Annotated in this window: 238 protein-coding genes and 8 tRNA genes (1 of these 246 running past the window's edge); 112 read left to right on the forward strand and 134 right to left on the reverse strand. The window is 55.7% G+C overall.

Going from position 1 to position 223,127, the window contains the following annotated elements; genetic code table 11:
* The 9 genes from IEY52_RS02835 to IEY52_RS02875 all read left to right on the forward strand — a co-directional run.
* A partial coding sequence (locus IEY52_RS02835; protein ID WP_188999607.1) for an EF-Tu C-terminal domain-related protein occupies positions 1-95 on the forward strand: 95 nt, incomplete at its 5' end.
* Between the two features lie 223 nt (positions 96-318).
* Entirely contained in the window at positions 319-486 is a 168-nt protein-coding gene (gene rpmG / locus IEY52_RS02840) for a 50S ribosomal protein L33 (RefSeq protein ID WP_188999610.1), read from the forward strand.
* Positions 487-488: 2 nt separating this feature from the next.
* Positions 489-671, forward strand: coding sequence for a preprotein translocase subunit SecE (gene secE / locus IEY52_RS02845; RefSeq protein WP_188999613.1), 183 nt, complete (start codon positions 489-491; stop codon positions 669-671).
* A complete protein-coding gene (gene nusG, locus IEY52_RS02850) occupies positions 668-1,240 on the forward strand; it encodes a transcription termination/antitermination protein NusG (RefSeq protein WP_188999615.1) in 573 nt (190 codons plus the stop codon). The genes secE and nusG overlap by 4 nt, the downstream gene beginning before the upstream one ends.
* Positions 1,241-1,312: 72 nt before the next feature.
* Positions 1,313-1,747, forward strand: coding sequence for a 50S ribosomal protein L11 (gene rplK, locus IEY52_RS02855; RefSeq protein ID WP_188999618.1), 435 nt, complete (start codon positions 1,313-1,315; stop codon positions 1,745-1,747).
* Positions 1,740-2,432: a 50S ribosomal protein L1 gene (rplA, locus tag IEY52_RS02860; RefSeq protein ID WP_188999621.1), complete on the forward strand. Its 693-nt coding sequence runs from the start codon at positions 1,740-1,742 to the stop codon at positions 2,430-2,432. The genes rplK and rplA overlap by 8 nt, the downstream gene beginning before the upstream one ends.
* Positions 2,433-2,691: 259 nt before the next feature.
* A complete protein-coding gene (gene rplJ / locus IEY52_RS02865) occupies positions 2,692-3,186 on the forward strand; it encodes a 50S ribosomal protein L10 (RefSeq protein WP_188999624.1) in 495 nt (164 codons plus the stop codon).
* Positions 3,187-3,257: 71 nt separating this feature from the next.
* On the forward strand, positions 3,258-3,617 hold the full coding sequence (rplL, locus tag IEY52_RS02870; protein WP_188999627.1) for a 50S ribosomal protein L7/L12: 360 nt from the start codon (positions 3,258-3,260) through the stop codon (positions 3,615-3,617).
* A 344-nt stretch (positions 3,618-3,961) separates the two neighbouring features.
* Entirely contained in the window at positions 3,962-5,173 is a 1,212-nt protein-coding gene (locus IEY52_RS02875; RefSeq protein WP_188999631.1) for a WD40 repeat domain-containing protein, read from the forward strand.
* A gap of 339 nt (positions 5,174-5,512) precedes the next feature.
* Here the strand turns inward: IEY52_RS02875 and IEY52_RS02880 are convergent, their stop codons facing one another.
* The 6 genes from IEY52_RS02880 to IEY52_RS02905 form a co-directional block, all read right to left on the reverse strand.
* On the reverse strand, positions 5,513-5,935 hold the full coding sequence (locus IEY52_RS02880; protein WP_188999634.1) for a VOC family protein: 423 nt from the start codon (positions 5,933-5,935) through the stop codon (positions 5,513-5,515).
* A gap of 219 nt (positions 5,936-6,154) precedes the next feature.
* Entirely contained in the window at positions 6,155-6,349 is a 195-nt protein-coding gene (locus IEY52_RS02885) for a hypothetical protein (protein WP_188999637.1), read from the reverse strand.
* The gene (locus IEY52_RS02890) at positions 6,349-7,035 is read right to left on the reverse strand and encodes a RelA/SpoT-related domain-containing protein (protein ID WP_188999640.1); all 687 of its coding nucleotides are present in this window, start codon (positions 7,033-7,035) and stop codon (positions 6,349-6,351) included. The genes IEY52_RS02885 and IEY52_RS02890 overlap by 1 nt, the downstream gene beginning before the upstream one ends.
* A gap of 129 nt (positions 7,036-7,164) precedes the next feature.
* Entirely contained in the window at positions 7,165-7,698 is a 534-nt protein-coding gene (locus tag IEY52_RS02895) for a DinB family protein (protein WP_188999644.1), read from the reverse strand.
* Between the two features lie 66 nt (positions 7,699-7,764).
* Entirely contained in the window at positions 7,765-8,271 is a 507-nt protein-coding gene (locus tag IEY52_RS02900) for a DinB family protein (RefSeq protein ID WP_188999648.1), read from the reverse strand.
* Positions 8,272-8,288: 17 nt separating this feature from the next.
* Complete coding sequence (locus IEY52_RS02905; RefSeq protein ID WP_188999650.1) at positions 8,289-9,266, reverse strand: helix-turn-helix transcriptional regulator; 978 nt, start codon at positions 9,264-9,266, stop codon at positions 8,289-8,291.
* Positions 9,267-9,376: 110 nt separating this feature from the next.
* Between IEY52_RS02905 and IEY52_RS02910 the strand changes: the two genes are divergently transcribed.
* Positions 9,377-10,690: a glycosyltransferase gene (locus tag IEY52_RS02910; RefSeq protein ID WP_188999653.1), complete on the forward strand. Its 1,314-nt coding sequence runs from the start codon at positions 9,377-9,379 to the stop codon at positions 10,688-10,690.
* 286 nt (positions 10,691-10,976) lie between these two features.
* The gene (locus tag IEY52_RS02915) at positions 10,977-11,900 is read left to right on the forward strand and encodes a phosphodiester glycosidase family protein (RefSeq protein WP_188999656.1); all 924 of its coding nucleotides are present in this window, start codon (positions 10,977-10,979) and stop codon (positions 11,898-11,900) included.
* On the opposite strand, the gene IEY52_RS02920 is transcribed toward IEY52_RS02915, so the two are convergent.
* The 12 genes from IEY52_RS02920 to nucS all read right to left on the reverse strand — a co-directional run bounded on the left by IEY52_RS02920 (position 11,901) and on the right by nucS (position 25,680).
* Complete coding sequence (locus tag IEY52_RS02920; protein ID WP_188999658.1) at positions 11,901-12,788, reverse strand: diacylglycerol/lipid kinase family protein; 888 nt, start codon at positions 12,786-12,788, stop codon at positions 11,901-11,903.
* A gap of 219 nt (positions 12,789-13,007) precedes the next feature.
* Positions 13,008-15,590, reverse strand: coding sequence for a bifunctional diguanylate cyclase/phosphodiesterase (locus IEY52_RS02925; protein ID WP_188999660.1), 2,583 nt, complete (start codon positions 15,588-15,590; stop codon positions 13,008-13,010).
* 205 nt (positions 15,591-15,795) lie between these two features.
* The gene (wecB, locus tag IEY52_RS02930) at positions 15,796-16,923 is read right to left on the reverse strand and encodes a non-hydrolyzing UDP-N-acetylglucosamine 2-epimerase (RefSeq protein ID WP_188999662.1); all 1,128 of its coding nucleotides are present in this window, start codon (positions 16,921-16,923) and stop codon (positions 15,796-15,798) included.
* The gene (locus IEY52_RS02935) at positions 16,923-18,032 is read right to left on the reverse strand and encodes an MraY family glycosyltransferase (RefSeq protein ID WP_188999664.1); all 1,110 of its coding nucleotides are present in this window, start codon (positions 18,030-18,032) and stop codon (positions 16,923-16,925) included. Before IEY52_RS02935 ends, wecB begins: the two co-directional genes overlap by 1 nt.
* A 9-nt stretch (positions 18,033-18,041) precedes the next feature.
* Positions 18,042-18,665, reverse strand: coding sequence for a uracil phosphoribosyltransferase (gene upp / locus IEY52_RS02940; RefSeq protein WP_188999666.1), 624 nt, complete (start codon positions 18,663-18,665; stop codon positions 18,042-18,044).
* Between the two features lie 166 nt (positions 18,666-18,831).
* Entirely contained in the window at positions 18,832-19,167 is a 336-nt protein-coding gene (locus IEY52_RS02945; protein WP_188999668.1) for a hypothetical protein, read from the reverse strand.
* A gap of 59 nt (positions 19,168-19,226) precedes the next feature.
* A complete protein-coding gene (locus tag IEY52_RS02950) occupies positions 19,227-20,009 on the reverse strand; it encodes a phosphotransferase family protein (RefSeq protein WP_188999671.1) in 783 nt (260 codons plus the stop codon).
* A gap of 129 nt (positions 20,010-20,138) precedes the next feature.
* Positions 20,139-21,182, reverse strand: a complete 1,044-nt coding sequence (locus IEY52_RS02955; protein WP_188999674.1) for a zinc-dependent alcohol dehydrogenase family protein — start codon at positions 21,180-21,182, stop codon at positions 20,139-20,141.
* A gap of 249 nt (positions 21,183-21,431) precedes the next feature.
* Positions 21,432-22,982, reverse strand: coding sequence for an L-glutamate gamma-semialdehyde dehydrogenase (gene pruA, locus IEY52_RS02960; RefSeq protein ID WP_188999676.1), 1,551 nt, complete (start codon positions 22,980-22,982; stop codon positions 21,432-21,434).
* Positions 22,983-23,071: 89 nt separating this feature from the next.
* Positions 23,072-24,010, reverse strand: a complete 939-nt coding sequence (locus IEY52_RS02965) for a proline dehydrogenase family protein (protein WP_188999679.1) — start codon at positions 24,008-24,010, stop codon at positions 23,072-23,074.
* A gap of 65 nt (positions 24,011-24,075) precedes the next feature.
* The gene (locus IEY52_RS02970; protein WP_188999682.1) at positions 24,076-24,729 is read right to left on the reverse strand and encodes a GntR family transcriptional regulator; all 654 of its coding nucleotides are present in this window, start codon (positions 24,727-24,729) and stop codon (positions 24,076-24,078) included.
* Positions 24,730-24,927: 198 nt separating this feature from the next.
* The gene (nucS, locus tag IEY52_RS02975; protein WP_188999685.1) at positions 24,928-25,680 is read right to left on the reverse strand and encodes an endonuclease NucS; all 753 of its coding nucleotides are present in this window, start codon (positions 25,678-25,680) and stop codon (positions 24,928-24,930) included.
* Positions 25,681-25,895: 215 nt separating this feature from the next.
* Between nucS and IEY52_RS02980 the strand changes: the two genes are divergently transcribed.
* From IEY52_RS02980 to IEY52_RS03000, 5 genes are all read left to right on the forward strand, one after another.
* A tRNA-Gln gene (locus IEY52_RS02980) sits at positions 25,896-25,969 on the forward strand.
* 100 nt (positions 25,970-26,069) lie between these two features.
* Positions 26,070-26,151 (forward strand) — tRNA-Tyr (locus IEY52_RS02985).
* 6 nt (positions 26,152-26,157) lie between these two features.
* Positions 26,158-26,244: transfer RNA gene (locus IEY52_RS02990), tRNA-Ser, on the forward strand.
* Between the two features lie 2 nt (positions 26,245-26,246).
* A tRNA-Asp gene (locus tag IEY52_RS02995) sits at positions 26,247-26,322 on the forward strand.
* A gap of 80 nt (positions 26,323-26,402) precedes the next feature.
* A complete protein-coding gene (locus tag IEY52_RS03000; protein WP_188999688.1) occupies positions 26,403-27,056 on the forward strand; it encodes a hypothetical protein in 654 nt (217 codons plus the stop codon).
* A 55-nt stretch (positions 27,057-27,111) separates the two neighbouring features.
* Here IEY52_RS03000 and IEY52_RS03005 read toward each other — a convergent pair whose 3' ends face one another.
* From IEY52_RS03005 to IEY52_RS03015, 3 genes are all read right to left on the reverse strand, one after another.
* Complete coding sequence (locus IEY52_RS03005; RefSeq protein ID WP_188999691.1) at positions 27,112-28,236, reverse strand: cysteine desulfurase family protein; 1,125 nt, start codon at positions 28,234-28,236, stop codon at positions 27,112-27,114.
* Between the two features lie 181 nt (positions 28,237-28,417).
* Positions 28,418-30,091: a PASTA domain-containing protein gene (locus IEY52_RS03010; RefSeq protein ID WP_188999693.1), complete on the reverse strand. Its 1,674-nt coding sequence runs from the start codon at positions 30,089-30,091 to the stop codon at positions 28,418-28,420.
* 140 nt (positions 30,092-30,231) lie between these two features.
* The gene (locus IEY52_RS03015; protein ID WP_188999695.1) at positions 30,232-31,074 is read right to left on the reverse strand and encodes a DUF1517 domain-containing protein; all 843 of its coding nucleotides are present in this window, start codon (positions 31,072-31,074) and stop codon (positions 30,232-30,234) included.
* Between the two features lie 176 nt (positions 31,075-31,250).
* Here IEY52_RS03015 and IEY52_RS03020 point away from each other — a divergent pair, with 176 nt between their 5' ends.
* The 3 genes from IEY52_RS03020 to ispH are packed head-to-tail and all read left to right on the forward strand — an operon-like array spanning position 31,251 to position 32,795.
* Complete coding sequence (locus IEY52_RS03020) at positions 31,251-31,613, forward strand: hypothetical protein (protein WP_188999697.1); 363 nt, start codon at positions 31,251-31,253, stop codon at positions 31,611-31,613.
* Positions 31,610-31,783 (forward strand): hypothetical protein, encoded by a 174-nt coding sequence (locus tag IEY52_RS03025; RefSeq protein ID WP_188999699.1) that lies wholly within the window; start codon positions 31,610-31,612, stop codon positions 31,781-31,783. Before IEY52_RS03020 ends, IEY52_RS03025 begins: the two co-directional genes overlap by 4 nt.
* 28 nt (positions 31,784-31,811) lie before the next feature.
* On the forward strand, positions 31,812-32,795 hold the full coding sequence (ispH, locus tag IEY52_RS03030; protein ID WP_188999701.1) for a 4-hydroxy-3-methylbut-2-enyl diphosphate reductase: 984 nt from the start codon (positions 31,812-31,814) through the stop codon (positions 32,793-32,795).
* A 238-nt stretch (positions 32,796-33,033) separates the two neighbouring features.
* On the opposite strand, the gene IEY52_RS03035 is transcribed toward ispH, so the two are convergent.
* From IEY52_RS03035 to IEY52_RS03050, 4 genes are all read right to left on the reverse strand, one after another.
* Positions 33,034-33,654, reverse strand: coding sequence for a Crp/Fnr family transcriptional regulator (locus IEY52_RS03035; protein WP_188999703.1), 621 nt, complete (start codon positions 33,652-33,654; stop codon positions 33,034-33,036).
* Positions 33,655-33,900: 246 nt separating this feature from the next.
* Positions 33,901-34,785, reverse strand: coding sequence for a histone deacetylase family protein (locus IEY52_RS03040; protein WP_188999705.1), 885 nt, complete (start codon positions 34,783-34,785; stop codon positions 33,901-33,903).
* A gap of 57 nt (positions 34,786-34,842) precedes the next feature.
* Positions 34,843-35,205 carry a hypothetical protein gene (locus IEY52_RS03045; RefSeq protein WP_188999708.1) on the reverse strand — a complete coding sequence of 121 codons (363 nt, stop codon included), beginning with the start codon at positions 35,203-35,205 and terminating at the stop codon, positions 34,843-34,845.
* A 299-nt stretch (positions 35,206-35,504) separates the two neighbouring features.
* Positions 35,505-36,305 carry an inositol monophosphatase family protein gene (locus tag IEY52_RS03050; protein WP_229684619.1) on the reverse strand — a complete coding sequence of 267 codons (801 nt, stop codon included), beginning with the start codon at positions 36,303-36,305 and terminating at the stop codon, positions 35,505-35,507.
* A gap of 186 nt (positions 36,306-36,491) precedes the next feature.
* Here IEY52_RS03050 and IEY52_RS03055 point away from each other — a divergent pair, with 186 nt between their 5' ends.
* From IEY52_RS03055 to IEY52_RS03085, 7 genes are all read left to right on the forward strand, one after another.
* Entirely contained in the window at positions 36,492-37,103 is a 612-nt protein-coding gene (locus IEY52_RS03055; RefSeq protein WP_188999710.1) for a hypothetical protein, read from the forward strand.
* A gap of 71 nt (positions 37,104-37,174) precedes the next feature.
* A complete protein-coding gene (purB, locus tag IEY52_RS03060; protein ID WP_188999713.1) occupies positions 37,175-38,479 on the forward strand; it encodes an adenylosuccinate lyase in 1,305 nt (434 codons plus the stop codon).
* Positions 38,480-38,603: 124 nt separating this feature from the next.
* The gene (locus tag IEY52_RS03065; protein WP_188999715.1) at positions 38,604-39,020 is read left to right on the forward strand and encodes a PspC domain-containing protein; all 417 of its coding nucleotides are present in this window, start codon (positions 38,604-38,606) and stop codon (positions 39,018-39,020) included.
* 209 nt (positions 39,021-39,229) lie between these two features.
* Entirely contained in the window at positions 39,230-40,075 is an 846-nt protein-coding gene (gene panC, locus IEY52_RS03070; protein WP_188999718.1) for a pantoate--beta-alanine ligase, read from the forward strand.
* Positions 40,072-41,142 carry a type IV pilus twitching motility protein PilT gene (locus IEY52_RS03075; protein ID WP_188999721.1) on the forward strand — a complete coding sequence of 357 codons (1,071 nt, stop codon included), beginning with the start codon at positions 40,072-40,074 and terminating at the stop codon, positions 41,140-41,142. Before panC ends, IEY52_RS03075 begins: the two co-directional genes overlap by 4 nt.
* 76 nt (positions 41,143-41,218) lie before the next feature.
* On the forward strand, positions 41,219-41,752 hold the full coding sequence (locus IEY52_RS03080) for a GreA/GreB family elongation factor (RefSeq protein ID WP_188999724.1): 534 nt from the start codon (positions 41,219-41,221) through the stop codon (positions 41,750-41,752).
* Between the two features lie 238 nt (positions 41,753-41,990).
* The gene (locus IEY52_RS03085; protein ID WP_188999727.1) at positions 41,991-42,479 is read left to right on the forward strand and encodes a helix-turn-helix domain-containing protein; all 489 of its coding nucleotides are present in this window, start codon (positions 41,991-41,993) and stop codon (positions 42,477-42,479) included.
* A gap of 59 nt (positions 42,480-42,538) precedes the next feature.
* On the opposite strand, the gene IEY52_RS03090 is transcribed toward IEY52_RS03085, so the two are convergent.
* Both IEY52_RS03090 and IEY52_RS03095 read right to left on the reverse strand, forming a co-directional pair.
* Positions 42,539-43,276, reverse strand: coding sequence for an alpha/beta hydrolase (locus IEY52_RS03090; RefSeq protein WP_188999730.1), 738 nt, complete (start codon positions 43,274-43,276; stop codon positions 42,539-42,541).
* Between the two features lie 30 nt (positions 43,277-43,306).
* Entirely contained in the window at positions 43,307-44,035 is a 729-nt protein-coding gene (locus IEY52_RS03095) for an SDR family NAD(P)-dependent oxidoreductase (RefSeq protein WP_188999733.1), read from the reverse strand.
* A 188-nt stretch (positions 44,036-44,223) separates the two neighbouring features.
* On the opposite strand from IEY52_RS03095, the gene IEY52_RS03100 reads away from it, so the two are divergent.
* Positions 44,224-44,679: a metallophosphoesterase family protein gene (locus IEY52_RS03100; protein ID WP_188999736.1), complete on the forward strand. Its 456-nt coding sequence runs from the start codon at positions 44,224-44,226 to the stop codon at positions 44,677-44,679.
* Positions 44,680-44,758: 79 nt separating this feature from the next.
* The gene (locus IEY52_RS03105) at positions 44,759-45,061 is read left to right on the forward strand and encodes a hypothetical protein (protein ID WP_188999739.1); all 303 of its coding nucleotides are present in this window, start codon (positions 44,759-44,761) and stop codon (positions 45,059-45,061) included.
* A gap of 62 nt (positions 45,062-45,123) precedes the next feature.
* On the opposite strand, the gene IEY52_RS03110 is transcribed toward IEY52_RS03105, so the two are convergent.
* From IEY52_RS03110 to IEY52_RS03125, 4 genes are all read right to left on the reverse strand, one after another.
* Positions 45,124-45,435, reverse strand: a complete 312-nt coding sequence (locus IEY52_RS03110; protein WP_188999741.1) for a hypothetical protein — start codon at positions 45,433-45,435, stop codon at positions 45,124-45,126.
* Positions 45,436-45,539: 104 nt separating this feature from the next.
* The gene (locus IEY52_RS03115) at positions 45,540-47,093 is read right to left on the reverse strand and encodes a slipin family protein (protein ID WP_229684621.1); all 1,554 of its coding nucleotides are present in this window, start codon (positions 47,091-47,093) and stop codon (positions 45,540-45,542) included.
* 437 nt (positions 47,094-47,530) lie between these two features.
* A tRNA-Ile gene (locus IEY52_RS03120) sits at positions 47,531-47,602 on the reverse strand.
* A gap of 79 nt (positions 47,603-47,681) precedes the next feature.
* A tRNA-His gene (locus tag IEY52_RS03125) sits at positions 47,682-47,756 on the reverse strand.
* Between the two features lie 280 nt (positions 47,757-48,036).
* Here IEY52_RS03125 and IEY52_RS03130 point away from each other — a divergent pair.
* The gene (locus IEY52_RS03130) at positions 48,037-48,528 is read left to right on the forward strand and encodes a hypothetical protein (RefSeq protein ID WP_188999743.1); all 492 of its coding nucleotides are present in this window, start codon (positions 48,037-48,039) and stop codon (positions 48,526-48,528) included.
* Positions 48,529-48,546: 18 nt separating this feature from the next.
* Here the strand turns inward: IEY52_RS03130 and IEY52_RS03135 are convergent, their stop codons facing one another.
* The 5 genes from IEY52_RS03135 to IEY52_RS03155 form a co-directional block, all read right to left on the reverse strand.
* Positions 48,547-49,467, reverse strand: a complete 921-nt coding sequence (locus tag IEY52_RS03135) for a GNAT family N-acetyltransferase (protein ID WP_188999745.1) — start codon at positions 49,465-49,467, stop codon at positions 48,547-48,549.
* Positions 49,468-50,019: 552 nt separating this feature from the next.
* Positions 50,020-50,970, reverse strand: a complete 951-nt coding sequence (locus tag IEY52_RS03140) for an electron transfer flavoprotein subunit alpha/FixB family protein (protein WP_188999747.1) — start codon at positions 50,968-50,970, stop codon at positions 50,020-50,022.
* The gene (locus tag IEY52_RS03145) at positions 50,967-51,728 is read right to left on the reverse strand and encodes an electron transfer flavoprotein subunit beta/FixA family protein (RefSeq protein ID WP_188999748.1); all 762 of its coding nucleotides are present in this window, start codon (positions 51,726-51,728) and stop codon (positions 50,967-50,969) included. The genes IEY52_RS03140 and IEY52_RS03145 overlap by 4 nt, the downstream gene beginning before the upstream one ends.
* A gap of 224 nt (positions 51,729-51,952) precedes the next feature.
* The gene (locus tag IEY52_RS03150) at positions 51,953-53,089 is read right to left on the reverse strand and encodes an acyl-CoA dehydrogenase family protein (protein WP_188999750.1); all 1,137 of its coding nucleotides are present in this window, start codon (positions 53,087-53,089) and stop codon (positions 51,953-51,955) included.
* Positions 53,090-53,194: 105 nt separating this feature from the next.
* Positions 53,195-54,343 carry an acyl-CoA dehydrogenase gene (locus tag IEY52_RS03155; protein ID WP_188999752.1) on the reverse strand — a complete coding sequence of 383 codons (1,149 nt, stop codon included), beginning with the start codon at positions 54,341-54,343 and terminating at the stop codon, positions 53,195-53,197.
* 213 nt (positions 54,344-54,556) lie between these two features.
* On the opposite strand from IEY52_RS03155, the gene IEY52_RS03160 reads away from it, so the two are divergent.
* The 4 genes from IEY52_RS03160 to metG all read left to right on the forward strand — a co-directional run bounded on the left by IEY52_RS03160 (position 54,557) and on the right by metG (position 59,663).
* On the forward strand, positions 54,557-54,802 hold the full coding sequence (locus IEY52_RS03160) for a DUF2171 domain-containing protein (RefSeq protein WP_188999755.1): 246 nt from the start codon (positions 54,557-54,559) through the stop codon (positions 54,800-54,802).
* A 138-nt stretch (positions 54,803-54,940) separates the two neighbouring features.
* A complete protein-coding gene (gene sppA / locus IEY52_RS03165) occupies positions 54,941-56,566 on the forward strand; it encodes a signal peptide peptidase SppA (protein WP_188999758.1) in 1,626 nt (541 codons plus the stop codon).
* Between the two features lie 72 nt (positions 56,567-56,638).
* Positions 56,639-57,352, forward strand: a complete 714-nt coding sequence (locus IEY52_RS03170; protein WP_188999760.1) for a Bax inhibitor-1/YccA family protein — start codon at positions 56,639-56,641, stop codon at positions 57,350-57,352.
* A 337-nt stretch (positions 57,353-57,689) separates the two neighbouring features.
* Complete coding sequence (gene metG / locus IEY52_RS03175; RefSeq protein WP_188999762.1) at positions 57,690-59,663, forward strand: methionine--tRNA ligase; 1,974 nt, start codon at positions 57,690-57,692, stop codon at positions 59,661-59,663.
* A gap of 155 nt (positions 59,664-59,818) precedes the next feature.
* Here the strand turns inward: metG and IEY52_RS03180 are convergent, their stop codons facing one another.
* Positions 59,819-61,240 (reverse strand): glycoside hydrolase family 13 protein, encoded by a 1,422-nt coding sequence (locus tag IEY52_RS03180; protein WP_188999764.1) that lies wholly within the window; start codon positions 61,238-61,240, stop codon positions 59,819-59,821.
* A 436-nt stretch (positions 61,241-61,676) separates the two neighbouring features.
* Here IEY52_RS03180 and IEY52_RS03185 point away from each other — a divergent pair.
* Positions 61,677-61,751: transfer RNA gene (locus IEY52_RS03185), tRNA-Ala, on the forward strand.
* 66 nt (positions 61,752-61,817) lie between these two features.
* Here IEY52_RS03185 and IEY52_RS26910 read toward each other — a convergent pair.
* The gene (locus IEY52_RS26910) at positions 61,818-61,952 is read right to left on the reverse strand and encodes a hypothetical protein (protein WP_268239704.1); all 135 of its coding nucleotides are present in this window, start codon (positions 61,950-61,952) and stop codon (positions 61,818-61,820) included.
* A 326-nt stretch (positions 61,953-62,278) separates the two neighbouring features.
* Here IEY52_RS26910 and IEY52_RS03190 point away from each other — a divergent pair, with 326 nt between their 5' ends.
* The 3 genes from IEY52_RS03190 to IEY52_RS03200 all read left to right on the forward strand — a co-directional run bounded on the left by IEY52_RS03190 (position 62,279) and on the right by IEY52_RS03200 (position 64,152).
* Positions 62,279-62,677: a hypothetical protein gene (locus IEY52_RS03190; protein WP_229684622.1), complete on the forward strand. Its 399-nt coding sequence runs from the start codon at positions 62,279-62,281 to the stop codon at positions 62,675-62,677.
* Between the two features lie 147 nt (positions 62,678-62,824).
* Complete coding sequence (locus IEY52_RS03195) at positions 62,825-63,484, forward strand: GntR family transcriptional regulator (RefSeq protein ID WP_188999766.1); 660 nt, start codon at positions 62,825-62,827, stop codon at positions 63,482-63,484.
* Positions 63,485-63,504: 20 nt separating this feature from the next.
* On the forward strand, positions 63,505-64,152 hold the full coding sequence (locus IEY52_RS03200) for a hypothetical protein (protein ID WP_188999768.1): 648 nt from the start codon (positions 63,505-63,507) through the stop codon (positions 64,150-64,152).
* 50 nt (positions 64,153-64,202) lie between these two features.
* Here the strand turns inward: IEY52_RS03200 and pheA are convergent, their stop codons facing one another.
* Entirely contained in the window at positions 64,203-65,039 is an 837-nt protein-coding gene (pheA, locus tag IEY52_RS03205) for a prephenate dehydratase (protein WP_188999771.1), read from the reverse strand.
* A gap of 293 nt (positions 65,040-65,332) precedes the next feature.
* On the opposite strand from pheA, the gene proC reads away from it, so the two are divergent.
* The gene (gene proC, locus IEY52_RS03210) at positions 65,333-66,121 is read left to right on the forward strand and encodes a pyrroline-5-carboxylate reductase (protein WP_188999773.1); all 789 of its coding nucleotides are present in this window, start codon (positions 65,333-65,335) and stop codon (positions 66,119-66,121) included.
* Positions 66,122-66,426: 305 nt separating this feature from the next.
* Here the strand turns inward: proC and IEY52_RS03215 are convergent, their stop codons facing one another.
* The 5 genes from IEY52_RS03215 to frr all read right to left on the reverse strand — a co-directional run bounded on the left by IEY52_RS03215 (position 66,427) and on the right by frr (position 71,020).
* On the reverse strand, positions 66,427-67,050 hold the full coding sequence (locus tag IEY52_RS03215) for a glycosyltransferase family 2 protein (protein WP_188999775.1): 624 nt from the start codon (positions 67,048-67,050) through the stop codon (positions 66,427-66,429).
* A 106-nt stretch (positions 67,051-67,156) separates the two neighbouring features.
* Entirely contained in the window at positions 67,157-68,227 is a 1,071-nt protein-coding gene (locus IEY52_RS03220) for a M50 family metallopeptidase (protein WP_188999778.1), read from the reverse strand.
* Positions 68,218-69,369 carry a 1-deoxy-D-xylulose-5-phosphate reductoisomerase gene (gene dxr / locus IEY52_RS03225; protein WP_188999781.1) on the reverse strand — a complete coding sequence of 384 codons (1,152 nt, stop codon included), beginning with the start codon at positions 69,367-69,369 and terminating at the stop codon, positions 68,218-68,220. The genes IEY52_RS03220 and dxr overlap by 10 nt, the downstream gene beginning before the upstream one ends.
* Positions 69,370-69,544: 175 nt before the next feature.
* Positions 69,545-70,420, reverse strand: coding sequence for a phosphatidate cytidylyltransferase (locus IEY52_RS03230; RefSeq protein ID WP_188999784.1), 876 nt, complete (start codon positions 70,418-70,420; stop codon positions 69,545-69,547).
* 87 nt (positions 70,421-70,507) lie between these two features.
* The gene (gene frr, locus IEY52_RS03235) at positions 70,508-71,020 is read right to left on the reverse strand and encodes a ribosome recycling factor (RefSeq protein WP_308424989.1); all 513 of its coding nucleotides are present in this window, start codon (positions 71,018-71,020) and stop codon (positions 70,508-70,510) included.
* A 367-nt stretch (positions 71,021-71,387) separates the two neighbouring features.
* Here frr and holA point away from each other — a divergent pair, with 367 nt between their 5' ends.
* Positions 71,388-72,293 (forward strand): DNA polymerase III subunit delta, encoded by a 906-nt coding sequence (gene holA, locus IEY52_RS03240; RefSeq protein ID WP_188999790.1) that lies wholly within the window; start codon positions 71,388-71,390, stop codon positions 72,291-72,293.
* Here the strand turns inward: holA and IEY52_RS03245 are convergent.
* From IEY52_RS03245 to lepB, 5 genes are all read right to left on the reverse strand, one after another.
* Complete coding sequence (locus tag IEY52_RS03245; RefSeq protein WP_188999794.1) at positions 72,280-72,828, reverse strand: helix-turn-helix domain-containing protein; 549 nt, start codon at positions 72,826-72,828, stop codon at positions 72,280-72,282. The two genes, holA and IEY52_RS03245, sit on opposite strands and share 14 nt — an antisense overlap.
* Before the next feature lie 2 nt (positions 72,829-72,830).
* Positions 72,831-73,037, reverse strand: a complete 207-nt coding sequence (locus IEY52_RS03250; RefSeq protein WP_188999796.1) for a hypothetical protein — start codon at positions 73,035-73,037, stop codon at positions 72,831-72,833.
* Between the two features lie 138 nt (positions 73,038-73,175).
* Entirely contained in the window at positions 73,176-74,804 is a 1,629-nt protein-coding gene (gene pyrG / locus IEY52_RS03255) for a CTP synthase (protein ID WP_188999799.1), read from the reverse strand.
* Positions 74,805-75,058: 254 nt separating this feature from the next.
* A complete protein-coding gene (locus IEY52_RS03260) occupies positions 75,059-75,742 on the reverse strand; it encodes a hypothetical protein (protein ID WP_188999802.1) in 684 nt (227 codons plus the stop codon).
* Positions 75,743-76,163: 421 nt separating this feature from the next.
* A complete protein-coding gene (gene lepB / locus IEY52_RS03265; RefSeq protein WP_229684623.1) occupies positions 76,164-76,703 on the reverse strand; it encodes a signal peptidase I in 540 nt (179 codons plus the stop codon).
* Positions 76,704-76,837: 134 nt separating this feature from the next.
* Between lepB and ruvA the strand changes: the two genes are divergently transcribed.
* From ruvA to IEY52_RS03280, 3 genes are all read left to right on the forward strand, one after another.
* The gene (gene ruvA / locus IEY52_RS03270; RefSeq protein WP_188999808.1) at positions 76,838-77,431 is read left to right on the forward strand and encodes a Holliday junction branch migration protein RuvA; all 594 of its coding nucleotides are present in this window, start codon (positions 76,838-76,840) and stop codon (positions 77,429-77,431) included.
* 326 nt (positions 77,432-77,757) lie between these two features.
* Positions 77,758-78,924, forward strand: coding sequence for a HEAT repeat domain-containing protein (locus IEY52_RS03275; RefSeq protein ID WP_188999811.1), 1,167 nt, complete (start codon positions 77,758-77,760; stop codon positions 78,922-78,924).
* A 167-nt stretch (positions 78,925-79,091) separates the two neighbouring features.
* Entirely contained in the window at positions 79,092-79,772 is a 681-nt protein-coding gene (locus tag IEY52_RS03280) for a hypothetical protein (RefSeq protein ID WP_188999815.1), read from the forward strand.
* A gap of 63 nt (positions 79,773-79,835) precedes the next feature.
* Here the strand turns inward: IEY52_RS03280 and lysS are convergent, their stop codons facing one another.
* The 5 genes from lysS to sdhC all read right to left on the reverse strand — a co-directional run bounded on the left by lysS (position 79,836) and on the right by sdhC (position 84,770).
* The gene (lysS, locus tag IEY52_RS03285; protein ID WP_188999818.1) at positions 79,836-81,362 is read right to left on the reverse strand and encodes a lysine--tRNA ligase; all 1,527 of its coding nucleotides are present in this window, start codon (positions 81,360-81,362) and stop codon (positions 79,836-79,838) included.
* 151 nt (positions 81,363-81,513) lie between these two features.
* On the reverse strand, positions 81,514-82,221 hold the full coding sequence (locus IEY52_RS03290) for a succinate dehydrogenase iron-sulfur subunit (RefSeq protein ID WP_188999821.1): 708 nt from the start codon (positions 82,219-82,221) through the stop codon (positions 81,514-81,516).
* Positions 82,222-82,234: 13 nt separating this feature from the next.
* Complete coding sequence (gene sdhA / locus IEY52_RS03295) at positions 82,235-83,989, reverse strand: succinate dehydrogenase flavoprotein subunit (RefSeq protein WP_188999824.1); 1,755 nt, start codon at positions 83,987-83,989, stop codon at positions 82,235-82,237.
* Between the two features lie 9 nt (positions 83,990-83,998).
* Entirely contained in the window at positions 83,999-84,391 is a 393-nt protein-coding gene (locus IEY52_RS03300; RefSeq protein WP_188999827.1) for a succinate dehydrogenase hydrophobic membrane anchor subunit, read from the reverse strand.
* Between the two features lie 4 nt (positions 84,392-84,395).
* Entirely contained in the window at positions 84,396-84,770 is a 375-nt protein-coding gene (gene sdhC, locus IEY52_RS03305) for a succinate dehydrogenase, cytochrome b556 subunit (protein WP_188999830.1), read from the reverse strand.
* A gap of 305 nt (positions 84,771-85,075) precedes the next feature.
* Here sdhC and speD point away from each other — a divergent pair, with 305 nt between their 5' ends.
* Complete coding sequence (gene speD, locus IEY52_RS03310) at positions 85,076-85,516, forward strand: adenosylmethionine decarboxylase (protein WP_188999833.1); 441 nt, start codon at positions 85,076-85,078, stop codon at positions 85,514-85,516.
* Positions 85,517-85,627: 111 nt separating this feature from the next.
* Here the strand turns inward: speD and IEY52_RS03315 are convergent, their stop codons facing one another.
* From IEY52_RS03315 to rpsB, 5 genes are all read right to left on the reverse strand, one after another.
* Positions 85,628-87,613 carry a protein kinase domain-containing protein gene (locus IEY52_RS03315; RefSeq protein ID WP_188999836.1) on the reverse strand — a complete coding sequence of 662 codons (1,986 nt, stop codon included), beginning with the start codon at positions 87,611-87,613 and terminating at the stop codon, positions 85,628-85,630.
* Between the two features lie 65 nt (positions 87,614-87,678).
* A complete protein-coding gene (gene hemB, locus IEY52_RS03320) occupies positions 87,679-88,662 on the reverse strand; it encodes a porphobilinogen synthase (RefSeq protein ID WP_188999839.1) in 984 nt (327 codons plus the stop codon).
* Positions 88,663-88,882: 220 nt separating this feature from the next.
* A complete protein-coding gene (gene pyrH, locus IEY52_RS03325) occupies positions 88,883-89,599 on the reverse strand; it encodes a UMP kinase (protein ID WP_188999843.1) in 717 nt (238 codons plus the stop codon).
* A 72-nt stretch (positions 89,600-89,671) separates the two neighbouring features.
* Entirely contained in the window at positions 89,672-90,481 is an 810-nt protein-coding gene (gene tsf / locus IEY52_RS03330; protein WP_188999845.1) for a translation elongation factor Ts, read from the reverse strand.
* 169 nt (positions 90,482-90,650) lie between these two features.
* Positions 90,651-91,418 (reverse strand): 30S ribosomal protein S2, encoded by a 768-nt coding sequence (rpsB, locus tag IEY52_RS03335; RefSeq protein WP_188999847.1) that lies wholly within the window; start codon positions 91,416-91,418, stop codon positions 90,651-90,653.
* A gap of 284 nt (positions 91,419-91,702) precedes the next feature.
* Between rpsB and IEY52_RS03340 the strand changes: the two genes are divergently transcribed.
* Positions 91,703-92,476, forward strand: a complete 774-nt coding sequence (locus tag IEY52_RS03340; RefSeq protein WP_188999849.1) for a methylenetetrahydrofolate reductase — start codon at positions 91,703-91,705, stop codon at positions 92,474-92,476.
* 129 nt (positions 92,477-92,605) lie between these two features.
* Here the strand turns inward: IEY52_RS03340 and IEY52_RS03345 are convergent, their stop codons facing one another.
* Positions 92,606-93,475, reverse strand: coding sequence for a DMT family transporter (locus IEY52_RS03345; RefSeq protein WP_188999852.1), 870 nt, complete (start codon positions 93,473-93,475; stop codon positions 92,606-92,608).
* A gap of 76 nt (positions 93,476-93,551) precedes the next feature.
* On the opposite strand from IEY52_RS03345, the gene IEY52_RS03350 reads away from it, so the two are divergent.
* On the forward strand, positions 93,552-94,991 hold the full coding sequence (locus IEY52_RS03350) for an aminotransferase-like domain-containing protein (protein ID WP_188999854.1): 1,440 nt from the start codon (positions 93,552-93,554) through the stop codon (positions 94,989-94,991).
* A 93-nt stretch (positions 94,992-95,084) separates the two neighbouring features.
* Here IEY52_RS03350 and IEY52_RS03355 read toward each other — a convergent pair whose 3' ends face one another.
* Positions 95,085-95,909, reverse strand: coding sequence for a MerR family transcriptional regulator (locus IEY52_RS03355; RefSeq protein ID WP_188999855.1), 825 nt, complete (start codon positions 95,907-95,909; stop codon positions 95,085-95,087).
* A gap of 277 nt (positions 95,910-96,186) precedes the next feature.
* Here IEY52_RS03355 and IEY52_RS03360 point away from each other — a divergent pair, with 277 nt between their 5' ends.
* Genes IEY52_RS03360 through IEY52_RS03375 form a run of 4 tightly spaced genes read left to right on the forward strand, consistent with a single transcriptional unit; the run spans position 96,187 to position 99,770 of the window.
* Complete coding sequence (locus IEY52_RS03360; RefSeq protein WP_188999858.1) at positions 96,187-96,948, forward strand: Cof-type HAD-IIB family hydrolase; 762 nt, start codon at positions 96,187-96,189, stop codon at positions 96,946-96,948.
* Positions 96,927-97,709 carry a metallophosphoesterase family protein gene (locus tag IEY52_RS03365; protein ID WP_229684624.1) on the forward strand — a complete coding sequence of 261 codons (783 nt, stop codon included), beginning with the start codon at positions 96,927-96,929 and terminating at the stop codon, positions 97,707-97,709. The genes IEY52_RS03360 and IEY52_RS03365 overlap by 22 nt, the downstream gene beginning before the upstream one ends.
* Before the next feature lie 8 nt (positions 97,710-97,717).
* Positions 97,718-98,779, forward strand: coding sequence for an ADP-ribosylglycohydrolase family protein (locus IEY52_RS03370; RefSeq protein ID WP_188999860.1), 1,062 nt, complete (start codon positions 97,718-97,720; stop codon positions 98,777-98,779).
* A gap of 40 nt (positions 98,780-98,819) precedes the next feature.
* Positions 98,820-99,770, forward strand: coding sequence for a DUF8754 domain-containing protein (locus IEY52_RS03375; protein WP_188999863.1), 951 nt, complete (start codon positions 98,820-98,822; stop codon positions 99,768-99,770).
* Positions 99,771-99,853: 83 nt separating this feature from the next.
* Here the strand turns inward: IEY52_RS03375 and IEY52_RS03380 are convergent, their stop codons facing one another.
* Both IEY52_RS03380 and IEY52_RS03385 read right to left on the reverse strand, forming a co-directional pair.
* Entirely contained in the window at positions 99,854-101,326 is a 1,473-nt protein-coding gene (locus IEY52_RS03380) for an NHL repeat-containing protein (RefSeq protein ID WP_188999866.1), read from the reverse strand.
* A 196-nt stretch (positions 101,327-101,522) separates the two neighbouring features.
* Positions 101,523-101,939 (reverse strand): DUF3592 domain-containing protein, encoded by a 417-nt coding sequence (locus tag IEY52_RS03385; RefSeq protein WP_188999869.1) that lies wholly within the window; start codon positions 101,937-101,939, stop codon positions 101,523-101,525.
* A 366-nt stretch (positions 101,940-102,305) separates the two neighbouring features.
* On the opposite strand from IEY52_RS03385, the gene efp reads away from it, so the two are divergent.
* The 3 genes from efp to accC all read left to right on the forward strand — a co-directional run bounded on the left by efp (position 102,306) and on the right by accC (position 104,808).
* Positions 102,306-102,866 (forward strand): elongation factor P, encoded by a 561-nt coding sequence (gene efp, locus IEY52_RS03390; protein ID WP_188999872.1) that lies wholly within the window; start codon positions 102,306-102,308, stop codon positions 102,864-102,866.
* Positions 102,866-103,384 carry an acetyl-CoA carboxylase biotin carboxyl carrier protein gene (gene accB / locus IEY52_RS03395; RefSeq protein ID WP_188999875.1) on the forward strand — a complete coding sequence of 173 codons (519 nt, stop codon included), beginning with the start codon at positions 102,866-102,868 and terminating at the stop codon, positions 103,382-103,384. The genes efp and accB overlap by 1 nt, the downstream gene beginning before the upstream one ends.
* 77 nt (positions 103,385-103,461) lie before the next feature.
* Positions 103,462-104,808: an acetyl-CoA carboxylase biotin carboxylase subunit gene (gene accC / locus IEY52_RS03400; protein ID WP_188999878.1), complete on the forward strand. Its 1,347-nt coding sequence runs from the start codon at positions 103,462-103,464 to the stop codon at positions 104,806-104,808.
* Positions 104,809-104,847: 39 nt separating this feature from the next.
* Here the strand turns inward: accC and IEY52_RS03405 are convergent, their stop codons facing one another.
* Positions 104,848-105,291, reverse strand: a complete 444-nt coding sequence (locus IEY52_RS03405; RefSeq protein ID WP_188999882.1) for a COG1361 family protein — start codon at positions 105,289-105,291, stop codon at positions 104,848-104,850.
* Complete coding sequence (locus tag IEY52_RS03410; protein ID WP_188999886.1) at positions 105,288-105,806, reverse strand: redoxin domain-containing protein; 519 nt, start codon at positions 105,804-105,806, stop codon at positions 105,288-105,290. Before IEY52_RS03410 ends, IEY52_RS03405 begins: the two co-directional genes overlap by 4 nt.
* 118 nt (positions 105,807-105,924) lie before the next feature.
* Between IEY52_RS03410 and IEY52_RS03415 the strand changes: the two genes are divergently transcribed.
* From IEY52_RS03415 to coaE, 4 genes are all read left to right on the forward strand, one after another.
* Positions 105,925-106,344, forward strand: a complete 420-nt coding sequence (locus tag IEY52_RS03415) for a hypothetical protein (protein ID WP_188999889.1) — start codon at positions 105,925-105,927, stop codon at positions 106,342-106,344.
* Positions 106,328-107,326 carry a molybdopterin-dependent oxidoreductase gene (locus tag IEY52_RS03420; RefSeq protein WP_188999892.1) on the forward strand — a complete coding sequence of 333 codons (999 nt, stop codon included), beginning with the start codon at positions 106,328-106,330 and terminating at the stop codon, positions 107,324-107,326. The genes IEY52_RS03415 and IEY52_RS03420 overlap by 17 nt, the downstream gene beginning before the upstream one ends.
* A gap of 92 nt (positions 107,327-107,418) precedes the next feature.
* Entirely contained in the window at positions 107,419-108,036 is a 618-nt protein-coding gene (locus tag IEY52_RS03425) for a hypothetical protein (RefSeq protein ID WP_188999895.1), read from the forward strand.
* On the forward strand, positions 108,033-108,620 hold the full coding sequence (coaE, locus tag IEY52_RS03430) for a dephospho-CoA kinase (protein ID WP_188999898.1): 588 nt from the start codon (positions 108,033-108,035) through the stop codon (positions 108,618-108,620). Before IEY52_RS03425 ends, coaE begins: the two co-directional genes overlap by 4 nt.
* Positions 108,621-108,690: 70 nt before the next feature.
* Here coaE and IEY52_RS03435 read toward each other — a convergent pair whose 3' ends face one another.
* The 3 genes from IEY52_RS03435 to IEY52_RS03445 are packed head-to-tail and all read right to left on the reverse strand — an operon-like array spanning position 108,691 to position 110,313.
* The gene (locus tag IEY52_RS03435) at positions 108,691-109,014 is read right to left on the reverse strand and encodes a DUF3208 domain-containing protein (protein ID WP_189001096.1); all 324 of its coding nucleotides are present in this window, start codon (positions 109,012-109,014) and stop codon (positions 108,691-108,693) included.
* A 17-nt stretch (positions 109,015-109,031) separates the two neighbouring features.
* Positions 109,032-109,628 (reverse strand): HAD family hydrolase, encoded by a 597-nt coding sequence (locus IEY52_RS03440; protein ID WP_188999901.1) that lies wholly within the window; start codon positions 109,626-109,628, stop codon positions 109,032-109,034.
* Positions 109,629-109,674: 46 nt separating this feature from the next.
* Positions 109,675-110,313: a hypothetical protein gene (locus tag IEY52_RS03445; RefSeq protein ID WP_188999904.1), complete on the reverse strand. Its 639-nt coding sequence runs from the start codon at positions 110,311-110,313 to the stop codon at positions 109,675-109,677.
* A gap of 67 nt (positions 110,314-110,380) precedes the next feature.
* Here IEY52_RS03445 and IEY52_RS03450 point away from each other — a divergent pair, with 67 nt between their 5' ends.
* Complete coding sequence (locus IEY52_RS03450) at positions 110,381-111,388, forward strand: DHH family phosphoesterase (protein WP_188999906.1); 1,008 nt, start codon at positions 110,381-110,383, stop codon at positions 111,386-111,388.
* A gap of 153 nt (positions 111,389-111,541) precedes the next feature.
* On the opposite strand, the gene IEY52_RS03455 is transcribed toward IEY52_RS03450, so the two are convergent.
* Genes IEY52_RS03455 through IEY52_RS03470 form a run of 4 tightly spaced genes read right to left on the reverse strand, consistent with a single transcriptional unit; the run spans position 111,542 to position 114,038 of the window.
* Positions 111,542-112,300 carry an HAD family hydrolase gene (locus tag IEY52_RS03455; protein WP_188999909.1) on the reverse strand — a complete coding sequence of 253 codons (759 nt, stop codon included), beginning with the start codon at positions 112,298-112,300 and terminating at the stop codon, positions 111,542-111,544.
* Positions 112,297-113,127 carry a hypothetical protein gene (locus IEY52_RS03460; RefSeq protein ID WP_229684625.1) on the reverse strand — a complete coding sequence of 277 codons (831 nt, stop codon included), beginning with the start codon at positions 113,125-113,127 and terminating at the stop codon, positions 112,297-112,299. Before IEY52_RS03460 ends, IEY52_RS03455 begins: the two co-directional genes overlap by 4 nt.
* Entirely contained in the window at positions 113,124-113,645 is a 522-nt protein-coding gene (locus IEY52_RS03465; protein WP_188999912.1) for a gamma carbonic anhydrase family protein, read from the reverse strand. The genes IEY52_RS03460 and IEY52_RS03465 overlap by 4 nt, the downstream gene beginning before the upstream one ends.
* Before the next feature lie 3 nt (positions 113,646-113,648).
* Positions 113,649-114,038: an NUDIX hydrolase gene (locus IEY52_RS03470; RefSeq protein WP_188999915.1), complete on the reverse strand. Its 390-nt coding sequence runs from the start codon at positions 114,036-114,038 to the stop codon at positions 113,649-113,651.
* A 210-nt stretch (positions 114,039-114,248) separates the two neighbouring features.
* Between IEY52_RS03470 and IEY52_RS03475 the strand changes: the two genes are divergently transcribed.
* Positions 114,249-114,506, forward strand: a complete 258-nt coding sequence (locus IEY52_RS03475) for a cold-shock protein (protein ID WP_188999918.1) — start codon at positions 114,249-114,251, stop codon at positions 114,504-114,506.
* A 155-nt stretch (positions 114,507-114,661) separates the two neighbouring features.
* On the opposite strand, the gene IEY52_RS03480 is transcribed toward IEY52_RS03475, so the two are convergent.
* The 5 genes from IEY52_RS03480 to IEY52_RS03500 form a co-directional block, all read right to left on the reverse strand.
* Positions 114,662-115,930 carry a diguanylate cyclase gene (locus IEY52_RS03480; protein WP_188999920.1) on the reverse strand — a complete coding sequence of 423 codons (1,269 nt, stop codon included), beginning with the start codon at positions 115,928-115,930 and terminating at the stop codon, positions 114,662-114,664.
* A 315-nt stretch (positions 115,931-116,245) separates the two neighbouring features.
* Positions 116,246-116,890: an HD domain-containing protein gene (locus IEY52_RS03485; RefSeq protein ID WP_188999924.1), complete on the reverse strand. Its 645-nt coding sequence runs from the start codon at positions 116,888-116,890 to the stop codon at positions 116,246-116,248.
* A gap of 55 nt (positions 116,891-116,945) precedes the next feature.
* Positions 116,946-117,272 (reverse strand): DMT family transporter, encoded by a 327-nt coding sequence (locus tag IEY52_RS03490; RefSeq protein ID WP_188999927.1) that lies wholly within the window; start codon positions 117,270-117,272, stop codon positions 116,946-116,948.
* Positions 117,265-117,798: a TetR/AcrR family transcriptional regulator gene (locus tag IEY52_RS03495; RefSeq protein WP_188999930.1), complete on the reverse strand. Its 534-nt coding sequence runs from the start codon at positions 117,796-117,798 to the stop codon at positions 117,265-117,267. Before IEY52_RS03495 ends, IEY52_RS03490 begins: the two co-directional genes overlap by 8 nt.
* 36 nt (positions 117,799-117,834) lie before the next feature.
* Complete coding sequence (locus IEY52_RS03500; RefSeq protein ID WP_188999933.1) at positions 117,835-118,263, reverse strand: RDD family protein; 429 nt, start codon at positions 118,261-118,263, stop codon at positions 117,835-117,837.
* A 49-nt stretch (positions 118,264-118,312) separates the two neighbouring features.
* Here IEY52_RS03500 and IEY52_RS03505 point away from each other — a divergent pair, with 49 nt between their 5' ends.
* Complete coding sequence (locus IEY52_RS03505; RefSeq protein ID WP_188999936.1) at positions 118,313-118,660, forward strand: DUF952 domain-containing protein; 348 nt, start codon at positions 118,313-118,315, stop codon at positions 118,658-118,660.
* Here IEY52_RS03505 and IEY52_RS03510 read toward each other — a convergent pair.
* Together IEY52_RS03510 and IEY52_RS03515 are read right to left on the reverse strand one after the other, a co-directional pair.
* Entirely contained in the window at positions 118,646-119,215 is a 570-nt protein-coding gene (locus IEY52_RS03510) for a YdcF family protein (RefSeq protein WP_188999939.1), read from the reverse strand. The genes IEY52_RS03505 and IEY52_RS03510 overlap by 15 nt on opposite strands.
* Positions 119,216-119,346: 131 nt before the next feature.
* The gene (locus IEY52_RS03515) at positions 119,347-120,456 is read right to left on the reverse strand and encodes a tetratricopeptide repeat protein (protein WP_188999943.1); all 1,110 of its coding nucleotides are present in this window, start codon (positions 120,454-120,456) and stop codon (positions 119,347-119,349) included.
* Positions 120,457-120,747: 291 nt separating this feature from the next.
* Between IEY52_RS03515 and IEY52_RS03520 the strand changes: the two genes are divergently transcribed.
* Entirely contained in the window at positions 120,748-121,161 is a 414-nt protein-coding gene (locus IEY52_RS03520) for a hypothetical protein (RefSeq protein WP_188999946.1), read from the forward strand.
* A gap of 58 nt (positions 121,162-121,219) precedes the next feature.
* On the forward strand, positions 121,220-122,233 hold the full coding sequence (locus IEY52_RS03525) for a homoserine dehydrogenase (RefSeq protein WP_188999949.1): 1,014 nt from the start codon (positions 121,220-121,222) through the stop codon (positions 122,231-122,233).
* 165 nt (positions 122,234-122,398) lie between these two features.
* On the opposite strand, the gene IEY52_RS03530 is transcribed toward IEY52_RS03525, so the two are convergent.
* Positions 122,399-123,136 carry a hypothetical protein gene (locus tag IEY52_RS03530; RefSeq protein ID WP_188999952.1) on the reverse strand — a complete coding sequence of 246 codons (738 nt, stop codon included), beginning with the start codon at positions 123,134-123,136 and terminating at the stop codon, positions 122,399-122,401.
* Between the two features lie 156 nt (positions 123,137-123,292).
* Here IEY52_RS03530 and IEY52_RS03535 point away from each other — a divergent pair, with 156 nt between their 5' ends.
* The 7 genes from IEY52_RS03535 (at position 123,293) to IEY52_RS03565 (ending at position 129,997) form a co-directional block, all read left to right on the forward strand.
* The gene (locus IEY52_RS03535) at positions 123,293-124,255 is read left to right on the forward strand and encodes a polyprenyl synthetase family protein (protein WP_229684626.1); all 963 of its coding nucleotides are present in this window, start codon (positions 123,293-123,295) and stop codon (positions 124,253-124,255) included.
* Between the two features lie 472 nt (positions 124,256-124,727).
* Positions 124,728-125,975, forward strand: coding sequence for a Glu/Leu/Phe/Val family dehydrogenase (locus tag IEY52_RS03540; RefSeq protein WP_188999955.1), 1,248 nt, complete (start codon positions 124,728-124,730; stop codon positions 125,973-125,975).
* Positions 125,972-127,249, forward strand: coding sequence for a Glu/Leu/Phe/Val family dehydrogenase (locus tag IEY52_RS03545; RefSeq protein WP_188999957.1), 1,278 nt, complete (start codon positions 125,972-125,974; stop codon positions 127,247-127,249). Before IEY52_RS03540 ends, IEY52_RS03545 begins: the two co-directional genes overlap by 4 nt.
* 703 nt (positions 127,250-127,952) lie before the next feature.
* On the forward strand, positions 127,953-128,102 hold the full coding sequence (locus tag IEY52_RS03550) for a hypothetical protein (RefSeq protein ID WP_188999960.1): 150 nt from the start codon (positions 127,953-127,955) through the stop codon (positions 128,100-128,102).
* A gap of 256 nt (positions 128,103-128,358) precedes the next feature.
* The gene (locus tag IEY52_RS03555) at positions 128,359-128,643 is read left to right on the forward strand and encodes a type II toxin-antitoxin system HigB family toxin (protein WP_188999963.1); all 285 of its coding nucleotides are present in this window, start codon (positions 128,359-128,361) and stop codon (positions 128,641-128,643) included.
* A 10-nt stretch (positions 128,644-128,653) separates the two neighbouring features.
* Positions 128,654-129,076 carry a helix-turn-helix domain-containing protein gene (locus IEY52_RS03560; protein ID WP_188999966.1) on the forward strand — a complete coding sequence of 141 codons (423 nt, stop codon included), beginning with the start codon at positions 128,654-128,656 and terminating at the stop codon, positions 129,074-129,076.
* A 375-nt stretch (positions 129,077-129,451) separates the two neighbouring features.
* Complete coding sequence (locus IEY52_RS03565; RefSeq protein ID WP_188999969.1) at positions 129,452-129,997, forward strand: hypothetical protein; 546 nt, start codon at positions 129,452-129,454, stop codon at positions 129,995-129,997.
* 79 nt (positions 129,998-130,076) lie between these two features.
* Here the strand turns inward: IEY52_RS03565 and IEY52_RS03570 are convergent, their stop codons facing one another.
* The 5 genes from IEY52_RS03570 to IEY52_RS03590 form a co-directional block, all read right to left on the reverse strand.
* A complete protein-coding gene (locus IEY52_RS03570; protein ID WP_188999971.1) occupies positions 130,077-130,292 on the reverse strand; it encodes a hypothetical protein in 216 nt (71 codons plus the stop codon).
* Positions 130,293-130,300: 8 nt separating this feature from the next.
* Positions 130,301-130,672, reverse strand: a complete 372-nt coding sequence (locus tag IEY52_RS03575) for a hypothetical protein (protein WP_188999974.1) — start codon at positions 130,670-130,672, stop codon at positions 130,301-130,303.
* A gap of 127 nt (positions 130,673-130,799) precedes the next feature.
* A complete protein-coding gene (locus IEY52_RS03580) occupies positions 130,800-134,825 on the reverse strand; it encodes an Eco57I restriction-modification methylase domain-containing protein (protein ID WP_188999977.1) in 4,026 nt (1,341 codons plus the stop codon).
* 12 nt (positions 134,826-134,837) lie between these two features.
* Complete coding sequence (locus tag IEY52_RS03585) at positions 134,838-137,654, reverse strand: DUF8741 domain-containing protein (protein ID WP_188999981.1); 2,817 nt, start codon at positions 137,652-137,654, stop codon at positions 134,838-134,840.
* A gap of 10 nt (positions 137,655-137,664) precedes the next feature.
* Positions 137,665-142,845, reverse strand: coding sequence for a DEAD/DEAH box helicase (locus IEY52_RS03590; RefSeq protein ID WP_188999986.1), 5,181 nt, complete (start codon positions 142,843-142,845; stop codon positions 137,665-137,667).
* Positions 142,846-143,041: 196 nt separating this feature from the next.
* Here IEY52_RS03590 and IEY52_RS03595 point away from each other — a divergent pair, with 196 nt between their 5' ends.
* Positions 143,042-144,460, forward strand: a complete 1,419-nt coding sequence (locus IEY52_RS03595) for an McrC family protein (protein WP_188999990.1) — start codon at positions 143,042-143,044, stop codon at positions 144,458-144,460.
* The gene (locus tag IEY52_RS03600) at positions 144,457-146,871 is read left to right on the forward strand and encodes an AAA family ATPase (RefSeq protein ID WP_188999993.1); all 2,415 of its coding nucleotides are present in this window, start codon (positions 144,457-144,459) and stop codon (positions 146,869-146,871) included. Before IEY52_RS03595 ends, IEY52_RS03600 begins: the two co-directional genes overlap by 4 nt.
* A gap of 72 nt (positions 146,872-146,943) precedes the next feature.
* Here IEY52_RS03600 and IEY52_RS03605 read toward each other — a convergent pair whose 3' ends face one another.
* Positions 146,944-147,324 carry a hypothetical protein gene (locus tag IEY52_RS03605; RefSeq protein ID WP_188999996.1) on the reverse strand — a complete coding sequence of 127 codons (381 nt, stop codon included), beginning with the start codon at positions 147,322-147,324 and terminating at the stop codon, positions 146,944-146,946.
* A gap of 518 nt (positions 147,325-147,842) precedes the next feature.
* On the opposite strand from IEY52_RS03605, the gene IEY52_RS03610 reads away from it, so the two are divergent.
* From IEY52_RS03610 to IEY52_RS03620, 3 genes are all read left to right on the forward strand, one after another.
* Positions 147,843-149,984 carry a hypothetical protein gene (locus IEY52_RS03610; RefSeq protein WP_188999998.1) on the forward strand — a complete coding sequence of 714 codons (2,142 nt, stop codon included), beginning with the start codon at positions 147,843-147,845 and terminating at the stop codon, positions 149,982-149,984.
* 440 nt (positions 149,985-150,424) lie between these two features.
* Positions 150,425-150,727 carry a hypothetical protein gene (locus IEY52_RS03615; RefSeq protein WP_189000000.1) on the forward strand — a complete coding sequence of 101 codons (303 nt, stop codon included), beginning with the start codon at positions 150,425-150,427 and terminating at the stop codon, positions 150,725-150,727.
* 74 nt (positions 150,728-150,801) lie between these two features.
* Positions 150,802-151,344 (forward strand): hypothetical protein, encoded by a 543-nt coding sequence (locus tag IEY52_RS03620; protein ID WP_189000002.1) that lies wholly within the window; start codon positions 150,802-150,804, stop codon positions 151,342-151,344.
* Here the strand turns inward: IEY52_RS03620 and IEY52_RS03625 are convergent.
* From IEY52_RS03625 to IEY52_RS03640, 4 genes are all read right to left on the reverse strand, one after another.
* Positions 151,341-152,057 carry a hypothetical protein gene (locus IEY52_RS03625; RefSeq protein ID WP_189000004.1) on the reverse strand — a complete coding sequence of 239 codons (717 nt, stop codon included), beginning with the start codon at positions 152,055-152,057 and terminating at the stop codon, positions 151,341-151,343. The two genes, IEY52_RS03620 and IEY52_RS03625, sit on opposite strands and share 4 nt — an antisense overlap.
* Before the next feature lie 50 nt (positions 152,058-152,107).
* Positions 152,108-153,010: a tyrosine-type recombinase/integrase gene (locus IEY52_RS03630; protein WP_189000006.1), complete on the reverse strand. Its 903-nt coding sequence runs from the start codon at positions 153,008-153,010 to the stop codon at positions 152,108-152,110.
* Positions 153,011-153,174: 164 nt separating this feature from the next.
* Positions 153,175-153,251 (reverse strand) — tRNA-Met (locus IEY52_RS03635).
* A gap of 78 nt (positions 153,252-153,329) precedes the next feature.
* Positions 153,330-153,824, reverse strand: a complete 495-nt coding sequence (locus IEY52_RS03640) for a DUF4188 domain-containing protein (RefSeq protein WP_189000009.1) — start codon at positions 153,822-153,824, stop codon at positions 153,330-153,332.
* Between the two features lie 87 nt (positions 153,825-153,911).
* Between IEY52_RS03640 and IEY52_RS03645 the strand changes: the two genes are divergently transcribed.
* From IEY52_RS03645 to IEY52_RS03680, 8 genes are all read left to right on the forward strand, one after another.
* Positions 153,912-154,475 carry a PadR family transcriptional regulator gene (locus IEY52_RS03645; protein ID WP_189000011.1) on the forward strand — a complete coding sequence of 188 codons (564 nt, stop codon included), beginning with the start codon at positions 153,912-153,914 and terminating at the stop codon, positions 154,473-154,475.
* Positions 154,476-154,688, forward strand: coding sequence for a DUF2905 domain-containing protein (locus IEY52_RS03650; RefSeq protein WP_189000013.1), 213 nt, complete (start codon positions 154,476-154,478; stop codon positions 154,686-154,688).
* Positions 154,685-154,933, forward strand: a complete 249-nt coding sequence (locus tag IEY52_RS03655; protein ID WP_189000016.1) for a glutaredoxin family protein — start codon at positions 154,685-154,687, stop codon at positions 154,931-154,933. Before IEY52_RS03650 ends, IEY52_RS03655 begins: the two co-directional genes overlap by 4 nt.
* Positions 154,934-155,005: 72 nt before the next feature.
* Positions 155,006-155,455: a GNAT family N-acetyltransferase gene (locus IEY52_RS03660; protein WP_189000020.1), complete on the forward strand. Its 450-nt coding sequence runs from the start codon at positions 155,006-155,008 to the stop codon at positions 155,453-155,455.
* Entirely contained in the window at positions 155,448-155,954 is a 507-nt protein-coding gene (locus IEY52_RS03665; RefSeq protein ID WP_189000024.1) for a GNAT family N-acetyltransferase, read from the forward strand. Before IEY52_RS03660 ends, IEY52_RS03665 begins: the two co-directional genes overlap by 8 nt.
* 204 nt (positions 155,955-156,158) lie before the next feature.
* Positions 156,159-156,464 carry a hypothetical protein gene (locus IEY52_RS03670; RefSeq protein WP_194510043.1) on the forward strand — a complete coding sequence of 102 codons (306 nt, stop codon included), beginning with the start codon at positions 156,159-156,161 and terminating at the stop codon, positions 156,462-156,464.
* A 274-nt stretch (positions 156,465-156,738) separates the two neighbouring features.
* Positions 156,739-158,685: a threonine--tRNA ligase gene (gene thrS / locus IEY52_RS03675; RefSeq protein WP_189000030.1), complete on the forward strand. Its 1,947-nt coding sequence runs from the start codon at positions 156,739-156,741 to the stop codon at positions 158,683-158,685.
* Between the two features lie 185 nt (positions 158,686-158,870).
* Positions 158,871-159,566: a CPBP family glutamic-type intramembrane protease gene (locus IEY52_RS03680; protein ID WP_189000033.1), complete on the forward strand. Its 696-nt coding sequence runs from the start codon at positions 158,871-158,873 to the stop codon at positions 159,564-159,566.
* Here IEY52_RS03680 and IEY52_RS03685 read toward each other — a convergent pair.
* Positions 159,553-159,990: a YbaN family protein gene (locus tag IEY52_RS03685; RefSeq protein ID WP_189000036.1), complete on the reverse strand. Its 438-nt coding sequence runs from the start codon at positions 159,988-159,990 to the stop codon at positions 159,553-159,555. The two genes, IEY52_RS03680 and IEY52_RS03685, sit on opposite strands and share 14 nt — an antisense overlap.
* Positions 159,991-160,026: 36 nt before the next feature.
* Entirely contained in the window at positions 160,027-160,410 is a 384-nt protein-coding gene (locus IEY52_RS03690) for an MmcQ/YjbR family DNA-binding protein (protein WP_189000039.1), read from the reverse strand.
* 150 nt (positions 160,411-160,560) lie between these two features.
* Between IEY52_RS03690 and IEY52_RS03695 the strand changes: the two genes are divergently transcribed.
* Positions 160,561-161,073, forward strand: coding sequence for an SRPBCC family protein (locus tag IEY52_RS03695; RefSeq protein ID WP_189000042.1), 513 nt, complete (start codon positions 160,561-160,563; stop codon positions 161,071-161,073).
* A 52-nt stretch (positions 161,074-161,125) separates the two neighbouring features.
* On the opposite strand, the gene IEY52_RS03700 is transcribed toward IEY52_RS03695, so the two are convergent.
* Positions 161,126-161,863, reverse strand: a complete 738-nt coding sequence (locus IEY52_RS03700; protein ID WP_189000044.1) for a class I SAM-dependent methyltransferase — start codon at positions 161,861-161,863, stop codon at positions 161,126-161,128.
* 53 nt (positions 161,864-161,916) lie between these two features.
* Between IEY52_RS03700 and IEY52_RS03705 the strand changes: the two genes are divergently transcribed.
* The gene (locus IEY52_RS03705; protein ID WP_189000046.1) at positions 161,917-162,087 is read left to right on the forward strand and encodes a hypothetical protein; all 171 of its coding nucleotides are present in this window, start codon (positions 161,917-161,919) and stop codon (positions 162,085-162,087) included.
* 30 nt (positions 162,088-162,117) lie between these two features.
* Here the strand turns inward: IEY52_RS03705 and leuB are convergent, their stop codons facing one another.
* The 4 genes from leuB to IEY52_RS03725 form a co-directional block, all read right to left on the reverse strand.
* On the reverse strand, positions 162,118-163,173 hold the full coding sequence (leuB, locus tag IEY52_RS03710; RefSeq protein WP_189000048.1) for a 3-isopropylmalate dehydrogenase: 1,056 nt from the start codon (positions 163,171-163,173) through the stop codon (positions 162,118-162,120).
* A gap of 55 nt (positions 163,174-163,228) precedes the next feature.
* Positions 163,229-163,714 (reverse strand): 3-isopropylmalate dehydratase small subunit, encoded by a 486-nt coding sequence (locus IEY52_RS03715; RefSeq protein WP_189000050.1) that lies wholly within the window; start codon positions 163,712-163,714, stop codon positions 163,229-163,231.
* 78 nt (positions 163,715-163,792) lie between these two features.
* Positions 163,793-165,079, reverse strand: coding sequence for a 3-isopropylmalate dehydratase large subunit (locus IEY52_RS03720; RefSeq protein WP_189000052.1), 1,287 nt, complete (start codon positions 165,077-165,079; stop codon positions 163,793-163,795).
* A 337-nt stretch (positions 165,080-165,416) separates the two neighbouring features.
* A complete protein-coding gene (locus tag IEY52_RS03725; protein WP_189000054.1) occupies positions 165,417-166,193 on the reverse strand; it encodes a metallophosphoesterase in 777 nt (258 codons plus the stop codon).
* Positions 166,194-166,451: 258 nt separating this feature from the next.
* Between IEY52_RS03725 and IEY52_RS03730 the strand changes: the two genes are divergently transcribed.
* A complete protein-coding gene (locus IEY52_RS03730) occupies positions 166,452-166,919 on the forward strand; it encodes a low molecular weight protein-tyrosine-phosphatase (RefSeq protein WP_189000056.1) in 468 nt (155 codons plus the stop codon).
* 45 nt (positions 166,920-166,964) lie between these two features.
* On the opposite strand, the gene IEY52_RS03735 is transcribed toward IEY52_RS03730, so the two are convergent.
* On the reverse strand, positions 166,965-167,510 hold the full coding sequence (locus IEY52_RS03735; protein WP_189000058.1) for a 2'-5' RNA ligase family protein: 546 nt from the start codon (positions 167,508-167,510) through the stop codon (positions 166,965-166,967).
* The gene (gene alr, locus IEY52_RS03740) at positions 167,507-168,610 is read right to left on the reverse strand and encodes an alanine racemase (protein ID WP_189000061.1); all 1,104 of its coding nucleotides are present in this window, start codon (positions 168,608-168,610) and stop codon (positions 167,507-167,509) included. The genes IEY52_RS03735 and alr overlap by 4 nt, the downstream gene beginning before the upstream one ends.
* A 523-nt stretch (positions 168,611-169,133) precedes the next feature.
* Between alr and IEY52_RS03745 the strand changes: the two genes are divergently transcribed.
* The 3 genes from IEY52_RS03745 to IEY52_RS03755 all read left to right on the forward strand — a co-directional run bounded on the left by IEY52_RS03745 (position 169,134) and on the right by IEY52_RS03755 (position 172,082).
* Positions 169,134-169,826, forward strand: a complete 693-nt coding sequence (locus tag IEY52_RS03745) for a DUF4397 domain-containing protein (protein WP_189000064.1) — start codon at positions 169,134-169,136, stop codon at positions 169,824-169,826.
* A 94-nt stretch (positions 169,827-169,920) separates the two neighbouring features.
* Positions 169,921-171,330: a molybdopterin-dependent oxidoreductase gene (locus IEY52_RS03750; RefSeq protein ID WP_189000068.1), complete on the forward strand. Its 1,410-nt coding sequence runs from the start codon at positions 169,921-169,923 to the stop codon at positions 171,328-171,330.
* A 137-nt stretch (positions 171,331-171,467) separates the two neighbouring features.
* On the forward strand, positions 171,468-172,082 hold the full coding sequence (locus tag IEY52_RS03755; protein WP_189000071.1) for a hypothetical protein: 615 nt from the start codon (positions 171,468-171,470) through the stop codon (positions 172,080-172,082).
* Positions 172,083-172,094: 12 nt separating this feature from the next.
* Here IEY52_RS03755 and IEY52_RS03760 read toward each other — a convergent pair whose 3' ends face one another.
* From IEY52_RS03760 to IEY52_RS03780, 5 genes are all read right to left on the reverse strand, one after another.
* Positions 172,095-172,553, reverse strand: a complete 459-nt coding sequence (locus IEY52_RS03760) for a hypothetical protein (RefSeq protein ID WP_189000074.1) — start codon at positions 172,551-172,553, stop codon at positions 172,095-172,097.
* Positions 172,554-172,634: 81 nt separating this feature from the next.
* Positions 172,635-173,309 carry an ABC transporter ATP-binding protein gene (locus IEY52_RS03765; protein WP_189000077.1) on the reverse strand — a complete coding sequence of 225 codons (675 nt, stop codon included), beginning with the start codon at positions 173,307-173,309 and terminating at the stop codon, positions 172,635-172,637.
* A 1-nt stretch (position 173,310) separates the two neighbouring features.
* Positions 173,311-174,471: an ABC transporter permease gene (locus IEY52_RS03770; protein ID WP_189000080.1), complete on the reverse strand. Its 1,161-nt coding sequence runs from the start codon at positions 174,469-174,471 to the stop codon at positions 173,311-173,313.
* A gap of 43 nt (positions 174,472-174,514) precedes the next feature.
* Positions 174,515-175,237 carry a 5-oxoprolinase subunit PxpA gene (locus tag IEY52_RS03775; RefSeq protein WP_189000083.1) on the reverse strand — a complete coding sequence of 241 codons (723 nt, stop codon included), beginning with the start codon at positions 175,235-175,237 and terminating at the stop codon, positions 174,515-174,517.
* 12 nt (positions 175,238-175,249) lie between these two features.
* Positions 175,250-176,200 carry a 5-oxoprolinase subunit C family protein gene (locus IEY52_RS03780; RefSeq protein ID WP_189000086.1) on the reverse strand — a complete coding sequence of 317 codons (951 nt, stop codon included), beginning with the start codon at positions 176,198-176,200 and terminating at the stop codon, positions 175,250-175,252.
* A 180-nt stretch (positions 176,201-176,380) separates the two neighbouring features.
* Between IEY52_RS03780 and IEY52_RS03785 the strand changes: the two genes are divergently transcribed.
* The 3 genes from IEY52_RS03785 to IEY52_RS03795 all read left to right on the forward strand — a co-directional run bounded on the left by IEY52_RS03785 (position 176,381) and on the right by IEY52_RS03795 (position 180,011).
* Positions 176,381-177,568, forward strand: a complete 1,188-nt coding sequence (locus IEY52_RS03785) for a hypothetical protein (protein WP_189000089.1) — start codon at positions 176,381-176,383, stop codon at positions 177,566-177,568.
* A gap of 157 nt (positions 177,569-177,725) precedes the next feature.
* Positions 177,726-179,432, forward strand: a complete 1,707-nt coding sequence (locus tag IEY52_RS03790; protein WP_268239709.1) for an HD domain-containing phosphohydrolase — start codon at positions 177,726-177,728, stop codon at positions 179,430-179,432.
* Between the two features lie 69 nt (positions 179,433-179,501).
* Positions 179,502-180,011 carry an RrF2 family transcriptional regulator gene (locus IEY52_RS03795; protein WP_189000092.1) on the forward strand — a complete coding sequence of 170 codons (510 nt, stop codon included), beginning with the start codon at positions 179,502-179,504 and terminating at the stop codon, positions 180,009-180,011.
* A gap of 74 nt (positions 180,012-180,085) precedes the next feature.
* Here the strand turns inward: IEY52_RS03795 and IEY52_RS03800 are convergent, their stop codons facing one another.
* Together IEY52_RS03800 and msrA are read right to left on the reverse strand one after the other, a co-directional pair.
* Complete coding sequence (locus IEY52_RS03800; protein ID WP_189000095.1) at positions 180,086-180,538, reverse strand: carboxymuconolactone decarboxylase family protein; 453 nt, start codon at positions 180,536-180,538, stop codon at positions 180,086-180,088.
* Between the two features lie 175 nt (positions 180,539-180,713).
* The gene (gene msrA / locus IEY52_RS03805; RefSeq protein WP_189000098.1) at positions 180,714-181,256 is read right to left on the reverse strand and encodes a peptide-methionine (S)-S-oxide reductase MsrA; all 543 of its coding nucleotides are present in this window, start codon (positions 181,254-181,256) and stop codon (positions 180,714-180,716) included.
* Positions 181,257-181,410: 154 nt separating this feature from the next.
* Here msrA and IEY52_RS03810 point away from each other — a divergent pair, with 154 nt between their 5' ends.
* The 3 genes from IEY52_RS03810 to aroA all read left to right on the forward strand — a co-directional run bounded on the left by IEY52_RS03810 (position 181,411) and on the right by aroA (position 184,730).
* The gene (locus IEY52_RS03810; protein ID WP_229684628.1) at positions 181,411-182,070 is read left to right on the forward strand and encodes a uracil-DNA glycosylase; all 660 of its coding nucleotides are present in this window, start codon (positions 181,411-181,413) and stop codon (positions 182,068-182,070) included.
* Positions 182,071-182,159: 89 nt separating this feature from the next.
* Positions 182,160-183,275 carry a type I restriction endonuclease gene (locus tag IEY52_RS03815; RefSeq protein ID WP_189000105.1) on the forward strand — a complete coding sequence of 372 codons (1,116 nt, stop codon included), beginning with the start codon at positions 182,160-182,162 and terminating at the stop codon, positions 183,273-183,275.
* A 153-nt stretch (positions 183,276-183,428) separates the two neighbouring features.
* Positions 183,429-184,730 carry a 3-phosphoshikimate 1-carboxyvinyltransferase gene (aroA, locus tag IEY52_RS03820; RefSeq protein ID WP_229684629.1) on the forward strand — a complete coding sequence of 434 codons (1,302 nt, stop codon included), beginning with the start codon at positions 183,429-183,431 and terminating at the stop codon, positions 184,728-184,730.
* Between the two features lie 53 nt (positions 184,731-184,783).
* Here aroA and IEY52_RS03825 read toward each other — a convergent pair whose 3' ends face one another.
* Positions 184,784-186,229 (reverse strand): M48 family metallopeptidase, encoded by a 1,446-nt coding sequence (locus IEY52_RS03825; protein ID WP_189000109.1) that lies wholly within the window; start codon positions 186,227-186,229, stop codon positions 184,784-184,786.
* A gap of 194 nt (positions 186,230-186,423) precedes the next feature.
* Here IEY52_RS03825 and IEY52_RS03830 point away from each other — a divergent pair, with 194 nt between their 5' ends.
* From IEY52_RS03830 to IEY52_RS03865, 8 genes are all read left to right on the forward strand, one after another.
* Positions 186,424-187,281, forward strand: a complete 858-nt coding sequence (locus IEY52_RS03830) for an SPFH domain-containing protein (protein ID WP_189000111.1) — start codon at positions 186,424-186,426, stop codon at positions 187,279-187,281.
* Positions 187,282-187,319: 38 nt separating this feature from the next.
* On the forward strand, positions 187,320-187,520 hold the full coding sequence (locus tag IEY52_RS03835) for a type II toxin-antitoxin system antitoxin (RefSeq protein ID WP_189000114.1): 201 nt from the start codon (positions 187,320-187,322) through the stop codon (positions 187,518-187,520).
* 409 nt (positions 187,521-187,929) lie between these two features.
* Positions 187,930-188,424: a CarD family transcriptional regulator gene (locus IEY52_RS03840; RefSeq protein ID WP_189000117.1), complete on the forward strand. Its 495-nt coding sequence runs from the start codon at positions 187,930-187,932 to the stop codon at positions 188,422-188,424.
* 118 nt (positions 188,425-188,542) lie between these two features.
* The gene (locus IEY52_RS03845) at positions 188,543-189,772 is read left to right on the forward strand and encodes a glutamate-5-semialdehyde dehydrogenase (protein WP_189000120.1); all 1,230 of its coding nucleotides are present in this window, start codon (positions 188,543-188,545) and stop codon (positions 189,770-189,772) included.
* On the forward strand, positions 189,769-190,830 hold the full coding sequence (proB, locus tag IEY52_RS03850; RefSeq protein WP_189000123.1) for a glutamate 5-kinase: 1,062 nt from the start codon (positions 189,769-189,771) through the stop codon (positions 190,828-190,830). The genes IEY52_RS03845 and proB overlap by 4 nt, the downstream gene beginning before the upstream one ends.
* Before the next feature lie 274 nt (positions 190,831-191,104).
* Entirely contained in the window at positions 191,105-191,581 is a 477-nt protein-coding gene (locus IEY52_RS03855; RefSeq protein WP_189000127.1) for a hypothetical protein, read from the forward strand.
* Between the two features lie 14 nt (positions 191,582-191,595).
* Entirely contained in the window at positions 191,596-192,045 is a 450-nt protein-coding gene (locus IEY52_RS03860) for a hypothetical protein (protein ID WP_189000130.1), read from the forward strand.
* Positions 192,046-192,294: 249 nt separating this feature from the next.
* Positions 192,295-192,777 carry a hypothetical protein gene (locus IEY52_RS03865; RefSeq protein WP_189000133.1) on the forward strand — a complete coding sequence of 161 codons (483 nt, stop codon included), beginning with the start codon at positions 192,295-192,297 and terminating at the stop codon, positions 192,775-192,777.
* 33 nt (positions 192,778-192,810) lie between these two features.
* Here IEY52_RS03865 and IEY52_RS03870 read toward each other — a convergent pair whose 3' ends face one another.
* From IEY52_RS03870 to IEY52_RS03880, 3 genes are all read right to left on the reverse strand, one after another.
* Positions 192,811-193,290 carry a DUF3291 domain-containing protein gene (locus IEY52_RS03870; RefSeq protein ID WP_189000136.1) on the reverse strand — a complete coding sequence of 160 codons (480 nt, stop codon included), beginning with the start codon at positions 193,288-193,290 and terminating at the stop codon, positions 192,811-192,813.
* A 114-nt stretch (positions 193,291-193,404) separates the two neighbouring features.
* Complete coding sequence (locus IEY52_RS03875; RefSeq protein ID WP_189000139.1) at positions 193,405-193,929, reverse strand: phosphoribosyltransferase family protein; 525 nt, start codon at positions 193,927-193,929, stop codon at positions 193,405-193,407.
* Between the two features lie 214 nt (positions 193,930-194,143).
* Entirely contained in the window at positions 194,144-194,410 is a 267-nt protein-coding gene (locus tag IEY52_RS03880; RefSeq protein WP_189000145.1) for a GlsB/YeaQ/YmgE family stress response membrane protein, read from the reverse strand.
* A gap of 317 nt (positions 194,411-194,727) precedes the next feature.
* Between IEY52_RS03880 and IEY52_RS03885 the strand changes: the two genes are divergently transcribed.
* The 3 genes from IEY52_RS03885 (at position 194,728) to IEY52_RS03895 (ending at position 198,537) form a co-directional block, all read left to right on the forward strand.
* Positions 194,728-195,402, forward strand: coding sequence for a response regulator transcription factor (locus IEY52_RS03885; protein ID WP_189000148.1), 675 nt, complete (start codon positions 194,728-194,730; stop codon positions 195,400-195,402).
* 192 nt (positions 195,403-195,594) lie between these two features.
* Positions 195,595-197,652, forward strand: coding sequence for a PAS domain-containing sensor histidine kinase (locus tag IEY52_RS03890; protein WP_189000151.1), 2,058 nt, complete (start codon positions 195,595-195,597; stop codon positions 197,650-197,652).
* 60 nt (positions 197,653-197,712) lie between these two features.
* Positions 197,713-198,537 carry a menaquinone biosynthesis family protein gene (locus IEY52_RS03895; protein WP_189000153.1) on the forward strand — a complete coding sequence of 275 codons (825 nt, stop codon included), beginning with the start codon at positions 197,713-197,715 and terminating at the stop codon, positions 198,535-198,537.
* A gap of 131 nt (positions 198,538-198,668) precedes the next feature.
* On the opposite strand, the gene mqnB is transcribed toward IEY52_RS03895, so the two are convergent.
* From mqnB to pyrE, 3 genes are all read right to left on the reverse strand, one after another.
* A complete protein-coding gene (gene mqnB, locus IEY52_RS03900; protein ID WP_189000155.1) occupies positions 198,669-199,289 on the reverse strand; it encodes a futalosine hydrolase in 621 nt (206 codons plus the stop codon).
* Between the two features lies 1 nt (position 199,290).
* Positions 199,291-200,343, reverse strand: coding sequence for a hypothetical protein (locus IEY52_RS03905; protein WP_189000157.1), 1,053 nt, complete (start codon positions 200,341-200,343; stop codon positions 199,291-199,293).
* Between the two features lie 80 nt (positions 200,344-200,423).
* Entirely contained in the window at positions 200,424-200,990 is a 567-nt protein-coding gene (gene pyrE / locus IEY52_RS03910; RefSeq protein WP_189000159.1) for an orotate phosphoribosyltransferase, read from the reverse strand.
* Between the two features lie 172 nt (positions 200,991-201,162).
* Here pyrE and IEY52_RS03915 point away from each other — a divergent pair, with 172 nt between their 5' ends.
* The 4 genes from IEY52_RS03915 to IEY52_RS03930 all read left to right on the forward strand — a co-directional run bounded on the left by IEY52_RS03915 (position 201,163) and on the right by IEY52_RS03930 (position 204,568).
* Positions 201,163-202,095 carry a nitroreductase family protein gene (locus IEY52_RS03915; protein WP_189000161.1) on the forward strand — a complete coding sequence of 311 codons (933 nt, stop codon included), beginning with the start codon at positions 201,163-201,165 and terminating at the stop codon, positions 202,093-202,095.
* A complete protein-coding gene (locus IEY52_RS03920) occupies positions 202,092-203,159 on the forward strand; it encodes a glucose-1-phosphate thymidylyltransferase (protein ID WP_189000163.1) in 1,068 nt (355 codons plus the stop codon). The genes IEY52_RS03915 and IEY52_RS03920 overlap by 4 nt, the downstream gene beginning before the upstream one ends.
* A gap of 74 nt (positions 203,160-203,233) precedes the next feature.
* Complete coding sequence (locus tag IEY52_RS03925; RefSeq protein ID WP_189000166.1) at positions 203,234-203,467, forward strand: DdrH; 234 nt, start codon at positions 203,234-203,236, stop codon at positions 203,465-203,467.
* Positions 203,468-203,872: 405 nt separating this feature from the next.
* The gene (locus tag IEY52_RS03930; protein WP_034341852.1) at positions 203,873-204,568 is read left to right on the forward strand and encodes a GntR family transcriptional regulator; all 696 of its coding nucleotides are present in this window, start codon (positions 203,873-203,875) and stop codon (positions 204,566-204,568) included.
* Between the two features lie 276 nt (positions 204,569-204,844).
* On the opposite strand, the gene IEY52_RS03935 is transcribed toward IEY52_RS03930, so the two are convergent.
* From IEY52_RS03935 to IEY52_RS03955, 5 genes are read right to left on the reverse strand one after another with little or no spacing between them, the layout of a single operon-like run.
* The gene (locus tag IEY52_RS03935) at positions 204,845-205,123 is read right to left on the reverse strand and encodes a hypothetical protein (protein WP_189000168.1); all 279 of its coding nucleotides are present in this window, start codon (positions 205,121-205,123) and stop codon (positions 204,845-204,847) included.
* Between the two features lies 1 nt (position 205,124).
* Positions 205,125-205,514 (reverse strand): hypothetical protein, encoded by a 390-nt coding sequence (locus IEY52_RS03940; protein WP_189000170.1) that lies wholly within the window; start codon positions 205,512-205,514, stop codon positions 205,125-205,127.
* 20 nt (positions 205,515-205,534) lie between these two features.
* Positions 205,535-206,059, reverse strand: a complete 525-nt coding sequence (locus IEY52_RS03945; protein ID WP_189000172.1) for a DinB family protein — start codon at positions 206,057-206,059, stop codon at positions 205,535-205,537.
* Positions 206,059-206,655: a TetR family transcriptional regulator C-terminal domain-containing protein gene (locus IEY52_RS03950; protein WP_189000174.1), complete on the reverse strand. Its 597-nt coding sequence runs from the start codon at positions 206,653-206,655 to the stop codon at positions 206,059-206,061. The genes IEY52_RS03945 and IEY52_RS03950 overlap by 1 nt, the downstream gene beginning before the upstream one ends.
* The gene (locus IEY52_RS03955) at positions 206,652-207,161 is read right to left on the reverse strand and encodes a DinB family protein (protein ID WP_189000176.1); all 510 of its coding nucleotides are present in this window, start codon (positions 207,159-207,161) and stop codon (positions 206,652-206,654) included. The genes IEY52_RS03950 and IEY52_RS03955 overlap by 4 nt, the downstream gene beginning before the upstream one ends.
* A 138-nt stretch (positions 207,162-207,299) precedes the next feature.
* On the opposite strand from IEY52_RS03955, the gene IEY52_RS03960 reads away from it, so the two are divergent.
* Together IEY52_RS03960 and IEY52_RS03965 are read left to right on the forward strand one after the other, a co-directional pair.
* Positions 207,300-207,830, forward strand: a complete 531-nt coding sequence (locus IEY52_RS03960) for an O-acetyl-ADP-ribose deacetylase (protein WP_189000178.1) — start codon at positions 207,300-207,302, stop codon at positions 207,828-207,830.
* Between the two features lie 81 nt (positions 207,831-207,911).
* A complete protein-coding gene (locus IEY52_RS03965; RefSeq protein ID WP_189000180.1) occupies positions 207,912-208,172 on the forward strand; it encodes a hypothetical protein in 261 nt (86 codons plus the stop codon).
* Between the two features lie 84 nt (positions 208,173-208,256).
* On the opposite strand, the gene pgm is transcribed toward IEY52_RS03965, so the two are convergent.
* The 8 genes from pgm to IEY52_RS04005 all read right to left on the reverse strand — a co-directional run bounded on the left by pgm (position 208,257) and on the right by IEY52_RS04005 (position 215,029).
* Entirely contained in the window at positions 208,257-209,897 is a 1,641-nt protein-coding gene (pgm, locus tag IEY52_RS03970; RefSeq protein ID WP_189000182.1) for a phosphoglucomutase (alpha-D-glucose-1,6-bisphosphate-dependent), read from the reverse strand.
* Positions 209,898-210,014: 117 nt separating this feature from the next.
* Positions 210,015-210,371 carry a hypothetical protein gene (locus IEY52_RS03975; RefSeq protein WP_189000184.1) on the reverse strand — a complete coding sequence of 119 codons (357 nt, stop codon included), beginning with the start codon at positions 210,369-210,371 and terminating at the stop codon, positions 210,015-210,017.
* A 419-nt stretch (positions 210,372-210,790) separates the two neighbouring features.
* Positions 210,791-211,483 (reverse strand): SdpI family protein, encoded by a 693-nt coding sequence (locus IEY52_RS03980; RefSeq protein WP_189000186.1) that lies wholly within the window; start codon positions 211,481-211,483, stop codon positions 210,791-210,793.
* A complete protein-coding gene (locus IEY52_RS03985; RefSeq protein ID WP_189000188.1) occupies positions 211,480-211,749 on the reverse strand; it encodes an autorepressor SdpR family transcription factor in 270 nt (89 codons plus the stop codon). Before IEY52_RS03985 ends, IEY52_RS03980 begins: the two co-directional genes overlap by 4 nt.
* A gap of 33 nt (positions 211,750-211,782) precedes the next feature.
* Positions 211,783-212,724, reverse strand: a complete 942-nt coding sequence (locus IEY52_RS03990) for an alpha/beta hydrolase (protein ID WP_189000191.1) — start codon at positions 212,722-212,724, stop codon at positions 211,783-211,785.
* Between the two features lie 126 nt (positions 212,725-212,850).
* Entirely contained in the window at positions 212,851-213,177 is a 327-nt protein-coding gene (locus tag IEY52_RS03995; RefSeq protein ID WP_189000194.1) for a hypothetical protein, read from the reverse strand.
* A gap of 130 nt (positions 213,178-213,307) precedes the next feature.
* A complete protein-coding gene (locus tag IEY52_RS04000) occupies positions 213,308-213,868 on the reverse strand; it encodes a hypothetical protein (RefSeq protein ID WP_189000197.1) in 561 nt (186 codons plus the stop codon).
* 402 nt (positions 213,869-214,270) lie between these two features.
* Complete coding sequence (locus IEY52_RS04005; RefSeq protein ID WP_189000202.1) at positions 214,271-215,029, reverse strand: DUF4344 domain-containing metallopeptidase; 759 nt, start codon at positions 215,027-215,029, stop codon at positions 214,271-214,273.
* A 152-nt stretch (positions 215,030-215,181) separates the two neighbouring features.
* Here IEY52_RS04005 and IEY52_RS04010 point away from each other — a divergent pair, with 152 nt between their 5' ends.
* Positions 215,182-215,481, forward strand: a complete 300-nt coding sequence (locus tag IEY52_RS04010; RefSeq protein WP_189000205.1) for a DUF8820 family protein — start codon at positions 215,182-215,184, stop codon at positions 215,479-215,481.
* Positions 215,481-216,479, forward strand: coding sequence for a DUF6745 domain-containing protein (locus IEY52_RS04015; RefSeq protein WP_189000208.1), 999 nt, complete (start codon positions 215,481-215,483; stop codon positions 216,477-216,479). Before IEY52_RS04010 ends, IEY52_RS04015 begins: the two co-directional genes overlap by 1 nt.
* Here the strand turns inward: IEY52_RS04015 and IEY52_RS04020 are convergent.
* The 8 genes in view from IEY52_RS04020 to IEY52_RS04055 are tightly spaced (at most 59 nt apart) and all read right to left on the reverse strand, a layout consistent with a single transcriptional unit that may run on beyond the window.
* On the reverse strand, positions 216,466-217,347 hold the full coding sequence (locus IEY52_RS04020; protein WP_189000210.1) for an STM4011 family radical SAM protein: 882 nt from the start codon (positions 217,345-217,347) through the stop codon (positions 216,466-216,468). The two genes, IEY52_RS04015 and IEY52_RS04020, sit on opposite strands and share 14 nt — an antisense overlap.
* Positions 217,344-217,880, reverse strand: a complete 537-nt coding sequence (locus tag IEY52_RS04025) for an SMI1/KNR4 family protein (RefSeq protein ID WP_189000214.1) — start codon at positions 217,878-217,880, stop codon at positions 217,344-217,346. The genes IEY52_RS04020 and IEY52_RS04025 overlap by 4 nt, the downstream gene beginning before the upstream one ends.
* A 3-nt stretch (positions 217,881-217,883) precedes the next feature.
* Positions 217,884-219,206, reverse strand: a complete 1,323-nt coding sequence (locus IEY52_RS04030) for an STM4012 family radical SAM protein (protein ID WP_189000217.1) — start codon at positions 219,204-219,206, stop codon at positions 217,884-217,886.
* Complete coding sequence (locus tag IEY52_RS04035; protein ID WP_189000221.1) at positions 219,203-219,991, reverse strand: STM4013/SEN3800 family hydrolase; 789 nt, start codon at positions 219,989-219,991, stop codon at positions 219,203-219,205. Before IEY52_RS04035 ends, IEY52_RS04030 begins: the two co-directional genes overlap by 4 nt.
* Positions 219,985-221,127, reverse strand: coding sequence for an STM4014 family protein (locus tag IEY52_RS04040; protein ID WP_189000224.1), 1,143 nt, complete (start codon positions 221,125-221,127; stop codon positions 219,985-219,987). The genes IEY52_RS04035 and IEY52_RS04040 overlap by 7 nt, the downstream gene beginning before the upstream one ends.
* 4 nt (positions 221,128-221,131) lie before the next feature.
* Complete coding sequence (locus tag IEY52_RS04045; protein ID WP_189000227.1) at positions 221,132-222,049, reverse strand: STM4015 family protein; 918 nt, start codon at positions 222,047-222,049, stop codon at positions 221,132-221,134.
* A gap of 50 nt (positions 222,050-222,099) precedes the next feature.
* Positions 222,100-222,675, reverse strand: a complete 576-nt coding sequence (locus IEY52_RS04050; protein WP_189000230.1) for a hypothetical protein — start codon at positions 222,673-222,675, stop codon at positions 222,100-222,102.
* Positions 222,676-222,734: 59 nt separating this feature from the next.
* Positions 222,735-223,127: the 3' portion of a MogA/MoaB family molybdenum cofactor biosynthesis protein gene (locus IEY52_RS04055; protein ID WP_189000233.1), read on the reverse strand. 105 nt of this gene lie beyond the right edge of the window; the window shows 393 of its 498 coding nt (coding positions 106-498); the start codon falls outside the window, past its right edge — the gene reads right to left on this strand; the stop codon is at positions 222,735-222,737.

The raw sequence follows: 223,127 nt of genomic DNA on the forward strand, positions 1-223,127 counted from the left end.
TCAAGCCCATCGCCATGGAAGAAGGTCTGCGTTTCGCCATCCGCGAAGGTGGCCGGACCGTTGGTGCAGGCGTGGTTTCCAAAGTCCTCGAGTAATCCAAACCCTTAAAGTTTGAACCTCCCTTCGGGGAGGTTTTTTGATGTCTCAGCCATTACATTTACGACAGCAGTAACACCTTTCTCCAGCGCTTGCATTCTCTGTCCATCCATGAAATAATCGGGACTGTTGTCTGCAATGCAGACCCGACACCAGACGGCTTGCACAAGCAGGTGCAGGACTGGGAGTTTGCCCAAGGGCAAACGAAAGGAGAAAGTCACCATGGCCAAAGAAGGTCCACGCATCAAGATCAAACTGGAGTCCACTGCTGGCACCGGGTTCTACTACACCTCTACCAAGAACCGCCGCAACACCCAGGCCAAACTTGAGCTGAAAAAATACGACCCCGTTGCCAAGAAGCACGTTGCCTTCAAAGAGAAGAAGATCTGATCATGCAAGGGATCGTTCGGTACTTCCAGGAAGCTCGTGACGAGCTGAAAAAAGTGAACTGGCCCACCAGAGTCCAGGTGCTTGAGGGTACCCAAACGGTCTTCATCTTCGTGATTTTCATGACCCTTCTCATCTGGGGCATGGACCGTCTCTTCCACCTCGGCATGGGAGCGTTGCTGAAATGAGCATCGAATGGTACGCCGTTCACACCTACGTGGGTCAGGAAGACCGCGTCGAAGACAACCTGCAAAAGCGTGCCAAAGCTTATGGCATGTGGGGGCAGATGATCTTTCAGGTGCTCCAGCCCACCGAAGAAGCCGTCGAGATCAAAGAAGGCGGCAAGAAAGAAACCGTAAAACGCAAACTCTTCCCCGGATACATCTTCGTTCAGATGGATGTGGATGATCCGTACAACCCCGGCGAGCTGGGCGAGTCCTGGGAAGTGGTGCGCGGCACCCCTGGTGTCACGGGCTTCGTGGGCACAGCCACCAAACCCGTTCCCCTCTCCCCTGAGGAAGTGGATCGCCTGCTGCAAAGCGTGGGCGTGGCGGAAAAACAGAAGGTGGAGAAAGCCAAACCCAAAGTGGCTTTCAAAGATGGCGACATGGTCCGTGTCACCGCTGGGCCTTTCAGTGATTTCACTGGAGTGGTTGCAGAAGTGAACCTGGAGCGCGCCAAAGTCAAAGTGCTGGTCTCGATCTTCGGGCGTGAAACCCCCGTCGAGCTGGATTTCGCACAGGTACAGAAGTCTTAAATCTTAGCGTTTCACCCACAGGACTGTGACACCACACTGCGCAGAACCTGAGGGGAGCTAAGGAGGAACAGAATGAAAAAAATCACCGGATTTGTGAAGCTTCAGCTTCCTGCTGGTAAGGCAACCCCTGCCCCACCAGTAGGTCCCGCCCTCGGTCAACACGGCGCCAACATCATGGGCTTCTGCAAAGAGTTCAATGCTGCCACCGCCGATAAGGGCGATGCCATCATCCCCGTGGAAATCACCATTTTCGCGGACCGCAGCTTCACCTTCATCACCAAAACCCCTCCCATGAGCTACCTGATCCGCAAGGCTTCCGGCATCGCCAAGGGAAGCGCCACCCCCAACAAAGCCAAAGTCGGCAAGCTCAGCTACGAACAGGTGCTGAAGATTGCTGAAACCAAAATGCCCGACCTGAACGCTGGCAGCTTAGAGGCCGCCGCCAAAATCGTCATGGGCACCGCCCGCAGCATGGGCGTGACCATCGAGGGGGCCCCCAATGCCTAAGCACGGTAAACGCTACAAGGCCCTGGTCTCCAAAGTGGACCGCAACAAGCAGTACACCATCGAAGAAGCCACCGCACTGGTGAAAGAAATCGCCAGCGCCAAGTTCAACGAGACCGTGGAAGTGCACCTGCGTCTGGGCATCGACCCCCGCAAGTCCGACCAGAACGTCCGTGGCACTGTGGCCCTGCCCCACGGCACCGGTCGCTCTGTGCGCGTGGCCGTGATCACCAAAGGTGACAAACTCCAGGAAGCTGAAGCTGCCGGAGCCGACATTTTCGGTGCAGAAGAACTGATCGACCGCATCTCTGGCGGCTTCCTGGACTTCGATGCTCTGGTTGCCACCCCTGATGTGATGGCTGAAGTTGGTAAAAAACTGGCCCGTCTGCTCGGTCCCCGTGGCCTGCTGCCCAACCCCAAGAGCGGCACCGTGGGTCTGGACGTGGCTGGCATGGTCAAAAGCCTGAAAGCCGGTCGCATCGAGTTCCGCAACGACAAAACCGGTGTGGTGCACGCACCCATCGGCAAGGCTGACTTCTCCCCCGAGAAGCTGGTCGAGAACGCCCGTGCCCTGTTCACTGCCCTGGAAGGCGCCAAACCCGCCGCTGCCAAAGGCATCTACGTCAAGAGCGTGTTCCTGACCACCACCATGGGTCCTTCCATCGCTCTGGCTTACAGCGCACAGTAAGATCCCCCTGCCTGAGCGCAAGCGTCAGGCGGTCCCCTTAACAAAGGGATGGTTCCCCAAAGGGAATGCAACAACGCCTCTCTACAGGCACCCCGGTGCATTTGCACTTCACAATCTGGCAACGAAGACAGCAGGGACCTGCCAAGGTTTAAAGATCCTGCCGAGTGACAAGAACGGTTTCCGTGTGTGGGTCACTCTGCACACGGACTGTTTTAAAGGTGCAAAGCACCCCTGTCCCCGAGTAGCAAAGGAGACAACAGTGGCGAATCCCCGTAACATCACCAGCCTCGCCGCGCTCCGCGAGTCCTTAAGTGGCGTAGAGACCCTCTACGTCGTCGACTACCAGGGCCTGAGCGCCGGTCAGATCAGCAAACTCCGCAGGGAACTGCGCGAAAAGGGCTGCCAGATGATCGTCGCCAAGAACACCCTGGTGCGTCTGGCCCTTAAGGACGGCGGACATGACTTCGCCGACATCCTGCACGGCCCCAGCGCTGTGGTTCTTGCCGACAAGGACCCCGCCGGAGCCGCCAAGGTGCTCGCCGATGCCGCGAAAGGCAACGACAAAGGCATTCCTGCCGCCAAGGCCGGTCTGCTCAACGGTGTCAAAATTGACGCCAAAACCGTCACCAAAATTGCTTCCCTGGGCACCCTGCAGGACCAGCGCGCACTGCTCGTTGGCACCCTTGCCGGACACATGTCCAACTTTGTGGGCATCCTCGAAGCCTACAAAGAGAAGCTCGAACAGTCTGCTTAATTCAGAACTGTTCAGACCTCGGTTTAAGAACTCTCTCTGTCGTGTAACGACATTTCCCTGGAGGAACCACCATGGCTCTTAACAAAGACCAAGTCATTGAATTGCTGGAACAGGCCACCATTCTCGAACTCGCCGATCTGATCGACACCCTCAAAGAGAAGTGGGGCGTCACCGCTGCTGTTGCCCAGAGCGGTCCTGTTGCTGTTGAAGTGAAAGAAGAGCAGACCGAATTCGACGTTGTCCTGATTGACGCTGGCGCCAACAAAATCAACGTCATCAAGGAAGTGCGTGCCATCACCGGTCTGGGCCTCAAAGAAGCCAAAGACCTCACCGAAAAAGGTGGCGCCATCAAGGAAGCCGTCAACAAAGAGGAAGCCGAGAAAGTCAAAGCTTCCCTCGAAGCTGCTGGCGCCAAAGTCGAAATCAAATAATCTTCCGGTCGCTTGCGCGACCAGAAGACCCTCAGCATGCAGCATGGCTGCCTGAGGAACTTCAAAAAAGTACCGGAGTGCAAACACCCCCGAGGATTCTCGGGGGTGTTCCGTTTTTGGGTCTTGAAGCCACCAGCTTGCCTAAACTTCAGCCAGGTGCTGTAATGACAGATGTGAAAAAACTTTTGATTGGCGTGATGTTTGCTCTGGGATCTACAGCTTTTTCAATCTCTGCACAGGATGTTCAGGAGCGCATCGCATATCAGCACACCTTTGGCATCCTTCTTCTGGCAAACACAGGATTTTCTGCATGTCCAACCACCACCAAAAGTTGGCGTTGCTTTGTGACTCCTCTGGCCGTGGATGAATGGAAAACCCTGGCTGAGAAATACATCGGAAATCCACTTTATGATGTCTTGCAATTCAAACTGCAATCCATGCAATCCAATCCAGATGGAGGGTGGCGGATCAAAGCCAGTCACAGCTCGGGTCTGGGTTACCAAATGACACTTTTGCCTTTCAAAAACAACCCCGAAAAATTTCAATCTCTGGTTTCTTTTGATTTGACTTTCGATCCAAAGATCCCTGTCCCTGCACTGAAAACGGTGGTGGTCAAGCCTGATCTCAAGAAAACCAGTGTTCTGAAGAACATCAGCAGCAAAAAACTGCCTTTCACCCCAGAACAGCCCATTGAAAAGCTTGAGGGGAATTATTACCTTAACGATGGTTATGCCCTTCACAGGTTCAATCGGCTGGATGGCAAACCTGGAACAAGCCTTGACCTCACAGAAGCACCCACTGGCAATTTTGTTCGTTCTCAGAAATATGGCTTGATTGCTTTACAACAATCGGGCGCCATGAGCCAGACGCTGGTGCGCCTGACGCCAGACCTCAAGGTGACAAGCACCGCATCCCATCAAGCCCCTTCGCTGACTGGATTGCTGTTGAGTGCAGACGGTGAGCATCTGCTTGGTCACAACAACCACAGGCTGTTCTCCACGGGATACGTGTTCAGCGCTGGCACACTGGAGCTTGAAAAAATCCTGATCCAGACCAAACCCCTGGACCGTGTGATGTGGTCTGCTCAGGGCATCCTCTCCTCCATGGTCGATGTCCATTTCCCCACCCCACAAAACACAGAACGAAAACTGAAAGACATGCTGCTGAACATTGATTTCAAAACCGGCAAGGTGCTCTTTGCTCAGGAACATTCGGGTGAACTGGAACTGGTGCCTTCTCTGGACAGCACGCTCACCGCAGTGGTGAACAAAGACTCCCTGGATGTGCTGGACACCAGAAGCCTGAGCCGCATCAGCCTGCCCATCAAAAATGTTTCAACCGCAGCTTTTTCGCAGGACAGCCGAATCCTGGCTTTTGCAAATGGCTCAACAGGGAAAATTTACTTCTTTGATGTAAAAAACCGCAAATTGCTTCCTGGAGCCTATCCTCTGCAATCCAAGGTTTACCACCTGTCCTGGACCCCGGATGGAAACCTGGTGGTCAATGGTTCACTGGTTGAAGGCAAACCCAATTTGCTGACGCAAATCTACAGGTAATGTGGATGGTTGCATCTCCAGCCTGATCCAGCCTCTTCTTGCAGGCGGAGGCTGTGGTTTTGCTTGCTCTACAGGTTTCACCAGACCCATAGAGAAACAGTAAACAGCAAAAACCCCTGAGTCATCAGGGGTATGTCAATGGATTGAGTTTTGATGTTTGGCATTTCTACAGCAATACAATTCACACAAATTGACATTAAGAAAAATCACCAGAGAATTCACAGTCAGGGGTCAGAAATTTGGGAAAGAGGGCCTGCTTTAAACGGTGTTGTTGTTGATTTGTTTTTGAAAACCAGCGCATGAAGTGAAAATCAGCTCAAGGGTGGCCTTTTTCAGGCATTACTGCAGCACAGGTTCAGGTTTGAGCTGCACCATGTTGATGGAACTTCCGGTGATGTCTCTGAATTCCAGATCGCGGCCCCAGGGCAAATCGCGTACTTCGGGGGTGTCCAGCTTCACTCCAGCCTCTTTCAGGCGCAGCAGAGCGGCATCAATGTCTTTGGTGATGAACACCAGTTGGGGCTGGCGGTCAATGATGGATTCTGCCTCTGCAGCTTTATCGGGGTCTCTGAACCAGACTCTGGGTTCAAACAGCACGATCTCCACTCCGGGCTGATCAGGGGCGGTGACAGTGAGCCAGCGCAAACCGGGACCAGCTTCGCCATCGAATTGTTTGTTGAATCCGAGCACTTCGGTGTAGAACTTCAGTGCTTCTTCTGCATCCTGTACATAACGGGTGATGTGACTGACAGCTGAAATCACTTTTTCCTCCTGATGGGATGATGATGTTTCTCAGGTAAGGTAAAGCAGGTTGCACAGGAAAGCTCCCGATTGCTTCTGTCTTTCAAGAACCAATTCAGGCTTTTCTGCAAAACCACTCGCTTACATTTCAATTATAACATAATACGAGACCCAGGTAAAGCTGGCTTTGTTCGCAAACCAAAATGAAAAAAGCCCCGCTGGGGGCTTCAAAAGAACCTCTCAGGCAGTGCGTTTTCTGAACTCTGCCTCATCGATCTGGCGAATGTCCTCTCCCCTGCCAAAAAGAATGGCAGGATACAGGGTGCAGTCCGGGTAGAAGCTGCGGGTCTGGGCGTTGAAAACCATCACCTTCAGGCCGCCCGAGGCGGTGGGTTCCAGTTTGACAGGGGTGTGTCCGTACAGGTAGTAGCGCATCAGAGGTGTTCTTCCCTGCTCAGGATGTCACTCCAGAGCCATGCATACAGGTTATCACTTGCGCGGGCCAATTCCTCCAGAATGCGCTGCTGTACCGGAGAGAGTTCTTTGCTGCGAAACTCTGCGGTGATCTCACGGGTGATTTCATAAATGCGGTGCTCGTACTGGTCCAGGGCGTCCAGTTGCTCATGCACGATCTTCACCTCACCGATGTGGCGGGTTTCGGGTTCCACCACCACCAGAAATTGCAAATCCCGATACCCCGACTGGTGGGGCCTGATCACCCGGTCTGAGAAATACACCACCTCGATGTAGCGGGGCAACATCTCTGCCACCTCGTACATGCTCTGAATGCTCTTGCAGGTCAATTTGCTGCCCAGAATGTCGTTGGGCACCCGCCTGCTGTCTGGCGGATGGGACTTCATTTTTTCCAGAATGCGACTGGGACTCTTGATGCCCTGGGGCCGCATGGAGGTGCGCACCTTCAGGGTCTCGCTGATGTCCTCGATTTTGTGTCTGAAGGTGGAAGAGAGGTCCCGTGCCGTGTAATACGCCTCGATCAAATCTTGCGGAGATTGCCTGGGGGCAGGGCCTCTGCCGTAATTCCAGTACAGATCCCAGCTGGTTTCAAAGTAATGGTGCAATCCTGCTGCATCCGCCAGGCTCTGGTACTCTGCCTTCTTCATTGCATCACAGTTTAACGTGCCAGAGGAAATACTGCAGAGGGGGTGTCCAGCTTATGACCCTTGCCAGCAAGAAGGGCAGCATCCTTGAGAATGCTGCCCCAGTTTCGGACTTTTCAGTTTTTCATGGTCTCAGAACTCGTCTGCAGTGGGACCGTAAGAGCTGGGGACGGGCACATCCAGCAGCCTCAGGTACACCCCGAGTTGTGCCCGGTGGTGCACCAGGTGGCTGAGGATGCCATTCCTGAGGATTTCCCCTCTGGGTCCCTGCACATAGATCTGGTCGCCGGATTTCATGGTCCAGATGGTCTGCAGGGCTTCATCTGAAAGCTGGCTCAGGGCAGCTTTGAATTCCTGAGCTTTGCGGTCAAAGTGTTCCAGCAGGGCTTCACGGGTGGTGAGGGGTTTTGAGGGCTCGCCTTCTTCCGCAAAATCCAGCACATCCTGCTGGATGGTCTGCAAACCCCAGTCGGGAAAACCTGCCACGTGGTTGGCCAGTGCCTGCAAAGTGAAGCTTTTGGGGTGGGGTTTGAAGTCTGCCTGCTCCATGGGCACCCGTTCCAGCAACTTGCGGGTGACGGCAAATTCCTGATCCAGATCGGGGAACAGCAGTTGATTGAGGGGCTTGTTGCGAAGATCTGCGGCTTTGTTGGTGGCAATGGTCATGGTCAACCTCCTTGATTGAAAGCAGGGCTTCTGTGTTGAAGGGTCTAAATTGTTGTTGAGCTCAAATCACCAGCTGTATGCACCTGCAGGTGGGGGCCAGAGTTTGAGGGCCTGCCGCACAGCAATCACCTGTCCAAGGTGGTGGGCCGTGTGCACAGCAATGCCTGCCAGGGTCGCGCCCACCGAATTCTTCTCCCAGCCGTAATAGAAGCTGGTAAACAGGGGACGGTCCAGGTCCTGCTGGGAAAAAGTCTGGGAGGCTTCCAGGTTTTGCAGGAAGGCTGCTTTGAGGGTTTCCCAACCCTCTGCTTCAACAGCAGGCCAGCCCACAGCAGCATGGGGGGTGGGCACAGGTTCGCCGCCACGGGCCACATTCAGCACCCACTCCAGCCAGAAGTGGGCATGGGCCACCACTTCGGCCACCGAATGCGGCAGGCTTTCCGGTCTGGTGGTGGCCTGCTCGGGGGTGAGGCCATCCAGCAGGGCAGCAGCACCCATGTAAGAGGTGGGATGAAACAGAAGTTTTAAAGTGTCTTTGCTGGGAGATGCGGTGTAATCCAATTGTTGTGTCATGTTTTTCCTCTCTGGATTCACTGTACCTCTGCAGTGTGACACCAGGGTGTCAACTTTTGGTACCGTTCATAAATCTTCAGAGCTTTTTGGGAAATAACATCACGGAGGTGGGGCGGTGAAAGGATCTCGATGCCCTCCCCCAGTTGCAACAGCAGCCCGTAAAGCCACTCGTCTTCGGGGGCATGAATCTCAAAAATGCTGCCCTGGGGCGTGCGTTCTTTCAGGGCGTCTGTGCCAAACCACTCGGTGATGCGGGGCAACCCCTCTGCTTCTGCCAGAAAACGCACCTTGATGGGTGGACTGCGCCGGAACCAGTGCTCCTTGATGTTCAGCATCTCCTGCGGCACTTCTCTGGGAGCAAATGTTTCTGCGTCCATCTGCAAATTTCCAATGCGACTGAACCGGAACTGCCTGAAATCCCCCCTGCTGTGGCAATACCCCAGAAGGTACCAGTACCCGGTTTTCAGGATCAGAGAGTAAGGCTCCACCCTGCGCAGTTCTGGCTGGTCGCTGGTGGGCTTGTGGTAGGCAAATTGCACGTGCTGGCAATTGCGAATGGCCTGCAGCAACACCTGATGCTTTTGCACATCTGCCTTGTCTGACCCCCAGGCGGTATGGTCAATCACGATTTCCTGCCAGCCTGCAGGCATGCCATCCGTGTGGTTTTTCTTCAAAAGCAGTTGCAGCTTTTCATAGATCTGGGCCTGTTCGATGCCCATGGGAAGTTGCACCAGACTGTTCAGCAGGCGCATCAGGTTGAGCACTTCTTTCTGGCTGAGGATGCTGCGGTCCAGGGCATACCCCTCCATCACCCCGATGCCTCCACTTTTTCCGGGAAACAGCACCACTGGAATTCCTGCTTCCTCCAGCACGGCAATGTCCCGATAAATGGTGCGTTTGGACACCCCAAAACGCCCCGAGAGCTCTGCAGCGGTGGTTCTTTCGGTTCCCATCAATAAAGTGAGCATGCCCAGCAGTCGGGTCAATCGGTCCATCTCTGCATTATGACGCTCTGGCCGCTGAGAACCCTACCGTCCCTTTTTCACGCTTCTTTGACACCCTGTAAGGGATACTACAAACCAGAAGGTTTGAGAAGGAGAAACCCATGACAAGATTTTTGGTTGCCACCATGCCCATTCCAGGACACATTGCCCCTTTTGCACCTGTGGTGCGGGCGCTGATTGCCCGTGGACACCAGGTGGCCTGGTACGGTTCCCGTTTTCATCAGGACAAGATTGAAGCCACCGGGGCCACCTTTTATCCCATTCAGAACGCCCTGGACTTCGGAGATTCCGACTACAATAAACACTTCCCTGAGCGCACCCGTTACAGCGGCCTCAAACAGGTGGTGTTTGATTTCAAGCACCTGTTTGTGGGGTCTGCAGAAGGTCAGGTCAAAGACCTGCGCCACGTCATCTCGGATTTCAAGGCAGAGGTGCTGCTCAGCGATCCGGCTGTGGTGGCAGGCCTGGTGCTGGGAAACGAGGGCTTTCCCCACGCCATGCTGGACATCAGCGTGCTGAGCTTTGAAAGCAAAGATCTGGCCGCCTTCGGACTGGGGCTCTTGCCGGATTCCAGTTTCTTTGGGCGCATCCGCAACAAAATCACGTACTGGATGGTGGACCATGTGGTGTTTCGGGAAGTCAACCAGGCGTATCGGAATATCGCCCAGAAGAACGGCTGGCAGTATGCCCCTTTCCGGCCCACACCTTCCCGTTACCTCACATTGCAGCCCACCACCCCTGAGTTTGAGTATCCGGTTTCGGATCTGCCTGACACCGTGCACTTCATTGGTCCCCTGCTGCCAGACCGTCCCCGTGCTTTCACGCCCCCAATCTGGTGGAACGAGGTGGTGAACAAAACCCGCCCGGTGGTTCTGGTCACCCAGGGCACCATTGCCACCCATGCAGATGAGCTGATTCAGCCCACCCTGGAAGGCCTGGCCAGCGAGGATGTGCTGGTGATTGCCACCACTGGAGGACCCTCCCTGTCCTTTCCGGTGCCACAGAATGCCCGTGTGGAAGCTTTTGTGCCTTTCACAGAACTGATGCCCCATGTGGATGTGTTTGTGACCAACGGAGGGTATGGCGGCATCACCATCGCCCTGGCAAATGGGGTGCCTGTGGTTTCTGCAGGCACCACCGAGGACAAGATGGAGGTGTCCAACCGGGTGCAATTTTCGGGGGTGGGCCTCAATTTGAAAACCAACCGCCCCAGACCCGAGCAGGTGCGTCAGGCCATTCAGCAGGTGCTGCAAGGTTCTTATGGGCAGCAGGCGAAAAAGATCCAGAAGGCTTTTGCTGCAACCCGCAGTGCAGAAACGGCTGTGGAATTGCTGGAGGAACTGGCCCGTACAGGCAAACCTGTGCTGAATTCCAGGGCTGCAGGCACACTTTCCAGAAAAACTGCAATCCAGTAAATCCCATCACCCTTGCTGCTTCATGAACCCTGCTTCGGCAGGGTTTCTGTATTGAAAATGACATTTTCCATGATCTAAATTTTTCAAATTTAATGCCCACTTTAATAAAAATAAAGCAGCTTAATTTTATCATCGAATCTGATTGCATTTTAAAGATTGACTAAACCTGCATTTAATGTTTATGCTTTTTACACACCCAGGCTTTGCTATCATCAGGCTTGTTCTGATTGAACAGCCAGTGTTTTGAAGGGTTGTGTGACCTGTGCTGGCTTGAATGGGGGGATCCATGCGTCAACCTCTTCGGCATGTTCTGTGGTCCGTTCTTCTCCTGGGGTGCCTGCCTGCAGCACAAGCTGCCAGCACCCAGCCCGCCACCACCTACACCGTCAAACGGGGAGACACCTTATGGAGCATTTCCCAGAAGCACAAACTCACCGTTGAACGCCTCAAAACCCTCAACCACCTGAAAAACAACACCATCTATTCGGGACAGAAACTGAAGCTGTCCCAGGTCAAAATCACCGTTCCCAAAAACCCACCTCTGCCCTTTGCTGTTGCCATGTCCAGCAAAAAAGTCCTGCAGGTGCCTGTTTACGCTGTACACGTCAATCTGGCCCATCCTGGGGTTCACATCAGCCCCCTTTTGCCTGCTGTTGGCCTGGGACATGGTGGAGCCAAACTGCCTTACCTGGCCCAGAGGCGGGATCTGGTGGCCGCCATCAATGGTGGCTATTTCCATCCGCAGTCTTACATTCCGGCTGGAGACCTGGTGTTTCAGGGCAGGCAACTGGCCTCTGGAAGAATCCAGACTGCCCTTTCAGTGACGCCAGACAACAAGGCCCGCATCCATGACCGTCTGAATTCCTGGAAAGGCTACGAGACCGTGATCGCCACAGGTCCCCACGTGGTCCAGAATGGCCGTCTGGTGATTCAGCCACGCAGTGAAGGCTACAGGGATCCTGCAGTGTGGGGAAGGGCCAGACGCAGCGCTGTGGGCCTGGTCAACAACGAGTACTTGATCTTCATGACCAGCCCACAGCACCTCACCCTGGCCGAAGTGGGCAAGATCATGATGAAAATGAAAGCAAAAGAGGTGATCCTGCTGGATGGAGGTTCCAGTGCAGGCATGGTCTGGGAGAAAAAACTGGTGGTGCCTCCTGCCCGTTCTCTGGCCTTTGGCATTGGGGTTTTTCTGCGCAAGAAGGTCTGATCAGCGGTAATTTCTCAGGCGGCCCTGCAGCTGCAGCACTTTTGGCTGAATGCGGATCTGGCATTCTGTGCGGTCTTCCAGCATCTCACCATCCAGATGGCAGGCTTGCGGAGCTTCCCAGCGCACGGTGACCTCTGTGGCCCGCGCAATCATCACGTAAGGCAAAGCGGTGTGCTGTCCCATCACCACCAGCGGCAGCACACTGGCCAGCATGCCTTTGCCAATCTCCTTGCCAATCACGATGTCCAGCAAACCATCAGAGGGATGGGCCTGGGGTGCCACCTTGAAGCCTCCCCCATAGCGGGTGGAGTTCATCACCGAGACCAGGAAAGAAGGACCCGCATAAATTTCACGGCCATCTGCAATGACCTGAACCTGCAGATTGTCCAGGGTCTTGAGGGCTTTTGAAACGCCCCAGACGTACCGGGGCATGCCGGTCATGTAAGAGGGCGCGTCATAGCTGTATTTGCCTGCCAGAGCATCAAAGCCCATCCCCAGGCCATTCACAAACAGGCCTTCTGATCCAAGAACCCCCAGATCCACCGGAGTGACCGGCTCTGAAAGCCTGCGCAGGGCATCTTCGGGTCGGGTGCTCCAGCCCAGACAGCTGGCAAAATCATTGGCGCTGCCATAAGGCACAATGCCCATGCGAAAACCCTGCTGCACAGCCACTTTTGCCACCGACTGCACCGTGCCATCTCCTCCAACGGCCACCAGGGTGTCTGTGACAGGATCCCAGTTCTGGGCCACTTGCATCACCTCTGTGGGCTCGCGGGTCACATGCTGGGTGAAGGCAAAACCCTGCTGTTTGAGGGCAGCCAGCAGACGCGGCAATTTGTCTTCCAGATGGCCTCTGGAGGCATGGGGATTGATGATCAGACGGAGCATACGCTTCAAAATAGCACACAGGACAGGCGATCAGCGGTCAGCGGTCAGCGGTCAGCAAAGAACATTTCAGAACTGCTGTCGCTCTCAGAAAAACCCCTGTGGGAAGCTGCGTGGGCAACTGGGCGAAGTGAAGTGTTGCTTTTAAAAGTTCGCTGTGAATTGCAGACCCTCTTCATCACAATTCCCCTACAGTCTTCTGACCCGTTCTTTCAACATGCATCAATCCAGGCGTTTTTTGACCCCAGGCGGCTTGCCCAGGGTGCCCAGAAACTGCTGGAATTCTTTTGCTGGGACCGGGCGGCTGATCAGGTAACCCTGGATTTCATGGCAGCCCAGGTTTTTCAGCAGTTGCAGTTGCTGCTCGTCTTCCACCCCTTCAGCCACCACATGCAGGTGCATGTTGCGGGCGAGGTCAATCATGGCCTTCACCAGAATCTGATCATCGGGGTCATGGGTGAGGTCTCGCACAAAAGACCTGTCAATTTTGATTTTGCGGATGGGGAAGCGTTTCAGGTAAGCCAGGCTGGAATACCCTGTGCCAAAGTCGTCGATGGCACTCATCACCCCCAGACGGCTGAGGTCATGCAGGATCTGGGTGGTTTTCTCCACGTCCTGCATCACCAGGCTCTCGGTGAGTTCCACCTGCAGGTACTGGGCAGGCAGGTCAAAGCGCTCCAGGGCCTCCTGAATGGTTTCCATCACATCGTTCTGGCGGAATTGCAGGGCAGAGAAATTGACCCCCACGGGCACCATCGGCAGGCCGTTTTCGCGCCACTCGTGGTTCTGGCGACACACCTCGTTGAGGATCCAGCGGCCCAGCGGCAAAATCAGGCCTGTGGACTCCGCAATGGGAATGAAGCGGATGGGCGGAATCATGCCTCTTTCAGGGTGCAGCCAGCGGATCAAAGCCTCTGCAGCAATGCACTCTCCGGTCTGGGCATTGATGATGGGCTGGTAAAAGACAATGAATTCTCCCTGCTCGATGGCTTGCCTGAGGTCGGTTTCCACCTGCAAACGCTCGGAGGCTGCTTTGCTCATCTCTGGCGTGAAAATCTGGTGGGTGTTGCGCCCGGCAGCTTTGGCCTGATGCATGGCGGTGTCGGCATTGCGCATCAGGGTGTCCAGATCGGTGCCGTCTTGCGGATAAAACCCCACCCCAATGCTGGGGGTGGCAAGAAGCTGTTTTCCCTCAATGGAAAAAGGCTGCTGGGCCAGTTCAAGAATGTCCTGCACACAATCCTGCACCTTGGGAGCGGTGGTGTGGGGCAAAAGCAACACAAATTCATCGCCGCTGAGGTGAACCAGCAGGTCCCGGGGGGCCAGCACCTGCTTGAGGCGTTGCCCAAAGTAATGCAGCACCCGGTCTCCCACCATCGGACCCAGCGAGTCATTGATGGTCTTGAAGTTGTCGAGGTCCAGGTACAGGAAGGCCAGGGTGGCTCCGGCTTCATGCATCTCCTGCAAGAGCCTGGGGGCATTTTCCTCCAGATATGCCCGGTTGGGGAGCAAGGTCAGGCGGTCATAGTAGGCCAGGGTGCGCACCCGTTCCTCTGCCCGTCGACGCTGGGTCACATCCTGGAAAGCCCACAGCTTTCCCCGGATCTGCTGGTGCAGATAATAAGGCTTGGAAATGTATTCCAGTGCGCGGCCATTTTCCAGGTAAATCAGGTCGCTCTGGATGCGTTCAGGAGAGCGTAAAGATTCCTGCAAAACCTTGCGAAATTCCTCAAAATCACTGATCTGCTTGAGGATGGGTGGGTACCTGAGGGCAAGGTTGTTGTAATTCTGCAGTTCATTGCGGGAGATGCCCCAAAGGGTCAGGAACTGGGTGTTGCAGGTCACCATGCGTCCACTGTTGTCCACCACCAGCATGGCATCGCTGGTGGCGTCAAAAATGGCTTCCAGCAGGGCCAGTGACTCTCCCAGTTCCTGGGTGCGTTCCAGCACAATCTGGGTGAGTTTGAGGGGCTGGCGCATGATCAGCCACACCAGCAGACCCACCAATCCCGAAAGGGCCACCACAAAAATGCCCTTCAGAAAAATGCTGGTGTAATCCAGCCACCCGTTCACCGGAGCCACCTGCAAGAGCCACTTGCCGTTGGGCACTTCAATGTTGAGGTCCAGGGCCTGATCTCCAGGCTCTTTTCTGGAAGCAGCAATGGTTTCCCGTTTGAGGGTGTTGGGGTTCTGGAAGGTCAATTTGTAGCTGTAACCCTCAGTAGAGAGGGTGGGCAGGTTGCTGATCTGCAGCAATTGAGGCAAATCCAGCACCACCTGGGCAAAACCCCAGAAGCGCCCGTCTTGCAGGAACACGGGGTAACGCCCGATCAGCCCTTGCCCTCCCTGAATGAGTTCCACAGGACCTGCCAGGGTGAGTTTGCGGGTTTTCAAAGCCTGCTCGGAATACAGGCGGGTTCGCTCATCGGTGAAAAGGTTCAGCCCAAAAGCTGCATCGTTGTTGATGTAGGGATGCACATGACGGATCACCCCTTCAGGAGCGAGTTGCAGGGCACGGATGCCCCTGTAGACCTGCAGCATCTGCTCTGCGAGGGCATGAAACTCCTGCACCTGTCCCTGGTTCTGTCGAACCACAGCAGAGAGGGCATAAACCGCAGACAGGGAATTCTCCAGTTCATGCTGCAGGGTACGGATCTGTTCATCGGCACGCTGCTGGGCAATCCTGCGGCTGACCTCCAGGGTCTGCTTTTCAGAAAGTCCCACAATGACACCCCCCACCACCATCACAAACAGCATGGCCAGGGCGGTGAACCATTGGGCTTTGACTACTCCGCTTGGGTTCATGAATGCTCCTTGAAGTCGGTGCAAAAGAGAACGCTCTTCAAGTCTAAACCGCAAAGGCCGACTTGAAGAGAGAGCAAAATGGCATATTTACAGTATGCGTGGGTCGTGCACAATTTGGAGCCGAATCCCTCAGATTAAGGCAGATCTCTTATCCTTTCTGCGGGAAAACCCCTAAAATCACGACCTGCATGGCCCAGCGCAGGGCTCAAAGTGCAGGAATGCTGCCCCAGTCTGCAGGTTTGCTGGTCAGACCCAGCCTCCAGGCCACCGCCTGGGCAATGCGCACACTGGCCTGTCCATCTCCGTAAGGATTGGGACGGCTGCGCATGTACTTGAGTTCTTCTGGACTGGACAGCAGCCCAGCCAGCACCTGATAGCAGGATTCAGGCTCTGTGCCCGCGAGTTTCAGCACTCCAGCCTCCAGGCCTTCAGGACGCTCGGTGACATTGCGCAAGACCGCCACAGGCACATTCAGGGCAGCACCTTCTTCTTGAAGTCCTCCACTGTCGGTGATCAAGAGTTCACTGGCCTGCATCAGGGCAGCCATGTCTGCATAGTTCAGGGGGTCGGTCAGTTCAAAGTTGGAGAGGCCCTGCAAAACCGGAAAAACAGCTTCACGCACGGCAGGGTTGAGGTGCACGGGATAAACAAAATGAAACTCCGGAAAAGCCAGCGTCAGCTTTTTCAGCACCCCGGCGAGGTCTCCCATCACAGGCAGGTTTTCCCGGCGGTGCATGGTGATGGCAATGAGTTTTTTGCTTTGCCATTCAGCACGCAGGCCCGAACGTGCAGCCACCTGACGCACAGCGTCAACAGCAGTCTGACCGGTCACAATGATGCCTGCAGGATTTTTGCCTTCTTTCAGCAGGTTCTCGCGGCTCAGAGAGGTGGGGGCGAAATCCAGATCGGTCAGCACATCGGTCAGCTTGCGGTTGGCCTCTTCGGGAAAAGGCTCTTTCATGCTGCCGCTGCGCAAACCGGCCTCCACATGGCCCACCGGGATGCCTTCCAGAAAAGCCGCCAGGGCCACACAGAAGGTGGTGGTGGTGTCCCCATGCACCAGCACGTAATCCGCCTGCATTTCTTTCAGTTTCTGGGCAGCAGCAGGAACAATTTTCCCAACCAGACCGGGGAGGGTCTGGCGGTCGGTCATCACGTCCAGATCTGCATCGGGGGTCAGGCCAAACACGGCCAGCGCATCATCGAGTTGCTGGCGGTGCTGTCCTGTCACCAGCATCAGGGGGGTGATTCCGGGCTGTTCATGCAGCGCCTGATAAACCGGGGCCATCTTGGTGGCCTCTGGGCGGGTACCAAATGCGACAACAACACGCATCAGTTGAGGGTCCTTTCTTTGCTCAGCGCACGCACCCGGCGGTAAGCCACCCAGGCCAGCGATCCAGCAATCACCAGCACCGTGACCGCAATCACCAGCGGAGAAATCCCCTGGTAAACCATGCCAATCACATTCAGGGTGAGCGTGATGGCCCAGATGATCACCGAGGTGGTGCGGGCGCTGCCTGTGCGTTGTAGCAGGCGGTGGTGCAGGTGGGTTTTGTCTGGTTTGAGGGGGCTTTTCCCCCTGCGGATCCGACCGATGAACACCTGGGTGGTGTCCAGAATGGGCAAAGCCAGAAACAAAAAGGGCGAAATCAAAGAGGGGTTCTGGCTTTCTGGGAGGGTGCCCAGCAAGGCCACTGCAGCCAGGGTGTACCCGATCAGGTAAGCCCCGGTGTCTCCCATGATGATCTGACTGGGATTGAAGTTGTACCTCAGGTAGCCCAGGATGCCTCCGGCCAGTCCAGCCAGAATGATCACTGCAGCAGCACGGTCTGGAGACTGTGCACTGACGGCAATCAGCACCATGGAGGCAATGAAACCGATGCCTCCAGCCACCCCATCCACCCCGTCCATCAGGTTGACCGCATTGGTGATCCCGATGATCCACACGATGGTGATCATGATGTTCCAGGCATTGATGCTCTCTCCCAGCACCTCTTTGAACCACGGCACCACGCCAAGATCAATGTGCAGGCCGTTGACCACCAGCAGGGACGCTGCAATCAGTTGCACCACCATCCTGAACAGCGGAGGCAACTCGAACTGGTCATCAATGAAGCCCGTAAAAGCCAGCAAGGCCCCACCCAGCAAAATGGCCAGAACCTGCACCTGCAAATGCTCGATCAGGATGGGGCGCAGTGCCCACGCCACCACAATTGAGGCAATGAACCCCCCAAAAATGGCCAGCCCACCTGCATTGGGCAGGGGTTCTTTGTTGAGCCTGCGCTCGTTGGGCATGTCCGCCCAGCCCACCTTGATGGCAAATTCCCGCACTTTGGGCATGAAACGCTGGGTGAGCAGCCAGGCCACCAGAAAAGTGAGCAGCACACTGACCGGACCCTTGCCAAAAGGATCGGCAATTCCCAGTTTATGCAGAAATTCCATCACTTCAGATCACTTGGTCCCGTAAATGCGGTCACCAGCATCACCCAGACCGGGCACAATGTACCCGTGGTCGTTCAGGTGAGAATCAATGGCAGCCACCACAATTTCCACATCCGGGCAGGCTTCTTCCACGGCGCGGATGCCTTCTGGAGCAGCCAGAATGCTCATCAGTTTGATGCTCTGTGCTCCTCTGGCCTGCAGGGTGCGAATGGCATCAATGGCGCTGCCTCCGGTGGCCAGCATGGGGTCCAGCACGAAAATGCGACGCTCAGAGATGTCCTGGGGCAGTTTCACGTAATATTCCACAGGTTTGAGGGTTTCAGGGTCACGGTACAGACCAATGTGACCGACTTTGGCAGCAGGAATCAGTTTGACAATGGCATCGGCCATGATCAGGCCTGCCCGCAAAATGGCAATCAGGGCCAGTTTCTTTCCAGAAAGCATGGGAAATTCAGCAGAAGTGATGGGGGTTTGCACCGTCACATCTTGCAGTTCCAGATCGCGGGTGGCCTCGTAGGCCATCAGGGTGGCAATTTCTGATGCCAGTTCACGGAAGTCCTTGACTCCGGTGTTTTCGTCTCTCAGAAGCGTCAGTTTGTGCTGTACCAGGGGGTGTGTGACCACAGTGACCATATCGAAACCATCATAACAGGAAGGGTTCTGTGAAGTTCTCTACAGGTCAGGGATGGAAAATCTGAATCATGACACCAGTTGCCGAGAGCCGAGAGCCCAGAGCCCAGAACAAAAAACAGGAATTGGGCCTACAGAAGTGCTTTTTGCCTTTGACCTTGCTCTTTGGTCAGCGCAACTGCTTGCCGTAATATTCCTTCTCCCGCCTGGAAAAAGCGTATCTGGCATACCGTTCAATCACCGTTCCAAAAGCCCTCTCCTGCATGAGGGGCACAATTTCTCTGGACCAGCGGTGCATCAGGAGCACCCAGATCACCAGAAAAAAAGCAAGGCCTAGAGAAACCACCCCAAAAGCCACCAGCAGGAATTTCAGGGGAAACACCGAGCCAGCAGACCATTTCAGAAAAATGCCTGCCAGAAAAAGCAGAAACACAGGCTGCAAATAAATCAGCAGGCCAGGGGTCAGTTTCTGCTGGATCAGGCGGGCCACGGCTTCAGGGGTCATGCCTCAGTGTAAAGTGTCTTCCCCGAATGAGAGGTAAGAAAACCTCAAAATCCAGCCCCTCAAAATCCAGCAAGGATGCCCAGCGCATGTTGTGCACGTTCCAGTTTGAAAGGCAACTCTGTGGCCACCGTGTGGGGTGTGTTTCTGGGGATCCAGTGCAGGTCATTCAGGTAGGTGAGGGCCAGGTAGGCCGTGAACCGTTCCCGCTCTGCAGGGGTTTTGACATAAGCCAGGGCGGCCTGCAGGGCTTCCTGTTCGGGCAGGAGATCCAGGGTACCGGCTTTCAGAAGGGCAATGTCCCGCATGGGATCATCGAATCTGGCGCGCACCCAGTCGATCACCAGCACTTCACCATCTGAGGCCACCAGAATGTTGTTGCTCCACAGATCCAGATGGCAGAACACACCGTGGGTTTCCAGCAAACCCTGTTGCAGTGCTTTTTCCAGAATCACAAACAAAAAGTCATTTTCTGCAGTGCGGATGTCCTGAAATTGCTGCAGTTTCAGCACCACCGGGGTCAGGTTCACCTGCTCTGTGCTCTTTTGCTGATGCAGCTGGTCCAGAAAGTGCTTCAGACCAGGCAATGCACTTCTCAGGGTCTGGGCAGTGACAGGAAGGCCAGGGAACCTATGGGTGACCAGCAGTTCTCCGGCCTCTGTGACTTGCACATCATGGATCAGGTGCTGCAAACCTGCGCGTCTGAGGTTTTCGGCTTCCAGAACAGCCTGATTTTTCTCGCGGTACAGTTTCAGAACATACCGTCCGTTGCGGTAGGTCAGGCTGTGCTTACTCTCCTGAATGAATTCCAGGGGTCCATAAGTCTGTGAAAGTTCCGTAAGCACCCCCTTATTTTAAACGAGCCCATCAAAAAATGTAGCAGGTACACTAAACATTCCTGCCAGAGGCGTTCTGGCAGACCCCAGCAAAATAGCAGGAGATGTTCAGGGCAACAGTGATGTGCTGCAGGGTTGTCAGACCAGACGGTCCACCACTGTGACCCCGGTTCCTGAAAAAGAATCCATCTGCATCAGGGCATCGATGGATTCCTGTAGGGTGATGCGCTTCCCAATCAGGCGTTCGGGCTGCAGGACACCCTGGGCAATCATGCGCAGCATTTCAGGGTAGGCGTGGGCCTGCATGCCGTGGCTGCCGTAAATTTCCAGTTCTCTGGCAATCACCTGGTCCATGGGAAGGCCAGGATGCTGGTGTTCGGCCAGCATCAGACCCACCTGCACATGGCGGCCTCTGGTTCTCAGGCAGGCAATGGAATTGAAGCAGGTGGAGGTGTGACCCAGGGCATCCAGAGACACATGCGCACCACCGCCGGTCAAATCCCGAATGGCCTGCACCACATTGCTGTGGTTTTTGCTGTTGAGGGTGACATCTGCCCCCAGAGAGCGGGCAAAGTCCAGCTTCTGATCATCAATGTCAATGGCGACCACCGATGCCCCAAGCGCTCTGGCAATCATGATGGCAGACAGGCCCACCCCTCCACAGCCATGCACCGCCACCCACTCTCCCCCACGCACCCGACCCTGATGCACCACAGCCCGGAAAGAGGTGGCAAACCTGCACCCCAGACTTGCCGCAGTCACAAAGTCCATGCTTTCTGGCAGGCGCACCAGGTTCTGGTCCGCATGATGGATGCCCACGTATTCTGCAAAAGACCCCCAGTGGGTGAACCCTGGCTGGAACTGGTGGTCACAGACCTGCTGGTTCCCGGACTGGCACGGAGCACAGTGTCCACACCCACACACAAAAGGCAGGGTCACCCTGTCTCCCACCTGCCAGTTCTGGATGTTTTTGCCCACTTCCACCACCGTCCCGGCCAGCTCATGACCGGGCACATGGGGCAACACGATGTCTCTGTCATGACCCACCCAGCCATGCCAGTCGCTGCGGCACACCCCGGTGGCCTCCACTTTCAGCACCACCCCATCGGGCAGAACCACAGGGTCAGGCACATCGGTGAACTCGGGGCGGGTGTTGAAGGCATGGAAAAGGACGGCTTTCATAGTGGAATTTTAAGGCAAAGATCCCCCCGCGCATCGCTTCGCTCTGCGGTCCCCCCTTAACAAAATGGGGTCGGTGTAAAACAGGACTGGAGACCATTTCAGGCAAGAAAAAATCCCCCTTCGTCAAGGGGGACAGCGCCAAACGCAGTGCGGCGCAGGGGGATTTGACCCGCAGTGCTCCCAAACGCTCACCCTAACCCCAACGCTGACGGGGAACAGCTTAGAGCAAATGCGAGAAGCAGGAACACCTTAAAACCGTTCCGTCACGGTCTTCAGTTGCAGGAAGTTGGAGAGGTAATCGGGGCCTCCAGCTTTGGAGTCCGTCCCGCTCATGTTGTAGCCCCCGAAAGGCTGCACGCCCACCAGGGCACCGGTGATCTTGCGGTTGAAGTAGAGGTTGCCCACTTCAAATTCGGCACGGGCTTTTTCCAGACGGGCACGCACCCCGGAGAACACCCCACCAGTCAGACCGTATTCGGTGCTGTTGGCAATTTCGAGGGCGTGGTCAAAGTCACGGGCGCGGATCACGGCCACGAAGGGACCGAAGACCTCTTCCTGGGCGATGCGGGCCTGGGCATCCACACCAGAGAAAATGGTGGGCTGGATGAAGTATCCTTTGCTGCCGTCTGCCTCGCCTCCGGTTTCCAGCTTGCCTTCGGTTTTGCCGATCTCGATGTACTTCTGGATTTTCTCGAAGGATTCGTCATTGACCACAGCGGTGACATTGCTGTTTTCTTCTGCATTGCCGACTTTGAGGGCTCTGGTGCGCTCCACAAATTTGTTCAGCACTTCGTCATGGATGGCGTCCACCAGAATCAGGCGGCTCATGGCGCTGCACTTCTGGCCGTTGAACCCAAAAGCGCTTTGCACTGCTGCCGCAGCAGCACTCTCCAGATCGGCGGTTTCGTCCACGATCAGGGCGTCTTTGCCCCCAAGTTCCATGATGGTGCGCTTGATCCACTTCTGGCCTTTGAGCACTTTTGCGGCTTCTGCATGGATGTACAGGCCCACAGAGCGGGACCCCGTGAAGGTGATGAAGCGGGTTCTGGGGTGCTTGACGAGGTAATCTCCGACCTCTTCCCCAACCCCAGGCAGGAATTGCACCACACCGGCAGGCATTCCAGCCTCGATCAGGAGGTCAATGAATTTGGCGGCAATCAGACTGGTGTCCTCGGCAGGTTTCACGATGATGGTGTTTCCCACCACGATGGGGGCAGTCAGCATGCCAGCAAAGATGGCCAGAGGGAAGTTCCAGGGACTGATGGACACTCCCACACCCAGGGGAATCCAGTGCAGCTCGTTTTCCTCTCCGGGGTAAGGGTAGGTTTCTGCAGGATGGGCGTACTTGTCTGCCTGGCGGGCGTAGTACTCCAGGAAGTCGATGGCTTCTGCGGTTTCCACATCGGCCTCGGCATAGTTCTTGCCAGCTTCCAGGGTCATCAGGGCATTGAATTCATGGCGGCGTTCCCGCAGCAGTTTGGCAGCCTTGACCAGAATGCGGGCACGGGCATCCATGCTCCAGTTTTTCCACCAACTGTAAGCTTCCCATGCGCCCTGCAGGGCTTTTTCTGCGTGTTCGGTGGTGGCTTTTGCAGAATATCCGACCACTTCCTGGGTGTCGCAGGGGTTCAGGGAGGTCATTTTTTCTTCGGTGAAGATGCGCTCACCGTTGATGATCAGGGGAACAGTCTTTCCCAGCTCCTGGCGCACTTTGTTCAGGGCGTCCTGGTAGGCTTTGACGTTTTCAGGTTTGGTGAAGTCAACGAAAGATTCGGTTTGAAAGCTTCCAATTTTCAGCATGTGGGGCTCCTTACAGGGAACGGTCTGGGTTGGATCTGCAGGGCAGATTGTATACTGGATATTGTATACAATCTGTGGCCAAAAAACCATTACCCTTTGAGCATGCCCCGCAACACGAACATCACATTGGCAGGACGCTCTGCAATGCGGCGGCTGAAATAGGCATACCAGTCTGAACCATAAGGAATGTAGGCCCGCACAGTGTAACCCTCTCTGGCAAGCTGAATCTGCAACTCCCTGCGGATCCCATAAAGCATCTGGAATTCAAACTGGCTGTTGGGAATTTTGTTCATCTGCACAAAGCGCTTCACATCCTCGATGATGCTTTCATCGTGGGTGGCCACACAGCAGTAATTCCCGGCTTTCAGGTGCTGGTAAACCAGACGGCGGTACTGCAAATCCACATCCCGTTTGGCTGGATAAGCCACCGATTCGGGCTCCAGGTAAGCACCCTTCACAATGCGCAGGTTGGGTTTCAGGTCGTCCAGGCTGGCGCGGTCCTGCTCTGTGCGGTACAGGTAGGCTTGCAGCACGGTGCCCACAGTCTCATGCCCAAATTCGCCAACCAGCGTTCTGAACTGTTGCAGGGTGAGGTCCACCAGCGGGTGGTCTTCCATGTCCAGTGCCACAAAACCCTTCAATTCTCTGGCCCGTTTCAGGATGCGGCGGGCGTTGATCATGCCGAGGTTTTCACCGTTGGCGAGGGTGATCTTCTGGCCCACGCTGGACAGTTTGATGGCAACATAAATGGGAAAGCCCTGGCCCTCTGCAGCGTCCAGCAACCGGATGATTTCGTCGGCAAATTCGTTGGCCTTGGCTTCGGTGTCCACGAATTCACCCAGCAAATCCAGGATGCCGTGCACACCCACTTTTTCCATGTCCTTGACGGCCTCGATGGCGGTCTGGCGTTCTTCTCCGGCCACAAAGCGCTTTGCAACGCTCCAGGCCCGCTGTTTGACAATGTCCTGTACGGTCTTGTTGTTTGCAACACTGAGCACCGTGTTGCGGTACACCTGATTCAAATCCATGCTGCCTCCCTATGAACTTTGAGCGGCTCCCAGACTCCCTTTTGATCAACTCAGTTTTGACCCGCTCAGTTGCGGGTCATCTCGTGCAGTTGTTGCACCACCAGATCCCCGAAGAAACGCACATGGTCGCGGGCCAGCTGGCCTGCTTCTCTGACGTTTCTCTGCAGGATGGCTTCCAGGATGGCCTCGTGCTGCACGGTGGTTTCGGGCATCAGGTTGTAGGTGCCGGTCATGTGTTTGATGATGGCCACCGTGTGCTCCAGGTTGTTCAGGGACTGCAGCAGGGTCTGGTTGTGGCTGGCCAGGGCAATCTTGCGGTGAAACAGCAAATCCAGACGGGTCTGCTCTTTGTAGTCTTCCCGGTCCACTTTCAGGTCGTGCAGGGCATCTTTCAGGTTTCCTGCATCTTCGTCAGTGTAGTTCTGGGCGGCCAGCTCTGCAGCCAGACCATCCAGGGCTTCACGCACCTGGTAGCTCTGGCGGGCTTCCTCGGCAGACAGCACCCGCACCCGCACGCTCTTGTTGGCGTTGGCTTCCAGCATGCCTTCTTGCACCAGACGCTGGATGGCTTCACGGATGGGGGTGCGGGAAACCCCAAAACGCTCGCACAGTTCGATTTCTGCGATGCGGGCACCGGGCTGGATTCCGCCCGATAGAATCTGGTGACGCAGCAACTGGTAGATCTCGTCGCGGATCAGTTGGGGGCGCTCAAAGTTCATATTGTATACAATATACAATTTTTATCGGGTTTTGCACAATCCTTGATCTATGCAAGTATAGTCAATAAAGATTCACAATCAAGGCAAAAATCTAGTGTTCTAGACACCTTTTCTGAAAGATTATTCAAACTTAAGCAGCTTTAAAAATCTAAAGGCAGTCCCTGCTCAGGACTGCCCGGATTTGGCTTGCACCAAAACTCAAAAATCAAACAAACTCAGCTGTCTGTCCTCTTCCAGCACGGGCAAAACGGTCATTTCGCAGAACTCCAGACCCAGGCCCTGCAACCGTTCCAGCGCAGAAAAAGTGATGCTGGGGGCCACCAGCAGGCCCCTCACCTGCTGCCCGGTCTGCTCGCGGGTCAGTTTCACATACCGGTCCAGTTGAAACACCGCCTCATGGGTGGCCCTGGCCCTTTTGAGTTCAATCACCACCAGTTGCCCTTCCCGGTCTCTGGCAAAGAGATCCACCCCTCCCACATCGGTCAGGAGCTCCTCTTCCAGGATTTTCAGGCCCATTTCCATGGCATCTGGCTTCTGCTTCAGGGTCCTGCGCATCTCTGCTTCAGAACCCGACAGCACAAACCCATACTCCTGTGAAAACTCTGCAGCAAAGGCCAGATGGGGGTCCAGACACACCACGCGCACCACTTCAGGTGGGCTGTTCCGCTCTGCAGTGAGCACCACCATCCCGGCTTCCAGCGACACCGAAATGTGGTCGGTTCTGGGTTGCCAGTTCACGGGCTTCACCCCTTTTGCCCCCTGCACCTGAATGCTGCCATCTGGCTTCACAATCACCAGGTAATTTCCAGCCTCTGCATGACTGGCAGCGCGTCCTGCATAACTGATTTCACACTCCCCCACCAGTTGCACCAGTCGCCCTGAATTCAGGTGGCTGGACAGAAAAGCAAGCAAATCAGGACAGGAAGGTTGATGAAGAAGACCCGCAATCATGTCCCACACTGTACAGGATGGATCTTGCCTTCTCAAAGGACCACCCTGACCTCCAGCAACCTGTCACTGGCTTGGTACTTGCTCCATTTGCAGGAGATTTTCCTGCCAGATCCAGGTCATTTGGCCTGAAAAAATCAGTGTGAATAGGCGTTTTTCCCTGAGCTTTACAGCGGATGGTCCAGGCATTAGAATCATATATGCTGATCCCTGTGCTTACGGGAGTCGTCTAACGGCAGGACATCTGACTCTGACTCAGACAGTTAAGGTTCGAATCCTTACTCCCGTGCCAAAGACACTCAGGGATCGGCTTTTTTTATTCCTGAAAAACACAAGAGAAACTTCTGGATGTCTCCAAAAGCATCCAGAGGGCTTTTACAACCCACACGCATGGTGATGAAGCCCATCTGGTAGGGCACCTGACTGTAAATCAGACGCGGTAACGCATTGCAGGTTCAAATCCTGTCATCACCACTCCATGGATGGTTGTCAGAGCGGTCTATTGTGCCCGGTTGCTAACCAGGTGGGCGTACAGCCCCGGAGGTTCGAATCCTTCACCATCCGCCATTGGATGATTAGAGCAGCGGTCAGCTCGGTGCCTTGTCAGGGCAAAGGTCACCGGTTCGAATCCGGTATCATCCGCCAAAACCCTCAGGAAATTCCCGGGGGTCTTTTTTGTGGTCAGAAAAACCTTGCCTTGCAAATCATATAAACTCTGGACAGCCATGTCCAGCCCTGAATTTCACGAAGTCCCTGAACCAGAAACCCTACTGCAAAAGGCCTGCATCGTTCTGGAGGCCCTACTCACAGCAGGATACACCCGTGAAATCCGCAGGCAACAGGACGACATCTCGGAAAATGTCTTTTTGAAATACCGGCATGAAGGTTTGACCTTGCTGCTGGAATTTGCAGATTACCGATGGAGGCTGGAGGGCGTCAGTGTGCTGGTTTCCCTGGAAGATCCTGAAGGAAACAGCTATGGGCTTGATGACCTGCAGGCCGCCCATCCCACAACTGAACAGCGAGACCTCTGGGACTGGCTGGAAGATCTGGCCCACACCCACCTGCAAAAAGATCCTGGACAGTTGCTGTCCCTGGTGAAGCAACACCATGCAGTCAAATTGCTGCACTGGCAACAGGAGCAAGAGCAAGACCTGCAGCGCTACAGAAAATTGGCCCTCCAGATCGAAGAACACCCCGAAGGAAACATCTTCCTGCTGCCCAACACACCAGAAGCTCTGGGAGAGGATTTCTGGCGCTTCTTTCCGGACCATCCCACTGCAGTGCGGCAACCGTATGTGTGGCTGGTGGTTTGCGGCCTGGGCGAGTTGATCGCATCAGACCACCAGAGTGCTCTGGATGTGCTGAAAGGCACCTGATCAAAACCGAGCAACAATGCCCTGAAAACCCTTCTTTCAAGGCATTTTCCAGATTTCAGAATCGACTTCGGGAAACGGCTGCCTTAAAGCCCTCAATGGCAAAATCAATTTCGGCTGCAGTGACCCCTTTGCCCAGGCTGAACCTCAGGCTGGATCTGGCATCCTCCTCGCTGAGACCCAGTGCCAGCAGCACATGGCTGGCCTGCATGGTGCCTGCAGAACAGGCGCTGCCTGCAGAGACATACACCCCTTCCAGATCCAGGTTCATCAGCAGGGCTTCCCCATCTGCACCCTGTACGGTGACCGAAAGCACTTTGGGGCTGGAATCGGGGGCATGGTTGAAAAAGGTCCCCTCAATGCCCTGCAAGCCTTCCTGCAAGTGCTGTTTGAGGGCCGTCAGCTGGGCATGGGTTTCAGGCTGCTCCAGAACGGCCTCTCTGGCTGCTGCACCTGCTGCGTACACCCCGGTCACATTGTGGGTGCCTCCCCGGAAGCCTTTTTCCTGGTGCCCTGCCATCATGTGAGGGGCCAATTCCAGCCCTCTGCGCACGTAGAGCATGCCCACCCCGGTGGGGCCATAAAACTTGTGGGCACTGAACGAGGCATAATCCACCCCCCAGGCATGCACATCCACAGGCAAAATGCCCAGAGACTGCACGGCATCGGTGTGCACCAGAACACCTTTCTCTCTGGCGTAAGCTGCAATTTGCTGGATGTCCTGCACGCTGCCCACCTCGTTGTTGGCATGCATGATGGACACCAGCACCGTGTCTGATCTGAGGGCTTCTTTCACCTGCTCTGGATGGACGCGACCCCAGCGGTCCGGGGTCAGGTAAGTCACCTGAAACCTGCCCGTGGCTTCCAGAAAACGGGCCGGGGCCAGCACAGCACTGTGCTCGATGCTGGAGGTGATGATGTGCCCTTTTTCAAATTGCTGGGCCACACTCCAGAACACATGGTTGTCTCCCTCAGTTCCGCCTGAATTGAGAATCACTTCTAAAGGATGCGCACCCATGCTCTCGGCAAGCCACACCCGCCCCTCTTCCAGCAGTTCACGGGCATGCTGTCCGGCCCGGTGCACGCTGCTGGCATTTCCCAGCACCAGCGCAGCCTTCTGGTAGGCCTGCAGGGCGGTTTGGCTCATGGGGGTGGTGGCGGCATAATCCAGGTAGGCTTGCATACACGGACAGTCTATTACACCTGCAAAACAGCAAGGTGGCAGGTGCACCATGTCTCAAAACATCTCAAAAACAGGAATCCCATTGTTGATGGGGGCATGCAAAAACCAAAGCCGAGAGCCGAGAACAAAAACTGCCTGGGACAAATGATGCAATCCCAGGCCATACAGTGTCCTTTTGGACTTAACGCTCGAAACTGCTCACCAGTTGACCATCCAGATACAGGTTGAACACGGCATTCCCTTTCACAGAGACCTCAATTTCAGCGGTCATGCCTGCTGCGTTGGGGGCTTTCATCAGGGTGGACTCGCCGTTTTCATCCTGCACCCGCAGTTCAGCGATGCCTTCGCCCAGATCGCTGGGGAAGGTGTACTGGAACTTCTTGAGGGTGGTTTCAGGGGTCTGGGTGGTGTCAGGGTCGGGCTGGCCATTCTGACCATTCTGACCATTCTGGGTGTCTGGATCAGGATCGGTCTGGCCATTCTGGGTGCCCACATCAGGTGTGGTCTGGCCGTTCTGTCCTGTCTGGGTGCCAGGATCTGGGGTGGTTTCCACAGGGTCCGGTTTGGGCACAGGTCCCACTGGAGTTGTGGGATTTTCATTGACCGGTGGGCTGACCAGAGGAGCTCTGGACACATAAATGGTCACAGGAGAACCCACAGGAACTTTCTTGTACTCATCCGGGGTCTGGCGAATCACGGTGCCTTCAGGCAGTTCACTGACCACCTGCTGCACCTTGTTGAGCACCAGTCCAGCTTTTTCCACCTCTGCTTTGGCTTCATCGAAGGTCATGCCTTTGAGGATGGGGAGGAAAGTTTCTTTGACTTTTCTGCCGCCGGAAATCAGGATGTTGATGGTGCTGCCTTTGCCGACCTGGGTGCCAGGTTCAGGATCCTGGGCAATGATGGAACCTTTGGGCAACGTCAGGTCGTTGGGGGGGGAGGTGGTGACAGCACCGACTTTCAAACCCACTTCCTGCAGGGTGCGGGTGGCCTCCCCGACGGTCATGTCGGTGATTTTGGGCACGCTGAGGGGAGGCGGGTTGTTGACGGTGAGGGTCACCAGACGGTTCACATGCAAGCTGGTTCCGCCCTTGTGGTCCTGCTCAATGACGGTTCCGATGGCCACTCCGGGTTCTTCTCCATCCACCACAGCCACACGGAAACCGTCGTGCACCACCTCTTCTGCTGCCTGGGTGATGTTCTGCCCGATCACATCTGGAACCGTGTAAATGGGCGGATTCAGGTAGGCCTGGGTGGCATTTTTCATCACATAGCCCGTGCAGGTCAGGAACAGCAAACCAGGCAACCAGCCCCAGACCGTGAGGCGAGGACCAGCAGAACGGGGTTTTTTGTTTTTGACCGGACGGGTGGCCCGCACCTTGGAGCTTTGCAGGGGTTTCAGGAAATCGGCATTGAGGCGCTGCACCTCTTCGATGGGACGGTCCTGGAACTTCAGTCCTCTCAGCACAGGCTTGCCGTCCAGCATCACAATTTCGGCATCTGGCACTGCAAAGCCCTGTTCGGTGAGCACCTGAACCAGGGTGATCAGGGCTTCTACAGCAGCGGCGTCCTTGACGTGGGCCTGCAAAAAGTGCTCCACAGGATCTGCCGCAGTGGTTTTCCAGACGGTGTAGTAGGCTCCGGGTTTGGACACCACATCGAGCAGCAGCGGGCTTTCGCTGCCTTTCAGGGCTGTGCGGTATTTCAGAAACAGGGTGCGGGTGCTGGGGTCCACAATGGTGAACCAGTCCACGCGCACCAGCTCTCCACCGGGCGTGGTGGCCTCGTAGAGGGTGGAGTGGGTTTCTTTGGAGAGTTCCTGAACGATTTCGTATTTTCCGTCAATGCGGCCCATGCTGCCCTATAGTATACGGGCCAGATGAGTGATGCTTGTTAAAGCCTGTTCATGGAGAGAACACCGAACCCTCATGTTGCTTGCCACAAACACCACAAAAAACCCTCTCCTGCACAGGAGAGGGCACATGAGAAGCAACTTCAAAGCTTGGTGAGCTCAGGGTATTTGATCAGGGCCTCATCTTCAGAGAGAAATTCCCCTTCCTGATCCGGGCTCCACACCACGTCAATGCGCACCAGACCTGTTCCAGAAAGACCTGCCAGGATGTTGAGGACTTCCCGGACGCTGGTCGGACTCACGTCTTTGGAAAGGGCAGGCAAATTGCTGGAAGCAGCCATCAGGGTTACGGCCAGATACACCCCACCTTTTTCAAATTTGGCATCTGTGCGCTGGTACTTGCCGTAATTGCTGGTGGTTTGCTCGGTGAAATCGCTGCGGGCTTCGGCAGCCCAGGCCCTGACCTTGCCGTCCATCTGGCCTTCGTTGCCAGATCCTGTGTCCAGGTAGGCATACATCCAGCGGTCTGGGTGCCTGAGCACATTCAGGGCAGCCTCGTTGAGCATGCTGGCCAGTCCCTGATTGGAAGAGGCGTCACCTGTCTGTGCAATGCGCTGCATGGCTGCTTTCACTTCATCGCCTTCGGCCAGCAGGATCTGCACTTTCACAGCCTGGGCCTGACCACCGTAACCTGCCACCCCTGCTGCTCCGCCTTTGCCCCTTTTCTGCATGGCGGACATGATGATGAAGGCAACGATGATGATGAAAACGATGACACCAATGCCCCCGCCGCCTCCACCAATGAAGACATTGTTCCCGCCATAGCTGCTGTAGCCCCCTCCACCGGAATAACTTCCTCCACCGGAATAGCCTCCTCCACCGGAACTGGAACCTCCACCGGAACCAGAGCCTCCGAATCCCCCACCGCTCTGGGCAAAGGCACTGAAACTGACCATCCAGAGGAACACTGTCCACAACGCTTTCATGATGACCTCCAAAATTTCTGAAACAACCTGTTTTGACCTGTTCTGTGCTGCATGGGTGCTGCACAGGGATGACTGCATCATGGACCATTTCGGGTCCCCAAGAAGTGACGAATGCTGAACTCTGTCCTCACTCTACGCCCTTTGGGCAGACCGGGCGCGTAAAATGGGAGGAAGTTATGGAAGACCCTGTGATTGTGCTGTCCCGCCAGGAACTGGACACCCTGCTGTCCACCCTGATTGAACGCGATGAAAAACTGCTGTTCAAAAAAGACCTCAAGCCCACCAAGAATGATGTGCCCGTGGACCTTTACGTGTTCAGTGGCCACCTGGAAGCCCTGCGCAGCGAAGAGCTGGACGGCATGCTGATGGAGGCCATTGAAGACCTGGGTTATGAGGCAAAAGACGAAGATGAAGCCTGGGAGATCGTCAAGGCATTTTACCTGCCCCGCAAGTGCACCCTGATGCGGGTGGAGGAAGACGAGTACATCATTGGGGATGAACTGGCCCGCCGTCTGGGCCTCCTGAAAGAAGCCCCATGAAGCGCCCGGTGGTGCTGATTGTGCTGCTGGGTCTGGTGGGCGTGTTGCTGGGCCTCAAACGCCAGAAGCCCCCCAGAACCGTTCCTGGTGAGAAACGCACCGAGAAAATCGACATCACCCCTCAGGTGGAGGCGTTTGAAGCAGGCAAAACCGATCAGGCTCACCCTTGAATGCCCCATTTTTGATTAGACTGTGAGCATGATAGAGCGGATCTACCTCGCAAAGCCCAGAGGCTTCTGTGCAGGTGTGGTGATGGCCATTCAGGCCGTGGAAAAAGCAGCGCAAACCCTGGACAGACCCGTCACGGTGTACCACAGCATCGTGCACAACCACACGGTGGTGGAGCGCCTGGAGGACCAGTTTGGGGTGCATTTTGTGGAAGACCTGCAGGATTTGCCCATGCTTCCCGCAGAGGGAGACACAGTGGTTTTCAGTGCCCACGGAATCAGTCCTGCAGTGCGGGAAAGGGCCAACCAGATGAACCTGTTCAGCATTGACGCCACCTGTCCTCTGGTGACCAAAGTGCACACCGAGGCCAAAAAGTACGCCCGTGAGGGCTACCACATCCTGCTGATCGGGGACAGTGCAAAACATCAGGAGGTGATTGGCACCCAGGGGGAAGCCCCTGAGGTCACCACCGTGGTGGCTGTGCTGGGAAAAGAGGGCAAAGGCATGTCTGATGCCCACACCGTGACGGTGCCAGATCCCACAAAAGTGGTGGTGCTCACCCAGACCACCCTGAATGTGGACGATGTGTACAGAACCATCGAGGTGCTGAAAAGCCGTTTCCCTGAAATGGTGATTCCTCCCAGCGATGACCTGTGTTACGCCACCAAAAACCGTCAGGATGCCGTGAAGAACATTGCTCCAAACGTACAGGCTTTTCTGGTGCTGACCAGCACCCATTCCAGCAACGGCATGCGCCTGCTGGAACTGGCAGAGGCTCTGTGCGGACGTGCCCACCGCCTGGAAACCGATCAGGATGTGCAAAACATTGATTTCTCTGGAGTGGAGAGCATCGGGATCACCTCTGCAGCCAGCACCCCCGATGACCTCGTGCAGAAGGTGGTGCAGCATTTCAGGGACCTCAATCCAGATGTGCAGGTGATTGAAGAGGGCGAATGGGAGAACATCAAGTTCAGGGAACCCAGACGCATTCCTCCACCCACTGCACAGGTTTGAACAGAGCACATTCCAAAAAAGAACCCTGACCAAAAAGAACCCCGAGGTGTCTCTCGGGGTCTTGTTTTGCATGGGTTGTCAGAAAAATGCAGGTGAGGTGAAAGAAAAAGTCCAGTGCTCTCGGTTCTGGGAAAGGACCCTGGTCAGGAATGCCTGAAGGCGGCTTCGGCATCTGGGACCCTTTCCACTGGCGTTCGGGTGGCTTTGAATGGCTCAAGAATAGGGTGAAATTCGGGGATTATAAGCCAGCAATGGCACGCAGTTCAGATTCGTTGGTGAGGGCGATGCAGCGGTAGGCAGGGCTGAGCAGGCCGTCATCGCGCATTTCACCAATCAGCTTGGAGACGCTTTCGCGGGTGGCTCCGGTGCCTTCGGCAATCAGTTCGTGGGTGGCGCGAACAAAACGCACGCCTTCGGAGTCCTCTCCACCGAGGGAAGAATCGGCGAGGTTGAGCAGGTAACGGGCGATGCGTTCACGCAGTTCACCGTCCTGGATGTGCACACCGTCGTTCATCACACGCTGGAGCTGGGAGCTTAAAGATTGCAGGACTTCCCAGAGGGCTTCACCTTGCAGTTCCTGGGGGTAAATGGGGTGAACCACAGCGTCGGTGAGGGCAATCACCTGGTGAGAGCGTTGCAGGCTGTGCAAAGCTTCTTCACCGAAAATGTCTCCGGGTTGAATGTGGCGCACGGTCAGGTTGCGGCCCTGGGGGGTGAGGCGCACGGCGCGCAGCAGGCCTTTTTCCAGGCGGTACAGGCTGGGACTGGCATCTCCGGTGTAGTACAGGGTGTCTCCGCGACGCAGGGGGCGGCCCTGTCCGTGTACATCAACCATTGTGTAAGATCCGTAAGTTTTCATGGTATCCCTCCCTGGGGCTTTTCTGGCCCGAAAACATGTCTTGTCTTTGAACAAACCTTGTACAGATTTGTCATTCAGTATAAGCAAAACCTACTGTTCAATAGCAATTATACACACAAACCACCCGGAAATCTCTTGGAGGTTTTTTCATTTTACTCAGAATGAATCAAAAAGATGTCGATCCAGAGGGGAAATTTCAGCTGTGTACAAGATTTGACTAAGCTTGGCTTCAGTCCTCCTGCAGCCTCACTTCAGGAAAATCCCGACCTCAATCGTCTGGGCAGCGGCCTGGACGGTCATCGCTGGATCACGGTTGTATCCGCCCGCCATCACACTCACCACGGGAATCCCGGCCTCAAAACACCACTTGAAGACCCAGGCATCCCGTGCCCCCACCCCTTCCAGAGACAGCGCAAACCGACCAAATCGATCATTGAAAAGCACGTCTACACCGGCCAGATAAAAAATCAAGTCGGGTTTGAAGGCCTCCATGGCTGCTTTCACCTGGGTTTGCAGAACATTAAGGTACTCAGCATCGGTCACACCATCTGGAAGGCCAATGTCCAGTGAGCTTTTTTCTTTTCTGAAAGGGTAATTTCTCTCCCCGTGCACACTGAGGGTGAACACCTCTGGATGTTTTGCCAGCAAGCTGGCGGTCCCATTCCCCTGATGCACGTCCAGATCCAGCACCAGAATCCTTTTTGCCCACCCATGTTGCAAAGCCAGATGGGAGCAGATCGCCACATCGTTGAGCAGGCAAAATCCTTCTGCCCGGTCCCTGAAGGCATGGTGGGTGCCCCCGGCCAGGTTGATGCCCCAGCCTGTGGTCAAAGCATCCTGCAAAGCCGCCAGGGTGCCTCCTGCTGCTGCTCTGGCCCTTTCCACCACCTGCACACTCCAGGGAAGCCCATATTCCCGTTCCTCCTGGCGGCTCATTTCACCGTAACGCCAGCGGTTCAGGTAAGCAGGATCATGCACAGTGGCTGCCAGATCCCAGGGCAGCACTTCGGCATTCAAAATGGGAAGCTTCCCGAGCAGGCGGTCCCGCACCCCTGCATACTTGTAGAGGGGAAAACGGTGGCCTTCGGGAAGCGGAAAAGTGATGTGGGCAGGGGTGTAAGCTTTCAGCACAGCTGAATTCTAAAAGCTCCAGGACACAGGATGTGTGGCCCACCACCAGAAACAGATTCAGGGCATGCGTGCATGAAACATGTACCGCTCCTCGATGATGGGATACCCCTGATCAGAAGCCCGGGGGTCCCACAGGTCTTGCAATTGTTCTGCAGAGCGTTCATCTCCATTCCAGCGCTGGTACAGCACCAGATCATTCAAGGTGGGCAGGTGTCCCCTGGTCCTGAAGGTCCATTCTCCCAGCACCTCTGCACCTGCATTTTCCAGTTGCTGTAGAACTTTTGTGCGCACTTCCTCTGAAGGATAAATGCACAAAACCTCTGCCCTGGGTGCAGCAAACACTGGCAAATGGTTCAGAAAACTGGTGGGACCCCTTCTGGAAACCAGCAGGTCATAACGCCCCTGCAAACCAGCAGGCACCTCTGACTTGCCCTCCCAGCAAAAAAACCTTCCTGCTGGCACCCGCTTTCTGGCCTCAGCCAGAAAGTCCTCCATCCAGTCATACCCGGTCCATGACGCTGCAAGCGGAGCAAACCGGCGGGCATCTGGGGCATGGGCACAGCCTGCTTCCAGAACACGTTTCTCCGGGGAAAGACAGGTTTGCAGCAGCTGGGAAAACCAGTCCTCCCCTCCAGCCGCAGAGAGGGTCTGGTTCCAGGGGTACTGGTACTGACCAGAAGTGGAAGCCAGGGTCTGGTACCACTCTTTTGAATGGAGGGTTATTTCAGCACCTCCAGCATTTGCTGCTGGATTTTTCCATTGCTGATCAGCAGGGGTTCACCATAACGGTAAGGCGCTCCAGAGAAGCCACTGAATGCCCCTCCAGCTTCTTCCAGAATCAGCAGGCCTGCACTGACATCCCAGGGGTTGAGCTTGTACTCCCAGAAGCCGTCCAGACGGCCGCAGGCCACATAAGAGATGTCCAGGGCCGCTGCACCGGGGCGGCGCACAGGCAGGCCCAATTTCAGAAAGCGGGCAAATTTTTCCAGGTTGGTGGGATCACTGGCCACATCGTAAGGAAAACCTGTGGCCAGCAGAGCAGGAGCCATCAGATCTGCAGTCTGAGACACCTGAATCCTGCGGCCATTCAGGAAAGCCCCCTGTCCCCGGATCGCAGTGAACAGCTCATTGCGGTTGGGATCAAACACCACCCCCACACTGCGCACCCCCTGAATTTCCAGACCAATGGACACACAGCTGAAAGGAAAACCGTGGGCATAATTCACCGTGCCATCCAGCGGGTCCACCACCCACAGTTGATCGGCTTCCCGGTCCTGGCCCCCTTCTTCGCCCAGAATGGCGTGGTCTGGGAAGTGAAGCTGAATCACCTCGCGGATTTTTTCTTCGGATTTTCTGTCCACGATGGTGACCAGGTCTGAAAAATTGCTTTTGCTGGACACCCCAAAATCCTGGTCCCGGTAAAACAGGTGAATGGCTCCGGCAGCCTTTGCAGCTTCGATGGCCACATCCAGACAGCGGTTCAGGTTTGGGTTTGGTTCTGGGTTCAGGTGCATGCTCATGGGGTCAGCTTAACCCCTCACCACTGGCTGCAGGTCTGGTTCAGGGCCAGGTGTCTGGGCAAATGATGGCATGCTGCGCAAAGCTGCTCACCACAAAGTTGACATGCAAACACTACACTGAGAGCAAAGATGTCATTTTTTCGCCCAGTCTTTTTGATTGTGATTGTTGGAGCGCTCACCTCCTGCATGCTCACGACCCCCACCCAGGGGGTCAGGAATGTGCACTTCAGGGTCAGCGACGACCTGAAAGAGCTTGTTCCTGCACAGTTGCTCAGCGACCAGCGGGTGCCACGGGCCCAGTGGATGGGCATTCCTGAAGCCCTCAGGAAAGCCCCCAATGGCAGCCTGATTCTGGCCTGCAGTGACAAAACCGTGTTTTACAAACCCTGGGGGCCCTGCTCACACATCACCCGAAAATGGGACGACAACACCCTGGCAGAAGCCCGCGAGTTCTTCATGAAAAATGGCTTTCATCCGCTGCAAAGGCTCTATGATTATCACGCTGTGGTGATCCTGAGTGATGGCACCACCCCAGAGCAACTGGAACAGATGGGATACCGCATCCGGCAGCTGCAGGACACCGAGTATGACTTCACAGGCATGCCAGACACCTATTACTGTTCCACCTATCAGAATGAGCTGGCCCGCTATGCTGGCATGCCCGACCCCATCCCATTCAATGCAGGCTGGAATGCTTACGTTCCAGCAGATGTGCTCTCCAATTCCAGAATCAAGGTGCTGTATGTCGGGGTGCAGGATCCCCATGAGGGAGAGAACAACAAACCTGCCCATCCCTGAAGCCTGCTGATCTGCTGGGCTGCCTAAAAGAGTGACATGCTGTGCAGCAGCAGATACGGTACATTATCAGGGTGATTGACCGTTACTTGACCAAAGAAATGAAGACCCTGTGGTCGGAAGCCAACAAATACCGCGCCTGGCTGAAAGTGGAGCTCGAAGCCGTGCGGGCCTGGGTGGAACTCGGAGAGGTTCCTGCTGAAGCCTACCAGGACCTGCTGCAAAAATCCCAGAACGACCCTCTGGATGAAGCTTTTGCAGAACGTGTGGCAGACATCGAAAACGTGACCCGTCACGACATCGTGGCCTTCACCACCGCCCTCACCGAGCGTTACGGCGAAAATGCCCGTTTCATTCACCTGGGCCTGACCTCCACCGACGTGGTGGACACCGCCCAGAACATCATTCTGGATGAAGCCCTGGAGATCATCGTCAAAGACGTGCAGGCCCTACGCGAGGTTTGCCGCGATCAGGCCGTGGTGTACAAACACACACCCTGCATTGGGCGCACCCACGGCATCCACGCCGAGCCCATGACCTTCGGTCTGAAGTTCCTCAACTGGATGAGCGCTCTGGACCGCGACCTGGAGCGTCTGGAAGCTTCCCGCAAGCAGGTGCGCGTGGTGATGCTGTCGGGTTCTGTGGGCACCTTTGCCCACGTCAGTCCCAGAGTGGAAGAATTCGTGGCTTCCTCCTGGGGCTGGGACATCGCCAAAGTCACCAACCAGACCCTCAGCCGGGACCGCATTGCCGAAGTGATGTCTGCCCTGGCCATCTTCGGGGCCACCCTGGAAAAAATTGCTGTGGAAATCCGCCACCTGCAGCGCTCCGAAGTGCGGGAAGCCATGGAACCCTTCGCCAAGGGCCAGAAAGGCTCTTCCAGCATGCCCCACAAGAAAAACCCCATTGGCTGTGAGAACATCACTGGCATGGCCCGCCTGATGCGTGGCAACCTGCAGGTGGCCCTGGAGAACATCACCCTGTGGCACGAGCGGGACATCTCCCACTCCAGCGCAGAACGGGTGATCCTGCCAGACACCACCGCTGCGGCCACCTTTGCCACCCGCCGCCTGACCCGCATTCTGAAGGATCTGGTGGTCTTCCCAGAGCGCATGATCCACAACATGAACGCCCTGGGTGGCCTGATCTTCTCCCAGCGCGTGCTGCACAAGCTCATCGACACGGGTCTGCTGCGTGAAACCGCCTACGCCATTGTGCAGCGCAACAGCCTGGAATCCTGGGAAAGTGGCGTCCCGCTGCGCGAACTGCTGGAAAAAGACAGCGAGATGCCCCTCTCCAGCGAACAACTGGACGCCGCCTTCAACCTGGACTGGTACCTGCGCGAAGTGGATGCCATCTACGCCCGGTTCGGCCTGTAAGCCCTGAACGCACCAGGACCTCTTCCAGACCGGAAGGGGTCTTTTTGTTGGCTGACTTTCAACATCCCGTCTGGGAACCATCTGCATCCACCCCCCGTATTTCCTTTCAGAGGTGAACGAGACCATGTTAGACCAGAAGAAATTTTTCCGTACCAGACAGGACCGCATCCTTGCGGGGGTCATGGGTGGATTGGGCAATTATTTCAATGTGAATCCAGCCATCCTGCGCATCGCTGTGGCCCTGCTCGCCATTTACTATCCGGTGGGTGGCGTGCTGCTGCTGGCTTACATTGCTGCCTGGATCCTGCTGCCAGAAGCCCCGCTGGGCAACGAGAAAACCTTTCCGCCCCTGTTCGGCAACCTGCAACGCTCCAGAACCGAACGCATGATCGCTGGTGTGTGTGGGGGCCTCAGCCGCTATTACAAGCTGGATGTCAACATCCTGCGCATCTTCTTCGTGATCCTGACCCTGCTCAGTGGGGGCATCCTGACCGTGGCCTATCTGGTTTTGTGGATGCTCTTGCCCCAGGAAAACCTGTAAGAGTTTACAGTTCACAGTAAAAACATTGATTGAGCTGATCATTTTTCAGTTCAAAATGGAACCCTAAAAGCCCTGAAGTTCAGGGCTTTTTTTTGTTTTTGCGAAAGCCAGCCCATGTTCACTGTGAACTTTCTACTGTGAACTGTAAACTTCTCCGCTGTGAGCAAAGCCAGACTTCCGTCAGAGCAAAGCCGCTATCATGAAACAGCATGCAAGTCATCCACACCATACAGGCCCTGAGAGGGCACCTGAAGGGGAAAACCAGCATTGGGTTTGTGCCCACCATGGGTTTCTTGCATCAGGGACATGCCAGCCTGATCCGGCAGGCCAGACAGGACCATGAAACAGTGGTCCTCAGCATTTTCGTCAATCCCACCCAGTTCGGTCCCACCGAGGATTTCAGCAGCTATCCCAGAAACCTGGAAGCAGACCTTGCGGTGGCCTCTGAAGCTGGCGCAGATGTGATTTTTGCCCCTGAAGTGAAAGAGATGTACCCCCAGGGGTTTGCCACCAGCGTGGAACCTGCAGGGGCTGCTTTGCCTCTGGAAGGGGAAAAACGTCCGGGTCATTTTTCCGGGGTGACCACGGTGGTGCTGAAGCTCCTGAACATTGTGGGGGCCCAGTCTGCTTACTTCGGAGAGAAGGATTTTCAGCAGGTGGCGGTGGTGCGCCAGATGGTGCGGGACCTCAACCATCCCACCCGCATTGTGGCCTGTCCCACCCTGAGGGAAGCTTCCGGTCTGGCCATGAGCAGCCGCAACAGTTACTTCACCCCGGGGCAGAAAGCCCAGGCAGATGTGATTTATCGGGCCTTGATGGCTTCCAGAGCGGCCCACCAGCAGGGAGAACGCACTGCTGGTGGCATTCTTGAAGCTGGGAGGGTGGTTTTACAAAGCCAAGAAGCGCTAAAATTGGAATACTTCACACTGGTCGATGCAGCGACCCTGCAGCAGATCGAGCAACAGGTCGAAGTGCTTGGCGACTCTGAATACAGGCTTCTCGTGGCAGCACGGCTCTTCAAGGTGCGCCTGATCGACAATATGGGACTGGTATGATTGGTGAACTTGCTATCCAAATGATCTCACGGCGAGCCTCCGACATTCACTTGCACGTCGGGTCTCCTCCCATCGCCCGCATTGACGGTCACCTCTCCCGCTTTGGTGACAAGATCCTCACCCCCGATGACATGCGTTCCATCATCAAGGAACTGATGACCGACCGGCAGATTGCCGAATTTGAGCACCGTTTCGAGATGGATTTCGGGTATTCCTTTCCCAGCGTGGGAAGGTTCCGCTGCAACGTGTTCAAGCAGCGGGGAAGCATCGGCATTGTGATGCGGGTGATCCACAACAACATTCCCAGCTTTGAATCGCTGGGCCTCCCCACCACTTTGCTGGAAGATTACGTGAACCAGGACCGGGGACTGATTCTGGTGACCGGTCCCACAGGGTCCGGGAAGTCCACCACCCTGGCCAGCATGGTGGATTACATCAACCGCCATTTTGCCTACAACATCATCACCATCGAGGACCCCATCGAGTTTCTGCACAAGAACCACCAGAGCATTGTGGTGCAGCGCGAAATTGGTCAGGACACTGCAGACTTCAAGAGTTCCCTGAAGTACGCCCTGCGTCAGGATCCGGACGTGATCCTGATTGGCGAGATGCGTGACAAGGAAACCGTGGAAGCAGCGCTTTCTGCTGCCCAGACCGGACACCTGGTGCTGAGCACCCTGCACACCCAGGACGCCATGCGAACCGTCAACCGCATCATTGACTTTTTTGCCCCCCACGAGCGGGAACAGATTCGCATTCAGCTGTCAGATTCCTTGATCGGCATCATCAGCCAGCGCCTGTTGCGCAAGGCCACCGGAGAAGGTCGGGTGCTGGCCTATGAGGCCCTGATCAACACCCCCCTGATCCGTGAATACATCCGGGATGAGGAGAAGACCGCCCTGATCAAAGATGCCCTGGCAGAGGACAACCTGCGCGGCATGCACACCTTTGACCAGCACCTCGTGCACCTTTACGAAGACCAGCTCATCACGCTGGATGAAGCCATTTCCAGCGCCACCAGCGCACATGAGTTGCGTCTCATGCTCACCTCCAGCAACAGCTGGTAAAATGAACATTCTCAGGCAAACGCGAGTGGATCTCACTCGCGTTGTCTACTGAAAAACCTGAAGAAGAAGGAAGACCATGACCAAAACACACGAAATCACCGTCAAGGGCTACGAGAAGCTCATCAATGACCTGGATCACCTGAAGAAAGTGCGCCGCCCTGAAATCAGCGATTACATGGGCAAAGCCATTGCAGATGGTGACCTCCGGGAAAGTGCAGCTTATGATGAGGCCCGCATGCTGCAGTCCGAGAACGAGGCCAAAATTGCTGAACTGGAAGAACTGGTCAGCAAGGCTGTGGTGGTGGTGGAAGACCTTTCAGAACTGAAAAATTCCAGCCTGAACCTCTCCAAGGTCAAGTACAAGGTGGAGGCAAGCCGCAGAAGTGGCGTGGCACTGGGGGCCAGAGTCGAAATCGAAGACGAAAAAGGCAAAACCCAGACCCTGGAAATTGTCGGTGCTTACGAAGCTGATGTCTTCAAGAAGAAAATCAGCGACCAGAGTCCTCTGGGCCAGGAACTGCTGGGCAAGAATGTGGGCGATGTGGTGGTGGTGCGTCCCAACGAGAAGTTGACCATCAAGTACACCATCAAAGCCGTTCAGTTTGATTGATTGCTTTACAGGTTTCCAACCCATAAAGCCCTTCTGATCAGAAGGGCTTTTTTGCTGCCGTCCTGCTCTGGTCTGTCTAGCATTCTCAGTTGATTTTTTTCTTATTGTGTAAGATAATTTTTAATCATCGTGACAACTTCTTTGCCCATGGCCTCCATCATGGGTGGTCGTTCTTTTGCATCTTGCTGTACTTGCCGTATCTGTGCTGTTCCAAACTCTTGCCTTCTCTGGAGGTCATATGCCACAGCGTCCCCTGAAAATCCAGCCTCACCTGCCCCTGCGCGACATCCAGCACCGCTACAAAAACTGCCCTTCCATCAAGGAAAAGATGCGCTGGCAGGTGATCTGGCTGATGAGCAAACACCCCGACTTCACCGTGCAGCACATTGCAGAAATCACCGGGTTCACCGAAGTGTGGGTGCGCAAAATTGTGCACCGCTGGAACGAGGAAGGCCCCAACGGCCTGATGGATGGACACCGCCACAACCCCGGAGGCAAACGCAAAGCCCTCTCTGAAAACCAGGCAGAGCACCTGCAACAGGCCCTGCTTGCTGCTCCTCCCGGAGGAGGCCGCTGGACTGCCAACACCATCTCAGAGTGGATTGAACGGCATCTGGAAGTCAAAATGCATCCGGTGACTGCCTGGAGTTACGTCAAGAGGCTGGATTTCATTTACCAGCAGATTTACGGCGAACCCATGCCCATCTACCGCCCTGAAAAAGCCTGAACTTTTTGAACAGACTTTTTTGAACAGATGAAGTCTCCCCTGCCAGCCCAGCACCAAATTCAGTGCCAGATGCGGGAGACTTCGTCAAAATTCATGAAAGCGTCCAGCACCAGAGGCAACCTCAAGCGCCAGTGCTTCTCTGAGTGGGTGCCACCCGCCACTTCCTGGTAAGCCACCTGATGGCCTGTCCGGATCAGGTCTTCCCTGAGGGAACGCACTTTTTTCAGGTTTTCCTGGTTTAAAGCGTGGGCTCCGGCTTCATGGGTGCCAGTGTCCAGGTAAATGCGATTGTTGCCCTGGGAGGCCTGCACAAAAGCATTCACATCTGCGCCCCACACCCACAGAGAAGGGCTGATGCAGGCAGTCAGGGCCACCGAATACCTGAGGCCCAGATAAAGGGCGCACACCCCGGCCAGGCCCGCTCCCATCACAGCGATGTTCTGGCCGTGCATCTTCAGGCCGTATTCCCGGCCCACTTTGGGCAGGATGTCGCTGAAAATGGCTTCTCCCAGGGCCGGAGCCCCTTTCTTGAGGTTGTACTCGTGCAAACGGGCGTGGGCTTCTCCGGCGTTGTTGATGGCCACAATGGCAAATGCCTCGCCTTTGAGGGCACGGCCTTGCAACACCTGATGGGCATTCCAGGACTCAATGAACGCAGTGGACTGGTCAAAAGCGTTCTGACCGTCCAGCATCACCAGCACCCGGGCTTCTCTGGGATTCAGGTGGTCAGGAATGTACACCCGCACGGTTCGCGGGTCACTCCAGGCTCTGGTTCCCATTTGCAGCACTTCCAGCACGCTCAACGCTCCTTTAATGAAGGAATCATATCAGCTTGTTTCAAGCATCTGGCGACGGCGCACCAGAAAATCTCCAAAACCAGGGAAAATCCGTTCCAGGGCAATCAGGATCTTGTAGTAAGCAGGGATGATCACTTCGGCTTTTGGCCGCTTCAGCAACCTCAAGATCAATTCTGCCACTTTTCCGGGTGGAATTTTCGGAACCTTGCGCTTGCTGGTCATGTCGGTCTCCACAAAACCCGGTGAAACCAGGGAAACATGCACCCCGCTGCCCAGCAGTTCCCTTCTGAGGGCCAGACTGAATCCCCTCAGACCAAACTTGGAGGCCGAATACAGGGTGCTGACCGGCACATGCCCTGCCACCGACCCAATGTTGATGATGTGGCCCTGTTTGCGTTCCAGCATGTCTGGAAGCACCAGCTGGCTGAGCCGAACCGCTGCCATCAAATTCAGCTGCAGGACATCCATGGCCCTTCCGTCCTGATGCCAGCCCGGTCCCCGGCTGACCCCTGCATTGTTGATCAGCACATCAATGGGACCAAAAGTGCTTTTGGCTTCATGAAACAGGTTGTCCAGCTCGGTGTCCACCCGCAAATCGGCCTTGACGGCCAGAAGGAATTCCGGGCCATACATGGACTGTAGATTGGCAAAACGGTCGTAGCGTCTGGCCGCCACAGTCACCTGATGGCCTGCTTCCAGCAGTGCTTCTGCAGTGATGAGACCAATGCCACTTGAGGCTCCTGTGATCAGAATGTGCATTGATGTCCTCAAACCTCCACGTCGATTTCACGGCATTGCTGAAACTCTTGGCTGGAACTCCTGGCTGAAACTCTTGCAAGTGAACAGGTTCAGCGGGTGTTTCTGGGTGCTTTTGAACCCATTTTACTGTGCAACTTTACTTTACATGATGCAGATTGCAGTAGACTGGGGTCTGAACCGATCTGACTATGCGTATTGCCATTCTTTCTGACACCCATGGCCTCCTCAGACCCGAGGTCAAAGCCCAGCTGGAAAACGCCGACTTCATTTTGCATGCAGGAGATGTGGGCAAAATCGAAATTCACGAAGAACTCTCAGGGCTGGCCCCCATGTATGCGGTGCGGGGCAATGTGGACCGGGATGCCTGGTTTTACAAGCACCTGCCCAGAACCCATGCCATCAAACTGGGTGAGGTGTGGATTTACATGCTGCACAACCTGGAAGAACTGGATTTGAAGCCTGCAGATGCGGGTTTCGATGTGGTCATCTCCGGCCACACCCACATCCCCATTGCCGAAAAAGAGGGTGGGGTGCTGTTCCTGAATCCGGGTTCTGTGGGACCCAAGCGCTTCAATTTGCCCATCAGCATGGCCTGGCTGACCATTGAAGGCAAGAAAATCCAGCACAAATTTGTGGTCTTCTGACCTGCATGTTCTGACAGATATGCTGCTGTTTTCAGCATTTTCCACAGAATGGCCAGGCAAAGTTTTTTAAACTGCCCCTATGGAATTCGATCAGAACACCGCAGATTTTCTGGCTGGAGAAATCCGGCACATCATTCAAAACGACAGCAATTATGAGGTGACCACCCAGCTTACAGATGATCACCTGGACCTCACCGTGCAGGAAAGTGTTTCTGGAGAGGTCAGAGGGGTGGTTTTGAGGTTTTCCAGGGCTTTTGTGTTGCAGAGTGACCGTCTGGCCGCCCTCGAAGCCCTGGACCAGCACCTCAGGTATGCCTTGCAGGAAGGCCTGACCAGCAATGCGACAGTGCTGGAGATTCCAGCCGTTCATGCTGAAGCTTGAGTCTGAAGCTTGAGGGACATGCAAAAGGCCCAGAGGTTGCTCTGGGCCTGAATTTTTGTGGTTTACCCTGCCAGTCCAAACCGGAAACCTGGCACCCGGTAGCCCATCTCGGTGAACCTGAGGGCCACTTCTTTGAGGGTTTCATGGATGCGGTTTTTGAAGTCTCCTTCCTGGCAGGCGGCCAGCAACTTGCCCTGATGGAAGGCGCAGAAGCCGTTCACGAAGGTGGGGCTTTCTTCTCCCACCTCTCTGACTTCTTCCACCTCGTCCAGCCAGCGCAGTTCAACCCCGTGGAACTCGAAGAAAACCACCATGTCCTCGAAAGCCGGATCCAGTCGGGTCATCCAGACGGCACGATTCTCGTAATTTTCCATAGAATTTAGTTTATAACATAACTATTGGGGTAAATGTGCTTCACATTGCCAAAATAAAAACCCGCAGGGGGATGCTTCTTTCACCCCTGCAGGTTTCTGTTGTTTCACTTCTTGATGCGGATCAGGTCGGTCAGCACCCCCTCCAGCCCGCCATACACGCTGATGTTGTCGATCTTCTCGGTGACACGTTCCAGGGTTTCAAGTTCCTTCAGACGCAAAGCCACAGGGTTGTCTTCCATGACCTTTGCAGTGTTGAGCAGGCTGCGGGTGGCTGCCGTTTCCTCCCGTCTGCGGATCACGTTGGCCTGGGCAGATTTCTCGGCCTGCACCACCTGCGACAGGATGGCCTTCATCTCTCCGGGCAGGATGATGTCCTTGACCCCCACCGATTCCATCTCCAGGCCCAGTCCCTGGGTCTTGCTTCTGATGTGCTGGGTGACCACAGCATCCAGCACACCCTTGTCTTCCAGCAGTTCGTCCAGAGAGCGGGTTCCCACCGCAGCCCTCAGGCCCAGTTGCAGTTCCCGGTACAGGTACTGCTCGATGTCCGAGAATCTGGAGGTGGCAAGAAGCACATCTGTGACCCGGTACCCGGCCATCAGGTTGAGGCGCAGGGCCACCTTGTCCCGTGTCAGGATTTCCTGCCCGGAGACCTCCAGGGTCTGCAAACGCTGGTCGGAGAGCTTCAGGCGATACGTGCGTCCAAACTTCCAGAAAGCGTACTTCCCGGCCTTCAGGATGCGGTTCAGGGTTCCATCGATGAACAGCATGCCCAGGTGGTACTCGGGCACCTCGATTTCATCAATGGCGTAGGTGCGAACCCCTACATCTGCCGTTTTCAGGGCATCGTACTGCTGGGCCGTCAGCTCAAAGGCGGTCTGGGTGTCCAGAATTTCCACCTCGACCCGTGCCACCTTCAGGTACATCAGAGGCTGACCCGATCCCCGCACATCGATCACCTTGTTGTTGTGGCGCACCACGCCAATCTGGGTGTCCGAAAGCTGGTAACGGTCAAAGAGGTCCAGCCAGTCTGCATGGGAGGTTCTGACCACATCCTGGGTGTTCTGGTCCAGGCTCTGGCGCAGGGCCTGATAGGTCACGGTGGTCTTCAGGGCCTCATGCAGGTACAGCCTGCGCTCTCCGGGCAGCACCAGGTCTGCAAGCCTTCCAGCGCGTTCCACCAGTGCGAACTGGCGGTCTCCGGTGTTCACATCGGTAAAAACACGGGTCAGCACGCTGTTGTACTTCTGGGTCAGCAGGATGTGGTCTGCAGGCAGCTTCACCCCGCCCTTCACATCCAGCAGTTCGATGTCCAGAGGGGTGAATCCCTTCCAGTACAGTTGCACAGCACGGGGCAGCACCACATCCAGCAAATCCTGGTTGCGACGCACCACAGCGACCTGCTGCTCGGAGGTGGAAACCACCTCGAAGAACTCACGGACCAGATCGGTGCGCTCTGAGATCAGGTAATCCTGCAAAGCGTGCTTGAAAAGGGGCTGGTTGATATTGAAGGTCTCGATGCTGTACTGGCTTCCCCAGAAGGTGTGCTCTCCCCCTTTGAGGATGCGAACCAGTCGGTCTTTGTGGTACAGCAAAACCCTCTCAAAGGGCTTCACACTCACCTTGGTCTGGAACAGGGATCTGGTCATGGTCTTCATGCTCTGCGCACCTCCTTCCGAACAGCCAGACGGGTGCAGAATCTGGCTGGAATGCATGGCTTGTTTTGACGCGTTGTTTTTGCTTCTCGTTTTGTACTTCTCAAAAAAATGGACTTCTGCAGGGGGCACAACACCCTCAGGCATGAAGCCTGACCTGCGCACACGTTGCGGCGGTTTTCAAAACAGCCCGCAAAACAGCCCGGAAAACCTGCCTGGACGTGGCGGAGAAAAGGCCCGATGGTGTGGGTGTCCACCTCAAAGGTCTGTTCTCTTCTGGGGAAATCCCCTTCAGAAACTGGACCTTCTGCTTCCTGTATGCTCAGAATTCAACCTGTTGCCCGTGGGCAGAGGTGGCCTTCTGGACAACCAACAAGCGCGGTGGCCTGCCCCCTTCAGAAACCCGGTCCAAAAAGGAGGTCACGATTTTGAGTCGTGGGATTGGTGTGCAGGAGTCGAACCTGCGACCCGCTGAGGATCAGTCAGCTGCTCTACCTCTGAGCTAAAACCAAGGTTGGGATGTAGGAGTCGAACCTACTGTGGGAAAACCCGACGAACCCCAAGTTCGTTGCCTGACCGCCAGGCGCATCCTGGTGAAGTGTGAAGGATTTGAACCTCCGACCTGATGAACATTTCATCCGCTCTACCAGACTGAGCCAACACCTCTGGAAATTCAGGATGGTACGCATTTTCAGCAAAGCTGCATGCGCCAGCAGGGGTTGTGAACCCTGGCCGCTACACTGTCTTTCCGTGCTCTAAAGTAGCAGAACCAGAGCACACTTCACATGAAAGAAAAAGCCTACCAGAAAGCCAGAAACAGCTTAACATCTGGTAGGTGTTAAGGCTTAACAACAATTCAAAACCCCTTTTACAGGCACCCAGACAACAGGTATGCTTTTTTCAGGTTTGCATCCCCAAACATTTCACATTTGCCCAGGAGAAATTGATGAATCACAACCACATGGTCATGCTGGCCCTGCTTTTTACACCTGTTGCACTCGCCCAGAACCAGAAATCCAGTGCAGCTGAGGTTTTCAAAACAACATTTTCCAGGCCACACATTCAAAAAAACAACCTGTTGATTGAGGTGACCATCAAAAACATGTTTTTCAGAGGTGTGTCTGTCCATTATGGAGGGTGTGCTTTTGCTTATCAGGCCATGAATGAAAAAGGCAAAATCATTCTACAGGATCCTTATTCTGCACAAAAGAATCAAAAAGCAAATGCATCCTCTGCCCTTCATGCCTGTCCTGCAACCCTGTACACCGAAAGCCTTCAACCAGGAGAACAGTTCAAAGGAGCAACTGGAGTCAGCCTTCCCCTGAAGTTGTTTCCAAAAGGAACCTACACCTTGCTGACCCAACTGGAAGCCCAGGTCTGGATTGGAAGCCAGCCCAGACGCATGTGGATCAAAGGGACCTACACCTTCAAAAGATGAATCAGGATCGGGTGAAGATCAGACCTTAACCCACAAATACCCACCCACATCCTGCCTGTGGTTCTTCAGAGCCGCCCGAATCGCTGAAGTGTTGCGGGCATCAATGGTTCCGAACAGCACATCGTCTGGCTGGGCAGGCAGGCGTTCCAGCAGGTGCCTCTGGGCGGCTTCCCCCAGACCTTTGCCCTGAAACTCTGGGCGGATCAGCATTTCCATCACCACGTAACCACTGAGACCCTGCTCTGCCGCCGGGCTGCCTGCCATCACGCCAATCCACTGGTCCTGATGGAACACCTGAAACAGGGTGCCTGCTTGCCGCATCTCCTCAAAGTCTTCCCGGGTTTCTGGAGTGGCATATTCGGGGTGTTCTGGGCGCAAAACTGCAATGTCCCGATACATCTGCAGGTAATCCTCATGGAAATCCAGGTTTTCTGGCACATGCAAAGTCACATCCTCGAAACGCTGGGGTCTGGGATGTGAGCGGGCTTCCCGAAAAGGCAAAGCCAGATAGCGTTTCTCCCACAGGAAACCTTCTGGAAGGGGTCCCAGATCAAGGTGTGAAGGCACAAAAAACCGCACATGTCTGGGCTGAAAAATGGCATGATGGGCAGCAATTCCACGGGCCAGTTGCAAGTAGCCGGCTGGCTGGTTCGGCAGTTCAGGCACCAGCACTGCATCCACAAATGGCCTGTCCAGGTCCCGGTTCCAGAAGCGAATTCCCGTCAGGGTCTCCCCATCCAGATGGTTGAGGTAATCCTGTGGCGTGGTGCCTGCAATCTGGCAATGCTCGAAATAGCCCTGTGCAAAGTCCTGATCATCCAGACGCTGAAATTCTTCTTCCAGTGCTTCTGTGACATTGCTTCTGAGTTTCTCGGGTGAATACCAGTTTTTGATGAGGGGGGACAGCTGCTCAAGTTTCAGTTCAATCAGATTCTGCATGTGTTTTCTCCTCTTTTTACAGGCCTGGTGGTCCCATTCCATAATGGATTCTGCAAGATCAAATTTTAAGCCCTTTTGATAAACAAAAGCCAATGTAAAATTATTTTTACAATCAAATCATAAAGAATTTTTTACATGATATATCATCTCCAATTCCTTATATATTTCACAGCAAAACATAAAAAGATGTGCCACAATCATCTCATCAGCAGGGCCACTTGCTGATGTTTCCAGAGGCTGGTTGCCCTCTGGAATCTCCTTCACTGACTTTACTGACCTGAGCAGATGTTGTTTAAACCTCGCTTTCGTGTCCTGACCTTTCCATTCGCTTTGCTCAAGCAGAAGTGAGTTAAACTCACTTCTGCTGAAAGCAGTAACACACACTCCCTGGGGTCAAACTGGCAGTGCCTGCAACCCGGCCATCGGCTGCCTCCGGGGCCTTTTCTGGCGCTGCAAGCCATGCAAAAAACATTTTCACGTATCGATTTGCAGTTTTCCATATTTGAACCGGCCTACCAGATGGAGGCCGGTTCTTTTTGTTCTGGATTGGAATTACTTCTGGGTGGCATCAATCAGGGCAGGAATCACCTGATGCAAATCCCCCACAATGCCGTAATCGGCGTTCTTGAAGATGGGGGCTTCGGGATCTTTGTTGACCGCCACAATGTACTTGCTCTTGCCCATTCCGGAGAGGTGCTGCACCGCTCCACTCACCCCGATGGCAATGTAGGCTTTGGGGGCCACGGTTTTCCCGGTCTGACCGACCTGTTCCCCGTAAGGCCGCCAGCCAGCATCCACCACTGCACGGGTGGCTCCCACCCCTGCACCCAGGTTGTCTGCCAGACCTTCAATCAGGCTGCTGAATTTTTCAGGGCTTCCCAGACCCCGGCCTCCGGTGATCACAATGTCGGCTTCGGTGAGGGGGACACGGGTGGTTTTTTCGATGACCTTGCCTGTGGAGCGGGTGCGGCTGGTGGGCAATTCCAGTTCCACATCGTACTGCTCTCCTGCTGTAGATTCAGGCTGAGCAGGGTTGTAGGCCCCGGGTTTCACACTGACCACGGTGAGGGGAGCGCTGGATTCGTAGATTTCGGTGACCCGGGCCAGATAAGCATACTTGGTGCCCTGCAGAGCGCCTCCCTGGTCCTGCACCCTGATCACATCTTCCAGCAGAGGGGCATCCAGTTTGACCGCCACACGGGCGCTGTACTCGCGGCCAGAACGGCTGGCAGAAATCAAAACCGTGTGGGCCTCCCCTTCCTGGGCAATCTGGGTGACCGCTGCAGCCCACAGTTCAGGGTTGTAGCTGGCAAGCTGGGGCAAATCTGCCACCAGCACCTGCTCAACGTATTTCGCAAGTTCATTGGCCACAGGTGCGAGGTTCTGACCCAGAACCAGGGCCGTGATGGGACCTTCACGCCCCAGATCACGGGCAGCCTGCACCAGTTCCAGGGCTGCCTTGGTGGGTTTGCCGTTGTTGTGGTCTGCAACCAGCAGGATCATGAAATCACCTTCGCTTCATTGCGCAGCAGTTCCAGCAACTGGGCTGCTGCAGCCTGGGGGTCTTTGCCATCGATGAGTTTGCCTGCACGTTCCCTGACCTGAATGGTGCTGGACACGTGCCTCAGTCTGGCCTGCACCCCGTACTTCTCCAGGGTGTCTTTGCGCAGCTCTTTTTTCTTGGCCTTCATGATGTTGGGCAAAGTGGGGTAACGGGGATCGTTGAGACCCTGCTGGGTGGTGATCACGGCAGGCAATTCCACTTCAAAGGTCTCTGCGCCCTCGTCGATGTCGTGTTTGCCCTTGAGGGTTTCGCCAGAGAGTTCCAGGGCGTTGGTCCAGGTCACCTGGGGCCAGGACAGGCGCTCTGCGGTGGCTGCACCCAGCGCCTGAGAATCCCAGTCGGATTGCTGACCACCACTGAAAATCAGGCTGGCGTTTTCTTCCTGGGCCACCTGGGCCACAATTTTGCTGAGCGAGATGGGATCCAGGTATTCCCCGGTCTCCACATGGATGGCACGGTCTGCACCCATGGCAAGTGCAGTGCGAATGGCATCTTCGTTGCGGGCTGGACCCACGGCCAGCACAATGATCTGCTCTACACTGGCTCCGGCTTCACGCAGGCGCAGGGCCTGCTCTACCCCGTATTCGTCCATGCCGTCCATGATGACGGTGACCCCATCGAGGTCCACTTTGGAATTGTTGATGCGAAGTTTGGCTTCGCCGTCGGGCACCTGGCGGATCACACAAAGGATGTTCATCTTTGACACTCCTGTTTTTGTACTCGGTATAATTTTAGAGGGCTTTGATCAGAAAATCAATCGCATGGGGCACAGTCTGCTGCAGCAGGCTTGAAGGTGGATGGGAGCATTATAACTTCCACAGGGCAGCCTGCTGAAAGCAAAAGGCCAAGGCTGAAAACAGCTCTGGCTTGAGCTTGATGTGCCTGCTGCCTTCTGCTGCCTTCTGCTGCCTTCTGCTGCCTTCAACGCAGCAAATTGCGGGCAATCACCACCCGCTGAATTTCGTTGGTGCCCTCGTAAATCTGGTTGAGTTTGACATCGCGCAGCAGCTTCTCCACGGGATATTCTCCAACGTAGCCGTAACCCCCGTGCACCTGAATGGCTTCATTGGCCGCATCAAAAGCCATTTCAGAGCAGTAAGCCTTGGCAATGGCGCTCTCCGTGCCGTGGGGTTGCCCCTGGTCTGCCAGCCATGCGGCCTTGTGGGTCATCAGGCGTCCGGTTTCAATGCCCATGGCCATTTCTGCCAGCTTGAACTGGATGGCCTGCAGTTCAGCAATGGGCTTGCCAAACGCTTTGCGTTCACGGGCATATTTGATGCTCTCTTCCAGGGCACGGCGCGCAATCCCCACCGATCCGGCAGCCACCGGAATGCGGGTCTTGTCCAGCGTCTTCATGGCGATTTTGAAACCGTCTCCGGGACCACCCAGCATGTGGTCTTTTGGCACCCGCACATCCTGAAACACCAGTTCGCTGGTCAGGCTGGCCCGCTGTCCCATCTTGTGCTTGATCTTGTGGTAGCTCTGGCCCGGGGCATCTCTGGGCACCACAATCGCAACGGTTCCCCGGTGTCCTGCGCTTTTGTCCACAGTTGCGAACACCACCGTGATCTCTGCCAACCCACCGTTGGAAATCCACATCTTGGTTCCATTGATGACCCACTCATCGCCGTCCAGCACAGCGGTGGTGTTCATGGCAGCAGCATCACTGCCGTTGTTGGGCTCAGAAAGGGCAAAAGCGGCCAGAGAGGGCTTTTCCAGCAGAGGGGACAAAAAGCGCTGTTGCTGCTCTTCCGTCCCACCCAGCAAGATGGGGGTGATGCCCAGTTCACTTGCCATGAGGATCGTGTAAATCCCCATGCAGCCATACGCCAGTTCTTCCCCGATGATCACTTCATCCAGCATGGAGAGGCCCAGACCTCCGGCATGCTCGGGAATGCCCACATTGAGCAGGCCCAGCTCATGGGCTTTTTCCACAATCTCCCAGGGGAGCTCTTCTTTCTGGTCGTATTCTGCAGCAATGGGGATGATCTCGTTGCGGGTGAAATCCCTCGCCATGGCCTGCAATTGTTTCTGTTCGGCACTCAGGGTGAAATCCATGCTCAAAACCCTCCGTTTTGTACTTGGTCTAAGTTTAGCGAAATTTTTGAACCGAGTCTATAACCCCCTCTCCCTGAAGGAGAGGAAAGCGCAGCGAGGTGAGGGTCAATCCCGGTGTTCCCCAAACACCTGCCGGGAGATCACCAGTTTCTGAATCTCGTTGGTCCCCTCGTAAATTTCGGTGATCTTGGCATCCCGATAATACCGCTCCACTGGGTATTCTCTGCTGTACCCGTTGCCCCCAAAAATCTGCACGGCTTCACGGGTCACATACACTGCAGCGTCAGAAGCCAGAAATTTGGCCATGGAGGCTTCTTTGGTGTGCTTCTTGCCCTGGTCCCTCAGCCATGCTGCTTTCAAGGCCACCAGACGGGCAGCTTCAATGCGGGCGGCCATCTCTGCAATCTTGAAGGAGACCCCCTCAAATTCCGAGATCTTCTTGCCAAACTGCTCGCGGGTGAGGGCATATTTGGCTGCAGCGTCCAGTGCAGCACGGGCAATTCCAATGGACTGCATGGCAATTCCGATGCGCCCCGAATCCAGGCTGTTCAGGGCGATGATCAGGCCTTGCCCCTCCTCCCCGATCCTCTGGTCGTCAGGAATCCGCACATCTTCAAATTGAACGGTGGTGGTGTGGGCTGCGTGCAAACCCATTTTTTCTTCAGGCCTGCCAAAAGACAATCCAGAGGTGCCTTTTTCCACCACAAAACAGGTGACCCCTTTGGCCCCACTGCCAGAGGTGCGGGCCATCACCATGTAGGTGTCGGCCTGCCCACCAGAAGTGATCCAGGCTTTCTGACCATTCAGGATCCAGTGGTCTCCGTCCTGCTGGGCCTGCAGTCTGAGGCTTGCAGCATCCGATCCAGCATTGGGCTCGGTCAGGCAGAACGCCCCGATTTTCTGACCCAGGGCCAGAGGGGTGAGAAACCGCTTTTTCTGTTCCAACGTGCCAAACTTCAGAATCATCTGTTCTGGCAGGCCATTTTGCACGCTCATGATCACAGCAACGCTGGCATCTGCAGCAGAAATTTCTTCCAGACACAGGGCGTAAGTGACCGAGTCCAATCCGGCCCCACCATAGTCTTCGGGGATGGTTGCTCCCAGCAGGCCCATGTCGGCCAGTTTGCGCAGTTGTTCCCAGGGATATTCTCCTGAGCGGTCGTATTGTGCAGCCAGCGGTGCAATCTCCTGGCGGGCAAATTCCCGCACATGGGAGAGGATCAACTGGCTGTCATCACTGAGTTGAAAGTGCATGCTTTATTGTATGACGTTTTTATCACGATGATATGGATTTTTGTCATGAATTGACCGGTTTCACCCATTTCCGGATACCACCAGATTGTGTCTTTCCGACAAGAAGATCTTAAAGTGAACCTAAACCCCTGTTCACCTGAGGGTCAGGGAAACCTAAGTCCTGGGGATTAACCTGAATAAGCAAGAAATCCATTTAAACCTCAAGGAGTCAACATGAGCACCAGTGAACAGATCAAACCCCACATGCCCATCCGCTGCGCAGACAACAACGACCACGGTGTGGTGGACCACCTGGACCGCGAATACATCAAAGTGGCCAAAGACGAAAATGGCCAGCACCACTGGATTCCCCTCTCCGCGGTGGATCATGTGGATGAACATGTCCACCTGAAATGGAGCCACGAGGAGGTCCATCAGCAATGGCTGAACCGGGACCCCCACCCCGAGCACCAGCACTGAGTTCAGCACTGAATTTCTGGCCCATCCAGAGGCGAGTTCATCTCGCCTTTTTTGTGGTCTTTTTTGGATATTTGGTGTGCTCTTTTTGTTGTCTTTGCTGCAACTTCTGCTCACCAAACTGCGTAATACTGGTTAGAAATGAAGAGCGAAATTCAGAACAAAATCTACAATCTGGTGGCCGGGGTTCAGCATCAAATTGCCGACCTGGGCGAAAAACCCGGCTGGGTCATTCTGGACATCCAGGGCGAGTTTCCCGAATTCCCCGAGAAAAGCCCTCTGAACATCATCACCCGCAAGGAACCCCAGGGGGTGTCCATCTTCCGCCGCAAACTCAAACTGCTGGAAGATGCAGACTGGCTGCGTGGTGTGGTCCTGCGTTTTGGAGGAGTGCAGGCTGGATTTGCCACCGCTTACGCCCTGCGTGAAGCCATTGCAGAACTGGCCAGCAAGAAACCCGTGTACTCGGTGATCAACAGTGTGCACATGATGGATTACTATCTGGCTTCTGCTGGAACGGAAATCGTGGTTCCTCCCAGTGCAGAGTTTTACCTGCTGGGCTTCCACTCTACGGTGACCTACATCAAAGACGCCCTGCAGAAACTGGGCATCGAGATGGAAGTGGTGCGGATCAAGGAATACAAGACCGCCTACACCCGTTTTACCGATGACCACATGGACGAATACGAGCGGGAACAGCGCACCCTGCTGGTGTCCCGTTTCATGGAAGAATTCGTGAAATCGGTGGCCCAGAGCCGCAACCTCACCGAAAGCCAGGTGCGGGAGGCCATCGATGCAGGCATCACCAATGCAGAACAGGCCAGACAGTACGGTCTGGTTGACCGCATCGCCTACGAAGATGTGCTGTACAGCAAAAAACACCAGCCTTTCCAGCATGCATCCCGATTTCTGAAATTGCCCCTGCTTCCCGACCAGGGCGGCAAGGTGGCTGTGGTCTCCCTGGAAGGGATGATCGTACCCGGACATTCCAGGCACATTCCCATCCCACTGCCCATTTTTGGCGAACAAATGGCCGGAAGCGAAAGCCTCATCCGTGCCCTGCGCACCGCCGAAAAAGACGAGGACACCAGGGCCATTGTGCTGTTCGTGAATTCCGGTGGAGGTTCAGCCCTCGCCAGCGACCTGATCAGCCATGAAGTGGAACGCATCCGGGCCAAAAAACCCGTGGTGGCCGTGATGGGCAATGTGGCCGCCTCCGGGGGGTACTACGTGCTGACCCACGCCAACCATGTGATTGCAGCACCCACCACCATCACCGGGTCCATCGGGGTGATTTCGGGCAAACCCAACCTGCAGGGCTTCAATGCCAAATACGGCCTCAATCCTGAAAGCATCAAAATGGGCCGTCTGGCAGACAGTTTCGACAGTGCTCACCCCCTCACGGAAGACGAACGGGCCTTCCTGCAAAAAGGTGCAGAAGACTTCTATGACCTGTTCACCTCCCGTGTTGCAGAAGGGCGCAACCTGTCCAGAGAACGGGTCAATGAACTGGGCCGTGGCCGGGTCTGGAGTGGCAAAGATGCGCTGGATCAGGGCCTTATTGATGAACTGGGCACCCTGGAAGACGGCATCCGGGAAGCCCGCAAACTGGCCCGCCTGCCTGAAAATGCCCCTGCCTACCTGCTGGAAACCCCCAGACAGATGGTGCTCCCGGACATGAAAGACAGCGAAAGCGTGCTGGCTGCCATCATGCCCCTGCTGAGGGAACGCACCTGGATGGTGGCCTACGAACGCTACCACTTCTGAACCTGAGAAACCATAAAATTCCCATCCAGTGCCGCTATACTGGAAAAAGGGAACACACCAAAAGGAGGATTTATGCACTCACTCACCCAAACCCAGAGCGTCACGCTCAGGAGCTTCCTGGGCCGGACCTTTTCCTGGATGACCGCAGGCATGGTGATGACCGCCATCGCCGCCTGGTTCGCCGTCACCAACGAAGGTCTGTTTTCTTTCGTGCGCAGCAACTACTTCATGCTGGTGCTGCTGGAACTCGGCATGGTCTTCGGACTGGGCTTCCTGATCAACCGCATCAGTGCAGCCACCGCAGGCATCATGTTTAGCATTTACGCTGTGCTGAACGGTCTGACCCTCTCCGGCATCCTGCTGGCCTACCACGTGATGGGGGGCAGTGGTCCCAGCCCGGTGGTCTCAGCATTCATCACCACCGCAGGCCTCTTCGGAACCATGGCCGTGGTGGGTTACACCACCAAAATGGACCTGAGCCGCTTTGGCACCATTTTCTTCATGGGTGTAATTGGCCTGGTCATCGCCAGCATCGTGAACATCTGGATTGGCGGAAGCGCCCTCAGCATGGTCATCAGCGTGGTCGGTGTGATCCTGTTCTGCGCCATCACCGCCTACGACATGCAGAAACTCAAAGAAATGGCCCTGTCTGGTGGCGATGGTTTCACCCAGTCTGAAATGGGCGAAAAAATGGCTGTCTTTGGAGCCCTGAATTTGTACCTGGACTTCATCAACATCTTCCTGTTCCTGCTGAGGCTGTTTGGTGGCGGGCGCAGCAACAACTGAGCAAAAGGCCAAATGGTGGACGGGTGTTTGCCCGTCCTTTTTTGTTGCTGAAAGCTGCCGAGGGCCGAGAGCCGAGGGCCAACTTCAAAAGTTTACGTTGAGAACTCCATTTCTGGATGCAGTCATCTTGCTTGTGCTGTGGCTCAATTTGCTCTCGGCCCTCGGCTCTCGGCAAAATAAGCGGTATAGCCCATGGTTTACCCGGACCCCCACAGCAGTTATAATCACCATCATGATCTCATGGCGAATGCCACACCCTCCCCTGAACCCGTAGACACACCGTTCTAATGGGCTTGGGGGCGCTTGTGCGCCCGCTTTTTTTTGCGAAGGAGAAAGAATGGACAAATTCTACGTCACGACCCCCATTTACTACGTGAACGGGGAGCCGCACATGGGGCACGCCTACGCCACCACCGTGGCAGACACGCTGGCCCGTTACCACCGTCTGGCCGGATGGGATGCCTACTTCCTGACCGGGACCGATGAGCACGGGGAAAAAGTCTCCAAGGCTGCCAAAGCCAGAGGCCTGGATCCCCAGACCTTCACCGACATGGTGTCCAGCAAGTTCCGGGAAGCGTGGAGCATCCTGGGCGCTCAACCCGATGACTTCATCCGCACCACCGAAGCCCGCCACAAGAAAGTGGTGCAGCAGATCCTGCAGGCCGTCTATGACTCTGGAGACATCTACTACGCCGAATACGAGGGGCTGTACTCGGTGGGTCAGGAGCGCTTTGTCACCGAGAAGGAGCTGGTGGATGGCAAACTTCCCGAGGACCCCGGTCCACCCGAACTGCGCCGGGAAGCCAACTACTTCTTCCGCATGGAGAAATACCGCGAGTGGCTGATCCGTCACATCGAGGAGAACCCCGATTTCATTCAGCCTGCCGGGTACCGCAACGAGGTGCTGGGCATGCTGCGCGAACCCATCGGGGACCTGTCCATCTCCCGTCCGAAGTCCCGTGTGCCCTGGGGGATCGAGCTGCCCTGGGACACCGACCACGTGACTTACGTGTGGTTCGATGCCCTGATCAATTACATGTCTGCTCTGGGGTACGCAGAGGGGGACAAATACCAGAAATACTGGCCCGTGGCCTGGCACGTGATCGGCAAGGACATCCTGAAACCCCACGCCGTGTTCTGGCCCACCATGCTCAGAAGCATGGGCGTGTCCATCTACCAGCGCCTGAATGTCTCGGGTTACCTGCTTGGGGCCGATGGTCGCAAAATGAGCAAATCGCTGGGCAACGGTGTGGACCCCCTGGAAGCCGCAGACAAATTTGGCCGCGAAACCCTGCGTTACGCCCTTCTCAGAGAAATTTCTTTCGGGGTGGATGGGATCATCTCGAATGACATCATCGAATCCCGCATGAATTCCGATCTGGCCAACGACCTCGGAAACCTGCTGTCCCGTTCCATTGGGATGGTGCAGAAGTACCGGGATGGCGTGGTGCCGCAAGTCCAGCCCGCTTCCATCACTGAGCGTGAAAAAGGCATTGCTGCCCGCGCCACTGCGCTTCCTGCTGAAATTCTGGCTCTGGTCCGTGAGCTGAAAATCCAGAAGGCCCTGGAAGCCAGCATGGAGTTCGTGCAAGACCTCAACCGTTACATTGCAGAGCAGAAACCCTGGGTGCTGTTCAAAGACCAGCAGAATGACCGTCTGGACACCGTGCTGTACACCATCGTGGAAGGCCTGAGGGTTTCCAGTGTGCTGCTGGAACCTGTGATGCCCGAAAAAATGAAAGCCCTGCGGGCCCAGATTGGCCTGCCCGACAACCAGTACAAACTGGAAGGGGCCTGGGGCCTGTACCCTGCCGGAACCCTGCTGGTGGGTGGCGAGGTGCTTTTCCCCAAACTGGAGCAGCGTCTGAAAGAAAAAGAGCAGGCCGCGCAGGAATCCCCCAAAGCCGCAGCACCCAGCGTTGAAGCACCAAAGGTTGAGGCCCAAAAAACCGAAGCCCCTGTTGAAGAACAATTCGAGACCCTGCCCGAAATCAGCATTGATGATTTTGCAAAGGTGGATTTGCGCATCGTGGAAGTGCTGCATGCAGAAACCATCGAGAAGGCAGACAAACTGCTGAAACTCACCATCAAACTGGGCAATGAAACCCGCACGGTGGTCTCAGGCATTCGCAAATGGTTCTCTCCCGAGCAACTCATTGGCCGCAAGGTGGTGCTGGTCGCCAACCTGAAGCCCGCCAAACTGCGCGGCATCGTGTCCCAGGGAATGATTCTGGCCGCAGAGAACGACAAAGGCGAACTGGATCTGCTGGGCACCTCGCTTGACATGCCCTCTGGAACCCAGGTGCGTTAAGCCCTCACCCTGCTAGCTTCGCTGCGCTCCCTCTCCCATTTGCATGGGAGAGGTTTTTTTGTGCCAGAGCCAAAGCAAGAAAATCCTCTCCCTGAGGGAGAGGAAAGCGAGTGCAACGGTCGTGGTGAGGGTCGTGGTGAGGGTCGTGGTGAGGGTCAAACCAGCAAGTACCCGGTCCGTGCAGGCACCGTGATTTCGCCAGACAGTTTCACCTGGACATCTCCGACCACTTCGAGGTATTCGCCGTTCAGGTCCACAGGAATCTGATGCTCGCGGGTGCTGGCGTTGATGACCACCACGGCACGTTCTCCATCCTGGGTGCGCTCATAGACCAGCACGTCTCCCTGGGCGTAAAGGACCTTGAAGTCTCCTCTGCGCAGCACGCTGTATTCCAGACGGGCTTTGACCACCTTTTTGGTGTAATCCAGGGCTTTTCTGTTCCAGGATTCGGGTTTGTCCCAGGGGAAGGAACCCCGGCACAGAGGATCCTTGCCGCCTGCCAGACCCACTTCATCTCCGTAATAGATGCAGGGGGCTCCAGGATAAGTCATCTGGAACAGCACGGCCATCTGATAAGCGGTTTCATCTCCGCCAGTGACGGTGCGGTAACGGGGGGTGTCGTGGGAACCCAGCAGATTGAGCTGTGCCAGCACCACTTCTTTGGGGTACATGGTGAGGATGTACTGCATGTGACCTGCAAAGGCCTGGGCATCCATGGTGTCGATGTGCTCGTAGCCGGTGCCCCGGACCTGTTCGTAATCCAGGCTGCGGGAACCGAAAAAGCCGATGGCTGGACGGGTGAACAGGTAGTTCATCACAGCATCGAACTGGTCGCCCTGCAGCCAGCGGGTGGCGTCGCCCCAGATTTCACCCACGATGTAGGCTTCGGGATTGACGGTTTTCACGCGGCGGCGGAATTCGCGCCAGAAAGCATCATCATCGATTTCGTTGGGGACGTCCAGTCGCCAGCCATCGATGCCAAATTTGACCCAGTACTCTGCAACATCCCACAGAAATTCACGCACCGCCTGGGTATTGGTGTTGAATTTCGGGAGCGCTTTCATGCCCCACCAGGCTTCATAGTTGGCCGGACCACTGCCGTAGGGATCCAGGGGCCAGCCATGAATGTGGAACCAGTCCACGTAGGCACTGCTGGGACCGTTTTCCAGGATGTCATTGAACTGGAAGAATCCACGGCTGGAGTGGTTGAACACACCATCCAGAACCACTTTGAGACCGCGCTTGTGGGCCTCTTCCAGCAGTTCTTTCAGGGCTTCGTTGCCGCCCAGCATGGGATCCACCTGGTAGTAGTCGTGGGTGTGGTAGCGGTGGTTGCTTGCAGATTGGAAGATGGGACAGAAGTAGATGGCAGTGACGCCCAGGTCCACCAGGTGATCCAGGTGCTCAACAACCCCGAGCAGGTCGCCTCCCTGGTACTTGTGGGGATGGGGGGTGTCTCCCCAGGGCTGCAGGTTGTTGGCTTTTTGGACGCGAGAGGATTTCGCGAATCGGTCAGGATAGATTTGATAAAAGACAGCGTCTTTGACCCAGTCTGGAGTGAGAACGGACTTACTCATGCGATCATCAGTCTAACACCATTTGGGGACTTTGCGTATAGCACGTACAAACCGCCCGAAAGCGCTCACAGTTTTTGAACATTTCAGTCGGATATCCCACGGGATGGGCGACTGGGACAGGATTTACCTGAATTCAGGCTGAAGATGGAGAAAGCAAAAGGTCAAAGGCAGAAAGCAGAAGGCTTGATAAGGAATTTTACTGCTCTATAAAGCTCTATACAGCCGAAACCGCCAGACCTGTATTTACCGACAGCTGGCGACCCCTGTTCTGAAAAGAGAAACAGCCCTCAAATCCTCCAGATCCATCAAAAGCTTCCTCTGGATCACAGCACGTCCCAGAGTGTCTTTTTGCCTTCTGCTTTCTGCTTTCTGCTTTCTGCTCCTCGGCAGGGCTTTACAGAATGGCGTTTATTTGCTAACATTCTCTTCGCTGATTGGGGGCGTAGCTCAGAGGGAGAGCACCTGCCTTGCAAGCAGGGGGTCAAGGGTTCGAATCCCTTCGCCTCCACCAACAGAACAAGAAGCCCCGGGGACATCCCCGGGGCTTCTTGTTGCAGATGAGGTTTCATCTGAGGTTTTATCGGTCTCGAGACTGGGACTGGTTGGGCGGATCGGGTTTGTCGGATGGACGGGTCCTGGACACAATCAGGGCCATGACAATCAGCGTCACAATGGCCCCCAGCACCCACATCCAGGTGGCAAGGTCTTCCATGCTTTGCAGTTTGCAGGAGGACAGGTCATGGGTCTGGAAGAAAAAACACCCATTGCCTGAACATGAACAAAACACCAAGACAACCTGACCGCCAGGCGTGGGTTTTTTGTGCACAAAAACATCACACCACCAGAATGTAGATTGGGTTACCATGATTTCTAGGGCAAATCCCTACACACCATCCAATGTCCGGTTCTGTCTTGCTGCTCGGGATGCTGGAATGTTGGGATTGCCTGTCAAGGAGACCCATGAAAAAAGTGCTGTTGACCCTCCTTCTGGCATGTTTCACTCAGGCTCTCTCACAGGAAAGCAATGAAGGACACTCCATGCCGGCTCCTCCTGCACCCACCGAGGAGCAAATGGCAGAAATGGCCCAGACGGCCATGCAACTGGGTCTGCCTGCGGGCACCATCAAAATCTCCGAATGTGTGCCCACCATGGGCGAACACTGGGCCAGACCTCAGGATTTGCCACTGGGTCCCATTTATGGGGTCAAGGATGGCAAGCTGGTCTTTGTGGAACTGATGCCCTCACAGGAGATGTTTGCCAAAGGCATGTCCTGGGTGGACGCCTTGAAGACCCCCAAGTGGTTCCTGAAAATCAACCACGTGGACATCGAATTCCAGCCCCAGGGCCACGAGGGCTACCCCATCCCGCACTACGACATTCACGCGTATTTTGTGCCGCACGAAGAGCACCTTGGGTATTGCCTGCCCCCCCAATAGCTCTCAAGTCCAAAAGAAACACAGCCTGGAAAAGCTGTGTTTCTTTTTTGCAGGGATGATTTGCAGGGGTTGTTTCGGAAAGCATTTTAAATCCAAAATCTTGAATTTGCCTTGAATTTTGCGGTGATACCTGCGTAAAATCACGGTATGCCCGCTGGTTTTCTCAAACGCAACAACATCAACCATGAAACGTACCTGCTGCTGCGCCGGGCCATCCTTGAAAACCAGATTCCTCCGGGCAGCAAAATGGTGGTGCAAACCCTGGCAGAGCAATACCAGGTTTCGGCCACGCCCATCAAGGAAGCCCTGGCTGCCCTGCACCATGAGGGTCTGGTGGAAGCCATTCCCCGCAGAGGGTACTTCATCCCCCATCTGGACGCAGAAGATGTGCGGGAAATTTACCAGCTCCGGGCGGTGGTGGAAGGGCTCGCTGCACGTCTGGCCGCCCTCAAGCAACACAAACCCACCCTGAAGAAACTGCAGAAAGTCATGGAACAGATGGAGCAAGCCGCCCAGCGTTCTGACATCAATGCTTACAGCCACACCGACCTGGACCTGCACCAGATCATCTGGGAAGGCAGCGGTCACAAACGCCTCTTGAAGACCGCTGAAACCCTGCGCGGTCAGATTCAGAAGGTGATTGCCGCCTCCAGCCTGCTCCCCAACCGTTTGCACGATGGCACTGCCGAACACCAGCGCATTGTGGAAGCCATCTTGCAAGGCCATGCCGATCTGGCAGAAAAAGCCATGCGGGACCACCTGGAAGGGGCCGGGGAGCTCATGTACGCACATCTTTCCCGGAAGTAGGCTCTGCTATACTCTTTCCAATGCGTCGTTATGCGCTCTTGCTTCTGCTTGTCCTCACGGGTTGCACCCGCAACAGTGACGGCATCACCCCCCAGATCATCCTGCAGGAACCCTCTTCCGGGGCCATCACCAAAGCAGGGAAAGCCCTGGTTCGGGGTTACGCCTTCGATGATGCTGGCATCCAGTCCATCAAGATCAATGACACCGAACTGTTCAAACTGAAAGGGTACACCAGCAAGAAAGGCAAACGCATTGTGCCTTTCAGCTTCCAGACCGATGGAAGTTCAGCAGTGTCCTCTTACGTGATTCAGGTGTCAGACAGCAGCAACAACAAAACCCGTCTGGAATTGCCCATCCGTGTGGACCAGAAAGACCCCGAAATCACCATCAAACGGGTGGACCGCGACCTCAACACCATGCGCATTGAAGGGGTGGTCAAGGACAACGTCAAGGTGCAAGATGTGCTGGTCGGGGGGGTATCCATTGGAGTCACGCCTGGTGCAGAAGTGCCTTTCTATGCCGAGGTGCCCCCCCAGGACACCACCGTTTCTGCCATGGATTCTGCTGGCAACAAGGTGATCACCCAGGTGGAAGCCCCTCCCCCACCCCGCATTGAGCCACCTGCCACCGGAAATGGTGAGAACACCCGCAACTCCAGCGAAGACTGAAACCAAAATCCCAGAGAAAACCTCTGGGATTGCTTTTGCTGGACCACCTCTTACAGGGTCACAGTGGCCGAGGGATAAGACCCCAGAATCTTCAGGAAACTGGCGCTGTGCATCATCTGGGCCAGTGCAGCCTGCACTTCGCTGTCCAGGGTGTGCCCCTCAAAGTCCACGTACATCAGGTAAGACCAGGGCTTGTCCCTTCTGGGACGGCTTTCAATGCGGCACAGGTTCACCCCATGGTCCCGAAACACCGACAGGCAATCGATCAGGCTTCCAGGCTGGTGGCGCACCGCAAAGATGATGCTGGTCTTGTAGGGCTTGCCAGCTTCGATCCTGTTGCGGTTCTTGGAGAGCACCAGAAAACGGGTGGTGTTGAAGTCCTCGTCTTCGATGTTCTCTGCCAGAATGTCCAGACCATACAGCTCTGCAGCACGGCGGGAAGCCACACTGGCAGCGTGTCTGTTGCCTGATTCGGCCAGATCCTTGGCACTTCCGGCAGTGTCGTAGGCAGGGACGGGTTTCAGGCCATGTTTCTTGAAGTACCCATCACACTGGGCCAGGGCCTGGGGATGGCTGTAAACCTTTTCGATGTCCTGCATTTTCACACCAGGAAGCACCAGAAGCTGGTGGTGCACCCGCACCATCACTTCCTGGATGGCGTGCAAGTCGCTCTGGGACAGTTCATCCACAGCAGGAATGACCGTGCCTGCCAGAGAATTCTCGACGGGCAGTGCAGCCAGATCGCACTCTCCGGTCATCACGGCATTCAAAACCTCCTGAAAGGAGGCGTAGCCCACGGCTTCAATTTCGCCTTCGGTGCTGTTCAGGGCTGCAATCTCACTGTAAGCGCCAGGAACCCCCTGGAAGGCAACTCGGGTCTTAGACATGCCCTCCATACTATTGGGGGGGGTTTGGGGAAATCAAGGGATTGCAGCCGAGGGCCAGGCACCAGGTGCCAAGAGCAGAATGCAACAGCCAACAAAAAAAGTGCCAGAAAGCTGAATGCTCACCATCAAAACACCTGTCAAGGATTGGCAATCCTTGACAGAGGGCAACAACTTGCAACTGTCTTTTTGCACCCGGCACCTGGCCCTCGGCCCTCGGCACCCTGCCCTTCCCACAACCACGAAATAGACAGCCAAAACCCGAATCTTCTTCTTGCAGTGCTACACTGCCCTTTATGAAATTGGTGATTGTTGGTGTGGGAAAAATGGGCGGAGCCGTCATGGAAGGCGTGATCGCCACCGGACTGCTGCAACCCTCTGAAATTGGCATCATTGACCACAACGCCACCCTGGTGGACAAATGGGTCCAGAAATATGGGGTCAAACCCATGAAGATCAACCAGCTGGGACAGGCAGAGCGGGTGTTGCTGGCCTTGCAGCCCCGTCACTTCCTGCAAATGTCTGATGATCTGGCCCGTCCCAGTGTGGGTTACATCTCCACCATGGCAGGCATCAGCACCACCGTGCTGGCCCGCAGACTCGGCACCAAACGCGTGGTGCGGGTGATGCCCAACCTGGGGGCCACCATTGGCAAATCCCAGAGCGCTGTAACGGGCACCAAAGAAGCCAACGAGTACGGCGATCTGGCTTTCGGGCACCAGCTGTTCAGCAGTGTGGGGAGTGTTTATGACATCCCTGAAAACCTGTTCAACGCCTTCACAGGCATGGTGGGGTCTGGTCCTGCTTATGCTGCTGTCTTTGCTGAAGCCCTGGCAGATGGTGGCGTGCGTGTGGGCCTTCCCCGCGCACAGGCCAATGAACTGGCCGCCAAATTGCTGATCACCACCGGAGAACTGCTGCTGCAGAAAGCCCACCCTGCCATCCTGAAAGATGAAGTGGCCAGCCCTGGAGGCACCACCATTGCCGGTCTGGAGCAAATCGAGCGTTACACCTTCCGGGCCGCAGCCATTGAAGCTGTGATTGCTGCCACCAAACGTGGGGCAGAACTGGGGATGGACGAATAAAATCCCTCTGCCTCAAGCAAAGCTTGAGGCGGTCTCTCCTTAAAGCACTGGGGGTTTAAATCCCCCTGCTTCTCACTGCGTTCGAAGCTGTTCCCCTTCTTGCCTCTTAAAGCGTGCCTCCAGGACGGCCTGGTCGGCACTGAGGCGCTTAATGAAGGGGGAGTTGTTGTTCGTCTGGCATGGCTCCCATTTGAGACAACCACCAACCCCCCAACGCTGACGGGGGGACCTTCGAGCGTTAGCGAGAAGCGGGGGGATCTCCCCCTCAGCACCCTCAAACGCACCCCCACAGGGAGATCTGGCCTTTATTTCTTTTTGGTCTGAAAGTCCAGAATGGATTTGTACATCTTGACCCGGTGCTTGACCCCTTCCAGCAGGCCGCGTTTCTGTTCTTTCATGACCTGCCTGACTTTGGGCAGGGAGACGTATTCCCAGCGGATCCCTGAGGTTTTCAGGTGTTCGGTGATGGCGGGCTCAGGCCAGCGTTCCTCGGTGAGCCTGGGTACGGAAAGCATCCAGTCGCGCTGGAACACCCGCTGTCCGCTGAGGTAGGGGGTGGCGCGGTTGCCAAAATCGGTGAGCACCCCTCCACCCTGGAAGACCCCGATGGTCATGTCGTACTGGCCCTGCACCACCGGGTCAGACAGCAGTTTCAGGTGCTCAGGAGTCAGGCCCACCAGGTCAGCATCCAGACTGAGGATCAGGTCGGTGGTGGCCGCTTTGACTCCGGTGTAAAGCGCCTGACTTTTTCCCTGATTGGGGTTCAGTTCGATGACCGTGGCTCCTGCTGCACGGGCATGCTCGGCAGTGTGGTCTGAGCAACCATCGCAAACCACAATCACCGGTCCACAACAGCGGGCCACCCCCACCACTTCAGCAATGGTGTCTTGTTCGTTGTAAGCAGCAATCACAGCAGTCAGTTCAGGCATGTTTTCAGGGCGATTGAAGGGCACCATCGCCGGGGTGCAAAAAAGCTTGAAGAAGGCTTATGCAGTGATTGTAACACAGCCCTTCTGGGCTTCCAGGAAACCCAGGTCAGGGAATCACCCGTGCAATGTCTCCCAGAAACACCAGGAACATGAACACCATCAGGAACACAAAACCCGTGAAGTTGATCATGGCCTCCTGGGCGGGCTGCAGGGGCCTTCTGAGCAGCAACTGGATCAGCACCAGCAGAATGCGTCCACCATCCAGGCCTGGAATGGGGATCAGGTTGAAGATGGCGAGGCTCATGTTCACCAGGGTGGCGAAGGTCAGCACACCCCAGATGCCGCCTTCACGGGCCATGGCACCTGCAGCCTGGGCACTGGCCACCGGACCAGCCACTTCGCTGCTGGGGGCCAGAGGGGCTGTGAACGTCTGGGTGATGCCTTTGGCAAAACTCTGCAAGGCCTGGGGCACAATCTTGATGGACTGGTTCCAGGCTTCTCCCAGAGCAGCAAAATAGTTGGCCACAGGCTTCACGTTCTGTTTGGGACCGTACTCCACACCGTATCTGGCTCCGGGTTTCCACTCAAAGGACAGCTTGACATTGATTTTCTCGTTGCCCCGCAGGAAGATCAGGGTGTTGGGTTCTTTGCTGCGGATGGCGTCCTGCAGCTTCAGGTAACCCATGCGGGGCTGACCATCCACAATTTCCTGCTCAGGGAGGGGCTTGCCGTCAATGGCAATCAGGATGTCTCCCGCTTTCACGCCGTCTTTTTCAGCAGCAGAATCTGGAAGAACCCGGCGAATGGAGGCCCGGGTGTAATCCGTCTGGGGCACTCCCTGAGAGGCAAAAATGCCCGCCATCAGCAAGATGGCCAGCACCCAGTTGGAGAGGGGACCGGCAAACAGCACCAGAATTTTCCCCAGTGGGGTGAGGCGGGCTTTTTTCTGGCCTTCCAGGGATTCTGGACCCAGGTCATCAATCAGGACATACCCACCGATGGGCAGTGCAGACAGGCGAAATTCAGTTTCTCCCCTCTTGAACCGCGCAATGATGGGCCCCATCCCCACCGAGAAAGCAGACACTTTTGCGCCTTGCATGCGGGCAGCAAGATAATGCGCCCCCTCGTGCAGGATCACCGCAATCTGAATCACCAGAAGCCAGATGATCAGGCCCATAAAATCTCCTGGCTGCGGGCGCGGGCCCACTGGTCCACTTCAAAAATGGATTCCCAGCTGAGGGATTGATCAGGACACTCTTGCAGCACCTTTTCAATCACAACAGGGATGTCGGTATAACGGATTTTGTTCTGCAAGAAAGCCTCCACGGCAATTTCATCTGCGGCATTCAGGGCCACGGGGGCCACGCCACCTGTGCGACCTGCGGCATAAGCCAGATCCAGACAGGGAAAGCGCTGGCGGTCCACTTCAAAGAGTTCCAGCGTGCGGGCCATGGAAAAGTCAGTGAAAGGAGCAACATGGCGCGGTGCCTCATGCACATCTCCTGCAAAGCGCATGCCCTGCAACGCTCCATCGATGCCGTACTGGATGGGAAGCTGCATGTTTGGGGGTCCCAGATGGGCTTTGAGGTTGCCATCCTGAAACCGCACCAGGGCATGAATGATGCTCTGGGGATGCACCAGCACCCCCACATGGTCCAGGTCCAGACCATACAGGTAATGGGCCTCCAGCACCTCCAGACCCTTGTTCATCAGGGTGGAACTGTCGATGGTCACCTTGGCCCCCATGGCCCAGGTGGGATGCTTCAGGGCCATCTGGGGGGTCACCTCAGCAAGATCTGCAGGTCCAGTCCTGAACGGCCCTCCAGACGCTGTGATGATGAGTTCCTTGACCTCAGAAAGCTGTTCTCCAACCAGGCACTGGTAGAGGGCGCTGTGCTCGCTGTCCACGGGGGTGATGCGGCCTCCATGTTGCTGCAGGAGGTCCCACATCAGGGGTCCAGCCACCACCATGCTCTCCTTGTTGGCCAGGGCCACAGCAGCCCCACGCTGCAAAGCTCTGCGTGTTGGGGCCAGTCCAGCAAGACCAGGAATCGCACCCACCACAATTTCTGTGGGCAGTGCTGCCACCTCACAGGGGTCAGAGACCACACGGGTTTCAGAAAGGAGGGCTTTGGCCTCCTGGTAAATTTCGGGATCCACGCTGACCAGTTCAGGCTGAAATTCCTGAACCTGCGCCTGGAGAAGTTGAAGGTTTTTGCCTGCCGCAAGCCCCTGGATGCGGTACCCACGCCTGCGGGCCACCTCCAGCGACTGCGTGCCGATGGACCCGGTTGAACCTAGAATGCTGAGGGTATGCATAGCCACACTGCCTTTAGCGTGACACACTCAGGTGTGTTGCGCGTGTGAGAGGTCAAATTGGAAGAAGCCGAGAGCCGAGAGAATAAAATGCAACAGCCTCAGCTCAATGTCAAATCCACAAAGCTTTGGCTCAAGCCGTCTTTTGCCCTCGGCTCTCGGCCCTGCGCCCTCGGCTTTATTTCGTCACCACCATGGTCACAAACAAATAAGCCACCGGCACCGAGAACAGCAAACTGTCCAGACGGTCCAGCAAGCCTCCGTGACCAGGCAGAAAATTCCCCGAGTCCTTGACGTTGAGGGCGCGTTTGATCATGCTTTCGGCCAGGTCACCCAGCTGGGCTGCACTGGAGATCAACAGAGAGAACAGCAGGGCATCCCACACGTTCAGACCAAACAGGAAGGTGTCAAAAATCCGGCCAAACCCGAACACCATCACAAAACTGAAGGCAATCCCTCCGATGGCCCCTTCCACCGTTTTGCCCGGAGAGAGGTCCGGGGCCAGTTTCCTGCGTCCAAAAAGCCGTCCAAAGAACAATCCTCCGGTGTCGGTGGCAAAGGAAGCAATCAGGGGCATCACCAGATAACCGAAGCCGTCCTGCATGTTGGGGGTTTCCCGGAGCAGCAAAAAGTACCCCAGCAACCACGGGATGTACAGCAGCCCGAACAGGCTATAAACGATGCGTTCCAGAGGACGCTCTCCGGGTTCCACCACCTCCATGATGATGATGGTCAGGATGCTGGCGGTCAGGGCCACCTCGCGCCAGCTTCCTCCGATCCAGGGAACCTCGGGAAGGCGGGTGCTGCTGGCCAGGATGATCAGAATGGAGGACACCATCAGGGTCTTGTACCGGACATCCACATCCCGTTTGCGCAGCATGCTGGCAAACTCGTGCTGGGCAATCAGGGCAGCAGCAATCAGGACCGGAAACAATGCCCAGGTGCCCAGGTACAGCACCAGAAGCGTGACCCCAAAGGCAGTCAGGCCGTAAAACACCCTGGACTGCATGCTTTCTGGAGGTTTACCGGGGGTGGGCGTGGCGTTTTCAGTCATGAAGGTCTTTCAACAGAAGTCATGCAGCAGCGTCTCTCCAGAAAAGTGGGAAGGTCACACCATGCAACCTTCCCACCCATTCCCTGTTCAGTTGAGGATGTCTTGCTCTTTTTTGGCCAGCACTTCATCGACTTTTTTGATGTACTCGTCAGTGATTTTCTGGATTTCTTCCTGGGCTTTTTTGATTTCGTCTTCGCCGGTGGTTTTTTCCAGCTTCTTCACTTCTTCCAGGGCTTTCTTGCGGATGTTGCGCACAGAAACCCGGCCATCTTCGGCGTAGGCTTTGGCGTTCTTCACCAGGTCCTTGCGGCGCTCCTCGGTGAGCACCGGCACCTGAATGAAGATGGCATCCCCTTTGTTGTTGGGGTTGAGGCCCAGGTCTGAGTCCCGAATGGCTTTCTCGATCAGGTTGAGCACACCACGGTCCCAGGGGCTGATCAGCAGGGTGCGGGCATCCGGGGTGGTCACGCCAGCCACCTGGTCGAGGGGCATGGTGGTGCCGTAGTACTCGACGGTGATTTTCTTGAGCATGCCAGGATTTGCACGGCCAGTGCGCAGCACAGCCAGGTTGTTTTCCAGGGACTCCAGTGCCTTCTGCATGTGTTCACGGGTGTAATCGTAGATCTGTTTCACAAATCCTCCTCAAAGTTTGGGGTCAAAAGGGGACCCTCCGTGGTCCCACACCTCATCGGGTGTCTGTTCGCCCCAGCAGACGCCATTGCGTCAGTCCGTGAACCATCTTACTACCAAGATGTGAAATCCTGTAGTACAGCTGCGTGACAGCACACATGGGTCTGGCATTTGATGGGGCTTTCCCTGGACAGAATCTTTACGCAGCGCCGAGGGCTGAAAAACAAAAGAAAGCTCAATATTCACAGGAAAATCTGAGAAGGACAGGACAGCTTATGCCAGAGTATCCCTGTCTGCTCTTGGCCCTCAGCCCTCGGCAAAGTAAACTGTCCTCACCATGATCCTTGCTTTCTCTGGCCACCGTTTTTTGATCGAAGATGCCCTCAGGCGTGAAGTGCAGAAGCAGGGCCTCAACCACCGGGAGGTCACCCGCCTGTCTGCAGAGGAAATCAGCCTGGAAACAGTGTTGCCCCACTTGCAGAGCAGTCTGTTCGGGGTCAGCGGGGTCATTCTGGACTTCGAGGGCCTGAAAAATCCCAAGGATGTCATCGAGGTGTGTGGCAAATCGGATGCAGTGGTCGCCATCATTGATCCTGCCGCTCCAGCAGGACGCATCAAATCCTATGAAAAACTGGGGCAGCATTTCCCTCTCCCCTCCCCCACCAAGACCGGAGACATTGCGGGCTGGGTGATGGCCCGCGCCAAACACCACAAACTGTCTCTGGACAAAGATGCAGCATTCTGGCTTGCAGAAGTGTTCCAGAGCGATCTGGCCAGCATCGAGAGTGAGCTCTACAAACTGACCCTGATTGCAGAAGGCAAGGTGGATGTGGCTCTGGTGCGCAAAACCGTGAACCTCAACCCGCCAGGAGATTCTTTTCAGATGCTGGGGGCCGCCACTGCAGGAAACACCAGGGAAGCCCTCTCTCAGCTGGACAGGCTGATGGGCTCTGGAGAGGATCCCTTCAAGCTGCTGGGCGCTGTGGTGTGGCAGTACAGTCTGGTGGCCCGTTGTGTGGCCCTCAGGCAGGAAAATCCGGGCATTCAGGAGAACGAGGCAGCACAGAAGCTGGGCACCAAGCCCTTTCCCACCAGGAAAGCACTGGAAGTGGCCCGCAAACTCAATGAGGCCAGAATCCGGGTGCATCTGGAAAGGATTCTGGAGGCCGATTTCGCCATGAAAAGCGGCCTCGATGCAGTCAGCACCCTGGAACGCCTGATGGTGCAGCTCAGTTTGCAGTGAAACGGGAGCGCACCAGCGAGGTCACCCCGGCATCAAAGTGGTCTGCCACCACCGAGAAGGCCAGATCCAGCACCTGTCCCTGGCTTTCCGCAAAATAGTTGCCTTCCAGAGCAGCGGCAGGCTGGGTTTGCACATCTGATGGCTCATACATCCAGACCAGCGATTCCAGTTCCGCCGAGGTGGCAACCTGTTTGCCTTTGATCAGGCCCGATTCTCCCAGAAAAATGATGCCTGAACCCACAGCTGCGTAATGGGTGGGATGGTGTTGCAGGTACTGCCGGGTCAGGGCATCACGGGCGTGTTTTTGCACCTGGTTTCCAGAGGGAACCATCAGCACCGTGAAGTCTGGAGCCGATGGGTAAGCATAGTGTGGGGTGAGCACCAGACCCCCACTGGTCTGGATGGAGCCTCTGGTGCGGGCCAGGGTGCAGATTTCCACATCTGTGCGGGCCTGCTTCGCATAACTGAGCACGCTGGTGAACACCCCCAGTTCATACTCGCTGACACCCGGGTAGATCAGCATGCCAAAACGCACGCTCACTCCCTGAACTTCAGCACGTAACTCTTGCGGGTCACGGGAGGGTTCAGCTCGCAACTTTGTGAGCCTTCCAGGGTGTCCAGCACAACCTGTTGCTGTTCTGGGGTCAGGCGCTCATGCACCCGCAGGTAACGCACAGCGGTTTCTGGGGAATCAAAAAGCCTCGGGTGTGAATCGGTCAGGTCATACAATTCCAGCCATCGCATGGGAAAATTTTATCAAAATTTTGACAAAAATGGAAAAGAAGACATGAGAAACAGCCAGAGCAGGCAAGAACCCACTCTGGCTGAGGAAAAACTTTGCTGTCAAATCTTTGAGATCAAACCTCTGAAGTCAAAGCAGCTTCAGGACTGGGCCTGATGCTTCAGGGCTGCGGCCAGGAACGCTTTGAAGGGAGGGCTGGGACGCATGGGACGGGATTTGAACTCTGGGTGGGACTGCAAGGCCACAAAGAAAGGATGCCCTTTCAGTTCGATGGCTTCCACCAGACCGGCACCCCGGCCTTTCATGCCAGGGGTCACACCAGAGATCACCAGACCGGCATCTTTCAATTGCTGCACGTACTCGGGGTTCACCTCATAACGGTGACGGTGGCGTTCCATCACGGTGCCCCCCTGCGGCACCCCATAAATCTCGCCCAGTTTGGTGCCAGGCTCCACTTTCATGGGCCAGTCTCCCAGACGCATGGTGCCCCCCATGCCTTCCACTTCCATTTGCTCGGGCATCAGGCCAATCACCTGGTGGTGGGTGTACTGGTCGAACTCACTGGAGTTGGCCTGTTCCAGTTTGCAGATGTTTCTGGCGTATTCAATCACGGCAATCTGCATGCCCAGGCAGATCCCCAGGTAGGGCACCTGGTTTTCACGGGCATACTGGGCGGTGCGAATTTTCCCTTCAATCCCCCGGATCCCGAAGCCTCCTGGCACCAGAATGGCGTCTGTGCCTTCAAAGTGCTCTGCGATGTCCTCGTCAGTCACGTCCTCGGTGTTGACCCATTTGACGTTCAATCTGGCATTGTTGGCAATGGCAGCGTGCTCCAGAGATTCCAGCAGGCTCTTGTAAGCATCGGGCATGGCGGTGTATTTGCCTGCAATGGCAATGGTCACCTCGTTGCCAGGGCGCTTCATGACCTGCACGGCGTTCTGCCATACGCTCAGGTTGGCCGTGACTTTTTCCAGTTCCAGTTGCTTCTCCACCACACGGCCCAGACCCTGCTCATCGAAGGCAATGGGAAGCTCGTAGATGTTGGAAACGTCATAACTGGTGAACACCCGTCCGGGCATCACACTGGTGAACAGCGCAATCTTCTTGGCGATGTCCTGGGGCAACTCCACCTTGGAGCGCACAATGATGGCGTCGGGCGAAATGCCAACGCTGCGCAGGGTGGCCACGCTGTGCTGGGTGGGTTTGGTCTTGAATTCATGGCTGGTTTCCAGGTAAGGCACCAGCGTCACATGCACGAACATGGTGTTCTCGACACCCTCATCAAAACGCATCTGGCGGATGGCTTCCAGGAATGGGGTGCTCTCGATGTCACCGACGGTTCCACCCACCTCGACAATCACAATTTCTGCACCTGCACGCTCACCAGCAGCACGGATGCGGAACTTGATCTCGTCGGTGATGTGGGGAATCACCTGCACGGTCTGGGACAGGTACTCTCCAGCACGCTCTTTGCGGATCACGGTCTGGTACACCTGTCCGGTGGTGATGTTGGAGCCTTCTGGGATGTCCATGTCCAGGAAGCGCTCGTAGTTCCCGATGTCGAGGTCGGTCTCGCTGCCCCCGGAGGTCACAAACACCTCTCCGTGCTCGTAAGGGCGCATGGTTCCAGCATCGATGTTGATGTAAGGATCGATTTTGACTGCAGTGACTTTGTAGCCTCTGGCACGCAAGAGTGCCCCGAGTGAACTGGTGACCACGCCTTTGCCAAGGCTGGACACCACGCCGCCTGTCACGAAGATGTATTTCATGTGCTGCTCCTCTCTGAAACAAAAAAAGAAAGCTCTAGACCCTTTGCATGGTCAGAGTGACGGATGGGTGGGATGTTTGCTTGAGAGAGAAAACGGCAATAAAAAAGCCGAAGTGCTCAAGCCTTCGGGTCTTGATTGTAGCACGAAAGTGGGGGGGGAAGGCAAATGATGTGGGGAGCAGAAGGCAGAAAGCTGAAAGCAGAAGGCTAGAAAAGCTCTGGCTTAAGCATTTTTGGCCTGCTGCCTTTTGCTTTTTATTTCTCCTTGTAAGGTGCCAGAGCCACCCGGAGAATGTAATCTCTTCCCTCTTCTTGCCCTGCATACCGGTGGATCAGTTCGTAAAATTCCTGCTGCAGGGTTTTGGCCTGTTCACGGGTGAGCTTCAAAACCCGCCAGTCGTCCCGAATGGCAGGTGTGTCTGGGGCACTGAAACTGGCAATGAGGCCTCTGGAGCCGTCCTCGCCTGATCCCAGCGCCTGAACCACATAAGGTTTGCCTTCATGGCGCAGGAAACGCAATCCCAGATCACGCCCAGCATCATCTGCAACCTGATAGAACTGGGACATCAGGCTGTGAAACAGCAGTTCCCGCCAGGTGTTGTCTCTGGAGAGCATCATGTCTTCAAAACTGTTGTGGGGGGCATACTTGAAGGGCACAAAAAGCGCTTTTGAAACCGAGGTGTACACCTTGATGGGTTTGCCCCTGCGGGTGATTTTGCGCACTGTCTGAATCAGCCCCAGATCCTCCATCTGTTCCACAGCGCGGTAAGCCTGCAAAGCTGTGCAGGGCACCTCTTCACTGAGCTGTTTGACGGTGCACTCGCGGTCCAGAAATGGCACAAAATACTGGGAATGCTCTGCATGCACCAGAAAAGCCGCCGCTCTGCTGTCGGTGATGGTTTGCCAGGGCTGGGGGTCAAAATGGGGGTCTGGGGGCATGGGGAGGTGTCTTCAGGGGGTCCAGGTGCAGAGGGTCTGATTTAACGGCATCTATTTTCAACATCTATTTTCAAAAGGGGGTGGCATTGAACATACAGATTTTTTACAATTCTAGCAAGCAACCCCAATCCTGCCATGAGAGCAGGAAAAACGACCCTTGTGTCTCAGGAGCCCCACCCATGAAAAAAGTTCTGCTTTCCACCATGCTGCTTTTTACAACCATTTCATTCAATGGCACTGCTTTTGCCTGTCCTCCCCCGAACCAGTGCAAAGGCAACATGACCCCTTGCAGTTGTCCAGATCCCCAGCCTCAACCTCAGCCTCCCACCGGGTGCACCCCCGATCCCAAAGGCACCTGGCTTTGCCTGGATCCCATCTCAGCGTATTGAGCGTTCTGAAAGCAGGAGGTTCAGAACGGTTTTCAGAACAGCGGAACCACAGGTCCTGCCAGATCTGAAAACTTCACCGGGCCGTAATATCTGGAGTCCACACTGCTTCCGGTGGCCCTGTTGTCTCCCAGCACAAAATATTCATCTTCTTTGAGCTTGATTTCTGGCAAACTGTCTGCTCCCCGTGCCTCACTGGCATAAGGCTCGGGGAGTTTTTTGCCGTTGAGCCACACTTCCCCTTCCCGAATTTCCAGGGTGTCTCCGGGTTTTCCAATCAGGCGTTTGACCATGTAAGGGCGGTGTTCCAGACCAAACCAGCCTTTTTCGATGGCATATTCACTGTCTGCAGGGGCTTTGAGCACCAGCAACTGCCCATGTTGAGGGAAGCTGCGCAGGATGCCCCAGACTGTCAACCATCTGGGGTATTTCAGCACCAGCAAGCGCTCTCCATCGTATAGGGTGGGCTCCATGCTTTCTCCACTCACGGTCCCAAAGGTCAAGACAAAAGTCAGAATCAGGTAGAGGGGCAGGAAGGTCAGCAGCACCCATTCTTTGAGGAAACGTTTCAGCACGGAATTCAGTGTACGCAGCATGGATGAGAGGAACACCATCCAGCAGGTGATGCTCGAAAATCAAATGCTGACACAAATGTCCTGGGCCTTCTGCTTTCTGCTTTATGCCTTCTGCTTTTTGATAAAGTGGTCCCGTGATTGCTTACCTGGAAGGAACCGTCAAAGCCACTCGGGAAAGCTCCGTGATCGTGCTGTGTGCAGGTGTGGGCTACGAGGTGTTCGTGTCCCGTCCCACCCTGGACAAATGCAAGGCAGGTGAGGTTGTAGAGCTTTTCACCCGCATGGTGGTCCGTGAAGATGCCATGACCCTTTACGGGTTTCACCATGTGGACCTGCAGCAAATGTTTGATATCCTGACCGGGGTTTCTGGTGTGGGTCCCAAACTGGCCCTGGCCATGCTGTCCCAGCTCCCCTTACAGATTCTTGCAGGGGCCATTCTGGATGGCGACAGCAAACTGCTTTCCAGTGTCTCTGGTGTGGGCAAAAGAACTGCTGAGCGCCTGGTTCTGGAATTGCAAGGCAAGATTCCTGAGCAATTCAGAGCAGGCAGCACCACCCGAAAAACCCCTCTGCACCGCAATCCCCATGAGCGGGATGCCATCGATGCACTGGTGGCCCTTGGCTACCGCGAAGTGCAGGTGAGGACCGTGATCGCTGAATTGCTGTCTGAGCAGCCGGAAGCCACCACAGATCTGTTGATTCGCAAGGGGCTCTCCAAGTTAAAATGAGTGAAACTTTCAGTTTTTGTAACGCATGCTGGGTTTCAATCTAGACGTTCAAAATGCGAAAGTTTTTCAATCCTGCACGCAGGATGTTAGAATGGGCTTCATAAGTATAGACTTAAGGGAACCGTAACAAGCAGCATCCGCTAGCCTTTCGCAAAAGATGTGACTGGGATCACGTAAAGGTGTAAGAGCACAGTGAGAAAGCTGTAAGACGCAGCCCGTAGTATGGAACTAGAAGCTCTAGACAGGCGGAGGCTAACGTGGACGTACTTCAACTCTTCAGACGAATCACACGCACGACAGAGAGTCGGCCCACCAGACCCAATCTGATGGCCACGCTCTTTGGACTGGGGCGCAGAAACAACAAGTCCAACGATACCGACTGGTCCATGCTCGAAGACGCTCTGGGACCTGCAGACGCCATTCCCAGCCTGATCAAGTCCCTGGAATCCGAGGACCGCAAGAGTCGCCAGACTGCCCTGGAAGCACTGGAAGACCGCTTGATTCACCAGGGTGCCTTCGTGTTCGAGGCCACCCCCCACGCCGTCCCTGTGATGGTGAAAGCGCTGGAAAACGAAGACCTGCTGGACCGCTACGCCATCGTGCGCATGCTGATCAAGATCGGCCACGGGGTCAGTGTCTTCGAACAGTTTGACCAGTCCGATGCGCTGCAAGACGCCATGAAGCAACAGCTCAACACCCCCGAGATGATGGAACAGCGCAAACGCAACGACGAATGGGTGCAGTCCGCCCACCGTGCTGTGCGGGGTGCCGTTCCCATGATCGAGAAGCTGCTGCTCTCTTCTGATCGCCGTTTGCGTTCCTGGGCCACCTTCTTCCTCGGTGAATTCGGCGTGGAAGACCCCCGTGTGCTGGCAGCCCTGATGGGCATCATGCGCAGCGACACCAACTCCCACGTGCGTGCCACTGGTGCATTTGCTGTTTCTCGCGGCACCCCTGCTCCTGTGGTGGCCGGTGAAATCAAAAACGCTCTGGACAAAGAAGGCCACCCCCTCACCCGACTGGTGATGGCCATGAGCCTGGCCCGACTGCTCAAGGAATACACCCCCGAAGAAGTCGAGCAGTCCATTGTGAAAGCCCTGGTCGAGCCTGAAATGGTCGAGGAAGCCTATGCCGACCTCCCCTGGGTGCAGAACAAACTTCACGTGGATGTGATTGCCTGCCTTTCCATCCTGGGAGAAGAAGCCCTGCAGCGCACCCTCAATGCCCTCTCTGCTTCCGACAAGGACACTGCTACCGCCAGCGTCAAACCCCTGCTCAACCGCCTGCTGATGTCCGTGTTCTACAAGCGTCCCAAGCAGACCCCAGAAGCGCTTACCCTGCGTCAGAAACAGACCATCATGTACCTGACCAGCCACAAGAACCTGTGGAGCGACCATTACGAGTCCAGCCTGAAAGACATCCTCAAAGCCTTCAAACTGCCCACCGACCGCATGGAACTGATTCAGTACGTGGGCATGACCCCCAGTGCCTGATCAGTACCACCTGCGCCACCCCGCCTGAACTGCCTGCCCCTCCTCTGGAGGGGTTTTTTCATGGTTCAGGCATTGTATGATGACGCTGGATCTTCTGCTGTCCCTTACACAGTCCCTTACACATCCGCCTGTTCTCTTCAACTTTCAACTGCACCTGAGGTACTCTTGTGATTTCCATTCGTCAAACCCTACTGGACGTGCTGCTCTTGCTGGTTCGCAGACCCCTGACCCTGTTCTGGGCCCTGGTGACGGGCCTGATGATCAGCCTGTCCGGTGAACTCCTGCTGGCTTCCGGGGCAGCCGCCCTCCAGCGTTACCTGGTGTCTGCCCTAAGGGGTGAGAAAAGCCAGAAGTTCCACTGGGAGGGTGTGTTCACCATTCCCCACCTGCTGCTGAGTGTGATGTTCATGGCCTTCAGTTTTGTGGGGGTGGCCTTCTTTGGAGGCATGCACATCGCACTGGACATGCTGGGCAACACCTTCATTGCTGCTGTATTCCTCTACAGTTTTCTGCTGGCCCGTGCAGACCTGACCCTGGCCCAGATTTTGCAAAAAAATGCCGAATTGATCCGCAAAGGAGATTTGTGGAAGCATGTGGCCCTGCTCTTTCTGTGGTCTTTTCTGCAGTATCTGGCTGGAAAACTGATTCCCAGACCTGACCTGAATTTTGAAAACATGATGGACATCAGTGTGCAGCAGGCCGAGCAACTCTTGCAGTTTTTGCTGCTTTACATGCTGTTTCTGTGGATCATCTATGTGCTGGGCAGTCTGGTGGTGGCCTCCTGGTACCACCAGCTCACCGATCCGGCAAAGCAAAAGAAAGTCTTGCTGAACGAAAGAACCGAATAGCACACCTCCTGCAATACAAAAGCAAAGGAGCCGTTTCCGGCTCCTCATTTCTTTGCTGAAATTTTAGACTTCTGTTTCAGCCGTTTCAGCCGGATCAGTTGGCGCGTCCTGCTGAGGACGGGCTTTTTCAGGCTTCATCAGGGGGAACAGCAGCACATCACGGATGCTTTCCTTGTCGGTCAGCAGCATCACCAGACGGTCAATCCCGATGCCCAGACCACCGGCAGGGGGCATACCGTATTCCAGGGCGGTCAGGAAGTCCTCGTCCTGCTCGTGGGCCTCATCGTCTCCGGCTTCACGGCGTCTGGTCTGGCTCTCGAAACGCTGGCGCTGGTCCAGGGCATCGTTCAGTTCACTGAAGGCATTGGCCAGCTCGAAGCCCATCCCGAACAGCTCGAAGCGCTCGGTGACCCCTTCCAGGGTGCGGTGTTTTTTCGCCAGCGGGCTGATCACCAGCGGATGGTGAATCACGAAAGTGGGGTTGATCAGTCCGGGCTCGACGTACTCCCCGAAAAGCTTGTCCAGCAGCTTGTAATCCGGAACTTTCTTCCACTGGGGGTAGCGGGCATCGCAGAATTCGCGCAGTCTGGGCAGATCCAGGGGATCGAAGTCCAGGTCCGGCACTTTTTCTTTCAGGCTGCCCACGTAATCCACACGGTCAAAAGGCGCAGACCAGTTGACCTGTTTGCCGTAAATCTCGAATTCGGTGCTGCCTTTGACAGAGAGGGCCAGGGCAGAGAACAAATCCTCCACGAGTTTCATGATGTCCTCGTAGTCCACGTAGGCCCAGTAAAGCTCCAGCATGGAGAATTCGGGGTTGTGGGTCTGGTCGATGCCCTCGTTGCGGTACACCCGACCAATCTCGTAAACCCGCTCAAAACCGCCCACCAGCAGGCGCTTGAGGTGCAGTTCCAGCGCAATGCGCAGGAAGAAATCATGCGATAAGGCATTGTGGTGGGTCACGAAGGGTTTGGCCTCGGTGCCTCCAGCAATGGCCTGGATGGTGGGGCCTTCCACCTCCATGAAATCCCGGTCGTCCAGAAAGTTGCGAATGAAACGCACGATTCTGGAGCGCAGCTTGAAGTTCTCCTTGACCTCGGGGTTGGTCATCAGGTCCAGGTAGCGCTGGCGGTAACGCATTTCGATGTCCTGCAGACCGTGGTATTTGTCTGGCAGGGGGTGCAGGCTCTTGACCAGGGGCTGCCAGTCGGTGACGTGCAGGGTCAGCTGTCCGGTCTTGGTGACAAAGGGGTGGCCTTTGACCCCAATGATGTCTCCGAGGTCCAGGTGCTTGATGCCCGCAAAGTTGGGAATGTCTTTGCCAAAGTACAGCTGGATTTTGCCCTGTTCGTCATGCAGGTCTGCAAAAGCCACCTTGCCCATGAAACGGATGGTCATCAGGCGTCCAGCCAGGGCGTAGTGGTCTTCTGCCCATTTCTGACCGGGTTCCCCTTCGATGTGCTTTTTGAGGATGTCCTGGGTGTGGTGCGTTTGCGGGTAGGTGTAAGGGTAGGCTTCGAAGCCCATTTCAATCAGCGCCTGCTGGTTCTTGAGGCGCGCCACGGTCTGTTCGTGCATTTCCTGCGACATGGTTTACAGGATACCTAAAAATGGTGCGTGCAGGAAAGCATGACATAGGTTATGGGCCTGCTGGCCCTTGGCAGGCCCAGCAGGCCCATAACCACAAAAAGGCCCTCCCTTATACAGAGGAGGACCGGGCAAGACCCATGGGGCCTGAAGATCAGGCTTTCTGGTACAGCACTGCGCGTTTGACTTCCTCGATCAGTTCGGTGATGGGGATGTCTCTGGGACAGGCTTCGGTGCAGTTGTAAGCGGTGCGGCAACGCCACACGCCGGTGTTCTGGTTCAGCACTTTCAGGCGCTGGTCTGAGCCCTTGTCTCTGGAATCAAAGATGAAACGGTGGGCCTGCACGATGCTGGCAGGACCCAGGTAACGTCCGTTCACCCAGAAGATGGGGCAAGATGTGGTGCAGCAGGCGCAGAGGATGCACTTGGTTCCTTCATCGAAGATGGCCCGGTCTTCCACGCTCTGCAGGCGCTCTCCGGCAGGAACAGGATCATCATTGATGAAAAAGGGCATCACCGCGCGGTAGGCATCGAAGAAGGGCTCCATGTCCACCAGCAAATCGCGCTCCACTTTGAGGCCCCGGATGGGTTCCACGGTGATGGTGCCACCATCTCTGGCCAGGTCTTTCACCAGGATTTTGCAGGCCAGACGGTTGCGTCCGTTGATCAGCATGGCGTCGCTTCCGCACACCCCGTGGGCGCAACTGCGGCGGTAGGTCAGGGTGGAGTCCATGTACCACTTGATGTGGTTGAGGAGGTCCAGCACCCGGTCTCCGGGTTCACATTCCACAGCGAAAGACTGCCAGGATGGCTTTTTGTCTTTCTCCGGGTTGTATCTCTGAACTTTGACATTGACTTTCATGGGTCTGGTCTCCTTAGTACACCCGTGGCTTGGGCACAAAGTTCAGGGTTTCGCCCTTCAGGACCACGGGTTTGTACCTGAGCAGCACGTTTCCAGGGTTGTTCATGTCCCGGTAGGCCATGGTGTGTTTCAGCCACTGGTCGTCGTTGCGCTCGGTGAAGTCTTCGCGGTCGTGTGCTCCACGGGATTCGGTGCGGTTGAGGGCACTGGCGGTCATGGCTTCTGCGATGTCCAGCAGGAAGCCGAGTTCCAGCGCTTCCACCAGTTCGGTGTTGTAGCGTGCGCTGGGGTCAGCGACCGACACGTTCTTGTAACGGGCCTGCAGTTCCTTCACGATCTTGACCTGGGCTTCCATGTCCTTGCCGTTGCGGAAGATGCCCACGTTCATCATCATGGTGTCCTGCAGTTCCTTGCGGATTTTGGCAGCATTGTCGGTGCCACTGTTGCTGCGCAGGCGGTCAATCAGGCCCTTGGAGTAAGCCTCGGGGTTGTTGGGCAGGGTTTCAAACTCTGCTTTCTGGGCGAACTTGGCTGCGGCCATGCCAGCACGGCGTCCGAACACGATCAAATCTCCCAGGGAGTTGGTCCCGAGGCGGTTGGCTCCGTGCAAACTCACGCAGGCCACTTCCCCTGCTGCGTACAGACCACGAACCAGGGTGCCGTCTTCGCTGGCCAGGGCTTCCCCGTCGATGGTGGTGGGCACCCCACCCATGGCGTAGTGGGCGGTGGGCTGGATCGGCACCAGTTCCTTCACCGGGTCCACACCCAGATAGGTGCGGGCAAAGTCGGTGATGTCTGGCAGGCGGCTCTCGATGATGTCCTTGGGCAGGTGGGTCAAATCCAGCATGATGGCGTCTTTTTCCTTGCCCACCCCGCGTCCCTCACGGATTTCGCGGTAGATGGCACGGGACACCATGTCACGGGGGGCCAGGTCCTTGATGGTGGGGGCGTAACGCTCCATGAAACGCTCTCCAGAGTCATTTCTGAGGATGCCTCCTTCACCACGCGCACCCTCGGTGATCAGAATGCCGAGTTTGGCAATGCCGGTGGGGTGGAACTGGTAGAACTCCAGGTCTTCCAGGGGCAGGCCTTTGCGGTAGTAGATGCTCATCAGGTCGCCGGTCAGGGACAGGGCATTGCTGGTGATCTTGAAGACGCGACCATATCCACCCGAAGCCAGAATCACGGATTTGGCATGGAAGGTGTGGATTTCACCGCTGGAAAGTTCCAGGGCCACCACGCCTTTGCAGACGTTGTCCTCGATGATCAGGTCCAGCACCTGGAACTCGTTGTAGAAAGTGGTTCCGGCTTTAACGTTCTGCTGGTACAGGGTCTGCAGGATCATGTGGCCCGTGCGGTCCACAGCGTAGCAGGCGCGTTCCACAGCAGATTTTCCGTATTCACGGGTGTGCCCGCCGAATTTGCGCTGGGCGATCTTGCCGTTGGGAAGGCGACTGAAGGGCAACCCCATGTGTTCGAGTTCGTACACGGCCTCGATCACGTCTTTGGAGAAGATCTCTGCTGCGTCCTGGTCGGTCAGGTAGTCGCCACCTTTGATGGTGTCGAACATGTGCCATTCCCAGTGGTCCTCGTTGACGTTCCCGAGGGCGGCACCCACCCCACCCTGTGCGGCTCCGGTGTGGGAGCGGGTGGGGTACAGTTTGCTGATCACAGCGACAGAAACGTTTTTGTTTTTTGCGGCATACAGGGAGGCCATGAGACCTGCTCCACCTGCGCCGACCACAAGGACATCGTAACGGTGATGCATATTGGCTCCTTATTGAGCAGGCTGGAAGGTGTAAAGGCCGATGGTGCCCCACACAAAAATCACACCCACAACGGTGTAGAAGATGGCTTTGGTCCAGAAACGGCGGTTCTTGCTGGGGATGTAGTCCTCGATGACGTAACGGGCACCGTTCACCCCGTGCAGGCCAGCCAGCACCATGATCAGCCAGTCATAGAGTTTCCAGACGGGTTTGTCCAGCTTGTTCACAATGGTTTCATAGCTGGCGGTGACCGACTCAGGGGCCTGAATGAAGGTCATGTAGATGTGACCGAGCACCAGGAACATCAGCACAATGCCGCTGATGCGCATGAACACCCACCAGAACAGTTCGGAGTTTCCGGTGGCCTGGGCCTTGGCGTCTTCAAAACGTTTTGCGCGAATCATGGTTTCAAGCCTCCGGGAACCAGCCGAGAATGCGGCCCAGGGTCAGCACTCCGGTCATGAGCCCACCCACTGCACTGATCACCAGCACCAGATAGAACAACTCCCGCTGAATTTTCACACCCCAGCCGGCAAAATCCATGAAGATGATGCGCAGCCCGTTGAGGGCGTGGTACAGCACCCCTGCGGTCACAAACACCAGGCCGATGGAGAAAAGCCAGTGGCTTTCCACGGCGTGCACAGCCTCATAGGCGTCTCTGCTGATGGCAATCGACCCGATAGAGAGGATGTGTAAAAGCAAGTACAGCAAGATTGCCAGCCCCGAAATGCGGTGCAGCATGAAGGCCCACTGTCCTTCCTTGCCTCGATACCCTCCGATCATGTTCTCCTCCTTGCGAATCCTTTAACGTCGGTTAAACAACACGATACAGTTTAGCATGTTCTTTCTGCCTTCGGGCCTGTCAAGGGACAACTGTATATGCAGAGATGGGTGATCAAAAATTTGTCATTTTGGAACAGAATTCCACAAATTTGCAACAAAAAAGGCACTGTTCCAGATGGGGAATTTTTACAAAATTAATCAAAAGCGCTTTCGGTGTCCAGATTTGTCAGGGGTTTGTTTGACGCTTCGCAGGTCTCATGTATAATTGATCCCGTTGTCTTGTCAAGGCAACAAGGAGGCACATTTTGGAACTGTTCGGTTTCGGACCCCACTTGATGATCGATGGTTATCACGCCGCCTCAGAGAAACTGGAAGACGCAGCACTGCTGGAAAGCATCCTGCAAGACCTTCCCCGGGCAATCGACATGACTGTGGTGCTGCCTCCTGCCGTCACCGAACACCACGGCCTCAGCGAAGAAGACTCGGGTTACACCGGTGTGGTGATCATTGCTGAATCGCACATTGCGATTCACACCTTCCCCAGACGGGGATTTGTCAGTGTGGACATTTTTTCCTGCAAAGAATTCGATGCCCAGCACGCACTCAATTATCTGGTTGAGAAACTGGACATCGGACGGTACGACACCCACTTCATCAACAGGGGCAAGGAATTTCCCAAAGACCTCGCGGTGGCCCAGAAGATCCTCTCTGGGGAACGGGAATACCTCTCTGCTCGACTGGCATAAGCGCAGCAAAAAACAAACACAGGAAAAGCGGCTGGGATCTCCAGCCGCTTTTTGATGTTGATTTGGATGTTGATTTGGATGTTGATTTGGATGTTGATTTGAAGGTTAAGTTCAGGCTTTGACCGAAACAGGAACCGTTCTGCGCACACTGAAAGCCAGCACGGGGGCCAGGGCGTCCAGCATGCCCATCAGTTGACCGTCTGCGGTGTACTTGCGGATCAGCTGACCGCCTTTGCGGGCTGCGTAAATGTGGCCTTCGTGGTCCACATCCAGCAGCAGTTCACCTGTGGGCTCACCGTGCCAGGGGTCAATCAGCACCGCAGAGACCGGTTTCCCGGCAGCACTCATCACGCGGATGCGGCTGCTGGTGGAATCGCTGACCAGCACATTGCCTTTGAGGTCCACACCCACCCCGTCCAGGGCTTGCAGGGCCTGGGCATCTTTGGATTGCTTAAAGGCCACCCGTGAAATGTAGCTGCCGTCCAGCGAGAAACGCTGCACTTCGCGAAGCTGGGTGTCCAGCACAAAGATGAATTCATCGTTGGCGGCCAGCATGCGGGGCTCCCGGAAGGTGCCCTGACCGTCTCCACGCCCACCAAATTTGCGAACGAAGTCCCCTTCCATGGTGTACTCCTGCACCATGCAGGTGTCCAGGTCCAGGGCGTAAATGCGCTTGCTGGGGGTCACGGCCAGAGACACCAGGTTGAGCAGGTTGCCTTCTTTCAGGCCGTAAGGGGCAAAACCACCCACCAGTTCCATCTCGCTGTTGAGGATGCGCAGCATGGGGGCATTGGCGGTTTTGTAATCCACCACGCCTGCCAGCAGGTTTCCATCTGGGAGGTAATGGCAGGCCACAGGAATGGTGGGCAGGGCGCCCGAATCCATGTTGCCCAGACCCTGCAGCAAATTCCCCTGGGTGTCCAGCACCCGGATGAAATTCTGACCGCTGTTGGTCACCACCACCAGCGTGCTGGGCAGGATGGGAATGGAGTTGTCGATCAGGTCGCCAGAGTCAATCAGGCGCAGCACCTCGTCCAGGCTGGGGCGGTGGGAGGGGTCTTTTTCAAGCATGCGCATGATCAGGTCGTTGAGCGCAATGGGAATCCGCACATTGTACTGGCGGGGAGGGGTGGGCACATCGAAGACCTGCTGGTGCACCACCACGTCGTAGCTGCCTGCAAAAGGGGTGCGACCTGCAGCCATCTCGTACAGCACCATGCCCAGACTGTAGATGTCACTGCGGGCATCCACACTGCCACCTTTGGCCTGTTCGGGGCTCATGTAGATGGGGGTGCCCACCCGACCTGCGCCCACGCTCAGACGGGACACCGCCTGACCCACAGCAATCCCGAAATCCATCAGGCGCACCTGGTAGGAATCGATGTCTCCCTGGGTGATCTGTTCACGCATCAGCATGATGTTGGAAGGCTTGACATCCCGGTGCACCAGTCCCTGGGAGTGAATGTACCTGAGGGCATCACACACAGCACGGGAAATGTTCAGCACCGAAGACACACTCACAGGCTGCGAGAGCATGTACCCTTCCAGAGACTGACCTTTGACATACTCCATGATCATGTAAAAAGGCTGGGTGTCAGCATTGTAGTCAAAGACCCGCACGATGTTGGGGTGTTCCAGGCGCTTGAGGGTGGCGGCTTCCTGCACAAACCTGCGCAGCACCTTGTTGTCACCAAAGTGTTTTTCCAGGGGGACCTTGATGGCCACCAGCTTTTCGTCCTCCAGCCTTCTGGCCAGATGGACCACAGCCATGCCCCCTTCTCCGATGCGCTCCAGGATCTGGTAGCCCCGGATGTTGAGTTGAAGTTCTCCTCCCTGGCGGACCAGTCGCGCTCTGGGTTTCCGCCGCTGTTTGCGGTTGGGTCCTTTCACCGGAACAAACCTGGTGAGGTAAAAGCTTGTTCCAATCAGGAAGCTGGCAATCAGAGCTGGTGTGAGCGCACGCTCCACCGAACTGAAACTGACCAGGTAGGTGACGAAAAGCAGAGTGACCACTGCCAGGGCCAGCGCCAGAACGCGTTCTGATGCTCGGTACCACAGCACACCACTCACGACAAAAATCAGGATCAACCAAACCATTTTGCTCCCTAAGCGTGCGGTTTATTCTCCTAGGATAGCAAATTTTAGAGTTTGTTAAGAAGCCATTACGATTTGAGCCAGTTTGCTGCGTCCAGCGCGTGATAAGTCAGAATGGCGTCCGCTCCAGCCCTTCTCATGCTGGTCAGGGTCTCCAGCACAATGCGCTTTTCATCGATGTAACCGGCCTGCGCTGCAGCCTTCACCATGGCGTATTCTCCAGAGACGTTGTAGGCCACCACCGGAAGTTGAGTGTTATCCCGCACAACGCGCAAAACGTCAAGGTAGGCCAGCGCAGGCTTGACCATCAGGAAGTCTGCCCCTTCTGCTTCATCCAGGCTGGATTCCCTCAGGGCCTCCCGGTACCCCGAAGCAGGGTTTATCTGGTAGGTTTTCTTGTCCCCCATCTTGGGTGCACTGTCCAGCGCTGTTCTGAAAGGACCATAGTAAGCAGAGGCGTACTTGGTCGAGTAAGACATGATCATGACCCGCTCAAAACCCGCCTCGTCCAGAGCGGACCTCAGGGCTCCAATGCGGCCATCCATCATGTCAGAAGGAGCCACAATGTCTGCACCTGCAGCCGCCTGGGTGAGGGCCATTTTGATCAAGACCTCCACAGTCTCATCGTTCAGGATCTCCCCAGTTTCAGAGACAATCCCATCGTGTCCATCTGAGGAGTAAGGATCCAGGGCCACATCGGTGATCAGCAGCAGTTCGGGCAGCGCTTTTTTAAATGCCCGAATGGTGCGGGCAAACAGCCCTTGCGGGTTGTGGCTCTCAGAGCCATATTTGTCTTTCAGGTCATTGGGAATGGCGGGAAACAATGCCACCCCCTTGATGCCCAGGTTCCAGGCCTCTCTGGCATGCTCGATGGCCAGATCAATGGAATACCGGTGAATTCCAGGCATGGCAGAGATTGGGGTTTTGACCCCCTCCCCTTCCTCAATGAACATGGGGTACAGAAGATGACGGGGTTCCAGGGTGGTTTCCCTGAGGATTTCACGGATGGAATGGCTGGAACGCAGGCGGCGGGGACGGTAGGTGAGGTCCATAGAGAACAGGATACCCAATGGAAGCGGGACGAAAAACCCTGGATTTCACGATGGTGTTTGGCAGAAGGGAAATGTAGGGGCGAGGCGTGCCTCGCCCTGATGGCAGAAATCTCAAATTGGATCTCTGGCTGGCACTTGATGTCCAGAACCACCAAATTGCTTGACCTCACCCAGAAACAAAAAGGGCGCAGCACGCTGCGCCCCTACATCTCAAAATGAATCAGACTTCGCTGGAAATGAAGGTCCCAACCTTTTCACCGCTGAGCAGGCGCACAAGGTTGCCTTCAGCAAAGATGTCGAAAACCACCAGGGGCAGGCCCTTGTCCTGGCAGAGGGTCAGGGCGGTTGCGTCCATCACCTGCAGGCCACGGGAAACCACTTCACGGTGTGAGATGCTGTCGATTTTGTAAGCATCGGGGTTCTTGCGGGGGTCGTCGGAGTAAACCCCATCCACCTTGTTTTTGGCCATCAGGACCACTTCTGCGCCGACTTCCAGGGCACGCAGGGTGGCAGTGGTGTCGGTGGTGAAGAAGGGGTTTCCGGTGCCTGCCCCGAAGATCACCACGCGGCCTTTTTCCAGGTGGCGAATGGCACGGCGGCGGATGTAAGGCTCAGCCACCTGACTCATGGTGATGGCGGTCTGCACGCGGGTGGGCTGACCCACCTGCTCCAGAGCGTCTTGCAGGGCGATGGCGTTCATCACGGTGGCAATCATGCCCATGTAGTCGGCAGTGGCGGGATCCATGCCTTCCCCGTTGCGTGCACCGCGCCAGAGGTTGCCTGCCCCCACCACAATGGCAAGTTCCACACCTGTGGCATCTCTGGCTGCTTTGATCTCGCGGGCCAGGGCTGTGGTGGCTTCGTGGGAAATGCCAAACCCGTTTTCGGCAGACAGAAATTCGCCGGACAGTTTAAGGAGTACCCTTTTGTACGCCATGTTTCCTCCCGAAAAAGGGTGGAGCCTAGGCTCCACCACATGAAAAAAGCGGGGAATTTCCCCGCTTTCAGATTATTTGGAGCCGATTTCGAAGCGCACGAAGCTGTTGATGGTGTTGTCACCAGCGTACTTGGCCACGGTCAGGCTGTTGTCTTTCACGAATTTCTGCTCACGCAGAACGGTTTCTTCGTAGAATTTGCCCAGCTGGCCCGCCACGATTTTTTCCACGATCTGGGCAGGCTTGCCTTCGTTGATGGCCTTGTTGGTGAGGATTTCACGCTCGGCTTCGATGGCGCTGTTGTCCACTTCGCTGCGGTCCAGGTAACGGGGGCGCTCGGCAGCCACGTGCAGGGCGATGTCCTTGGCAACAGCAGCGTCAGCACCACTCAGGGCCACCAGAGAACCGATTTTGCCGTTGGAGTGCACGTAGGCACCAACAACACCATCGGATTCCAGGTAAGCCACGCGGCTCAGCACGATGTTCTCACCGATTTTTCCAGCAGCGCCTTTGACAGCAGTGTCGGCGGTTTCGCCGTTGCCGAGGTCGGCGTTCTTGAACACTTCGAGGTCGCTGGTTCTGGCGTTCAGGGCAACTTCGGCCAGCTGTTTCACCAGGGCCTGGAAGTCAGCGTTGCGGGCCACGAAGTCGGTTTCGCTGTTCACTTCAACCAGAGCAGCACGCTTGCCGTCTTCGGAGACCTGGAAAGCGATGAGGCCTTCTTTGGCTTCACGGTCGGCTTTTCTGCCCGCTTTGGCAATGCCACGCTCGCGCAGCAGGGCCACAGCTTTTTCTTCGTTGCCCTCGGCATCCGTCAGGGCCTTTTTCACGTCTACGATTCCAGCGCTGGTGATTTCACGTACTCTTTTGATGGACTCCATCATGATTGGATCTCCTTTGTTTGAGATGGGTTTCACTCTTTTGGGGTTGTGCTCGGTTCTTGATGGTGCACTGGACATTTCAGTCCAGGGTCAAGCATTTTGAGGCCACCACCAGCAAACACACAACAGGGAGTGAGGGGCTGTGATCCCCCCACTCCCGTCAGGTTCACACTTATTCTTGAACGACTGCTTCTTCTTCAGCTTCAACTGCAGGAGCAGCTTCTTCTTCAACAGCAGGGGTGCTGGCCACCACTTCGCCGCCACCACGGGCTTCGACCATCAGGTCACCGATGCGGTTGGTGATCAGCTGGATGGAACGGATCGCATCATCGTTGCCAGGAACGATGTAGTCGATCACGTCGGGGTTGGAGTCGGTGTCAGCAAGAGCAATCACGGGAATGCCAAGTTTGTTGGCTTCCTGCACAGCAATCACTTCTTTGGTGGGGTCCACAACGAACAGCGCGTCAGGCAGACGGGTCATGTTGCGGATGCCGCCCACGTAGCGCTCCAGGCGGTCACGCTCGTTGCCCAGCTGGATGCGTTCAGCTTTGGGACGGGCGTTGATGGCTCCGGTTTCGATCATCTCGTTGAGTTCTTCAAGGCGATCAATGCGGCTGCGGATGGTGCGGAAGTTGGTGAGCATTCCACCGAGCCAGCGCTGGGTCACAAAGGGCATGCCGGTGCGGCGGGCTTCGAGTTCCACGATTTCCTGGGCCTGTTTCTTGGTGCCCACGAAGAGGATCACGCCACCGCGTTCAGCGGTTTCCTTGATGAAGTCAAAGCTGCGGTCAATCTGCTTGAGGGTCTTCTGCAGGTCAATGATGAAAATACCATTGCGCTCGGCGAAGATGAAACGCTTGAACTTGGGGTTCCAGCGCTTGGTTTCGTGACCGAAGTGCACGCCGGCCTCGAGCAGTTGCTTCATGCTGATGTAAGACATCTGTACTCCTTGTGAGGGCGTTGTAAAACAGGTTGATGTTGGTCGTGCTGGCCTCGTTGTTCTGGGGACACCCTCTGCCCGCAAAACGACCCGTCAGACCACTGGCAAAAAACAGCCAAAGAAGAGTCTAGCACAAAACACAGCGGACAATATGGCATGGGTTGCAAATTGGAGGGGTCGCTTGATGAGAGGCTTCGAGGTGCCATCGAGAACCTGTGTCCATTCACAAAGACGGGATAGACCTCTGAAGGGAACCCCACAGAGGGGCAGGTACACTGTCACCCATGTGGATTTCCATTGAAGTGGTGCCCCGAAGCCCCGAAGACCTGCAATCAGAGCTGGATTACATCCGGGATGAACTTCCCACGGTGAATGCCGTGAACATTCCAGATTTGATGCGCATGCCGATTCGCAGCTGGGATGCCTGCTCGCATGTGCGTTCAGAGGTGCCACGCCTGAGTCCCATTCCCCATTTTCGTTCCATTGATTTTGACCTGAAAAAACCCTTTCCCTTTGCAGAGAAACTGCGGGAAAGCGGGGTAAAGGAGGTCATTGTGGTCACGGGAGATCCTCCAGTGGACATGAGCCGCAAGGTTTACCCGACCTCCTGCATCGAACTGATGCGCAAGTTCAAACGGGAACTCCCTGAAATCAAGGTGTATGGCGGTCTGGACCCTTACCGTTCCAGCCTGAGGAGCGAACTGGAGTATCTGGAACGCAAACAGGAAGCCGGAGCAGAGGGGTTTTTCACCCAGCCGTATTTTGATGTGCGCCTGATGGAAGTCTTTGCAGAGATGTTTGAACAGTCAGAATGCAGGGATTTGCCTGTGGTGTGGGGCATCACCTCTGTGGTGGGCCAGCGCTCCCGGAATTACTGGGAGACCCGCAACCGGGCCATTTTCCCCCGGCACTTTCAGCCCACACTGGAGTGGAACCGCAATTTTGCCAGAGAGGCCATTCAGTGGGCCGGGCAGAATGGCGGGCACCTCTACATCATGCCCATCAAGGTGAAGGTTAAGGATTATCTGGAGGGGATTTTGCCTTCCGGTCAGGACTGAGCCATTGAAAATCTGAGCAACAAGAAACAGAAGCCAGAGCAATCCAGCTTCTGTTTCTTGTTTTTGCTGATGGCTTCTTGACCAGAACGGCACCCAGAATGGGGCCTGATCGCTGAACGCTGAGGGCTTTTACTTCTTCCAGCACAGCACCGTGCTGCCCAGCACCACAGCTCCTGCAATCAGAATGGCAGGGCTCAGGTGTTCTCCCAGAAAGAGGGCTCCCCACACAAAAGTCATCAGGGGTTGCAGGAGCTGGATCACACCTGCTCTGGAGATGCCCACCAGCGTGAAGCTGTGGTACCAGGGAAAAAAGCCCAGGTACGCGCTGAACAGGGCCACATAGATCAGGCCGCCCCAGGCCACAGGGGTGAGGTTGAGGATGTGGGGATTCTGGACCAGCAGAAAAATGCTGGCAGGAAGGATCAGGGGCAGGGTGAACACCAGAATCCAGGAAATGGCTTTCCAGCCGGGCATGTGGCGGGTGACTTTGGCTCCTTCCACATAAGTGAAAGCAGAGAACACCAGTGCAGCCAGCAACCACACATCTGCGGTGTGCAATTTCAGGCTGCCTCCGTTCTGGCTGATCAGGAAGGTCACCACGGTACCGCACCCGATCAGAATGCCAATCCAGAAATTCAGCGGAGGCCGTTCTTTTGCCCTCAGGACCGCCAGCAGTGCGGTGGTCAGGGGAATCACGGCAATCACCACAGCACCGTGGGCAGAGGGCACATCTTTCATGGCAATGGCCACACTGGTCCCAAATCCCACCGTTCCGAGGGTCGCCAGGATGATGCTTTTCCAGTGCTGTCTGGCCGGAAATTTTTCTTTGTGGATCAGAAGGACCACCATCGCCACCGCTGCACCGATCAGGTTTCTGAAGACACCGACTGCCAGGCCGCCCATTTCTGGTGCAGCAAATCTGGAAGCAGGCAGGGTCCAGCTGAAGATCAGCACCCCCAGGAAGGCCAGCAGCATCCCGTAGACCTCTTTGGATAACACTTGAGGTCTTGCTTGTAAATACAGGGTATTGTTATCGGTATCCTTCATATATTATGATAACAATTGAGAGGTATACATGTCAAAATCCAGTCTAGACCGAATCCTGAACGCACTCAGAGATGATATCCAGACCCGGCAGGCTGGAGAGAAGCTGCCCACCGTGCGGGATTTGATGGAGCAATTTCAGGCCAGTCCCATCACCATCAACAAGGCTTTAAAAGCCCTGTCTCTGGAAGGCAAAATCGTCACCAAAACAGGCAGTGGAACGTTTGTGGCAGATCCCATCCACCGCCGGGAAACCAAGCCCACCGCCTGGCAGGAAATCACCCTGGGCACCAGATACCACCCTGGAGACAACCTGCGGGAATTCATGGCCAATGTGCCCAGTGGTTGCATTCCGCTGCAATCGGGGTATCTGGATTCTGAACTGCAGGCCGTGGAAGCCCTGCAATCCAGCCTGAAAGCCGTGATGCGCAAACCCACCGTGTGGGGATGGGCCCCCACCGAGGGCCTCGAAGAACTTCGGGCCTGGTTCGCCCACGAAGCAGGTGGATACGTGCGGGCCGCAGATGTGCAAATTGTCTCAGGCGGACAGGCCGCCCTGGCCACCATTTTCAGTGCCCTGACCGAACCCGGACAGCATGTGCTGGTGGAATCTCCCACCTACCTGGGAGCCCTGGCCGTGATGCGCTCCAACAAGGTGAACCCCATTGCCGTTCCCACCGATGCCCAGGGCGTGATTCCTGAATTTCTGGAATCGGCCTTCCAGAAAACCGGGGCCAAGGTTTTTTACACCCAGCCCCGGCACTCCAACCCCAGCGGAGCCACCCTCTCTCCTTACCGCAGAAAGCGGGTGCTGGAAATTGCAGAGAAATACCAGGCTTTCATCGTTGAGGACGACTATCTGAACGGCCTGACCTTCGAGGGCACCCACTCCCCTCCCCTGATCAGCGAGAACGAAAACCACGTGATCTACCTGCGTTCCCTCACCAAGAGTGTGGCCCCCAGTTTGCGGGTCGGGGCCGTGATTGCCAAAGGTGCAGCACGGGCCAGAATCAACTCCATGAGCGTGGTGGATGGTCTTTTTGTCAGCAGGCTTCTGCAGGAAACGGCCCTGCACTTTCTGACCAGCCCGGCCTGGCCCAAACATCTGAAAAAACTGCATCAGGAGCTGAAATACCGCCGCAACATCGCTTTGCAGGAGCTGAAGAACATTCCGGGCCTCACGCCCTACACCCATCCCACTGGAGGGGTGCACATGTGGCTGCGCCTTCCTGAAGGCATCCGGGCCGAGGAGTTCACCCGTGCAGCAGAACGCAATGGGGTCATCGTGGTGTGCGGCAACGTCTACTTTCCAGCAGAGCCCAGTGGCGACTTCATCCGCATGAGTTTCGGGTCGGTGGATCCCCAGACCCTGAAAGACGGCATTCACCGCCTGGGAGAAGTGGTGAGGGAACTCAGCCCTGCTGCCCTCCCCACAACCCTCACCGCGGGCCGTGCCCGGTCTTCCTCCTGAGTTTCCCCCTCCAACCCCCACCGCTGTCTCCGACAGGTCCTCCCCCTGAGGGGGAGGAAAGCGAGGCGAAGTGAGCGAGGTGGGGGTCAGTGGTCAGTAAGGAAACGCAATGTCACACACCAGATCGTCTGGTCCTGCCTCATCCCAGTTTGCGAAGTAAACTTCACGGGAAGACAGCATGCTGCACATCCTGCCCTGTTCTCTGAGCCACAAAGAAACAGCATCGTAGGCCTTGAGGATTTCCGGGAACACACACTGCCCTTTGGTGATGGTGGTGAAGGCCTCGGGGTGCTCGGGTTCAATGCGGATGTTCATGCCTTCCAGAGGTTCCACTGGACCCATGAAAGGCACACACACCTCGACAGGCCCATCTGAATCCTGGTTTACGGTCCCGTGGTAGATCACAAAAGGGGCAGCAGTGATGGGGGCATCCGAAGCCTCCAGGTGGGGCATGATGCGACCAAAGGCCTCTCCAATGAAAGCGGGCAAATCACTGGCATACACCCGTTGCTGAATGGTGATGATCTTGGCTGCAGGCACCGTGCGGGTCTGGATGTCAAACATGTGATTCTCCTTTTTCTCCAGGTAATCGGAGAGGTACTGAACGAGCTCCTTTTTCTGCCGTGCATCCTGCTCCACTTCACGCCAGTAAGAGCGCACCAGGGTTGCCCGCTGGTCTTCTGAGGCCTGCAGCACCTCAAAAATGCGGTTCAGGGGCATCTCCAGTTGCCTGAGGAGGCCAATCAAATGGGCCGCTTCAAACTGGCTGGCATGGTAATAGCGGTATCCACTTTGCGGATCCACAAACACCGGAATCAAAAGCCCCATGGCGTCATAGAGCCTCAGGGCCTTCTGGGACAGCCGGGTGTTTCTGGCAAAGGCGCTGATGGTCAGCAGGTCAGCACGGGTCTCGTTCATGGCTTCAGTCTGGGGTCTGACCCAGGGGAAGAGTCAAGGGGTGTGAATTTTGTGGAGACACCTTTTGGGGAATGACAGGTCTAGCTCTTTGCCGAGAGCCGAGGGCCGAGAGCCGAGAGCGTAAATTGGCACAGCCTCAACTGCCTGTCAAACCCAAAAATGCTTATGCCAGAGCTTTACAGATGCCCTCGGCTCTCGGCCCTCGGCTCTCGGCTTGTTTAGATTTAAGCCACATGGCCCACTGCAACCCCCCATGCATAAGTGCATAAAATACCCTATGTTGCTTGCCTTTGATCTGGATGGAACCATCGTCACCCGGAAGTTCGATTTGCCAGCAGAGACCCGCAAGGCGGTGGATTACGCCCGCAGCAAGGGGCACCAGGTCACGGTGATCACCGGACGCACAGACCGCAGTTCCCGGCCTTACCTGCAAACCCTGAACGTGGAATCCCACTTTGGCAGTTGCCAGGGGTCAAGGGTGCATGGTCACGGCGAAGAAATGCTGCATCAGGTGTACATCGGTGCAGATGAGGTGCTGAAAACCCTGAAACTCCTGAGGCAGCACCGTTCAGCAAAGTTCTTCATGAGCAGTCCCACCCATCTTTTCCTGAAGGATCTGGAAGATCCCTTTTTCAGCTGGGCCCATCAGGAAGGTCATGTGGTACAGCAGTTGCAGGACCTGACGCCAGAAACCGTCAACAAGATCGTGATTTACGGCAAGAACCTCACAAAGCTGTCTGAAAAAGTCCATGCGCAGGTGCAGGGGCAGTTTTATCCCTGGGACCACACGGTGCTGGAAGTGCTGCCCCAGGGAAGCTCCAAAGGACATGCCCTCTCTTTGCTGGCCCAGCATTATGGTTATGGCCCCGAAGATGTGGTCGCTTTCGGAGATGGGGTCAATGACATCAGCATGTTCGAGTGGGCTGGAACGGGCATCTCTGTGGGACATGCAGGTGAGCACCTGCGTTCTCTGGGCAAAGAACATGTTGCAGAACCCGAGAAACTGGGTGTGGTGGAATGGATTTACAAGAACCTGTGAGGATTGCAGCGATTTCGGACATTCACAGTAACCTGCTGGCCTTGCAGGCAGTCTGGGAGGATCTGCAGAAGCACAGCCCGGATCTGGTGGTGTGTCTGGGGGACCACCTGTGGGGTTCCCTGCAGCCCCGTCTGGTGGCGGATTTCTTGATGGAGCATGGGGTGCTGTGCATTTCGGGGAACCAGGACCGCAGCATCCACAGCCCCACAGAACAGGAAAAAGCCAGTGCAGATTTTGCTTTTCTGCATTCCGAGCTTTCAGAACACCACCTGCAGTGGCTTCTTGAGATGCCTGCAACCCTGAACCTGCCCGGTGTCCTGCTCTGCCATGGCACCCCCACCTCTGACACCACCTACCTGCTGGAAACCGTGACGGAGCATGGGGTCAGGCTGGCTTCTGAAGCAGAAATCTTGCAACGCCTGGACCATGAAACGGCTCCTCTGGTGCTGTGTGGGCATTCCCATGTGGCACGGGTGGTACAGGCTGGAAACCAGTTGATTGTGAATCCGGGCAGTGTGGGCATCCCTGCTTACGACGATGATGTTCCGTACCCACATGTGATGGAATCGGGCAGCCCCCATGCGCGTTATGCCCTGCTCAGCCGCACAGGTTCAGGATGGTCGGTCAGCCTGCAAAACGTGGTCTATGATTGGGAGGTCACTGCACAAACTGCCGCACTGAGAGGGCGTTCTGATCGAGCTTGCTGGATCAGAACAGGGCGGGTTGAACCTTTCAATTTCACCCAAAACCATTTGCAGTAAGCTGAGGTATGCAAGAGCGCATCCATGGCATGCTGCTCGGAATGGCTGTGGGAAATGCCCTGGGGCTCCCCTACGAGAACCTTCCGCGCAGCCAGGCCAGCAGACTGGGGCACCCGGACCGCATGCGGTTCTGGATGGGGCACGGCATGGTCTCGGACGACACCGAGCATGCCCTGATCACCCTGGAAGCCCTGCTGAAATCCGGTGGGGATGTGCAACTGTTTCAGAAATTGCTGGCAAAAGGTCTGGTGCGCTGGGGACGGTCTTTTCCCCTCAGTGCAGGCAAGGCCACCCTGATTGCCGTGAGCAAACTGTCTGTGGGGGTTTCACCTGAGCGCAGTGGCGTGATGTCTGCCGGAAATGGACCCCTGATGCGCAGTTTGCCTCTGGGCCTGATGCTGGGCGATCCTGAGAAATTGCGCCAGATGGTGCGGGTTTCCACGCGCATCACCCACCTGGATTTGCGTGCAGAGCGAGGTGCACTGGTGCTGGCCCTGGCCGCCCGTTTCATCCTGGAGCACAAACGCCTGAAGATCACCCCTTTTCTGGAAAACCTGCTGAACTGGATCCCTGAGGAGGAAGACAGTGAGTTGTGGGATTTGCTGGCTTTGCTGGAAGACAGCCTGGAGAAACAACAGTCCACCTTGCAATTTGCAAGAGAACTGGGCCTGCAAGATGGAGTGAGCGGTTACGTGTATCACACCCTGCCGGTGGTGCTGCACGCCTGGTTTGCCACCCCCAACCGGTTTGAACATGCGGTCAAAAGCGTGATTGAACTGGGCGGAGACACCGACACCATGGCCGCTCTGGTGGGTGGGCTGGTGGGCATCCGGGTCAGCGTTGATGGCATCCCTCCAGAATGGACCCAGCAACTGTGGGAACCGGCCCGGGGGCTGGATTTCATGGAAAAAGCCGCGTCCAGCCTGGCCCGCAACCGGGTTCAGGAGTATCCCAGACCGTCGATTTTGCTGTCATCCACCCGGCAGATTGTGTTCAACACCGGGGTGCTGGGACATGTGGTGCGGCGCATGTGGTGGCAGGTGGCATCCAGGCCTTCATCTTCTGCTTAAGCCATGCCCCCTATAATGGAGGGTCAAGGAGTTTACCAACATGACTTTGAGCAGCGCACTGCCTGCAGGCTGGACCCCCGCCCCCGCAGGTTACAAACATGTGGTCAGTGTTTCCATCGGTTCCAGCAAACGCAACGCCCGTGAGGAACTTTCGGTGCTGGGCCAGAAACTCATTCTGGAACGCATTGGCACCGATGGCGACATGGAGAAGGCCGCCCAGCTCTTCCGCGAACTGGACGGCAAGGTGGATGCATTTGGTCTGGGAGGAACAGACCTTTACATCATCGCTGGAGAGAAGAAGTATTCCTTCCGGGACATTGTGAAGCTGTGCTCCAATGCCAAGATCACCCCCATTCTGGACGGCAGCGGTCTGAAACACACCCTGGAACGCGAAGCCATCCGGCAACTCGAGCCGCACATCCACTGGAACGGCACCCGCACCCTGATGGTGGCCGCTGTGGACCGTTTCGGCATGGCAGAAGAACTGGCCAGTTCTGGTGCAGATGTGCTGTACGGAGACATCATCTTCAGCCTGGGGATGCCCTTCCCGATCCGTTCCATTGGCGGTCTGAGGAAAGTGGCCCATACCCTGCTTCCCGTCCTGACCCTGCTGCCTTTCAAGTGGTTTTACCCCACCGGCGACAAGCAGGACAAGGAAGTCAAAGGCACCGGCAGCAATTACTACGCCTGGGCCGATGTGATTGCCGGAGATTTCCTCTACATCCGCCGTTACGCCCCAAAAGACCTGAAAGGCAAGATCATCCTCACCAACACCACCACTGCAGCAGACCTGGCGTGGGCAAAGGCTTCCGGGGTGAAGGAAATGATCACCACCACCCCCAGAATTGGCGGGCGCTCTTTCGGCACCAACGTGATGGAGGCGTTCTTCGTGGCCCTCAGTGGCAAGAAAGAAGCCCTGTCAGAAGCGGAGTATCTGGATTACATCCAGAAGATCGGGTTCAAGCCCGAGATCACTTCTCTGAACCCCTGAACCAGACCCAACAACCGGAAAACAAAAAGAAAACCACCAGAAATTCTGGTGGTTTTTTCTGCGCTGAGACTGATTAGCAGGGTTTATTTGGTGCGGTCAATGCGCATGACGTTGTGGGCCAGAAACTGGGTGAAGTAGATGGTGCCGTAACGGTTCACGGTGAGGCCCAGAGGGGATTTGATGGCCAGTTTGCGGGGTTCACCCCGGGTGAACACAGTGGCTTCCACACCAGTGCCTGCCAGATCCACAGGGTTCCAGACGCCGTTCAGGTTGGTGGTGGCAGGGGTGTAGGCCCGGATGCGGTGCTCGTTGATCTCGGAGACCAGGATCATGCCGTTGGGGTGGTACTGGATGGTGATGGGGTCATAGCCCGCAGGTTTGGTGACGATCTTGACGGGGGTGCTGGAGTTGAGGTTCTTGCGCCAGATGCCGGTGCTGGTTCCGAAGAAGATGTTGCCCTGGGGGTCCACAGCCACACCCTCCACGTAGGTTTCTGCAGCGGGCATGGTGAGAACGGTGCTGGTCAGGTAGGTGCTGTCCGTCTGCTTGGTGAGTTTGCGAATGGCGCGGTTGTTGAGGTCTGCCACATAAAGGTCGGTGCCGTGGTGGGCAATCTGGCGGGGGTTGTTGAAGCGGGTGCTGCTCTGGTTGCCATCGTTCATGCCTGCGTCCACGGTGCCCGCCACCAGGGTGGGAGACCAGAACAGGCTGGAGACGGTGTAGATCTGGTTGGCCTGGGTGTTGATGGCCATTTCATCGTTGTCCAGGCAGTCAATGAAGGTGTTGTTGCGGTACACGGCGTTGCTGCTGACCAGCACGGTGTTGTGGGGATCCAGACGCCACAGGCCGTTCTGGTCGGTCAGGTAGATCTTGCCGCTGGGGCAGGTGGTCATGCTGAAGGGCTTGTTGAAACGGGTCTGGTCTGCGGCTCCGGCTTTGTAGCCACCCACATTGAATTTGCCGTAAGCAGGCTGCATGAAAGCATTGGCCGTGATGGGGATCTGGTTGTACTCCTGTCCGGCAGTCACGCCCAGAGAGAACACGGCTTTGGTGGCCGTTTCGGGCACCTGCACGGCAATGGTGAACACCACGCCATCACCGGGTTTCACCTGATTGCTGAAGGACTTGAAGGGGAAGAAGGTGTCGGGCAGCAGTCCATCTGCATTGACGATGCCGCCTCCAGGCACGGTCACATTGGCAGCGGTCTGGGCCACAAAGGAGGGCACAAAGACAGTGAGGTCAGAGTCTGCACCCATGATCTGGTTGGTGTCGTTTTTCAGGGTGAACTGCACGTTGTAAACGGTGTCGTTCTGGTCGGTGATCACCTGGGTGGTGGAAAAGCCAGTGCCTCCGTAGTACACCTGCTGTGAGATGCCCGTTCCCTGGGGGGTAATGGGGCGAATGGTTTTGGTCACGGTGTCCAGCTCGAACAGCATGCCTTCAGCATTTGGGACTTCCACAGGGGTCACGGGGGGCTGGGTCTGCACGGGGGTGCGGGTTCCGCAGGCGGTGACCATCAGGGCAAGGGTGGCAACAGTCAGGAATTTCAGTTTCATAAGGTCCTCCAGCGCCAGAACGCTTTTTCTGATCTCTGATCAGTGAGCGTCCTGCTGATGAAGGCAGAATAAACAACGGAGCATGATTGCAAGATGATTGCCAAAAAGGGCAGATCAGAATGGATGCAGGCTTCTGGCAGAGAGGGCAATCATGCTGCAATCCTGCAATTCAAACCTGCAATTCAAACCTGCAGGGTCAGGCGAACCGGGACAGGCGAAACACAAACCAGCCCACCCCGCCAAAACACAAGCCCAGGCCCAGCAGAATGCAGGGGATCATCCACAGATCCGCAAAGCTGGAAATGGTGGCAGATGCAGGTTTCTGCGGGTCATACAGCACCGTCACCCGGTCCCCAATGTCCGGGTGGGGATCGCTGCCCAGCGGATTGCGAAAAATCAGGGTCTTGCCCTGCCGTGTGGTGTATTTCACAAAGGGGTAGTAGACCACCCCTCCTTTGCTGAGCCGTCCTTTTTCCAGGTCCACCACATGCCCATTTGCGCTCAGGCTCTTTTGCAGAAAAGCCCACTGGCTGCCTGCAGCCCACACGGCCCCCAGCAGAAAGAGTCCTCCGATGGCCATGATGAAAATCAACACTGCTTTCTGAATCCCCATGCAGTGACTGTACCGTGTTCAGCTGGAAGTTGCTTGCAGGTCTGGCACATCTTTTTGCGGTAAGATCTTCTCTGCTGCTGCTTCCACCCGACACCCTCAAGCCAACCCACAAAACCTTTGCAGAACAGGTTTTTTCTGGCAAAAAGTGTCAGGTAGCAGGGTGTTCTCAGAAAGGTGACTTACCTTTGTGCAGAGAACGGGTTAGAATACAGCTTGTTGCGAGTAGGACATTCTACTCTACCCCCGTCAGAATGTCAGAGCATTCCGGGCAAAACGCACAGGACAGCCAGCACAAAGGCTCACCTGGACGTATTTAATGGTGCACCTGGGAACAGGGGGCACAGAGAACAAAGGAGTCAGGAATCAATGATCAGCGTAACAGAATTGCGGAACGGCACAAAAGTCGAGATGGACGGACAGCTCTGGGAATGCCTGGATTACTCTCACCTGAAGATGGGTCGCGGTGGCGCAAAAGTGGTCACCAAGTTCCGCAACATGGAAACCGGATCCATCGTGGACCGCACCTTCAACAGCGGTGAAAAACTGCAGGACATCTTTGTGGAAGGACGCACCATGCAGTTCCTGTACCAGGACGGCGACGACTACCTGTTCATGGACATGGAAACCTTCGATCAGGTCAGCCTGCCCGTGGTCCTTGCTGGCGACCAGAGCAAGTTCCTGGTGGAAAACATGCAGGTGGACGTGCAGATGTTCCGCGAGAAACCCCTGAAAATTGAACTGCCCAACATGGTGGTTCTGGAAGTCACCGAGACCGATCCTGGCGTGCGTGGCGACACCGTTTCTGGTGGCACCAAACCCGCCAAACTGAGCAGCGGAGCCACCATCCAGGTGCCCCTGTTCGTGGAAACCGGCAACAAGCTGAAAGTGGACACCCGAGACGGCGGCAAGTACCTGGGACGGGCATAATGGACCCCCGGGATCTCAAGAAAATCCTGGATGCCCTTTCAGACGCTGAATTCTCCGAGTTCAGCCTGAAAACCAGCGAATACGAGATTTCGCTCAAACGGGGTGTGGAACAGGTGTTCGTGCAGGCTCCAGCACCCGTGGTGGCTGGACCTCAGCAGCCTGTGCCCATTGTGGTCACCCAGCCCACCCCCCAGACCCAGCAGGCCACCCAGCCTGTTGCCCAGGCCCAGCCTGCCCCCGAAGCCGCTCCTGCTGCCCCCACAGAAGACACCAGCAAACTGGTGCCCGTGAAGGCTCCCATCGTGGGAACCTACTATTCTGCCTCCTCCCCTGACGCAGCACCCTACATTCAGGTGGGGGACCGGGTGCAACTTGGTCAGGTGCTGTGCATCGTGGAAGCCATGAAACTGATGAACGAGATCGAATCAGAAGTGGCTGGAATCGTGCGCAAGATCCTGGTGAACAACGCCCAGCCTGTCGAGTACGGTCAGGATTTGTTCCTGATCGAACCTGCCTGAATTTAAACATTTGAGACTTCCCCCTCGGGGCTCCTGTCAGCGGGGGCCATGCAGGGGGAAACTTTTTAAGGAGCCCCATGGATCAACCTCCCTTCAAGAAAATCCTGATTGCCAACCGGGGCGAGATTGCCCTGAGGGTGATCCGCACCTGCAAGGAAATGGGCATCAAGACGGTGGTCGTGTACAGCCAGCCCGACGAGGGCAGCCTGCCCGTGCTGCTGGCCGATGAATCCGTCTGTGTGGGACCCGCTGCCAGCAAGGACAGCTACCTCAACATCCCCAACATCCTCTCTGCCGCCCTGATCACCGGAGCCGAAGCCATCCACCCCGGATACGGTTTCATGGCCGAGAACCCCGACTTTGCCGAGATGTGCCGCGACCACGGCATTGTCTTCATTGGCCCCACCCCCGAGAGCATGCGTGCTCTGGGCTCCAAAGCCGGAGGGCGTGAAATTGCTGCCGAGAGTGGTGTGCCCACCGTTCCCGGAACGGGCGTGCTGGAAACCGTGGATGAGGCCCTGCTGGCCGCCAAACAGATTGGTTACCCTGTGCTGCTCAAGGCCAGTGCCGGGGGCGGCGGGCGCGGCCAGAAGGTTGTGCGCACCCAGGAGGAACTGAAGAGCCTCTTCAACCAGGCACAGGAAGAAGCCCGCCTGTACTTCGGGGATGAAGCCATCATCATGGAAAAATTCCTGGAGGAGTTCCGGCACGTGGAAGTGCAGGTGCTCGGAGACGGCCAGGGCAACGTGATCCACATTGGAGAACGCGACTGCTCAATCCAGCGCCGCAACCAGAAACTCATCGAGGAGGCCCCCTCCACCCTGCCCGATTCCCTGCGTCAGGAGATTCTGGCCGCCGGGGTGCGCCTTGCAAAACACGTGAACTACGCGGGCGCAGGCACCCTGGAATTCATTGTGGACACCAACGGCCACTTCTACTTCATGGAGATGAACACCCGCATTCAGGTGGAGCACTGCGTTTCAGAAATGATCTCGCAGCTGGACTTCATCCGGGAAATGCTGCTGATCGCCTCCGGTCAGGCATTGCGCATCAAGCAGGAAGAGGTGAAGCTCTACGGCCACGCCATTGAGTGCCGCATCAACGCAGAAGATCCCGAAAAAGACTTCCGTCCCAGTGCAGGCAAAATCACCAATTTGCATGTGGCCGGAGGCCCCGGTGTGCGTTTTGATTCCCACGCTTACGCCGGTTACCAGATTCCCCCCCACTACGACAGTCTGGTCGGGAAACTGATCGTGTGGGCCCCCACCCGCCAGGAAGCCATCGCCCGCATGAAACGCGCCCTGGAAGAAACCATTGTGGATGGGGTCAAGACCACCATTCCGCTGTACATCAAAATCATGGACAACCCCTACTACAAACGCGGGGCTGTGCTGACCAACTTCCTCAAGACTCGAATGGAGTGAACTTCAGGAGCACCAGAAGGGAGCGTGTCTGCGCTCCCTTTATCTTTTGGGCAACTTTACAACCATCGGTTGATTTTCGCCTTTTTCCCCGATTCTGAGTTCCCCTTTGACCTGCAGGGTTTTCATGTAGCACAGCCCATCTCTGGTGTTGCACATGAACACATCCGCATTCAGCAGCAGGGGGTAACTGCCTTTTTTGAGGTTTCTGGGAACATCCAATTTGAATTTCAGAGGGTCCAGACGGGCGAAATAGGTTTGAGGCTCGTAATCGGCATCTGGCCCCTTGATGGCCTCCCCTTCCAGAATCAGGGTTTTGAATGGGGTGGTCAGGGTCAGTCTGGTGGGTGCATCTTTGTTGATCAGCACCTCTTGTGGGTTGTCAATTTGCAGGTTCAGCACCACCGTCTGTCCAGGTTGCGCATAAACCACACCCGAATTCTGAACGGCAGCACTTCCCAGAGCAGGCAAAAGCAAAAAAATCATTCGTTCAGCAACCTCTCAATGGCCCTCCTGAGGGGTTTCTCTCCTGCAGGGAATCTGGGGGAGATTTCCCCGTGGGCCGTGTACTGAATTGTACCCCGTCTGTCCAGCAGATAAAAACTGGGCCAGTACTGGTTGCCAAACGCTTTCCAGGTGCGGTACTGGTTGTCCTGCATGATGGGCCAGCGGATGCCCTGCTCTTGCAGGTAGGTTTTCAGGGCTTCTGGGTCCCTGTCTGAATCAAACTCGGGCGTGTGCACCCCGATGATTTCCAGTCCCTTGCTGTGGTACTCGGCGTACATTTTTTTCAGCAGTGGGATGGTGTTGTGGCAGTTGATGCAGGAGTGGACCCAGAAATTGATCAGCACCACCTTGCCTTTCAAATTCTGCAATTTCAGGGGCTGGGTGTTCAGCCATGCACCGGAAGGCTGCAGTTCAGGGGCAACCCCTTTCTGCATCGACAGCAGCAAAGCAGGCAGAAAAAGCAATCCAGCACCCAGAGCAAACCATTTCTTCATGTGTTCTCCTTCAGAGGGGTGTTCAATGGAGGTACGCACCAGAGCTGCTGCAGGTTCGATGGGTGGCCCATTGAACTTTTCACCCCGCTTTTTGCGTACCCTGACAAAGGAGACCCGCATGAAATCAAAAGCCCTCAAACGCTTTCTGCTGGGTGCAGGATTCGGTGTGTTCGCTGGTCTGCTGGGATTTGTGCTGTGGAGGTATTGCAGCCTCCCCTATCCACTTTTTGACCTGTACCAGAGCATCACCCACTTTCTGGGCACCCCTAAAGTGTTCCAGTTGATTCACAAGCTGTTCGGTTATGGAACACTGGGCCAGAACCTGGCCTTCATGGGCACCTCGGTGCTGTGGATTCTGGGGCATGGGGTGTTCGTGATGCTGTCCCGTCCCAGACCCCTGTTCATTGTGTTGCCTGCCCTGCTGTACTTCTGGCTGTCTTCATGGCCGGGCATGCTCATTTACACCGCGCTGTACAGCCTGACCCTGTTCACGAAACCCCAGAGGAAAACGGGAGGCACCTATGCCAAGTCGGCGTGACACTCTAAAAATCCTGTCTGCAACAGCCGTGGGGCTTGCCTTTTCAGGCGTGAAAGCTGCTCCTGCAGCAGGCAAAAAAGTGGATTTCGGGCAGATCAAAGGGCTCAGCCCTGAACTGCTCAGCCAGTCCAAACTGTACCGGGTCTCCAAAAACCCCTCTTTTCTGGACCCCGACCTGACCGGGAAACCCTGGGAACTGGAGGTCTCGGGTCTGGTGGAACGCACCCTGACCCTCTCCCTGGAGCAACTGAAAACCTACCCCAGTGTGAAGCTCATCAACACCCTCACCTGCATTTCCAATCCGGTGGGTGGCAACCTGCTCGGATGCATGGAATGGCAGGGGGTGCCCGTAAAGACCATTCTGGACGAGGCAAAAGTCAAAGGCGCTGCAAAGTACCTGGTCTGGGAAGCTGCCGATGGGTTCATCGAAAGCCTGCCCCTTTCGGAATTGCCAAAAGAAGCCCTGCTGGCCTACATGGTGGATGGTGAGCCTCTGCAACCCATGCACGGCTACCCTCTGCGCATCCTGATTCCCGGGCGCTACGGCATGAAACAGCCCAAATGGCTCACCAGAATCAGCCTCTCTGCAGAAGAGGTGGATGGGTACTGGGCCGAGCGTGGCTGGAGCCGCACCGCAGTGATTGCCGCCATGAGCCGTTTTGATGTGCCCCAGCAGAACCAGACCCTCAGTGCAGGCAAAGAAACCCTCCTGGCAGGCATTGCTTACGCAGGAGGCCGCACCATCGAGAAAGTGGAGGTGTCCCTGGACGGAGGCAAAACCTGGAATGCAGCCCAGACCCGACCCCCCAGAAGCAAATTTGCCTGGATTCAGTGGGCTTACCCCTGGACCCCAAAAGCAGGCTCTTACACCCTGAAAGTGCGGGCCACCGAGGTGGGAGGACGGGTGCAAACCAGCGTGGCAAGGGACGCTCTGCCCGAAGCCGCCAGTGGCCACCACACCCTCACAGTCAAAGTCTCCTGAATTCACCTGTCCCTCTCATGGTCCTGAGGGGATTCCCTGAAATACTGGTTTCTGGGGCAATTGCCCCAGAAACCGTGCGTAAAATGGACAGAATGCGTTTTGTTTTTCCCCTGACCCTCTTGATTCCCCTCTCTGGTGTGACCCTGGCCCACGAAGCCCTGGACCTTGCAGATCCCTCGCTGGGTTCTGCCGCCATCATCAGCATCTGGGTGTTCGCTGTGCTGGCTGGAGTGGGCTTTCTGATCTCTCTGGGTTTGCTGCTGGGCAACCTGGGACGCAAGCAGAACCTGGTGATGGCTGGAGCCATTGGGGCTGTGCTGTCTGCCGGGGTGGCTGGAGCAGCTGGATACGCCCTGTACCTGAAGCAGAACTCTGTCTCAGACCGCATCACCCTGCACCAGACCAGAAACGGCTGGACCACCGCCTATGGCCGCAAGATCTACCTGCAAAACCTGGTGATCCTGCCTGTAAATGAAATCAAGGACATCCTTTCCGAGAGTGAACTGGGGCAAAAATTGCAGGTTCCCATGCTGGGTCTGGATGTGGAGTTGCCAAAACAGCAACTGGTCCACCTGAGTTTCATGGTGCCTGCAGAAGGCACCTTTCTGGCCATGGATGGCAAACTGACCATCCGTGGGGTCAGCAAAGCCGAATTCGAGAAATTCCTGAACACCCCCCAGAACACCAGCACCCAGGGATCAAATCCATGAAAAGAATCGGTCTGACCGGCAGCATTGGCAGCGGAAAAAGCACCGTGTCTCGCCTGCTTGTAAAGAGGGACATTCCTGTGCTGGACGCAGATCAGGTGGCCCGTGAAGTTTCCACTTTTCCAGACGTGCTGCAAAAAGTCAGCGAGGCTTTTGGACCAGAGTATGTCACCCCTGAAGGTTTCAATCGTCCCAAAATTGCAGAACTGGTGTTCCATCAGCCCGAGGCCCGCCAGACCCTGAACGGCATCATCCACCCCAGGGTGCGGTCCAGAATGCGGGAACTGGAAGAGGCTTTGCAGGCAGATCTGGTGGTGCAGGACATCCCCCTGCTGTTTGAAAGCAATCTGGATGCCCTGATGGACGCCACCATCGTGGTGGATGCCCCTCTGGAAGAGCGCATTGCAAGGGTGATGGCCAGAGATGGCCTTTCCCGTGAGCAGGTGCTGTCCCGCGACAACAGCCAGATGCCCGCAGCAGAAAAACGCCAGAAAGCCACTTACGTGGTGTTCAACGATGGGTCGCTGGAACACCTGGAAACCCAGGTGAACCGGATTCTGGATGCATTGCTGAAATCAGGTTCCTGAACCTCATCAAAGTCAAAGCAAAATCAGAACCCCTGCCATCATCAGCAGGGATTCTGTGTATTTCAGCACCTCAGAGCGGTCGCAAATCTTCCCAGAGCTGCCAGCCCACTCCAGCAGGGGTGGCGTTCAGCAAGGGGTTCAGAGCCACACTCAGGCGTTCTGCATGGGCATGAAGCTCCTCGTTGGAGGGCTGGTCCTGGTAGATGCGCAAAGCCGTGAACTGGAAAAAGTGCTGGCTGCTGGTCATTTCGCCATTTTCAAAAAAGGCAAAGGGGGCCTGCATTTCATCCCACAGCAAACTGGCTTCCTCCAGGGTCTCCGGAAGGTATTCGGACAGTTCCAGTGGGCTGCTTTTGGGATACCACAGGTACCCTTGCAGCAACCGGATGGCCATGCGGCCTTCTGGGGGGGTCAGCTGTTCATCCACGCTTCAAGCTCCTGCAGGAAGCGGTCATGCTCGGCGTGGTGGTAGAGGATGGTGCTGAAACCCAGGGCACGGGCAGCAGCCAGGTTCTCTTCCACATCGTCGATGAACACGCTGTTTTCTGCGGTCACACCCGTGGCCTGCACCAGGGCATGGAAAGATTCAGGACTGGGTTTCTTGCTGCCAATTTCATTGCTGTACACCATGGCATCGAAGCGGGACCAGCGGGGATCGGCTTTCAGGCGGTCACTGAGCACCGGGTAGTTGTTGCTCAGCAGGCCCACCTTGAAGTTCTGGGGAATGGTGGGCAGGAATGCGTACATGGGGGGGTTTTCCAGCACACTGCCCAGGTACAGTTCAATCACTTCTTCTAAAGGGGCAGAGAAACCCACTTCCTGCATGAGGTTCTCGAAAAAGGTTTCCAGGTTCCATTTGCCCAGTTCCAGCTGGTGCACATGGGCGAAATACACAGCGCGGACCTTTTCCACGTCGAGGTTGTAGCGTTCGGCAATGCGGCCCGTGGACCGTCCATCAAAGGTGTTCTGGGTGAAGACTCCACCCCAGTCAAAGGTGATTGCTTTCATGTGGGCTCCCCAAACCTGCCTGAAATTCTGAGGCGCAAAAGCAGGTTTACGGTCCTCTGCGTGCCTGTGAGGTGCTTTCGTCGATCAGCACACCGCGCCGCAACCAGGCCCTGACGCAGAGGTCTCGCACCAACCTTAGCACCATCAGGGGTTCTTCGGGGTGATTTTGTTTAAGCGGCCTGCCAAATTGCCTGACATGCTGCTGGTGGCTTTCCAGAAACTGCGGAATGGGCAGGGCAGCCTGACGGTAGGAAATCACCTCGCTGAATTCCAGTGGAAACACCTGTGGAACACTGGTGGTGACCACAGCACTGATGCCAGAGGCCGGGTCTTTCAGGACCGAATGGGCTTCCACGTGGGTCTGTCCTGCATCTGTCCAGTTGAGGGTCACCACCATCAGGTCATTTGAAAAAGGCATCTGCTGGAGATGCCTGAAAAAACCCGAATCTGGTTGTGCTGCGTGCTGTTTGAATCCCAGTTCCAGCAGGTCCTGTGACCATGCAGCCACCTCTGCAGGGATGTCCTGCATTTCTGGTTCTGCTGATGGTTCAAACACATGGGGGTAGGATTTTCCAATCAATCTGGCTGCACTGAGCTCTGAAATCATGCCACGCGACGCGTCCATGCCGAACAAGCGTTCCAGCTCGTTGGAGGTCAGGGCAGCCAGATTCAATTTCAAGTGCATTTCCTACACTCTACCACTCCAGAGGTAACAGATGTATGGGCAAAATCGGAAGCGTTATACTGCAACCATGAACAAGGCCCTCAATGAAAGCAACTCCGATTACCAGCAGACCCTGCAGGAGATTGCTGACTTTTTCAAACAGAACACCCTTCCGGTTTTCATTGCTTCACACGTTGATCCTGACGGAGACGCCATCGGTTCCTGCCTGGGTTTGCAACGCGCCCTGAAAAAACTGGGCAAAACCGCCCAGACGTATGCCTCCATGCCCCAGTACCTGCAGTTTCTGGCTGGACCAGATGAGGTTCTCCCCCCCATTTCCCACCTGCCAGAAGACGTCATTGTAGTGGTGCTGGATGTGGACAACAACGACACCCGCCGCGTGGAAGGCCTGCAACTCGAAGGCTTTCCAGGCTTCACCATCAACATCGACCACCACGGCACCAACAAGCGCAACAGCAACCTCAACCTGGTGTGCCCCAGTCAGGCCGCCACCGCCCAGATCATCACCGATCTGGTGGAGCTCATGGGCGTGGAGTGCGATGAAGGCATCGCCAACCCCCTCTTGACTGGCATCATCACCGACACGGGTTCCTTCAAGTTCTCCAACACCACCCCGGAAGTCCTGATGGCCGCCTCACGCCTGATTGCCGGAGGCGCAGATGTCAGCTTCGTGAACGAGAGCCTCGCACAGCATCCCAGGCGTTATTACCAGCTTCTGGTGCTGGTGCTGCAGTCCATGCGCTACGAACTGAACGACCTGTGTGTGACCGCACATGTGAGTTCTGCCATGCTGGAAAGCGTGGGGGCCAGCTGGGAAGATGTGGAGTCTTACGTTGGCATGATCCGCAGCGCCCAGGGCACCGAACTCGCCATCATGTTCAAAGATTATGGCACCCACATCAAAATCAGCGCCCGTTCACGTGGCAAGGCCAGCGCCCAGAACATCGCCATCGCCTGCGGAGGCGGAGGCCATTACGCTGCCGCCGGAGCCACCCTGCAAATGCCTTTTGAAGAAGCTTATGCCCGGGTCATTGATGAGGCCCGCAAAGAACTGGAGCGGGTGGAATTGGCCTGAGTTGTTGAGCGTCTGAGGGCACTGAGGCCAGATCCCCCTGCCTGTCGTTCCACTCCAGGCTGTTCCCCGTCAGCGTTGGGGGGGTGGTGGGCATCTGAGAGGACTGAGGGTGAGATCCCCCCGCTTCTCGCATTCGCTCGGTGCGAGGGGATCTTACAACAGCAATTCCACCGCCTTCTCTGCCGCTTCCAGCGCATCCCGTGCAATGGCAGAGGGGGTGCATTCTGCAGGCAAAGCGTCTTTGAACAACCGGCGCAGGTCTTCTTCTTCCAGAGCAATCTCGATGGGTTTTGCCTCCGGGTGAATCCAGATGCTCTGGATCCCTGCACGGTTGGCCGCAAGGATGTCGTGGCAGAGCTTGTCTCCGATGTGGAGGTCTGCACCAGAAAGCAGTTCAGGCTGGGGCTTGGCATAACCGTGCGTTTCGGGGGCACGGACCTCATCAAAGAACGGCAGGATGCCCAGAGCGTCCAGCACAGGAACCTGGTATCTGGCGTACCCATTGGTGGCCACAATGAGTTTCAGGCCAGCGTCTTTGAGAAGTTGCAAACCTTCTTTTGCTCCAGGAAGCAAGTGGATGTACTCGGGGGTGCAATGGGCCTTCACAATCTGGGAGACATCTGGCATGTGGTTCAGGCCATAATTCTGGGCCACCTCCAGCATGATGGCATCCCAGTTGAAGGCGTCCACGTGTTTTCCCGCCAGCGTCCGTGAAGAGAACCCCTGATTGAGTTGCTTTCTGAACTGCTGCCGGAAGGTTTCAAAATCCAGTTCCTGCCGGGTTTGCTGGTGCACGTGGCGGGCAAGAAAAGGAATCACCCCTTTACCGAAAGGATTTTGCATCAGGACCCCATCCAGGTCAAAGCTGATGGTGGGTCTGCCTGTTCTGGAGGCTGTTTTCTGTGCGGTCATTTGTTCTTGATGAAACCGTCTTTGAGCCAGCTCTGCACCATCGGCTCCAGATCGTGCAGGGGAATGTCATTCCTCAGGCTGTACTCGGCGGGGGTAAGTTCCTGGCCCAGCCCTTTCAGGAAGTCGACACCCTGCTGGCCGTGGTTTTTTCGGAAGTTCTGGTGGGTGGGGGTGATGGGACTGAGGGCATCCCGTCCACGCAAAGTGACGGGGTACTGCTGGTGGGCCCAGCCTGCCAGGGGTTTGGGCAAAATCAGGGTCTGGGGTCTGAGGGGGGCCGGGAAAACTCCGGTTTCTCCGACTTCAACCTGAAGGCGACCCAGCACTTTGCCATCCATCATCAGGATGCAACTGCCCTGCTCTACAAGCACCCCGGAGAAATTGTCGGTGGGGGTGACTTTCCAGACCCGAGAACTGACCCCTGCCAGTGAATGGGTCAGGTTGGGGTCAATCTGGTAGGCGTTCAGAACGGCTCCAGCGGTGAAGAGTTGCAACATTTCACCCAGGGCCAGTTCTCCAACCTGGTTGCCAGAAGAAGCCGCAATGATGCGTCCCTCGAAGACCAGCACGTACACGCTCTGCTCGCCCAGGGTCACATGCAGGTAGCCATACCAGTTGCTGTCGTGCAGGTGCCGCAAGAAGGCATGCAGGTCACAGAAGCTGGCGCTCAGACCGAGGTACCTGGCTTCCCCTTCAGGGAGCAGACGGGCCAGCACAGGGATGGCTTCAGGGAACATGGGGGTGAGCGTGTGGGTCATGCGGTTCTCCGTGGGTTTGGGGCTTCGGGTTCTGGGGGATCTGGGAGGGCCTGCAATGCGCCTGATCATGGCTCCTCCGCTTCAGTGATGGGCACACAGCCGCTCTGGTAGCGCTGGGCATTCTGCTGGTAACGCTGGGCGTTCTGGGTGGGTGGGGCCACTTTGATGACTTTCGCTGGAACTCCAACAGCAAGCATACCATCCTCGATGTGCTGTCCTTCTTTCAGCAGGGCCCCTGCAGCCAGCATGGCCCCTTTGCCCAGGCTGGATCCGTTGAGCATGATGGCCCCCATGCCCACCAGCGAACCTTCATGGAGGGTGGCTCCATGCACAATGGCCCGGTGGCCCACCGTGACGTTCTGATGCAGCACACAGGGAAAACCTGGATCGCTGTGCAGCACAGCCCCATCTTGCACATTGCTGCCTTCACCGATGGTGATGGCCTCCACATCGCCCCTCAGGACCACACCGAACCACACGCTGGCGTGGTCTCCAATGGTCACTTTTCCAATCACATCTGCACTGGGAGCAATCCAGGCCGTGCGGGCGACCTTTGGCTTCTCCCCTGCCAGCTCATAAAATGGCACCCTTTAAGCCTCCTGTAATCCGAGGGCCTGTCTGAGCAGTTGCTGGTCTTCTGGAAAACTCAGCAATTCCAGAGCCTGTGCAGGCAGGTAAAAGCCACCTGCCATGAAAGTGCTTTCCAGTTGAACTTCACTGGACACGGCACGCATCACAAACCAGTGCACCTCTCGGGGAATTCCCTTATGGTTTACATAATGACTTACCCCGAGTTTGCGTTCAACTGCAGATTCGATGCCAGCCTCTTCGAGGACTTCCCGCTGGGCAGTCACCTCCATGGCTTCGTTCTCCTCGATGTGGCCCTTGGGATACGTCCAGGAGCCATCTTTGTATTGCACAATCAACACTTTGCCATCTTCCATAAAGACCAGTCCACCTGCACCCAAAACAGCATTCATGCCCACAGTGTAACGGATTGGAATTGCAAAACAGCGTTTTTCGGGTCCACCAGAAGCAGCCCACAAGGCATTCGGGGAATCCCCTGAAATTGACACGTTGACATTGCCTGAGCATAATGAGGAAGTCCCTAAGGTAGCTGAAAGGGTGTTATGCCCCAGAGCGGGCACAACACCGGGTTATCACTTTAACGGGATGTAGGAGTCAGCAGTATGGCAGAAGGTAAAGTCAAGTGGTTTAACGCGGAAAAAGGATTCGGATTCATTGAGCACCCCGGTAACCCGGATGTTTTCGTACATTACTCCGCAATCAACACCAAGGGATTTCGCAAACTCAACGAAGGTGATGAAGTCAGCTTCGAGATTGAACCTGGCCAGAACGGCAAAGGTCCACAAGCCAAAAACGTGCTTGTGACCAAAGCTGCTCCTGTGCAGGCCGAGCGCACCCCTTCTCGCGGCGGACGCTGGTAACTGCTTCAGGCAATTGCGGGTTTTTCTCGCTTTTGCCAGAGTGCTGCAAGTGAATTGACCTGACTTCGGCCAGAGCAACACCTGCAGAGCAAAGCTTCAGAACGCCAAAGGGCCACCCAGATGGGTGGCCCTTTTTTGGTTTGCTTCAGGGGTGCTTACTGGTTCTGCCACTGCTCCAGGCGGTTTTCCCAGCCCAGGGTCATTTCCCAGCCAGCACGCACCTGGCGCAACAAACCCTGGGACATCAGGGCAGACAGCATGTCTCTGGCCCGTCCCGGATAACCTGCAGAGTGTTGAAAGCACCAGTCGGTCAGGCGGGCCGGGGCTTCCCAGTTGAGGGCTTCTTGCATCCAGGCTTTCAGGCCCTCCCGGCTGAGGGGAGCCAGCGACACCCGCGTTTCCAGCGGAACCTGAAAAGGACTGAGTGCCCCTCTGGAACCTGAAGCCATCACCACGCCCACAGGAACCATCAGGCCATCCAGGGCTTGCTGCAGGGTTCTGCAGGTGGCATGGTCCAGAAAAGCACCATCGTCTATGGTGATCAGGAGGCCCATTTTGCTGTGGCAACCTTGCTGCAGGGCTTGCAATACGGCACGGGAGCCTTCATGGAGGGGAAGGGGAAAATCCCATTTGGCTTGCAGCATCACTTCATGGGGGGTTTGCTGCAATCTGGCAGAAGGGGTCAGGGAAAGCACCGCATAATTCTGGGCACGGGCGGTCTGGGCCAGATAACCCAGCAGGAAACTGCGTCCAGAACCGTCATGGCCCGCCAGTGTGAACAGGCCCTTCTGTTTGATTTCCAGCATGTCCAGAAAAGTCTGGAAGGCTTCCAGGTGGTCTTCCCGTTCAATGGGTCTGGAGAGTTCATCGAAGTGGACCAGAGGCACATCCCTGAGGTCCTCGGTGACAAAGCGGCCCCGTCCCAGTTCGCTGGCCCACTGGTTGCGCTTGCGGGCCACCTGCACCAGATCGCTGACTTTTCCCGAGTCTTCCGGGTATGCGGCCAGCCCCACACTGATGGATTGAAACAGCACAGGATCTCCGGCAAAAGGATGCACGGCCACCCGTTCCAGCAGGCGTTCACACACCTGAATGGCGTTCTTTTTGCTGGTGGCAGGAAGCAGCAAAACAAATTCTTCTGCCCCTGAACGGAACAGCACATCTGAGATGCGCATTTTTTTCTGCACCAGCTGGGTCATTTCCCGCAGGATCTGGTCGGCCCGGCGGTGGCCCCATTGTTCGCGCAGGGCCTTGAAATGGTCCAGGGTGAAAACACAAAGGGTCAGTGGAATTTTTTCCCGTCCTGAACGGGCCGTTTCTTCAATCAATCGGGATTCCAGCAAACCCCGGGAGTAGGCTCCGGTGAGGGGGTCCCGGATCAGGTATGCCGCAGAGTTGAATTGTCCTTGAACGGAAGTTTCCATGCTGTCACTCCATCGCCAATCATGCTGTTCTCAGGTACAAACCGTTGTCTTCAGTTTGCACTCAGCGGTATTGCAGGATTCTTTTCAGCCCACAGGCCTTCCAGGAGCGGTAAAAAGGCCCAGAGGTGCGTCTGGGTGCAGACAAACCTTAAAAATTTTGTTAAAAACCCTTCATGTTTGCTGTCAGAATTCAGTGACAAAACCGGGCCATGCTGCTGGCCTGGAAAAATCCAGCAGTCCCACAGGATCTGCTGGATTGATGGTTTCATGGTTTCAATGTTGCTCAGTGCTGGATCACAGACTGGAGCTGCAGAATCACACCAGAACCCTTCCCCGCAAGTCTTCTGTGGACAGGTGCTCCACTCCGGTCAGGTGTTCCAGGGTGTAGGTGACATCCTCAAACAGACGGTACAGATGGCCGTAACCCTCTGGATCTTCTGGCAAAGGAGCATAGCCGTCCCTGAGCGCCCGGTAGTACCACAGGCTTCCCCACTTTCCAGTTTTGAAGCGCTTCCACACCTCATCGTCCAGCCGGATGTAATCCTGCAAAATGGCACGGGCATTGTGCACCTTGTCCGCAAGGCCCACCAGACGTGCCGAAAAGGATTTGTGGTGCAGGTTTTGCACATAAAAGGTCTTGCGGGCCAGCCAGTGTTCCAGCGGATGGCGGGCATTGCGCTTTTCCAGACTGGTGCCATCGGTGCAGGCCATCACCACATCCAGCACCAGATCGCCAAAGTGTTGCTGGATGTCTGCCTTCAGGTGGTCTCCAATGTCTTCGATGGTGTCATGCAGCAAGGCAGCAATGGCCTCATCTTCTGTCCCGCCATGTTCCAGCACCAGACTGGAAACACTGAGCAGGTGGGCAAGATAAGGGGTACCACTCCCCTTGCGCTCCTGGTGTTGATGGTGGGTGAAAGCAAACGCCAGAGCCTGCTGGTAGCGGGTGGTGAGCTTCATAGGTAAAACAAGGCTAGCACAATTTTTGTTGCATTTTTCTGAGCGTCTCTGTTGCTCAATGTGCCTTTGAAAAGACATTCAGCACCACCACACCCAGCACAATCAGAACAATGCCCAGGAGTTTGGCGAGGTCCATGCCTTCTTTCAGAAAAAGCATTCCAATGATCACGATGCCAGCCGTGCCCAGTCCAGACCAGATGGCATAGGCCGTCCCAATGGGAATGTGTTTCAGGCTGAGGGAGAGAAAATAGAACGCTGTGACGTAACCTGCGACCACCAGTGTGCTGGGCAGCCATCTGGTGAAGCCTTCCGATGCTTTCAGGGCACTGGTGGCCACGACTTCTGCAAAAATGGCCAGCAGCAGAAATCCATAACTATTCATCCTGACCTCCAGCGAGTTTCAGCATTTCTGCCCGCAGTCTCTCTCTGGCCTCTCCAGCAGGGGCACTGAGGCCAAAAATGTCTGCCATCCACAACCCATCTGCAGCAAGCCTGAGCAACATGGCCCGTTCTGCAGAGAGGCCATCCTGATTCAGTTCGGCCTGCCAGATCTGGTAACGCTCCTGGTAGATCTTCAGGTAACTGGCATCTGTGGCAATGGCAGCCATGATTGCAGAAGGGATTTCTGGAACGGCGGGGAAATCAAAAGTGGCCTCAAGATAAGCACGGGTCCTGGCCCCTGGACCTTCCTGAGGGTGCTTCTGCATTTCCTGCTCAAAGTGGTTCAAAGAGGCTTCCAGCATGCCCTCAATGAGTTTCTGCTTGCTGGAAAAGTGATACAGCACACCCCCTTTGCTGAGGCCTGCTTCTTTTGCAACGGCTTCTATGGTCAGGGTCGCTGCCCCTGACTTCTGGATCAGGCGGTAAGCAGCATCAAGAATCTGGGTTCGGGTGTCCACGGGAGGCATGCAATTACTGTACCGTCCAGACGGTACAGTAATTGTTTATTTTTCACTTTTAGACTTTTCAAGAACCAGGCTCTCCGCTGCTGAATCATGCAAAAACTGTCTGCGCGCATTCATCCAGAGCGGTGGAACAAAAACCCAGCTGAAGGTGAACAACACCAGATAAAACCGCAGTTTCCAGCGCAAGCTCGCCTGGGTGAAAGTCAGAGGAAATCCTGTCAGGTGTTTGACCTGGATGCCCAGCAGTTTCTTGCCCAGCGTTTGCCCTGAACGGGAAGATTCCAGCAAAGCAAAATACAACCAGCCAAAGCCAAAAGGACCCACCAGCAGCAATCCCACCAGTGGGTGAAAAGGCTCAGGAAAGTTCCACAGGTCAAGCACCCACTGGCTGACCCACATCAGGCCAGCCACCAGCAGCGCATCAAACAAAAAAGCCAATGAACGTTTCCATAAAGGTGCATATTTCATGTTCCGATTTTAAGAAAAACCACTTGCATCATGTTTTATGCTTTTAAACATGTCTGACTGGGTTTACCGCATCATGCCTGCCCGTGAGTGGCAAGAGATTCAAACTTGCTCTGCATACCAGCCCGATGAGCTTGAAAAAGACGGCTTCATCCACCTCTCTTGCCTGCATCAGGTCGTTGAGGTGGCGAATTTCATTTGTGCAGGCAGAACCGACATGCTGCTCTTGCAACTGGACGTTGCACATCTGCAAGACCTCAGGTCAGAGGACCTCTATGGATACCAGCAGGATTTTCCACATTTGTATGGACCCCTGCCGCTGCAAGCGGTACAACAGGTGCATCCCCTGATCTGGAAAGAGAACACTTTTGTGCTGCCAGAAACTTCACCAGTGCCCTGAAATTTTGTTTTTGATCAGGGCCAGCGGTTCCCGCAAGAAATACCGGGACAAAAAAGTCCAGCGTGTCCAGCATGGGCTGTCCTGCACAGGAGAGACAGCGTAATTCAGACCCAGTTCCTCTGCAATCAAAGCAGCCCTGGGCATGTGGTAATTCTCGGTGACGATCAGCAGGGTTTTCAGCCCCTTTTGTTGCATGATTTTTCGGGTGAACAGCAGGTTTTCGTAAGTGGAGTGGGCTTCACGTTCACGCAACACTGCAGAGGCCGGAACATCTGCCTGACGGGCCAGTTTAAACATGGCCTCTGCTTCATTGGCTCCATCTTCCAGGTCATTTCCCCCACTCATGATGAGGAGGGGTGCATACTGGTTCTCCCACAACTTCACACCATGATTGACCCTGGCTTTCAGGCACGGATTGATGCCCGTTTTATGGTTCACTCTGGCCCCCAGCACCACAATGGCATCGGTCTGGCGGCGGGTGTCTGTGTTCACCTGGGTGCCCAAGTAAAATGCCACCCCAAGATACCCGAGCACCAGAAACACAACCAGAAGCATTCCTCCACGCAAAAAAAGTTTCAAATTTGATCCTTTCCAGAGCGCCACAACAACAAAACCAGTCAACAAAACCAGTCAACAAAACCAGTCAACAAAAACCGCCCCGAAGGGCGGCAGCTGTGATGATGGTTTTACTTCAGACGGTCCAGGGCTTCCTGAGCATCTTTGTAACCCTTGTTCAGTTCCAGGGCTTTCTGGTACTGGGTGCGGGCATTGGCCTTGTCTCCGATGGCTTCCAGGGACTTGGCAAAGTAGAAGCGGAATTCTGCATTGGTGCCGTTCAGGGTCACGGCCTTGGTGAAGTTGGCGTGGGCTTCTTTGCTGTTGCCCCCATCCAGTGCAATCCGTCCCAGGTAGAAGTAGAACTCGGGGTAACGGGCAGGGTCTTTCTGCACGGCCTGGGTCAGGTTGGTTTTGGCATTGCTCAGGTCTTTGGCCAGGTAATTGACGATTCCAGCGTAGCCCAGCACGGTGGCGGTCTGGGGCTTGAAGCGCAAAGCCTGGGCAATTTCCAGGTTGGCAGCCTTGATGTCTCCCTTTTCGGCCAGCAGTCGGGCATACAGCGCACGGTTGATGGGATCGGTGGGGTCGGCAATCACAGCCTGCTGCAAGGTGTCCAGTGCACCATTCATGTTGCCAGCCTCGTACTGCAGGCGGGCATAATTGGCCAGAATGATGGCATCGTCCTTGGCCAGTTCAGAAGCCTTGCGGGCGCTTTCCAGGGCTTTGGAGTCATCGCCTTTCAGGTTGTAGACCAGGGCACGTTCATTGAACACAGAAGCACTGGTGGGGCTGACCCTTTCGGCTTCTTCCAGGATGTTGAGGGCTTCATCCAGGTTGTTTTTGACGGTGCTGAGGTCCTTGGCACTGATGTACTGGTAGCGGTAGGTCTGGGCCAGTCCAATGTAAGCACTGACATTGCGGGAATCCAGTGCCCTCAGTTGCTTGAAGGTGTCCTGAGCGGCAGAGTAAAGTTTGAGTTGAACCTGGGTGCGTCCCAGATACAACAGAACATCCTTGTTCTTTTTGTCCAGCTCAAGGGCTGTACGGAAAGCGGCGTAAGCAGCATCATAGCGTCCAGAGTTGTAGTAGTACTTGCCCAGCGCCAGGTAATTCTGTGCTGTGGGAGTGGTACCTGTGGTTTTTTTGGCAGGAGTGCTTGTAGGGTTGTTCTGCGCAAACGCGACACCAGAAGTGATCGGTGCCAGCAGGCACAAACCAAGAGTTATTAAACGCTTCACTGAATTAAACCTCCAGGAGATCTGCCACGCTGACAGAACAAAGACACGGGTCCGCATCTCAAACAAAGGCATCATACGCGGTTTTTTTCGTACCAAAGTGAATCAAAGGTGAGAAGCTGGCTTCATTTGGCCTTCACTGCACTGCCATGAAAATGGGGCTTCAGACAACACTTCCATCAAAGCTGTGAAAACTTTGAAGGCACCTTTTGCAAACATAAACCCACTTTGCAGCTTGTGCATCTGAAGCCATCAGATCCCTTCCACCGTCCAGCAATTCAGTAGAATCAAGCCATGAAGATGCTCAAAGTCCTGATCATCTGCCTGCTGGGTGTGGCCCTGGCCCAGACCACCCTGCGCAGCGAGGACATCAACACCACAGTCACCGTGAAGAAACTGGAGCAGGGCAAGCTGCAGGATGTCACCCTGGTGAAAAAAGGACAGGTGCTGGTTTACCTGGTGCAGGTGACCATCCATCAGGACTTCCCCGCTGGACGGCTGGGCCTGAAACTGGTGGCCCCGCAGGGGGCCATGTTGCTGCCTGAACGCACCCAGGTCAAAGGCTACAAATTTCGCATTGAGTACAGCCAGGACGGTAAAACCTTCCAGAAAACCCTGAAAACCTGGAAGTACCTGAGGGTGGTGGTGCTCAATGGGGTGCCTGCAGGCAAAACCCTGGAAGTGCGCCTCTACTCCAGGGTCAAATGAGCAAGTCAAATAAGCAAATGCTTTTGGGGTGCGTGCTTCTCCCGCGTATACTCCCTGCATGCAGACCTTGAGTATAGGAATGATCGGGTGTGGCACCGTGGGTACAGGCGTGCTGGACATCCTACACCGGCAAAAACCGCAGTTTGAGGCCCTGGGTTTCCAGGTTGAATTGACAGGGGTGCTGGTCCGGGATGCCAGCAAACCCAGAGAAACCTGCTTTCCCAACGCGCCTCTGGTCACCAGCAAAGACTTTTTAAAAGATGTCGATGTGGTGATTGAAGTGATGGGTGGCGTGCAGCGGCCCCTCGATCTGGTGCTCCCTGCATTGCAGGCAGGCAAAGTGGTGATCACCGCCAACAAAGCCATGCTGGCCGAGCGCTGGAACGAATTGAAGCCTTATGCCAGCACCGGACAGCTGTATTACGAAGCTGCGGTGATGGCAGGAACCCCGGTGATTGATCCCCTGTCCGGGATCCTGCGCTCCAGCCAGCCCATTGCCCTGCAAGCCATTCTGAACGGGACCTGCAATTACATCCTGACCCAGATGGAAAAAGGCAAAGGGTACCAGGAAGCCCTCAAGGAAGCCCAGGACCTGGGTTACGCCGAGGCCGACCCCACCCTGGATGTGGGAGGCTTTGATGCTGCCCACAAACTGACTGTGCTGGCCCGTCTGGCCTTTGATCCTGATTATCCCTATGCAGATGTGTCCATCCGGGGCATCGACACCATCCCCCAGGAGGCCGTCAAGAATGCCCTGGACAACAACCAGCGCATCCGTCTGATTGGCAGCATTTACGCCGAGGACGGCAAATGGAAAGCCAAAGTGGCTCCCCGGGTGCTCCCCATGGACCACCCCATTGCCCGTGCTGCTTCTGGACGCAATGCCATGGTCTTTCTGGGAGATGAGTGCGGAGAGATCTTCGTGGCCGGAGGGGGTGCAGGAGGTGCAGTCACCGCCAGTGGTGTGGTGGGCGATTTGATCAACCACCTGCAGGGCATTCTGGGACCCAAACCCATTGCCCTCGCCGCACAGGTGCCTGCTGCTGGCTTTGAGGATTTGCCTGAAGTTTAAGTTGTCCTTTTGGCTGTACAAAAAGACCTCTCTGGCATTGCTGCAGGGAGGTCTACTGCGTTGATCCGTGAAATGGAAGGATTCGGTTGAATCCTTCCATTTCAAACAACACCCTTCAGAGATCAAACCTCTTATTTTTCTGTCAAAGGCTCTAAAGCTTGATGGTCATTTGCCCGAAAGGGTACCAGGTCTCATGAAAGCTTCAACTGTGGCTGGCACATCGTTCTTGCTCCACTGGTAATGCAAATTTCCCGTTCCGGGCTGCACATCCAGCCGGATGGTTCCGCCATCCAGACAGGTGCCGTGGGACACTTTTTCTGTGAAACGGGCTTTGTTGCCTTCCATTCCGGCAAACACCAGCCTGGAAGAACAGCCCTGTTCGGGGTACACCACCGAAGCCAGGATGCCCTGGGCTGTCTCGGTGAGCACCATTTGCAAGGCGTATGAGGCCGCCGGGCTGCGCTGGACGGCCACTGCACTGTAAATGCCGCCTTTCAGCAAGCTGGCACCCTGCACTTTGACTGCAGAGAGCACCACATCTTCCTGTCCCACCCCGAAGTTGATGGAAACCGCACCTGCTGTTCTGCGCAACACCAGCAGTTGATCTGCAGCACAATTGCCGCCGCCGTAAAGCAGGTCCTGACGTGCAATGATCTGGTCGGGCTGCTGGGTCAGCACCTTGAGGTTTGCTGCACACTGCAAATCTGAACGCACCAGGGTTCCGATGACGTTGTCTTCTCCGCGGGTCAGGTTCAGCTGCACATTGGGGGTGTTCCATTGCCCCTCAAACCATGCAGGATTGACGGTTGCAGGTGCAGTTGGAGCTGGATCGGATTGTGTCACTTTGGGTGCACATGCTGTGATCCCCAGCATCAGTAAACCTAGAAATTTGAGCCTCATCATGCTGGTTTACAGCTTAACGGTTTTCTGAGCAAGAAAACCACATCAGCCAACCATCATCTTGCTGGTTTTTCAGCATCACACAGGGTTTTTGATCTGGGTGCACGGCAGAACACCCTGGCTTGAACCTCATCTGGTGGAACAGGGTATACTACCGATGTGTTAGGTAGCCACACCCTGTCTCTGATCCAGCCCGCCCTTCAGGCCTTTGAGGAACGCATTCGTGAGGTGCTGGCGTCCAAAGTGGAATTCATTCGTCTGATCAATGGAGATTTGGTGGGGGCCGGAGGGAAGCGTTTTCGCCCGGCCCTGGTGATGCTGGCCGCCCGTGCCCTGGGCATCCAGGACCTGCGTGAACTGGATCTGGCCGTTGCCGTGGAGTTGTTGCATTCGGCCACGTTGCTGCACGACGATTTGATCGACGATGCCAGCACCCGGCGCGGCATGGAAGCTGCCTTCAGAAAATATGGCAATGCCGTTTCGGTGCTGTCGGGAGATTTCATGCTCTCCAGGGTTCTGAAGATCCTCTCTGCGCATCCTTCCAGCCTGACCGCTGAATTTGCCGAAACCAGCATGCGCATCTGTGAAGGTGAAGTGCTGCAGTTCCAGGTGGCCTCTTACCGGGATTACAGCCTGGACAATTATCTGGAGATCATCACGGCCAAAACGGCAGTCCTGATGGCCACTGCGGTGCGTGCACCTGCCCTGATGATTGATGCCCCAGAACCCATTCTGGATGCCATGACCACTTACGGTCTGGAATATGGCCGGGCGTTCCAGATTCAAGATGACCTGCTGGACCTGACTTCGGATTCCGGAAAACTGGGAAAACCCATCGGGGGCGATTTGCGCGAAGGCAAAGCCACTTTGCCTGTGCTGTACTTGCTGGAATCTGAGCACGCAGATGAGGTCCGGGAGATTCTGGCCCGGCGTGCTGCAGAACCCGGAGATGTGGAACGGGTGCGCACCCTGGCCCAGCAGACCGGAGCCATTCAGAAGTCCCGCAGGGAGATCACAGACCGGGTGCACCGTGCTGTAGCGGCCCTGCAAATTCTTCCCAGCAGTCCTGCCCGTCAGGCCCTGGAAAGCCTTGCGCTCGCAGAGGCAGAGCGGGCACTCTAAAAATTCTGTGCTGTTTTTTGGCTGTGCTGACCTCAGACACAGCCTTTTTTGCTCAACCAGTGTTGCTACGCCAGAAACAGGCATCTACCGTTATTTTCTTTGCTGTTTTTGCAAAACAGGCGTATTTTTATACCCGAATAATCAGATTTATGCTTTGTTCTCTGGCAAAACCATGTTCTGACCCGAGAAAATTTGGTGTACTTTTGACAAGAATGTTGAAGCTCAACTTCCTGCAAAATTCTTAAAAATGAAAATATTTCACCACGGTTAAACACGTCCCTGACATCAAAATCACACAGGGCATTTTTTCCCTCTCAATCTGGATTTCTGGGACAAAGCTCCCGGCCCCCTTGACAGATGGTGTAGACAGGTATAATCCAACCGACAAAGCACTTTTTACAGCATGGCTGCAGGTTTAAAAAACCTGTATCAGACTGTCAAAAGAACGTCTAAAAGGTCACCGGAGGTCTGCATGACCAACCCCCTGAGTTGGCAGAACATCACACAACAAGTTGACCGCGCATTGCCCCATTCCGAAGCCAGCAGTGCTTCCATGGCGTTCATGCGCTATCCCAAGCGCTCGGTGAGCCTCTCCATGCCTGTGGTGATGGACGATGGCACCGTGCGGGTCTTCAAAGGGTATCGGTGCGTGCACTCGATTGCCCTGGGACCAGCCAAAGGCGGGGTGCGTTACAAGCCCGGACTCACCCAGGAAGAAGTCGAAACCCTCTCAGCCCTGATGACCGTCAAATGCGCCGTGATGGGCCTTCCCCTGGGAGGCTCCAAGGGCGGCATCGATGTGGACCCCAAGGAGCTCTCCTCCAAGGAGCTGGAACGCCTGACCCGGCGCTACACCAGCGAACTGGTGGACCTGATTGGACCCATGCAGGACATCCCGGCACCCGACCTGGGCACCAACGAGCAGATCATGGCCTGGATCATGGACACCTACAGCGAAAACCGCGGCAGCACCGTTCCCGGAGTGGTCACCGGAAAACCCGTCTCACTGGGTGGATCTGTGGGCCGCAAAGAAGGGGCTGGACGCGGAGCCGCATATGCTGCCGCACGGGTTCTGCCTGCCTACGGTTACGACCTGCACCGCTCCACTGTGGCGATCCAGGGATTTGGAATGGTTGGACGTTATGCTGCACTGGCCTTCAGTGAACTGGGTGCAAAAGTCATTGCAGTCAGCGACACCTCTGGCGGGCTTTACCACCCAGGTGGCCTGAACATCCCGGCCCTGATCCGTCACAAAGAAGAAACCGGCAGCATCAAAGGCTTCACAGAAGGGCGTTTCCTGCCCCACGATGACCTGTTCAAACTGGAAGTCACCATCCTGCTGCCCGCCGTGGACGCAGGGGCCATCCACTCTGGGAATGTGCACCATGTGAGCGCCAAATTCGTTCTGGAAGGGGCCAACTTCGCTGTGACCCCCAATGCCGATGAGGTGCTGCGCAAAAAGGGCACCATCCTGATTCCCGACATTGTGTCCAACGGTGGCGGCGTGACGGTCAGTTACTTCGAATGGGTTCAGGACTCCAACCAGTTTTTCTGGACCGAAGGTGAAATCCGCGACGCCCTGGAAAAACACATGCGCGAAGCCATCGGACAGATCCTGCAAATTGCCTACAAACAGGGCATTGACCTGAGAACCGCCGCCTACGTGATCGCCCTGAACCGCCTGCACAACGCCACGTCCCTCAGAGGAGTGTACCCATGAATTCCGAGCTTCCCAGTTACCTGGACAGAAACAACCTTGGCCCTTTCGAGATCTACCTTGAACAGGTCGAACGCGTCACGCCCTACCTGGGGAAACTTGCCTACTGGGTGGAATCCCTCAAGCGACCCAAACGCATTCTGGTGGTGGATGTGCCCATTCACCTGGATGACGGCTCTGTGGCCCACTTTGAAGGTTACCGGGTGCAGCACAACACCTCCAGAGGTCCGGCCAAAGGCGGCATCCGTTACCACCAGGACGTGACCTTAAGCGAAGTGATGGCCCTCTCCGCCTGGATGACCATCAAAAATGCCGTGGTGGGCCTTCCTTACGGTGGAGGCAAAGGGGGCATCCGGGTGGACCCCAGAAAACTCTCCATGGGAGAACTTGAACGCATGACCCGCCGCTACACCACCGAAATCGGCATCATCATCGGACCGGACAAGGACATCCCTGCCCCCGATGTCAACACCAACCCACAGGTGATGGCCTGGATGATGGACACCTACTCCATGAACGAGGGCAAAACCGCCACCGGGGTGGTCACCGGCAAACCCATCGCACTGGGTGGGTCGCTGGGCCGCAACGACGCCACCGGACGCGGCGTGTTCGTGGCAGGCGCACGGGCCATGCAGAAACTGGGGCTCCCTTTAGAAGGTGCCCGCGTGACCGTGCAGGGCTTCGGGAATGTGGGGAACGCTGCTGCCCGCATCTTCCATGACCACGGGGCAAAAGTGGTGGCCATTCAGGACATCACCGGAACCATCTACAGCGAGGCAGGCATCAACCCCTATGACGCACTGGCCTTCCTGAAAGAACACAGCACCCTGAAAGGCATGCCCGGCACCGAAACCATCGAACCCGGCAACTTCTGGGACGTGGAATGCGAAATCTTGATTCCTGCAGCCCTGGAGAAACAGATCACCGAGGAAAATGCAGGCCGCATCAAAACCCGGGTCATCGTGGAGGGCGCCAACGGTCCCACCATCCCCGCAGCAGACGACATCCTCACCGAAAATGGCGTGCTGGTGGTGCCAGACGTGCTGGCCAACGCCGGGGGCGTGACCGTCAGTTACTTCGAGTGGGTGCAGGATTTCTCCAGTTACTTCTGGACCGAAGACGAAATCAACGCAAGGCTGGACCGCATCATGCGCGAAGCTTTTGACAGCCTCTGGGACGTGAAAGAACGCCACAATGTCACCCTGAGAACCGCCGCTTACATCGTGGCCTGTGCGCGGGTGCTGGAAGCGCGGGCGTTGCGGGGACTGTACCCCTGAGATTTTTGCGGGAAGATCCTCCTGGCCCCCCGCTGACGCTTGAAGGTTCTCCCTTCTTGCCTCTGACTGCGTGCTCCCCAGAAGGATCTTCCCTGACTTCAAGGCCCATCAAGGCCAACCCGCAAGGATTCTTCTCTTTGTTCAGGTGTGGACCCAACAACACCACACGATTCGTGGTTTTTGACCCTTTGCACTGCACCAAACCCAAAACAAAAAATCCCGTCATAGACGGGATTTGTGTTTGGTGGCGTTGCGCGGACTTGAACCGCGGACCTAACGATTATGAGTCCGTTCTGAGAAGCTCCAACCAGCTTTCGCTTTAAATCTCGTCCAGAACAGCATATCAAAAATGAGAAAGGGATGCAACTCCATCTCCACTGCACGACTTGGCCAGAACTGCGCACCCAGGACGATAAAAATCGTTTGATGGCTAAAGTACACCAACCTCACACCCAGACCGAAGCATCAGGAGAAGGCAGCTATTCAAGTGACCGGACCATGCTCCTCTGGCATGCACCCAACAGTGCAAAGCGCCGCAATCCTGGGCATTGCCGAATGGGGTCCCATCAGAGGAAGAAGGGTAAGCAGAGCACCGAGCACAGGCCCAGTCAAATGAACAGAATTCCGTCTGAGACTTCACCTGCGCAGGGTATTGTCATTATGATAACACCCCTCTGGTGCATCTGCCGTATTCTGGAAGGTCATGACCGAAACTGACCTGCGTGAACTCCTCCGAGGTGGCGAGACGTTCACCGTTGAATTCAAAAGCGACTCCCCAGACCAAAAAAGGGGCCTGTCCGACGATGACCTGATTGAGGCACTGGTGTATCGTCCAAAGGGAACAACACCATGAAATTCATCAGGCAGACGTGATAAATGTGCACCAGAGATGAGTGAGCATCCTGTATCTTGTCTGCTGGGTGGAGGTTACTGACAATTGTTCGTAAGTTTGTCAGTAAATTTGTTCGTAGTGGACTGAATGCCGCCCAGGACCCTTGTTTTGCATCCACGAAACAGACCGTTAAATTGTCAGTAACGCCGAACTGAGCAAAGACCGAACCTCAAACTTGTCCATTTGACAAGTTTGTCGAACGGACATACACTGAGGTGTGGACATCATCGGAATCAACCTGATTGACGACTTCATTGCCCGATACTCCGACGCAGAAAAGCCTCTTAAACGCTGGATAACCGTCACACAGGCCGCCGACTGGAAAACCACCCACGATGTCCGCAGCACCTTCAACACCGCCAGTTTTGTGCCACCCCATACGGTGTTCAACATCAAAGGCAACGATTATCGGCTCATCTCTGAAATCGACTACGAAGAAGCCCTGGTTGTGGTCACCCATGTGCTCACCCACGAAGAATACGACAGAGACAAATGGAAGTAAGGAGGTCAGCATGCCCACCCTTCTCGACGCAGCCCGCATCCTGCAAGAAGCCAGCCACCACACCCTGAAACCCCTGCAAAACAAAGAAGAACTGCTGCAAGCGCAAAGTCTGCTGTCTGACCTGCTGAAAGCCAAGAGACAGGAACCCTCATCCAGCGAGTCCCTGCGCCCTCTGATTGATGTCCTGAAACTCTACATCCAGCAGTACGAACGGCAAGCCTACAGTCACCTGATGGAAAAAGCCTCCCCTGCCGAAATGCTGGCCTACCTGCTTGAAGAAGGCGGCCACACCAAACGCGACATTGCCAGAGCAACCGGCATTGACGAAGGCAACCTCAGCAAACTGGCCAGTGGCAAACGGACTTTCAGCCTTGAAAACGTTAAGCGCCTCAGTGCCTGCTTCAAAGTTCGACCAGAGCTTTTCATGGCCTGAATGTACCTGTTTCACCCATCCAGAGAAATGAAAGAGGACCCCAAAAGGTCCTCTTTCCTTGATTGCAATGGTGGCTGCTGACCCTGCACTTCCTGCAAGAACGAGCCTTTCATACACTTCGATAGCTACAGCCAGAGTGTACGCAAGGCCGGACATACCCTCTGCCGCGTGGTTTTCAAGGATGCGTACAATTCAGGGTGATGTCATTTGTACGCATTTGAAATTTTGCCGTCCTAGACACCAGTAATCTGACAACAGGATTCATAAGGTTGACTCCAAAGTTTCTAACCGGGAGAACAACGACACACAAAGAGGGTTTTCCCCTAGAGGTCACCCTGCTTATATTCGAGCTTTCAGTATGATAATGTGCCTCTTATGAGAAAACTGCTGATGTTCATGCTGTTTGCTTTTGGATGTACCCATGCACAAGTTGTCTGGAAAGATGCAAAGGTTTCTTCAGGGGCATGGTACAGCGAAGAAATATCGGGGTCCAACCACTACATCAGGTATATGGTTCCCAAAGCAGGAAATGTAGGCTCTTCCGTACTGGAGAGTCATTATGTCAGTTACGACACCAAATATTCTGGCATCTTCTACTCATGTGAATCCTATACCCTGCTAGGAAAACAGGGTGGCTCATTTGTTATCGAGAAGAAAAAGCAGTATCAAAGTGTTAATTCTGATTCCTTTTCATGGGATGTCTTCTCAAAAGTTCTGGAAGGGAAAGTTGGTTCGGAGCAAAATCAAAAAGATGTCAGTTTCGCTTGCCTCTTGCTGGGTCTCGAAAAGCCCTCAATCGAGCTTCAGACCCTCTACATTCCAGCTGACAAACCCATATTTTCTGTAGGAGGCCTCGGAAAACTGTTTGTCACCCTGAACGAATCCAGAGGCTTGGAAGTCACCTCTAACATCGGTCAGTGACCCACAAAGAGGCTGGATAAACCAGCCTCTTTATCGTTACCTCGCTCGCCAGGGGTTGTTTTGGCATGGCTGGACCAGGTCACCCATCCTCTTCCTCAATGAGCACCACATCCCCATCAGGCCCGATTTCCCCGTTCTCCATGGCTGCAATGAATGCAGCCTCCAGAGGGGAAACATTGCCAATTCGGGCCAGCACATCCTCAGCCGTGACCTTCTGAACGCCAGAGGGAGTTGCAGGTGCAGCAGGCTCAGCCTTCACCCAGCGGCCCAGACGCTTCAGCAGGTTGAGGTTCACACCCTTCTTCATTCCGTGAACCCAGCAGGCACCAGAGACTGCATCAGCTGCCGGTAAGTCCCAAAATCCATCACAGGTGCTGCCTGCTCAGAACGGTCAGGGTAACGGCCCGTGCGGCTGAAGTTCTCCCAGTCAGAGATGGGGAGGCCCAGATACGCTTCCATCTCCTGCACCATCTCTTCGAGCGAGCTGTAATCCTTGCTGAACATGACGTTCTTTTCATCCAGCCCATATGGCCTGAAGAAGATGCGAGCTGTGTTCCCTTTGTACAGGCTCACTTCGCGCACGTCACTGGGCACTTCTGGCATCACAGAAACATCAATGGTGACTTTGTTGGATGCTCCAACAAGCAAATGGCTTTTGATTTCATCCAGAGTCATAAAGCACCATCCAAGTTCGAGATTTCTTGCACTGGGCGAGGCACGCCTCGTCCCTACATCTGCCTTCTGCCTTCTGCCTTCTGCCTTCTGCTTTTCGCTCTCGGCTCTTAGCCCTCGGCCCTCGGCGCTACGCCTCCAGCCTATCCCACGCCTCCAGCACCAGCCGCATGGTCCGGTACTCTCCCAACTGCCGGATTTCCTTCTCCTTCAAGACCCGGAAGGTCTCGCCAGGGAAGTCTTCTCCCATGACGCTCTGGGGGTCCAGAATGTACTCCAGTTCATCCCGCTCCAGGCCGTACAGTTTGGCGTAGTAAGCGTCCAGTTCTGCCCTGAGCAGGGCGCGGCGGTCCTCGTTCCACTTGAAGGGAGGAAAAGGGTAAGGGTCTGTGGCCCACTCTGGAGGGGTGTCTGGATGCCCTCCATTCTCCTGATGCTGAGCCAGAATGGCCTCCTGCACTTCCGCCGGAGCTTCTGCCATGACATCCTGAGCCAGAGGGGCGAGTTCCCAGTTGGTGTAGGAAAGCTCCAACACTCTGGGGGTGATGAATTCGAGGTCAGGAAGGGAGTACTGGTATGGGGTTTTGAATGGAAATTGTTTTAAGTAACCATAGGTCAGGTGTGTTCCACCCACCTTTTGACGTGCGATGTAATCCAGCACCAAGCTGTTCGCGTTGCCCACCAGAGCAGGCAAGAGCGCAGCAGAAACTTCAGGCAGCATCAAGGGAGCTGTATGTCCTACTCCATGTTGAGGAAGAAAGCTGAAAATGGCAGTTCTCTCATTGGTCGCATTGGTGATGTCTCGAAAGGCCACATACCATTTCCGTTTCCACTGCCAAGTGATAGCGCCGTTTTTGTCCGTTTGAACCAGACGATTCAGCACTTCCTGACGTTCAACCCAGTACCGAGGGGACACACGATAAGTTGGGTCGGCATGTTCAGCAGGCAATACGTCTCTGGTTACTGCTCCGTCGTAGGTGGAAAAACGGTGGTCAAAGTGCCAGAAAAGCTTGGCTTCGTAGAGTGGCACATCATCGGCATCAGGCTGTGTTTTAAAAAGGCCAGAGTCATTGGACATGTCCAAATGACGTAAAAATTTATTTTGCCAAGGGTTCAAATCTCCATCGTCTTGCATCAAAACCTTTGAATTTCGGTAAATCTTCTTGGTCAACTCTGCATCTTGCTTTGTGCGGAAAACCGGACACGTCAATGTATTTGGGTTGAGCAGTTTAAACTCTTGAGGGGTCAAACTGAACACCCTTTGCTGGTCCTTCAGTTGGTTGGTGTTTCCAGCAAAAAACGTCAATTTTGCTGGCTTCGTGCTGGCTTTGGCTGTCAAAACCAGCACTGAGAACTTGTAAGAGCGGTGAACACCGGGAAAAAGACCTTCCCTGTTTTCAAAATCCAGCAATGCCGCCAATTGCCCTGTACCCACAAGGTCTGCAAAAAATTCCTTGTTCCCATCGTCAGTGGCAATCCCTGTAGGAACAATGATTCCCACGTTTCCGCGTTTACCCATTGCGGTTCGGGCCAATTCACTGAACACCTGATAGGTGTTGACATCCCCTCCACCTGTCAGCGGATACACCCCAGAGTTCCTGAGAAACCCACTGAAGGCTTCTGCTTCGTGCAGGGCTTGCAGGTAAGCGTTGTACAGCACAGGTTCGTAGGTGTAACCGTGCTTTTGGGCCAACTGCTGGTCATTCAGGGCTTGAATTCTTCTGCCCCGTTCTGCTGCGTTCAGGGCATTGGCAATGGAATCATCCCGACTGGCAAAGAACTGTTTTTCCTCCAGCTTGACTTTTTCCCACGGTGGATTCCCCAGCACCACATCAAAGCCCCCTTGAGCTTGCACCTCTGGGAACTCCAAGAACCAGTGGAAAAAGCTGTATTGGTCCCGTTCTTGTTGCACTGCATCAATGGTTGCACCAAGGAAGATGTCAGGTTCATCTGTGGACAGCATCTGGTTCAAAGTGGCCGTGGTAATCGCTGGCTCTTTCCCCGTTTTGGGAATGGTGAACGCTGCACACCACGCGTCGGCCAGAAGGTGCATTTTCTGGTACAGGGTGTCGTGGGTCAGTCTATCGTACTGACTGGCCTGCTCCAGTACCTGCTCCATGCTGTCGTTGCCTTTGCGGTTCAGGTCCTGAAAGGCCCTTTCCAGAGCCTTGAAGTCCAGTTCGTTGCTTGAGAACAGGCCCATCTGTCCCTGCACAGCTCGCACAGCGTCTTGCCTTTCCTGATTGTTCTGTTTCTTCAAGGCAGAGACTCTGGTTCTGTCATCACCTGTCAGGGCCACGAAGGCACCCTCTGGGACGGCCAGAATGGTTTCTTCGTGCTCACGGTCCCGAACAGCGGCCTTCTTATTGACCACCTTCTCTTTGACCCACATGAGGTCTGGTCTGGTGCCCATCAGACTGTTCCCGTGTTTGATGTGGTGGTCCAGAAAGGACAGGGGTTTGCCAGGCTCCATCGCTTCCATCCACAGGGCCACTTTGCAGAGTTCCACTGCCATCTCGTTGTAATCCACGGCATAGATGCAATTACGAACCACATCCCATAGCGCTTCTCTGGTCACTTCAGGAGCAGGCTCAGTCTCTCCAGTTCGCTTCTGGGCGACCCTTCTGGCAATGCGGTGGGCTGCGGCAATCAGGAAGTGACCGCTGCCTGCTGCGGGGTCCACAACTTTAAGGTTCAGCAGGGCTTCTACGGTTTGACATTCGTCCAGTTTGGGATTGAGGGCTTCGTCCAGCACCACTTCAATCAGGCTGGTGGGGGTGTAGTAACTGCCAGTGGTTTTGCGTTCGTTGCCTGCCAGGGTGGTCAGTTTAAAGTACCCTGCATCAAGGTTCACCTCTGGCACGAGTTCCAGCAGGCTTTCGTACACGCTGCCGAATTCTTCCGAGCCTAGGTTCTTGTAATCCACGGCTTTCAGCACCCCCTGGTCTTGTGTGACCGAGATGCTGCGAATGGCCCCCAGAAACATCTGGTTGGAGATTTTCGCGGTATTCAGGTCTGGTGTGGAGGTGTCGCCAAACAGGAAGGACCCCAGAGGTTTCAGGGCCAGTTCTGGTGCCCCTGCCGGGTCGCTGAGTTTGCCCAGCAGCAGCTTGAAGCCTTCAAACAGGTCGGCGTGTCGGGTGCCCCGGATTCGCTGTGCAAGGGTGCGAAGGCGCTTGGTGGAGTAGTAGAGGTCGTAAAGCTCTTTTGCTTCCTGTGGGGCTTTGGGGTCCAGCAGCACATCCCGGTCTTCGGCAACGAACAAAAAGAGCAGGCGGTACACCATCCGTAAGACCTGACGGTAGTACTCCCGTTTGTCCAGGGTGCCCTTCTTGAGCTTGTCGCGCAAAGCGGTGTTCTCTGGGTGCTGGATGAATCCGGTCCCCAGTTCATTAATGGCCTGCTCCACCCCGTTTCGAAGGGTGTCCAGTGCCCGCTTGCCGAACTCCTGGCCTTTTTGCGCCCAGCTTTCCAGAATGAACTTGTTGGGGTCTTCCCCTTCCACCCTGGACTGGTGGCACAGCATGTACAGCAAGATGAAGTCCGAGTAGGCTTTCTCTTCAAACAGCGTTTCCAGGTCAAATTCGATGTAGGCCTGACGGGACACGCTGGCGTTGTCTCTGAGCAGGCGCAGTTTCAGGCCATTGGAGACAATGCCCCACAAGTGGTCTTCGCTGCGGTTCAGAAAGTCTTGCATCAACGAGTGGGGGCTGCTTTTGGCAGCTCCGGTGGCCCCAGCCGTGCGCTTGTCCAGCTCGAATCGGAAACTGACCAGGTGCAAAGGCAGCTTGCCCCACAGGTGCGAGATGGAATAGGTCTGGTTGCCGATTTCGATGGGCCTGCTGGCCGGAATGCGCCCATAACCCAGTTCCTGAAAGAGGGGCAGCAGCAAACCTTCTCTGGTGAGGGTGGTCCCCTGGTCATGCTCTGACAGGTTGGAGCGGCGAATCTGGAAGTTCATCCAGACGGTCAGCATGCGGTTCCAAACCCGTCCGATGGCCTCAGACAGCTTCTCCCCTTCCAGCAGGTGGTAATCGGTGGGTTTCAGGGCAGGAATGTCTTTGTCTCCACCAGAAATGCGGGCCAGGAAGTCTGCGGAAATCAGGGCACCTTCGGTTTTGATGTTTTGAAAAAGGGTTTTCTGGGCAGATTTCATTCAGGTGTCCTCTTACTGGGGGAGGTAAACGTAAGTGCCAACGATGTCCACAGGCAAGATGGGCTTCGTGCTGTACCTGTATTTCAGGCTGGCAGCGCTGCGCACCCTCTGGTGTGCCTCCAGAAGCAGCCTGGCCCGTTCCTCGGCCCGTTCATTCAGGTGAGGGGTGAAGGTGTGAAGGTTCCCCAGCAGATTTTCCAGAAAGCGCTTTGCCCGCTCTGGTTCAACACTTCCGGTGGGCACCACGTCCAGCAGTTTGCGGGCTTCCTGTTCTGAGAGCCATTGAGGGTTGGTGGGGGCACCGTTGAAGCCAAGGGTGTAAACCTCCTCGGCCAGCTGCTGGTTTGTATCGCGGTCCCCGGTGGTCGCCTGCGTGATGAGGTGGTATCGGAAACGGGCCACCAGCAGCACGGTGGGTTTTGTGACCTGTGAGGTCACGGTCACACTGGCCCGTTTGGCTTCTCCGCTTGATAGGGGGTCCAGTGCGCTGTCCATCAAGTGGGTCGCCAGTGCTTCCACAAACGGGTGTGTGCGGGACAGGTACGTTTCATCATCGGCAACGGGCAAAGCAAAACGGGCTTTCTCTGGCACTTCACCGAGGGCGTCTTTCAGGGCTCTGGGGAGTTCTCTGGTGTCGAAGGTGTAAGCACCATCTGAGGTTCTGGTGACGAATCCACCGTGCAGCTTGAGGGTTTCGGTGACAAACTGCTCAACGTTCACCCCAGAGCCAATCGCTGAGCGCACCGAGTCGAGTTCCAGAGACACCTCCTCGACCTTGACCCCTTGCTGGGCGAACATGGTTCTGGAGCGTTTCTCCCTTTCGACGGTGTTGTCCCACATCACGTCGATGGCTTTGAATTCGCTGTCGAAGAGCATCCCTTGCTGGTGGGTTTTGCTGTCCCGCATGAGGAGGCCAGAGAGCACAGCTTGCACCACCTGGTCATTGTCCACAGGCACCGGAACGCTGATGCCCAGTGAGCTGCGGATGCGCTTGTGCTTCTTAATCAGCACGTCCAGCACAATGCCGTCCACGGGGTTGTTGGTGCCGTAGTAGGTGATGACCTTGACCTGCTTGCTGGGCTGACCGTAACGGTCCACGCGACCTTCCCGTTGCTCATGGCGGGTGGGGTTCCAGCTGAGGTCGTAGTGCAGCACCGCAGAGAAGGCATGCTGCAGGTTGATGCCTTCCGAGAGGCAATCGGTGGCGACCAGCACCCGTTTTCTGGCATGAGAAAGCTCAGAAACGCGCATTTCACGTTCCTGTGGGGTCAGTTTTCCGGTCACAGCGGTAACTTCCACATCCTTGCCCAGAGCACTTTGCAGGTGCTCTGCCACATACTCCGCAGTGTTGATGAAGCGGCAGAACACGATGGGTTGCAGGCCTTCAGCAAGCAGTTCTTTGACGGTTGGAATCAGCTTTTGCAGTTTGGTGTCCTGCTTGCCCTGAAACTGTTCGACTTCTCTGGCCAGGTCGCGCAGATATCGACGCTCGGTGTCTCCACTGTCAATTTCGGTTCCGGGGGTCAGGTCGTATTCCTGTTCGCTGTCGTCCTGGTCCAGCACACTGCGCTTGCCGATTTCCTCAATGTCCTGGTCGGTTTCGGCATCGGCAACAGCAGCACGGCTGCGCAAGGCAGCAGCGGCTGCAGCTGGGCTTGAACCCACTGAGCGCAGCAGGGACAGGGCGGCCCACCAGCGGATTCTCTGGTGTCGCTTCTCGATGGTTTCATCGCTGACCAGCTCACGGGCGTAAGCCAGCACTTTGTCGAGGAACTTCAGGTACTCCCCGGAGAGCTTGTAGGTGATGTCCGGGTTGGGTTCCAGGCGGTCAGGGAAAGGCGTGTCTTCCTGCATGAAGCTGCGGATGTCCTGCCTCTTGCGCTGCACCAGGTACTGGGCCAGTTTGCGCCGGACAGGCTCATTCTTCTCGCCGGACAGGTCATCTGGGAGGTTGTAGAAGTCCTTGTTGAGCACGGTCAGAAGAGACCGGAATGCCCCTTCGTTGCCGGAGTGGGGGGTGGCGGTCACCAGCAGGATGTGGCGCTCTTTTTCTTGTGCAAGTTCCTTGACCAGCTGGTGGCGCTGGTGCTGCCCGGTTTTACCCGTCACCCCTTCACCGGAGGCGCAAGTATGGGCTTCGTCGATGATGATGAATTCTGGTGCGGTGCGCAGAAAGTCTGTGCGGCGCTTCTCGGCCTTGATGTAGTCCATCGAGACCACTGTGAAAGGGTATCTGTCGAAGACTGTTTCATCCAGTCTCAGACCGTTTTCCAGCTTCTTGACGGTGCTGGACAGGACGCGCTCGGCTTCAATGTGGAATTTCTCCCGGAGTTCGGTCTGCCACTGCTCGGCGAGGTGCGGTGGGCACAGAACTGCGAAACGCTTGATTTCTCCCCGGTCCAGCAGCTCTCGCATGATGAGGATGGCCTCTACGGTCTTTCCCACTCCGACATCATCGGCAATGAGGAGCCGCGTCACGTCCTGCCTCAAAGCCAGCATGAGCGGTACGAACTGGTACGGCCTTGGTTCCACAGCAATGCGGGCAAAAGAGCGAAAGGGTCCTGAAGCAGCCCTGGAAGACAGCCTGACGGCCTCACGCAGCAAGCGACCAGAGCGGTAATCTCCAAGGTCACTGGATGCCGGTGGGGCGAATGTGGCAGGCTCTACAGACTCCAGGCCGGTATGAATGCGGGTGGTTTCTTCGTCCGTGCCCCCGATGGGTTTGACGTGCAAAACAGTGCTGTTTCCGCCGGGCAACACCACCCATTCGCGGCCTCTGGCCCGCACCAGCGAACCGATGGTGAATTCATTGTGCTGTGTGGCAGTCATTGGGTGCTCCTCATGCTTTTTGAGTGACCCCGAAGATGTTCGGGTGGGCTTTGACGATTTCAAACCAGTCGGCTTCGTGGTGGAAGCGAATCACGTTGTAGCCCATTTCCCACATCAGGCAATCGGTGCACTGCTCGTCTCTGGCCTGATGCTCCAGGTAATCGTGGGGTGGACCGTCCACATAGATGGCAACACGGCTTTTCTCGTAGGAGAAGTCCAGGCGGGTGTTGCACTCCGGGATGTACTTCTGGGCGTCACTGGGCAATGCGAGGCCATTGTCACGCAAGAACCGCAAGAAACGTTTCTCCAGTTCGGATTCACACAGTCGCTCCAGACGGCTGAAGTGGTCGTCTCTGGGTTGCTCGGTGGGTGAACTTTGCACCGATGCCATGGTGAGGTCCATCAGGTAGGGTTTGATGGTGTAGCGGTCCAGTTGGCGGTGGTACCACTGGTTGGAGTAGCTCATCAGGCAGTCGTAACAGGCACTTTCACAGTCCTCTGTGGAGTGTTTGGAGTGGTGTTCATCTTGCCCGGTGATGGGGTCGAAGTGGCACAGCTCCAGGGCCTGACGGGCCACCCTGGCTATGGCTTGTGGGTCAGTCACCACCTGTCTCAAGACCCCTGCACCCCCTTCGGCAGCTTCATACAGGAGGATGTGCTGCGGGGTGCGGCTGTTGGGCAGCAGTTCAGCGGCCAGTTCGTTGTCTTCGAGCTGGTACTCCAGCTGAACGGCAATCTTCAGGGCAGCCATCAAAGTGGCCCATTTGGTTTCGTCCATCTGGATGCGGGGCTGGTACAGAAGGCTGTTCTTGCGGTCCTGAACGAACGGAATCACGCGGGCTGTCTTGCGTCCTTGCATGATTTGCTCGTTGGCATCGTCCGGCGCGAAGTTGTTGCTGTCTTTAATCCAGTAACCCCGCTCCTGGTCGAGCAAGAAGCCCAGCACATCTAAATTGGTGCGCTGCCTCCAGCCGAGATTGATGCGCCAGATGTCCGTGGCCTGTGCATAAGACAGGGACGCCAGGTGAACGTCACCTGAATAAACTTCAGCAGTCTGGGTGGCCGTCTGGCTGGGGTTCTGTGCCGATTTGGGAAAGCGCACAGCAGTCAGCACCTCGTAACCGAGACGCACCCGTTCTTCTTCATCACTGCTGATGCGCTCCCGGCGCTGGGTGCCCACGTTGGTCATGCGCAAGAGGGATTTGAGCGGAACCCCCAGAGGGGTCTTGCAGTGCTGACACACGTCCGGGCCACCCACCGCATCCACTTCATGCAGGTAGCCACACTGCTCACAGCGTTTGATGAGCTGGGTCTGCAGTTCATCTGCAGCTCCAGGAGACAGAAGCACCTTGTTGATGACATACTTGTTCCCCTCAAAATACAGAACGGAGTGCGGACCGAACTCTGTGATGGCCAGAAAGCGCGGTCTGGACAGGGCATCTTCTTTGGTTTTGTGCTTGCGTCTTGCAGAAATGAATGCAGAGAGGGGCAGGCGAGGGAAGCTGTACCCTGGCAGGAAACCTTCAGAGGCGAAGAACCTGTAGCTTGAAAAATCCCCCTGCCCGTTGCCCTGGTTGTTCTCCTGCAGAAGTTCAATCTGGCTTTCCGCCTGCGCCCGCAGGGCCTTGGCCTGGTTTTTGTCATTGGTGCTGCGGCTGGCATCCAGGATGATTTTGTTGGCGGTTTCGATTTGCGCCCTGGCACTGCGGTACAGTTCACGCCATCTGTTGCAGGCCTGGTCCAGCATGTCCGGGGCCTGGCGCAGCACGTCGGCAAGCCAGTTCGGGTGGTACCACTGGGCGTTTTTCAGTTCATCCGAGAGGCTCTCCATCACCCGTTCGGCGCGAACCATGGCACGCAAACGTGCCTTCTCGTTGTTGATGGCATCTTTGACGTGGTCCAGCAGCTTCAGGCTGGGATTCTCTCCATTCAAATCCAGCACGTCTTTGAGGGTCCGTCCAAGCTTCACCTTGGTTTCGCTTATCCAGATGGCCTGAATGTGGGAGCGGAGCAGGTCCTCGTTGCCAAGGTCAATGCGGGGTGGATTCACCACTCCTTGCACCATGCGTGCAGGTCTACGGAAGAAGAAGGCGTCATGGGAGTTCCCGGTGCTGGCATAGGTGAACACCAAGGCAGGTTGACCGCTGCGCCCTGCCCGCCCTGAGCGCTGGGCGTAATTGGCTGGCGTTGGTGGCACGTTTCTGAGGCCCACCACGTTGAGGGTGGAGATGTCCACGCCAAGCTCCATGGTTGGAGAGCAGTACATGATGGGGAGTGTCCCGGCCCGGAAGTCCTCTTCACGTTCCATGCGCAGCTCTGCCGGGACTTGCGCCGTGTGCTCTTTGGCTTCCACACCCACCAGGTTGCGTGCAGTGAGGGTGTAGAAGGTCTTGAAGAAATCATTGACCTGTGTGTTCCACTGTAGTTTGGTGCGAACCCGTAGGGGGTCTTGTTGAACGCTGAGGCCCTTGCCGGGTTTCCAGATGAGGGCGGAACTGAGCACCTGATAACCATGCTGGTCGTCGACTTTCTCGACAATGCCTGCCACACAAAGCACATCCAGCAGGTCTTTGATGACCCGTTCAGAGTCTTCCACCGTGACGGTGTAGTAGGACGTCAGTCCACTGGCTTTGCGCAGGTACTGTCCGAACGCACTGCGACTGGACAGGAAGGTGAGTTCCCCAGAGTCTCCTCGCTGACGGGAGCGGGGGTAGACGATGCTGGAGAACTCCAGTTTCTCATTTTCGTCAATGGACCACGGTGCCACGAGGTACTGGCTGCTGCGGGCCGCAAGGCGTTCCTGGTAATTCTTGTCCAGGTAATCGACTTTGATGGCCAGGGAGCGGCGCATCAGGTCCAGCAGAATACACAGGATGCGCTCCCGCAACTCTGGTGGAGCGGCCACCAGGGCAGAGTGTTTGCCTTGCCATTCTTCAGTGGCGGCTGCCAGTTCAGAGAGAGACATGTACTCAATGCGCAGCAAATCCACCTGTTCCAGGTTGGGAGCAGTGATGCGCCAGCCGCGCTTCAAATCCCGGTAGATGCGGTACCCCAGCACATCCCGCAGTGCTTTTTCGGTTTCGTGTTTCTGGGCAAACTTCACTTCCGGGTTGCTGGCGTACTCGGAGAGGGGCAGGCTGAGGCTGCGGAAAACCGCCTGTGTGAGCTCATCGTGGGTCAGACCTTCTTCTCCAGCGTCACTGACCGCTTTGTAAATGGCTGCCCTCAGCAGGCCCGTTTCCACAAAATCATTGAGGTGCCCGGCTTGGAGGGAGGCATCCTGACGGTTGTCGGTGAACGACAGCAGTTTCTTGGCTTCATCGGAGAGGTCTGTTTCTTTCAGGCGAAGCACGGTGGACAGGGACAGGATGGTGGTGGCGGTGCTGCGGCCTTCGGAGCTGAGGGTGGACAGCTTGGCGAAGTCGTTTTTCATGCGGGCAGAGTAGGCCACACCGCAGTTTGGGCAGAACGGCAAAGGGCTTTTCAGATAGTGCCCCACACGGAGTTCTGGGTCCTTGTTGTGGGATTCGACTTCACGACCATCCAGGTAAAAGAAGATTTTTTCCGGGAGGCGTTTGCGTGCGTCTTTGCGGAGCATGCGCAGCAGACCATCAGACTCCACGTAATCATCAGGCAGGCGCTCCAGCACCCCCTGCTCATCATCTGGCCAGTCACCTAGGTACAGGAAGCCAGGTTCTGCACCAGGTTCGCTGATTTTGTCTTGCAGGCTGCGTGGAATGAACACCTTGCTGGAAGCCGAAAGGGGCTTGCGCCACACCGTGTAATGCTCCTGCCCGCACTCCCGGCAAAATGCCAGAGGCATCAATACTTTGTCCCGCTCTCCGGGCTTGAACTGCTGGGCTTGAATGGTCAAGTATCGCTCGAATTCGTCTTCCAGGGTGGCATACACGGTGTCCCCCCGACTGACGAACTGGTGCAGTCGGAAAGCAAACGCCCGGAGTTTGGTATTGGGATTGAAGGTCTGGTAACCAGCGAGCAGGCACTTCTGAATGGCCTGCTCGCACAGGGTCTGGCTCTCACCGGTGAGCAAGGAAAGCTTGCGACCTGTTCCTTCTGGCCCGGAGATGGGTTGTGGCACCTGACGGGTCAGGCGGCCTTCTTGCAGGCGGAGGCCCAATGTGCCCTCCACCCAGCGGGCCAGTGGGTCAGCAATAAAGCCCTCGAAATTATGGGAAAAGTCACGGCCTGAACGGATGCGCTCCGCCAGCAACCTCACCTGCACAGGGTCCTCTTCATCAAAAGGCTCGGTGGTGCGCCGCAGGGTCTCACCAATCACGTTCTCAGGCTTCACTTCCGAGCCAAAGAGCCGGGAAGCCACTTCCGCCACGGTCCGCTTCTGGTCCAGAAGGGTTCCAGTGGAACTCATGGTGGCCGAAGTACCAACGCAAATCACATCTGGGGCATCCAGACGGTCTTTCAAACGCCTGACCAGCAAGGCCACATCTGCCCCTTGCCGTCCACGGTAGGTGTGGAGTTCATCAAGCACCAGGAACCGCAAGTTCTGCGCTCCACCCAGTACATGGCGGTCCTCAATGCGCGTCAGCAGGAGGTCAGCCATGACGTAGTTGGTCAATAAAATGTCTGGCGGATTGTTGCGAATCTGTTCCCGTTCATCTTCTTTTTCCTGCCCGGTGTACCGGGCGAAGGTCACCGGGCGCTGTCCAGCAGGGTAACCCAGCTCCAGGAATTTCTCCAGCTCGATTTTCTGGCTGTTCGCCAGGGCGTTCATGGGGTAGATGATGATGGCTTTGGTGCCCTTGCCGCTGCCGTTTTTGAGAATGTGATTGACAATCGGCAGGATGTAAGTCAGGGACTTCCCGCTCCCCGTCCCGGTGGTCACAATGTAGTTTTCATTGTTGCTGGCAATGCGGATGGCTTCCGTCTGGTGGCGGTGCAAGGACAGCAAGGGACCATCAAATTTGTCCTGGGTTTTGATGCGGAAAATCGACTGGCACTCCTCGTGCAGCACCCCCTGACGGATGAGGTCCATGATGCTTTCACCAGGCTCGAAGGTGGGGTTGAGTTGCACAAGGGCTTCTGGCCAGTACGCCCCACTGTCCAGTTGCTGTTTGACGAAAGTGCTGATGCGCTCATCCGAGATGCGCAGGAAACTCTGCACGTACTCCCGGTAATCGGCAACCAATTGACGTTTCAGCTCGAAGACATTCATGTTGCTAAAGCCACCTCGTCCTGATGACGACAGGTTTTGACGCTCCTGCCGCATGCTTTCAGCGTTCAGTTTATTCTAGAGGCGCACACTGTCACAAAACTCACACCGCACGGCATCCTAGGGATTTCCCCTAGTGCCACACGACAGGGCCTGACGCACCTTTGGGCTACCATGAAACCAGACCCAGAGGCCAACCATGCTCAAAGAACGAGAAGGCATCTCCCTCACCCCCGACTTCCTGCCCCTCGAAACTTTGTTCGAGCATCAACAGGTGCCGTTGAACCGTCTGTTGAAGGGAATGGTGCCTGAAGAAACCCTGCTGGCCGCCATTGAAGAATTGGGCATCCGGCTGGGCAACCAGGATGCTTTTGCCCTCCATCACCACAAAGGCCAATTGATGCTCTCCGTGAGCCAGTTTGTAGGAGTGGTGGACCTGCCAGGTGTCAGGCTGCAAATCCTGCCCAAAATTCACCGGTCCAATGGCACATCTGCTGCAGAACGGGAAGCCAAACTCAGCCTGCTGGCCCTGATGGAATACGCCTACCAATTGCCCTTGAAGCCACTGGGCTTCACGGAGCTGCTGAAAGACACAAGCCTGGACTGGTTCGAGGTCCTATCCCGCATTTACGCAACCACCCTGCATTACGAATACCAGCAAGGGTCAATCCGCAACTATCAGAGCATTGAGGAAAGCACCAGCCACATCAAAGGTAAAATCCTGCTGTCGGAGTCTTTGAAATATCCTGCCAGACGACATCAACTCACTGTGCAGTACGAACTCCTCAGCAGCGACAACCTGTTCAATCAGACTTTTCGGCATGTCACTCACCTCTTGCTGGGTCAGTGCAGAACCGCAAGCACCCGGCAGGTGCTGCATGAGCTGCTGGACTGGATGGATGCCGACGAAGTCCAGGCCGTCCCCATCACCCTGCATCAGGTGCAACACCTGGAACTCAGCCGCCTCCATGACCGCTTCCAGATGCCGTGGATGCTCGCCCGGCTGTTCCTGGAAAACCAGACGCTGGATTTGCTCTCTGGAGACGCAAAAGCATTCTCGTTCCTGTTTGACATGAACCGTCTCTTTGAAACGTTCTTGACCGCCTTCCTCACCGAGCACTGGACGGACATCTGCCCAGAAGCCCTGCAGGGCACCAGGGTAAGAGCACAGGGCCAAGAGCACCGTAAGCATCTGGCAGAGCGAGCCGCCATTGGAGCCAAAGGGCCATACACCCAGAAAATCTTCGCCCTGAAGCCTGACGTGCTGTTCTCCACCGAAAAAGCCGTGCAGCTCATCATGGACTTGAAGTACAAGCCTCTGAGTCCCAGAGAACGCAAACTCGGCGTGCAGCAAGCCGACATGTACCAGATGCTGGCCTACGCGGTGCGTCACGGCTGCCCCCACATCCTGCTGATGTACCCCAAAAACGACAGCATGGATGGAGATTTGAGGGAGCGCTTCATCATCCCCACTGCCTCAAAGGAAACCACAGGAGACGTTTCCATCACGGTCTCATCGGTGGACCTCAGCCAGTACCGTTCCAGACGGGACACTCCCAGACTCATCCGTGAACTCAAAGACATTTTTCACTTCGCCACACATCAAGGAGCACCATGACCGACCCGCATCAACAATGGATGGACTGGACTGACTTCAAAAACGCCTATGAGCAGCTCAAAGACGAACCCAACAAGCTCAAGAAAACCATGACAGGCACGGTCGGTTACCGTGTTCTGGGTGTGCTCAGACGGGCAGCAGAAAGGTTGAATCTGGGTCCAAGTGGCCTGCAAGTGGACACCCAGCCCAAAGGGCTCGTCATTGGACTGGGAAGCCAAAAGGCACCTGAATATGGCATCTGGTTTGCAGAAGCGCTCCTCAGTCCTGTTCACAGCAGCTGGGGGGCCAAGGGAATCCGCGAATGGGGTTACTACTTGCAAGAAGGCCTCAACTTCTGGCTGAGCGTCTACCGCGCCCAACCCAGAGAGGTCTTCCGTGTTGCGCTGCAACACCCAGAGGTGTTTGAGCAGTTCATCAACCTGCTGTACAGCCTACCGCAGGATTTTTCACCCGTCCTGATGATGAACGCAGACATCACCACCGACAAAGAACTGAAAAGGCAATTTCCTGAAGCGGAATGGGTCAAACACGCCAACCCCTTCAAGCACACCCCCATCACCCCAGAGAACCATGAACGCATCCGGGGCATCTTGCAGGCTTACGCACGCAAGCGCGGCAAATCCACCCTGATGGCCATTGACCTGGCCATCAGCAGTGAACACCTGCAGCAATCCGAGCCTCACCTGGAATCTTTGACGGAGAAAGCCCTGCTGCACCTGAACACTCTGGCGGTATTCATTACCGAAAAGAGCGCCGAGTTTGAAGAAGAAGCCGCCCGCCTTCAACTGGAAGCTCCACCTGTTGCAGACCCAGAAGAAGCGGTCCCAACCGAAGAAGAAGAAGTTCCTCCTGCTCCTGAAACTATCTCACTTGCTGAGACCGTGCGGCAACAGGAAGCATCTGAACCGCCCTCTGCTCTGGCACAGGAAATCCTGCGAATTTTTGGCTATACCCGCAACATCATGCTGTTTGGGCCTCCAGGAACTGGCAAAACGCATGTCATCAGTCAGGTGAAGAAGCATCTGCTGCACCACATGCCACTTCAGGTGGAGGCTCCTGTGGTGTCTTCAACCGCCCCTCAAAGCAACGCCTTGCGGGACAGGCTGCTGGCTTTGCCCCGCTGGCAGGTGCTGGCATTGACCATGTATTTGAGCAACTTTGACCAGAACAACCCGGTCAACATTGCGGACCTGGTGCAACTCAGCCCCCTCAAAGAGTACGAGGAAAAACGCAAAATCAGCAGCCTGTACGGCACCCTCTACACCACCTTTCTGGAGCGGGCAGTGGGGGCTGATGGGGAAGCACTCAAATACCCATCCACACCCAAACTGTTCTATTCACCTGGCAAAGGTCTGTGGACCCTGACTGAAGAGGGCAAAGGGTGGGTGCGGGGCAACCTCAGCAGCTTCCTGCCGGGTGCTTCATCCCTCAGTTCAATGCCAGAAGCCGCTTTAAGCCTTGCCAGTGAGCTTTACACCCCACCTTTTGATATCGACGAGCGCTTCTGCTTCACCACCTTGCATCAGGCCTTCTCCTACGAAGAATTCATTGAAGGCTTCCGCCCTGTGGAAGCTTCCGGGGACAACCCTGGTGGTTTCGCCTTGCAAGACGGTGTATTCAAGTCCTTCAGCAACAAAGCCAGACGCGAGCTGGAAGAGGCCCAGAAGGCAGGTCGTGAAGCACTGAAGTTCCTGCTGGTCCTGGACGAAAGCAACCGGGCCAATCTGGCGAAGGTGCTGGGCGAGCTCATCACCTTGCTTGAAGACGACAAACGCATCGGGACCAAAAACCCGCACCAAGTGACCCTGCCGTACTCCAAGAGCAGCTTCGGTGTGCCTTCCAACCTGTACCTGCTGGCCACCATGAACACCGCTGACCGCAGCATCGCCCTCTTGGACGTGGCCTTGCGCAGGCGCTTCACCTTCATTGAGTGCATGCCCGACCCGGAGGTGCTCTCCACCGACGTGGATTTCGAGGACATCAGCATCAGCCTCAAAACCCTCCTCACCGAAATGAACCTCCGCATCACCGGCCTGCTGGACCGCGACCACCAGATTGGTCACGCCTACCTCACCTCGGTGAGCGGCCCGGAAGAGCTGCAGTACACCTGGTACTACAAAGTCATTCCCCTCCTGCAAGAGTACTTCTACAACGACGGAGCCAAGCTGCACGGGCTGATAGGCGGCGACTTCATCCTCCTCGACAAAGACGCTGCAGGAGACGGCTTTGGGTTCTCCGGACGTACCCGGCAGTCCTACACCGTCAACACCAAACTCCGGCACCCAGAAGCACTCCCCGACTTCATGGTGAGCCTCAGCAAACTGGTTGCACGCTGGAGACCACATCCGAAGGGTACCGGGGCAGCAACCACCGAAATCCCAGAAGAAGGTCCTGAGATTCTGGAAGCCTGAAATCCCCACAACGTCATGCCGAAGACCAAACAGAAAATAAAAGCAACCTCACGTCAGGTGAGGTTGCTTTCTTCAGGCCAATACCATATTGCCCCACTCATCTCTCGTTTCCACCCAGCCGAAGAGTTGAGGGAGCAAACGGTCCTCATCTGGAACGCCTGCAGTGATGAACGAAATGATTTCCTCCCAGAGCTGCACTTCTCGTGAGCACAACTCCAGCAACCCGGCAAGGTGCCGCAATTCCTTGCGCAACACCCTGACCGTCGAGGGCCGCAAATGCGGGTACTGCAAGCAAGACGTCACCTGTTCTATCTGAGCTTGCAACTCTGCTTCCTGCGCTCTGCTGCTGGCTGCACCCTCTTGCGCAGCATGCCAAAGTGGTCTGGTGGCTTTCCGGTACTGGTGGACAGCGTCGTTGAACTTCCTTCTGGTTTCACAAGCATTGCTCATCATGATGATGGCCTCCTTTATGGTGGTGACCTCGCATCCTGCGTCACACACTGGGCCGTCGTTCTCTGCTCCGCTCACGCTGCGCAGCCGCTGCGCGGCAACGACACGCCTTACTGGGCAGCCGCCGCGCCTAGCGTCATTGCCGAAGGAGTAGAGGACGGCACAGTGGTGCCTGGAAAGAATGGTAGGGTCAATTGAAATCCCTGGGCTTGAAAAGAGGACGCAGCTGTGTCTTTGCCGGTGACTGTACCCTCTCAATCGGCAACGACCGCACCTGCGCCGTCAAGCAAGACCGCACCTTGTGGAACTCGACCCGAAAGTCAAGAAGTTCAAATGAAATCCCTCGGCTTGAGTGGAACCCAAACTGGAGGGTCGACCCCACCTCTGGCGGTCCCCAAAAAGACCTGACTGTACGCGGTATAGTACATAGTATAGGGTGACCCTCTGGGGCCTCACTCCCCACTGTCCTCATGCTGACCTTCTCCTTTGCGCCTTTTCCCAGCAGCCCTGTTCAAAAGGTCTTGACCAGCGTCTTGACCTCCTTCAGCCTTTTTTCTCCTGAAGTGTGGGTCCTCAAAGGCATTCCAGGAAGTGGCAAGTCCCACCAGACCCGCGAGGCCATCAAAGCCATGATTGACGCCGGGGAACTGCGCAGGGTGCTGTGGGCTGTGCAGAGCACAGTCAAAGACGATTCTTTCGGCGCAGAAACCATGGCAGAGCTGGCCGCACTGGGCATCTCCAGCCAGGTGATTCTTGGCAAGAAGCATCTGTCCACCAGCCCTGGAGCCTATGAGGCCCAGATGCCGTGGAAGCCAGAGGTGCCGGTCAAAATCATCAGCCATGCCCACCTGGCTTTGCTGTGGGAGCTAGATGCCTCCAGATGTCCTTATCCCATGCAGCCCCTTTATGAGGGCGTTCAGCTGCTGATTGTGGATGAGAACCCGTACAGCAGCCTGATTGAAAGCAACGGCGAAAGCAAAACCCTGGACGGAAGACCTGCCCGCAAAGACATCACCCTGGACGCCTTGAAGCGCCTGCTCACAAGCAAGCCCAAAAGCAGAAAGGCTGTCCAGCACTCTGTTGTGATGAACCGCCTGAAAAATATGCTGGAACAACTGGAGCTGCACACGTTGCCAGGCGAAACCCTGCACGGGGCCAACAAACTGGTGGGTGAAATTCGTGGCGTCCATGGAGAAACCTTCTGGAAACACCTGTCCGGACACTGGAAGCGTCCCATGACCCACACCGAACAGAACGAAGAGTTGAAGCACCTGCAGGATGACTTTGCGAAACTGGGCCATCCCGAATGGGTGGCCAGAGAACTCCTCACAGACCTCAATTCTTTTCTGGGAGGTGGGGGGTCTTCTTTGCGCTTCGGAATGGTGGCTGGCTCCAGAGACAAGAGGGCAACACATCCATGGCACTTGCGGTATGACGTGACTGCTGTTCGTAAACCACAAATCCCCACCTTGATTCTGGACGCCTACGCCAACCAGGAGTTCTACCAGCAGCTGCTTGGCGCACCTGTGAACATCGTCCAACTGGAAAATGAACCGTACAAATTGCCTGTGCTGCACCTGCCGCAATTCAAGGTCAGCAGCCTGAACTACACCCAGAACCGTGCCACCAAACACCTGCGCACCGTTCTGCGCGAAACCCTTCACCGTTTTCGGGAAGACAAAGATGCGAAGCTGCTGTTTCTCGTTCCACAAAACGCTGTAACAACCGTGCAGAGGCTCTGGAAAGAACTGCAAGACCAATACGGCACCAAGCTGGAAACCGAATTCAACTACTGGTACAAAGGCCGGGGAAAAAACACCTGGACTGGCCACCATGTGATTGCCTTCGAGGTGAATCACCTGCCCGTTACGCTGGAAAGCCACATGCTGACGGCCCTTTACCGCGCAGATACCCCTGAAGACAGTGACAGGCGCACCCACCTGCGCACAAGGCTGCAGTCCGAAGAACTCCTACAGATGCTGCACCGAGGCCGCCATTACCGAAATCCGGACGTCAAAGCTGTGCTGTATGGAGAGCTGACAGAGAACCTCCAGAGTGCTCTGAAGGAACAAGTCGAGTTTCATCAGCCGGCACCGCACTACGCTTTTGAAAGCAACAGCAAAAACCAGGATGTACGGGACACTCTGGTGGACCACTGCCCAGAGGTGCATCAACTGCTGGGCGGCATCCCCAAGCATGTTTTGGTCCTGCTTGGTATCTATGCACCACAAGAAACCAATCCCGCCTTGATGGCAGAGCGCGAACACCGTCTTCAGGAACGCATTGAAGATGCAATCAAAAGCGGGATGCACCTTCCGATGCTAGAGCACTGGGCGCGCCACAAGCGACCCTGTGTGCTGCCAGACTTCAAACCCCGCAAGGGTTGGCACATTCGGAGCAAACTGGAAGATTTTATTTGCCACACCGTACCAGGAAAGCAGCTTCAGCCCCATGAAATCCGCTTCAAGTCAACCCAACACACTGTCTATGCCGAAAATGAAGCGGCTGCTAGTGCAAGATCACAGGTGAGGTTGTTTGCCCCTCTCAGAAAAGTTTACAGTTCACAGCCAACAGTTCACAGCGAAAGATTTTGTTCAACATACCATCAATTCACCAGCATCATCCGTGAAGTTGCACTAGGCATGCTCTGGAAACCTGGCTGAAGTAAAGCGTCCATTGCGCGGGGCGGGGCAGCAGGGTGTGTTTTGTGGCTCATTTTGCCTGTCCAAGCTAACACGGCTCTTGACCGCCGCATTCGCCTTACGGTTGTCACACTCCCCGAAAAACTTACCCCCTTCCCCCCCGAAAAACAGGGCCAGAGGTTTGTATTGCCCTTCTATAGAAATACCCCCCCCTCCCCTGCCGGTCCCGTTGCCCCCCAACAGGCACCACCGCAGGGTTGTAGGGTCCCCCCCTCCCCTGCCACCCCCATGTCACAAACCACTTTCATGAACGGGCTGCGGCACTGAAGAGCAAGGCCAGAGTCCCCTCAAAGTGGGTTCAAACCATGGGGTCGTCCCTTTCCATTGTCACAGGATTTCACATGAACCCTTTTCCACTTCATTGGTGGACTGGGGTTACTTCACTTGCAAGGAGCACCACCATGAACATCGAACTGCTTGTCCCAGAACTGCTGCAATTCCTCACCCAGCGGGGCGTCCCAGAGCCCATCTCCAGAGAGTACGCCACCCTGTGGGGCAACCTACGCGTCATTCAGCTTCTGCTGGGAGACGACCTCGATGACCAGGAAGTACGGATGGACTTCGAACTGGTCCGCATGGAGGCCAGGCTGCGAGACCGCAAAGTGCAACTGGAAACCCAGCATCCAGCCCTGAAACCCCTGCTGCTGGATTTTGTTCAGCAAAAGGCCCCAGAAGGGGCCGGGCCGGAAGACCTCCAGCGGTAAAATGGAGAAAATCCATTCAGCACAAACAGGAACCGGAAGCGTGATGCTTCCGGTTCTGCTTTTGGGGGTCCATCATGAAAGCCACCTCGTCCCTGTCCGCTGCCCGCATCCTGGAAGGTCACCGCCTTGGTCTTCTGGACCGTGAACTTGCCGTCTATGCCGAAGTGAGTCTGGCGACCGTGAAACGGTACCGCAGCAAGCTTGGCCTCTCTGCGAACTGCACCCGCAATCAGCTGGGCCAGACCGGAGAAGCCTTCCTGAAGCAGGAGGCTGAACACAGAGGCCTTCATGCAGAAGCCAGCATCAGCGGCGCAGCTTTTGACCTGCGTATTGATGGTCTGCGCGTAGAGGTGAAGACCTCTGAGACGAAGCAAGGTGAGGCGTTCCGCTTCCGCCTGCAGGAGAAGCGGGTCAGCCACTACGGCCAGTACCAGTACACCAAGTCCTACCAAGAGGACTGTGATGTCCTGGCACTGGTGTGCATGGACCAGGAGACAGGCGAAACCACTGTGTATTTCATTGAAAGCCAGTTCGCTCCGCACGACATCCGCATCAAGCCCAACGACCCCACCTGCGTTTACCACGCTTTCAAAGACGACTGGGGCCTCTTCGCTTAAAGGTCTGACAGTTGTGCCAACAGGCGTGGACTGCGGAGGACCCGGCTGAGCTCATCTGCTGGGTGGATGCTTCGCAGGTCCTCCAACAGCTCTTCCACTTCGCGCAAAGTCGTCAGGTCCTCTCTTTGCAGAGCGCCCTTTTTCTTCAGGTCATGTATCAGGTCTTTGAGTTGTTGCCGCGCAGGTTCGACTCGCCGCAAGTGCTCCAGACGCTGCAGGTAATGCTCCAGGCAGGACAGGGCTGGATACAGGTGCGCCGGTGTCCCACCATGCTGCAAGAAGCCTTCACGCCATGTTGAAGCGTGGGCAGCGAACCACTGGCACAGTGCGTCAAACCACTTCGGCAAAGACTCTGGCTGCGTCTCTGTGTGCTTTAACAAGACCTGGAGGAACGTCACCTGACCTGTAGTGGGACCCAGGAAAGATGCCCCCATGCTGCCCAGCCGGGCTGCCACAGCCCCTTTGCTGGGCAGTCTGGTGCGTCCAGACGTGCGCAAGGATGCTTCTATGGACTCTACTGGAAGCTGTTTGAAGTGCATGCCGGGGTCCTTGAACAGCAGGAGCGCCGTATCCACCAGGTGCTCCACCAGCAGAAGCCGGGCCTGAATCGACAGAAGCCCGTGTTCTTCCCATAGGGCCTTCGGTATCTCCCCCATCAGGTCCAGCAGTCGGTCCATGTGACGGGTGGAGTTCGCTGCTTCTGGGTTATCCATTCGGCAATGCCCTGGCTGCGTATCTTGTTTTTTGACCTTTCTGCGCGGGCTCACAGGAGGTCCACCGGGCTGTTGCGCACATGAATGTCCTTGATGTCGTCGTCGAGGTAGCCCACGTAGCGCCGGGTCATGTCGAGCGTGGTGTGGCCCAGAATCTGCTGCAAGGCGAACAGGTTCCCACCGTTCCGAAGGAACTGCACTGCAAAGCCCCGCCGGAAGGTGTGGGGCGTGCAGTCCTTTCTTTCGAGCCCAATCTTCTTGGCCAGCTTCTCCAGCGCCAGGGCCACCCCGGTGCGGTCCAGAGGAATGCCACCCCGTCCCAGGAACAGCTGCCGAATGCCAGCATGGGCAGGCTTGCGCTCCCGCTGCATGTAGCGGTTGATGGCGAGCATGGCGCTCCCTCCGATGGGCACGAAGCGTTCCTTGTTGCCTTTGCCCACCACCCGCAGCATGCCCCGGTCCATCAGCACGTCTTCGATTTTCAGGCCAGTGATTTCACCGAGGCGAATGCCGGTGTCGAACAACACCAGCAAGATGGCCTTGTCCCGCAGAGGATGCTCGGCGGTCTTGCTGGCCTCCACGAGCTTTTTGAGCTGGGCAGGTTGCACGGCAGGCATGCGCTCCTTGGGCACGCTGGGCAGCTCCAGGCGCTTCACCGGGTCTTTGGAGATGAGCTCTTCCTTGAAGGCCCAATGGAACACCCCCCTCAATGCACGACCATGGGCATGAATACCGCCAGCGTTGAGTTCCTGCTCTTCTTCGAGCCACATCAGGAAGCCCCGCAGGTGCATCACGGTGATGCGTTCCACTTCGTCTGGGAGGTTGTCCTCCCCGGCCTTCTGGTACTTACGCAGGGAAACCAGGGTCGACCGGTAGTAGTGCCGGGTGTACTCGGAGCGCTTCTTGAGCTTCAGGTGGTTCTGGTGGTGCTGCCACAACTCTTCTAAAATCATGTGTTCCCCTCGCGTTTCTGACGAGCTGGACAGGAAATTGAAGGCTGGCAGAGAATCGTTTGCTCAAGTGTGGACCTAACAACACCGCACGATTCGTGGTTTTTGACCCTTTGCACTGCACCGGGTCCAAAACAAAAAATCCCGTCAGAGACGGGACTTGTGCTTGGTGGCGTTGCGCGGACTTGAACCGCGGACCTAACGATTATGAGTCGTTCGCTCTAACCAGCTGAGCTACAACGCCAAGCGTTAAGTATGGTACATGCAAATCCATCTTTTTGCAAGCCCATGTTTAAACCCTATGGAAACACCTGCCCAGCACTCAGTTTTTTACAGTCTCTCTGGACAGCAGGCGCTTCCTGAAGGTGCTGCGGTGCCCTTTGGCTGGAATGGCATTTTTGGTGGCCCCCACCAATCCGAACATGGGCATGTTGGCATAAACAGATTCCACCTGGTCCGGCTGGATCACGTAGGTTTCGTGCCAGATGCCCACACTGCCATCTGTCCCCACCAGTTTGTAGAACTCCTGCCAGGCTTTGAGGTGGGGATCGTTGGGATTGCGGGCAAAGTTTTCCAGGTGCTCTGGGCTTTTCCAGTAACTGACCAGAATGGTGGTGAGGGGACCAAGCCGGAAGAAGCTCTCTCCATGCAGCATGCCTTTGTCGGGGTGCTTCATGAGTGTTTCGATCATGGGGGGCATGGCACGGGCCACTTTCAGCCATCTGGAGAGGGGCAGCAGTTTGTTGACCCGCATGCCGATCAGGAAAACGGTGATGGGTTCGGTGATTTCGGTGGTGATACGGTCTTTGTACACCATAAATCTTCCTCCTGATCATATATATGTAGAATCATATATATGATGAAATCAGCATACGGGTTAAGCTGTACCCTGTCAAGGAGAGTTATGGCATTGCCCCACGCAATACTTGGATTTTTGAGCCTGGAACCCATGACAGGCTACGACCTGAAGACCCAGTGCTTTGACCGCAGTGTCAGGTACTTCTGGAGCGCCGATCAGGCCCAGATTTACCGCACCCTGGACAAACTGCAGCAAGAAGGCCACATCCAGAGCGAACTGGAAATCCAGGAAGGCAAACCCAACCGCAAGGTGTACCACCTCACCCCCAGCGGACAGGCGGTGTTGCTGGCATGGCTGAAAGAACCCCAGGATTTGCCGGTCTTCAAAGAACCCTTTCTGATGCAGCTTTATTTCTCCTCAGGGCTTTCCAATGAAGAAATCCTCAAGCACATTCAGTATCAGAAGCAACAGCATGAAACGCGCCTGAGCGAGTATTTTGCCATCAGGGATCAGTTTGAAGAGGTGCTGGACAGGCACCCTCAGGATCCCATGCACCGTGCCCATCAATTGCAGTTCCTCACCCTGAAGTTCGGGATTCAGCTGGAAGAACTTTACCTGAAGTGGCTGGATGATGCTGCGCAGGTGATCGAGGGTCCGCAGGAGCACTGAATGGGCAAAACACTGATTCTTTTGGGGTTGATTCTGGTGGTTGTGGGGGTGCTGTGGGTGTATTTCCCAAAAGCCCTCACCTGGTTTGGTCACTTGCCGGGTGACATCCGCTTCAAAAGTGGCAATGCAACAGTGTTTTTCCCCATCACCAGTATGATTCTGGTCAGTGTGGTGCTGAGTTTGCTCGCCCGACTGTTCGGAGGTTCAAGATGATCAAAATGTACACCACGTCCTGGTGCCCGGATTGCCATGTCACCAAGGCCGTGCTGCAAAAGAAAGGCATTCCTTACGAGGAAATCAACATCGAAGCTGTTGCAGGTGCCGCAGACTACGTGATGAAAGTCAATGGTGGCAAACGCAGCGTGCCCACCCTGGAATACAACGGCATGGCCGAATCCATGAGCCGTTTCTCCAGAGAAAAACTGGACACCTACCTGAAAAGGGTTGGATTGCAATAGTTTCAGGCCACAACTGAAGCAACGTCCATTTGGCGGATGTGGAAAAAACCACATCCGTCTACTCTTTTTGACATGATCACTGTGCGCAAATTGATGCCTGATGATTTTGATGCCATCTGGCCCATGCTGGAAGAAATGAAACACATCGATTCCAAGGAACAGGTGGAAGCCCGTTTTCGAATGTATTGCTTTAAAGACGAATGGTTCCTGCTGGGTGCAGAGCTGAATGGGAAAATGATCGGATACACAGCAGGGCAGGATTATGGAACAGATTTCCGTTCAGGAGACACCCACCGGGAATGCAAGATGCACGACCTCTTTGTTTTTCCCGAATTTCGCAGACAGGGGGCAGGAAAAGCCCTGGTGGAAGCGGCAAAAGAATGGGCCAGGTCCCGTTCAGTGCGGTATTTTTACTGGTATGCCAGCAAGGGGGCCATCCCTTTCTACGAAAAGCTGGGGGTGACCGGAGTCGAGAACTCCCACCCCGATCATCCTTATTTTGAGGTGGATTTCCATGCCTGAGATTCGTGTGCTTTCTGCTGCCGATGCCCCCATTTACCGTGAAGTGCGTTTAAATGCCCTCACCCATGACCCGAATGCGTTTCTGGTGGATCCAGACCAGTACAGGCAAGTTCCACTGGAAACCATCGAAGGCCAGCTTTCCAGCGAACTGAACGGGAAATTCACCCTGGGGGCTTTTCTGGATGGAGGGCTGGTAGGCATGTGCACGTTCATTCGGGAAACCCACCCCAAGATTCGCCACAAGGGGAAAGTGGTGGCCGTGTATGTGGCCCCTGCAGCCAGAGGTCAGGGCATGGCCAGAAGCCTGATGGAAACCCTGATTGCACGGGTAAGAAGCTATGGAGATGTGGAGCAGATCCAGCTGGGGGTCAGCCACACCCAGATTGCAGCCCAGCAGCTTTACACCAGCCTGGGATTTGTGGTGTTTGGTCTTGAAAAGAAAGCCATCAAGCAAAACGGTCAATACCTGGATGAAGAATGGCGGGTGCTGGAGCTCTAAGCCGTCAGCCATCAGGATTCAGCCGTCAGGAAAAACAAAAGCCTGGTGCTGGGTTTTCCCTCCTTTAAATTTTCTGGTTGCCCTGAAGCCTTCTTGGAGGAGACCCGAAAATGTGGCAAACTGACCCTGATGACTGCTTCGCCGGGTTCTTCAAGAGGTTCTTCTAAAACACGTCTTTTTGTCAGTGTTTTGTGCAATGTGCTGGTGTGGGCAGCGGTGCTGTGGTGGTACACACTGGAACTTCCCAAATGGCTGGGCTTCATTCGGAATGCAGGGCTTACTCCCAGTCCTGAATTGCAAAATGTCCTTTTCCTGCATCCTTATGCAGGCGTTTTGCTGGGGGCCATCGTGCTGCTGTTCAGTTTGCTGCTGTCCAGAGGCCGCAGTTTAAGCACATCTGTGAACTTGCAGTTCCTGAGCACTTTTGTGGCCCTGCTGGCTCTGGGCTGGGTGATGTGGGGCGTGTACCAGAGCGCCAAAAATGCCATGCCTCACCTTTCCATTTTCTGATCCCTTTTCTGAGGGTTTGCAATTTCACCTGGCTTTGTTAAACTGCTTGGCATGACGACACCTGTACAATTCATCACCGCCAGACGGCACACAGGGTCTGTTCCCACCACCGCCTGGCGGTAAACTTATGATTTCCCCCACCACAGAAGAATAAACACCAGAGGTTGTCAGGGTGAGTTTGCATGCCCTGCCTTCGAAGCCCTTAGAATGGACTGCTGAAACCCTGTCTTCAGGAACTGTCCCGCGTTTGAAAGCGTTTGAAAGGTCGTGAACCATGCACGTTGTGCTGCCGGATGGAAAGAAACTGGAATTTGACCACAATGCCACGGGTCTGGATGTGGCTGCTGCCATTGGTCCCAGGCTGGCCCAGGATGCTGTTGCTGTAAAAGTGCAGGGCGAACTGAAAGACCTGCTCTCCCCTCTAGAGAATGGTGCAGAGGTCAGCATCGTCACCAAGAAGAACATCGAGGAGATCCCTGGGTTCTTCCGTCACACGCTGGCCCACGTGATGGCCCAGGCCGTGCGCGAGTTTTATGCTGCACGGGGCCACGACGCCCAGAGCATCAAGATGGGTGTGGGGCCTGCCATCGACAACGGCTTTTACTACGACTACGACCTTCCCGAGCCGCTCAGGGCAGAAGACCTCCCCGAGATCGAGAAGATCATGAACGACATCATCACCCGTGACCTGAAACTGACCCGCAAGGAAGTGACCCGTGCGGAAGCGTTGCAGGAATTCGGGTATGACCCTTACAAGGTGGAACTGATTCAGGACCTTCCTGAAGATGAAGTGCTGACCTTCTATGTGCAAGACGGCTTCACGGACCTGTGCCGTGGCCCCCATGTGCCCAGAACCGGAGTGATTCCCCGTCACTTCAAACTGATGTCCACCAGCGGAGCCTACTGGCGCGGCAGCGAGAAGAACCCCATGATGCAGCGCATTTACGGGGTGGCCTTTGCAACGAAGCAGGAACTGGACAATTACCTGCACATGCTGGAAGAAGCCAAGCGCCGCGACCACCGCAAGATCGGCAAGGACCTGGAGCTGTTCTTCACCAGTGAGGTGATTGGCCCCGGTCTGCCCCTGTGGCTGCCCAATGGTGCCACCATCCGCCGTGAACTGGAACGCTTCATTGTGGACCTGGAGCTGCGCCAGGGTTACCAGCACGTGTACACCCCCCAGATGGCCAAAACCGAGCTTTACAAGATCTCCGGTCACTGGGACCACTACCAGGAGGACATGTTCCCGGTGATGAAAATCGACCAGGAAGAACTGGTGCTGCGCCCCATGAACTGCCCCCACCACATCCAGGTCTACAGGCACACCCAGCGCTCCTACCGGGACCTCCCCATCAAGATTGCCGAGCTGGGCACCATGTACCGCTTCGAGCAATCCGGAGAGCTGACCGGCCTGAGCCGGGTGCGCTCCATGACCCTCAACGACGCCCACATCTTCGTGCGCCCCGACCAGATCCAGACCGAATTCAAAAAAGTGGTGGAACTGGTCCAGGACGTGTACGAAATTCTGGGCTTCAAAGAGTACAAATGGCGTCTGTCCCTGCGCGACCCCGCAGACAGCGAGAAATACTTCCAGGACGATGAAATGTGGAACAGTGCCGAATCCCAGCTTCGTCAGGCCCTCGACGACATGGGCCTTGAGTACTACGAGTCTCCTGGCGACGCTGCCTTCTACGGTCCCAAACTGGACGTGCAGGTGAAGAGTGCCCTCGGGAAAGACGAAACCATCTCGACGGTGCAACTGGACTTCCTGCTGCCCCAGAAATTCGAGCTGGAATACGTCAACGAGGAATCGGGCCGCTCCAGACCCGTGATGATCCACCGGGGCATCATCTCCACCATGGAACGCATGACCGCCTTCCTGATCGAGAACTGCGCCGGAGATTTCCCCTTCTGGCTGGCCCCCGAGCAGGTGCGCGTGGTGCCCATTGCAGACCGTCACCTCGAATACGCCCAGCAGGTGGAAGCCGAACTGCGCAAGTTTGATCTGCGTGCAAAAGTAGATGACGGCGGCGAACGCATGAACGCCAAAATCCGCAACGCAGAACTGCGCAAAGTGCCTTTCGTGCTGATCGTGGGCGACCAGGAAGCCGAAAAGCAGGAACTCAGCGTGCGTGAACGCCACAAGGGCGAACGCAAGAACGTTCCTCTGGCCGAACTGGTGCAGGAACTGGCCGGACGGTACAGGAACCGGACGCTGTAAAGATGTGCATGTTGGAATCCCCTTCAGGTTGCTGGAGGGGATTTTTTGTTGCCGAGGGTGCAGGGCCGAGGGCCGAGAGCAAGAAAGCTTTTGCTTCAGCATCGCAGATTTGACATTCAGCCATGGCTTTTGCAGCATACGCCCTCAGCCCTGCGCCCTCGGCTCTCGGCTAAGATAAGACCACCATGCTGCAACCCCTGCGCGACTGGTGGCATTTCATCAAGCGTCCCCAGTTTGAACCCCAACCCGTTTCCCAGATCAACCGAACTTTTTTGATCCTGCTGGTTTTCCAGTGTTTGCTGTCTGTGCTGAGCCTGCTCATTCCCAGCACCCTGATTCCCAACTTTGAGAAGCTGGCAGATGACAATTCGGTGCTCAAGATGATTGAGGAATCCGGCTGGTTCTGGACCATTCTGGGTGCAGCTTTCCTGGAGGAGGTCATTTTCAGGCTTCCTGTGGGGCCTTACCATTCCCGGTTTCTGATTCCCAGTGGCCTCTTGCTGCTTCTGCTGGGCTGGGCTTTCAAAGCCCTGTTCTGGATGCAGGTGGTGATGGCTTTTGGAATGGGGATTTTTGTGCTGGGCATTCTGGGCTTGCATTACGAGTACAGGGACATGCTCAGGGATGTGTGGAGAAAAATTTTCCCTGTGGTGTTTTACCTGTTTGCTTTCGTGTTTGCGCTGGTGCACCTGAGCAATTACGAAACAGGCCTGAAGTCCCTGAATCTGCCGACCATGCTGCTGCTGGTCATCCCACAGTTTCTGGCCGGACTGATGTTCGGGTATGTGCGTGTGCGCATGGGGTTTTTAAATGGCGTGGCCCTGCACGCTGCGTACAACGCCGTTTTTCTGGTGCCTCTGGTGGGCTTCAGTTCGCCATGACTTTTTCTCTGGTGGGCACCTTCAGAGAGATGTACCAGATGCCCACCAGTCCCAGTCCTGCAATGCAGGCAGCAATCAGCAGGGCATATTGGCTGTTGCCCGTGCGTTTTAAGATCCTGCCGTAAACCAGCACACTGCTGACCGCACAGGACAGCACAATCATGCCGATGGCCAGCACTTTGGCTTTGTGGGGCATCCCAAGGCCAGCCTGAAAATCCCTGAGCAGGGGTCCTGCCACGGGCAGGTTCAGCAACCAGGTGTAAAATCTGGGGCTGCTGCGGGCAAAACAGGCGGCTGCCAGCACAAAAAACACCGTTCCGGGCATCCCGGGAGTGTAGAAACCCACAAAACCCAGTCCAACGCAAACAAAGCCTGCCACAATCCACAACGGACGCAGCCATGCAGGGGCCTGTTTCACCGACATGGGAACAGTTTATGGAAAGGGACCGGATCACATGAATCAGTCACTTACAATTGCCTGTTTCACCAGCCCCAGGTCTTCCCGGTCCTGTTTGGGCAGTCCTTTTGCCACCAGTGCATAAGAGTGGTCGATCAGCTCTCGCACCAGACCATCAGGCAAAGTGCCGTCCAGCAAAACCGTGTTCCAGTGTTTCTTGTTCATGTGCCAGCCGCCCTGGATGTGATCTGGGTGCTCTTCCCGCAGTTTGATGGCCCGTTCGGGGTTGCATTTGAGGTTCACCGTGATGGGGTCCTGGGTGATGTCTGTCAGGGCAAAGATTTTGCCCCTGACCCTGAGGACCAGCGTTTCAAATCCGAAGGGAAAATCTTCTGTGGTGCCCCTTTTGCTCAGGCTGTGTTCTCTGAGTTCAGTGATGGTTTGCATGTCCTGATGATACCGCATCTGAATGTTTTTGGCGTATTTCTTAAAAAAATTCTGCCATCGGTGTATTTTCTTGCTTTCCAGCTTTTGATTTCTGCAAATCCCTCAGCTCCACTTAAGATTTTTGTATGTTTTCTGATGCTAAGCTGAACCATGCCCACCATCATTCTGAGCAGTGCGATCCATGCCTCAATCGACGTGGTGTTCGATCTGAGCCGCAGCATTGACCTCCACATGATTGGTGCTGCACACACCCAGGAAAAAGCCGTTGCCGGCAGAACCAGTGGTCTGATCGGCCTGGGAGAAGATGTCACCTGGAAAGCCACCCATTTTGGGCTCCCTTTCACGCTGCAAACCCGGGTCACCCGTCTGGAACGCCCTTACTACTTTGTGACCGAAATGGTCAGCGGTCCATTCAAAGCCCTGAAACATGAACACCGTTTCCGGGTCTTGCAAAACGGCGAAACCGAGATGAAGGAAATCTTCGAGTTCAAGTTGCCCCTCGGGGTGATGGGGAGTGCCGCCGAGCGCATGTTCCTGACCCGTTACTTCCAGCGTTTCCTGTCTTACCGCAACAACACCATCCTGGAATATGCCGAAACCGACCAGTGGATGGATTTGCTCCACCCTGCAACCCACCCGATTGGCGAGTGGCACTTCAGTTGAAAACAAACCCTCCTGCCCGTCAAGCAGGAGGGTTTTTCTTGAGCATGGATGCTTACTTGATTCCACCAAAAGCAGCAAATACGCTGTTCTTGTGCAGGATGTCCACCTGTGCGAAACCCACCTTGCGGAGCATGTCAATCTGGAACATCAGGGGTTTTGGTGTGTCTTCCTGTGAGATGTAATCGAACACATGGTCCCGGTAGGCCTCATCCTTGAGGCCTGTGAGGTAATCCCCGTAACGCTCCCACATCAGACCCTGGATGGCAGGAATCGAGTGCTCGATCAGGTCAGAGATCCAGAAAGATCCTCCAGGCCTGAGGGCCTCAAAACATTGCCGGAAGACCTTTTCCCACTCCTCATCGGTGCGCATGTGGTGGAAGACCGCTGCACCCATGATCACATCAAAGCGCTCCTTTCCAAGGTCCAGTTCCCGGATGTCCCCCTGTATGGAGGTGATCTGTCCTGAAGTCACAGCGCTGACCCTTTCCCTGGCCCGGTCCAGCATGGGCTGGGAAAGGTCCATCAAAGTGCAATTGCAACCCGGCACCACCGAAAGAAACTTGAGGGTGTAATTTCCAGCACCACATCCGATGTCCAGCACATCTCTGGCATGGGGGGTCAGGGTGCCTGCAGCACGGGTGATCAGGTCCATGTTGAGGGGAGCATCGATGGAACTGGCCTGTCCGGTGTCCAGGTTGGAGAAACGCTCCACATCACTGTCGAAACGGGCTTTGATTTCTGCAACTGTGCTTTTACCAGTGCTTTTGACCTTGCTTTGGTTGTTTGACATTTTGAGCATCCTTTCTGAAGAAGGACCCTTCCGAAAAGGGCTATGCTGAAAGCATGGAAATGGGTCTGAAAGAATTCATTCTGCTGGGGCTGGCCCTGATGCTGCCGGTGGCGTTCATCTATGTGGTGACCACCTACTTTGCCACCCCCAAACGCTTCAACGAGCATGACCAGAAGGTTCTGCTGGAAAAACGCAACAGGAAAAAGAAAGATGGCGGGTCCTGAAACCCGCCACCGCTTGCACTGAAAATCCTGTTACGCGGTAACGGTTTCCTTCAGCACGTTTAGCACGGTCTGGGTGAACTCCTGGGTGCCAGCAGTGCCCCCGAGGTCCTTTGTGGGGTTCTCGTTGAGGGCCTTGAGGACCGCAGCATCAATGCGGTCTGCAGCTTCAGGACGGTTCAGGCTGTACCTGAGCAGCAGGGCAGCACTGAGGATGGTTGCCGTGGGGTTGGCAATGCCCTGACCAGCAATGTCAGGCGCAGAGCCGTGGATGGGCTCGTACAGGCCTGCACCATCGCCCAGAGAGGCAGAGGGCATCAGGCCCAGAGAACCGGGCAGCACCGCACCCAGGTCAGAGAGGATGTCTCCGAACAGGTTCTCGGTGACGATCACGTCATAACGGCTGGGGTTGGTGACCAGCAGCATCGCCACGCTGTCCACATATTCATGGTTGAGGGCCACATCGCTGTATTCTGCCTGCTGGACTTTGACCACTTCACGCCGCCAGAACTCACTGACCTCCAGCACGTTGGCCTTGTCCACACTGGTGACCTTGTTGCGGCGACCCTGTGCGGCTTTGAAAGCCACGCGGGCAATGCGCTCCACTTCGTGCTTCTTGTAACGCATGGCGTTGAAGCCTTCATCGTCGCGGATGTAACGCTCAGGGTCGAAGTACACGCCGCCCAGCAGTTCACGAACCACCAGCACATCCACACCACGGGCCAGTTCGGGCTTCAGGGGAGACAGGTGCTCCATGCCCTCATAGACCTTGATGGGACGCAGGTTGGCGTACACGCCCAGCGCTTTTCTCAGGGCCAGCAGGCCAGACTCGGGGCGCAGGTGGCGGGGCAGGGTATTCCAGTGGGAATCCTGAGCGCCACCAATGCTGCCCAGCAGCACGGCATCTGCAGTTTGCACGGCTTCCTGGGTGGCAGCCGTAAAAGGTTCACCGTAAGCATCAATGGAAGCTCCACCGAATTTGTGCTCATCGTATTCGAGGTCAGGGGCGACCACTTTCAGGACTTCAATGGCGCTGGCGACAATCTCGGGGCCGATTCCGTCACCGGGCAGAACAACAATTTTAGGCATCAGTTCAGCACCTCATATTCAAAAAGGGCGAGGCATGCCTCGCCCCTACAGGGTCTTAATTGAACGTTTCTTTCATGTACTCAAGCCAGCCACCCGATTTCTGCACATCGAGGGCAAACTGGGGCACGGGCACAAAAGTCACGACCTGACCGGTGCGCTTGTTGGTGATCACACCTGCAGTGAGGTCCAGATCGGCTTCATCTCCATCCTGAAATGCAGCAACAATGTCTGCACATTCCAGGGCCAGAAAGCCGTTGTTGATGGCATTGCGGTAGAAAATGCGGGCAAAGTTGGGGGCCAGCACAGCCGCCACCCCTGCGCCCCGGATGGCCCAGACGGCGTGTTCACGGCTGCTTCCGCAACCGAAGTCTGCTCCGGCCACGATGATGTCACCGGGCTGCACCCGCTTCACGAAATCGCGGTCATAATCTTCCATCGCAAACTTGGCCAGTTCTGATTCCACATCGGTGGTCAGGTGGCGGGCAGGGATGATTTCATCGGTGTTGATGTGGTCACGACCAAACACATGCACTTTTGGCATTGATTTACTCCTTGGGAAAGCCCTCAGCTGTCAGCAATCAGCCTTCGGCTGAGAGGAACAACAATCTCAAATTCCAGATCAGTCTGCAGCAGACCCAGCGCCAATGAAGTCGCGGGGATCACTGATGTAACCGTTCACCGCACTGGCAGCCACAGTTGCTGGGCTGGCCAGGTAGATCTGGGCACTGGGGTCACCCATGCGGCCCACGAAATTGCGGTTGGAGCTGGAGATGCACACGTCGTTCGGACCGAGCACCCCGGAGTGCATGCCAAGGCAGGCACCGCAGGAGGGGTAGGACACGCTGGCTCCGGCATCCACGAAGATTTCCAGCAGGCCTTCCTGGGCGGCCTGTTTCCAGATGAGCTGGGTGGCAGGCACCACGATCATCTGCACCCCATCGGCAACCTTGCGGCCTTTGAGGATGTTGGCGACTTCACGCAGGTCGGAGATGCGTCCGTTGGTGCAGCTTCCCACGTAGGCATGGGTCACAGCGATCTTGTCGGTGCCAGCCACTTTGCCGTTGGAGGGGATGTGGGGGTAGGCCACGGTGGGTTCCAGCGCGCCAGCATCAATCTCGATGACCACTTTGTATTTGGCATCTGCATCAGACTGGTATTCGGTGTACTGGTCGGGGGTCACGCCACGGGCACCCAGGTATGCGCGGGTGGTGTCATCCACGGCCACGATGCCGGTTTTGCCGCCTGCCTCGATGGCCATGTTGGTGAGGGTGAAACGGCCTTCCATGTCCAGGTTGTCGATGGTTTCGCCCACCCATTCCATCACCATGTAATTTGCCCCGTCTGCACCAATTTGCTTGATGACTTCCAGCACGAGGTCTTTGGGGGTCACACCGGGGTTGAATTTGCCGGTGACTTTGATCAGCATGGTTTCGGGAACCTTGAACCAGACTTTTCCAGAGTAGATGGCTCCAGCAAGGTCGGTGGAACCCACGCCCGTGGCAAATGCGCCCAGAGCGCCAGCGTTGCAGGTGTGGCTGTCTCCGGAGACCAGGGTGTCACCAGGCTTCACCAGACCGGTATTTTCCAGCACCACGTGCGCAATGCCACCACGTCCCACATCGTAGAAGTGCTTGATGCCTTTTTCGTGCACCCAGCTCTTGAGTTTCTGGTACATCTTGGCGGCCTTGATGTTCATGGCAGGCACAGAGTGGTCAGGAACGGCCACAATCTGGTCCGGGTTGAACACCTTGTCCATGCCCCGTTCTTCCAGCATGCGCAGGGCTGCGGGGGTGGTGATCTCGTGGCAGAGCACCCATGAGGTGTCGCACATGATGAGTTGCCCTGGAACCACCGAAACGTTCCCACTGCGGGCGGCCAAAATCTTCTCTGCAATCGTCATACCCATCTTTTCGTTCCTCCTTCGTCCAACGAAAAGCCCCGAAACTTACCTAAAAGTTTCGGGGTGTATTGGCATAGGTCAATGTTCGCCAGCTTACCCCTGACGGTGTGGTAGCAGGTTGTAACTTCTGGTGGTGAACATTGCCCCCATCATAGTGTTGTCTTCACGCAAAAACAAGACAGCAGATGAATTTGCTTACACAAGCGGCAAGGGCGGGCAGGGATGAGGGGGACTGGTGGTTCGCTCTGTCCTGCAGCTCCTGGCAACAAAATCCTCAAAATCTCCGACAGAGAGATTCCTCCCCCAAAGAGGGGAGGAGCGCAGCGTCAGCAAGCGGGTGGGGTTACAACCGCACCGTCTGGTACCGCACCGGCCTGCCAAATTGATGCAGCTTGCCGTTCTTGCGCATCATGCCCTGAAACACCGTGACCTCCAGGTTGTTGGGATCAAAGCCATCCAGGCGCACGCAGCAGATCCGTCCGGTGTTGTAGCCGCCGGTGTCAATGAACAGGTGCTTGCCGAACATCATGGGTTCCAGGGTGGGGGTGTGGCCGTGGATGCTCATCACCACGCCATCTGGCAGCGGAAACGGACCTTCGTAGGGCCGGATCCACATGGCCACATCTTCGGGGGTGTGACCGCCTCTGGCGTGGGGTGGGGCGGCGTGGGAGACCAGCACACTGCCTTCCTGGGGGTAATCGGTGATGCCTTCGGGCCCCACAAACATCGCAATGCGCCCAAGTTCCAGGTAAGCCAGCAAATCTTCCGGATAATTTTCGATGGTGAAACGCTGGTATTCCCGGATCACCGTTTCTCCGCCTGCTTCACGCCAGTTGCGGAAGTCCTCGAAGGCCCGCTGGTATTCCCGCATGTTTTTGCTGCTCAGGTGGTTCTGGTAATGCCGGTGGGGCATCAGGGCCATCTCTTCGTGGTTGCCCCGGATCACGGTGGCCCGTCCTGCGGCATGCAGGTCCAGTACAGCTTTCATGGCTGCTCGGTTTTGCGGTCCCCGGTCAATCACATCGCCCAGGAAAACGTAGTGGGTGTCGTCCGGGTAATGTCCGAGGATTCGCTCCAGAATGTCATATCTTCCGTGGATGTCACCAATGCAAACTATCATCGGCCTCATTGTGGCACATCTGCCTCCGGGCTTCTGTGTGTTTTCAGAGGGGATGGTCCAGATCTGGAAGCACCATCTGCACCTGCAAGCCGTTCATCTTACCGGCGATTTACAGGACGTTTGCCCGTAAAGCAAGCGAATCAAACCGTTTCGATCAGGGTTTTCTAGGTGCATGAATATGCATCTTTTTTGAGGAACATTTACAATTCATGGGCATCGTTGAAAACAGGTTGCCGCCTGTGATGCGGGAGGAAAGCCATGAAAGTTCTCACTGTTTGTCTCGGAAACATCTGCCGTTCTCCACTGGCCGAGGTGCTGGTCCGCAAAGCCCTGCAAGACGCGGGCATCGAAGCCTCTGTGGACAGTGCGGGCACTGGAGCGTGGCACCTGGGTGAGCAGCCCGACCCCAGAGCCCAGAAAGTTGCTGCAAAGCACGGTCTGCCTCTTGGACACGCAGCACGAAAGATTTCCGAGCAGGACTTTTTTGATTTCGACCACATCCTGGTGATGGACGAGCAGAACCTGCGCAACGTGAAAAACCTGCAACCCACCTCCTCCAAAGCCAGAATCAAGATGATCCGTGACTTTGATCCCGTGGGCAAAGGCGCTGTCCCTGACCCTTACTACGGCACCGATGAGGACTTCCAGGTGGTCTGGACCATGCTGGAACGGGCAGCACAGGGATTTGCCGCCTCTGTGTCTGAAAAGCAGGCTGTCAAGCTCTGATCTGGCCCTGATCTCAATCTTGTTTTCAGACCCCGGGCTGCTCTTTTAATCCGGGGTTTTTGCTGTGGAAGTCTGGTCCAGAAAAGGCAGGTCCTGCACAGTTTCATACTTTCCATGGGACTTTTTGATGGCCAGACGCAAAAACCTTGCTGTGAACTCTGCTTGCTGGAACAGTTCACTGGCCTCCTGAATTTGCCTGGAGGTCGGGCTGTACAGCAGCGTCAGGTGCATCTGGTAGGCCTCTCCTTCAAAAAATTGAGGCTGGGGAGGATGGCCCACTGCCAGCAAGGTGTGCAGGTGCAAGGTCCTGGCCCCCGGAGAAACCACATCCCAGAACAGCACCCTGGGGCCAAAGGTGCGAACACCTGAAAGCTGCACCTGAAATGGAGCAGTGGCAGCACACAAAGCCTGCACCCTGGGAAGCCAGTCCAGATCCGGGGTGAGGCCCGCCTTGAATTTGATGGTGATGTGCGGCTCCATGCTGGGCCGGGTGTACTGCAACTGGTACTGCAAAACCCGCTCTGAGATGTCCTGCGGTGGGATCAGGGCCAGCACATAAGTGGGGGCTGTGCCTCCCGTGTCAGAGGTCATGGAGAAACCTGAACCTGCTCTGTTGCAGAGATGGCCTGATGGTGCACCCGTCTGGCATTGATGCCGGTCAGCACCTCGTATTCGATGGTGTTGGCATGGGGGGCAAGCTGGGTGGCGGTGACTGCATCAAAACCCATCACTTCCACATAATCTCCCACCTGCACCTGCAGACCCGTGACCTCCATCATGCACTGGTCCATGCAAATCCGCCCGATGATCTCCCGCCATTCCGAGCCGTGTCTGGCCAGGGCATGCCCGGTGGCCGATCTGGGGTACCCATCGGCATAGCCAATTTGCAGGGTGGCCACCAGGGTGTCTCTTTCTGCCGTCCAGAGTTCACCGTAAGACACCTTCTCCCCCGCTTGCATGGTGTGCAGATATCCGATGCGGGCCATCAGGCGCATCACGGGTTTGAGGGGAAGCCCGGTTTCCGGGCGGGTGGTGAAGCCATAAGCGGCAATGCCAGGACGGATCAGGTTGAAAGCCGCTTCATGACCAAAAGCCTCAATGCCTGCTGAATTGCTCATGTGGTAGATCAGACCGTTCATCCCGGCGTGCTCCAGGCTGGATTTGACCTCTTTAAAAAGCTCCAGTTGTCTGCGGGCACTCTGGTTGTCCTGGGCATCTGCACTGGCAAAGTGGGAAAAAATGCCTTCCACGATCACCCCACGGTGCTGGGCGGTCTGGGCCACCCTCACCACGTCTTCAGGGCGCATGCCCAGGCGGTTCATGCCGGTGTTCACTTTCAGGTGGATGCGGGAACCTGCAGGCAGGTACAGCAGTTCTTCCAGGCTGCTGAGGGTCAGGCGCACCCCCTGCCGGGCCAGTTGCGCAGCCTCCTCCCAGGCCGGAGGGGTCAGGAGCAGCACTGGCTTGCGGGTCAGCGGCATGATTTCCAGCGCTTCCTCGGGAGAGGCCACCGCGTACCCCCAGATCAGCTTCCAGTCGCTGGTGTGCTGCACCACCAGGGCCGCACTGTGCCCATAAGCGTTGGCTTTGACCGGAAGCAGCACATGCGAAGAAGCCGCATGCCTGGAGAGGGCCAGCAGGTTGGCGTACAGGTGGGTGAGGTGGATTTCAGCAATGACCCGCGGTGTCATGGGAAACATGGTAACGCATGGGAGCAGAAAGCAGCGCTCCAGTTTTGATCGGGGCCGTCCCGAGGCACGCTTTCAGGAGCAAGAAGGAGGCAGAAGACCAGATGCCGAGGGCCTTGTAGGGGCGAGCGGGCTGAGGGACCAAAATGCGGTCCCTCGTACAGCCCAAGACGGCGGGCAGAGAATCCAGCTTGCGGATTCGCGTTTTGCACAAGACAGCATGCCTCGCCCTTTTCCCAGAGCAAAGAGCAAAAGAGGTCCTGTCCTTATCGCATGACAAAAGGAACGCATGGGGATCTGCATTCTCAGGGTCAGGAACTTCCCTGCTTTGTTTGTACCCAGTCCAGAGTTTCTCGATGCATCCAAACACACAGAACTTGCAAATCAGTCTTCAGAAGCAGGATGTGAGGTGACACCTCCCGCTCTGCGACAGCCAGAAGCATGAATGACCTCCCTGAACGAAACGGCACATCCGTTTCCGGGCAGTGTGCTGTTGTGCTGCTGGAAAACCCAAAAGGAGAACACCATGAAAAAATTTCTGACCGTTTCCACCACCCTGGCCCTGACCCTGGGCATGACCGCATTCGCCGCCGACATGAACGCTTTTGTGCGTGTGGTTCACGCTGTGCCTGATGCCCCTGCTGTGGATGTGTATGTGGACGGCACCCGCACCGTCACCAATGCCCCCTTCAAGGCCGTCACCCCTTATGGCGATGTGCCCGCAGGCAAGCACCATGTGATCATCACTGCTGCTGGAGACATGAGCGCCAAAGTCTTTGAAGGGGATGTCACCCTCAGGGCTGGCAAGTACTACACCGTGGCCGCCATCGGATACTTGAAAACCCTGAAACCCAAGATCTTCATGGCCAACAGCCTGAACATGAACAAGGAAAAAGCCCAGGTGAACGTGTTCCACCTGTCTCCCAACGGTCCCCGCATTGATGCCATTGCCCCGGACTACGACAATGCCCGCATCGTGCCCAACCTGTCTTATGGCCGCATGTACAAAGCCATGGTCAGCCCCATGGGTGTGAACCTCAACATCGTTCCAGCCATGAAAATGACCCCTGTGGTGAAGAACCTCAGTGGCATCAGCGTGAATGCTGGCAAGACCTACAGCGTGTTTGCCGTGGGTCTGGTGGGAGGCATGGGCACCCAGGCTTTTGACCTGATCGCCACCGAAGACAAAGTGGTGATGGGGTCCATGAGCGGCAAGTAAGCTTCACCGCACACTGCAATTCGTCTGACGGCACAGGCCGTTTCTACTTCCAGAGGTCAGGGGTTTTCCCTGGCCTGCTTGTTTGAGGAGGATCATGTTCAGGCTTCCATCCAGTTTGATTGTGGGTTTCAGTGCAGCGGTGCTGCTCAGTGGGCTGGGTTTGCTGGCCAGAATGTGGGCAGCTGCCCCCTATCCGCCCCAGGTTCTTTTTGACCGCATCAGCCAGTTTCTGGGCACTCCGGCCATGTTCAACCTGATCCACCATCTGTTGGGGGTGGGTCAGGGCGGTAAAATTGCAGCTTTTCTGGGGGTTTTGCTGTTGTGGCTGGGTGGATTGACGTTGCTGGGGGTGCTGGGACCTGTGATTGCAACAGGGGTTCTTTTGCTGGTGCTGCTTTTTGTGGTTCCTGCTGGCTGGGCTGTGGGTTACGCCGTTCTTTATTTGCTGATCCGTCTGGCCTTGCAACCTGCTGTCATACAGCACCAGCAAGGCCGCCGTGAAGCCCTGAATGCTCTTGGGGTGGGTTCGCTGGCCATCACCGTGGCGGCTTCGGGGAGTCTCCTGAAAAAAGTTCTGGATGGCACGGACCAGACGGCTGCCTCTGCTTTCAAAGCTGGATCTCCCCTCCCAGAAGGCATTGTGTCTCAGGACGATCTGTATTACGTCAGCAAGAACCTGGAAGGGTTTGATCCGCTGCTCAGTGCAGAGAAATGGTCCCTCAAGATCAAAGGCATGGTCGAGAAACCAGGAGACCTGACCCTCTCAGACCTCAAAAAATTCCGGCAACGGGACCTGGAACTCACCCTGAATTGCATTTCCAACCCGGTGGGGGGTTTCCTGATTGGAAACGCCATCTGGACGGGCTTCACCCTGCGGGATCTGCTGAACCAGGTGGGGGTCAAGCAGGGGGCGAAATTCATCCTCTGGAAAGCAGCAGACGGGTACATCGAATCCCTGCCTCTGGGAGAGGCTTACGAGGAGGACGTGATGCTGGTCCACAGCATCAACGGTGAACCCCTCACCCCCAAACATGGTTTTCCACTGCGGGTGCTGATTCCAGGCAGGTACGGCATGAAGCAACCCCGCTGGATCACCGAGATGGAACTGTCCAGCAGCGATGTGCCTTCTTACTGGAGCCAGAGGGGATGGGACAAAGAGGCGTTCATCAAGCCTTCCAGCCGTTTTGATGTGCCCGAAGAAGGCAAACCCGTGGTGGCCGGAAAAGAACTGATGATGAAAGGGGTGGCTTTTGCAGGCAAGGTGCCCATCACACGGGTGGAGGTTTCTGTGGATGGAGGGAAAACCTGGCAGGAAGCTGCCTTGAAAGACAGGCGCTCCAAACACGCCTGGACGCTGTGGTCGCTTCCCTGGACCCCAGAGGCGGGAATTCATGAGGTGGTGGTTCGGGCTTATGGTGCCGGGAAACTGCAAACCGATCAGACCGCAGATCCCCTGCCCAGTGGCTCCACAGGCTGGCACAGGTTTCTGGTCAATGCCTCCTGAGCTTCCTGTCTGGCCTGTCCATTCTGCAGTCATCTGAACTTAAACTGAGCGTTTTGCCAATTTTGCTGTCATTTCTTAAGCTTCGCCTCCAGAATCCCACACGCAAACCCGGCCCGGACAGGAATAGACTTGGGGATATGCACCGTCCCCTCAGCGTGATGTTCATGCTGCTCTTCTCTGCCACCCTGCCTGCCCCCACCGCCCCATCTGTATTTCAGGCGTTTCTGGAACTTCCCGTCAAAATGCTGGGCTACCAGCAGGATTTGCCCCGTGAGAAAGTGATCGGGCAAACCCACCGCACCGAGAAGCGGGAAATGCCCTGGGGCGAGGGCAGCATCGAGGTCCGCAAAAACGTCAGCACCCAGTTCCTGAAGGTGTTCATGATCGAATCTGGGTCCAGCACCCTGTACACCCTCAGGGCTTTCAATTCCACGGAGGGGCACAGGGTTTTTCTGGTGCAGAAACAATACTGTTTTGTACCAGGATGCGACACCACCATCGGGGTGTTCGAAAAGCAGGGCAAGACCTGGAAAGACCTCTCAGAGAGCCTGCTGCCCGATTTCTCCCAGACGGTCCTGACCCGTGCCTACATGGAAACCACCGGCAAAAAACCCTCTGAAAGCGGTGAAGAGCTGGACTACCACCTGCAAATCCCCGAGGAAGGCAGTGTGGTGGAAGTCTGGAACCGTTACGACGAAAAAATCTTTTCCCTGAGCTGGACGGGACAGAAGTTTGTGATCAAAACCAGTTGATGTTCAGCCAGCTCAATGTCCTCTGGGTACCCCAACATGCAGCTCTCCGCCGTACACCTGCATCACCTCGTACTTGGGCAGCAGCGAAAAATAATCCATGGAGTGGTTCACAAACACCGTCCAGAGCACCCAGGCCCACAGAAACAGGTAAAAGCCATACCTGTAAGGTTCCCGGATGCGTTTGAAGTAGGGTTGCAGGGGGTAGGTCAGCAGGCCCACCACCAGCACATACACCAGCAAATCCAGCAAAAAAGGCAGCAAATACACGTTAAAAGAGCGGGAACTGATCATGCTGTAATGCTGGAATGGCAAGGGGAAGCCGTAAAAGCTGACCGTGGTCTTCCCTGCTGTCAGAAAAGGCACTTCCAGCAACACCCTGCTTTTCAGGGTGAGGTGTTCCAGCAAGAGCCAGGCCAGGGGCAAGCTCCACATCCAGAATTTTTTCAGGTAGGCCTTCAGACTTCCAGACATACCTCCAGAGTAAGAAAGCCACCTTCAGCCCAGATGGGAGTTGCCTTGAGAGAGGGTTGCCTACGGTCTCATCAAGGATATTCAGTCAGGGATTTCGGTGAGGGCCTGTCCATCCCGGATTCTCAGGATGGTGTGCGCCAGTTCGGCCACGCTGGGATCGTGGGTGATCAGCACCACGGTTTTTCCTTCAGAGGCGGGTTTTAAAAGCAAATCCAGAATGCTTTTCCCCGTGCGGGTGTCGAGGTTTCCGGTGGGTTCGTCTGCCAGAATCACACTGGGGTTGGTGATCAGGGCTCGGGCAATCGCCACCCGTTGCTGTTCTCCTCCAGAAAGCTGTGAAGGGTAATGGGTCAGGCGGTGCCCCAGTCCCAGCTGTTCCAGCAGGGCTTTTGAGCGTCTGGTGCGCTCTGCCCTGGGCACCCCCTGCAAGGTGAGGGGGAATTCAACGTTTTCTGAAGCCGTCAGGATGCTGACCAGGTTGTAATTCTGGAACACGAATCCAAAATGCCTGAGGCGGTAATCTGCCAGCTGTGCATCATTGAGGGTGGAAAGGTCAGTCTGGTCGTGCATGATCTTGCCGCTTGATGGGCGGTCAAAGCCAGCCAGCAAATTCAGCAGGGTGCTTTTTCCGCTGCCAGAAGGTCCAATGATGGCGGTCACCTTGCCTGCCTCGAAAGCAAAACTCACCTGACTGAGGGCCGTGACGGTGCTGTCTCCAGAGGGATAGATTTTGCTGAGGTTCTCGACGCGCAGCATGTCAGTTCCTCCCCAGCGCTTCGGTGATCACGATGCGACCTGCACTGCGGGCAGGCAGCAGGCCCGAGAGCAATCCCAGCGCAAAACTGACCGCAAAGGCCAGCAGGGTGAGCCTGGGGGTCAGGGCAGCCGCACTGATGCTGGCCAGTTGCTGGGTGTAGTAATTGACCACCTGAATCCCCAGAAAGCCCAGCAGGATGCCGCCCAGGCCACCCATGAAGGCCAGCAGCAGGCTTTCCAGCAACACCAGGTTGCGAATGAAACCCGGCTTGGCCCCGATGGCCCGCATGGTGCCAAATTCACGGGTGCGCTCGAAGACCCCCATCATCACGGTGTTGGCCACGGCCAGACCGCCCACAATCAGGGCAATCAGGCTGATGCCAAAGCGAATCGCGTCGCTGATGCTGACCGCGCGATCCAGCACCTTCAGGAAATCCGACTGGGTTTGCGCTTCCACATCCAGGGTTTCAGAGATCTGTTTGGCCACCGTTCTGGCCTGGGATGGATCCTGCAGCTTGATGGCAATGAAAGAAATCTGGTTTTCCACGCCCATGGCTTTCTGCAGGGTGGATCTGGGCACAAAAATAAAAGAATCGGTGAAGCCTCCCTCTTCTTTGAGGATGCCCACCACCTTGAAGAAATTGCGGCGGTTGAAGCGCACATCCGATCCGATCTTCAGACCCGCATTCTCTGCAGCCTTGAAACCCAGCACAGCCACCAGTTTGCCTTCATCGGCAGCTTCCAGCAACCTGCCCTCTGTGACCTGCACGCCCGGAGAGATGTCCAGCACGCTTTCAGCTGTGGGATAACCATAAATCAAAAAAGACTGCCTGGGATCAAAACCCCCCTTGGCCGAAATCACCACCGGAATGATGCTGCGGATGCCCCAGTCTTCCCGGTGCTGCTCCACTTTTGCCACCAGGCTTTCCGGCAAGTCGGGGGTGCGGGGCAACCCTTCCTGGATTCCATTGAGGGAAATTTGCACGTCCGGGCCAATGTTGCCCAGTTCCTGGGTGAACACCCGACGGATGCCCTCCCCCAGCGAGAGAAAAATCACCATGCTGGCCACCGCCACCACGATGCCCAGCACCGTCAGGGTGGTGCGCACCGCCCGGCGGGTCAGCCCCCGCAACGCCAGTTGAAAGAGGTCAGAGATCGGCATACCTCCCATCCTAACCGGGATGGGGAATTTTTCTGCAGGGACCTTAGCCCCGGTGCTTCAGGGCTTCCCGAACAGTCCTGGCAAACTCCACAGCATGTGCTCCATCTCCGTGCAGACAGAGGGTGTCTGCTTGCAGTTCGATGCGTTCTCCATTCAGGGCAACCACAAAGCCATCTGCGATGTTCAGGGCCTGCTGCAATGCAGCTTCCGTGGACTGGTGCAAGGCCTGCGGGTGGCTTCTGGGGGTCAGGCTGCCCTCTGGCTGATAGGTGCGGTCCAGAAAAGCCTCCTGCCAGACTTTCATGCCGATTTCTTGAGCGGCCTGAATCTGGGCACTTCCAGCCAGACCGTAAAAAACCACATCCTGATGCTGCTCCAGAATGCCGTGCACCGCAGCACGCGCCAGCTTCAGGTCCCTGGCGGTCTGGTTGTAGAGGGCACCATGCAATTTGACATGGTGGAGGGGCAAATCCAGCGGGTTCAGAATGCCCAGCACACCTGCCACCTGAAAAGTCACCAGTTCGTAGACTTCCTGCGGGGTGAGCGGGTGTTCCAGGCGGCCAAAATTTTCACGGTCCAGATGACCGGGGTGGGCTCCAATGTGAACACCATGGTCCAGGCACAGCAGGGCGGTTTCACGCAGCAGGGAGGGGCTTCCGGCGTGAAAGCCGCAGGCAATGTTGGCACTGTCGATCAGTTCAATGAGTTCACGGTCAAAAGCAGCCCCTTCGCCAAGGTCACAATTCAAGTCCAGGATCCGGTCCATGATGCTGTCACTTTATCCTGCCGGTTGTGCTGCTGTGTTTCGGCTGTACAGTTCCAGGGCTTTTTGCAGACGGAACAGTTTCTGTTCATAAGCCTGCAGGGCCTGTTCAGCTTCCATAAAATTCACCACCCTGAAATGGAGCTGCTGTCCAGGGAGCACCTGACCCAGCTTCCACAAATCGGCCTGGATCACCTGAAACATCCTGGGATAACCACCGGTGGTCTGGGCATCGGAAAGCAGGACCAGGGGCTGTCCTCCAGCAGGAAGTTGCACGGTTCCGGGCAGCACGGCCACGCTGAACATCTCAGCGGTTCTGGCAAGCTTCACCGGGTCTCCCTGCAAGCGCAAACCCATGCGGTCTGCCTGGGCGGTCACCCGAAAAACCTGTTGCAGTTCAGGCAGGTCTTCCCATTCTGGACCCCTCAGCACCCGGATCGAAAGCACCGCTGGGAAGGGTTTGACCGGGACAAACCTTTTGAAGTTGCTGCCTGCAGTTGCACTTCTGGCCTGCAACACCATGCCTGCCTCCAGAGCAGCGGGTCCCAGACGGCTGTTCTGATGGGTGCTGCTGCTGCCCAGAACTTCTGGCACCTCCAGTCCTCCCTGAAAAGCAACATAAGCCCTGGCCCCCAGAGAGGTGTATTGCAACTCCAGCACATCTCCGGCCTGCAGGTGCAATGCCCGCTGACCCACCACAACCTGCCCATTGTGCGATGCCCTGAGTCCCAGACCTGCCAGGGCCACACAGCCTGCAGTGAGGGCCTGCAGCCTGAGTCCCCCCAGAGCCGCCTCCAGGGTGGCATTTTCAGGTGGATTGCCCAGCAAAAGGTTGGCCAGTTGCTGGCTGTAAGAATCCACTGCTCCCGCTGGAGACACCCCATATTGCCGATGCCCCCAGCGTCCTCTGTCCTGAATGAGGGTCTTGACTCCTGCTTTTAAAACCTGCATGCGAAGAAAGTCCATGGTGTGCAGTTCAGTTTGCCTGAAGAAATCTCCCCGGAGATGAGTCAGGTCCTGCTGGTTTTCTGGCTTTCTGGTCTTTCGGGTTCGTTTGCAACAAAAAGCGATTTTGCTGCTGCCGTCATCACAACAGACCCCACAAAAAAGTTCATAATAAGAAAAATGTGAAAGGGGAGGAAGAAAATGAAACACCATTTGTGGCTGGGTCTGGGAATTTTGTTGCTGGTGGCCTGTACACCCAAAACACCCGAAGTGACGGGAACCAAAATCAAAGGCAGTGAAGGGGGCACCGTCAAAGCAGACAATCCTGATGACGGTGAGTTGAACATTGACAAGGGTTCCCTGGTCAAAGATGCCATCATTTCGGTGGGCAAAACCACCCCACCTGCAGCCCCCGCCGACTCTGGGATCGAGGGTGGATTCACGGCCCTGTGGGTCAAAAGCACTGGAATCAGCGTGAAGCCCCAACCCGGCAAACAGGAAATTGAGTTGCCCTGCAATTCTGGCATTCGCCTGAAAATCACCTTCCCGGCCAACACCCCGGCAGAAAAAGCCAATTTGCTGGAGATGTTCCAGATCACCAGACAAGATGGGGCAGTCTTCTGGCAAGCCCTGCCTTCCAAAGTCAACATGGCCAGCCATTATGTGGTGGGTTGCCTGAATGGCCTTCCCGAAGGAGAATCCGTGTACACCCTGGGGGTTTACAACAGGCTCAGAATGGCCGGGGGCACCTCTCAGGAAGTGGTCAAGGTGGATGGTCAGCTGTTGCAGAAGTCCTACACAGCCTTCAGAACAAAATATGTGGCTCCACCCCAGATTGCCCAGCAGGCCATTGTGGTGCTGCCCAAGATTGAAATCATGGGTCCAGCAGGCTGGAACAACAACCAGCCCTTCACCTACACCCTGAATCCTGCCCAGACCTCGGCCCTGACCTTCTCTGCACCCACTCCGCCCGTCAGTGGGGATTACCATTACAGCTACAACAATGGGCAGAGAACCTACATGGGGACCTTCCAGATCAACAAAGATCTGGTGCTGGCCCGTCCCAGCAACCTGCAGTTGACCCCCAACTTTGGTGAAACAGATGCAACCTTCACCATCAACTGGACTGCACCTGCCGGAGCAGATCTGGCCACCCAGCAAGCCACGGTTTCCCTGCTGAACAGCTCTGACACCACCCCACTGGACACCAAGAGTGGACCTTCTCCTCTGGTGTTGACCGTGAACAATTTCAGTTTCTCAGACACCTATGCTTTCTGCATCCTGGCCTGGAGCAAAAATCCCCTGACCACCCCCTTCCCTGAACAGGTGAATGAAGCCCGCAATTGCATTCCTTTCAGCAACAACACCCTGACATCAAAATTGCAATAAATCACACTGCAACCATCAATTGTAACAGAATTGCAATAAACTTTGCCCTCTCCATATACCTTAACGGTTGCCTCCTGTAAGTGACGACAGGAGGCAATTTATTGTTGATGGTGTCAAAATGGAGAGTATGGCAGTTTTTGATGGCATGATCCACATGATGCACCTGGAGGAAGCCCGGACAGGGCAAGATCCCGTCCAATGGCTTGAGGCCGCTCTGGAGGTCAGCCGGACTTCCCTCTCAACAGGAGCCAGTGAAGAGGGTTTGCGATTTGCCCATACCATTGTCAATCATGCCAGAGAGCAAAATTCCAATGTCCATCTGATCAGTGCACTCAACAACCTGGGAACTTTTCTTTTTTTGAACAGTGACCCCTATGATTCACTTAATGTTGTCCTTGAAGCAAAATTTTTAATTGACACCCATCAGATTTTCCAAGAGAAGGGTAGAAATTTAAATCTTCTGGGCGGAATTTATCAATTGCTCAGCAGTCTGGATCTGGCATATGCTTCTTATGAAGAATCCCTGTCCATTGCCAGAGCCAACAACGATCAGATTTCTGAAGCAAGAACCCTGAACAACATGGCCCTTCTTCTGCAACAACAGAAAAAATACAGCGAATCCCTGTCTCTGTATCAGCAAGCAGAGGGCATCTGGCGATCCACCCAGAATGATCTGGAGTTGTGCAAAACCTTGCTCAACAAGATCAGCTTGCATTTACAGAAAGATGATGAATACACCGCTTCTCTCAGTACAGAAATCGAACAGAGCATGCTGGAAGTGCGCCAGATTCTCAAAGACCATGATGCCAAACATCTTTACATCGCCCTCTTGCAATCCGAAGCCCACCACGAAAAAAACCTTGGCCACCTCGAAAAGGCAGAAAAAATTTCTGAGGAAGCCTTATACCTCGCCACCGATTATCACCACGTTGAGCTCGAAGCACACACCTATCTGATTCTGGGAAACATCTACCACAAAAAGAACAAAGATGAAACCGCGCTGGACTACTTCACCAAAGCCAGAAACATCTTTGCTGACCTGAATTACAAGGACAACCGTCTGGATGTCCTGACCCTGATGGTGGTGAGCCTCAAACGCCTGGGTCGTTTTGAAGAAGCCCTGCAATACCACGAGGAAATGTACCAGTTGGACCGGGAAATCCGCAACGAGGCCACCAGCAAACAACTGGAAATGCTGGCCTTTCAACGCAAACTGGAGCAAAGCCAGCACGAAGCTGAACTGGAAAAGATTCGCAACGAAGAACTGGAATCGCTGGTGCAGGAACGCACTGCAGAACTCGAATCCGCTTACCTGGAGATGCTGGAACGTCTGGCCATCGCAGCAGAATTCCGGGACACCGACACGGGAGAACACACCGTGCGGGTGGGGGAACGTGCTGCAGAGGTGGCCCGCGAACTGAACATGCCAGAAGAACGGGTGCGCACGCTGCGTCTGGCTGCCCGCCTGCATGATGTGGGCAAAATTGCCATCTCAGACACCATTTTACATAAACCGGGCAAACTCACCGAAGACGAATACCTCACCATGAAGGCCCACACCCTGGCCGGAGCCAAGATGCTCTCCGAGGCCCGCTCAGAACTGATTCGCATGGCAGAAATGATTGCCCTGACCCATCACGAGAAATGGGATGGCACAGGCTATCCCAATGGGCTCAGTGGCGAAGACATCCCTCTGGAAGGGCGCATTGTGGCTGTGGTGGATGTGCTGGATGCCCTGACCAGCCTGAGGCCTTACAAGAAAGCCTGGAGCATGGACGAAGCCCTGGCTGAAATTGAGAAGCAAGCAGGGGTGCATTTTGATCCCCAGGTGGTGCAGGCCCTGATGAACATTTACCGCCGCTGAGCTCCTCTGGCTGGCGGGCACTGTGCAGAACGCAGGGTTGTGTGACACAAAGCCATGTAGACTGAAACCGTGAAGTTCAGTGAAGGCATTGAGTGGTCCATCCATTGTGTGGCTGTGCTGGCCGGAATTCCCAGCGGAGCCACCCTGAGCAATGCCTCGCTGGCAGAGTACCACGGGGTGTCAGAAAGCTATCTGGTCAAACACCTGAAAGCCCTGGTCAAGGCAGGAATTCTGGAGTCGGTTCCGGGTCCCAGAGGAGGCTTCAGGATTGCCCGTCTGCCTGCAGAAATCACTTTGCTGCAGATTCTGGAGGCCATTGAAGGCAGAGAACCCATGTTCCAGTGTGAGGAAATCCGGGGACGCTTTCCAGGTTGCCCACAGCAGTCATTTTCCAAACCCTGTTCCATCCATGCCGCCATGCTGAAAGCCGAACTGGAGTGGCGCAAATCCCTGCAAGGGACGACCATTCAGGACATCAATGCCCAGGTGAAATCCTCCCCGGAGCGCCAGCAGGCCGATGAAATCTGGATGCAGAAACACCTGCGCTTGCCTGTGGGGCAGGCAGCGGTGAAATCTTGAGGGTCAAATCAGAAGAGAGGGAGGCAAATGCCTCCCTCTCTTCACCCAGGTGAATGTGCTGAAATGTGCTGGCTTCAGGCCAGCTGGGGCAGGGCAGCGTGCATGCCCACCAGGTTGACCAGCCGGTTCCAGCCGTTGATGGACACGTTGATCAGGCCCAGTTCCATGATCTGCTGGGGGGTGAACTGCACGGCCAATTCCTGACGTGTGGCTTCTGAGAGGCCTTTTTCGGGCAGGAAAGCCAGTTCTTCCGCCATCTTGAGGGCGGCTTTTTCAGCCCCTGTAAAATGGGGGACTTCCATGAAGGCCGTGATCAGGGCCAGCCGCTCTGGGCTTTGCCCCAGTTTGAGGGCTTCCTGGGTGTGCATGTCGATGCACAGAGAGCACCCATTGATGATGGACACCCGCAATTTCACCAGGGTGCGGATCAGGGCACTGATGGAAGTGCTTTTGCAGTAGTCTTCCAGCTGGCTCATGGCGGCATAGGCTTCGGGGTGGGTGTGGGTCAGGCTGAGGGGGTTGGTCATGGATCCTCCTGATGGGACTGTGCTGATGGGATTTTGAAAAGGCAAAGCCGTGGATGCTGGACATCCAACTTGCTCAAATCAAGGATATCATATATCCAGGATATTTTTTATCTTTGATTCTTCAAAACCAGCAAAAAGCTGCCCGAGCAAAGCCAGGCAGCCAGATTCAAGCTGTTTAACGGACCAGTTTTTCCAGGTGTGTCCTGCGGAAATGGGCCACCTTGGGCGCAATCACCGCACGGCAATACCCCTGACCGGGATTGTTGAGGTAGAAATTCTGGTGGTGGTCCTCTGCTTTGTAGAACACTTCCAGAGGCTTCACTTCTGTCACGATGGATTGATCAAAAAGACCCAGTTCATTCAGGTGCCGGATGACTTCCCCCGCCACCTCCTGCTGGTCCTCGTTGTGGTACAGGATGATCGAACGGTATTGGGAGCCCACATCTGCACCCTGACGGTTGGGGGTGGTGGGATCGTGAATGCTGAAAAAAACCTCCAGCAACTCCCGGTAAGTCACCTCGGCAGGATCGTAAGTGATGTTCACCACCTCGGCATGGCCTGTGGTTTCGGCGCACACCTCCTTGTAAGTGGGATCTTCGGTGAAGCCCCCGCTGTACCCGGACTCCACATGCAGCACCCCTCTGATCTGCTGAAAGACTGCTTCCAAACACCAAAAACAACCGCCACCCAGTGTGGCGTAATGCATGGGTTGCAACATCCCCGCCCTCCCTTCAGAGACACATACGGAACCTCCCTGCAGGCAGGTTCAATGGTCATTGTACGCCCTTTGAAAAACAGAATTGTGGGATTTAAGCTGCTGTCACTCAGGGATTTTCCAGCAGCCGATTTGCACAAAACGTATCATGAGGCCCATGGAATACCCACCAGAGTTCTTTTCCTGCGCCCTTTGCCCCCGACTCAAACTCTGGCGGGAGCAGGTGGCCCAGGACAAACGCAAAGCCTACCAGGACGAAGTGTACTGGGGAAAACCCGTTCCCGGATTCGGAGCTCCAGACGCCCACATCTTGCTGATGGGTCTGGCACCAGGGGCACACGGCTCAAACCGCACTGGACGCATGTTCACTGGAGATGCCAGCGGAAACTTCCTGTATCCTGCCCTGTTCCGGGTGGGCCTGAGCAACCAGCCCCACTCTGTGCACAAAAACGATGGCCTGGAGCTGTTTGATGTGTTCATCTCTGGAGTGGCCCGCTGTGTTCCGCCAGACAACAAACCCACCCCGGAAGAGTTGCGCACCTGCCAGACCTGGCTGAAGTTCGATCTGGACCGCCTGCAAAACCGCAAGGTGACGGTGGCCCTTGGAACCATTGGGCATGAGTATTTCCTGCGGGCACTGGGACTGAAACCCTCGATCTATCCTTTCAAGCATGGGGCTGAGCATGCATTGCCAGATGGCACTTTCTTGCTGGACTCCTACCACGTCAGCCAGCAGAACACCGCCACAGGTCGCCTGACCGCAGAGATGTTCGATGCAGTGCTGGAACGGGCGAAAGTGCTGGCCAGAGGGCAATGAAAAACCGCCATCATCTAAGTGAAAACCCCTAACCCAAATGTCAGGTTCTGGAGAGAAGCAGGCTTTAGACTTTTAAACAAGGAGTCAACATGGAACTTGCTGCCCAGCTGGAAGCTTTTGCAAAACAGATCCCATCCCGACTGGCCCACATTCAGGGAGAAGAAGCGACCAAACAGGCCCTGATTCTTCCTTTTCTGGGCTTACTGGGTTATGACGTTTACAATCCCACCGAAGTCAGACCTGAATATGCAGCAGATTTTGCGACCAAAAAACGGGGGCAATTTGAAAAAGTCGATTATGCCATTTGTATCAATGGCGAAGTCTCCATGCTCATCGAAGCCAAAGCCCACAACCAGAAAACCGAAATTTACAGTGGCCAATTGGCCCGGTATTTCAATTCCACGACAACGGCCAGGGTGGCCATTGTCACCAACGGGACAGAATACCGTTTCTTCACCGATCTTAAAGAAAAAAACATCATGGACAGTGATGCATTCATGGTTTTCAATGTGCTGGATCACGACAGCAGTGACCTGGAGCTTTTGCAGCGTTTCACCCGGGCCCAATATCAGGCAGCTTCCATCAGCACACTGGCCGAAGAAGTGATGTGTTTGCAGAACATCACCACCTACATTTACAACCAGTTGCAAAATCCCTCTGAAGGTTTTGTGCGATTTGTAGTGGATGAATTGGGTTTGCGCCAGCGCATCACCACCCGGGTGGTGGAAAGATACACCCCCATCCTGCGCACTGCCATTCAAAACGCTCTGGCAGAAATCCAGCATGCAACAGAGCAGCCTGTGCTGGTTTCACCTGCTCTTCCCGCAACTCCAACCCGCTCTTCCAGCCTGCCAAAACGCTCTCGGGCTGAAACACCCAGCACGGAGCCTGTCCGTCCTTCTCTGTCGGAAGACGAGATTGCCGTTCTGGACAGCATTTGTGAAATCCTACAGTGTGAACTGCACCCTCAGAAAGACGAAGAGTGTGTGGTGATTGCCCATCCATCTGGTCAGGGCTGGGCTTTGCGTTACAACACCGTGCATCCCAAACCCCACATCGTTTTCAATCTGCCTCTGGATGCAGCGAGGGCCATTGCCAGCCATGTGTTCTTTTTCGGTCATCCCCTGGGCACCAAAGCCAATTTTTCAGCCTTGAGTGATCTTTATGCCCTGCGAGAGGTGATCCATGAAGCATATCGAACCTGAAACCTGCCCATCCTGCACCACCCATAAAATAAACATCACCTCCACCCAGCAAGGCCTTTTGCAGTAAAGTCCTGATTAACCCAGGCGCTCCTGAAGGCTGCATGGCCCGGAGCATCCTCATTCGCCCTTTGCTCTGTTTTTAAGAGGTGAGTTGTGTACGAAAAATTTGATGTGGTGGTCCATCCCGTGTCCGAACTGCGGGGTGTTTTGACCGCACAGCCCAGCAAGAATTACACCACCCGTTACCTGATTGCGGCGGCCCTCTCTGGCACGGAAACCCTGGTGAAAGGGGTCGCCACCAGCGAGGACAGCCACGCCCTGCAGGAGTGCCTGAAAACCTGGGGTGCAGCATTGACCCCCGAAGGCCGGGACATGCGGGTGAAAGGCTTTGGCAGCACCCCTCTGGACCAGCAGACCCTCAATCCACACAATGCTGGAGCGGTGGCCCGTTTCCTGATGGCCCTGGCAGGACTGACCTCCCACACAAAGTTCATCACCGATTACCCGGACAGCCTGGGAAAACGGCCCCACGGCGACCTTTTGAAGGCCCTGGAAAGCCTGGGGGCAAAAACCACCTCCCAGGACGGCAAACTGCCCATCGAAATCTGGGGAAATCTGCAGGGCGGCAAGGTGTCCATCAGTGCCCAGCTGTCCAGCCAGTACACCTCGGGTCTGATTTTTCTGGCTCCTTTGCTTCCTGAAGGGCTGGAAATCACCCTGCTGGGAGACATCAAGAGCCCTGGTCCCCTGAAGCAGACCATCGAAACCCTGAGGGTCTTTGGGGTGAAGGTGGAACATGCCGATGACCTGCGCACCATCACCATCCCTGGAGGACAGCAGTACCATGCCCCTGAAGTGACGGTGCCTGGAGATTACCCGGGCAGCAGTGCCTTGCTGAGCGCCGCTGCAGTGATGCCTGGAGAAGTGGTGGTCCACAACCTGCGCGAAAACGACCTGCAAGGGGAACGCCTGAGCATTGATGTGCTGAAAAGCATGGGGGCAGACATCACCCGTGATGGCAGCACCGTGACTGTGCGCGGCGGCAAACCCCTGCATGCCGTGGTCACCGACGGAGATCTGTTCACAGACGCTGTGCAGGCCCTCAGTGCCTCTGCTGCCAGTGCCTCTGGCCAGACCACCTGGGAGAACGTGTACACCCTGCGCCTCAAGGAATGCGACCGCATCTCGGACACACGGGCTGAACTGCTGAAACTTGGCATTGAGGCCAGTGAGACCGAGGACAGCCTGAGCATCGTGGGCAAGGAGCAGATTGAGGGAGGCATTGTGCTGGACGGTCACGGAGACCACCGCATGATCATGATGCTTTCCATCCTGGGAATGCGGGCCAGCAAACCCATCACCATCACGGGTGCCCATCACATCCGCAAGAGTTACCCGGAGTTCTTCCAGCACATGCAGGGCCTCGGGGCAAAGTTTGATTTCATTGAGCTTTAAATCCTGAGAAAAACCGCCTGGAAACACATGTCCGGGCGGTTTTTTGTTGAGATTCAGAACAGAATGGCGTCCTGCATCCCCATTTTCCTGAGGTTTTCCAGCCACACGCCCCGCTTTTCTCCGGTCTGCATGTCGATCAGGTCATCGAGGGGGTGCAGCAGCAGTTCTCCTTTTGTGAAATGCACGCTTTCTCCGGGGCGTGCGTCGATGTGCCAGCCGGTGTTGAACAGACCCACCGCGATCAGAAAACGCACCACCAGCCAGGGGTAGGTGTCGTCCTGGGGGGCCCTGGGATGACGCATGCTTTCAAAGAGCCTGAAGCGTCTGGCATCGTCCAGAAGCTGGAAAGCAATCTGTTCCAGGGTCTGGTTTGACAGCAGGTGGCGGTGGGGTTCGCTGAATTCCCGCCAGAACGGCACCCACACCCGTTCTCCCACGGTGTTCCAGTCAATGTCCTTCAGTTTGCTGAAGGCCTCCTGACCACCCAGAAATTTCAGCAATTGCAGCTCCTGGGTTTCGGGTGCCGTCAGCAGGGAGATGGCACTCTGGCCCTGCTGATGCTGTCCCTGAATTTTCAGTTTGCTCAGGGCTTCAATGCGTTTTTGCATGCTGGGGTGGGTTTGCAGGGCGTGTTCCTGTTCGTTGCTCTCTTCGTAGTGGTTTTTCCAGAGCTGCTGGATTTTTTCAACGTCCAGGTAAGCATAATACCCATGCATGATGGGAGGTTTGTAACCAGAGTTCAGCACGGGCACCACTTCGCTGCTCCAGTAGTGGTCAAAGCTGCCTCCCAGGTGGCCCACCTTTTGCAGGGCTGCGGTCATGGTGCTGGGACTGGTGTGCTGGGCGGCAAAACGGTCTGCCTGATACTCCTGCTGTCTGGAAATGCCGTGGGTGAGCTTCAGGTACATGTTGCCGTAAGCAATGAAAATCTTGCCAATGAAGTTGTCAGACATGTTCTGCACGGTGCGGAAGAGGGCTGCACGGGTCTGGTAAATAAAGGCCCCCAGACGGGTGTCTCCCCCATGGTAGTGGCCATATTCATGGGCCAGCACAGCCCGAAATTCCTGTTCACTCAGCATGTGCATCAGGGGCAGACCGATGGCCATGCGGCGCTTGCGAAACAGCCCAAAAAAGCCGATGTTTTCTTGCACCCAGGCATTGTTTTCAAAAATCAGGTACACCTCGTCAGGCATGTTCTGGCCGGTTTTCTGGCTGAGGTCCTGCAGCACCTTCTTCAAGGGAGGGTGCTGGTCCAGATTCAATTTCAGACCCGGAGCCTGGAAGCGTTCAAATCTGGGCAGAATGCTCCAGATGATGATGCCTCCTCCAATGAAAGACAGGAGGTAAAGTTTGATCAGACCGATGTGAAAAGAATGGGACCACAGGGTCACGAATACAGGCAAACCCAGCAAAAAAATGCCAAGGCCCAGGGCAAGCACATAAAAACCAATCATCAATACCAGCGCCAACAAGGCACGAGAAAGCAGGGTTTGATTCATATTCAGCCCATCATACAATCCAGAAACACGCCGCTGGATGAGTCATGTGGCTGATTTTGCTTGTTTCTCTGCATTTTCACTGCAAAGACAGCTGGGCCTTTTGCAGCAGGACGCTGACCTGGCCTCACAATTTGTGTGCCAATGCATAATTTGTACTTGGTATAAAGTGATATCATTTCGATATAGGAGGGGTTATGGAAAGCAGAGAAAACCGTTTGATCAGCCTGCCCGGAGGCCTGATGTTTCTGGTCAACCTGGCCATTTTTGGGTTCGGCATTTATTGTTTCGCGCAGGAAAACAGGGATTTCGCCTTGTGGGGACTGCTGCTGATGGTGCTGGGCTTTTTCGTGCTGTTCGGGAATTACATTGTGCAGCCCAACCAGGCAGTGGTGGCCACCCTGTTTGGCCGTTACGTGGGCACCAACCGGGTGAACGGGTGGTACTGGACCAACCCCTTCACCAGCCGCAAAAGCATCTCTCTGCGGATCCGCAACTTCAACAGCGAGCGCCTGAAAGTCAACGATCTGCAGGGCAACCCCATTGAAATTGCTGCTGTGATTGTCTGGCGGGTGGTGGAATCTGCCCGGGCCAGCTTCGATGTGGAAAACTACAAGGATTTCGTGGCCATCCAGAGCGAAACCGCCCTGCGCCATCTGGCTTCCCGCTACCCTTACGATGACCACGATGCTGCAGGCCTGTCTTTGAGGGGCAATGCAGACGAAGTGGTCAAAACCCTCACAGATGAGCTGCAAGCCCGTCTGGCAGCTGCTGGAGTGGAAATTCTGGAAGCCCGCCTCTCCCACCTGGCCTATTCACCTGAAATTGCCCAGGCCATGCTGCAACGCCAGCAGGCCAGTGCCATTCTGGCCGCCCGCCAGATCATTGTGGAAGGTGCAGTGGGCATGGTGCAAATGGCCCTGCAGAAACTGTCTGAGCAGCAAATTGTGGAGCTTGATGAAGAACGCAAAGCCCAGATGGTCTCCAACCTGCTGGTGGTGCTCACCTCCGAGCGCAGCACCCAGCCTGTCATCAACGCTGGAAGCCTGTATTGAGATGGGGGTCTGCAGCACAGGTCAGGAGGTGATGCCCTTTGGGCCGCAAGAATTTCCCTCTGCGCATCCAACTTGAGCTTTTCGATGTGCTGGAGCGCTGGGCCAGCGATGAGTTTCGCAGTGTCAACAGCCAGATCGAGTACCTCTTGATGGAAGCTGCCCGCAAATCGGGTCGTCTGAAACTTAAGGGTTCTAAAGAAACCAAAGAATCTTTTGATCTTGAAGATGAGACATCCTGAACGGGTGTCTTTTCTTCTGTGGGGCAAACTTTGGGTGTCTCCAGGGGTCATTGAAACATGAGGACCAGAACATTTTACTCATTTTTTATTTAATGAAGGAGCTTTGTGAAAAATTTTTCATTTTACTTGAAGAACGTTAAATATCCCCTCTCACACAACTCTTTTATGCATCAGAACACTCTTTTCCGTCTTTTACACAACAATTACAGGGTTGCCTTGCTGACCAATATCTGTTAGAATTTGTCTATGGGTCATTTGTATACAATCGCTATCTGCAGAAATCTGCAAATGACCACCGAGAATCTTCAAACCATCTAGCAAACCGCAGCCCGAACGCAACGTCTGGGCTGTTTTTGTGTTGGAACAATGCCCCTCCTCCTTTACAGGGGCATCAGGAAAGGGTGTTAGTGTGAAAAAGTACCTTTACAATACAGGTGACCGCGTCGTGCTGCCCCCCTACGGTGTTGGAGTGGTCAGCGGCATCTCCACCAAGTGTGTTGCCAACGCCACCTGCTCCTACTACCAGGTGGAATTCCCCAACGGAACCTCCAAGGCTTACGTGCCCGTCGAGTCTGCCGCCAACCTGCGCCCCGCCCTCAATGAGCAGGATGTTCCCGAGATCCTCAACCGCCTGACCCAGGGCCGCTACGCCCTGCCCCGTCAATGGTCTGCCCGCCACCGCAAGGTGACCGACATTCTGGCCACCGGCAACCCCTTCGAAATCGCCACCCTGGCCGCAGAACTGCGCCGCTGGAATGTGGAACGCGGCCTGCCTGATCTGGACCGCCAGGCCTTCCGCAAAGCCCTGAAACTGATCGGACAGGAAATCTCCGAGCTGGCCACCGATGGCGTGGAAACCATCCGTGACATCATTCAGGAAGAACTGCAAAACGACGCCAACTGAACCCACAAAGACTTTCTACCCCCGACAACCCTGTTGGGGGTTTGTTTTGGTGATTTGCTCAGGAGCCAGATATAGGCTGATCGGCGTGGTTTTGCTGCCCCACTTCTATACTGATGGCATGCTCAAGGAGCTCTTCTCTCAGGCCCGCATCGCAAGCCGCACCCTGGCCCAGGCGAACCGCAATCAGGCTTTAAATGCCATCAAAAAACACCTTGCCCTCCACACCCCTGAAATCCTCAAAGAGAACAGGCTGGATGTGGAAAACGAACGCCAGAAAGGCACCAGTGCCGCGCTGGTGGACCGCCTCACCCTCACCGAAAAACGCATGGAAGGCATGCTGGAAGCCATCGATCAGGTGGTGGCCTTGCCTGACCCGGTGGGCCGCGTGCTGGAAGGCTGGAGACACCCCCAGGGCATGCAGATGGAGAAAGTCACCGTGCCTTTCGGGGTGATCGGGATGATTTACGAATCCCGGCCCAATGTCACTGTAGATGCGGCCATCCTCTGCCTGAAAGCCGGAAGTGCAGTGATCCTGCGCGGCAGCAGCAATGCCCTGAACTCCAACCGTGCCCTGGTCAAAGCCATGCGTGCTGGCCTGAAAGAAGCGGGCCTCAACGAGAACGCGATTTCCCTGATTGACTCCACAGACCGATCCAGCGTGACCGAACTGCTGACCGCCCGTGGTCTGGTGGATCTGGTGATTCCCCGTGGAGGCGCAGGCCTGATCAACCACGTGGTGCAAAACGCCAAAGTGCCCGTGATTGAAACCGGGGTGGGAAACTGTCACCTGTACGTGCACCGGGACGCAGACCTGGGCAGTGCCTTGAAGATCCTGATGAATGGCAAAACCCAGCGTCCTGGCGTATGCAATGCCCTGGAAACCCTGCTGATCGACCAGGAGATTGCCAGTGCCTTCGTGCCTGTGGCGGTCAAAGCCCTCAGGGATGCAGGCGTGGAAGTGCGCGGGGATGAGGACACCCAGATGTACGCTCCTGGCGTGGTTCCTGCCACTGCAGAAGACTGGGACACCGAATTTCTGGATCTGATCCTCGCGGTCAAGGTGGTGAAAGGGCTGGATGCAGCCATAGAGCACATCAACACCCACGGATCTCAGCACAGTGAGGCCATTGTCACCAGCAGCCTGAAAACCGCAGAACAATTCCAGAACAGGGTGGATGCCGCTGCTGTTTATGTGAACGCCTCCACACGCTTCACAGATGGCTTTGAATTTGGGTTTGGGGCGGAAATTGGGATTTCCACCCAGAAAATGCACGCCCGTGGTCCCATGGGACTGCGTGAAATGGTGACGGTGCAGTACCGCATTCGGGGTGAGGGGCAGATCCGATGAAACGCAGAATCGTCCTGAAAATTGGCTCCAGCAGCCTCACGGACGAAGCTGGACGCATTGAACCTGAACGGCTGCAGGCCATAGCAGATGCTTTTCTTGCCCTGGACGCAGAAGTTTGCCTGGTGTCTTCCGGGGCCGTGGCTGCCGGGTGTGGCCTCTTGAATGTCCCCAGACCCCGCACCCTTCCCGAAAAACAGGCGCTGGCTGCGGTGGGTCAGGCGGCCCTGATGCAGGAATGGGCCAAAGTCTTTGCTCCCAGAGCGGTGGCCCAGATCCTGTTGAGTGCGGGAGACATCCAGGACCGCAAGCGCTTTGTGAACGCCAAACACGCGCTGGAAGCGGCTTTCAAACTCGGGGTGGTCCCCATCATCAATGAGAATGACACAGTGGCCACGCAGGAATTGCGCCTCGGAGACAACGACACCCTCAGTGCCTGGGTGGCCTACCTGTGTGAAGCCACTGAACTGATCCTGCTCACCGATGTGGAAGGCCTTTACACCGCCAACCCACGCGTGGACCCCACCGCCCAGAGGTTGTCTCTGGTGGAAAACGTGGCCGAAGTGCTGCATCTGGCAGGTGGAGCAGGCTCCTCCAGAGGCACCGGAGGCATGCAAACCAAGCTCAAAGCCGCCCAGATCGCCTCAGAAGCCGGAATTGACACCCTGATTGTTGGGGGTGGAGGGGCAGGTTTGAAAGCCTTCTTTGGGGGCGCAGACACCGGAACCCGCATCAAAGCCCAGAAACACACCGCACGCAGAGGCTGGATTCTGCACCAGCCCAGCAAAGGTTCCCTCTACGTGGACGCTGGAGCAGAAAAAGCCCTGAGAAGCGGCAAGAGCCTGTTGCCCAGAGGCATCACCGGACTGGCCGGAGAATTCCAGTACGGAGAAATCGTGCGTCTAGAAGGCGAACACGGCCCCATCGGGCAGGGCATTGTGAATTACGCCGCCCATGAAGTCCAGCGCATCTTCAGACGCCACACCGAAGAAATCGAAGAAATCCTGGGGTACAAGGATTTTGATGAGGTGGTGCACCGGAACCATCTGGCGCTTTATTGAGGAGAAAGGACCAAAGGTCCCTTCTCCTGCCGAGGGCATCCACAAAGCTTTTGCAAGGGCTTTTTTACTGCTTGAAGACCCTCACTGTTCAGAGCGCAATGCTCTCGGCTCTCGGCCATCGGCCTCTCTCCACCATCAAAAACCCCATCAAAATCCTCCGCTACTTTGACACACTTCTTTTGACACTTCTTTTGACGCTTCTTTCACAGCCCCTTTTGCATACTGAAGTCACTTCAAGGGAGTGGCATGCAAAACGTGCCAGAGGAGGAAGTGCATGACGGTCAACATTCAAACCAAACTGAGCACCGGGATTCTGGGGGGACTGGCAGGGGGCGTGGTGTTCGGGTTCATCATGCAGGCACAGGGGCTCTTGCCGATCATTGCGCGGCTGATTGGGTCGGATTCGGCCTTTGTGGGGTACATCGTGCACATGCTGATTGCTGCATTCATCGGGGCGGTTTTCGGGATGGTGTACGGTCCTGCCCAGACGCTGGGGGTGGCCCTCAGAAGCGGCTGCATTTACGGCCTGATCTGGTGGGTGCTGGGACCACAGGTGATCATGCCGATCTGGCTGGGATTGCCCATGCCAGACACGTTTGGTGGCTGGATTGACCGTGCACTTTCTGCTGGGCTGCTCTGGAGTTTGTTCGGGCACCTGCTGTATGGCATGGTGAGCTCCGTGCTGGGGCAGGTGCTGCAGGGTCTGGTCAGTGGACTTTTTCTGGGCTTCAAAGAGCGAGCACAGGCCTGAAAGGGGTTTGAGCCATGAAACATAAAGTCAGACGCACCTGTGAGCACTGCCAGCAGGCCTGGACTGCAGACCTGGACTTCGAAGCCAAACTCACCCGTGAAATTGTGCGGGGTTCCCCCAGGGCCAGCCGTGCAGACCTTTTCAGCCTGGACCTGGGTCAGGCCATCCAGCAGCGCATCAGAGCCCAGGTGGTGGATGTGGCACTGGGCGATTCCATGGCCGCTCAGGAACTCAAACTGGCCCGCACTTGCCCCAGTTGCCGCACTTACCTGCGTTACCGGGAAGTCCAGCTTTCTGAGAAGGACCTGGCAGGGCTACTGAATCCTGTTCAGGCCCAGCCCCAGGCACAGGTGGGGGTGCTGGCTGCCCTTTCAGAGTTTGACCGCCTCCTGGATTTGCTGGCAAATGACCAGATCACCCCACAGGAGTTCACCAAGCGCAGACAGAAGATCATGTCTTTTTAGTGCGTTTTTCAGAAGGACAGACAGGAAGTGGATGTCGCAAGAAGTCAACAGTTCACAGTTCACAGCGGGCTTTTTTGCCCCATCCACTTCACAGAAAATTGCCTTCAACATCTGAACTTGCTGCAAAGGCCTGGAAAACCCCAGGCTTTTTTTGTGATTTTTTTGCACTCAGTTCAGTCAAAGTGCTGTTGAACTTTCTGCTGAACTTTTTGCCCGGCACTTTCCGTACTTCACACCAAGGAGGAGATCATGCAGCAGAAACACAACGTTCAGGAAAGAGTCAGTGCTGGAGCCCTGGGGGGTCTGGCAGGTGGAGTGGCTTTTGGTTTCATCATGCACTGGCAGGGGGTGTTGCCCGTGGTGGCGAAACTGGTGGGGGCAGACACCGTGCTGGTGGGTTACATCGTGCACATGGTGATCTCTGCCATCATCGGGGCCATTTTCGGCCTGCTGTACGGACCTGCCCAGACTGTGGCCACAGCGCTGAAAACCGGAACGTTGTACGGCGTGATCTGGTGGTTTTTAGGGCCACAGATCATTCTGCCCATCTGGCTGGGCATGCCCCTGCCAGACAGTTTTGCTGCATGGGTGCACAATGCTTTCTTCACCTGGTTGATCTGGAGTCTGGTGGGCCACATTCTGTATGGCATCATCAGTGCGCTGCTGGGACAGATCCTGCAGGGTGTGGTGGGAGGCCTCTTCCTGGGTCTCAGGGAACGCGCCAGAGCCTGAATTTTCACCATCAAAACCGTGTTCTGAAGCCGCTCACCCCCCGATCAGGGGGGTTTCTGCTGTTGCAGCACGGGCCTCTTCAGCGGAGAAATTCTGTCTGAAGGTGAAAGCCTGGGGGGTGGGGCCGTGTTTTCTGAGGTGTTCCAGACGGTCTCTGGCTTCAAAAACTGTGGGAAGATGATTGTCTTCGATCCACCAGAGCACCATGTAAGCTTCTTTCATGTGCTCGAACCACTGCTTGCGGTCTTTCATGACCTGCACGTGGTCGCTTTTGTACGTGTAGTTTTTCAGGGATTCCAGGTCGCTCCAGACGCTCATGTTCACAATGATCATCTCGTCTTCGTAAGGGCGCAGGCTGGTGGCGTCGTTGCCCTCTCCGGTCAGCCGCCAGACAAAGCCCGGGGTGCTTTCTGCAAGGGCATTGATTTCATCGAGTCTGGAAACAAAACCAGCAAGTTGTGGGCTGTCAATGGGGGCCAGCAAACGGCCAATGTTCACCTGGGCGAGTTGCATGCTTCAACATAACAATTTTTGATGAGATGTGGGATTTGACACCAAAACAGGGAAAGCCCTGAGCCATATCCCTTTTGGAAATCTGGACCAGGGCTTCAAGAGGTCTTGCCTGGATCAGGAAGGAAGTTCTACTGCGGCCTGCACTTCAATGGAAGGGTTTCCCTGTTTGAAGGCAGCCACGTAAGCCACCACTTCTCCTCCGGCCCGTTCGGTCAGTTTGGCCAGGGCCACCTGGGTGCTGCCTGTCACCACCACATCCCCGATCACCACCACTTTTTTGCCTTTCAGTTTTTCGGCCTGGCGCTGGTCCAGCCAGAGGGTTTCATTGACCCCCAGGGTCATGCTGTCCACAGCCTGGATCAGGGGGTCTTGCATGTAAGTGCGGCGGCGTTTGCGGGCTGCAGCGTAGGGTTTCTTGATGCGTTCTGCAATGGCATGGGTGAGGGGCACCCCACTGACGGTGCTGGTCAGCAGCACATCAAATTTTCTGGGAAGCAGTTTGACCATTTCATCTGCAATGGCATTGGTCAGTTCCCAGTCACCCACCAGTTCCACAATGGGAAGGGTGGAGTTGGCATTGACACGGACATAGGGAAATTCTCGGGTGACATTCCCGATGCTCAGGGAGTAGTTGGGCATGGCTTTACTATAACCCGTGTTTAGACAACTGCAAGCCAGGTTCAATTGGATCCAATTTATAGCGGTAAAAAATCCCTGATTCGCCCCACAAAAAGTCGGGGAGCCCTGTGGACTCCCCTGAAGCAGGCGACGAATTGTAAGTTCAAGTGTTCTGATGTGGGTCTTGAAGACCTTGAGAAGTGTTGTGGTTCAGGTGTTGTTTCTGTCAGAAGGGTTATCTAAAGACGCGCAGGGCACGCAGGACCCAGATCAGGATCACAGCGCCCAGAATGCCCCAGAAAATCCCGGCCAGGGAGAAAGCACCAGCAGTGGTGGCTCCACCGATGTGCAGCACGTCAGCGAAAATCCAGCGTCCCAGTGCAGCACCGATGATCCCCACCAGAATGTTGGCAATCGCGCCCTGCTGGGCGTCGGTCCGCATCACGAGGCTTGCCAGCCAGCCAATCAGGGCACCTACCAAAATAGCAATGATCCAATCCATAGTGATTACCTCCTCTAAGTAACTGCTGCAGATCTTTAATTGTAAGATTTGTTATCTTGTTCTTTTCGACAAGATCACCTTACACATAACCCTGCTTCTGTCTTGAGTCGATCTCTCGCAGTTCTGAGTTTAGAATAGCAATCTTCTCTGAAAAACAATGCTCATTTTACTAAAGATCCCCTAAATTCTCTCACAAAAGGCATTTACACTGCACACATCCAGCTTCCTTGCATTAAATCAGCGAACAACTGAAGCCAAACTGAAAGCAGATGAGACAAATCCACCCCTCATGCTTTAAGCTCAGGAGAGGAGACAGCATGCAACGAATACTCACCATTGACGACGACCCGAGTTTGAGAAGCTTCCTGCGTCGCGGTCTAACTTACGAAGGTTTTCAGGTGCAGGTGGCCGCCTCTGGCGACGAAGGCCTCAAACTGATCCGCCAGCAGGCCCCCAACCTGGTGATTCTGGACGTGATGATGCCCGGCATGGACGGCTTTCAGGTGCTGCGTGAACTCAGGGGCTCCCACCCCAAACTTCCCGTGATCATGCTGACCGCCAAAGACGAAGAAGGCTCCCAGGTGCAGGGCCTCAATGAAGGCGCAGACGATTATGTGGTCAAACCCATCAGCCTGGATGTGCTGCTGGCCCGCATCCGCGCAGTGCTGCGCAGACAGGGACTGCAGGTTTCACAGGTGCTGAAATTCCAGGACCTCACCATGGACCTGCAATCGTTCAGCGTCAAACGCGTGGACCGCACCGTTCCCCTCACCAACCTGGAATTCAAATTGCTGCAGGAGTTCATGGAGCAACCCGAACGGGTGATGAGCAAGAGCTACCTGCTCTCCCGGGTGTGGGGCAACCACAGCACCGCAGACCTGAACCTGGTCGAGGTCTACATCAAGCAACTCAGGCAGAAACTGGAAGCCAACGGCGAACAGCGCCTGATCCACACCATCCGTCACGTTGGCTACGTGATGCGCACCGTCTGAAAACATCTGGCCCCTGTTCTGCAGGATTCTGTCGGATTTCACACCATTTCAGGACATCTCTAAGGGGAGAAAGGAGGTTTTTCCTTTCTCCTTTTCTTTTTTCGGGTTAAGCTAAAGGCATGTGTTCTTTCCGTGACCGTCCTGATCTGCCCGTGTCTTTCCTCCGGGACCTTCAACAGGTAAGCTGAAACCATGGACATGGAAGGTCAACTCTGGGTGTTCAGGCAGCAGGAGGTCCTGCAGTACAGCCTGAGCTGGCTCAGGTGGTGGGCAGACAACCCCACCATCCTGACCCACACCGATCTGATGTCCTGGCACACCTTGCTGTCTGCTGGGCAACTGGCCGTGGAACAGGACCGTCCGGTGAGTTTTCCCATGCTGCTGCAACTTCCAGGAGGCGGCAGGTGGGTGCAGTGCCGGGCCAGACGCCTGAATGAAACCGACTGGGAGGTGCTCAGCAAACTGGCCCCGGCAGGCGTGATGGACACAGCCTACAGTGTGCTGTACCACGCTCCAGTGGGTCTGGGGGTGCTGGACAAAGCCCTGAACCCCATCGAGACCAATCCCCGTCTGGAACAGATGCTGGTGATCCTGCGCACCGACACCGGAGCCCAGTACACCTTCAGAACCTCCTGTGAGCGCACCCTCAACACCCGGCAGGACCAGCAGACCATCTTGCACCTCTCGGACCTGACCCTCACCATCAAAACCTTTCCGGTTCCCCTCCCTGAACTGCATGTGGGGGTGAGCATTCAGGATGTCACCGACCAGTTGCGCACCGCCTCTGCCCTGCAGGAATCCCGCCAGAGTTTCCGCAGGCTGCTGGAAAACATCACCGACGCCGTGTTTGCCGTGGACCGGGAGCACAAATTTGTGTACCTGAATCCCCCGGTGGAAAAGCTGCTGGGCCGCTCAGGATCCGACATGATGGGCCGTCATTTGTGGACCGAATTCCCAGATCTGGCCGCGCATCCCATCTTCGGTCAGTACCAGCGCTCTCCCGACCACACCGAGAAAGTGGCCTTTGAAATGCACTTTGTGCAGCAGAACGTCTGGATGGAAGTGCGGGCCCACCCTTCCCGTGAAGGCCTGATCGTGTTCTTTCAGGATGTCACCGAACGCCACCTCGCAGATGCCCGCCTCAGACAGAGTGAGGAACGTTTCCGCAGCCTCTCCGAATCCAACCTGACCGGGGTGGTGTTCAGCCGCACCAATGGCAAACTGATCTACATCAACGATGCTTTCTGCCGCATCACCGGATATTCCCGCGAAGAGCTTTTCTTCATGGACTGGAACGAGCTCACCCCTGTGGAATGGGAAGGCGTGGAAGCCGAGGCCAGAGAACACCTCACCCTGTATGGCAGCATGCAGCCCTACCAGAAGGAGTTCTTCCACAAATCAGGAGACCGCATCCCGGTGATGGTCAGCCCCACCCGTTTCACCGTGCAGGGCGAAGAACACTACGCAGCTTTCATTCTGGACCTCACCGAGATCAAACGCACCGAACAGGCCCTGAGGGACAGTGAATCCCGCCTGCGCGGCATGATCGAGGTGCAAAAACGCTTTGTCTCGGATGCCAGCCACGAACTGCGTGCGCCCCTGACCGCCATTCAGGGCAACATCGAACTGCTCAAGAAATACCCCCGCATGCCTGCCGAGGACAAGCAGGAAGCCCTGGACGAAGCACAAAGAGAAGCCCAGCGTCTGGGCCGCCTGGTGTCTGATCTGCTGGCCCTGGCCCGCAGCGACGCTGGAGCACAACTGCGCCTGGGCATCGTGCGTCTGAAACCCCTGATCATGCAGGCCTGGAGCGAAGCGCACCACCTGCTGAGAGGGCAACGCCTGATCCTCAGCGAAATCGATGACATCGAACTCGAAGGCAATGCAGACCGCCTGAAACAGCTGCTGGTGATTTTGCTGGACAATGCCATCAAATACACCCTGGAAGACGGCAAGGTGGACCTCAGCCTGACCCGCAACCAGGCCCATGCCATCCTGAAGGTCAAAGACACCGGCATTGGCATTGCTGCAGAAGACCTGCCCCGGGTGTTTGACCGTTTCTACCGTGCAGACCCCTCCAGAACCCGCGATCAGGAAGATCCAGGCGGTTCAGGACTCGGGCTGTCCATTGCCCACTGGATTGTGGAACAACACAAGGGCCACATCCGCCTGGAAAGCCAGCTGGGGGTGGGCACCACCGTGATTGTGGAATTGCCCCTGTCGGTGCATCAGGAATCTGTGCGGGCCTGACCTGTCTCCGCCTGCCAATCCCAACTTCAAGCCCCTTTGCAACCTCCCTCGAAGGGTAAAATGGGCTCCATGCTTGAGCTTGGTTACAGTTTCTGTCCCAATGACACTTTCATCTTCTATGCCCTGACCCACGGCAGAATTCACACCCCCCAGCCTGTGCAGGAAGTGCTGGAGGATGTGGAGACCCTCAACCAGTGGGCCCTGCAAAGCAGATTGCAGATCACCAAAATCAGTTATCGGGCCTATGCAGAGGTGCGTGACCAGTACGTGGCCCTGCGTGCTGGAGGAGCACTGGGACGGGGGGTTGGCCCCTTGATTGTCAGCAAAACGGCCCTGCAAAACCTGAACGGCAAAACCATCGCCTCTCCGGGAGCCCTCACCACAGCAGAAAGCCTGCTGAAACTTTACGCCCCGGAAGCCCGCATCGTGCGCAAAAGGTACGACCAGATCATGCCTGCAGTGCAATCGGGCGAGATTGATGCTGGCCTGATCATCCATGAGAGCCGTTTCACCTATCCGGATTACGGCCTGCAAAAACACCTGGACCTGGGCGCATGGTGGGAGGAGAAAACCGGTCTTCCCCTCCCCCTCGGAGCCATTCTGGTGCGTCGGGATCTGCCACTGGACCTTCAAAAGCAGCTCAATCAGGCGGTGCGCAGCAGTCTGGAATACGCCTATGTCCATCCCCAGGAACCCAGAGCCTACATCCGGCAACACGCCCTGGAAATGAGCGATCAGGTGATGCAGGCCCACATTGATCTGTACGTCAATCCTTTTTCGCTGGATGTGGGCGAAGATGGAGAAAAAGCCGTGCGTGAACTGTTTGGCAGACTGGAAAAGGCGGGGATCATTCAGAAGTCGGATTTGCCGTTGTTCGTGGGGTAGACCCCACCACGAGCTACGCTCGGTCCTCCCCTACAGAGGGGAGGACATCCCTCCTTGACCTTCGCTGCTGCTTTCAGCAGATCCTCTCCCTGAGGGAGAGGAAAGCGAAGCGCAAGCAAGCGAGGTGAGGGTCAAAAAGCAACCCCTTCCAGAACATCTCTGCAGGCTTTCAGGGCCAGGGGGATGTTCCAGCTTTCCCGGTCTCTGGGGCCAACCATGTTGCTGATGCCGCGCACTTCCAGCACGGGGAGGTCCAGCCTCAGGCCTGCCAGGGCAACACCTGCCCCTTCCATGCCTTCGGTGAGGGCTTCTGGGTAGCAGTTCTGCAGTTTTTCCAGGGTGTGTTTTGTGCCTGTCACGGTGTCCAGGGTCAGCATTTCTCCGGTCTGCACCCCCAACCGCTGGGCCAGATCCTGTGCACCTTCCCAGACAGGAAGCTGGTTGAACAGTTCTCCCTGTAGGGGGAATCCCAGGGCACGCAAATCCAGAAAGCCTCCATCGTGGTTTTCGGCTCCCACACAGGCGTAAGTGATCTGGCTGGACAGGGCCACATCTCCAATGTTGAGGCCCTTGCCCGGAAAAGCTCCAGCAATTCCAGCATTGATGATGAGGTCTGGTCTGGATGCACCAGCAGCTTGCAGGGTGGTGAGGGCAGCATTGACGGCTCCAATGCCGCTGACGGCAACTTCCAGGCCCAGTGCCCCAAAAAACAGGGCTTCTCCTTCGGTGGCAACAATGAGCAGGATCTGCATGTCAGCCTCTGGGCACCAGGTACAGCAGTTCGATGGCCTCGTACCAGTTGCCCAGCATCAGGAACACCAGGGCGACCAGCAGGCTCAGGGGGTAATCTTTCATGGCTTTTCCAAACCCTTCCTTGAAGATGCGGACCACCGTGACCATGGCAAAAGAGGCCACAAAAACGTAGCCCTGCAATTCCAGCACCATCACCGGAATGTGCGGCACAAAATGCGAGGTGGGAATCAGGGCCGGAGACAGGCCAAGCCCCAGCACCAGAAAACGGAACAGGTTGAAAAGCACCGCTGGAACGCCAAGCAGCAAACCGGGCAGGAAGGTGGTCAGCACAGCCCCACTGATGAAATTCCACAGGGTGATGGCGGTGGCAAGGCTCAGCACTCCTGTTCCCACAAATTGCTGGATGCCTGTGGAGCTCAGGTTGGAGTTCAGGTAGCCTTGCAGTTCACGGGCAAATTCCAGGTCCTGGTAGGCCACACTGAGCCCCAGCACAAAACCGCCATACAGGATGACCTGGGTGGTCCAGAACACCACCCGGTAAGGCGGGCTGAGGGCAATCTTCCAGGCCCGTACAAATCCCCTTCTGATGGGTGTGGGAAACAGCAGTCCCAGCAACACCACTGCAGTGAGCAGGGTGAACAGCCAGGAGAAGATGGGGGCTTTCAACCAGGAGGGAATGCCCACGTTTTGCAGGGAGGTGTGCACGCTGTGGGCCACCCAGCGGCCTGAAACCTGCTGCACCTCCACCTGAACTGTTCCCTTGACGGAACCCTCCAAAGGATAAACGTAGTATTCACGGGCGTTCTGGGCGGCCAGAAATTTGCCCTGCTCCGGGTCCATTTTGTCTGCGAGCACGGACTGCTGAAACTTCAGGAAGTGCAGCAGGGCCTCTCTGGGATTCTGCATTTCTGCTGTGGACAGTTTGTATTTGCCTTTCACCCAGTCCTGCACCGCCTGGTCTGCGGTCTGCCGGGCTTCCGGGGTCTGGGCCAGGGCCAGCGGGCACAGCAAGGCCCACAGCACCGCCATGAAGCGTAAAAAGGAGGGGGTCATGTGAGGTATTGTGTCACAACAAAAAAATGGATCATGAAAGCCATGATCCATTTTTGGGTCCATCCAGGCCCAGTCCGGGTTCAGATTTCCTGCAGGGGCCTTTCGGAGAGCCAGTCCGGCAGGCTGTCGGGCAGGTAGGTGTCGAAGTAAAGCTGGGTCAGGGACACCACTTTGTGGCCTTCCAGCAGGTCTTCGGGGTTCTTGCGGCGGTCAATGATGCAGGCGATGCCCAGACATTTCGCACCCATTTTTTCAGCAGCCTGCACGGCTTTCAGCACGCTGCCTCCGGTGGTGATCACATCTTCCACGGCCACGAAACTCTGGTTGCTCAGGCTCTCTCCGAAGGCTTCGCGGATTTTCATGCCGCCCTGTCCGTCTTTTTCAGCGAAAATGGCGCGGGTGCCCATTGGCCTGGCGGTCACGTAAGCCAGCACCACCCCACCCATGGCCGGGCCAATCACGAAATCGGGACGCCAGCCAGCATCGCGCACGTGCCTCCCCAGGTCCTCACCAAACTGGTCTGCGGCAACCGGGTGTTGCAGCACGGTGGTGGATTGCAGGAAATAGGGGGAATGCCGTCCTGAAGCAAGCAAAAAATGCCCTTCATGGAACGCGCCGTAGTACTTGTAGGTTTGCAAGACGTCCATGCGTCCATTCTAACCATCAAGGGTTGCAGAAAGCAGACTCGTGCAGGCAAATCTGTGGTTTTTCGTACAGCAGGGGTTTTCCCTGAAAAAATTGGTGTCTTCTGGACACCGGTGTACACGGGTGTGTTTTGTTGCCATCTTTCTCCTCTGCTGACTTGGTATAAAGGCGTTGATGAATCCTGAAGATGTCAAAACCTTCTTTCGCAAACACTGGACCGTTCGCAACTACCAGCCTTTTCAGCTTCCAGAAGAACATCTGGATGCCATTCTTTATGCTGCCCAGCGGGCTCCCACCGATGCCACGGCCCAGATGTACACCTTCATTCGCCTGACCGATCCTGTCTTAAAACAGCAGATGGGTGAACTCACCAGAAATGCCCACATGGGCACCGCCAGCGAGAGTTTCGTGATCTGTGCAGACATCCACCGCCTGAACAGCCTGCTGGAGTTTCGGGGCTACACCCCCGGAGATTATCCTGCTGTGGCAGTACATTTTGCTGTGGGTGACGCTGTGATGGCCGCCCAGAACATGCTGATTGCCGCAGAAATGCTGGGTTACATGGGCTGCTGGATTGGCGGGGTGATGAATGCCCTTCCACAGATTCAGCAGCTCCTCAAGCTGCCCAGAGGGGTGTTTCCTTTTGCGGCCCTGACCATTGGGGTGCCTGCGGAGGAGCATAAACTGCGCCCCAGATTGGACCGTGCCCTGGTGATCCATGAGAACAGCTATCAGGACCCCACCCCGGAAGCGCTGGATCAGGCCTATCAGGAAATGGCGGCCATCACCTCCCGGGGAGACTGGGGTCTCAGCCTCAGCAGGTACTTTGCAAAAGGCGGATCCATGGAAATCAGAGAAGGCCACCTGAGGGACTTGCTGGCCCAGCAGGGCTTTGACCATGTGCAGCCCAGAAACAACCTTGACGCCGATGCTGTGTTCCAGCAGGCCGTGCAGGCAGGTTTCCCTGAACTGGTGGTGCGCCAGAAAGCGGCAGGTCTGGAAGCCTGGCTGGACCAGGGTCATCTGGCCTACCGTGGTGATGGAACCAGCCTGACCGAAGCCCTGAAGAATGCTTTAATGGAAGCACTGAAGGAGCACGCTGAATGAAAGCCATTATTCCTGCTGCCGGTCTGGGCACCCGACTTCGCCCCCTCACTTACACAAGACCCAAACCGGTTCTGAAAGTTGCCAACAAACCCATCATTCTTTTCGCCATTGAAAACCTGCTGGCTGCAGGCATTTCGGACATTGGCATCATCGTTTCGGGCCTGACCCGCAAGGACATCGAGGAGGCCATCAACGGCACCCCCGGCGTCAACATCACCTACATCCACCAGGGGGAAACCCTGGGGCTGGGCCACGCAGTCAAAATGGCCAAGGAATTTGTGGGAGACGACGATTTCTGTGTGTACCTTGGAGACAACCTTTTTGGAAACGGCATCACCTCTTATGTGGAGCGTTTTCAGGAAACCGGAGCAGATGCAGTGATTGCCCTGGTGGAGGTTGAAAACCCGAGTTCCTTCGGTGTAGCAGTGCTGAACGAAGAAGGGCAGATCACCCAGCTGATCGAGAAGCCCAAGGATCCACCCAGCAATCTGGCGGTGGCCGGGGTCTACTGCTTCAAACCGGGCATCATGAACATCCTGGAAAACCTCAAGCCTTCTGCCCGTGGCGAGTACGAGATCACCGATGCCATTGCCGAACTGATCCATTCGGGCCAGACCGTGATTGGTGAACGGGTGCAGGGCTGGTGGAAAGACACCGGAAAACCCTACGATCTGATCGATGCCAACCGCCTGCTGCTGGAAGACCTGGAACCCCGCATGGATGGCGAGGTCGTCGAATCGCGCATCACGGGTCGGGTGGTGATCGAGGAAGGCGCGATGGTGAAAAACAGCATCGTCATGGGTCCAGCCCTGATCGGCAAGGATGTGGTCATCGAGAACGCCTATGTGGGGCCGTTCACCAGCATCGGGCGCAAGAGCCGCATCTGCAATTCAGAGGTGGAATACAGCGTGATCGATGCTGAAGTGGTGATTGAGAACGTGGATGTGCGCTTGCAGGAATGCCTGCTGGGCCTGAGGGCACAGATCAAGGGCAAAACTGGGGTGCCCCGTGCCCACCGGTTCATCCTGTCGGATGCCAGTGTGCTGGACCTCAGCGTGCAGTGATCTGACTCCAGGGTTCAACAAACAATTCATCATAAAAGCACATTCCTTGAGTGTGGTTGTGTTAAGATATTTGCATGACACAGGAGTTCCGTGAAGCCATGGAAAAACTCAAAGCCCAGTATGCAGAAGCGCTGCAGGACATGCCTCTGCCCGCAGGTGTGCCTGAGTATGTGCAGGAACTGATTGCAAAAAACGATCAGGAAACCCTGCTGCTGATGCTGAAGCTTTCCTGGGTGTTTGGTGCCCAGGCGGGTCAGGCTGGTCAGGTGCAGGTTCAAACCACCCGCATTCCCACCGTGCAGGCCTGAGTCTTTCCTTCCTCTTTCTTGCTTTCGAATGACACCTCCCCTCGCGGAGGTGTTTCACTTTTTTCAGGTATACTTCAGGTGAATGTTTTTGCACCTCTCTCATCAAAGGGAAAAATCAGTGCAGAATCAGGCAATACCGTAACCTTCTGCGTTACACCAAAGGGCTTTTGGGGTATTTTCACTGGTTTTTTCAGGCAACTTGCAGTTCCTGTAAGGAAAGCACAATAGCGTAGCTTTGACACAAATGATGTGAAGTATGTAAAATAGTCATACAAGTTGTATACGTTGTACAGGTTTGACCTGTGACTTCAACAAAGTACAACTTTTCGGTTTCTCGCCCACTTCTGCTCAAGGTCCAGCAGCAGCAAACCCCTAGCCCCACCCCCGACCTGGAGGTTGTTCCCTGTGGCCAAATACCCCCTGATCAAGGCAACGCTCAAAGAGCGACTGCTCAGCAGCTACTACCCCGAAGGCATCCCCCTCCCCAGCGAACCCCTGCTCGCCAAAGAATTCGATGTGTCCCGCATGACCGCGCGTCGTGCCATCGACGAACTGGAACGGGAAGGCTACGTGTACCGCATCCAGGGGGCCGGAACCTTCCCCACCGGCAAGCGTTTCCGTCAGGGCGTTTTTCGCATCCGGCCTTTCAGGGAATGGGCCAGGGGCGCAGAAACCCACACACGCATTCTGCAGGCCCGCGTGCTGGACGCCACCCCTGAAATGGGTGTGGTGCTGCAGATCCCCGCAGGCGAACCCATCATCTTCATTCACCGCCTCAGAACCGCTGGCGATGAACCCCTGGTGATCGAAAAACGCTACATCAACTTCCGCATGGCCGGAGATCTGCTGAAGCACAACCTCGCCGTGGAATCCATCCACGAGGTGCTGGTCGAGAAACTGGGCATCCCCCTCACCCGCGTGGAACAGAGTCTGGAAGCCGTGAACCTGCGCCAGGAAGAAGCCGAACTGCTGCGTGTACCCGTGGGCACCGCCGCTTTCCTGCTGCGCCGCACCACTTACAGCGGCCCCACCCGTGTGGCCTACGTCAACTACTGGGTGCGCGGAGACCGTTACGCCTTCCAGGACAGCTTCGAGCCCTGAGCAAAAGAAAAACATGTCCCCTCTGGTTTCCCAGAGGGGATTTTTCTGGGGTTTTTGTTGGCTGAGAGGGCTGAGGGTAAGATCCCCCCGCACCGCGCTTCGCTTGGTGGTCCCCCCGTCAGCGTTGGGGGGTTGGTGGACAACTCCATTTGAAGCCCTCCCAGATGCCCTAAAACCCCCTTCGTTAAGCGCCTCAGTCCGACCCAGCCGCCTGGGGAGCACGTAGTCAGAGGCAAGAAGGGGGACAGCCCTGAGTGAAACGAAGGGCAGGGGGATCTACCCCTCCTCCACCATCAAACTCTTCAGGGTTGCGCCCTGGTGCCATCCCACCTGGTAATTCTTGAAACCCAGGGCATGGGCCAGGGCGTGGCCCAGTTCTTCTTCGGGGGTGCTTTCCAGCTGGAACAGCAGGAATTTGCGGCCTTGTTCGGTGTTGATGCGGATGTACAGGTCGGTGCCCAGTTCAATCTGCTGGGTGCGTCCGGTCTTTTCGGCCCGTTTGAAGGCTTCCTGGATGGCCTGCAAAACGGTGACTGTTACAGTGGGGGGAACCATATCACTCCAGAATGTATTTGATGCCGTCCCAAAAGTCCACCAGTGCAATGTCAGTGGTTTTCAGAATGCGATTTTTCAACCAGGGCATGAACTCAAAGGATTTCTCGCTGCGCAGGAAAGCCCGGAAGCCCAGTTCTGCACCCCTGAGCAGGCCACTTTCCAGGCCTTTGCGCAGTTCATCACGGGCCAGGTTGCGGTCGATGTCTCCGGTCAGGCGGACGGCACGGATGCGGTCTTCTTCTCCGTAAAAGGTGGGGGAAAGGCCCACCCAGCCCCTGATGGCTTCTTCAGCATGGGCGCGGGTCAGATCGGTGGCAAATTTGAGGTGGGCATCGAGTTCAAAGCCACGCTGGCTGAATTCCTTCTGGGGGAGGTTCTGTCTGGCTTCCACATCTGGAGTATACGCCCCATTCAGGGGGCAACCTGTAAGGCTTCCAACTGGGGCAGGTGGTGGTCCAGATGGTAAGGCATGAACTGCGCCCATTCCAGTGCCGTCAATTCTCCGATGTAGAGGTGTGGAAAGGTGCGTTTTCCGGTCAGGTGTGCCTGATCCAGTTGACTCAAGAATTTCTGGTTGGTTCTGCTCCAGCGGGAGGCCAGTTCTGTCTCTGAGGCTTCCAGTTGCACAATTTTAGGGGCCAGCAGTTTGCTGATGGTTCTGGGGGCCTTGCTGCGTTGCTGGGCTGCAGCCACCAGATGCAGCAGGCGGTGGTGGGGCTTTTCAGATTCCAGCACCTTCACCAGCAGTGCCCCGAGTTCATGGGTCTTGATCAGGTGGCCCTGGATTTGCAGGGCATTCCAGCCTTCTGCACGCCAGGGCTGATCTTTGGGCACTTCCCGGAACACCCGCTCAAAGCGCTCCACCGCCAGCCTGAAACTTTCCTGCACCTCTGGTGGGGTCTGGCCATAAGCCTTCAGAGCCTCTCTCTGGTACATCAGGCCTCCCTGCGGTACAGGCTGAGCAGGGCCATCATGTGGTTGCGGGCATCCCAGAGGTATTCCGGGTTGTCGTGCAACTTGGTGAGCAGGATGCCCCCCTCAAACAGCGCAAACAGCACCCGGGAGGTGGCTTCCGGATCCAGTTCGGGTTTGAGCTCCCCCTGCTTGATGCCCACAGCCAGCACCTGGGCGATGAAATTTTGCAAGCTCAGGGCTGCTTTCTGGGCCTGTTCTTTGAGCTGGGGATGGGTGTCATCTGCTTCCACAGAGACATTGAGCACTGGGCAACCTCCAGGCATCACCTCGCCCAGAGCAGACCTGAGGGTCACCTCAAAGATGCCCTGCAATCTGTCCAGGACTCCTTTTCTTCCCTGCTGGGCTTCTTTGTGGGCGGTGCGCAGCAGCTGGATGGCATGGTCAAAGGCTTCCAGGGCCAGTTCGTCCTTGCTCTTGAAATGGTTGTAGAGGCCTCCTTTTTCCAGCCCGGTTTCTCTCAGAACATCCTGAATGCTGGTCCCTGAAAACCCTCTCGTGTTGAAGATGGGGGCGGCCCGTTCCACGATGTGCTGGCGGGTCTGCTCGCCTTTTTTCATGCCGGGCCTGCATTCAGCTGTCTGCGGTGGTGGATCAGGTGGTAGGTGGCCAGTTGCAGCCATTCCAGGGCGTTCATCTCTCCAAAGAAGGGATGGAACACGGTGCGTTCATCCTGCCAGTTGGGCACTTTTTCTGCGGTTTGCACCAGACGGATGTGGGTTTTGATCCACTCGGGTTCCAGGTTTTCCCAGGGTTTTCCCTCGCTCGGCTGTGCGTAAGAGGGGCTTTGCATTTTGCCATTCTGGTAGGTTCCAGGGGTTTTGGGAAAATCAGGGAATTCAGGCAACTGGTAGGCGGTCAGCACCCGCGACATCACTTTGGACACCAGAATCACGTGTTCAGTGATCTGGGCAGGGGTCCAGGCTTCAGTTTCTCTGGGTTCAAACCAATGGTCCTGTTTGTTCAGGGCGGATTCCTGGAAATGCTGAATTTCCTGATGAAGACGGCTCAGAACTTCAGATGGGGTGGCACCCAGTTTGGAAAGAAAGGTTTTGTCAGCAAGCATACCTTAATTTAAGACCGACTGGTCGGTTTGTAAAGCACCTGTAAAGCAGGAATGCAGCAAAACCCCTCACCCCATCAAATCCTGTCAAATTCCGTCAAAATGCCTTTTTTTCAGGAAACCAGCTTCTATACTGGCTGCATGAGCCGCATTCAACTGCATCAGGGAGACATCACAAAACTGAATGTCGATGCCATTGTCAACGCCGCCAACAGCAGTTTGCTGGGAGGCGGAGGGGTGGACGGAGCCATCCACCGTGCAGCAGGACCCCAGTTGGCCCTGGAATGCCTGAAACTGGCAGGTTGCAAAACCGGACAGGCCAAAATCACTGCGGGATACAAACTGCCCGCCCGACATGTCATTCACACTGTAGGACCCTACTGGAGTGGAGGCAACCGCCATGAAGATGAACTGCTGGCCTCCTGCTACCAGCACAGTCTGGAACTTGCAGAGAAGCACGGCCTGAAGACCATTGCCTTTCCAGCCATCAGCACAGGCATTTACCGCTTTCCACTGGAACGGGCCACCCAGATCGCCATCGCCACAGTGAAAACCTTTCTGGAAGAGCATTCCATTCCAGAGCAGGTGACTTTCGTGTGCTTCAGTGCCCACGATTTTCAGGTGTACCAGCGGCTGTTGCAAGAAGCAGGAAACCTGCCAGATCCCATCTGACTGTCAGATTTACTGCAGTCAGATGGGCATGCACAGCCCACAGAATGTAAATTGAATGTAAAAAAGTGCATACTGGAACACATGGGCAAATTCATCAAGATCGAAAGCAGCACCACTGGAATGCACTACCTGAGTGTGGACTCCCTGATGGGCTTCCGTGCCGCCGCCTTTCCCAAGGACAACGCCATCGAACTGATTGCCATCACCAAAGACAACAAGGTGCACTCCCTGAAAAAACAACGGGGACTGCAGGGCATCAACGAAACCGAAGCCATCAAGATCCTGCAGGATTACCTGGAACGCATTGCCAGAAACGATCCTGAAGTGGTGGTTGAACTCTAAAGCAAACAAAATCCTCCCAGCTGGGAGGATTGCTTTTTGGGACTGTTTTGGGACTGTTTTGGAACTGTGTGGAACTGTTGAAGTTTACAGACCTGCAGCTTTAAATGCAGCGCTGACCACTTCACGGGCCTCCTGCATCACCTGTTCCAGATGCTGCTGGCCCTTGAAGGACTCGGCGTAAATCTTGTACACGTCTTCGGTGCCGCTGGGACGGGCTGCGAACCAGGCATTCTCGGTGACCACCTTGAGACCCCCAATGGGTTCATCGTTGCCGGGAGCACGGGTCAGTTTGGCCAGGATGGGTTCTCCAGCCAGCACCGTTGCCGTCACCAGTTCAGGAGACAGGTTGGACAGCACTTTCTTCTGGGCAGGTCCCGCTTCTGCGTCCATGCGGGAGTAAGCCGTGGCCCCGAAACGCCCTTCCAGGTCCTGGTAGTGCTCAGAGGGGCTCTTGCCGGTTTTGGCCAGAATCTCTGCAGCCAGCAGACCCAGAATGATGCCGTCTTTGTCTGTGGACCAGGCAGAGCCATCGAAGCGCTGGAAGGAAGCCCCGGCGCTCTCCTCTCCCCCAAAGCCGATGGTGCCATTTTGCAGGCCGTCCACAAAGTATTTGAAGCCCACTGGAACCTCCACAAGCTTCTTGCCCAGGGAAGCCACCACCCGGTCAATGATGCTGCTGGACACCAGGGTTTTGCCCACCCCGATGTCGCTGTTCCAGTTGCGGTGCTGGTACAGGTAATTGATGCACACCGCGAGGTAGTGGTTGGGGTTCATGATGCCATCTCGGGTCACGATGCCGTGGCGGTCTGCGTCCGGGTCGTTGCCAATGGCAATGTCAAACTGGTCTTTCAGGCCAATCAGGGAGGCCATGGCATAAGGGCTGGAGCAGTCCATGCGGATCTTGCCGTCTCTGTCCACGGTCATGAAGCTGAAGTTGGCATCGATGCGGTCATTGACGATGGTGAGGTCCAGATTGTAATGGTCCCGGATGGCCTGCCAGGTTTCCAGGCTGGCTCCACCCAGCGGATCCACCCCGATTTTCACCCCGGCCTGTTTGATGGCATCGATGTCGATGACCTCTCTCAGCTGCTCCACATAGGGGGTCACAAAATCAAAGACCTCTGCAGCCTTGAAAGCCTCCTCGAGGGGAATGCGTTTGACTCCCTCCAGGCCAGATTCCAGCAACTGGTTGGCCCTTTCTTGCACCACTTTGGTGATGTTGGTGTCTGCAGGACCCCCAGAAGGTGGGTTGTACTTGAAGCCCCCATCCTGGGGTGGGTTGTGGCTGGGGGTGATCACGATGCCGTCTGCCAGATCACTGGTGCGGCCTTTGTTGTGGCCCAGAATGGCATGGGAAATCAGAGGGGTGGGGGTGTAGCCCCGCCCTTTGTCCACCTGGACTTTGACCCCGTTGGCCAGCAGGACTTCCAGAGCGGTGATCCAGGCAGCCTCAGAGAGGGCATGGCTGTCCATCCCAATGAAGAGGGGGCCAGTGATGCCCTGCTCTGCACGGTACTCTGCCACGGCTTGCGAAACGGCCAGAATGTGGTCTTCGTTGAAGGTGCCATTGAAGGAGGTGCCACGGTGACCGCTGGTGCCGAAACCCACCCGTTGCAGGGGATTTTTGGGATCGGGTTTGACGGTGTAATAACTGCTCACCAGGCGGGGAATGTTGACCAGAATGTTGTGAGGAGCGGGTTTGCCAGCCAGTTCGTGCAGCGCCATGTTGCCTCCTGAAATTTCAAAAAAGATGCTCTTTCACTGTCCCGTTGGACAGCTTCTCAGGAGAGTGTAACAGAAGCAAAGCCCCTGGGTCTCACTGCATCTGGGCAGGCCCAGAGGTCACTGCGGTTTCTTTTTGGAGAACCGGGTCACTGCGTCGATCATGCAGAACAAGATCACCAGGGTGCTAAGGTGGATGCTGGTGTTATCCCCACCGTCTTTGCTGGAGAGGTATGCAGGCCACAGCCCAACGACGGCCACAGCCATGACCAGCAAAGACCACACAGGCGCTTTTTTCCTGAACACCACAGCAAGGCATCCAAAAATAAAATACAAACCAAAAATCCAGAAAATCATGTTTTGAGGCGCAAAAAAGGCATGGGTCATAATTGTCAGCCAGTTTTTTTGAGAGAAACAAGAAAATATATATTCTTTATTGTGTTTTTCAATAAAGAAGCCAGAATCAAGAACATCCACCAATCCCCTTCTCCAGTTGCAATCATATAAATAAATAATGCTACCTCAGATGTACTCAGACCAAGTTCAATAAATGTCAAATGCACTTTCCATCTCTGCATAGCACTCTTTAGAAATAAACATACCAATGATCCCACAAATAAAGCAAGAAGAATATACATCAGTTCAAGTTGATTCACATTACTCCTTTTGATTCATTGAAATCTTTATCAGGCCCAAAATTCTGCATATTTAAGAGATATTTTTAGCGTGATCTTTCATGCAACCTCAGTTTACACTTTACTTCAGTGCTAAAACTTTCCGCAACCACAGTTACCATAATTGTTTAGGCACCTTCAACATTCTGAAAACAAAGCCCTTCTCCCAAAAATTTCAAGAGAAGAGCTTAATGTCAAAATTTGATTTCTGGTTGAATCCCATCAAAACGGCTTCTGGTCCAGTGGGATCTTTCGGGCATCCTGCTCCCAGAGGGTTTTTGCACGTTTCCCGAGTTGCAACATGCCCAGCAGCAACACGGCCACACTGCCCAGCAATCCAAAGATGGGCCAGTTTCCGGGAAGCACCCAGGTGAGCAGGATCACCAGCAAGCCACACAGGGTCATCAGGTAGGCTCCTTTGCGATTCACGTCATACCATGCAAGGTCGCTTCTGAGGGTGTAAGCCGTGCGAAAACCAGAGAGGAAATTGCGACTGACCCTCGGTGAGATGTTGCCCGTGAGCATCAGGAACACGCCAACCATGCTGAAAATCACCTTCATCATGCCACTGGTGCCCAGGATGCCCTGCCAGGTGAGCACCTCTCCCAGAGCAATGCCAGAAGGCAGAAGGATCAACATCAGGCGGGCATACTGCTGGATCTGGGCCATGTTCTGCTGGTTCTGCTGGCCTTTCATGCCCAGAACAGTGGATTCCATGAACAGCAGGGCAAAATAGGGCACGATCAGGGCCAGGTTGATGAACACTTCTGCAGGATGTCCATAGCGGTCTGGCACATTCTGGAAGTTGTAGTGCACGGGAACCCTGTCTGGCAGGGATCCGAAGTTGTAAACGATGTATCCCCAGACCAGCACAAAGACCAGCCAGGCCCACAAATCGTTTTTCAGGTTGTTCATGGTTCTTCTCCCACTTTGAAGAGCCCCATGATGTGGGTCAGGGCGTCCTGCATCACGGTGGCATTGAGGTAGTAAGTGATGGTGGTACCTTCTTTTTCGGTGCGCACCAGTCCAGCGGCTTTCAGGACATTGAAATGCCCCGAGAGGGTGCTTTTGGCCAGAGGAAAGAGGTCGGCAAGTTCGCCTGCGGTTTTGGGGCTTTCCCGCAGCACCCGCAAGATTTCTCTGCGGGTGGGGTCAGACAGGGCTTTGAAGACTTCGTTCATGGTTCCTCTGGTGGTCCTGCAGGATCTCAGGGTTTATTTCAGAAATTCTACGATACCCTGCAACAGCCCATCGGCCAGAGGAAGGTCTGGATTGCTGTAGGCCGCCATGTTGGACTTTTGATCTGCAGCCACCGATTTCAGCACATGGTTCATGGTGGGCACCACCAGCAGTCTGGATTTGGGCTGAGCAGCATGCAGCTTTTGTGCGTCCTGCAGTGTCACCTGCAAGTCCCGTTCTCCCTGCACAATCAGGGCTGGGGTGTTCAGGGTGGTAAGAATTCTGGCGGGATCATGCTTGAACCAGGAGATCAGGTAGGGCTGCACCGAGGGGCGGAACAGGGAAGCCAGCGCAGGACTGGGCACAGCTCCGGTCTGCCCTTTGCGCAGTTTGGCGATCAGGTCCGCACTCTGGTCATAGAGGGTTGCAGGAAGCTGGGGTTTGAGCTGCGTCAGCAGGATGTCTGCTGCATTGCTGCCTGCTCCAGAGATGGACACATAGCGGTCCACAGGGTTCTGTTTGGCCACCAGCAATCCAATCAATGCACCTTCACTGTGGCCCAGCACGGCGTAACGGTTGAAGCGCTGGTCTTTTTTCAGGAGGTCCAGAAGGTGGCTGGCATCCTGCACGTAATCCTCAAAAACCAGGTCGTCTTCTTTCATGTTGGGAATGGCACTTGCAGCGATGCCCCGTTTGTCGAAACGCAGTGAAGCGATGCCGTTCTGGGCCAGCCCTTCGGCCAGCATTTTGAGGCTGTTGTTCTTGCCTGCCAGGGGGTTGTTGCCGTCGCGGTCTGTGGGACCAGAGCCTGCAATGATCAGGGCCACCAGGAAAGGGCCTTTGCCTTCGGGGATTTGCAGGGTGCCTTTCAGTTCAAAACCTTTTCCAGGCAGTGAGATGGCTTCTGTGGCGGCAAAGGCACTGCCCATCAGGGCCAGGGTGCTGAGGGTCAGGGTGGTGCGGAAAGTCTGGGGCATGGAATCTCCTTTGTTCGGTATTTCGCCAATCACCGAACTACTGAATTCAATGTAGCACATATTTCGGAATTTTGCGAAATATGCAATTTGACCCACCTTCATCAAAGGAGCAGGTGGCTGTGCCCCTCAGTTCTTCTGCCGCACATGCCTGAGCACCCAGGCATCCTCAATGTCCACCAGACCGCAGAAAGACAGCATTTCCTGACCCAGATTTGACCACTGGATGGGCAGTTCAATGCGGGTTTGTTGCCCCTCTCCATCACAACAGGGACCCTGATAAATCAGGGTGTCCAGGGCCAGCAACCTGATGCGGTCCTCCTCGCAATGGATGCAGATGTCTCCATAGACCACTGCTGCCTTGCCTGGACTGCCCAGCATGTGAATGTGCCCCTGCACCGGAATGCCATTGATCTGACCTGATTGCTGGTGTCTGGAAATGAATTCAGATTGCATGTCCCCTCCTCAAAATGAGTGGGCGGTCAAAGGGAATGGAAAATCAGAAAAACCAGCCACCAGCTCAGGTTAAAATTTGCAGCCTGCAGAGTCGGTCAAAAATCCTGCAAAACCATAAAAAAAGAGGACTTCAATTTCTGAGTCCTCTGGCCCGGGTGGGTCTGGCTGTGGGTTTCTGGATCGCCTCCTGCAAGGCATCCTGGCGTTTCTTGCGCGGTGTGCTGGCCAGTGCTTCCAGTTGAGCTCCGGAAGCCTGCCGGGTGATGCCCCGTTCGCGCAGCGAGTAAATGCACATGCTGCCCACAAACTTCCCAAACAGCATGCCCTGTCTGCGCATTTCTTCCAGGGTGGCTTTGGCTTCACGGGCATTCAGGTTCAGCTGGCTGGACACACCAAAGTGGCTTTCGGCCCTGCCTGTGGCAAACCACTCGCTGAGCCTGGGGAACCACTCTTCATGCACCAGGTCCATGTCGTGGTCAAAAGCACGTTTGATGTAACGCACGGCACTGCTCTTGCCCACGGTCTGTACAAAGCCCTGGGCAATCAATTCTTCCAGCACCCCGTGTGCAGCCACGGCGGGGCAATTCAGCACTTTGCGGATCTCTTCACTGGAGGCAGATTCCTGCAAGTCCAGCAATTGCATCACGGCATCCAGATGGTCCTGGGTGTTCCATTGGGGATTAAAAGTCATGTTTTCTCCTTGGCTCAGGTGCAGGTCAGCACCTGTCGTGAATGGTCGGGTGTCCACGGATTCTGGAGAGTTTCACAACAACACCGCCAGCAAGAAAAAGCTCTGGAAAACTGGCAGGTGTATGGGGTTGGGGTGGGCAATGGACTGCTCCTGGCAGTCCGTGGAGGTCCAGCTTTGCTGCTGACACCTCGCTTGCAACCTGTTCATTGTAGCACTTATAGAGATGAGAATTCTACCGTTTGGATGACAGGACAATCACAAAACAATGCTGTCCAGAACGCATAAATCGAGGATGCATCAGGGGTGCAAATTCCCTCAGAATGGGCTAAAGGTTTCCCGCCTCAGGGAAGTGCCGAGCCACTTCAGAAGGGTTGATTTTCTGGATGCTGCGGGCGGTTCGGGTTAAAGCAAATCCATTCTGGAACTCTTGAGGTAGGGCTTCAAAAGAGTGTTCCAGGCATACCTGGCATGACTGTACTCTTCCTGACAGGTGCTGGAACGCTCTTTTGGGAGGTCATAATCCCTGGGGATGCTCTTGAACTTTTTGGGGTTGCTGCCATAGACCAGGCAGGTCATGTCGTACATGCGCTGCATGTTCAGGGAATGGGAATCTGAGAAATCCAGTTCTCCTTCTGCGTCCTCCTCTGCGTCTGAGAGAAACTGGGTGATGCCACTGTAAATGCCTGCCTCGTCTTCCAGAGAGAGCAAAGCCAGGGTGGCAAACTGGTCTACAGCGTCCTCTTCCCTGCCCGTGGAAGGCAATTTCAGCTGGTCAATCAGGGCGTGCCCCAGTTCATGCAGCAAGGTGAAGACCGTGGCATTGAGCATTCTGTCTTCTTTGCTGGTGTCTTTTTCTTCCAGTTTGCTGTACAGGTTGATCAGTTCGTAGCACATTTCGATGCTGTGGGTGTCCGGGGCGTAATAGGCGTTTTCTTCATCGCAGGAGAGGAACTGGATTTTCAGTTTTCTGGGGAATTTGATGCGGTCATTGAAGTACGTGGCAAAATCTTTCAGGTACTGGCTTTTGGAAAGCACCTGCTGGATGGACTGGTGGGTCTTGGTCTGGCCTTTTTCAAAGGTGAGGGCCAGTTGAGCTGAAGCAGATCCTGCACCCAGGGCCAGCAGCAACAGCATTTTGGAGAAGAAGCGGGGCAATGCCATGATTGCCATGATAAGGGATGGGGTCTTACCATAGCATTTCCAAGGCCGTATCTGATGCCCTCCTGCAGCTCAAAAACATTTTCAAATGATTCCTCACCATCCGATCTTATTATGTTATATACTAAATATAAGATCATTTTTTAGGAGGTTTTATGCTTTACCGACACGGAGATGTGCTGATTCAATCCATTGAACACCTGCCCGCAGGAGCCCAGGAGCGCCCCGGAACCATCCTGGCCAGAGGAGAATTGACCGGACACAGCCACCGCATTCAGGACCCTGCCACCGTGCAACTCTGGCAACTGCACGGCGAAATTTACATTGAAGTCACCGCAGGTCTGGCCCACCTGATCCACGAGGAACACAAAACCATTCCATTGCCAAAAGGCATCTACAAAAGCTGGATGCAGCGCGAGTACACCCCCCAGGCCATCCGCCGGGTGCTGGACTGATGGTGCTGACGGCCCAGGAGGCGCACAAACTGATCCTGTCTGGCCATGCTCCAGAGCATCTGACCGTGCAGGGCACCCTGAGCTTCAAAGGCGAGAAACGCCTGACCCACCTCCCTGCACACCTGACCTGTGATGTGCTGGACGTGCAGGAATGCCCCCGCCTGAAAAGCCTGCCTGAAGGTCTCACCACAGGCACCTTGCTGGCTGGATACACCCATCTGGAAACCCTGCCCTCCTCTTTGAAAGTCAAATTCAAACTGGATCTGGAAGGCTGCACCAGCCTGATTTGTCTTCCACAGGGCCTGAAAGTGGGTTCTCTGATTGTGCGGGACTGCGTGAACCTGAAAACCCTGCCTGAACATCTGGAAGTGTATTTTCTGGATGTCAGTGGCTGCAGTGCCATGGAGCACTTGCCAGCACAGGCAAAGGTGCTGGGGGGCCACGTGGTGCTGCGGGGATGCACCCGCCTGAAAGCCCTGCCCTCCTGGCTCAGCAAGGTGGCCTGCCTGGACCTGAGGGGCTGTGAAAACCTGAAAGAACTGCCCACAACCCTGCAAATCAGCGGATGGGTGGACCTGGCGGATACTGGCATCACCCATGTGAATGACCATCTGCAGGTGCCTCTGCGCTGGAAAGGGGTACCCGTTGAATCCAGAATTGCCTTCCAGCCAGAAACCATCACAGGTCAGGAGGTGCTGGACACCGACAATGCCGAATTGCGCCGCGTCAAACTGGAGCGACTGGGTTATGAAGCTTTCCTGTCAGAAGTGGATGCCCAGATTCTGGACCAGGACACCGACACAGGCGGTCCCAGAAAACTGCTGAAAGTCCAGATGCAGGGAGATGAAGATCTGGTGGCCCTGTGGGTGATCTGCCCCTCCACGGACCGCAATTACGTGATCCGGGTTCCTCCAGGCATGCAAAAAGCCCAGCAGGCCGCAGCCTGGATCGCTGGCTTCGATGACCCCAGACTTTACCAGCCGATCATGGAGACCTGAGCAGTCCTGAACCTTTTTCTGCAGGGATTCTTTCCAGAATGCCCCCCTCAAACACCGGGTACAGTTCCAGTTCTTTCAGGTGCACATACCCGATGTGACAATCACAGAACCTTCTGCTGCACGCCCTGGATTGAAGCGCATTGCGCCAGTCCGGGGCGTGAATGTTGCCCAGCACCTGATCCACAAAATGACAGCGCCGGATGTCTCCGTGCTCGTCCACAGTGACCACCGTTTCGCCTGCAAAACAGGACTTTCCACGGCTGGCATATTTTCGGGTGTTCAGTTCAAACAACGGGTCGATGCTGCCCAGAAGCTGGGTTTGCTCTGGGGTGTAAGGGTACATCTGGGAGCCTTTCTGGTAGGCATTGACCCACAGGTACACTTCTTCGGGCAGGTCCCGGCGCAAATCCTGAATCTCCTGAAAATGGGAGGGCTTCCCCACCACCCCCACACTGAACCTCACCCCCCAGGATTTGAGAGCATGGCACTGTTGCAAAAACTTCTCCCGCTTCACCTGGGAAGGATGGTAGGTGCACCAGAAGGCCAGTTTCCCCTTCTGGCACTCCTGCAGAAAATCCAGTCTGGCGCTCAGGTTGGTTTGCATCACCACCTTCTCCACATGTGGAAAATGGGACAGCTCTGCAATGGCTTTCTGATACCGCTGGATGGGCAGGGCCTCTCCCCAGGGCGTGAAGAAAATGCTGAACTGCACATCGGTTTCCCGGCGCACCCAGCCCAGAAATTTCTCCAGGCTTTCCGTGTCCTGCTGGCGTTTTTCTGGGGTCTCCGGGCGTTTTGCAAAAGGGCAATACGAGCAATCGTAATTGCAGGTTTCCAGTGCTCCCCGATACAACACCGAAAGGTTCATTCTTCGTCCAGTTCAAAGAACAGGTTCTCACCAGCGAGCCAGGCTTCAAACCAATCCTGCAGGCTGGATTTCTGCCAGAAAATACAATCTTCTGCAGGCGTGCTTTCATCCCAGCCTTCCAGATCCAGCACCCCCACCTGTTCGGTCTGCAGGTTGATCACCGAATAGATGGTGCAACCCCAGCAGCAGAACATCAGCAGGTGTTCAGGCCAGCCTTTTTCCAGAAAAGACTGGTACAGGGGCAGCACGGCTGCAGAACTGGAGGTGTATTTGTGGTCCTTGAAAGGCATCAGGCCGTAACCCGGGCCAAAATTCCCCTCCCCCACCTGCGTGTATACCTGACGGAGCAATTCGGGCAAACCAGACCCCATTTCCTGCTCCAGCTCAAAAAGTCGCTCTGGCGTCAACACAGGACTGGCCACATGGCTGATGGGTGGCGTCCAGCCCGGATCAAGGTGTTCATCGGTGGCCCTGGTGGGGTCCAGGGCACGTTCACGAAGGCGTTCGATCAGAGAAATATCACCGGGCATCATGGGTCACCTTAAAATGAAGTCGGACATGCGGTCCTGAATCTCCGGGGCATAAAACCACGGTCCAATCACATCCGAGACCTCCAGCCCTGCAGGGGTCAGGGTCCAGGTTCCTGCCTGATCGGTGGCAAGTCCAAGGTTCAGCAGGTCCAGCAACTCAGGGTAATCCTGAGCAAAATCTGTTGCAAAAAGCTTCTGGTAATGGTGCTGGCTCAGGCCAGAGGCATGCAGGATGGATTGCAGAATGAATCGCCGTTTGCGGGTGTCCAGATCCAGCTGAATGCCATACTGAACCTGCTGAAAAGATGTGGTATCCCGTTTCACATAATCCCAGAGGATTTCTTTGACCCCAGTCTGGCCCACGGCGTATTCGCTGGAGTAGTGCAGGTTGCTGGTGTAAGAGCGTGCACCACAGCCCAGACCCACCATCCCATCCTCCTGACAGCAATACACAGGCGCAGCTGTTCCAGACGCAGATTTTCTGAAAAAGCGCATGCTGACCTGTTCGTAACCCTCAGAAAGCAGGAAATCGCGACCCAGACGGTACAGTTCCAGACGCTCGTCCTCCCAGCTGCGTCCAGAACGGCCAATTCCGGTCAGGGGCCTGACATAGAGGGGATACAAAAACATTTCTTCGGGGCTGTATTCCATGGCTTTTTTCAGCGACTGCAGCCAGCTTTCAGGCGTCTGGTGGGACAGGCCATAAATCAGATCCAGGTTGAGGACTGGAATGCCTGCTTCCCGGATGGTGCTGAGCGCCTGATGCACCGTGCTGTTGTCCTGGGTGCGCCCCACCGATTTGACTTCCTGTTCCAGAAAACTCTGGATTCCAATGCTGACCCGGTTCACCTGATGCCCTGAGAGCACCTGCAGGCGGTCTGGAGTGGCAGTGGCTGGACTGGTTTCCACACTGGTGGGCACCTTCTCAAAGGCCACGCCAAACAACGCAGCAATGTCAAACAGCCTTTCAAGGTCTGCAGGTTCCAGGTGGGTGGGGGTCCCGCCTCCAATGGCAAAACGGGAGAAGTGGGCCTCACCCAGCCTTTCACGGGTGGTTCTGGCCTGCAGCTCCAGGGTGTCCAGATAGGCTTTTTCCAGGGGTCTGGGGGCATTCACCGTGGTGAACAGGTTGCAGAACCCACAGCGCATTTCACAGAAGGGGATGTGCAGGTACAGAAAAAGCTGGCTTCTGTCCTGGTCTTTCCAGACGTCTTGCAAATCTACAGGAGGCAAATCCCGATAAGCCGTCTTGTGCGGGTAAGCATAGGTGTAGCCCAGATAAGGGTTTCTGGCGTCCAGCAGAGATTTCAGGTTGGGTTTTGCACTCATGGTCCAGCTCCGATCACACATTCAGCGTAAGGCACCGTCCAGACCACCTCATGGCCCAGGCGGTGCCCATGGAAACCCTCTTCTCCGAAAGCTTCACCGTGGTCTGAGGTGATGATCACCAGTGCAGGGCCACGAGCATCCTGAGCTTCCAGAAGCTCCACCAGATGGTTTTCGGCCTGTTCCAGGGCAGCCTGCTGGGTTTCTGCAGAATCTTGTTGCAGTTCAGGGTGAAAGATGTGGGTGGGCCGGTGGGTGGCACTGAGGTTGAGAAACAGAAAGAGCCTCTGGTCTGCAGGCTGTTCCCGCAACACATTCAGGGCCACTCTGATCTGGGCCTGCGTGGAGTGCCGCCGGGTCACCCCCATGTCCCTGCTCCAGTGGCTTTCCTGAAAGAGCCCTGGAAGCACCTGTCCCAGTGGGGTTTCCTGATTGAAGAAACCCACCCCACCAATGCATACCGTGCGGTAACCTCTGGCCGCCAGTGCTTCTGGAAGGGTGGCCTCCTCAAAGACAAAAGTCTCCGGGTGGGTGGTCTCCGAACCCTGAAAACGGGCTGCAAAAAGCCTGGGATGCCGTCCGGGTCGGGCAGGCGTGGGCAAAAAGCCCGAGAAAAACGCATGGTGGGCAGCGTAAGTGAAGCTGGCTGGACTGTGCCGTTTCTCCCATGCAGAAAAGTGCTTTTTCAGGTGGGGCAACTGGGCTTTTTCAGCCACATCGAAACGCAGGCTGTCCAGCGTGATCATAAAAACATCATGGGTGCCGATCATGGCCCGCACATTCAGCATGGTTGCCTCTCCTGCAGTTTGAAAAGCTGGGCCGTAAAGGTGTCCATGCCCTGCCAGAACACGTTGCGGTGGTAATCCCCAAAAGCATTCCCTTCCAGCAAACAATGCCGCCGAAAATCCGAGCGCAAAAGCACATCCAGACCTGCATACAGCGATTTTGGAAACACCTGCATGGCTTTCTGGCAGGTCGCCTCCAGTTCGGACCAGTGTGAACCCATACGGTCTTGCAGGGCCTGCACATCTCCCCTCTCGTTGCCCAGATGCAGGTTGGTCATGGGTCCCTGCCCCAGACGCACCATGGCCTGCATGGGGGTCTGGCCAATCACCACCACCCGCAGATCCATCGGTTTGCCCTGAAAGGTGGCCTTGGGCACCCAGGCTTCGACCTGAAGGGGATGCCGACACAGCAGGTTGATGAGGGTCTGGATGTCTGCCCACTGGTCGTAGTGGCGCAGTTTTCTGGAGTTGTACAGCCTCCCATTTTCCATCTCCACGGTGCTGATAACCCGGAGGCGAGACTCCACAGTTTTTCCAGAAACCTGCCCCGAGATGTGCAGTGCCACCGCACCACTGGCACTGCTGCCATGGGCCAGTTTCACAAAAACCCTGGACAGCCCTGAGGCTTTCATGTGTTCCAGCAAATCCTCAAAATCATGGGGTTCAGACAAGAAGGGAGGCACAGGAAGCCCTGCCTGCTGCCATCTCCTGGAAGTGATGCGCTTGTCGAAAAGCTGCAGGGCCTCCTGAAAGTCGATGGTGCACTGGTGATGTGGAGCCTGCTGCAACTGGGTTTGCAGCAAAGCAAAATAACGCTGCAAACCCAGGTACCACTGCCCTGAAGGCAGGATCTCTCCTCTTTCCAGGTCCAGGGTTTCTGCATCTGTGCTATCCAGACCCTCCTGTCCCAGTTTCAGCAGGGCACGCTCGGTTTGCAAGCATTCACCAGAAGCGTCGATGCGCACCACACTGCCCTGTGGCACCACAGCAGCCAGATCCACTTTTTTCTGGATGACTTCCAGCGGAGAAACCACCCGGGCAGCAGGCCAGCCCAGTTCTTGCAGGCTGGCCTGAAAAGCCTTCACCCGTCTGCTTGCAGGAGGAGCAACCACCACCACAGGTCGGGAAGGCAGCAGCATGGTTTTATTCGCCAATGCTGACAAAACGCCAGTCGTCATTGGTGTCCTGGGGATCTCCCAGGTCGATCAGGGGTTTGAGGGGTTCAAAGCGTTCCTGAACCTCTTCAGTGATGAAGTGGTGTTGCAAATTCAGACGCTGCAGGTGCTCCCAGGCTTCTGCATGGTTCAGCAGGGCCTGTGCCCCCTCATCGGTGAGGATCCCCAGAGAGAGGTCCAGCACTTCAAGCTGGGCCAGCACAGGGGCATTCACGATCACCTGTGCAATCTCATCCTGGTTCTGGGCATTTTTGAGACCAAGATGCTTCAGTTTTGGAAACAGGGTGCCGTCCAGAATGGGCGTGAGGTCTGCCATCTCATAACTGGCCCCGTATTCCTCGGTGCCCAGGTACAGTTCCAGATGAATCAGTTCAGGCAACTGTGCCTGCATGATGTCGCGCACAGTGTCTGCAGACATGCCTCCGGTTTGCACGATCAGGGTTTGCAGTTTCAGGGCTTTCAGGCCAGTGAAACGCAGGTCATTGCCACCCCGGGTTCCGTAGTGCAGCAGGTTGGGGTAAGCCTCAAAAACCGGGCGGTGGTCGGTGTTGTAGATCCAGGAAATCTCATTTTCCTCGTAGGTGATGTCTCCAAAGAAAAGGGCTTCCAGCAAGGGCAACTGTTGTTTTGCTGCAACCAGTGCCTGCAGGGCCTCCGTTGCAGATTCTTCACTGTCGGTGCCCCACATGCCCACCACCAGACCACGGGATGCCCCGGAGCCCACAGTGTTCAGGTAAGACTGCAGCTTTTCCACCCAGGAGGTCTTGTCATCGTATTCCACAGAAATGCGGTAAATGGTGTTTTCCAGATGGTTCAGGGGCTGTCCAGGTTCCCAGTTGCGCACCTGAAATCCGCCAAAAGTGGTCCAATGTTCGCTGATGGCCATGTCAAATCCTCCGTTATGTGGTTAACAGAATAACCCACTTCTGTCTGAAATCAAACCCCGGACAGACCCAGCAACTCAGCCATTCTTCCCCTGGGGGTCCGGTATCCACTGCGCACATGCAGGGCTTCCCGGTAATCTGGATTGAAGGCATAAATCAATTCCACATTCATGCCATACGAATCCACCCGAAACCCATTGATGAAAAAACCCGCTTTGAGTTTGGGCAGAATCACCTGGTTGTTGGTTTGCCTGTGGTAACTGAGCACCATTTCAAACCCCAGGGCTTCAAACAGCTTCAAAAGCTCAGGCAGCAACCGGGAATACAGCCCTTTGTTCTGATGATCAGCAAGCCACCCAGTGTCCTTCATGACGATGGTCTGGGCATTCAGTTGCTCTGAATATTGCCAGCCAATCAGTTCCCCTTCAAAAAACAAACCCAGGCACACCTGAATGCCTTTTGGCATTTTCCCCAGTTCCTGAATTCGGGCCTGCTGCTCAGGGGTGCGGGTGTCTGTCCAGCGAAACGCAAAATAATCTCCAAAAATCCGGTCTTCAATTCTGGCGCAAGCGTCCAGATACTCCTGATAAGTGATGGGCTGAATGCGGTACCCCTGCCCAAGATCCATGTCAATCAAAATGACCTCCTCAAATGGGATTTAAAGCACTTTACCAGAACCGGAATCGGTCAGCGCACCACTTCAAAAGCCAGGTGGGCCAGTTCATCCCGCAGCAAACCCTCCCAGCCGGTCTGAACGGCATTGAGGCTTCCAGGAAGGGCAAAAAGCAGGGTCTTTCCAGCCAGACCTCCCACAGCCCTCGACAGCATGGCGGCCCCCTTCACCTGCTGGTAAGACAGCATCCTGAAAAGCTCACCGAACCCTGGCATGGGTTTCTCGATCAGGCTTTCCATGACCGGAATGGTCACATCCCGACCTGTGATGCCCGTCCCACCTGAACTGATCACGATCTGGGCCTCCTGCATGAAACCCTGAAAAGCCGCCTTGATCTGGTCTTTTTCGTCTTTGACGATGGTCCGACCCACCAGCAGATGACCTGCTTTTTCCAGCTCTGAAATCAG

Origin of the sequence: Deinococcus roseus (assembly GCF_014646895.1) — a bacterium.
GTDB classification, from domain to species: Bacteria; Deinococcota; Deinococci; order Deinococcales; family Deinococcaceae; genus Deinococcus_C; species Deinococcus_C roseus.

Coding starts and splice junctions, on each gene's coding strand:
- IEY52_RS03785 (WP_189000089.1), top strand. CDS start 176,381: ATGAAACACCATTTGTGGCTGGGTCTGGGAATTTTGTTGCTGGTGGCC.
- IEY52_RS03050 (WP_229684619.1), bottom strand. CDS start 36,305: ATGAGCATGCACCTGAACCCAGAACCAAACCCAAACCTGAACCGCTGT.
- IEY52_RS03545 (WP_188999957.1), top strand. CDS start 125,972: ATGAATTCCGAGCTTCCCAGTTACCTGGACAGAAACAACCTTGGCCCT.
- sdhA (WP_188999824.1), bottom strand. CDS start 83,989: ATGCATCACCGTTACGATGTCCTTGTGGTCGGCGCAGGTGGAGCAGGT.
- accC (WP_188999878.1), top strand. CDS start 103,462: ATGGATCAACCTCCCTTCAAGAAAATCCTGATTGCCAACCGGGGCGAG.
- IEY52_RS03005 (WP_188999691.1), bottom strand. CDS start 28,236: ATGCAAGCCTACCTGGATTATGCCGCCACCACCCCCATGAGCCAAACC.
- IEY52_RS03655 (WP_189000016.1), top strand. CDS start 154,685: ATGATCAAAATGTACACCACGTCCTGGTGCCCGGATTGCCATGTCACC.
- IEY52_RS03485 (WP_188999924.1), bottom strand. CDS start 116,890: ATGAAGCTCACCACCCGCTACCAGCAGGCTCTGGCGTTTGCTTTCACC.
- ispH (WP_188999701.1), top strand. CDS start 31,812: ATGATAGAGCGGATCTACCTCGCAAAGCCCAGAGGCTTCTGTGCAGGT.
- IEY52_RS02915 (WP_188999656.1), top strand. CDS start 10,977: ATGCGTCAACCTCTTCGGCATGTTCTGTGGTCCGTTCTTCTCCTGGGG.
- IEY52_RS02900 (WP_188999648.1), bottom strand. CDS start 8,271: ATGACACAACAATTGGATTACACCGCATCTCCCAGCAAAGACACTTTA.
- IEY52_RS03150 (WP_188999750.1), bottom strand. CDS start 53,089: ATGGATTTCACCCTGAGTGCCGAACAGAAACAATTGCAGGCCATGGCG.
- IEY52_RS03315 (WP_188999836.1), bottom strand. CDS start 87,613: ATGGTTTGGTTGATCCTGATTTTTGTCGTGAGTGGTGTGCTGTGGTAC.
- IEY52_RS03220 (WP_188999778.1), bottom strand. CDS start 68,227: ATGGGCCTGATCATCTGGCTTCTGGTGATTCAGATTGCGGTGATCCTG.
- IEY52_RS03190 (WP_229684622.1), top strand. CDS start 62,279: ATGCCGGCTCCTCCTGCACCCACCGAGGAGCAAATGGCAGAAATGGCC.
- secE (WP_188999613.1), top strand. CDS start 489: ATGCAAGGGATCGTTCGGTACTTCCAGGAAGCTCGTGACGAGCTGAAA.
- IEY52_RS03845 (WP_189000120.1), top strand. CDS start 188,543: ATGCTCAAGGAGCTCTTCTCTCAGGCCCGCATCGCAAGCCGCACCCTG.
- IEY52_RS02935 (WP_188999664.1), bottom strand. CDS start 18,032: ATGGAATTTCTGCATAAACTGGGAATTGCCGATCCTTTTGGCAAGGGT.
- IEY52_RS03875 (WP_189000139.1), bottom strand. CDS start 193,929: ATGCCCAACTACTCCCTGAGCATCGGGAATGTCACCCGAGAATTTCCC.
- IEY52_RS03640 (WP_189000009.1), bottom strand. CDS start 153,824: ATGGTGTACAAAGACCGTATCACCACCGAAATCACCGAACCCATCACC.
- dxr (WP_188999781.1), bottom strand. CDS start 69,369: ATGCATACCCTCAGCATTCTAGGTTCAACCGGGTCCATCGGCACGCAG.
- IEY52_RS03360 (WP_188999858.1), top strand. CDS start 96,187: ATGTTGCTTGCCTTTGATCTGGATGGAACCATCGTCACCCGGAAGTTC.
- IEY52_RS03055 (WP_188999710.1), top strand. CDS start 36,492: ATGCTCACGACCCCCACCCAGGGGGTCAGGAATGTGCACTTCAGGGTC.
- IEY52_RS03530 (WP_188999952.1), bottom strand. CDS start 123,136: ATGATGAGGCTCAAATTTCTAGGTTTACTGATGCTGGGGATCACAGCA.
- IEY52_RS02885 (WP_188999637.1), bottom strand. CDS start 6,349: ATGCGCTACTACCTGTACGGACACACCCCTGTCAAACTGGAACCCACC.
- IEY52_RS02965 (WP_188999679.1), bottom strand. CDS start 24,010: ATGGATTTGAATCAGGTGTACCGCAACACGGTGCTCAGTGTTGCAAAC.
- IEY52_RS03870 (WP_189000136.1), bottom strand. CDS start 193,290: ATGCAACTCGCCCAGGTGAACATTGGCCGTTTGCTGGCCCCCATTGAC.
- IEY52_RS03590 (WP_188999986.1), bottom strand. CDS start 142,845: ATGAATGTCTTCGAGCTGAAACGTCAATTGGTTGCCGATTACCGGGAG.
- IEY52_RS03080 (WP_188999724.1), top strand. CDS start 41,219: ATGACCAAAACACACGAAATCACCGTCAAGGGCTACGAGAAGCTCATC.
- IEY52_RS02895 (WP_188999644.1), bottom strand. CDS start 7,698: ATGACCATTGCCACCAACAAAGCCGCAGATCTTCGCAACAAGCCCCTC.
- IEY52_RS03415 (WP_188999889.1), top strand. CDS start 105,925: ATGAAATCAAAAGCCCTCAAACGCTTTCTGCTGGGTGCAGGATTCGGT.
- IEY52_RS03885 (WP_189000148.1), top strand. CDS start 194,728: ATGCAACGAATACTCACCATTGACGACGACCCGAGTTTGAGAAGCTTC.
- IEY52_RS03140 (WP_188999747.1), bottom strand. CDS start 50,970: ATGATCCTGCTGGTTGCAGACCACAACAACGGCAAACCCACCAAGGCA.
- tsf (WP_188999845.1), bottom strand. CDS start 90,481: ATGATGGAGTCCATCAAAAGAGTACGTGAAATCACCAGCGCTGGAATC.
- accB (WP_188999875.1), top strand. CDS start 102,866: ATGGACCCCCGGGATCTCAAGAAAATCCTGGATGCCCTTTCAGACGCT.
- IEY52_RS04035 (WP_189000221.1), bottom strand. CDS start 219,991: ATGCTGAATGTGCGGGCCATGATCGGCACCCATGATGTTTTTATGATC.
- coaE (WP_188999898.1), top strand. CDS start 108,033: ATGAAAAGAATCGGTCTGACCGGCAGCATTGGCAGCGGAAAAAGCACC.
- IEY52_RS03250 (WP_188999796.1), bottom strand. CDS start 73,037: ATGCGATGGCTGGAATTGTATGACCTGACCGATTCACACCCGAGGCTT.
- IEY52_RS03895 (WP_189000153.1), top strand. CDS start 197,713: ATGGGCTCCATGCTTGAGCTTGGTTACAGTTTCTGTCCCAATGACACT.
- IEY52_RS03865 (WP_189000133.1), top strand. CDS start 192,295: ATGCAGCAGAAACACAACGTTCAGGAAAGAGTCAGTGCTGGAGCCCTG.
- IEY52_RS03525 (WP_188999949.1), top strand. CDS start 121,220: ATGCAGACCTTGAGTATAGGAATGATCGGGTGTGGCACCGTGGGTACA.
- IEY52_RS03385 (WP_188999869.1), bottom strand. CDS start 101,939: ATGGGGATTCAGAAAGCAGTGTTGATTTTCATCATGGCCATCGGAGGA.
- IEY52_RS03110 (WP_188999741.1), bottom strand. CDS start 45,435: ATGGAAAATTACGAGAATCGTGCCGTCTGGATGACCCGACTGGATCCG.
- IEY52_RS03445 (WP_188999904.1), bottom strand. CDS start 110,313: ATGCACTTGAAATTGAATCTGGCTGCCCTGACCTCCAACGAGCTGGAA.
- IEY52_RS03700 (WP_189000044.1), bottom strand. CDS start 161,863: ATGTCAAACAACCAAAGCAAGGTCAAAAGCACTGGTAAAAGCACAGTT.
- IEY52_RS04020 (WP_189000210.1), bottom strand. CDS start 217,347: ATGAACCTTTCGGTGTTGTATCGGGGAGCACTGGAAACCTGCAATTAC.
- IEY52_RS03950 (WP_189000174.1), bottom strand. CDS start 206,655: ATGAAAAAAGGCGAGCAGACCCGCCAGCACATCGTGGAACGGGCCGCC.
- IEY52_RS03985 (WP_189000188.1), bottom strand. CDS start 211,749: ATGAACGAAGTCTTCAAAGCCCTGTCTGACCCCACCCGCAGAGAAATC.
- IEY52_RS03505 (WP_188999936.1), top strand. CDS start 118,313: ATGTCTGACTGGGTTTACCGCATCATGCCTGCCCGTGAGTGGCAAGAG.
- IEY52_RS03410 (WP_188999886.1), bottom strand. CDS start 105,806: ATGAAGAAATGGTTTGCTCTGGGTGCTGGATTGCTTTTTCTGCCTGCT.
- IEY52_RS03450 (WP_188999906.1), top strand. CDS start 110,381: ATGAACAAGGCCCTCAATGAAAGCAACTCCGATTACCAGCAGACCCTG.
- IEY52_RS03065 (WP_188999715.1), top strand. CDS start 38,604: ATGTTAGACCAGAAGAAATTTTTCCGTACCAGACAGGACCGCATCCTT.
- IEY52_RS03405 (WP_188999882.1), bottom strand. CDS start 105,291: ATGATTTTTTTGCTTTTGCCTGCTCTGGGAAGTGCTGCCGTTCAGAAT.
- pyrH (WP_188999843.1), bottom strand. CDS start 89,599: ATGGCGTACAAAAGGGTACTCCTTAAACTGTCCGGCGAATTTCTGTCT.
- alr (WP_189000061.1), bottom strand. CDS start 168,610: ATGACACCGCGGGTCATTGCTGAAATCCACCTCACCCACCTGTACGCC.
- rpmG (WP_188999610.1), top strand. CDS start 319: ATGGCCAAAGAAGGTCCACGCATCAAGATCAAACTGGAGTCCACTGCT.
- IEY52_RS03780 (WP_189000086.1), bottom strand. CDS start 176,200: ATGGACTTTCTTCGCATGCAGGTTTTAAAAGCAGGAGTCAAGACCCTC.
- IEY52_RS03620 (WP_189000002.1), top strand. CDS start 150,802: ATGAAAGCCACCTCGTCCCTGTCCGCTGCCCGCATCCTGGAAGGTCAC.
- IEY52_RS03925 (WP_189000166.1), top strand. CDS start 203,234: ATGACACAGGAGTTCCGTGAAGCCATGGAAAAACTCAAAGCCCAGTAT.
- IEY52_RS03660 (WP_189000020.1), top strand. CDS start 155,006: ATGATCACTGTGCGCAAATTGATGCCTGATGATTTTGATGCCATCTGG.
- IEY52_RS03460 (WP_229684625.1), bottom strand. CDS start 113,127: ATGATCAGGCGCATTGCAGGCCCTCCCAGATCCCCCAGAACCCGAAGC.
- IEY52_RS03645 (WP_189000011.1), top strand. CDS start 153,912: ATGGCATTGCCCCACGCAATACTTGGATTTTTGAGCCTGGAACCCATG.
- IEY52_RS03085 (WP_188999727.1), top strand. CDS start 41,991: ATGCCACAGCGTCCCCTGAAAATCCAGCCTCACCTGCCCCTGCGCGAC.
- IEY52_RS03965 (WP_189000180.1), top strand. CDS start 207,912: ATGGGCAAATTCATCAAGATCGAAAGCAGCACCACTGGAATGCACTAC.
- IEY52_RS03025 (WP_188999699.1), top strand. CDS start 31,610: ATGAAGCGCCCGGTGGTGCTGATTGTGCTGCTGGGTCTGGTGGGCGTG.
- IEY52_RS03420 (WP_188999892.1), top strand. CDS start 106,328: ATGCCAAGTCGGCGTGACACTCTAAAAATCCTGTCTGCAACAGCCGTG.
- IEY52_RS03880 (WP_189000145.1), bottom strand. CDS start 194,410: ATGGATTGGATCATTGCTATTTTGGTAGGTGCCCTGATTGGCTGGCTG.
- IEY52_RS03155 (WP_188999752.1), bottom strand. CDS start 54,343: ATGCACTTTCAACTCAGTGATGACAGCCAGTTGATCCTCTCCCATGTG.
- IEY52_RS03260 (WP_188999802.1), bottom strand. CDS start 75,742: ATGCCCCCAGACCCCCATTTTGACCCCCAGCCCTGGCAAACCATCACC.
- IEY52_RS04040 (WP_189000224.1), bottom strand. CDS start 221,127: ATGCTGCTGCCTTCCCGACCTGTGGTGGTGGTTGCTCCTCCTGCAAGC.
- IEY52_RS03200 (WP_188999768.1), top strand. CDS start 63,505: ATGCGTCGTTATGCGCTCTTGCTTCTGCTTGTCCTCACGGGTTGCACC.
- IEY52_RS03605 (WP_188999996.1), bottom strand. CDS start 147,324: ATGATGAGCAATGCTTGTGAAACCAGAAGGAAGTTCAACGACGCTGTC.
- IEY52_RS03615 (WP_189000000.1), top strand. CDS start 150,425: ATGAACATCGAACTGCTTGTCCCAGAACTGCTGCAATTCCTCACCCAG.
- IEY52_RS03920 (WP_189000163.1), top strand. CDS start 202,092: ATGAAAGCCATTATTCCTGCTGCCGGTCTGGGCACCCGACTTCGCCCC.
- IEY52_RS03365 (WP_229684624.1), top strand. CDS start 96,927: ATGGATTTACAAGAACCTGTGAGGATTGCAGCGATTTCGGACATTCAC.
- IEY52_RS03860 (WP_189000130.1), top strand. CDS start 191,596: ATGAAACATAAAGTCAGACGCACCTGTGAGCACTGCCAGCAGGCCTGG.
- rpsB (WP_188999847.1), bottom strand. CDS start 91,418: ATGTCTTACATCAGCATGAAGCAACTGCTCGAGGCCGGCGTGCACTTC.
- IEY52_RS03380 (WP_188999866.1), bottom strand. CDS start 101,326: ATGAAACTGAAATTCCTGACTGTTGCCACCCTTGCCCTGATGGTCACC.
- IEY52_RS03095 (WP_188999733.1), bottom strand. CDS start 44,035: ATGCACATTCTGATCACAGGAGCCTCAAGTGGCATTGGTCTCATCACT.
- pgm (WP_189000182.1), bottom strand. CDS start 209,897: ATGGCGCTGCACGAACTGGCTGGCAAACCCGCTCCTCACAACATTCTG.
- pyrG (WP_188999799.1), bottom strand. CDS start 74,804: ATGAAATACATCTTCGTGACAGGCGGCGTGGTGTCCAGCCTTGGCAAA.
- IEY52_RS03575 (WP_188999974.1), bottom strand. CDS start 130,672: ATGACTCTGGATGAAATCAAAAGCCATTTGCTTGTTGGAGCATCCAAC.
- IEY52_RS03340 (WP_188999849.1), top strand. CDS start 91,703: ATGTGGATTTCCATTGAAGTGGTGCCCCGAAGCCCCGAAGACCTGCAA.
- wecB (WP_188999662.1), bottom strand. CDS start 16,923: ATGCGTGTTGTTGTCGCATTTGGTACCCGCCCAGAGGCCACCAAGATG.
- sppA (WP_188999758.1), top strand. CDS start 54,941: ATGAAGAGCGAAATTCAGAACAAAATCTACAATCTGGTGGCCGGGGTT.
- IEY52_RS03425 (WP_188999895.1), top strand. CDS start 107,419: ATGCGTTTTGTTTTTCCCCTGACCCTCTTGATTCCCCTCTCTGGTGTG.
- IEY52_RS04025 (WP_189000214.1), bottom strand. CDS start 217,880: ATGATGCCCGGTGATATTTCTCTGATCGAACGCCTTCGTGAACGTGCC.
- IEY52_RS03800 (WP_189000095.1), bottom strand. CDS start 180,538: ATGACCAACCCCCTCAGCCTGACCCACACCCACCCCGAAGCCTATGCC.
- IEY52_RS04000 (WP_189000197.1), bottom strand. CDS start 213,868: ATGACTTTTAATCCCCAATGGAACACCCAGGACCATCTGGATGCCGTG.
- IEY52_RS03475 (WP_188999918.1), top strand. CDS start 114,249: ATGGCAGAAGGTAAAGTCAAGTGGTTTAACGCGGAAAAAGGATTCGGA.
- proB (WP_189000123.1), top strand. CDS start 189,769: ATGAAACGCAGAATCGTCCTGAAAATTGGCTCCAGCAGCCTCACGGAC.
- upp (WP_188999666.1), bottom strand. CDS start 18,665: ATGGTCACTGTGGTCACACACCCCCTGGTACAGCACAAACTGACGCTT.
- IEY52_RS03215 (WP_188999775.1), bottom strand. CDS start 67,050: ATGCCTGAACTGACTGCTGTGATTGCTGCTTACAACGAACAAGACACC.
- IEY52_RS02970 (WP_188999682.1), bottom strand. CDS start 24,729: ATGAACTTTGAGCGCCCCCAACTGATCCGCGACGAGATCTACCAGTTG.
- IEY52_RS03510 (WP_188999939.1), bottom strand. CDS start 119,215: ATGCTTCTGGTTGTGTTTCTGGTGCTCGGGTATCTTGGGGTGGCATTT.
- IEY52_RS04045 (WP_189000227.1), bottom strand. CDS start 222,049: ATGGCCATCAGCGAACATTGGACCACTTTTGGCGGATTTCAGGTGCGC.
- IEY52_RS03130 (WP_188999743.1), top strand. CDS start 48,037: ATGAATCACAACCACATGGTCATGCTGGCCCTGCTTTTTACACCTGTT.
- IEY52_RS03300 (WP_188999827.1), bottom strand. CDS start 84,391: ATGATTCGCGCAAAACGTTTTGAAGACGCCAAGGCCCAGGCCACCGGA.
- IEY52_RS03765 (WP_189000077.1), bottom strand. CDS start 173,309: ATGCTGCGCGTCGAGAACCTCAGCAAAATCTATCCCTCTGGAGACAGC.
- IEY52_RS03650 (WP_189000013.1), top strand. CDS start 154,476: ATGGGCAAAACACTGATTCTTTTGGGGTTGATTCTGGTGGTTGTGGGG.
- IEY52_RS03680 (WP_189000033.1), top strand. CDS start 158,871: ATGCTGCAACCCCTGCGCGACTGGTGGCATTTCATCAAGCGTCCCCAG.
- IEY52_RS03595 (WP_188999990.1), top strand. CDS start 143,042: ATGCTCAAAGAACGAGAAGGCATCTCCCTCACCCCCGACTTCCTGCCC.
- IEY52_RS03990 (WP_189000191.1), bottom strand. CDS start 212,724: ATGCCCCAGACTTTCCGCACCACCCTGACCCTCAGCACCCTGGCCCTG.
- IEY52_RS03565 (WP_188999969.1), top strand. CDS start 129,452: ATGAGAAAACTGCTGATGTTCATGCTGTTTGCTTTTGGATGTACCCAT.
- IEY52_RS03720 (WP_189000052.1), bottom strand. CDS start 165,079: ATGGGTATGACGATTGCAGAGAAGATTTTGGCCGCCCGCAGTGGGAAC.
- IEY52_RS03550 (WP_188999960.1), top strand. CDS start 127,953: ATGACCGAAACTGACCTGCGTGAACTCCTCCGAGGTGGCGAGACGTTC.
- IEY52_RS03520 (WP_188999946.1), top strand. CDS start 120,748: ATGAAGATGCTCAAAGTCCTGATCATCTGCCTGCTGGGTGTGGCCCTG.
- IEY52_RS03470 (WP_188999915.1), bottom strand. CDS start 114,038: ATGAATGCTGTTTTGGGTGCAGGTGGACTGGTCTTTATGGAAGATGGC.
- IEY52_RS03855 (WP_189000127.1), top strand. CDS start 191,105: ATGACGGTCAACATTCAAACCAAACTGAGCACCGGGATTCTGGGGGGA.
- IEY52_RS03355 (WP_188999855.1), bottom strand. CDS start 95,909: ATGAACGAGACCCGTGCTGACCTGCTGACCATCAGCGCCTTTGCCAGA.
- IEY52_RS03195 (WP_188999766.1), top strand. CDS start 62,825: ATGCCCGCTGGTTTTCTCAAACGCAACAACATCAACCATGAAACGTAC.
- IEY52_RS03100 (WP_188999736.1), top strand. CDS start 44,224: ATGCGTATTGCCATTCTTTCTGACACCCATGGCCTCCTCAGACCCGAG.
- IEY52_RS03020 (WP_188999697.1), top strand. CDS start 31,251: ATGGAAGACCCTGTGATTGTGCTGTCCCGCCAGGAACTGGACACCCTG.
- proC (WP_188999773.1), top strand. CDS start 65,333: ATGAAATTGGTGATTGTTGGTGTGGGAAAAATGGGCGGAGCCGTCATG.
- IEY52_RS03815 (WP_189000105.1), top strand. CDS start 182,160: ATGGAACTTGCTGCCCAGCTGGAAGCTTTTGCAAAACAGATCCCATCC.
- IEY52_RS03730 (WP_189000056.1), top strand. CDS start 166,452: ATGAAAGTTCTCACTGTTTGTCTCGGAAACATCTGCCGTTCTCCACTG.
- IEY52_RS03275 (WP_188999811.1), top strand. CDS start 77,758: ATGGCCACGCTCTTTGGACTGGGGCGCAGAAACAACAAGTCCAACGAT.
- IEY52_RS03905 (WP_189000157.1), bottom strand. CDS start 200,343: ATGACCCCCTCCTTTTTACGCTTCATGGCGGTGCTGTGGGCCTTGCTG.
- IEY52_RS03490 (WP_188999927.1), bottom strand. CDS start 117,272: ATGAATAGTTATGGATTTCTGCTGCTGGCCATTTTTGCAGAAGTCGTG.
- IEY52_RS03015 (WP_188999695.1), bottom strand. CDS start 31,074: ATGAAAGCGTTGTGGACAGTGTTCCTCTGGATGGTCAGTTTCAGTGCC.
- IEY52_RS03760 (WP_189000074.1), bottom strand. CDS start 172,553: ATGTCTGGAAGTCTGAAGGCCTACCTGAAAAAATTCTGGATGTGGAGC.
- IEY52_RS03630 (WP_189000006.1), bottom strand. CDS start 153,010: ATGATTTTAGAAGAGTTGTGGCAGCACCACCAGAACCACCTGAAGCTC.
- nusG (WP_188999615.1), top strand. CDS start 668: ATGAGCATCGAATGGTACGCCGTTCACACCTACGTGGGTCAGGAAGAC.
- IEY52_RS03075 (WP_188999721.1), top strand. CDS start 40,072: ATGATTGGTGAACTTGCTATCCAAATGATCTCACGGCGAGCCTCCGAC.
- IEY52_RS03500 (WP_188999933.1), bottom strand. CDS start 118,263: ATGAAATATGCACCTTTATGGAAACGTTCATTGGCTTTTTTGTTTGAT.
- IEY52_RS03455 (WP_188999909.1), bottom strand. CDS start 112,300: ATGACCGCACAGAAAACAGCCTCCAGAACAGGCAGACCCACCATCAGC.
- IEY52_RS04030 (WP_189000217.1), bottom strand. CDS start 219,206: ATGAGTGCAAAACCCAACCTGAAATCTCTGCTGGACGCCAGAAACCCT.
- IEY52_RS02905 (WP_188999650.1), bottom strand. CDS start 9,266: ATGGACCGATTGACCCGACTGCTGGGCATGCTCACTTTATTGATGGGA.
- IEY52_RS03375 (WP_188999863.1), top strand. CDS start 98,820: ATGACTTTGAGCAGCGCACTGCCTGCAGGCTGGACCCCCGCCCCCGCA.
- IEY52_RS03945 (WP_189000172.1), bottom strand. CDS start 206,059: ATGTACCAGAGAGAGGCTCTGAAGGCTTATGGCCAGACCCCACCAGAG.
- IEY52_RS03600 (WP_188999993.1), top strand. CDS start 144,457: ATGACCGACCCGCATCAACAATGGATGGACTGGACTGACTTCAAAAAC.
- IEY52_RS03480 (WP_188999920.1), bottom strand. CDS start 115,930: ATGGAAACTTCCGTTCAAGGACAATTCAACTCTGCGGCATACCTGATC.
- metG (WP_188999762.1), top strand. CDS start 57,690: ATGGACAAATTCTACGTCACGACCCCCATTTACTACGTGAACGGGGAG.
- IEY52_RS03135 (WP_188999745.1), bottom strand. CDS start 49,467: ATGCAGAATCTGATTGAACTGAAACTTGAGCAGCTGTCCCCCCTCATC.
- IEY52_RS03960 (WP_189000178.1), top strand. CDS start 207,300: ATGAGCCGCATTCAACTGCATCAGGGAGACATCACAAAACTGAATGTC.
- IEY52_RS03560 (WP_188999966.1), top strand. CDS start 128,654: ATGCCCACCCTTCTCGACGCAGCCCGCATCCTGCAAGAAGCCAGCCAC.
- IEY52_RS03440 (WP_188999901.1), bottom strand. CDS start 109,628: ATGAAAGCAATCACCTTTGACTGGGGTGGAGTCTTCACCCAGAACACC.
- lysS (WP_188999818.1), bottom strand. CDS start 81,362: ATGTCGCAGGAAATGCACGAACAGACCGTGGCGCGCCTCAAGAACCAG.
- IEY52_RS03035 (WP_188999703.1), bottom strand. CDS start 33,654: ATGAAAACTTACGGATCTTACACAATGGTTGATGTACACGGACAGGGC.
- pruA (WP_188999676.1), bottom strand. CDS start 22,982: ATGCTGAAAATTGGAAGCTTTCAAACCGAATCTTTCGTTGACTTCACC.
- IEY52_RS03685 (WP_189000036.1), bottom strand. CDS start 159,990: ATGTCGGTGAAACAGGCCCCTGCATGGCTGCGTCCGTTGTGGATTGTG.
- IEY52_RS03735 (WP_189000058.1), bottom strand. CDS start 167,510: ATGACCTCTGACACGGGAGGCACAGCCCCCACTTATGTGCTGGCCCTG.
- IEY52_RS03115 (WP_229684621.1), bottom strand. CDS start 47,093: ATGAAGACCATGACCAGATCCCTGTTCCAGACCAAGGTGAGTGTGAAG.
- IEY52_RS03890 (WP_189000151.1), top strand. CDS start 195,595: ATGGACATGGAAGGTCAACTCTGGGTGTTCAGGCAGCAGGAGGTCCTG.
- efp (WP_188999872.1), top strand. CDS start 102,306: ATGATCAGCGTAACAGAATTGCGGAACGGCACAAAAGTCGAGATGGAC.
- IEY52_RS03160 (WP_188999755.1), top strand. CDS start 54,557: ATGAGCACCAGTGAACAGATCAAACCCCACATGCCCATCCGCTGCGCA.
- IEY52_RS03980 (WP_189000186.1), bottom strand. CDS start 211,483: ATGAACAACCTGAAAAACGATTTGTGGGCCTGGCTGGTCTTTGTGCTG.
- IEY52_RS03935 (WP_189000168.1), bottom strand. CDS start 205,123: ATGGTTCCCCCCACTGTAACAGTCACCGTTTTGCAGGCCATCCAGGAA.
- IEY52_RS03755 (WP_189000071.1), top strand. CDS start 171,468: ATGCACCGTCCCCTCAGCGTGATGTTCATGCTGCTCTTCTCTGCCACC.
- IEY52_RS03725 (WP_189000054.1), bottom strand. CDS start 166,193: ATGATAGTTTGCATTGGTGACATCCACGGAAGATATGACATTCTGGAG.
- IEY52_RS03435 (WP_189001096.1), bottom strand. CDS start 109,014: ATGGCCATCCGGTTGCTGCAAGGGTACCTGTGGTATCCCAAAAGCAGC.
- leuB (WP_189000048.1), bottom strand. CDS start 163,173: ATGCCTAAAATTGTTGTTCTGCCCGGTGACGGAATCGGCCCCGAGATT.
- IEY52_RS03170 (WP_188999760.1), top strand. CDS start 56,639: ATGCACTCACTCACCCAAACCCAGAGCGTCACGCTCAGGAGCTTCCTG.
- IEY52_RS03230 (WP_188999784.1), bottom strand. CDS start 70,420: ATGACTGAAAACGCCACGCCCACCCCCGGTAAACCTCCAGAAAGCATG.
- IEY52_RS04015 (WP_189000208.1), top strand. CDS start 215,481: ATGGTGCTGACGGCCCAGGAGGCGCACAAACTGATCCTGTCTGGCCAT.
- IEY52_RS03350 (WP_188999854.1), top strand. CDS start 93,552: ATGTCAAAATCCAGTCTAGACCGAATCCTGAACGCACTCAGAGATGAT.
- panC (WP_188999718.1), top strand. CDS start 39,230: ATGCAAGTCATCCACACCATACAGGCCCTGAGAGGGCACCTGAAGGGG.
- pyrE (WP_189000159.1), bottom strand. CDS start 200,990: ATGGACGTCTTGCAAACCTACAAGTACTACGGCGCGTTCCATGAAGGG.
- IEY52_RS03290 (WP_188999821.1), bottom strand. CDS start 82,221: ATGAAAGTCAATGTCAAAGTTCAGAGATACAACCCGGAGAAAGACAAA.
- IEY52_RS02890 (WP_188999640.1), bottom strand. CDS start 7,035: ATGAAGAAGGCAGAGTACCAGAGCCTGGCGGATGCAGCAGGATTGCAC.
- IEY52_RS03690 (WP_189000039.1), bottom strand. CDS start 160,410: ATGCAAACCATCACTGAACTCAGAGAACACAGCCTGAGCAAAAGGGGC.
- mqnB (WP_189000155.1), bottom strand. CDS start 199,289: ATGCAGATCCTGCTCATTGTTGCCACCGAAGGAGAAGCCCTGTTTTTT.
- IEY52_RS02955 (WP_188999674.1), bottom strand. CDS start 21,182: ATGAAAGCCGTCCTTTTCCATGCCTTCAACACCCGCCCCGAGTTCACC.
- IEY52_RS03540 (WP_188999955.1), top strand. CDS start 124,728: ATGACCAACCCCCTGAGTTGGCAGAACATCACACAACAAGTTGACCGC.
- IEY52_RS03830 (WP_189000111.1), top strand. CDS start 186,424: ATGGAAAGCAGAGAAAACCGTTTGATCAGCCTGCCCGGAGGCCTGATG.
- rplL (WP_188999627.1), top strand. CDS start 3,258: ATGGCTCTTAACAAAGACCAAGTCATTGAATTGCTGGAACAGGCCACC.
- IEY52_RS02920 (WP_188999658.1), bottom strand. CDS start 12,788: ATGCTCCGTCTGATCATCAATCCCCATGCCTCCAGAGGCCATCTGGAA.
- IEY52_RS03665 (WP_189000024.1), top strand. CDS start 155,448: ATGCCTGAGATTCGTGTGCTTTCTGCTGCCGATGCCCCCATTTACCGT.
- IEY52_RS03370 (WP_188999860.1), top strand. CDS start 97,718: ATGCAAGAGCGCATCCATGGCATGCTGCTCGGAATGGCTGTGGGAAAT.
- frr (WP_308424989.1), bottom strand. CDS start 71,020: ATGCAGAAGGCACTGGAGTCCCTGGAAAACAACCTGGCTGTGCTGCGC.
- IEY52_RS03000 (WP_188999688.1), top strand. CDS start 26,403: ATGTCCAGCCCTGAATTTCACGAAGTCCCTGAACCAGAAACCCTACTG.
- IEY52_RS03750 (WP_189000068.1), top strand. CDS start 169,921: ATGTTCAGGCTTCCATCCAGTTTGATTGTGGGTTTCAGTGCAGCGGTG.
- holA (WP_188999790.1), top strand. CDS start 71,388: ATGATCCTTGCTTTCTCTGGCCACCGTTTTTTGATCGAAGATGCCCTC.
- IEY52_RS02945 (WP_188999668.1), bottom strand. CDS start 19,167: ATGACCCCTGAAGCCGTGGCCCGCCTGATCCAGCAGAAACTGACCCCT.
- pheA (WP_188999771.1), bottom strand. CDS start 65,039: ATGTCTAAGACCCGAGTTGCCTTCCAGGGGGTTCCTGGCGCTTACAGT.
- IEY52_RS26910 (WP_268239704.1), bottom strand. CDS start 61,952: ATGGAAGACCTTGCCACCTGGATGTGGGTGCTGGGGGCCATTGTGACG.
- IEY52_RS03705 (WP_189000046.1), top strand. CDS start 161,917: ATGGAAATGGGTCTGAAAGAATTCATTCTGCTGGGGCTGGCCCTGATG.
- IEY52_RS03745 (WP_189000064.1), top strand. CDS start 169,134: ATGAAAAAATTTCTGACCGTTTCCACCACCCTGGCCCTGACCCTGGGC.
- IEY52_RS03010 (WP_188999693.1), bottom strand. CDS start 30,091: ATGGGCCGCATTGACGGAAAATACGAAATCGTTCAGGAACTCTCCAAA.
- IEY52_RS03810 (WP_229684628.1), top strand. CDS start 181,411: ATGGAATACCCACCAGAGTTCTTTTCCTGCGCCCTTTGCCCCCGACTC.
- IEY52_RS03775 (WP_189000083.1), bottom strand. CDS start 175,237: ATGGACCGGATCCTGGACTTGAATTGTGACCTTGGCGAAGGGGCTGCT.
- IEY52_RS03995 (WP_189000194.1), bottom strand. CDS start 213,177: ATGCAATCTGAATTCATTTCCAGACACCAGCAATCAGGTCAGATCAAT.
- thrS (WP_189000030.1), top strand. CDS start 156,739: ATGCACGTTGTGCTGCCGGATGGAAAGAAACTGGAATTTGACCACAAT.
- IEY52_RS03585 (WP_188999981.1), bottom strand. CDS start 137,654: ATGACTGCCACACAGCACAATGAATTCACCATCGGTTCGCTGGTGCGG.
- IEY52_RS03495 (WP_188999930.1), bottom strand. CDS start 117,798: ATGCCTCCCGTGGACACCCGAACCCAGATTCTTGATGCTGCTTACCGC.
- msrA (WP_189000098.1), bottom strand. CDS start 181,256: ATGTTGCAACCCATGCATTACGCCACACTGGGTGGCGGTTGTTTTTGG.
- hemB (WP_188999839.1), bottom strand. CDS start 88,662: ATGGACCTCACCTACCGTCCCCGCCGCCTGCGTTCCAGCCATTCCATC.
- IEY52_RS02910 (WP_188999653.1), top strand. CDS start 9,377: ATGACAAGATTTTTGGTTGCCACCATGCCCATTCCAGGACACATTGCC.
- IEY52_RS03955 (WP_189000176.1), bottom strand. CDS start 207,161: ATGCTTGCTGACAAAACCTTTCTTTCCAAACTGGGTGCCACCCCATCT.
- IEY52_RS03145 (WP_188999748.1), bottom strand. CDS start 51,728: ATGAACATCCTTTGTGTGATCCGCCAGGTGCCCGACGGCGAAGCCAAA.
- rplK (WP_188999618.1), top strand. CDS start 1,313: ATGAAAAAAATCACCGGATTTGTGAAGCTTCAGCTTCCTGCTGGTAAG.
- IEY52_RS03695 (WP_189000042.1), top strand. CDS start 160,561: ATGCCCACCATCATTCTGAGCAGTGCGATCCATGCCTCAATCGACGTG.
- IEY52_RS03790 (WP_268239709.1), top strand. CDS start 177,726: ATGCACCTGGAGGAAGCCCGGACAGGGCAAGATCCCGTCCAATGGCTT.
- IEY52_RS04050 (WP_189000230.1), bottom strand. CDS start 222,675: ATGGATCTTGGGCAGGGGTACCGCATTCAGCCCATCACTTATCAGGAG.
- rplA (WP_188999621.1), top strand. CDS start 1,740: ATGCCTAAGCACGGTAAACGCTACAAGGCCCTGGTCTCCAAAGTGGAC.
- IEY52_RS04010 (WP_189000205.1), top strand. CDS start 215,182: ATGCTTTACCGACACGGAGATGTGCTGATTCAATCCATTGAACACCTG.
- nucS (WP_188999685.1), bottom strand. CDS start 25,680: ATGATTGCGGGTCTTCTTCATCAACCTTCCTGTCCTGATTTGCTTGCT.
- IEY52_RS04005 (WP_189000202.1), bottom strand. CDS start 215,029: ATGGCATTGCCCCGCTTCTTCTCCAAAATGCTGTTGCTGCTGGCCCTG.
- IEY52_RS03825 (WP_189000109.1), bottom strand. CDS start 186,229: ATGAATCAAACCCTGCTTTCTCGTGCCTTGTTGGCGCTGGTATTGATG.
- IEY52_RS03915 (WP_189000161.1), top strand. CDS start 201,163: ATGAATCCTGAAGATGTCAAAACCTTCTTTCGCAAACACTGGACCGTT.
- IEY52_RS03770 (WP_189000080.1), bottom strand. CDS start 174,471: ATGCCGATCTCTGACCTCTTTCAACTGGCGTTGCGGGGGCTGACCCGC.
- IEY52_RS02925 (WP_188999660.1), bottom strand. CDS start 15,590: ATGAACCCAAGCGGAGTAGTCAAAGCCCAATGGTTCACCGCCCTGGCC.
- IEY52_RS03580 (WP_188999977.1), bottom strand. CDS start 134,825: ATGAAATCTGCCCAGAAAACCCTTTTTCAAAACATCAAAACCGAAGGT.
- IEY52_RS03180 (WP_188999764.1), bottom strand. CDS start 61,240: ATGAGTAAGTCCGTTCTCACTCCAGACTGGGTCAAAGACGCTGTCTTT.
- sdhC (WP_188999830.1), bottom strand. CDS start 84,770: ATGATCGGAGGGTATCGAGGCAAGGAAGGACAGTGGGCCTTCATGCTG.
- IEY52_RS03105 (WP_188999739.1), top strand. CDS start 44,759: ATGGAATTCGATCAGAACACCGCAGATTTTCTGGCTGGAGAAATCCGG.
- IEY52_RS03625 (WP_189000004.1), bottom strand. CDS start 152,057: ATGGATAACCCAGAAGCAGCGAACTCCACCCGTCACATGGACCGACTG.
- IEY52_RS03715 (WP_189000050.1), bottom strand. CDS start 163,714: ATGCCAAAAGTGCATGTGTTTGGTCGTGACCACATCAACACCGATGAA.